197 protein-coding genes and 3 pseudogenes (1 of these 200 cut by a window edge) are annotated in these 230,686 nt (G+C 43.3%); 118 read left to right on the forward strand and 82 right to left on the reverse strand.

Annotated elements, in window-relative coordinates; translation table 11 throughout:
* Positions 1-636 precede the first annotated feature (636 nt).
* The 4 genes from nirB (at position 637) to cobA (ending at position 5,541) form a co-directional block, all read left to right on the forward strand.
* Complete coding sequence (gene nirB / locus AB4486_RS10630) at positions 637-3,210, forward strand: nitrite reductase large subunit NirB (RefSeq protein ID WP_372117126.1); 2,574 nt, start codon at positions 637-639, stop codon at positions 3,208-3,210.
* A gap of 14 nt (positions 3,211-3,224) precedes the next feature.
* Positions 3,225-3,548: a nitrite reductase small subunit NirD gene (gene nirD / locus AB4486_RS10635; protein WP_017069123.1), complete on the forward strand. Its 324-nt coding sequence runs from the start codon at positions 3,225-3,227 to the stop codon at positions 3,546-3,548.
* Between the two features lie 123 nt (positions 3,549-3,671).
* Positions 3,672-4,487, forward strand: a complete 816-nt coding sequence (locus AB4486_RS10640) for a formate/nitrite transporter family protein (protein ID WP_017062558.1) — start codon at positions 3,672-3,674, stop codon at positions 4,485-4,487.
* Positions 4,488-4,764: 277 nt separating this feature from the next.
* Positions 4,765-5,541: a uroporphyrinogen-III C-methyltransferase gene (gene cobA, locus AB4486_RS10645; protein WP_372117128.1), complete on the forward strand. Its 777-nt coding sequence runs from the start codon at positions 4,765-4,767 to the stop codon at positions 5,539-5,541.
* Between the two features lie 51 nt (positions 5,542-5,592).
* On the opposite strand, the gene AB4486_RS10650 is transcribed toward cobA, so the two are convergent.
* Positions 5,593-6,090 carry a DUF4174 domain-containing protein gene (locus tag AB4486_RS10650; protein WP_050546503.1) on the reverse strand — a complete coding sequence of 166 codons (498 nt, stop codon included), beginning with the start codon at positions 6,088-6,090 and terminating at the stop codon, positions 5,593-5,595.
* 323 nt (positions 6,091-6,413) lie between these two features.
* Here AB4486_RS10650 and AB4486_RS10655 point away from each other — a divergent pair, with 323 nt between their 5' ends.
* The 3 genes from AB4486_RS10655 (at position 6,414) to AB4486_RS10665 (ending at position 9,024) form a co-directional block, all read left to right on the forward strand.
* Positions 6,414-6,887, forward strand: a complete 474-nt coding sequence (locus AB4486_RS10655; protein ID WP_010429860.1) for an NYN domain-containing protein — start codon at positions 6,414-6,416, stop codon at positions 6,885-6,887.
* 80 nt (positions 6,888-6,967) lie between these two features.
* The gene (locus tag AB4486_RS10660) at positions 6,968-7,633 is read left to right on the forward strand and encodes a response regulator transcription factor (protein WP_017062555.1); all 666 of its coding nucleotides are present in this window, start codon (positions 6,968-6,970) and stop codon (positions 7,631-7,633) included.
* Positions 7,630-9,024: a histidine kinase sensor domain-containing protein gene (locus tag AB4486_RS10665; protein WP_372117129.1), complete on the forward strand. Its 1,395-nt coding sequence runs from the start codon at positions 7,630-7,632 to the stop codon at positions 9,022-9,024. Before AB4486_RS10660 ends, AB4486_RS10665 begins: the two co-directional genes overlap by 4 nt.
* A gap of 259 nt (positions 9,025-9,283) precedes the next feature.
* Here the strand turns inward: AB4486_RS10665 and AB4486_RS10670 are convergent, their stop codons facing one another.
* On the reverse strand, positions 9,284-10,588 hold the full coding sequence (locus AB4486_RS10670) for a dicarboxylate/amino acid:cation symporter (protein ID WP_017062553.1): 1,305 nt from the start codon (positions 10,586-10,588) through the stop codon (positions 9,284-9,286).
* Between the two features lie 553 nt (positions 10,589-11,141).
* Here AB4486_RS10670 and AB4486_RS10675 point away from each other — a divergent pair.
* The 7 genes from AB4486_RS10675 (at position 11,142) to AB4486_RS10705 (ending at position 18,351) form a co-directional block, all read left to right on the forward strand.
* Positions 11,142-13,238 (forward strand): TonB-dependent siderophore receptor, encoded by a 2,097-nt coding sequence (locus tag AB4486_RS10675; RefSeq protein ID WP_372117131.1) that lies wholly within the window; start codon positions 11,142-11,144, stop codon positions 13,236-13,238.
* A 193-nt stretch (positions 13,239-13,431) separates the two neighbouring features.
* Positions 13,432-14,199 carry a DUF3450 domain-containing protein gene (locus tag AB4486_RS10680; protein ID WP_102333605.1) on the forward strand — a complete coding sequence of 256 codons (768 nt, stop codon included), beginning with the start codon at positions 13,432-13,434 and terminating at the stop codon, positions 14,197-14,199.
* Positions 14,199-15,575: a MotA/TolQ/ExbB proton channel family protein gene (locus tag AB4486_RS10685; protein ID WP_372117133.1), complete on the forward strand. Its 1,377-nt coding sequence runs from the start codon at positions 14,199-14,201 to the stop codon at positions 15,573-15,575. Before AB4486_RS10680 ends, AB4486_RS10685 begins: the two co-directional genes overlap by 1 nt.
* On the forward strand, positions 15,575-16,135 hold the full coding sequence (locus AB4486_RS10690) for a MotA/TolQ/ExbB proton channel family protein (RefSeq protein WP_372117135.1): 561 nt from the start codon (positions 15,575-15,577) through the stop codon (positions 16,133-16,135). The genes AB4486_RS10685 and AB4486_RS10690 overlap by 1 nt, the downstream gene beginning before the upstream one ends.
* Positions 16,132-16,536: a biopolymer transporter ExbD gene (locus tag AB4486_RS10695; RefSeq protein ID WP_004739212.1), complete on the forward strand. Its 405-nt coding sequence runs from the start codon at positions 16,132-16,134 to the stop codon at positions 16,534-16,536. Before AB4486_RS10690 ends, AB4486_RS10695 begins: the two co-directional genes overlap by 4 nt.
* Positions 16,537-16,555: 19 nt before the next feature.
* Entirely contained in the window at positions 16,556-17,176 is a 621-nt protein-coding gene (locus AB4486_RS10700; protein ID WP_008219721.1) for an energy transducer TonB, read from the forward strand.
* Positions 17,173-18,351, forward strand: coding sequence for a tetratricopeptide repeat protein (locus AB4486_RS10705; protein WP_372058693.1), 1,179 nt, complete (start codon positions 17,173-17,175; stop codon positions 18,349-18,351). The genes AB4486_RS10700 and AB4486_RS10705 overlap by 4 nt, the downstream gene beginning before the upstream one ends.
* A gap of 130 nt (positions 18,352-18,481) precedes the next feature.
* Here AB4486_RS10705 and AB4486_RS10710 read toward each other — a convergent pair whose 3' ends face one another.
* A complete protein-coding gene (locus tag AB4486_RS10710; protein WP_372117136.1) occupies positions 18,482-18,802 on the reverse strand; it encodes a hypothetical protein in 321 nt (106 codons plus the stop codon).
* A gap of 343 nt (positions 18,803-19,145) precedes the next feature.
* Here AB4486_RS10710 and AB4486_RS10715 point away from each other — a divergent pair, with 343 nt between their 5' ends.
* From AB4486_RS10715 to AB4486_RS10755, 9 genes are all read left to right on the forward strand, one after another.
* On the forward strand, positions 19,146-19,775 hold the full coding sequence (locus AB4486_RS10715; RefSeq protein ID WP_372117138.1) for a PepSY-associated TM helix domain-containing protein: 630 nt from the start codon (positions 19,146-19,148) through the stop codon (positions 19,773-19,775).
* A 71-nt stretch (positions 19,776-19,846) separates the two neighbouring features.
* A complete protein-coding gene (locus tag AB4486_RS10720; RefSeq protein ID WP_372117140.1) occupies positions 19,847-20,365 on the forward strand; it encodes a DUF2271 domain-containing protein in 519 nt (172 codons plus the stop codon).
* A 100-nt stretch (positions 20,366-20,465) separates the two neighbouring features.
* On the forward strand, positions 20,466-21,302 hold the full coding sequence (locus AB4486_RS10725; RefSeq protein WP_104215067.1) for a DUF4198 domain-containing protein: 837 nt from the start codon (positions 20,466-20,468) through the stop codon (positions 21,300-21,302).
* A gap of 116 nt (positions 21,303-21,418) precedes the next feature.
* Complete coding sequence (locus AB4486_RS10730) at positions 21,419-21,754, forward strand: hypothetical protein (protein WP_017081054.1); 336 nt, start codon at positions 21,419-21,421, stop codon at positions 21,752-21,754.
* Positions 21,751-22,326: a DUF6162 family protein gene (locus tag AB4486_RS10735; RefSeq protein ID WP_372117142.1), complete on the forward strand. Its 576-nt coding sequence runs from the start codon at positions 21,751-21,753 to the stop codon at positions 22,324-22,326. The genes AB4486_RS10730 and AB4486_RS10735 overlap by 4 nt, the downstream gene beginning before the upstream one ends.
* 45 nt (positions 22,327-22,371) lie before the next feature.
* Complete coding sequence (locus tag AB4486_RS10740; RefSeq protein ID WP_372117143.1) at positions 22,372-23,307, forward strand: metal ABC transporter solute-binding protein, Zn/Mn family; 936 nt, start codon at positions 22,372-22,374, stop codon at positions 23,305-23,307.
* The gene (locus AB4486_RS10745) at positions 23,307-24,041 is read left to right on the forward strand and encodes a metal ABC transporter ATP-binding protein (RefSeq protein ID WP_372117144.1); all 735 of its coding nucleotides are present in this window, start codon (positions 23,307-23,309) and stop codon (positions 24,039-24,041) included. The genes AB4486_RS10740 and AB4486_RS10745 overlap by 1 nt, the downstream gene beginning before the upstream one ends.
* Entirely contained in the window at positions 24,041-24,916 is an 876-nt protein-coding gene (locus AB4486_RS10750; RefSeq protein WP_050622353.1) for a metal ABC transporter permease, read from the forward strand. Before AB4486_RS10745 ends, AB4486_RS10750 begins: the two co-directional genes overlap by 1 nt.
* A gap of 2 nt (positions 24,917-24,918) precedes the next feature.
* Positions 24,919-25,842, forward strand: a complete 924-nt coding sequence (locus tag AB4486_RS10755) for an ABC transporter substrate-binding protein (RefSeq protein ID WP_065584939.1) — start codon at positions 24,919-24,921, stop codon at positions 25,840-25,842.
* Between the two features lie 114 nt (positions 25,843-25,956).
* On the opposite strand, the gene AB4486_RS10760 is transcribed toward AB4486_RS10755, so the two are convergent.
* Positions 25,957-26,166, reverse strand: coding sequence for a DUF2986 domain-containing protein (locus AB4486_RS10760; RefSeq protein ID WP_017060973.1), 210 nt, complete (start codon positions 26,164-26,166; stop codon positions 25,957-25,959).
* Positions 26,167-26,263: 97 nt separating this feature from the next.
* On the opposite strand from AB4486_RS10760, the gene AB4486_RS10765 reads away from it, so the two are divergent.
* Both AB4486_RS10765 and AB4486_RS10770 read left to right on the forward strand, forming a co-directional pair.
* Complete coding sequence (locus AB4486_RS10765) at positions 26,264-26,779, forward strand: GNAT family N-acetyltransferase (RefSeq protein ID WP_017067858.1); 516 nt, start codon at positions 26,264-26,266, stop codon at positions 26,777-26,779.
* Between the two features lie 3 nt (positions 26,780-26,782).
* Positions 26,783-27,178, forward strand: a complete 396-nt coding sequence (locus AB4486_RS10770) for a nitrous oxide-stimulated promoter family protein (protein ID WP_017060975.1) — start codon at positions 26,783-26,785, stop codon at positions 27,176-27,178.
* 108 nt (positions 27,179-27,286) lie between these two features.
* On the opposite strand, the gene AB4486_RS10775 is transcribed toward AB4486_RS10770, so the two are convergent.
* Positions 27,287-28,684: an MATE family efflux transporter gene (locus AB4486_RS10775; protein WP_372117147.1), complete on the reverse strand. Its 1,398-nt coding sequence runs from the start codon at positions 28,682-28,684 to the stop codon at positions 27,287-27,289.
* A gap of 50 nt (positions 28,685-28,734) precedes the next feature.
* Here AB4486_RS10775 and AB4486_RS10780 point away from each other — a divergent pair, with 50 nt between their 5' ends.
* Entirely contained in the window at positions 28,735-29,628 is an 894-nt protein-coding gene (locus tag AB4486_RS10780; protein ID WP_372072948.1) for a helix-turn-helix transcriptional regulator, read from the forward strand.
* A 134-nt stretch (positions 29,629-29,762) separates the two neighbouring features.
* On the opposite strand, the gene AB4486_RS10785 is transcribed toward AB4486_RS10780, so the two are convergent.
* Entirely contained in the window at positions 29,763-30,914 is a 1,152-nt protein-coding gene (locus AB4486_RS10785) for an MFS transporter (protein WP_372117149.1), read from the reverse strand.
* Here AB4486_RS10785 and AB4486_RS10790 point away from each other — a divergent pair.
* Positions 30,886-31,125 carry a hypothetical protein gene (locus AB4486_RS10790; RefSeq protein WP_017060129.1) on the forward strand — a complete coding sequence of 80 codons (240 nt, stop codon included), beginning with the start codon at positions 30,886-30,888 and terminating at the stop codon, positions 31,123-31,125. The two genes, AB4486_RS10785 and AB4486_RS10790, sit on opposite strands and share 29 nt — an antisense overlap.
* Before the next feature lie 57 nt (positions 31,126-31,182).
* On the opposite strand, the gene AB4486_RS10795 is transcribed toward AB4486_RS10790, so the two are convergent.
* Positions 31,183-32,208, reverse strand: a complete 1,026-nt coding sequence (locus AB4486_RS10795; protein ID WP_017070970.1) for an AraC family transcriptional regulator — start codon at positions 32,206-32,208, stop codon at positions 31,183-31,185.
* A 369-nt stretch (positions 32,209-32,577) separates the two neighbouring features.
* Here AB4486_RS10795 and AB4486_RS10800 point away from each other — a divergent pair, with 369 nt between their 5' ends.
* Both AB4486_RS10800 and AB4486_RS10805 read left to right on the forward strand, forming a co-directional pair.
* Complete coding sequence (locus AB4486_RS10800; RefSeq protein WP_017060127.1) at positions 32,578-34,182, forward strand: long-chain fatty acid--CoA ligase; 1,605 nt, start codon at positions 32,578-32,580, stop codon at positions 34,180-34,182.
* On the forward strand, positions 34,175-35,854 hold the full coding sequence (locus AB4486_RS10805) for a GMC family oxidoreductase (RefSeq protein ID WP_102333614.1): 1,680 nt from the start codon (positions 34,175-34,177) through the stop codon (positions 35,852-35,854). The genes AB4486_RS10800 and AB4486_RS10805 overlap by 8 nt, the downstream gene beginning before the upstream one ends.
* Before the next feature lie 102 nt (positions 35,855-35,956).
* On the opposite strand, the gene trxC is transcribed toward AB4486_RS10805, so the two are convergent.
* Positions 35,957-36,391 (reverse strand): thioredoxin TrxC, encoded by a 435-nt coding sequence (gene trxC / locus AB4486_RS10810; RefSeq protein ID WP_017060125.1) that lies wholly within the window; start codon positions 36,389-36,391, stop codon positions 35,957-35,959.
* A gap of 122 nt (positions 36,392-36,513) precedes the next feature.
* Between trxC and AB4486_RS10815 the strand changes: the two genes are divergently transcribed.
* The 5 genes from AB4486_RS10815 (at position 36,514) to AB4486_RS10835 (ending at position 40,523) form a co-directional block, all read left to right on the forward strand.
* Positions 36,514-37,611 carry a ketoacyl-ACP synthase III gene (locus AB4486_RS10815; protein ID WP_017067864.1) on the forward strand — a complete coding sequence of 366 codons (1,098 nt, stop codon included), beginning with the start codon at positions 36,514-36,516 and terminating at the stop codon, positions 37,609-37,611.
* Between the two features lie 22 nt (positions 37,612-37,633).
* Positions 37,634-38,098: a GNAT family N-acetyltransferase gene (locus AB4486_RS10820; protein WP_029235379.1), complete on the forward strand. Its 465-nt coding sequence runs from the start codon at positions 37,634-37,636 to the stop codon at positions 38,096-38,098.
* Between the two features lie 97 nt (positions 38,099-38,195).
* Entirely contained in the window at positions 38,196-39,428 is a 1,233-nt protein-coding gene (locus AB4486_RS10825) for a glycosyltransferase (protein WP_102394371.1), read from the forward strand.
* 202 nt (positions 39,429-39,630) lie between these two features.
* On the forward strand, positions 39,631-40,092 hold the full coding sequence (locus AB4486_RS10830; protein WP_372117152.1) for a YeeE/YedE family protein: 462 nt from the start codon (positions 39,631-39,633) through the stop codon (positions 40,090-40,092).
* Positions 40,092-40,523: a YeeE/YedE family protein gene (locus tag AB4486_RS10835; protein WP_016787649.1), complete on the forward strand. Its 432-nt coding sequence runs from the start codon at positions 40,092-40,094 to the stop codon at positions 40,521-40,523. Before AB4486_RS10830 ends, AB4486_RS10835 begins: the two co-directional genes overlap by 1 nt.
* A 163-nt stretch (positions 40,524-40,686) precedes the next feature.
* Here the strand turns inward: AB4486_RS10835 and AB4486_RS10840 are convergent, their stop codons facing one another.
* Positions 40,687-41,562 carry an endonuclease/exonuclease/phosphatase family protein gene (locus tag AB4486_RS10840; RefSeq protein ID WP_372117153.1) on the reverse strand — a complete coding sequence of 292 codons (876 nt, stop codon included), beginning with the start codon at positions 41,560-41,562 and terminating at the stop codon, positions 40,687-40,689.
* A 303-nt stretch (positions 41,563-41,865) separates the two neighbouring features.
* Here AB4486_RS10840 and nrdD point away from each other — a divergent pair, with 303 nt between their 5' ends.
* The 5 genes from nrdD (at position 41,866) to AB4486_RS10865 (ending at position 48,689) form a co-directional block, all read left to right on the forward strand.
* The gene (gene nrdD, locus AB4486_RS10845) at positions 41,866-43,986 is read left to right on the forward strand and encodes an anaerobic ribonucleoside-triphosphate reductase (protein ID WP_017064570.1); all 2,121 of its coding nucleotides are present in this window, start codon (positions 41,866-41,868) and stop codon (positions 43,984-43,986) included.
* 155 nt (positions 43,987-44,141) lie between these two features.
* Complete coding sequence (gene nrdG / locus AB4486_RS10850; RefSeq protein WP_017064571.1) at positions 44,142-44,609, forward strand: anaerobic ribonucleoside-triphosphate reductase-activating protein; 468 nt, start codon at positions 44,142-44,144, stop codon at positions 44,607-44,609.
* A gap of 265 nt (positions 44,610-44,874) precedes the next feature.
* Positions 44,875-46,059 carry an amino acid aminotransferase gene (locus tag AB4486_RS10855; RefSeq protein ID WP_017060118.1) on the forward strand — a complete coding sequence of 395 codons (1,185 nt, stop codon included), beginning with the start codon at positions 44,875-44,877 and terminating at the stop codon, positions 46,057-46,059.
* Between the two features lie 11 nt (positions 46,060-46,070).
* Entirely contained in the window at positions 46,071-46,757 is a 687-nt protein-coding gene (locus tag AB4486_RS10860; protein ID WP_017069095.1) for an ATP-dependent zinc protease, read from the forward strand.
* A 324-nt stretch (positions 46,758-47,081) separates the two neighbouring features.
* Positions 47,082-48,689, forward strand: coding sequence for an ABC-F family ATPase (locus AB4486_RS10865; RefSeq protein ID WP_080582218.1), 1,608 nt, complete (start codon positions 47,082-47,084; stop codon positions 48,687-48,689).
* A 137-nt stretch (positions 48,690-48,826) separates the two neighbouring features.
* On the opposite strand, the gene AB4486_RS10870 is transcribed toward AB4486_RS10865, so the two are convergent.
* On the reverse strand, positions 48,827-49,351 hold the full coding sequence (locus AB4486_RS10870; protein WP_017060115.1) for a hypothetical protein: 525 nt from the start codon (positions 49,349-49,351) through the stop codon (positions 48,827-48,829).
* A gap of 98 nt (positions 49,352-49,449) precedes the next feature.
* Complete coding sequence (locus AB4486_RS10875; RefSeq protein WP_017064574.1) at positions 49,450-49,842, reverse strand: YgiW/YdeI family stress tolerance OB fold protein; 393 nt, start codon at positions 49,840-49,842, stop codon at positions 49,450-49,452.
* A 286-nt stretch (positions 49,843-50,128) separates the two neighbouring features.
* Between AB4486_RS10875 and AB4486_RS10880 the strand changes: the two genes are divergently transcribed.
* Genes AB4486_RS10880 through modC form a run of 4 tightly spaced genes read left to right on the forward strand, consistent with a single transcriptional unit; the run spans position 50,129 to position 54,212 of the window.
* On the forward strand, positions 50,129-51,595 hold the full coding sequence (locus tag AB4486_RS10880; RefSeq protein WP_017069093.1) for a cobyric acid synthase: 1,467 nt from the start codon (positions 50,129-50,131) through the stop codon (positions 51,593-51,595).
* A 56-nt stretch (positions 51,596-51,651) separates the two neighbouring features.
* Positions 51,652-52,410 (forward strand): molybdate ABC transporter substrate-binding protein, encoded by a 759-nt coding sequence (gene modA, locus AB4486_RS10885; protein WP_017060111.1) that lies wholly within the window; start codon positions 51,652-51,654, stop codon positions 52,408-52,410.
* On the forward strand, positions 52,411-53,109 hold the full coding sequence (modB, locus tag AB4486_RS10890; protein ID WP_017060110.1) for a molybdate ABC transporter permease subunit: 699 nt from the start codon (positions 52,411-52,413) through the stop codon (positions 53,107-53,109).
* Complete coding sequence (gene modC / locus AB4486_RS10895) at positions 53,106-54,212, forward strand: molybdenum ABC transporter ATP-binding protein ModC (protein ID WP_017060109.1); 1,107 nt, start codon at positions 53,106-53,108, stop codon at positions 54,210-54,212. Before modB ends, modC begins: the two co-directional genes overlap by 4 nt.
* A gap of 311 nt (positions 54,213-54,523) precedes the next feature.
* Here the strand turns inward: modC and AB4486_RS10900 are convergent, their stop codons facing one another.
* Complete coding sequence (locus tag AB4486_RS10900; protein WP_017060108.1) at positions 54,524-54,961, reverse strand: DUF3069 domain-containing protein; 438 nt, start codon at positions 54,959-54,961, stop codon at positions 54,524-54,526.
* 131 nt (positions 54,962-55,092) lie between these two features.
* Between AB4486_RS10900 and AB4486_RS10905 the strand changes: the two genes are divergently transcribed.
* Together AB4486_RS10905 and AB4486_RS10910 are read left to right on the forward strand one after the other, a co-directional pair.
* Positions 55,093-56,064, forward strand: coding sequence for a diguanylate cyclase (locus AB4486_RS10905; protein ID WP_170791831.1), 972 nt, complete (start codon positions 55,093-55,095; stop codon positions 56,062-56,064).
* A 78-nt stretch (positions 56,065-56,142) separates the two neighbouring features.
* Positions 56,143-57,153, forward strand: a complete 1,011-nt coding sequence (locus AB4486_RS10910; RefSeq protein WP_029235232.1) for a Solitary outer membrane autotransporter beta-barrel domain — start codon at positions 56,143-56,145, stop codon at positions 57,151-57,153.
* 144 nt (positions 57,154-57,297) lie between these two features.
* Here the strand turns inward: AB4486_RS10910 and AB4486_RS10915 are convergent, their stop codons facing one another.
* Positions 57,298-58,539, reverse strand: coding sequence for a GGDEF domain-containing protein (locus AB4486_RS10915; RefSeq protein ID WP_372117154.1), 1,242 nt, complete (start codon positions 58,537-58,539; stop codon positions 57,298-57,300).
* A 476-nt stretch (positions 58,540-59,015) separates the two neighbouring features.
* Here AB4486_RS10915 and AB4486_RS10920 point away from each other — a divergent pair, with 476 nt between their 5' ends.
* The 12 genes from AB4486_RS10920 to AB4486_RS10975 all read left to right on the forward strand — a co-directional run bounded on the left by AB4486_RS10920 (position 59,016) and on the right by AB4486_RS10975 (position 71,455).
* On the forward strand, positions 59,016-59,384 hold the full coding sequence (locus AB4486_RS10920; RefSeq protein WP_017060104.1) for a late competence development ComFB family protein: 369 nt from the start codon (positions 59,016-59,018) through the stop codon (positions 59,382-59,384).
* Between the two features lie 40 nt (positions 59,385-59,424).
* Positions 59,425-59,706: an HlyU family transcriptional regulator gene (locus AB4486_RS10925; RefSeq protein WP_004731023.1), complete on the forward strand. Its 282-nt coding sequence runs from the start codon at positions 59,425-59,427 to the stop codon at positions 59,704-59,706.
* 300 nt (positions 59,707-60,006) lie between these two features.
* The gene (pntA, locus tag AB4486_RS10930; protein WP_371720917.1) at positions 60,007-61,554 is read left to right on the forward strand and encodes a Re/Si-specific NAD(P)(+) transhydrogenase subunit alpha; all 1,548 of its coding nucleotides are present in this window, start codon (positions 60,007-60,009) and stop codon (positions 61,552-61,554) included.
* Positions 61,555-61,564: 10 nt separating this feature from the next.
* Positions 61,565-62,962, forward strand: a complete 1,398-nt coding sequence (gene pntB / locus AB4486_RS10935; protein WP_372117156.1) for a Re/Si-specific NAD(P)(+) transhydrogenase subunit beta — start codon at positions 61,565-61,567, stop codon at positions 62,960-62,962.
* Positions 62,963-63,282: 320 nt separating this feature from the next.
* Positions 63,283-63,435 carry a hypothetical protein gene (locus tag AB4486_RS10940; protein ID WP_181359914.1) on the forward strand — a complete coding sequence of 51 codons (153 nt, stop codon included), beginning with the start codon at positions 63,283-63,285 and terminating at the stop codon, positions 63,433-63,435.
* 243 nt (positions 63,436-63,678) lie between these two features.
* Positions 63,679-63,843, forward strand: coding sequence for a hypothetical protein (locus AB4486_RS10945; RefSeq protein WP_181359913.1), 165 nt, complete (start codon positions 63,679-63,681; stop codon positions 63,841-63,843).
* A 54-nt stretch (positions 63,844-63,897) separates the two neighbouring features.
* Complete coding sequence (locus tag AB4486_RS10950) at positions 63,898-64,989, forward strand: hypothetical protein (RefSeq protein ID WP_108082819.1); 1,092 nt, start codon at positions 63,898-63,900, stop codon at positions 64,987-64,989.
* 5 nt (positions 64,990-64,994) lie between these two features.
* Positions 64,995-67,724 carry a DEAD/DEAH box helicase family protein gene (locus AB4486_RS10955; protein ID WP_372117159.1) on the forward strand — a complete coding sequence of 910 codons (2,730 nt, stop codon included), beginning with the start codon at positions 64,995-64,997 and terminating at the stop codon, positions 67,722-67,724.
* A 287-nt stretch (positions 67,725-68,011) separates the two neighbouring features.
* On the forward strand, positions 68,012-69,067 hold the full coding sequence (locus AB4486_RS10960; RefSeq protein WP_372117161.1) for a hypothetical protein: 1,056 nt from the start codon (positions 68,012-68,014) through the stop codon (positions 69,065-69,067).
* Between the two features lie 139 nt (positions 69,068-69,206).
* Positions 69,207-70,310, forward strand: coding sequence for a hypothetical protein (locus AB4486_RS10965; RefSeq protein ID WP_108082816.1), 1,104 nt, complete (start codon positions 69,207-69,209; stop codon positions 70,308-70,310).
* Between the two features lie 6 nt (positions 70,311-70,316).
* A complete protein-coding gene (locus AB4486_RS10970) occupies positions 70,317-70,844 on the forward strand; it encodes a hypothetical protein (protein WP_219910245.1) in 528 nt (175 codons plus the stop codon).
* Between the two features lie 50 nt (positions 70,845-70,894).
* Positions 70,895-71,455 carry a hypothetical protein gene (locus AB4486_RS10975; protein WP_108082815.1) on the forward strand — a complete coding sequence of 187 codons (561 nt, stop codon included), beginning with the start codon at positions 70,895-70,897 and terminating at the stop codon, positions 71,453-71,455.
* Between the two features lie 54 nt (positions 71,456-71,509).
* Here AB4486_RS10975 and AB4486_RS10980 read toward each other — a convergent pair whose 3' ends face one another.
* Complete coding sequence (locus AB4486_RS10980; protein ID WP_372117163.1) at positions 71,510-71,860, reverse strand: hypothetical protein; 351 nt, start codon at positions 71,858-71,860, stop codon at positions 71,510-71,512.
* 158 nt (positions 71,861-72,018) lie between these two features.
* Positions 72,019-72,642: a recombinase family protein gene (locus AB4486_RS10985; RefSeq protein WP_372117165.1), complete on the reverse strand. Its 624-nt coding sequence runs from the start codon at positions 72,640-72,642 to the stop codon at positions 72,019-72,021.
* A 283-nt stretch (positions 72,643-72,925) separates the two neighbouring features.
* On the opposite strand from AB4486_RS10985, the gene AB4486_RS10990 reads away from it, so the two are divergent.
* The 4 genes from AB4486_RS10990 to AB4486_RS11005 are packed head-to-tail and all read left to right on the forward strand — an operon-like array spanning position 72,926 to position 75,709.
* Positions 72,926-73,123 (forward strand): hypothetical protein, encoded by a 198-nt coding sequence (locus tag AB4486_RS10990; protein WP_215945742.1) that lies wholly within the window; start codon positions 72,926-72,928, stop codon positions 73,121-73,123.
* Positions 73,116-75,035: a terminase large subunit domain-containing protein gene (locus AB4486_RS10995; RefSeq protein ID WP_372117166.1), complete on the forward strand. Its 1,920-nt coding sequence runs from the start codon at positions 73,116-73,118 to the stop codon at positions 75,033-75,035. Before AB4486_RS10990 ends, AB4486_RS10995 begins: the two co-directional genes overlap by 8 nt.
* Positions 75,036-75,038: 3 nt before the next feature.
* Positions 75,039-75,341 (forward strand): hypothetical protein, encoded by a 303-nt coding sequence (locus AB4486_RS11000; protein WP_372117167.1) that lies wholly within the window; start codon positions 75,039-75,041, stop codon positions 75,339-75,341.
* A gap of 53 nt (positions 75,342-75,394) precedes the next feature.
* Complete coding sequence (locus AB4486_RS11005) at positions 75,395-75,709, forward strand: hypothetical protein (RefSeq protein WP_372117168.1); 315 nt, start codon at positions 75,395-75,397, stop codon at positions 75,707-75,709.
* A gap of 114 nt (positions 75,710-75,823) precedes the next feature.
* Here the strand turns inward: AB4486_RS11005 and AB4486_RS11010 are convergent, their stop codons facing one another.
* Positions 75,824-76,441, reverse strand: a complete 618-nt coding sequence (locus tag AB4486_RS11010) for a hypothetical protein (protein ID WP_372117170.1) — start codon at positions 76,439-76,441, stop codon at positions 75,824-75,826.
* 149 nt (positions 76,442-76,590) lie between these two features.
* On the opposite strand from AB4486_RS11010, the gene AB4486_RS11015 reads away from it, so the two are divergent.
* Together AB4486_RS11015 and AB4486_RS11020 are read left to right on the forward strand one after the other, a co-directional pair.
* On the forward strand, positions 76,591-77,010 hold the full coding sequence (locus AB4486_RS11015; protein WP_372117171.1) for a hypothetical protein: 420 nt from the start codon (positions 76,591-76,593) through the stop codon (positions 77,008-77,010).
* Complete coding sequence (locus AB4486_RS11020) at positions 77,007-78,287, forward strand: DUF6575 domain-containing protein (RefSeq protein ID WP_372117173.1); 1,281 nt, start codon at positions 77,007-77,009, stop codon at positions 78,285-78,287. Before AB4486_RS11015 ends, AB4486_RS11020 begins: the two co-directional genes overlap by 4 nt.
* A 54-nt stretch (positions 78,288-78,341) precedes the next feature.
* On the opposite strand, the gene AB4486_RS11025 is transcribed toward AB4486_RS11020, so the two are convergent.
* Positions 78,342-80,309 (reverse strand): recombinase family protein, encoded by a 1,968-nt coding sequence (locus AB4486_RS11025; protein WP_372117175.1) that lies wholly within the window; start codon positions 80,307-80,309, stop codon positions 78,342-78,344.
* A 379-nt stretch (positions 80,310-80,688) separates the two neighbouring features.
* Here AB4486_RS11025 and vxrA point away from each other — a divergent pair, with 379 nt between their 5' ends.
* Genes vxrA through AB4486_RS11050 form a run of 5 tightly spaced genes read left to right on the forward strand, consistent with a single transcriptional unit; the run spans position 80,689 to position 85,081 of the window.
* Complete coding sequence (gene vxrA, locus AB4486_RS11030; RefSeq protein ID WP_102428373.1) at positions 80,689-82,161, forward strand: sensor histidine kinase VxrA; 1,473 nt, start codon at positions 80,689-80,691, stop codon at positions 82,159-82,161.
* Complete coding sequence (vxrB, locus tag AB4486_RS11035) at positions 82,136-82,795, forward strand: response regulator transcription factor VxrB (protein WP_009845363.1); 660 nt, start codon at positions 82,136-82,138, stop codon at positions 82,793-82,795. Before vxrA ends, vxrB begins: the two co-directional genes overlap by 26 nt.
* The gene (locus tag AB4486_RS11040) at positions 82,795-83,682 is read left to right on the forward strand and encodes a DUF2861 family protein (RefSeq protein WP_065584952.1); all 888 of its coding nucleotides are present in this window, start codon (positions 82,795-82,797) and stop codon (positions 83,680-83,682) included. Before vxrB ends, AB4486_RS11040 begins: the two co-directional genes overlap by 1 nt.
* A 50-nt stretch (positions 83,683-83,732) precedes the next feature.
* On the forward strand, positions 83,733-84,887 hold the full coding sequence (locus tag AB4486_RS11045; RefSeq protein WP_017069084.1) for a conjugal transfer protein TraF: 1,155 nt from the start codon (positions 83,733-83,735) through the stop codon (positions 84,885-84,887).
* Positions 84,888-84,928: 41 nt separating this feature from the next.
* Positions 84,929-85,081 (forward strand): YoaH family protein, encoded by a 153-nt coding sequence (locus AB4486_RS11050; protein WP_004731009.1) that lies wholly within the window; start codon positions 84,929-84,931, stop codon positions 85,079-85,081.
* A 578-nt stretch (positions 85,082-85,659) separates the two neighbouring features.
* Here AB4486_RS11050 and AB4486_RS11055 read toward each other — a convergent pair.
* The 3 genes and pseudogenes from AB4486_RS11055 to AB4486_RS11065 all read right to left on the reverse strand — a co-directional run.
* Positions 85,660-86,100: pseudogene (locus AB4486_RS11055) on the reverse strand (GGDEF domain-containing protein); the annotation flags it as partial.
* 1,030 nt (positions 86,101-87,130) lie between these two features.
* Positions 87,131-87,442, reverse strand: a complete 312-nt coding sequence (yciH, locus tag AB4486_RS11060) for a stress response translation initiation inhibitor YciH (RefSeq protein ID WP_050649524.1) — start codon at positions 87,440-87,442, stop codon at positions 87,131-87,133.
* A 3-nt stretch (positions 87,443-87,445) separates the two neighbouring features.
* Complete coding sequence (locus AB4486_RS11065; RefSeq protein WP_017060095.1) at positions 87,446-87,814, reverse strand: DUF3319 domain-containing protein; 369 nt, start codon at positions 87,812-87,814, stop codon at positions 87,446-87,448.
* A gap of 100 nt (positions 87,815-87,914) precedes the next feature.
* Between AB4486_RS11065 and AB4486_RS11070 the strand changes: the two genes are divergently transcribed.
* Positions 87,915-88,883 (forward strand): tyrosine-type recombinase/integrase, encoded by a 969-nt coding sequence (locus tag AB4486_RS11070; protein ID WP_017060094.1) that lies wholly within the window; start codon positions 87,915-87,917, stop codon positions 88,881-88,883.
* A 155-nt stretch (positions 88,884-89,038) separates the two neighbouring features.
* Here AB4486_RS11070 and AB4486_RS11075 read toward each other — a convergent pair whose 3' ends face one another.
* Both AB4486_RS11075 and AB4486_RS11080 read right to left on the reverse strand, forming a co-directional pair.
* Positions 89,039-90,034, reverse strand: coding sequence for a D-alanine--D-alanine ligase (locus AB4486_RS11075; RefSeq protein WP_017064584.1), 996 nt, complete (start codon positions 90,032-90,034; stop codon positions 89,039-89,041).
* Positions 90,035-90,213: 179 nt separating this feature from the next.
* Complete coding sequence (locus AB4486_RS11080; protein ID WP_017060092.1) at positions 90,214-90,777, reverse strand: SPOR domain-containing protein; 564 nt, start codon at positions 90,775-90,777, stop codon at positions 90,214-90,216.
* 216 nt (positions 90,778-90,993) lie between these two features.
* On the opposite strand from AB4486_RS11080, the gene AB4486_RS11085 reads away from it, so the two are divergent.
* Entirely contained in the window at positions 90,994-93,675 is a 2,682-nt protein-coding gene (locus AB4486_RS11085) for a bifunctional acetate--CoA ligase family protein/GNAT family N-acetyltransferase (protein ID WP_017069918.1), read from the forward strand.
* On the opposite strand, the gene AB4486_RS11090 is transcribed toward AB4486_RS11085, so the two are convergent.
* Positions 93,667-94,554: a LysR family transcriptional regulator gene (locus AB4486_RS11090; protein ID WP_372117178.1), complete on the reverse strand. Its 888-nt coding sequence runs from the start codon at positions 94,552-94,554 to the stop codon at positions 93,667-93,669. The two genes, AB4486_RS11085 and AB4486_RS11090, sit on opposite strands and share 9 nt — an antisense overlap.
* Positions 94,555-94,778: 224 nt before the next feature.
* On the opposite strand from AB4486_RS11090, the gene AB4486_RS11095 reads away from it, so the two are divergent.
* The gene (locus AB4486_RS11095) at positions 94,779-96,911 is read left to right on the forward strand and encodes a TonB-dependent hemoglobin/transferrin/lactoferrin family receptor (protein ID WP_372117179.1); all 2,133 of its coding nucleotides are present in this window, start codon (positions 94,779-94,781) and stop codon (positions 96,909-96,911) included.
* Positions 96,912-97,269: 358 nt separating this feature from the next.
* Here AB4486_RS11095 and galE read toward each other — a convergent pair whose 3' ends face one another.
* From galE to AB4486_RS11110, 3 genes are all read right to left on the reverse strand, one after another.
* Positions 97,270-98,283 carry a UDP-glucose 4-epimerase GalE gene (galE, locus tag AB4486_RS11100; protein ID WP_017060088.1) on the reverse strand — a complete coding sequence of 338 codons (1,014 nt, stop codon included), beginning with the start codon at positions 98,281-98,283 and terminating at the stop codon, positions 97,270-97,272.
* 82 nt (positions 98,284-98,365) lie between these two features.
* Positions 98,366-100,342: a diguanylate cyclase domain-containing protein gene (locus AB4486_RS11105; RefSeq protein ID WP_065584959.1), complete on the reverse strand. Its 1,977-nt coding sequence runs from the start codon at positions 100,340-100,342 to the stop codon at positions 98,366-98,368.
* Positions 100,342-100,878, reverse strand: a complete 537-nt coding sequence (locus AB4486_RS11110; RefSeq protein WP_017060086.1) for a YfiR family protein — start codon at positions 100,876-100,878, stop codon at positions 100,342-100,344. The genes AB4486_RS11105 and AB4486_RS11110 overlap by 1 nt, the downstream gene beginning before the upstream one ends.
* Positions 100,879-101,253: 375 nt before the next feature.
* On the opposite strand from AB4486_RS11110, the gene AB4486_RS11115 reads away from it, so the two are divergent.
* The 3 genes from AB4486_RS11115 to AB4486_RS11125 all read left to right on the forward strand — a co-directional run bounded on the left by AB4486_RS11115 (position 101,254) and on the right by AB4486_RS11125 (position 103,885).
* The gene (locus AB4486_RS11115; protein ID WP_017064591.1) at positions 101,254-101,997 is read left to right on the forward strand and encodes a 5-oxoprolinase subunit PxpA; all 744 of its coding nucleotides are present in this window, start codon (positions 101,254-101,256) and stop codon (positions 101,995-101,997) included.
* A 177-nt stretch (positions 101,998-102,174) separates the two neighbouring features.
* Positions 102,175-102,942 (forward strand): allophanate hydrolase subunit 1, encoded by a 768-nt coding sequence (locus AB4486_RS11120; RefSeq protein WP_017064592.1) that lies wholly within the window; start codon positions 102,175-102,177, stop codon positions 102,940-102,942.
* Positions 102,935-103,885, forward strand: coding sequence for a biotin-dependent carboxyltransferase family protein (locus tag AB4486_RS11125; RefSeq protein WP_029235922.1), 951 nt, complete (start codon positions 102,935-102,937; stop codon positions 103,883-103,885). Before AB4486_RS11120 ends, AB4486_RS11125 begins: the two co-directional genes overlap by 8 nt.
* Before the next feature lie 180 nt (positions 103,886-104,065).
* On the opposite strand, the gene AB4486_RS11130 is transcribed toward AB4486_RS11125, so the two are convergent.
* The 3 genes from AB4486_RS11130 to AB4486_RS11140 all read right to left on the reverse strand — a co-directional run bounded on the left by AB4486_RS11130 (position 104,066) and on the right by AB4486_RS11140 (position 109,167).
* The gene (locus AB4486_RS11130) at positions 104,066-105,520 is read right to left on the reverse strand and encodes an FAD-dependent oxidoreductase (protein WP_102333626.1); all 1,455 of its coding nucleotides are present in this window, start codon (positions 105,518-105,520) and stop codon (positions 104,066-104,068) included.
* Between the two features lie 532 nt (positions 105,521-106,052).
* The gene (locus AB4486_RS11135) at positions 106,053-108,491 is read right to left on the reverse strand and encodes an ABC transporter permease (RefSeq protein ID WP_372117181.1); all 2,439 of its coding nucleotides are present in this window, start codon (positions 108,489-108,491) and stop codon (positions 106,053-106,055) included.
* A gap of 1 nt (position 108,492) precedes the next feature.
* Positions 108,493-109,167 carry an ABC transporter ATP-binding protein gene (locus AB4486_RS11140; RefSeq protein WP_004730959.1) on the reverse strand — a complete coding sequence of 225 codons (675 nt, stop codon included), beginning with the start codon at positions 109,165-109,167 and terminating at the stop codon, positions 108,493-108,495.
* Here AB4486_RS11140 and AB4486_RS11145 point away from each other — a divergent pair.
* From AB4486_RS11145 to mrdA, 5 genes are all read left to right on the forward strand, one after another.
* Positions 109,166-109,783 (forward strand): arylesterase, encoded by a 618-nt coding sequence (locus AB4486_RS11145; RefSeq protein WP_017060079.1) that lies wholly within the window; start codon positions 109,166-109,168, stop codon positions 109,781-109,783. The two genes, AB4486_RS11140 and AB4486_RS11145, sit on opposite strands and share 2 nt — an antisense overlap.
* Before the next feature lie 81 nt (positions 109,784-109,864).
* On the forward strand, positions 109,865-111,064 hold the full coding sequence (gene fabV / locus AB4486_RS11150; RefSeq protein WP_017067782.1) for an enoyl-ACP reductase FabV: 1,200 nt from the start codon (positions 109,865-109,867) through the stop codon (positions 111,062-111,064).
* A 179-nt stretch (positions 111,065-111,243) separates the two neighbouring features.
* Complete coding sequence (locus AB4486_RS11155; RefSeq protein ID WP_102333628.1) at positions 111,244-113,151, forward strand: GGDEF and EAL domain-containing protein; 1,908 nt, start codon at positions 111,244-111,246, stop codon at positions 113,149-113,151.
* A gap of 120 nt (positions 113,152-113,271) precedes the next feature.
* Positions 113,272-114,927, forward strand: a complete 1,656-nt coding sequence (locus AB4486_RS11160; RefSeq protein ID WP_017060076.1) for an ABC-ATPase domain-containing protein — start codon at positions 113,272-113,274, stop codon at positions 114,925-114,927.
* Between the two features lie 376 nt (positions 114,928-115,303).
* Complete coding sequence (gene mrdA, locus AB4486_RS11165) at positions 115,304-117,202, forward strand: penicillin-binding protein 2 (protein WP_136981853.1); 1,899 nt, start codon at positions 115,304-115,306, stop codon at positions 117,200-117,202.
* A gap of 145 nt (positions 117,203-117,347) precedes the next feature.
* Here the strand turns inward: mrdA and AB4486_RS11170 are convergent, their stop codons facing one another.
* Positions 117,348-117,968: a DNA-J related domain-containing protein gene (locus AB4486_RS11170; protein ID WP_029235236.1), complete on the reverse strand. Its 621-nt coding sequence runs from the start codon at positions 117,966-117,968 to the stop codon at positions 117,348-117,350.
* A gap of 575 nt (positions 117,969-118,543) precedes the next feature.
* Complete coding sequence (locus AB4486_RS11175; RefSeq protein ID WP_017060073.1) at positions 118,544-119,383, reverse strand: isopenicillin N synthase family oxygenase; 840 nt, start codon at positions 119,381-119,383, stop codon at positions 118,544-118,546.
* Positions 119,384-119,582: 199 nt separating this feature from the next.
* On the opposite strand from AB4486_RS11175, the gene AB4486_RS11180 reads away from it, so the two are divergent.
* Positions 119,583-120,191, forward strand: coding sequence for a DUF2238 domain-containing protein (locus AB4486_RS11180; RefSeq protein ID WP_017064602.1), 609 nt, complete (start codon positions 119,583-119,585; stop codon positions 120,189-120,191).
* A gap of 125 nt (positions 120,192-120,316) precedes the next feature.
* On the opposite strand, the gene AB4486_RS11185 is transcribed toward AB4486_RS11180, so the two are convergent.
* From AB4486_RS11185 to AB4486_RS11205, 5 genes are all read right to left on the reverse strand, one after another.
* Positions 120,317-120,568, reverse strand: a complete 252-nt coding sequence (locus AB4486_RS11185; RefSeq protein ID WP_017060071.1) for a hypothetical protein — start codon at positions 120,566-120,568, stop codon at positions 120,317-120,319.
* Between the two features lie 21 nt (positions 120,569-120,589).
* A complete protein-coding gene (locus AB4486_RS11190; protein WP_372117184.1) occupies positions 120,590-121,495 on the reverse strand; it encodes a DMT family transporter in 906 nt (301 codons plus the stop codon).
* A 48-nt stretch (positions 121,496-121,543) separates the two neighbouring features.
* Positions 121,544-123,235: an SgrR family transcriptional regulator gene (locus AB4486_RS11195; RefSeq protein ID WP_017069657.1), complete on the reverse strand. Its 1,692-nt coding sequence runs from the start codon at positions 123,233-123,235 to the stop codon at positions 121,544-121,546.
* Between the two features lie 154 nt (positions 123,236-123,389).
* The gene (locus AB4486_RS11200) at positions 123,390-123,623 is read right to left on the reverse strand and encodes a DUF3389 domain-containing protein (RefSeq protein ID WP_017064605.1); all 234 of its coding nucleotides are present in this window, start codon (positions 123,621-123,623) and stop codon (positions 123,390-123,392) included.
* Between the two features lie 95 nt (positions 123,624-123,718).
* Positions 123,719-124,144, reverse strand: coding sequence for a hotdog fold thioesterase (locus tag AB4486_RS11205; protein ID WP_017060067.1), 426 nt, complete (start codon positions 124,142-124,144; stop codon positions 123,719-123,721).
* Between the two features lie 140 nt (positions 124,145-124,284).
* Here AB4486_RS11205 and AB4486_RS11210 point away from each other — a divergent pair, with 140 nt between their 5' ends.
* Positions 124,285-125,073 (forward strand): M48 family metallopeptidase, encoded by a 789-nt coding sequence (locus AB4486_RS11210; RefSeq protein WP_102320824.1) that lies wholly within the window; start codon positions 124,285-124,287, stop codon positions 125,071-125,073.
* Positions 125,074-125,209: 136 nt separating this feature from the next.
* On the opposite strand, the gene AB4486_RS11215 is transcribed toward AB4486_RS11210, so the two are convergent.
* Positions 125,210-126,292 carry a site-2 protease family protein gene (locus AB4486_RS11215; RefSeq protein ID WP_372117186.1) on the reverse strand — a complete coding sequence of 361 codons (1,083 nt, stop codon included), beginning with the start codon at positions 126,290-126,292 and terminating at the stop codon, positions 125,210-125,212.
* Between the two features lie 358 nt (positions 126,293-126,650).
* Between AB4486_RS11215 and AB4486_RS11220 the strand changes: the two genes are divergently transcribed.
* From AB4486_RS11220 to AB4486_RS11230, 3 genes are all read left to right on the forward strand, one after another.
* Positions 126,651-127,910 carry an outer membrane protein transport protein gene (locus AB4486_RS11220; RefSeq protein ID WP_372117188.1) on the forward strand — a complete coding sequence of 420 codons (1,260 nt, stop codon included), beginning with the start codon at positions 126,651-126,653 and terminating at the stop codon, positions 127,908-127,910.
* A 13-nt stretch (positions 127,911-127,923) separates the two neighbouring features.
* Entirely contained in the window at positions 127,924-130,368 is a 2,445-nt protein-coding gene (locus AB4486_RS11225; protein ID WP_372117189.1) for a VolA/Pla-1 family phospholipase, read from the forward strand.
* Positions 130,369-130,591: 223 nt separating this feature from the next.
* Positions 130,592-131,149 carry a PhnA domain-containing protein gene (locus AB4486_RS11230; protein WP_017060062.1) on the forward strand — a complete coding sequence of 186 codons (558 nt, stop codon included), beginning with the start codon at positions 130,592-130,594 and terminating at the stop codon, positions 131,147-131,149.
* 83 nt (positions 131,150-131,232) lie between these two features.
* Here the strand turns inward: AB4486_RS11230 and AB4486_RS11235 are convergent, their stop codons facing one another.
* The 7 genes from AB4486_RS11235 to aspT form a co-directional block, all read right to left on the reverse strand.
* Positions 131,233-132,387, reverse strand: coding sequence for a BamA/TamA family outer membrane protein (locus AB4486_RS11235; RefSeq protein WP_372106878.1), 1,155 nt, complete (start codon positions 132,385-132,387; stop codon positions 131,233-131,235).
* Between the two features lie 261 nt (positions 132,388-132,648).
* Positions 132,649-133,554: a LysR family transcriptional regulator gene (locus tag AB4486_RS11240; protein ID WP_372058309.1), complete on the reverse strand. Its 906-nt coding sequence runs from the start codon at positions 133,552-133,554 to the stop codon at positions 132,649-132,651.
* 158 nt (positions 133,555-133,712) lie between these two features.
* Complete coding sequence (locus AB4486_RS11245; RefSeq protein WP_017060059.1) at positions 133,713-134,138, reverse strand: hypothetical protein; 426 nt, start codon at positions 134,136-134,138, stop codon at positions 133,713-133,715.
* A 17-nt stretch (positions 134,139-134,155) separates the two neighbouring features.
* Positions 134,156-135,328 (reverse strand): patatin-like phospholipase family protein, encoded by a 1,173-nt coding sequence (locus tag AB4486_RS11250; RefSeq protein ID WP_017064613.1) that lies wholly within the window; start codon positions 135,326-135,328, stop codon positions 134,156-134,158.
* A gap of 213 nt (positions 135,329-135,541) precedes the next feature.
* Entirely contained in the window at positions 135,542-136,399 is an 858-nt protein-coding gene (gene pdxY / locus AB4486_RS11255; protein WP_372117191.1) for a pyridoxal kinase PdxY, read from the reverse strand.
* Between the two features lie 206 nt (positions 136,400-136,605).
* Positions 136,606-138,204: a bifunctional aspartate transaminase/aspartate 4-decarboxylase gene (locus tag AB4486_RS11260; protein WP_372117193.1), complete on the reverse strand. Its 1,599-nt coding sequence runs from the start codon at positions 138,202-138,204 to the stop codon at positions 136,606-136,608.
* Between the two features lie 151 nt (positions 138,205-138,355).
* A complete protein-coding gene (aspT, locus tag AB4486_RS11265; RefSeq protein WP_372110243.1) occupies positions 138,356-140,071 on the reverse strand; it encodes an aspartate-alanine antiporter in 1,716 nt (571 codons plus the stop codon).
* Between the two features lie 471 nt (positions 140,072-140,542).
* On the opposite strand from aspT, the gene AB4486_RS11270 reads away from it, so the two are divergent.
* From AB4486_RS11270 to AB4486_RS11295, 6 genes are all read left to right on the forward strand, one after another.
* Positions 140,543-140,755, forward strand: coding sequence for a DUF1656 domain-containing protein (locus AB4486_RS11270; RefSeq protein WP_372117195.1), 213 nt, complete (start codon positions 140,543-140,545; stop codon positions 140,753-140,755).
* Positions 140,756-140,765: 10 nt separating this feature from the next.
* Positions 140,766-141,632, forward strand: a complete 867-nt coding sequence (locus AB4486_RS11275) for an HlyD family secretion protein (protein ID WP_372117197.1) — start codon at positions 140,766-140,768, stop codon at positions 141,630-141,632.
* Between the two features lie 9 nt (positions 141,633-141,641).
* Positions 141,642-142,997, forward strand: coding sequence for an FUSC family protein (locus AB4486_RS11280; protein WP_372117198.1), 1,356 nt, complete (start codon positions 141,642-141,644; stop codon positions 142,995-142,997).
* 326 nt (positions 142,998-143,323) lie between these two features.
* Positions 143,324-144,982 (forward strand): hypothetical protein, encoded by a 1,659-nt coding sequence (locus AB4486_RS11285; protein ID WP_372117200.1) that lies wholly within the window; start codon positions 143,324-143,326, stop codon positions 144,980-144,982.
* A gap of 218 nt (positions 144,983-145,200) precedes the next feature.
* Complete coding sequence (locus AB4486_RS11290) at positions 145,201-147,480, forward strand: carboxylesterase family protein (RefSeq protein ID WP_372058300.1); 2,280 nt, start codon at positions 145,201-145,203, stop codon at positions 147,478-147,480.
* A gap of 79 nt (positions 147,481-147,559) precedes the next feature.
* Complete coding sequence (locus AB4486_RS11295; protein WP_372058298.1) at positions 147,560-149,017, forward strand: phospholipase D family protein; 1,458 nt, start codon at positions 147,560-147,562, stop codon at positions 149,015-149,017.
* Between the two features lie 94 nt (positions 149,018-149,111).
* On the opposite strand, the gene AB4486_RS11300 is transcribed toward AB4486_RS11295, so the two are convergent.
* From AB4486_RS11300 to AB4486_RS11330, 7 genes are all read right to left on the reverse strand, one after another.
* Complete coding sequence (locus AB4486_RS11300; protein WP_017070494.1) at positions 149,112-149,876, reverse strand: aspartate/glutamate racemase family protein; 765 nt, start codon at positions 149,874-149,876, stop codon at positions 149,112-149,114.
* Positions 149,877-150,104: 228 nt separating this feature from the next.
* Positions 150,105-151,823, reverse strand: coding sequence for an autotransporter assembly complex family protein (locus tag AB4486_RS11305; protein ID WP_029235239.1), 1,719 nt, complete (start codon positions 151,821-151,823; stop codon positions 150,105-150,107).
* Positions 151,824-152,054: 231 nt separating this feature from the next.
* On the reverse strand, positions 152,055-153,344 hold the full coding sequence (locus AB4486_RS11310; RefSeq protein WP_017069930.1) for a DEAD/DEAH box helicase: 1,290 nt from the start codon (positions 153,342-153,344) through the stop codon (positions 152,055-152,057).
* Between the two features lie 203 nt (positions 153,345-153,547).
* Positions 153,548-154,288, reverse strand: coding sequence for a DUF1223 domain-containing protein (locus tag AB4486_RS11315; RefSeq protein ID WP_372117202.1), 741 nt, complete (start codon positions 154,286-154,288; stop codon positions 153,548-153,550).
* Between the two features lie 175 nt (positions 154,289-154,463).
* Entirely contained in the window at positions 154,464-154,652 is a 189-nt protein-coding gene (locus AB4486_RS11320) for a hypothetical protein (RefSeq protein ID WP_017059812.1), read from the reverse strand.
* Positions 154,653-154,965: 313 nt separating this feature from the next.
* On the reverse strand, positions 154,966-155,967 hold the full coding sequence (locus AB4486_RS11325) for a TerC/Alx family metal homeostasis membrane protein (RefSeq protein ID WP_017059813.1): 1,002 nt from the start codon (positions 155,965-155,967) through the stop codon (positions 154,966-154,968).
* Positions 155,968-156,541: 574 nt separating this feature from the next.
* On the reverse strand, positions 156,542-158,281 hold the full coding sequence (locus tag AB4486_RS11330; RefSeq protein WP_372117204.1) for a bifunctional UDP-sugar hydrolase/5'-nucleotidase: 1,740 nt from the start codon (positions 158,279-158,281) through the stop codon (positions 156,542-156,544).
* Between the two features lie 238 nt (positions 158,282-158,519).
* On the opposite strand from AB4486_RS11330, the gene AB4486_RS11335 reads away from it, so the two are divergent.
* Positions 158,520-160,319: an ATP-dependent endonuclease gene (locus tag AB4486_RS11335; RefSeq protein ID WP_372102684.1), complete on the forward strand. Its 1,800-nt coding sequence runs from the start codon at positions 158,520-158,522 to the stop codon at positions 160,317-160,319.
* A 171-nt stretch (positions 160,320-160,490) separates the two neighbouring features.
* On the opposite strand, the gene AB4486_RS11340 is transcribed toward AB4486_RS11335, so the two are convergent.
* Together AB4486_RS11340 and AB4486_RS11345 are read right to left on the reverse strand one after the other, a co-directional pair.
* Positions 160,491-160,985: a DUF1097 domain-containing protein gene (locus AB4486_RS11340; protein WP_017059817.1), complete on the reverse strand. Its 495-nt coding sequence runs from the start codon at positions 160,983-160,985 to the stop codon at positions 160,491-160,493.
* 205 nt (positions 160,986-161,190) lie between these two features.
* Positions 161,191-162,096, reverse strand: coding sequence for a LysR substrate-binding domain-containing protein (locus AB4486_RS11345; protein WP_102333462.1), 906 nt, complete (start codon positions 162,094-162,096; stop codon positions 161,191-161,193).
* Positions 162,097-162,369: 273 nt separating this feature from the next.
* Here AB4486_RS11345 and focA point away from each other — a divergent pair, with 273 nt between their 5' ends.
* Positions 162,370-163,821 (forward strand): formate transporter FocA, encoded by a 1,452-nt coding sequence (gene focA / locus AB4486_RS11350; RefSeq protein WP_050650436.1) that lies wholly within the window; start codon positions 162,370-162,372, stop codon positions 163,819-163,821.
* Positions 163,822-164,095: 274 nt separating this feature from the next.
* On the opposite strand, the gene AB4486_RS11355 is transcribed toward focA, so the two are convergent.
* From AB4486_RS11355 to AB4486_RS11365, 3 genes are all read right to left on the reverse strand, one after another.
* Positions 164,096-164,665 carry a YceI family protein gene (locus tag AB4486_RS11355; protein WP_017064630.1) on the reverse strand — a complete coding sequence of 190 codons (570 nt, stop codon included), beginning with the start codon at positions 164,663-164,665 and terminating at the stop codon, positions 164,096-164,098.
* Entirely contained in the window at positions 164,662-165,201 is a 540-nt protein-coding gene (locus AB4486_RS11360) for a cytochrome b (RefSeq protein WP_065584246.1), read from the reverse strand. Before AB4486_RS11360 ends, AB4486_RS11355 begins: the two co-directional genes overlap by 4 nt.
* 153 nt (positions 165,202-165,354) lie before the next feature.
* Positions 165,355-165,600, reverse strand: a complete 246-nt coding sequence (locus AB4486_RS11365; protein ID WP_017059821.1) for a DUF2164 domain-containing protein — start codon at positions 165,598-165,600, stop codon at positions 165,355-165,357.
* A gap of 252 nt (positions 165,601-165,852) precedes the next feature.
* On the opposite strand from AB4486_RS11365, the gene AB4486_RS11370 reads away from it, so the two are divergent.
* Both AB4486_RS11370 and AB4486_RS11375 read left to right on the forward strand, forming a co-directional pair.
* Positions 165,853-166,488 (forward strand): hypothetical protein, encoded by a 636-nt coding sequence (locus tag AB4486_RS11370; RefSeq protein ID WP_017067365.1) that lies wholly within the window; start codon positions 165,853-165,855, stop codon positions 166,486-166,488.
* 569 nt (positions 166,489-167,057) lie between these two features.
* A complete protein-coding gene (locus tag AB4486_RS11375) occupies positions 167,058-167,795 on the forward strand; it encodes an EAL domain-containing protein (protein ID WP_372058292.1) in 738 nt (245 codons plus the stop codon).
* A gap of 179 nt (positions 167,796-167,974) precedes the next feature.
* Here AB4486_RS11375 and AB4486_RS11380 read toward each other — a convergent pair whose 3' ends face one another.
* Genes AB4486_RS11380 through AB4486_RS11390 form a run of 3 tightly spaced genes read right to left on the reverse strand, consistent with a single transcriptional unit; the run spans position 167,975 to position 173,174 of the window.
* Entirely contained in the window at positions 167,975-171,034 is a 3,060-nt protein-coding gene (locus AB4486_RS11380; protein ID WP_372117206.1) for an efflux RND transporter permease subunit, read from the reverse strand.
* Positions 171,031-172,086, reverse strand: a complete 1,056-nt coding sequence (locus tag AB4486_RS11385) for an efflux RND transporter periplasmic adaptor subunit (RefSeq protein WP_017065790.1) — start codon at positions 172,084-172,086, stop codon at positions 171,031-171,033. Before AB4486_RS11385 ends, AB4486_RS11380 begins: the two co-directional genes overlap by 4 nt.
* The gene (locus tag AB4486_RS11390) at positions 172,086-173,174 is read right to left on the reverse strand and encodes an efflux RND transporter periplasmic adaptor subunit (protein ID WP_017064636.1); all 1,089 of its coding nucleotides are present in this window, start codon (positions 173,172-173,174) and stop codon (positions 172,086-172,088) included. Before AB4486_RS11390 ends, AB4486_RS11385 begins: the two co-directional genes overlap by 1 nt.
* A 150-nt stretch (positions 173,175-173,324) precedes the next feature.
* On the opposite strand from AB4486_RS11390, the gene AB4486_RS11395 reads away from it, so the two are divergent.
* Positions 173,325-174,068, forward strand: coding sequence for a TetR/AcrR family transcriptional regulator (locus tag AB4486_RS11395; protein WP_017064637.1), 744 nt, complete (start codon positions 173,325-173,327; stop codon positions 174,066-174,068).
* A 115-nt stretch (positions 174,069-174,183) separates the two neighbouring features.
* On the opposite strand, the gene AB4486_RS11400 is transcribed toward AB4486_RS11395, so the two are convergent.
* From AB4486_RS11400 to AB4486_RS11410, 3 genes are all read right to left on the reverse strand, one after another.
* Positions 174,184-175,455, reverse strand: a complete 1,272-nt coding sequence (locus AB4486_RS11400; protein ID WP_017059829.1) for a DEAD/DEAH box helicase — start codon at positions 175,453-175,455, stop codon at positions 174,184-174,186.
* 57 nt (positions 175,456-175,512) lie between these two features.
* Positions 175,513-176,124, reverse strand: a complete 612-nt coding sequence (locus AB4486_RS11405; RefSeq protein WP_017059830.1) for an ACP phosphodiesterase — start codon at positions 176,122-176,124, stop codon at positions 175,513-175,515.
* A gap of 205 nt (positions 176,125-176,329) precedes the next feature.
* Positions 176,330-176,458, reverse strand: coding sequence for a hypothetical protein (locus AB4486_RS11410; protein WP_017059831.1), 129 nt, complete (start codon positions 176,456-176,458; stop codon positions 176,330-176,332).
* Between the two features lie 445 nt (positions 176,459-176,903).
* Between AB4486_RS11410 and AB4486_RS11415 the strand changes: the two genes are divergently transcribed.
* Together AB4486_RS11415 and AB4486_RS11420 are read left to right on the forward strand one after the other, a co-directional pair.
* Positions 176,904-178,127 (forward strand): aromatic amino acid transport family protein, encoded by a 1,224-nt coding sequence (locus AB4486_RS11415; protein ID WP_102393231.1) that lies wholly within the window; start codon positions 176,904-176,906, stop codon positions 178,125-178,127.
* A gap of 148 nt (positions 178,128-178,275) precedes the next feature.
* Positions 178,276-179,700, forward strand: a complete 1,425-nt coding sequence (locus tag AB4486_RS11420) for a methyl-accepting chemotaxis protein (protein ID WP_017064641.1) — start codon at positions 178,276-178,278, stop codon at positions 179,698-179,700.
* A 408-nt stretch (positions 179,701-180,108) separates the two neighbouring features.
* On the opposite strand, the gene AB4486_RS11425 is transcribed toward AB4486_RS11420, so the two are convergent.
* The 3 genes from AB4486_RS11425 to AB4486_RS11435 all read right to left on the reverse strand — a co-directional run bounded on the left by AB4486_RS11425 (position 180,109) and on the right by AB4486_RS11435 (position 183,501).
* Positions 180,109-180,834, reverse strand: coding sequence for an HAD-IA family hydrolase (locus AB4486_RS11425; protein ID WP_017059834.1), 726 nt, complete (start codon positions 180,832-180,834; stop codon positions 180,109-180,111).
* A gap of 303 nt (positions 180,835-181,137) precedes the next feature.
* A complete protein-coding gene (locus AB4486_RS11430; protein ID WP_372117208.1) occupies positions 181,138-182,946 on the reverse strand; it encodes an HD domain-containing phosphohydrolase in 1,809 nt (602 codons plus the stop codon).
* 60 nt (positions 182,947-183,006) lie between these two features.
* Complete coding sequence (locus AB4486_RS11435) at positions 183,007-183,501, reverse strand: hypothetical protein (protein WP_017064644.1); 495 nt, start codon at positions 183,499-183,501, stop codon at positions 183,007-183,009.
* Between the two features lie 248 nt (positions 183,502-183,749).
* Here AB4486_RS11435 and AB4486_RS11440 point away from each other — a divergent pair, with 248 nt between their 5' ends.
* From AB4486_RS11440 to AB4486_RS11455, 4 genes are all read left to right on the forward strand, one after another.
* The gene (locus AB4486_RS11440; protein ID WP_017064645.1) at positions 183,750-184,229 is read left to right on the forward strand and encodes a CreA family protein; all 480 of its coding nucleotides are present in this window, start codon (positions 183,750-183,752) and stop codon (positions 184,227-184,229) included.
* Positions 184,230-184,358: 129 nt separating this feature from the next.
* Positions 184,359-185,663: an inosine/guanosine kinase gene (locus tag AB4486_RS11445; RefSeq protein ID WP_017064646.1), complete on the forward strand. Its 1,305-nt coding sequence runs from the start codon at positions 184,359-184,361 to the stop codon at positions 185,661-185,663.
* Between the two features lie 294 nt (positions 185,664-185,957).
* Positions 185,958-187,706 carry a formate--tetrahydrofolate ligase gene (locus tag AB4486_RS11450; protein ID WP_372117210.1) on the forward strand — a complete coding sequence of 583 codons (1,749 nt, stop codon included), beginning with the start codon at positions 185,958-185,960 and terminating at the stop codon, positions 187,704-187,706.
* A gap of 237 nt (positions 187,707-187,943) precedes the next feature.
* Complete coding sequence (locus tag AB4486_RS11455) at positions 187,944-189,848, forward strand: diguanylate cyclase (RefSeq protein ID WP_372117212.1); 1,905 nt, start codon at positions 187,944-187,946, stop codon at positions 189,846-189,848.
* A gap of 63 nt (positions 189,849-189,911) precedes the next feature.
* Here the strand turns inward: AB4486_RS11455 and AB4486_RS11460 are convergent, their stop codons facing one another.
* Positions 189,912-190,517 (reverse strand): beta-phosphoglucomutase family hydrolase, encoded by a 606-nt coding sequence (locus AB4486_RS11460; RefSeq protein WP_102427960.1) that lies wholly within the window; start codon positions 190,515-190,517, stop codon positions 189,912-189,914.
* An 87-nt stretch (positions 190,518-190,604) separates the two neighbouring features.
* On the opposite strand from AB4486_RS11460, the gene arfB reads away from it, so the two are divergent.
* Positions 190,605-191,015, forward strand: a complete 411-nt coding sequence (arfB, locus tag AB4486_RS11465) for an alternative ribosome rescue aminoacyl-tRNA hydrolase ArfB (RefSeq protein WP_017059842.1) — start codon at positions 190,605-190,607, stop codon at positions 191,013-191,015.
* 93 nt (positions 191,016-191,108) lie between these two features.
* Here the strand turns inward: arfB and AB4486_RS11470 are convergent, their stop codons facing one another.
* Positions 191,109-191,426 carry a helix-turn-helix transcriptional regulator gene (locus tag AB4486_RS11470; protein WP_017059843.1) on the reverse strand — a complete coding sequence of 106 codons (318 nt, stop codon included), beginning with the start codon at positions 191,424-191,426 and terminating at the stop codon, positions 191,109-191,111.
* A gap of 224 nt (positions 191,427-191,650) precedes the next feature.
* On the opposite strand from AB4486_RS11470, the gene AB4486_RS11475 reads away from it, so the two are divergent.
* On the forward strand, positions 191,651-191,947 hold the full coding sequence (locus AB4486_RS11475; protein WP_372083531.1) for a hypothetical protein: 297 nt from the start codon (positions 191,651-191,653) through the stop codon (positions 191,945-191,947).
* 100 nt (positions 191,948-192,047) lie between these two features.
* Here AB4486_RS11475 and AB4486_RS11480 read toward each other — a convergent pair whose 3' ends face one another.
* From AB4486_RS11480 to AB4486_RS11490, 3 genes are all read right to left on the reverse strand, one after another.
* Positions 192,048-193,109 (reverse strand): trypsin-like serine protease, encoded by a 1,062-nt coding sequence (locus tag AB4486_RS11480; RefSeq protein WP_136981868.1) that lies wholly within the window; start codon positions 193,107-193,109, stop codon positions 192,048-192,050.
* 279 nt (positions 193,110-193,388) lie between these two features.
* Positions 193,389-194,522, reverse strand: coding sequence for a glycine cleavage system aminomethyltransferase GcvT (gene gcvT, locus AB4486_RS11485; RefSeq protein WP_017072174.1), 1,134 nt, complete (start codon positions 194,520-194,522; stop codon positions 193,389-193,391).
* A gap of 447 nt (positions 194,523-194,969) precedes the next feature.
* Positions 194,970-195,593: a helix-turn-helix domain-containing protein gene (locus tag AB4486_RS11490; RefSeq protein ID WP_017059847.1), complete on the reverse strand. Its 624-nt coding sequence runs from the start codon at positions 195,591-195,593 to the stop codon at positions 194,970-194,972.
* A gap of 441 nt (positions 195,594-196,034) precedes the next feature.
* Between AB4486_RS11490 and AB4486_RS11495 the strand changes: the two genes are divergently transcribed.
* The 3 genes from AB4486_RS11495 (at position 196,035) to gcvP (ending at position 200,727) form a co-directional block, all read left to right on the forward strand.
* Positions 196,035-197,327, forward strand: a complete 1,293-nt coding sequence (locus AB4486_RS11495; protein ID WP_019822188.1) for a serine hydroxymethyltransferase — start codon at positions 196,035-196,037, stop codon at positions 197,325-197,327.
* A gap of 51 nt (positions 197,328-197,378) precedes the next feature.
* Positions 197,379-197,759 (forward strand): glycine cleavage system protein GcvH, encoded by a 381-nt coding sequence (gene gcvH / locus AB4486_RS11500; protein ID WP_004730871.1) that lies wholly within the window; start codon positions 197,379-197,381, stop codon positions 197,757-197,759.
* Positions 197,760-197,847: 88 nt separating this feature from the next.
* Entirely contained in the window at positions 197,848-200,727 is a 2,880-nt protein-coding gene (gene gcvP, locus AB4486_RS11505) for an aminomethyl-transferring glycine dehydrogenase (RefSeq protein ID WP_372117215.1), read from the forward strand.
* Between the two features lie 331 nt (positions 200,728-201,058).
* On the opposite strand, the gene AB4486_RS11510 is transcribed toward gcvP, so the two are convergent.
* Positions 201,059-201,877: a DUF2971 domain-containing protein gene (locus AB4486_RS11510; protein ID WP_241907072.1), complete on the reverse strand. Its 819-nt coding sequence runs from the start codon at positions 201,875-201,877 to the stop codon at positions 201,059-201,061.
* Positions 201,878-202,284: 407 nt separating this feature from the next.
* Here AB4486_RS11510 and AB4486_RS11515 point away from each other — a divergent pair, with 407 nt between their 5' ends.
* A complete protein-coding gene (locus AB4486_RS11515; protein ID WP_372117217.1) occupies positions 202,285-203,667 on the forward strand; it encodes an MATE family efflux transporter in 1,383 nt (460 codons plus the stop codon).
* A gap of 95 nt (positions 203,668-203,762) precedes the next feature.
* Here the strand turns inward: AB4486_RS11515 and AB4486_RS11520 are convergent, their stop codons facing one another.
* From AB4486_RS11520 to AB4486_RS11545, 6 genes and pseudogenes are all read right to left on the reverse strand, one after another.
* Positions 203,763-204,305 (reverse strand): type II secretion system protein, encoded by a 543-nt coding sequence (locus tag AB4486_RS11520; protein ID WP_372102666.1) that lies wholly within the window; start codon positions 204,303-204,305, stop codon positions 203,763-203,765.
* A 437-nt stretch (positions 204,306-204,742) separates the two neighbouring features.
* A pseudogene (locus AB4486_RS11525) lies at positions 204,743-205,597 on the reverse strand (DUF1254 domain-containing protein); the annotation flags it as partial.
* A gap of 275 nt (positions 205,598-205,872) precedes the next feature.
* The gene (locus AB4486_RS11530; RefSeq protein ID WP_372117219.1) at positions 205,873-206,736 is read right to left on the reverse strand and encodes a delta-class carbonic anhydrase; all 864 of its coding nucleotides are present in this window, start codon (positions 206,734-206,736) and stop codon (positions 205,873-205,875) included.
* Between the two features lie 358 nt (positions 206,737-207,094).
* Positions 207,095-207,556: a hypothetical protein gene (locus AB4486_RS11535; protein WP_029235242.1), complete on the reverse strand. Its 462-nt coding sequence runs from the start codon at positions 207,554-207,556 to the stop codon at positions 207,095-207,097.
* A gap of 226 nt (positions 207,557-207,782) precedes the next feature.
* On the reverse strand, positions 207,783-208,583 hold the full coding sequence (locus AB4486_RS11540) for a hypothetical protein (protein WP_372107119.1): 801 nt from the start codon (positions 208,581-208,583) through the stop codon (positions 207,783-207,785).
* A 225-nt stretch (positions 208,584-208,808) separates the two neighbouring features.
* Positions 208,809-209,426, reverse strand: a pseudogene (locus tag AB4486_RS11545) (D-serine ammonia-lyase); the annotation flags it as partial.
* Positions 209,427-209,558: 132 nt separating this feature from the next.
* On the opposite strand from AB4486_RS11545, the gene AB4486_RS11550 reads away from it, so the two are divergent.
* Positions 209,559-210,752, forward strand: coding sequence for an MFS transporter (locus tag AB4486_RS11550; RefSeq protein ID WP_372117221.1), 1,194 nt, complete (start codon positions 209,559-209,561; stop codon positions 210,750-210,752).
* A 30-nt stretch (positions 210,753-210,782) separates the two neighbouring features.
* Here the strand turns inward: AB4486_RS11550 and AB4486_RS11555 are convergent, their stop codons facing one another.
* Together AB4486_RS11555 and AB4486_RS11560 are read right to left on the reverse strand one after the other, a co-directional pair.
* Entirely contained in the window at positions 210,783-211,595 is an 813-nt protein-coding gene (locus tag AB4486_RS11555; RefSeq protein WP_372117223.1) for a helix-turn-helix transcriptional regulator, read from the reverse strand.
* 58 nt (positions 211,596-211,653) lie between these two features.
* A complete protein-coding gene (locus tag AB4486_RS11560; RefSeq protein WP_372117224.1) occupies positions 211,654-212,187 on the reverse strand; it encodes a YbhB/YbcL family Raf kinase inhibitor-like protein in 534 nt (177 codons plus the stop codon).
* Between the two features lie 243 nt (positions 212,188-212,430).
* Here AB4486_RS11560 and AB4486_RS11565 point away from each other — a divergent pair, with 243 nt between their 5' ends.
* The 5 genes from AB4486_RS11565 to AB4486_RS11585 all read left to right on the forward strand — a co-directional run bounded on the left by AB4486_RS11565 (position 212,431) and on the right by AB4486_RS11585 (position 218,834).
* A complete protein-coding gene (locus tag AB4486_RS11565; protein WP_372117226.1) occupies positions 212,431-213,840 on the forward strand; it encodes a DUF3404 domain-containing protein in 1,410 nt (469 codons plus the stop codon).
* Positions 213,818-214,465 (forward strand): response regulator transcription factor, encoded by a 648-nt coding sequence (locus AB4486_RS11570; protein WP_372117227.1) that lies wholly within the window; start codon positions 213,818-213,820, stop codon positions 214,463-214,465. Before AB4486_RS11565 ends, AB4486_RS11570 begins: the two co-directional genes overlap by 23 nt.
* Positions 214,465-215,277 (forward strand): DUF2861 family protein, encoded by an 813-nt coding sequence (locus AB4486_RS11575; RefSeq protein ID WP_372117229.1) that lies wholly within the window; start codon positions 214,465-214,467, stop codon positions 215,275-215,277. Before AB4486_RS11570 ends, AB4486_RS11575 begins: the two co-directional genes overlap by 1 nt.
* A gap of 103 nt (positions 215,278-215,380) precedes the next feature.
* Entirely contained in the window at positions 215,381-217,729 is a 2,349-nt protein-coding gene (locus AB4486_RS11580; RefSeq protein WP_372117231.1) for a glycoside hydrolase, read from the forward strand.
* 247 nt (positions 217,730-217,976) lie between these two features.
* Positions 217,977-218,834 (forward strand): polysaccharide lyase family 7 protein, encoded by an 858-nt coding sequence (locus AB4486_RS11585; RefSeq protein WP_372117232.1) that lies wholly within the window; start codon positions 217,977-217,979, stop codon positions 218,832-218,834.
* Between the two features lie 160 nt (positions 218,835-218,994).
* Here the strand turns inward: AB4486_RS11585 and AB4486_RS11590 are convergent, their stop codons facing one another.
* Complete coding sequence (locus AB4486_RS11590; protein ID WP_017060504.1) at positions 218,995-219,906, reverse strand: LysR family transcriptional regulator; 912 nt, start codon at positions 219,904-219,906, stop codon at positions 218,995-218,997.
* Positions 219,907-220,034: 128 nt separating this feature from the next.
* Between AB4486_RS11590 and AB4486_RS11595 the strand changes: the two genes are divergently transcribed.
* The 5 genes from AB4486_RS11595 to AB4486_RS11615 all read left to right on the forward strand — a co-directional run bounded on the left by AB4486_RS11595 (position 220,035) and on the right by AB4486_RS11615 (position 226,169).
* Positions 220,035-221,099, forward strand: coding sequence for an HlyD family secretion protein (locus AB4486_RS11595; RefSeq protein WP_017072190.1), 1,065 nt, complete (start codon positions 220,035-220,037; stop codon positions 221,097-221,099).
* A gap of 3 nt (positions 221,100-221,102) precedes the next feature.
* On the forward strand, positions 221,103-222,653 hold the full coding sequence (locus AB4486_RS11600) for a DHA2 family efflux MFS transporter permease subunit (RefSeq protein ID WP_017060506.1): 1,551 nt from the start codon (positions 221,103-221,105) through the stop codon (positions 222,651-222,653).
* Positions 222,654-222,942: 289 nt separating this feature from the next.
* A complete protein-coding gene (locus tag AB4486_RS11605; protein ID WP_017064673.1) occupies positions 222,943-224,532 on the forward strand; it encodes a response regulator in 1,590 nt (529 codons plus the stop codon).
* Positions 224,526-224,858: an Hpt domain-containing protein gene (locus AB4486_RS11610; RefSeq protein WP_017060508.1), complete on the forward strand. Its 333-nt coding sequence runs from the start codon at positions 224,526-224,528 to the stop codon at positions 224,856-224,858. The genes AB4486_RS11605 and AB4486_RS11610 overlap by 7 nt, the downstream gene beginning before the upstream one ends.
* A gap of 414 nt (positions 224,859-225,272) precedes the next feature.
* Complete coding sequence (locus tag AB4486_RS11615; RefSeq protein ID WP_229647550.1) at positions 225,273-226,169, forward strand: RNA polymerase sigma factor RpoD/SigA; 897 nt, start codon at positions 225,273-225,275, stop codon at positions 226,167-226,169.
* A 215-nt stretch (positions 226,170-226,384) separates the two neighbouring features.
* On the opposite strand, the gene AB4486_RS11620 is transcribed toward AB4486_RS11615, so the two are convergent.
* On the reverse strand, positions 226,385-226,738 hold the full coding sequence (locus AB4486_RS11620; RefSeq protein ID WP_017060510.1) for a hypothetical protein: 354 nt from the start codon (positions 226,736-226,738) through the stop codon (positions 226,385-226,387).
* A 206-nt stretch (positions 226,739-226,944) separates the two neighbouring features.
* Positions 226,945-230,686: part of a tandem-95 repeat protein coding region (locus AB4486_RS11625; protein ID WP_372117234.1), annotated on the reverse strand (this coding region is incomplete at its 5' end). The annotated region continues 13,556 nt past the right edge of the window; the window shows 3,742 of its 17,298 annotated nt.

Here is a 230,686-nt window from a genome sequence, read left to right on the forward strand (position 1 = left end):
GACTCCGGGAGGCGCCTCCACTATTCAAAGTTGAAAGGCCAGCAGAAATGCTGGCCTTTTTGCTATCTGAAATTCTAAACCCTCATGCTATGTTCAAACTTCCACGTATGCTCTCTAATCAGTAGCACCACTAGGAACAAGCTATATCAGATCACTTTTGTGCCGGTCTTTTCCTTATGTAAACCTATCATTTGCTAAACAACCAACAGCATCTGTTAACCAATTGCGCCGTTTGTGAGTGGAATGAGTGGGGAATGGAAAAGGGCGACTGTCTTTTGCGTCATTAAATTCTTCATATTTATACATAGTTGCTCATGATCCTGTAACGCTTTCATGAGTTATTACACTTATTATGACCGCAAATGAAAGTGATTGTCATTTACTTGTGTTACTGCTAACCTATTGTGAAACTTTACAACATCTTATTTACTGCACGAAAGTGTATATAAAATCCCGCTAAACCTTATTAAACCTACGGTTATTCGTTTGCTTCGTATGATAAATCAGCAGATCTACCTCTTTTGTCCTACCCCTTTAGGGTAGTTCGATTTCGTAATTGATTTACATCATATTTTCATTTTCTTTCATAATTCATTATTCGCTCAGTTAAGAAATATATAACCTTCAGGAATTCTTATGAGCAAGATGAAGCTAGTCGTAATCGGTAACGGGATGGTCGGCCATCGCTATATCGAAGATTTAGTCGAGAAGACAGACGTTGCTAACATGGACATCACAGTCTTCTGTGAAGAGCCTCGCGTAGCCTATGATCGTGTACACCTTTCTTCTTACTTTTCACACCATACTGCGGACGAACTTTCTTTAGTTAAAGAAGGCTTCTACGAGAAACACGGCATCAACATGCTGATCGGTGAGCGTGCTATTAACGTTAACCGTGAAAAGAAAACAGTTTACTCAAGTACTGGTCGTGAAATTCAATACGACAAGCTAATCCTTGCTACAGGTTCATACCCATTCGTTCCGCCAATCAAAGGTAACGAAGGTAAAGACTGTTTCGTTTACCGCACAATCGAAGACTTGAAAGCTATCGAAGCAACCGCTAAGAATTCTAAATCTGGTGTGGTTGTTGGTGGTGGTTTGCTTGGTCTTGAAGCTGCAGGCGCACTAAAAGCTCTTGGTGTAACCACGCACGTTGTTGAGTTTGCTCCAAAGCTAATGGCTGAGCAGCTTGACCAAGCGGGTGGTAACCAACTTCGTCAAAAAATCGAACGTATGGGCGTTAACGTACATACAAGTAAGAACACGCTTGAGATTGCTCCTGAAGGCACTGAAGCTCGTAACGTAATGCGCTTTGCAGACGGTACAGAGCTAGAAACTGATTTCATCGTATTCTCTGCTGGTATTCGCCCACAAGACAAACTTGCTCGTCAAATGGGGCTGGGTATTGCACCACGTGGCGGTATCGAGATTAATGATCACTGTCAAACGACAGACAAACACATCTACGCAATCGGTGAGTGTGCGTCTTGGAACCAAACGTTCTACGGCCTAGTGGCTCCTGGTTACAAAATGGCAACGGTAGCGGTTGACCACGTTGTTGGTAACGAAAGCACATTTGAAGGTGCTGACATGTCTGCGAAGCTTAAGCTTTTGGGCGTGAAAGTAGGCTCTATCGGCGATGCGAACGGTCGTACTCCTGGCTGTAAGAGCTACGTTTACCAAAACGAAGAACAAGAAGTTTACAAGCGTCTAATCGTTTCTGAAGACAACAAGAAGCTGCTTGGTGCAGTAATGGTTGGTGACACGTCTGACTACGGTGATCTTCTACAGCTTATGCTGAACGAAATCGACCTACCAGAACACCCAGATGCATTGATTCTTCCTGCTCATGCTGGTGCTGAAAAGCCAACACTTGGCGCGGATTCTCTTCCTGAGTCTGCTGTTATCTGTTCTTGTTTCGATGTGACTAAAGGCAAGATCGCTCAAGCGGTTGCTGAAGGTCACCACACAATCAGTGATATCAAAGCAGTAACAGGCGCAGGTACTGGTTGTGGTGGTTGTATTCCACTAGTGACTTCAGTACTAAACGCTGAACTTGCTAAAGCTGGTGTTGAAGTGAAGAACGACGTGTGTGAGCACTTTGCATACTCTCGCCAAGAGCTTTTCCACCTAATTCGCATCGAAGAAATCAAAACGTTCGATGAGCTATTAGAGAAATACGGTAAAGGCTACGGCTGTGAAGTATGTAAGCCTCTAGCAGGTTCTATCCTTGCTTCTTGCTGGGGTGAACACATCCTTAAGCCTGAATTAGTGAAGCTGCACGATACCAACGACAACTTCCTAGGTAACATGCAAAAAGACGGTACTTACTCTGTAATCCCTCGTATGGCGGGTGGTGAAGTAACACCTCAAGCACTAAGCGTTCTTGCTGATGTTGCTGCTGAATACAACTTGTACACCAAGATCACAGGTGCACAACGTATCGGCCTATTTGGTGCTCAGAAAGATGACTTACCAGCAATCTGGAAGAAGTTAATCGCTGCAGGTTACGAAACGGGTCAAGCTTACGCAAAAGCACTTCGTATGGCGAAAACATGTGTAGGTTCTACTTGGTGTCGTTACGGCGTTCAAGATTCAGTTGGCCTAGGCGTGATGATCGAGAACCGTTACAAAGGCATCCGTACTCCTCATAAGATGAAGTTTGGTGTGTCTGGCTGTACTCGTGAGTGTGCTGAAGCTCAAGGTAAAGATTTAGGTATTATTGCGACTGACGCAGGTTGGAACATGTATGTATGTGGTAACGGTGGTATGAAACCTCGTCACGCAGACTTACTGGCAAGCGACCTAGACCAAGAAACGCTAATCAAGTACATCGACCGTTTCATGATGTTCTACATCCGCACGGCTGCGCCATTACAACGTACTTCGGTATGGATGGACAACCTAGAAGGTGGTGTTGATTACCTACGTGAAGTGATTGTAGACAACAAGCTTGGTATCAATGACCAACTTGAAACTGACATTGCTGGCCTAGTTGATAACTTCGCTTGTGAATGGACAGATACAATCAACGACGAAGCTCAACTTAAGCGCTTTGCACACTTCATCAATGCTGATGACCGCGATGATAACGTTGTGTTTGTTGAAGATGGTCGTGAACAACACCGTCCTGCGACATTCACTGAGAAACACCCTGAAGCCATTACTTCAAAGCATCAGGGCGACATCATTCACGTAGAATCTGTTTAAGGGGAGACGACATCATGGCATTTACCAAAGTTTGTAAGATCGAAGACATTATCCCAGGTACAGGTGTTTGTGCGTTGGTTGGTGGTGAGCAAGTAGCTGTATTCCGCCCAACGAAAGCTGAAGAAGTATTCGCGATTAGCAACACAGACCCTTACTTCCAGTCAAACGTGTTATCACGTGGCTTGATTGTTGAGCACAAAGAAGAGCTTTGGGTAGCAAGCCCACTTAAGAAGCAACGCTTTAACCTAGCAACAGGTGTGTGCATGGAAGACGAGAACTTCAACGTGAAAGCGTACAAAGCTCGTGTTGCCAAAGGCGCTGTAGAAATCTCTGCTTAATCTTCGGATGAGTAAGATTTGATAGTTCAAGGGTTCTAGTTCTCGATATTGCCTTAACTCGGCAACTAGAGCCTTTTCCTATCCAATTTTAACTTTTAATTTAAACTTTTTAAGGACAACCTTATGTCTCCTGATTACAAACCAGCTGAATTCGTTCAAACGATGATTGATGTGGGTGAAGCGAAAACGAAAACAAGTACTCGCGATCTTCTGATTCGAAGCACTATGGCTGGTATCATCCTTTCTCTAGCGGTTGTTGTTGCTATTACAGCAATGGTTCAAACCGGTATTGGCCTTGTTGGCGCACTTGTGTTCCCAGTTGGCTTCGTCATTCTAAGTGTAATGGGTTATGACCTAGTAACTGGCGTATTCGGCCTTGCACCTTTAGCGAAATTCGACAACCGCCCAGGTATTACTTGGGGTCGTATCCTACGTTGTTGGGGTATTGTTGGTCTTGGTAACCTTATCGGTTCTTTGATTGTTGCTTTCCTTGTTGCAGTATCACTAACGGGTAACTTCTCTTTAGAACCAAACGCTGTTGCTCAAAAGTTCATTGCTGTTTCTACAGGTCGTAGCCTAGGTTTTGAAAACATGGGTATGGACGGATGGATCACGTGTTTCGTACGCGGTATCTTCTGTAACCTTATGGTATGTCTAGGTGTGATTGGCAACATGACTGCACGCACAGTATCTGGCCGTGTAGCAATGATGTGGTTCCCAATCTTCATCTTCTTCGCACTCGTATTTGAGCACACAGTGGTAAACATGTTCCTATTCCCACTAGGTATGATTCTTGGCGCTGATTTTGGTATCGCGACATGGTTGAACTTCAACCTTATCCCAACAATCCTAGGTAACATCGTTGGTGGTCTATTAATGACGTGTGTTCCTCTATACCTAACTCATGCTAAAACAGCTCCTTCTCTAGGTGCTAAGTAATTCTGAATACGGTGAAACGTAATTTAGTATGAGATTAAGAGCCCCAACAACATGTTTGGGGCTTTTTTAGTTCGAAAGCCCTTATATCATTGCGCAAATTACTCGCAATAGACTGTTTTGTTATAATTACTTCTATCTTCGTTAGTATTTAGACTGAATATTTAATTCAACACCTGATAGTCTAAGGGTTAAGGATTTGGATAAGTCATCATGAATACAGTGACTTATCACATAGATTGAAGCTTGAGATAAAACAAGCAAACCTTCGGAGCACAGCATGTCAGAAGTATCGTCATCGAATGTTAAAGAAATAACCAAAGGATTGGTTTCATTAGTAGGCGCGGGTCCGGGCGACCCAGACTTACTTACGTTAAAAGCGGCACGAGTGATTCAACAAGCAGACGTTTTGGTTTATGACCGCTTGGTATCAAAGGATATCTTGGCGATGGCTAACCCAGAAGCGGAAATGCTGTATGTGGGTAAAAAGCTCGATCATCACTGCGTACCTCAAGATCAGATCAACCAACTATTGGTCACTAAAGCACAAGAGAACAAGCATGTAGTACGCCTTAAAGGTGGAGACTCATTTATCTTTGGTCGTGGCGGGGAAGAGTGTGAAACACTGGCTGAAAATGACGTTAGATTTGAAGTGATTCCGGGCATCACAGCTGCTGCCGGAGCAACGGCTTATGCGGGCATTCCGTTGACGCACCGTGATCATGCACAAAGCGTGCAGTTTATTACAGGTCACTTGAAGAAAGATGGCGAAGATATTGACTGGCAATCTCTTGCTCAGCACAACCATACCATCGTGTTTTACATGGGCTTGAAAGAGAGTCCGAACATTCAGAAGAATCTACTCGATAATGGTATGCGAGCTGACATGCCAGTTGCGATCATCGAAAACGGTACACGCCAAGAACAAAAGGTGTTTAGAGGTGGGTTACGTGATTTAGCTGACCTTGCGAGCGTCGCAAAGAGCCCAGCGCTGATTGTTGTAGGCAGCGTGGCTCAGCTCCATGAAAAACTTGCTTGGTTTAACAAACAAGCTTGATCGTTTGACCTTCTAATTGGATCTCTAAGCCACTACTGAGTCCATCAAGAATCAAATACTGCAGCGGCTGCCTTGTCGCTGCATTTCTTGTTGGCGCATCGGCATTTCGTCAATGATATTGGTGATCTGTTTCCAATCTGTTTTGCCACTCCATCGGTGCTTCTCTTTCCCGTCTTTACCAATCAAAACAGCGGTATGTGATCCTTTCGGGATCTCGTAAATACTGGTGACTGCTTCTAAGTTAAACTCTTCTTCTAACCAAGTTGGGACTGTGTAACCACTCTCAGCAATAACCATAATGACGACATCTCGTTCGTCCAATTGACAGTTATTGAGCAACACTTCATTCAGAAACTCTTTAACGATTGAATCTTCCTTTGGAGCGAAATAAATCACACTGCGGTGTGGCAAAGGCTTTGAGTGAGAATAAGCGGGGTAGGCGAGTACTGAATTGATGGTTAAGCTCATGATTATTACCGTGCTGATGGTCAGTAGTTTAAGCAAACTAAACCAGCTACCAGAGTTTGATGGTTGATTTAAAGTTTGCATCGCTTTGGTTGTGTCGATGCTTACGATCGAATTGTGTGTTTGTCGGTGCAGCATTGCCAACCTCCCTTTAAAAACTCTAAGCCTGAGTACGATTTGAACGCTACGTAAAGAAGAAGGTGAAGATCAGAACCACCTAAGAAACGCTCAAAACAAATCCACTTACAATAAGCATAGTTAGGATTACGTAAAGACACTTAGCTTTACGCTAAAGATATTAGATTTACGTTAACGATAGCTGGCAGGTTCATTTTTATTGAGTAAAGCGACTCGCATTTTACAATTGAATAGAATAGGGTATACGGAAAATCTAAAGGTATGAATTTATGGAAAACATAGCAATTTTGGTCGACGTTCAGAACGTTTACTACACGACGCGCGACAAATACCGTTCTAACTTCGACTATAACCAGTTTTGGTATGTTGCCACGGAAGGGCGTAACGTTATTGCAGCTAATGCTTACGCAATCTCAAGCCAAGATCCAAAGCAGCGTCAATTTCATCATATCCTTCGTGGTGTGGGCTTTAATGTGAAGTTAAAGCCGTTTATTCAGCGTCGAGATGGCAGTGCAAAAGGCGATTGGGATGTGGGTATTGCGTTAGACGCGATAGAACTTGCTGAGACGGTTGATACGATTGTTTTGGTATCAGGAGACGGTGATTTCGAAATCCTTGTAGAGCGAATCAAAGAGCGCTTTGGCAAGCCTGTTGAAGTGTATGGTGTTCCCGGGTTAACTGCTCAAAATCTTATCGATTCTGCATCAAAATTTGTACCGATTGAAAAAGATTTTCTTCTATAGAGGAAATCGGGCACTTTATAATTGAAATCAATAATAACGATAATTAGAATGCAAACAGTTCTTATTTATCGGTATGTGTAATGTCTCGCGTTTTAGTTGTTGATGATGATATTCAGTTGTGTGAATTACTGGGTGAAGTGTTAGAAAATGAGGGGTATCACGTTGATACTGTTCATTGCGGTGAATCCGCGCTTGAGTTTATTCAATCTCACCCTGTCGATTTGGTTCTACTCGATGTAATGCTTCCGAACCTAAGCGGCATTCAAGTAGCAAGACGTATTTGTCAGCGTTTTGCTACTCCCATTCTTATGCTAACCGCACTTAACGACGATGCCTCAATGCTCGATGGCTACCAAGCAGGCGCCGACCAGTACATCGCTAAACCTTTCAATGTTCCTGAACTCTTAACCCGTATTAAGGTGATCTTGCGTCGAGTGGGTTTTGAACGCCAAAGACAATCTTTAGCTTCCTCTAATCACGGCTTGTGTGAACAACTCTCTCGTTTGCCATTAACTGGCACTGAAAAAGACTTGCTTGATTATTTGGTCAAAAATGACGGTATTGTCGTCTCAAAATCTGATCTGCAAATCCATGTACTCAAGAAAGAATTGTGTCCCTTCGATCGTAATTTAGATATGCATATCAGCAATATACGTAGAAAGCTCGTTCAGGCAGGTTTGTCTAAACAACATATAAAAACCGTTCGTGGTAAAGGTTACAGTTACCTAGAGTCGGTCGGAGCATGAGTAAAAAACTGCTGCGTTGCCCTGATTTTATTGCTAAGCGTAAAGACGGACTCACTTTCCAACTGTTCAGTTACCTGACCGTCATTTTGGTGAGTATTTTGATCCTGCAAGGTGTCGCTGAAAGAGCCTTGATGAAAGCGCTGCTTAAAGTCCCAGAATCGGTAAAAGCGGAAATGCTCGACCTTGCTTACCAAGCGAATGTGTTGATCGAAGAAGGGGACATGGATGAACTCGCGGACTGGGGTAATGCTCAGCAGTATTATCTGTTCGTCATTGATAAAGACAATCGTCCGATCACACATCGTCACATGCACCCACATTTTGAATTTAAGCTCAAATACTTAAGAACGTTAGATCACCAACTTAGTGATCGTGTGAGTAAGCCGATCTTCGGCCTACCACTGGATAACGGTAAAACACTGGTTATCCAACTACCGCACCAGTTTCATCCCGCAAAATCTTTTGCGCCATATTCCTATATGCTTAAAGCATTGATTGCATTGATTGCATTGGTCGTATTGTCTCTGTTCTCGATTATCATGGCCAAAAGCCTTCAGCAACCGTTGGATAGATTGAGAGAAGCGAGCCGCAGACTGGCTCAAGGTGACTTCACGGTCGGTGTGGTGTCGGAGTTGAACTCCACCACGCGTGAATTCAACGAGCTTGCACACGATTTTGATTATATGACCTTTGAGATTAAATCTCTGGCTGAAAAGCAACGTTGTTTGATTCGTGATGTCTCACACGAGTTAAGAACACCATTAGCAAGGCAAAACCTCGCACTACACCTGCTGCGCAGCAAGGTTGATGATAAAAGCATTGGTTTGCTAGAACGAATGGAAAATGAAACAGAAGAGATGAATAAGCTGGTGGGTGAGATACTTGAATTTAGCCGCTTAGAAACCTCTCGCTATGACTCCAAGTTAAGTTTAATGCACCTTGAGCACTATTGTTCAATGTTGATCGCGCAGATGCAAAACGATTTAAAACCGAATCAAACTTTGATTGGTTCCCTAGAGACGCCGATATCAATGGTGAACGTTGATGAGAGGCTACTGCTTCGAGTCATTGGTAACTTGGTCGGGAATGCCATTAAATACGCGGGTGAGAACGCTCATGTGGTCGTGACGACATACGAACAGGTAATGGATAGACGTTACAGTGTAATATCTGTAGAAGATGACGGTGATGGTATTCCTGATAACAAGATTGCAGGTATATTCGACCCGTTTACTCGTATTGAATCAGCAAGAGACAAACGGTCTGGTGGCTACGGTCTGGGCCTTGCGATTGTTAAAGAAGCGATGGGTGTGATGAATGGACATGTAACTGCTGAGAATAGAGAAGGTGGGGGATTGAGAGTAAATCTAATGTTCCCAATCGCTGATTAGCTTCCTGCTGTTACCTGTCTTGCTCCATAGATAACTATGACTGAAAGCGTGCTAAGAAACATAGCTTAGAAATATTGCTCAGAAATATTGCTCAGAAATATTGCTCAGAAATATTGCTCAGAAATATAGCTTAGAAACATAGCCCAATAAAAACGCCACTGCATCTGCAGTGGCGTTTTTCTTTATGCGCTTTGGTATGGGCTAGGCGTAGCCATTAATTACGCCTGAGCTTGAAGACAAGAGCATAAGATAAGCGAGACTATGCCTGTTGGCGAGCTAGCTTAACTTCTTCTTCTTTCTCACCTGCTGCTGGGTCGTTGAAGCGAGACTCGTCTAGAGCGCCTTCAGACTTAGCAACGATGATAGATACGGCACTATCACCTGTGATGTTTACAGCGGTACGAATCATATCAAGAAGGCGGTCAACACCCATGATTAGAGCAATACCTTCAAGCGGTAGACCAACTTGGTTCAATACCATCGCTAGCATAACAAGACCAACACCAGGGACACCTGCAGTACCAACAGACGCCAGTGTCGCCGTTAGGATAACCATTAGGTAATCACCCATTGAAAGGTCGATGTTGTACGCTTGCGCGATAAACGCCGTCGCAACACCTTGCATGATTGCAGTGCCGTCCATGTTCACAGTTGCACCTAGTGGTACTGTGAAAGAAGCGACTTTGTTGTCTACGCCCATACGGTTCTTAGCCGTTTCCATAGTTACTGGAATTGTTGCGTTCGAAGATGCTGTTGAGAATGCAAACATGATTGCATCTTCCATCTTACGTAGGAACGTAATCGGACTAAGACCTGTGAATCCTTTAAGCATCGCACTGTAAGTCACCAAGCCATGCAACAGCAGGGTACCAGCAAGCACTAAGAAGTATTCTGCTAGGTTCCAAATTGCACCTAAGCCAAGGCCAGAGAACAGTTTCGCCATCAAGAAGAATACGCCGTAAGGAGCAAGGTTCATTAGTAGCGCAACTAGCTTCATGATCACTTCGTTTAGATCAGAGAAAACTGCAGCGATACGTTCACCGGGTTTGCCCGCTGCACTGATTGCGATACCAAACAACACTGCAAATACGATAACTTGTAACGTTTTGCCCTCAGCCATCGCCTGAATAGGGTTGGTTGGGAACATGTCGATGATTACTTGGCCCAGAGAAGGGGCATCCGCTGATTTGAAAGAGCTCGCAGCAGTAAGATCCGCACCAGCTCCAGGTTGGAACAGGTTACCGATAGTTAATGCTAGAGTGATGGCAACGGCAGTAGTACCGATATAAAGTGCAAGCGTTTTGCCACCCATACGGCCAAGAGTTGATAAGTCTTTAAGAGAACTTGTACCGCACACTAGTGAAACGAAGACTAGAGGCACAACAAGCATTTTTAAACTGGCGACAAAGATTTGTCCGCCCACTTCAAAGAGTCCGTTAACGATGTAGTTGTTAACAAATCCGTTGTCTGCAAAAAGGGATTGAATGGCGAATCCCGTTAATATACCTACGACCATACCGAGGATTACTCGACCAGTCAGAGACATAGGTTTCTTGGTATTCATTTAGAACACTCCTTATTATTTATAACTTTGATACCTTTTCAAAGTGAGCAGGAGATTAGCAGTCGGATAATCAATTCGAAAAACAAAAAATGAGTTTGGAATTATAGATGTGATCAAAATCACTGATAATTGTGTAAATTAAACAAATAAAAACAAAATAATTCACTATTTATTTACATTTATCGAGGATTTTATACATAAAAACATCGTTTCAAAGGTAGTAAATAAGATAGAAGGTTTTCTTATCGGTTTTGGGGTTGGATTGATGGAGCAAATAACCTTGTAATAAAGTGTTGTGCACTTATTTGTGAATGAATCATTAAGTCAGAGGATCAAATGATGTGTTGAACGACAATTTCTGGTGGAGAGGACAAAGTCTTTCTAAGCGCTTTACAAAACTTTACGAATGCAAAGAATGTAAATTTAATGCAAATGGTAATAATTATCACTTATATTCACCTCCGAAATGACTCAGTGGTACCGGAAACGGGACAACAACGGACACAACAAAATAAAAAGTGTTCGAATAAAAGAATAAATCGGAGTAAAGGACATGTTTTCAAAGAGCCCATTGGCTTTAGTGATCGGCGCGGTACTAGCTTCACCGGCAGTACTGGCAGAAACAGTAAAAACAGATGAACATATGGTTGTTGAAGGTCGAGATTACGGCTACAAAGCCGACACGAACACAACAGCAATGCGCATGGAGGCGACTCAATTAGAGACTCCGGGACAAGTTTCAGTAATTGATGAGCAAATCATCGATGAACAGCGTGCAACAACCTTAGGTGACGTTCTTAAGAATGACGCGAGTGTCAGTGCTGGTGGTACTAGTCGTAACCGTGAGCGTTTTTCTCTGCGTGGTTTCTCGGTAGAGAGCTCTTCAGGCTTCCTGAAAAATGGCCAACAACACTGGTCTCACTACCGCCAACCAATCGAACTGCTAGAGCGTGTTGAAGTACTAAAAGGACCTTCTGGTCTTCTTTACGGTATTTCTGCACCAGGTGGTTTGATCAACATGGTAAGCAAAAAGCCAACTTACGATACGCAAGTAAGTGTTAGCCAAGATATTGGTTCTAATGACCATTCTCGTACAACGGTAGACGTAAGTGGCGCTTTGAACGACGCTGAAACTCTACGTGGTCGCGCGATTCTATCTAAAGAAAGCTACGGCTCTTGGAGAACTTATGGTGACGGAACTGAACCACAAACAGAACGTTTTGTTGGTGGTGTATTCGTTGATTACGATGTAACTGAAGACGTGACAGTTTCTGTTCATTACGACAAAACTAACGACGAAGGTAGCGTAGATTCTGGCGCTTTATACACGCTAGACGGCAACCGAGTAGGTAGCGACAAGCACATCTGGGATGCACAGTGGTCACAGATCGAGAATGATGTTGAGAACGTTGGTTTTGATATTGCTGCTAATCTAACTGATACATGGTCAGTGAAAACAGGTTTCAACTACCAAGATTTCGAACGTATCGATATGGAAAGCTACCCAAGCTTTTCAAATATGAACCCTGACGGTACGGGTACCGTTACTCAAGGCGGTAACTACCGTCATGACAAATGGCGTTTTAGAACGGCTTACGTAGATCTAACGACAACCGCCGATCTTGCGGGCACAGAACACCAATTACTATTCGGTGCTAACTGGTTAGGTTACAGCTACTACCGTGGTATGGATCGCTTCAGCAGCGCTGAATACGTACCAGATGCAACAGTACCAGCGCCGTCAGTGGGTCCAACATCGCTAGGTAAGATGAGTACTTACGATACTTGGGGCTTCTACATCCAAGATTTGATTACTATTAATGATGAATGGCAAGTTCTTGCGGGTGCTCGTTTCGACCGTAAAGTAAGTGATGGCGTAGCAGAAGAAAATGTAGCGCCTAAGCTTGGCCTGATTTACCACCCAGCATCAAACGGTAGTATCTACGCTTCTTACTCTGAAAGTTTCGAACCACAAGGTGTTGTGTCTAGCGGAAGCCGCAACTACACCAACGATGGCGAACTTCTTGACGCAGCAACGGGCGTGTCTTACGAAGTCGGTACTAAGTGGGAACTGATGGACGAACGTCTATTCGTTTCTGGTGCGGTATTCGATATTACCCAAGAAAACATTTCAATGGATGTAGAAGACACTTCATCAGGCGATTGGACGAAGACACAAGGTGGCGAACAAGTTCACCGTGGTGCTGAGTTAGCAGCGCAAGGCTTTATTTCAGAGCGCTTCTCAATGTCTGGTTCTGCAATGTACTTAGATGCTGAAATCACGAACCATGAAACATATGAAGGTAACCGTCCAGTAGACGTACCTGAGTTTGCAGCAAGCGTTTGGTCTACCTATGCAGCAACAAACGAAGTTGATGTGAACCTGGGTCTTATCTACGAAGGTTCTCGTTACGGCGATAGCGCGAACACATTCAAGAAAGACGGCTACGCACGTGTAGATATGGGTGCTGCATACACGCTTAAGTACGACGATTCTCTTGATTTCGTAGCGCGTCTAACAGTCGAGAACGTATTTGATAAAGAATACCTAGCGGGGGGCGGTTCAACATCTTCAAACCACCAATTTGCTGAAGACGTAGTAATCGGCGAAGGCCGTAACTACATGGCGACTTTACAGGTAAAATACTAATTTGTTAGTAGGGTACTATTGTTAGCCTAAATACTAAGGGGAAAGTTTCGGCTTTCTCCTTTCGTGATTCTGCTATTCAGTAAAATATCCCTAGTAATGCGAGTGACTTTTAATGATAATGAGAGTGCTTATCAATAATAGTATTTATCAATAAAATGTATTTGACCTTCTTCTATAGTAAATGACTACAATTATGAATCTTTTAAAAACTAGCCTAGCGCTTGCCATCAGTTTGGTTGCAACGTCTTCTATGGCAAACAGCTTGGATCAAGCTCAATCAATTCAAAACAAGACCAATAACGCGTCGGCTTCGAGCCAAAAGGTTATTGATAAAAGCTCACAAGCGACTTTAATGCTGCAAGCTGAGATTGAGCGTCTGCAAGAAGAAGTTAAAAACCTAGAAATCTATCACGATCACCTTGCTGCATTAGTTGAGAGCCAAAACCAAGAAGCTCAAAGCATTGAAGAGCAGATCGAAGAAATCAAATACACACGCCAAGGTGTTGTGCCATTGATGTATCAAATGATCGATGGTCTTGAACAGTTGGTAGAGAAAGACGTGCCGATTAAGAAAGAACAGCGTCTAGAAAGAGTAGAAAAGCTACAAGCAATGATGACTCGTGCTGACGTAAGTGACGCTGAGAAATACCGCCGTATCCTAGAGGCATACCAAATCGAGATGGACTACGGCATTAAGTTGGGTGTTTACCAAGGTCGTGTCGCATTGGCGAGTGATAAAACAATCGAGGCAGATGTTCTGCACTTAGGTCGTATCTCTTTAGTTGCTCGTAACCTAAATGGCAGCCAATACTGGGCTTGGAATCAAACAGAAGCTCAATGGCAAGAACTTGATTCTTCTATGAAGTCTGAGCTAGATAAAGCGTACGATATTGCTGGCCAACAAGCTGCCCCAAGCTTGATTACTTTACCTGTTTCTTTAATTGTTGCGGAGGTTAAGTAATGAACTTAAAATCATTAGCAGTATTGCTTTGCATTACATCACTTTCATTTTCTGCTTTCTCAGCTTCAGACTCAACGGCTCAGCTCGTTAACAAAGCAAAATCAGAAAACCGTACTCAAGCTTCTCACAACGTAGTGCGTGAAGCTGATTTCAAAAAGACAGAACAAGAACTGAAAGCGATCAAAGCTCAGCTTGAAGCGAAGCGTACGTCTATCCAAGGTGCGACAGATGTTCTGACTCAAACGTTCAGTGATAACGAAAACAAGCTTGCTCGCTTAGAAGAGAAGCTGCGTTTAGAAACCGGTAGCTTAGGCGAGCTGTTCGGTGTCGTTCGTCAAAACGCAAAAGAACTCGGCGCAGAGCTTAGCTCAACCGTGAATAGTGTTGATCGTGCTGAACACACTGCAACTGTTGATCAAATCATTGATGCTAAATCACTGCCTTCAATGCCACAGCTGACCGGTTTGTGGATGAGCATGGTTGAACAGATCCAAGCGAGCTCTGAGCTTAGCAAATCTCAAATTGCATTCATTAATGGTGAAGGCAATACAAACAAGGTTGACGCTTACCGACTAGGTTCGATTGGTCTTGTGACAGAGCAAGGCTATGTTAGCTGGAACACTCAGCGTGAAGATGCGATCGCTTACCTTAAGCAACCACAAAATGGTCCAACGTTAGCGTCACTTTCTTCGTTAGCGAATGGTGAAGTATCTAACGTGGTTGTCGATCCTTCTCGCGGGTTTATGCTAGAGCAATTAGCACTTACGCCAAGTTTAACTGACCGTCTACAAGCGGGTGGTGTGGTTGGTAAAGTGATTCTTGGCCTACTAGCTATTGGTCTAATCATCGCATTAGTTCGTGGTGTCTCTCTTGCTATCGCACGCCAGAAAATTCGCGCGCAACTTAAGAACCCTGAGCAAGCGGGTGATAACCCACTAGGTCGTGTTCTTGCGGTGTACAACAAAGAACAAAACCAAACGGTTGAAGCACTTGAGCTACGTCTTTTAGAAGCCGTCGTTGATGAGCAGACTCACCTAGAGAAAGGCTTATCGATGCTTAAGCTATTGGCGGCACTAGCACCAATGTTGGGCCTTTTAGGTACAGTAACCGGCATGATCGAAACATTCCAAGTGATCACTCAGTTTGGTAATGGCGACCCTAAAGTTATGGCGGGTGGTATCTCGATGGCGCTTGTAACTACGGTACTTGGTCTGGTTGCGGCAATGCCTCTTCTACTGGCACACAACATTCTTAGCACTCAAGCAGAAAACATTCGCAATATTCTTGAGAAGCAAGGTATTGGTCTTGTTGCTGAGCAGGCTGAAAAGACCGTTGAATCAAACGCTGTTGTTTCACCAGTTGGGACTGCTGCGTAATGGATATTTTGTCGGGTTCTCTATTACCAGCGAGTTGGTTAACGAGTGACTGGCTGCTGTCTTTATCAAGCTTTATGGAGCAGGGCGGTTTCGTCCTGTGGTGGCTAGCGGCTGTCGTCCTAGTGTATTGGGTGCTTGTGGTAGAACGTGTGCTTTATCTTGCGTTCTACTTTCCTAAGCAACGCCAAGCTTGGATAGCGAAATGGCATGAAAGAGAAGATCACTCTTCTTGGCATGCCAAAGCCATTCGTGAAGGTTGGTTAGGGCAAGCGAGTATCTTGCTTAACCAAAACTTGAATTTTATTAAGCTGTTAGTCGCTATTTGCCCGATGTTGGGCTTGCTAGGCACTGTAACCGGTATGATCTCTGTTTTTGATATTATGGCGACACAAGGCAGCAGTGACCCTAAATTGATGGCTTCAGGTATCTCGTTAGCAACACTGCCAACCATGGCAGGCATGGTTGCAGCGTTAGCGGGCATGTTCGTTCACGCTCGCTTAGCGAAAGTATGTAACCGCTTAGAATTGAAATTAGAAAAATCTTTAAGGAGTCAACGATGAGACTCGGTCGACGTCATTCTAAAAACGAAGAGGCTCAAATAGACCTTACTTCGATGCTTGATATTGTCTTTATCATGCTTATTTTCTTTATTGTGACCAGTTCATTTGTTCGTGAGTCAGGGGTAGAAGTCAATCGCCCACAAGCTTCTAACGTAGTAAGCCAAAAGGATGCAGGCATCTTTGTTGCGATTACTTCTGCAAACGACATTTTCATCGACAAGCGTGTCGTAGATGTTGAACGTGTCCAAGCGACGTTAGAGCACTTGTTGCTAGAACAACCTGATGCTTCTTTGGTTATTCAAGCGGATGAACACGCTTACAACGGTACTGTTGTTAAAGTGATGGATGCCGCGAAAGGTGCAGGTGTTAAAAACATTGCGCTTGCTGCTGATAAGCGATGATCTTGGAGGATCTTCATAAATGATTCGCCTATTTCTTGCTTTACCGCTAGCGGGCGCGTTGGGCTTAGCGCTGTTTTCTTTCATGGCTTGGATGGTCGATAATGGCCACCAACGTTCACCAGACGATAGCGAGACGTTAAGTTTCAACATGGTAATGGTGGAACAAGAACAAGAAGTTCAAAGAAGACAACGTGCAGTCCCTGAAAAACCAGAAATGCCAGAGCCGCCACCGGAAGCGCAAACGTCTCAGTCACAAGCTGAAGTTACGCCTCTGAATTCGATGTCTTCTTTGCCTTCATTGGATTTGAACACATCCATTGATGGCTTAGCGATTAACGCACCGACATTCTCTGATTTTGGGTCAAACCAACAAGCAATGCCTTTGTATCGAGTAGAGCCTCGTTATCCAGCGAAAGCGCTTAAGCGTGGAGCTGAAGGCCATGTGATTATGTCTTTTACTATCGATGAAACGGGACGCCCAATTGACATTCAAGTCACTGACGCAAACCCACGTCGTATGTTTGAACGTGAAGCGATGAGAGCACTTAAAAAATGGAAATATCAACCAAAAGTCGTCGATGGAAAAGCGATAGCTCAGGTTGGTCAAACCGTGAAACTAGAGTTTAAGTTGGCAAAATGATGAAACAGATATGGATATTAGTGGGCTTGTTGTTAATGCCCCTTACAACACAAGCGCAAGAGCTATCTCAATATACTGCCATTCGTGTTCAAAAGGCGCATAAGCTTGCTCAAGATGAACAGGTTAAACAGGCGATTGATGTACTCGCAGGCTTGGAGCTTTCTAAAGGTTACGACAAAGCATACGTAGCTCGTATGTTGGGTGTGTTTTACTGGCAAGATGGCAAAACTGACGCGGCGATTAAGCAGCTCACTTATGCCGTCGATACGAATTTGTTAGTCGATGAGCAAGCTTGGATAACGAAGCGTATGCTGGCTGATTTGTTGTTGAACGATCAGCAGTTTAAAAACGCGCTTCCGCACTACTACGAGTTAGTGAAAACAGCGCCTGAAAAGGAAAAGAAAGACACGCTTTGGATGCGAATTGCACAAGCTGAATACCAAATTGAAAACTGGTCGAAAGTCCTAGTGGCCATCGGTAATCACGACAAGTTCAATTCAAAACCAGAGTTATCACCTCTATCGCTAAAACTGGGCGCACAGCTTCAGTTAAAGCAGTGGAAACAGTCGATTCCTACACTGGAAAGCTTGATTGAACTTCAACCCGAGAAAGATAACTGGTGGCGTCAACTGGTTGGTATTCAACTTAGGTTAGATCGTAATCGTGATGCATTGAACACGTTAGCACTGGCTGATCTACAAGGTGTTGAGCTGAAGAACTCAGATCGCCGCTTGTTAGCGCAGCTTTACGCGAAACGTGGCATTCCAGAGCGCGCAGCACAAGAAATTAGTAAGTTAGATGATGCGAACAGCGATGTTCAACTTCTGGCTGAGCAAGCAACCTACTGGCAGTTAGCGAAAGAGTGGGACAGTGCTATTGAAGTGTGGACGTTAGCGTCTAGAAAAGACACGCAATATCATTGGAATGTGGCTCAGTTACTGGTTCAACAAGGTTACTACGATCGTGCTCTGGTTGTTTTGGATAAAGTGAAAGACAAGAACAAGCAAGCTGATGTTGCTTTAGCGAAAGTACGTTCATGGTACAAGCTAAAGAATCTTGATAATGCTCTTGCTCAAGCGAAACGTGCGAACAACATTGAGCCTTCTTCTGAAGCAAAAGGTTGGATTAAATATCTGACTCAGCTAAGAACGGTTAGTGATAACGGCAACGTCTAACTGCTGTTAACGCAAAAGAAGACAAGAGAAAGTAGTAAATAGAAAAGGGTGTCATTTGATGGTTCAAATGACACCCTTTTTAATTTTTGGCGGTTAAAGCTTTTTGAACTTTATCGTTCCAATGCGGCAGTTAAGGCTCGCACATCGTGCCGCTGGACGTAGCACTTTGAATCACGCCGCTGGTATCAGCAACCCAATTAATGGTGCAGTCACGATAAGGGTTTTTGAATGCGTGTACTGTATAACTATTGTCTAACGGTTTCTTGGTTTCAACCCAAGCATAGTTTCGAGACGCCCAAAAACTGATAGGGCGTGACCGTTCGGTGAGATAACGTTCTTGTACATCGGTTATGTCTGAACCGATGTATTCTTGAATATGTTCTTCCGTGCTGATTATTTGGCTGGTGCACGCCGTCACTAGCGCAGCAAAAGCCAAAACAAAAATACGCATTTCAAATCCTTTTAAGCTTCATTAGCTATCATCAAACCAGTGATCAAATAGTCCCAACTTTCTATCCTTAAAGCTACGACTGTTACCTTAAACCCATCTCAATCAAGCATGTTGAGATTGAGCTTTTTTGAGCTTTGACCCTGTTATCAATAACCTCTAATAAAACGAATCAAATCCCTTTAGTACACGTTAGCAAGAATATGCATACAGTTCGATTACTTCCCATGTAATGTTATGTAAATTTCTTTACGCCACTCGGCAAACGTAAACAATGTAAATTGAATGCCAATACGAATGATTATCAACTAAATTGTCGCCATAAAATTTATAGGTATTGGTTTGTATGTCGTTAAAAAGTAGGGCGGTTCAGTCATGGGCTCGTCGACTTCATGTTTATATTTCTATGGCGCTTCTGTTCGTGGTTCTTTTTTTCTCAGTAACCGGTATCACCCTGAACCGACCTGAGTTATTTGAATCAAGCCAACCCAATATCCAACGCTCTACGCTAACGCTTCCTACAAGTTTATTTACGGTTCAAGACGGACGTTTAAAAGCTGACGAGACAGCCTTTGAAACGTTTCTGTTCGAAGAAGCCAACCTCTCCGGCGTTCCTTCTGGTTTGGACATCTATTCAGAGATTGAAGATGGTGAGTTGCTCATCGGTGAGGTATCTATGGACTTCAAAGGACCCGGCTACAACGCTTCCGTTTTTGTTGACGTTACGTCTGAGTTTGTAGAAGTCGAAACCACTAATTACGGCGTTATCGCATTGTTGAACGATCTGCATAAAGGTCGTAACAGCGGTGAAGTATGGAAATGGTTTATCGATATCACTGCGCTATTGATGATCTTCTTTGTGCTTACTGGCGTGTGCTTACTGTTACCTAAGAAAAAGACGCTTAATACTTCCATCAAATGGACGGTGTTTGGGTCTGCAATCTCATTGGTTATCTATTTTGTCGCCGTGCCTTAACGCTTGATTCGATTGATGAATCGGATTGAAGAGCGAACTTAAGGTTAAACGGATTTAAAAGGTTGTTAAAAATGAAAAAAATGAACTGGAGCAAGGCGCTTCTTGCTTTATCTCTTTTGCCAAGCCTAGGTATGGCACAAGCGATTCCTGATACGGCAAAACTGGATGTCAGCTTTGAGCTTCCAAAGATTGATACCTCTATGTATGCACGTCCTTATGTGGCGGTGTGGGTAGAGAATAGCGAACGAAAGTCAGTGAAAACCATCGAGCTTTGGGTCGGTAAAGACGAATGGCTTAAGGATCTGCGCAGCTGGTGGAGAAAGGTTGGCCGTTACGATCGTGAACTGGTTGATGCTGTGACGTCTGCAACGCGTCCTGCTGGCCAGTACCGTTTCGTTTGGGATGGTAAGAGCGATGATGGCCAAACTCTAGAGCAAGGCGAATACACGGTTCATATCGAGGTTGTGCGTGAACACGGCGGCCGTAATTACCTTCGTCAAAAAGTATCGCTAACGGATGTAAATGCTTCTTATGAGCTAAAGGCGACAGAAGAGACGGGTGAAATCACTCTGAACTATATCGCTAAATAGTAAGTGCGAATAGCAAAAGCAAACTGAACAGAATAGACAGTCGTCATCGTAGGCTCAGATAGAGCGACACGGCTAACAATTATAAATAATGGAATTGAACATGATGAAACAGACAAAAATTAAGGCACTTGCACTAGCGGGTGTAATGGCATTCGGCCTAGCGGTTACGACAACAGCACAAGCTCACCCACGCTGGATTTTGCCATCACACTTTACCGTATCTAAAGAAGGTGGTGATTGGCTAACGTTCGATGTGACTGCGTCTCACGGTACGTTTGTTTTTGATAAGCCTGCAGGCAGTGAAAATGCACATGTCATCATGCCTGATGGCCGTAGTGAACGTCCTAACTTTGTTGTTCGCGGCAAACGTCGTTCAATCTTTGATTTCTACTTCGAAGAAGAAGGTACGCACAAAGTTGCAATCAACAATGAGCCTTCTTACTACACGCAATACAAAGCGGGTCGTCGTGACACAGTGAAATGGATCAAAGCAAACAAAGCGGAACGTGATTCAGTTCTTCCTGAAAAGTCGCGTGACGTGGTAACACAAATCAGCTTCACTCGTGCAGAAAGCTACATCACAGTAGGTAAGCCATCGGATTCAGTCTTCAAAATTGAAGGCAAGCTACTTGAAATGAAGCCAGTAACGCACCCTTCAGACATCATTGAAGGCGAACCGGTGACATTCCAATTCTTCTACAACGGTGAAATCCAAAAAGACGTGAAAGCGGAGATCACTCGTGAAGGCACGCTTTACCGCAACCACCAAGAACAGATTGATGTAGTGAGTGATGAGAACGGTGAAATCACGTTCACTCCAGACGTAGCGGGTCGTTACGTAATGAAAGCGAACTACAAAGGTGAGTTGATTGACAACCCACTGGCAGACAAAGCAAGCGCGAACGTTCACCTAACGTTCGAAGCATTGCTTCAATAATCTGTGATATCGGGGCTCGATCTCTGATTAAGTAACCAAAAAACTTAAGGGCTCATTTGAGCCCTTTATCGCTCAGTTTACTTCTGAGAATTTGCACTGTGGCTAGGGTACGAACCATGACAATAAAAACAAAACTTAACGCTTTAATGACTCCTTGCTTAGCACTGGGACTTGGTTTCGCTGCATTACCTGCGCAAGCACACTTTCCATTGATGAGCTGCTGGTTTGAAGGCAAAACCGTGGCTTGCGAAGCGGGCTATTCAGACGGTAGCAAAGCGATTGATTACGCGGTTCAGATGTACGACTACGAAGACAACTTGATTGCAAAACAGATGACAGATAAGCGCTCTATCGTTGAGTTTCCAAACCCTGACACTGAGTTCTACCTTGTATTCGATTCAGGCCATGAGTTTCCTGTTGAAGTCGACGTTGTTGAGATCAGCGAGAAATGATGATCCAAGGTGTACGTGCTGACACGGGTGGCAGAGAAGGCAAATGGGTAGGGCTGATCATTGTGTTCATTCTGAGCTTTGCTACGGTCGCGATCCGATTTCATCAAGCAGAAACCCACGTAAAAGCGGTACTTGATCATCAAATTCTGGTGACCGATGTTGAACAAGAAAACTTGGCAATGTTGTCAGAGCTGCGTTTAGCGCATGAAGAGATTCGTGACCTACGTATGGACTCAGACGGTGAATGGCCAAGTGTTGTGTCACTTAAGGATGAATGGGTCGCGCCATTTGTTGAAGATCAGAGTTGGAAGCGCAAAGGTTCTCATACTTGGTTATTGGACGAGCGTGGTTACTACTTTTCTACATCAAGTGAACAAGCTGCACAAAGCGATCATGGCTTTGCTGATTCCTTTATTTTAAACGCCAACAGTGTCTCTCCTGAAATCTGGATTTTCTTTGGTGGTGTAGCGAAACAGCCAGCTACTTTTGACCAACACACGCTTGAGTCTACTGGTTGGAAATTGGTGGTGAATGAGTCAGAAGTTGAACAGCATGATGCTTCTTCTCATTAAACAACCCGGCTTACAAAAATGCTCACTAATAATAAGAGAATTACTATGCGAATTATGACTCTGTTCATGTCGTTATTAGCGGTGTTCATGGCACCCAATGCATTGGCAAAAGAATATAAGATCGACAGCAACAAGCTGACGATTGGTATCACGCTTCAACCTTACTACAGCTACGTAAAAGCAGTAGTAGGCGACAAAGTGAACATCCTTCCTTTGGTTGATGCCGGCTTTAATCCGCATAACTACTTGCCACAACCGAACGACTTGAAGAGATTGAGCCAGATGGACGCCATCGTGGTAAACGGTATTGGTCACGATGACTTCGCGCTTAAAGTGATTTCAGCCGCGCAACGTGATGACCTAGTCGTGATCGAAGCAAACAAAGAAGTGCCTCTACTTCCTGCTCTTGGTCAGTCTGTTGGTCAAGGTGCCGTTAACCCACATACCTTTGTTGGGCTTTCGACAACAATTCAAAAGGTTTACACCATCGCGATTGAGGTCTCTAAGCTCGACCCTGACAACGCGGCTTTTTATCGTAAGAATGCACGTAAATACGCAAAGCAATTTCGCTTTATGAAGCGCGATGCGATGTTGTCATTAGGTGAGTTAGATACTTCAGATATGAAGGTCGCGACTACACATAATGCTTATGGCTACATCCTTCAAGAGTTTGGTGTGGATGTTGCGGCAGTAATCGAGCCTGCACACGGTGTTGAACCAAGTGCTAGTCAACTGCAAGAGACGATCGAGAAGATCCGCGCATCAGGCATTGATGTTCTGTTTTACGAGTTAAACATGCCAAACCGTTTTGTTGACACAATTGAAGCGGAAACAGGCGTTCAGCTTTATCGTTTTTCTCACATGACGCACGGTGAATATGAAGACGATAAAGTCGAAGTTGAGATGAAGAAGAACCTAGAGACGTTAATCGAAGCCATGAAATTTGCGGCGGCGAACCAAGCTAAAAGCGGGAACGCATAATGTTAGGTCCATCGATTTCAATCAATCAACTCGGTCTGCAATATGACAACAACGTCATTCTTGACGATATCTCACTAGAACTTAAAGCGGGTGAGTGCCATGTAATCATGGGGCCAAACGGCGGAGGCAAAACTTCTTTGTTGCGATCTGTACTTGGACTTACGCCTTTCTCTGGTCAAATCAATATCCACTGGCCAGAAAAGCCCAGTATTGGTTACGTTCCCCAAAAAGCGACTTTCGAATCGAGCTTACCTTTGACGGTAATGGACTTCGTATTGCTTAATCAAACGCGAATCCCATTGTTTTGGCGCCGTAAATCTAAGCAATTGGATCTTGCTCTTGCCCAGTTAGACCGCGTTGGCATGGCGACACGCAGCGACCGCCGCATGGGACAGTTATCGGGTGGTGAGCAGCAACGCGTGTTGTTTGCTCAAGCGTTATTGGATAACCCAAGTCTATTGGTGTTGGATGAACCTACGACCGGTATGGACGAGCAGGGCGTGCGTTATCTGGAATCGCTGATTCGTGAATGTGTTAATGAAGGTCGTACGATTCTTGCGGTACACCACGATGTCACGGCAGTGCGTCGACTCGAAGCGAACGTACATGTTGTGAATCGATTCTTGGTTGATAGTGGCCCACACGAACTAGTCTTACACCCAAGTAAAATCGAGAGCCTGTTCCAGCATTACAGCAGTGGTGCTGCGATGAACAAACCGAAGGAGGTTGCGTAATGGATTGGCTACGACAACTTGCCGTAAGTGGTGTTGAAGCGGGTTGGTTATCTGACAGCTTCATGTATGCGTTCATGGTCAATGCACTGGTTGCTGCATTGTTACTGGGCCCGTTACTAGGTGGCCTGGGTACTTTGGTGATTGCTAAGCGTTTGGCTTTCTTCTCTGAAGCGGTAGGCCACGCGGCATTAACCGGTATCGCTATAGGTGTGTTGCTTGGCGAGCCACCAGAAAACCCAATTATTGGTCTGTTTAGCTTCTGTATGATCTTCGCGCTGCTTCTTCACTTTGTAAGAAACAGAACCAATGTGCCATACGATACTTTAGTTGGCGTTTTCCTTGCTTTAGCACTGGCAGTGGGTGCGGCATTGCTGATGTACGTGGCGCGTAAGATCAACATCCACATGCTTGAGAACGTACTATTTGGTTCGATTTTGACGGTAACAGACCAAGACTTAGCGATTCTCGCAGGCAGCTGCGCGATCATTATTTTGCTCTTGATACCGACGTTCAACCGTATTCTTCTAACCTGTATCAGCCCTGATATTGCCAAGGTTCGTGGTTATAACACCAGTTTCTACGACTACTTGTTTGTCATGATGATCACCTTAGTGACGATTGCAGCGGTGAAGATCGTAGGTGCTGTTCTGGTTGGTGCATTATTGCTGATCCCAGGTGCGACAGCTCGCTTGTTAACTAAACGCATGGGCAGCTTTGTATTGCTGTCGGCATTACTGGCAACAGTCGCGTGTTTAGTTGGAACCGTCTTACCTATGGAATTGAAACTACCAGTACCTTCGGGCGCTTCGATCATCATCGTTTCAGCGACATTTTTCCTAGCGGCAACGCTATACCGGATTATAAGAAAGGCATAATCATGACCTCTTTAATTAATCGTATCTCAAGAACAGTGAAGGCTATTACTAAAGTTGGTGCCGTTAGCAGCCTATGGTTGGCCGGCTCAATGGTGTCTATCAGTGCTAATGCCGAGGATATCCTTACCAGTACGCCTGTGACTTATGCTTTGGCGACAGAGCTAACCAAAGGCACAGACATTACCACCGAATATCTGCCACCAAAGCGCTACGGCATTGATCGTCTGCCAAACTGGTTTGGTACTAAAGGCGCAAGCAAAGTCCTTCAATCCGGCGAAAAGGCGACCGTAGCATTAACGCTGTCATCTATTTGGCAAGCTGATCCTACATTTGTATACGCAAGACAGGGCAATATCCGTTTGGTTGAAGTGGATGCGGCTCAAGCGATTACACCGCGCGCGCAAGGTGTAGCTGCGCTGACGTTATCAAATGGTGAAGTGTCTAAATACGCGTGGTTAAACCCAACCAATCTAACGCGTATGGCGGCAATTGTGGCTGATGACTTTAAGTTGTTGTGGCCTGCGCAAGCTGAAACGATTGATAGCAACTTACAACGTGTGATGTTGGATGTTCGTGAACTGATCAACAAGCAGCAAGCAGTATTGCTCGACAATGACGTAGATTCAGTATTGTTGCTTTCAGAAAGCTTGGAAGATTTCGCTTCTGGCAGCCAACTGTTTGTTGAAGAACGCATGTTCAAAGCTGAACTGGAATGGACAGAGCAGGACAAAGCCAAGCTTAAAGAGATGTTTTCGGAAGATGATGCTCTATGGTTAGTTACAGCGAAAAAGCCAAGCAACTTGATTAAATCATTGGTACCGAATGAGCGTATCTTGGTAGTGGATTCTGTTGATCGTTGGGGCAGAGCGGGAATCAACGCAAAAGCACCGTTTGCCCGTTGGGAAGTGCAGCCATTCAAAGGCTAACCAGCGCGATTAAAAATGGTAGGATCAAAAAAGCAGCCCAATTTGAGGCTGCTTTTTTGTTCTTGTCTGTTGGCTCTGAAAAGAGTGTCAGACAAGAGGACTGCGAGTATAAACTTACTCTGCAGCTTTTGTCTCTTCAGCTTCAACCGTTGCTTCTACTGAACCTTCAGCTTGCTCTTGAGCTGCTTTCGCTTGTTCTTCAGCTTCCATTTTTGCACGGTCAGCTTTAGAGATGTAGCGAGGCTTGTTGCTACTATGCAGTTTAGAATTCGCCTGTTTCTGCTTCTTTTTTAGAATTTGATTGATTTTTTTCTTACGGTTCATTGCTGCATAGCCTTGTATTTAGTTTAGGCGGTGGAGGATAATCATTTTAGCTCTAGAACTCAATATTTACATGGTATTCAGCAAGGAAAATATCACTATGCAGTCAGTCGAGACCGAACGTTTAAGATTAAGAATGATCACACCTCAAGATGCGGCGTTTATTCAACGACTATACAGCTCAGAAGATTTCCTGCGTTACATTGGTGATAAGGAAATCAACGACACTGAAAAGGCTGTCGAGTACATTGAAAACAACATTCTTAAGATGCATGAAGAGAAGGGTGTCTGTTTGTTGATGGTTGAAATCAAAGAAACTTCAACGCCAATTGGTATCTGCGGATTAATAAAAAGAGACACCTTAGCGTCGCATGATATTGGCTACGGGTTTGCTCCTGAGTTTTATGGTCAAGGCTTTGCCCAAGAAGCCGCGGAGGCGATAATTGAACAAGCTAAGCAGAATGCTGATATCGATCATTTAGTTGCCATCACTACCTCTGATAACATTCGAAGTATCACACTACTGACTAAGTTAGGCTTTGTGTTCGAGCGAGTTGAAGATGTGATAAGCGAAAGCGTTAATCTCAACCTGTACGGTTTCTCATTAGGTAATTAAAACATGTTCCAACATAACAATATTCTACAAGGTGAGCTCGCAACGGAGTACAAAACCGTTATTGCGATGGTGCACATCTATTGCAAAGATCACCACGGTGAAGTTCGTCAGAATAACGCGTTATGTGAGGAGTGTGAGCAACTGTTGCGTTACGCCGAAACACGACTGGATAGATGCCCTTATGGTGAAGCCAAACCGACCTGTAATAAGTGTCCGATTCATTGCTATAAGCCCGATCCGAAAGAGCAGATGCGTTTAGTCATGCGCTATGCTGGGCCAAGAATGTTACTCAAGCATCCGATATTAGCGATTCGACATCTGATTCATGAGAAACGGAAAGTGCCTGAAAAGCCGTTGCCGAATGTGTCGAACCGCCATATCCGAATGAACAAGAAGTAAGTGGCGCTTTAAAGTAATTTCTAAAGAAATGCAAAAGGTCTGATTTCTCAGACCTTTTTTATGTAGATACGTTTTATCTAAGTTTGAATATAGCCAGGTAACTGAAACTTACGCCGCTTGAGGCTCTTCGTAGGTCACCGTTAGGTTGTTGATCCAGCGTCGGCTCAAATAACGGTGTGAACAGATGGTCAATTTCACGACTTCTTCTACCAACATTAGACCATAGATGTATTTAAAGTCCCATTCAGCGACAAACGCGCCGTAAACACATACTGGAATGCCGACCATCCACATTGCGATGAAGTCCATACGAAGGCAGAACGCATTATCACCACCAGCGCGAATGATACCGTTGATGATCACCATGTTCAGCATACGAATCACCACAGCAAAACACATAATGGTCATTGCAGGTGAAGCGAGCGGGTAGAGCGCATCTGTAGAAAGGTTCAGCCATGTTAGAACATGCTCTTTGCCCATAAACAGTAGCAATCCAACAACCGCGCCAAATCCAACCACGGCTTTAATGAATGTCAGCCCCATGCTCATTGCGTCATCAAACTCATCACGGCCTAATGAATGACCAAGCAACACTGAACACGCTACCGAAATACCAAAGAAAATCGAATAACACAACGATTCAAACGGTGCGAGCATAGAGAACACGGCAAGTTCCGTTGTGCCCATGTGGCCGAAGATCATTTGGTACGCCATAGTGCCCATTGCCCATAACACGGCATTCATCGTTAGTGGCAAAGCAATACGACGGTAAGATAGCCACAATGATGGACGATGTGGTGAGCTAGGCGTGGTTAACAACCAATGTTTACGCATGCGCATGTAGCTATACATCAAGCCGACTTGAATTGCGCGAGCGAGTGTCGTCGCTAGTGCTGCACCTGCTACGCCCATAGCGGGAATACCAAAGGCACCTTTGATTAGAACGAAGTTAAGCGCAATGTTGAGTGCAATGGTCACCGCGCCTAATAGCAGCGGGGTTACGGTGTCACCTGATGAGCGCATGCTTGCTTCTACCACGACCACAATGTGAGTCAGCAGTAGAACGGGGAAGCCATACCATAGGTAAGTCGCGCCAAGTTCAATCACGGTTTGATCGCTGGTTTGCAACATCATTAAAAACTGAGAACCAAGAGTGATGATTGCAGTAACAGGCAGCAGAACTTTTAAGCCAAACACCATTGCGATAGATGATACCGTTCGCGCGCTTTTTCGGTCGTTCTTTCCCCAGTATTGAGCGACTAATGTTCCGTTTGCTGAGGCCAACCCTGCCATAATCATAATAGCAACGAAGTGCCATTTTGATGCAATTCCCACAGCCGCAGCTGCTTCCATACCATAATCACTGACCATTAATACGTCAGCAAGGGCAAGAATAGCGACAAGCGCACTTTGCAAAGCAACAGGCAAACCAAGTTTAACGATACGAGGTAAGATGCTCTCTGGCTTGTTATTCATAGATGAGTTAGGGTTGATGTTAGTTGTCATAAGTTCTCCGATTTATGGCAGAACTATAGTGATTTGAGCGAAGTAACAACATGTTTAAAAAACAACAAAACCTGTGCAAATCCGTCATTGATTCAATGAGACCAAAATCAACTTGGCATGATGATGTTTTTCTCGCTGAACAGTGTAAAGAACGTTTTTTGACCGTTGAAGATATTCCAGAGATGAAAAGCTTTGGTGTCTATATGGGCGGCATGGCGAAGCTATATGATGGCTACTGGGTTGAGCGCGAATCCGTTAATGTTCATACGTTGATTTTCACTATGGAAGGTGGCGGGATTCTAACAACCGCAGCATCGGTCAAAGCGATTACGCCTTATACACTCGTGGTGCTTCCTGCTGAAACCCCATTTCGTTTTGAACTCGATCCTCAATATAATTATTGGAAAATGGCGTGGATGCTGACGCCTGACACTAAGCAGTGGCAGCACATTGCAAGTTTAGGTCAGGGGGTTGTGCCTTTTGGAGAGTGTGAGCAGATCTGGTCATTAATGAACTTGGTTTACTTTGAGATAGGCGGTAGAGCCAGTTACCGTAAGTTACTCTTGAGTGAAATTATCCGAACCTTGACGGGGTTTGAGCCTAAGTCGACCAGCACCACTGCACGTGTTCAAGCGCTCTATAACGAAATTGAAAGTAGTCTGCATCAGCCATGGACAGTGGCAGGGATGGCCGAAAGAGTGTTCATCAGTGAAGAGCAGCTCAATCGAGTCACCAAGACGCTATTTAACCTGTCGCCACGCAGTAAATTGATTCAATTACGCATGGACAAAGCCACCAGTCTACTGAAATATCAAGATTGGTCAGTTTCTATGATTGCTAATCGCTTAGGCTACAAAGATCCTTATAACTTTTCGCATCGTTTCAAAAAGCATTTCGGTTTGTCACCCAGTCAATATCGAAAGAGCCATCGACTTCTTGGTTAGCCTTGCACGATGAAATGAGAAGTGTGGGAGAAGAAGGTTACATATAGGCATGAGTTGAAAAGAGCCCTTCGCTTAGACATAAAGTCTGAACTCGGAGCCCTAATGACACGCATCTAGTGTCTGTCTATTTAAGCTTACTCGCCTGCAATCTGTAGGTGAGAGCGCTTTAGGCTAGTAATCAACATGTAGATCGTTGTAGCAAGTAGAGACGCGAACAGGTAAGTGAACAATCCTGCTTGTGAATCCATAAAGCTGTCTGCAACGATTGGTCCCGCAACAGAACCGATGCTGTAGCAAAGTAGCATGATTTGAGTCACTGACACCAAGTAGCTTGGGTCAAGGTTACGGCAACCTAAGTTAATCGCGATTGGGTATAGCGCAAATGTGGCCATGCCTAATACGAACAAGCTCATGCCTAGTACGTAGAAATCGTGATTGATAGTCAGCACACCAATGCTTGCAACCCCTAGCAGGCAGAACAAAGCCATTAATAACACTTGTCCTACGTGGTGAGATAACCAAGTCACCATCGGCTGTACAGCCATACCACCCATGATAACCAAAGCCATCAAACCACCAATGTCTTCGTGTGCAATGTTACGTTGAGCAAGTTCAACTGGCATCAAGCCGTAAATCGCACCTAGCGTTAATCCGGAAACAATGCAGCCAATTAGCGCGCTGTGGCTTAATTTGCTGATCTGCTTTAAAGACAAAGATTGCGCATCGTGGATCTGTGGTGGAGTTGCTTGTCCATACATCAGCACAATGATCGCACCAAACAGAAGGGTGAACATTGCGATGAAAGGTACGCCACCAGTAATACCTAGGTAACCGATACCAAGCTGACCAACTGCAGAACCGCCGTACAGTGAACACATGTAGATAGCGAGACGTTTTGCGCGTTGTGACTCGTCACCGCTCATTAGCCAAGACTCTACAATCACGAAGATACCTGCAACCGCCACACCAGCCACAAAGCGAGCTAGTAGCCATACTGCTTGGTGTGGGAGCAATGGCAATACAAGGATCGTTGCGATGAACACACTCAATGCGATGACGAACGCATCTTTGTGGCCAACACGCGCAATGGCACGTTCAATCAATAATGTACCAGCCAGTAGACCTGCATAGAATGCACTCGCCAACCAACTCGATAGATCTTTGTCTAAGCCATACTCAGACAGCATTAATGGTAATGAACTCATTAAGTAGCCTGAAGCGATCGCGTAAAAAGACAATGCAATAACAGGAACAGTTATGCGAGTTGTTGGTTGGATGTTGTCCAATGCAGGAGCCTCTGATAGTAAAAGAAACGATGAATTTTCCGCGACTATGGGGGAGAAACTGAATTGGGTAAAACAAATAAAAATGGTCGTTAAGATAAAAGAAATTTATCGACCAACTAAACTAAAATACGGTTGCGATATTTGGTGGTTTGGCGAGATTTTATGCGGGCAAAAAGTCGTTAAGCCGTTGTTCATTGGTGGTTTAATTTAGAAAAAGATTGCAGCGTGATTGTCTTTTTATGATTTGGATTGAGTGGGATTTTAAGTGTTAGACCGTTTCTTTACGGTATTGACGTGGCGAGTTACCACTCCACTTACGAAAGGCATGACGAAAGTTAGCGCTATCAGAAAAGCCAACTCGTTCAGATATCTCTTCAATACTCATTCGAGTTGAAGAAAGGTAGTGCCGGGAAAGGTGAAAGCGAACATGGTCTAGTATCTTCTGATAGCTCGTATCCGCTGCTTTCAGGTGACGACGCAGAGTTCGAGAAGACATGCCCAGTTCTGAAGAAATGGATTCTATAGAAGGGTAACATCCTGGCCTTTCAATCAGCATCTGAGAGACTTTCTCTTTGAGGCTACTGGGTGCACTGACTTTTGCCAACATGTCATCACACGATTTTAAGCACATCTGTAAAGTGATGGGGTTGGCGGTAGGAAGAGATGAATACAAGGTGGTTGCGTCGAACTCCCATTCAAGCCGGTCACTATTGAATTCAACCGGGCAGCGGAAAATCTCTGTGTATAGATCGCCGTATTCAGGTTTTGGATAGGGGAAGCGGATCACTTGAGAAGGAAAGGGCTGCTGTAAGACCTCTTCGCACAAACTGTGTATCGCCGAGAACCAGTATTCACAACAAAAGGGCAGTAAAGAATCGAGTTCGATAAGTTGCTCTGCGCGAAAGTAACCAATGTTGTCTTCTACAGACATGGTTTTCCTGAGGACAGGGCCAGCAAGTTGCAGATACTTAAACCCGATTAAAAAGGCATCGAGTAGTGTTTCGCTGCTAAACACCGCATAACCGAGCACGCCGAAATCGCTGAACCTCGCTTGTTGGCCAACTTTAAGCCCCAATCCGTCTTCGTTGGAATTCGCTAACGCATTACTGAACACAGCAAGCTTTTGCGCCAAAGTGATGTGTGTATCGGGTGTGTTGAGTTGGAGAGCATCGATGTTACTTCCTTCGAGCAACTCTTCGATACTGAGAACAGGCGACAGGTAACGATGCAGCAACTGAAGATCCAGAATGCCGAATGCTTGCATGTCGGGTTCGTAAACTGCGGTGTATTCCATAAGCTGCCTCTTGTTGAATATCGATATCTTAACCGAACTTTTAACATTTACGCCTGTTGCTTGTTCTCACTTTCGCAAGCTTGTTCCAAATTTTGGTTTATGTGTGCAAGGTTTTATTGTGCTAGCGCAGGCTGTGTCCGAATATCACCGGTTTTTGTCTTTTTGAAACCTGTTCGAAATGTTATCGAAATGTTGTAATTTATTGGGCTGCACATTGGAGCGTCTCAAACATTTTGCTCAATAACGACTCTTATCTACATGACACACCAATGTGCAGGCTCGTGATGACAAGAAAGAGACTTATTACAACGATTAGAACGTCTACGGTGACCGTCACAAACAGGTCTAAGCCGCACAAGGAGATCATGGATGCACAATCTTGCTGTTAATTTGGAGCGTAGCGCTTCGCTTTTTCCAACTAAAGCCGCTCTGCGTATGGGATCGGATGAAATCAGTTTTTCTCAGTTAGAACAACTTTCTGGAAACGTGGCTGCTAACTTGAAAAGACTTGGGTTGCAGAACGGAGATAAGGTAGCGTTGTCATGCCCGAACGTGACTTACTTTCCGATAGCCTATTACGGGATTCTAAAAGCGGGTTGTGTAGTCGTGCCTTTGAACGTGCTATTCAAGGCCAGAGAGATCGCTTATCACCTTAATGACTCTAACGCGAAGGCCTATTTATGTTTTGACGGCAGTGAAGAGCTTCCCATTGGTCGCTATGGTTTACAAGGTTTTGAGCAGGCAAACCACTGTGAACACTTTGTCGAGATGCCTATCCCAACAAACACAGACACTACTTTAGAAAGTAATGAGGAGCATGAATCAATCGCTGATTGGTTGGCACAACCTTTTACTCCTTTTGAGTCTGTGGCTTGTCATGGCGATGATACCGCTGTGATCCTTTATACCTCTGGCACGACGGGTCAACCAAAAGGGGCTGAGCTTTCCCACACCAACATGCAAACCAATGCGATGTCGTCACAGTATCTAATGAGATTGGAGTACAGCGACACCACAATGGCTACACTGCCTTTATTCCATAGCTTCGGTCAGACGGTGATGATGAACGCGAGTGTGCTAACAGGGTCCACCATGGTGTTGATTCCTCGTTTTGAACCGTCATTGGTTATTGAACAGATCATTAGCCATAAAGTCAGCGTGTTTGCGGGTGTTCCTACTATGTATATCGCGCTATTAAAGGCGGGAGAAGAGTCTTCTGATAGTTTAGAAAACACAAGCAAACGCTCTGAACAGGTTAAACACAGCTTGAGGTTAGGTGTTTCTGGCGGTGCTTCTATGCCGCTTGAGGTTATACGACAGTTTGAATCTCGTTTTGAATTACCAGTCTTAGAAGGTTATGGGCTCTCGGAAACGGCGCCGGTTGCGACCTTTAATCATATTGATGGCGATCGTTTATCGGGTAGTGTCGGTCAGCCTTTATGTGGCCACCTCATCAAGATTACTGATATACAAGGCAACTCTGTCGCTATGGGTGAACTCGGCGAAGTCTGCATTAAAAGCCCAAGTGTGATGAAAGGCTATTATCAAAGGCCAGAGGCGACAGCTGAATCTATTCGTGATGGTTGGTTCTTAACGGGAGATATCGGTCGCGTCGATGAGCATGGCAATTTGTTCATTGTTGACCGTGTTAAAGACATGATTATTCGTGGTGGGTACAACGTTTATCCACGTGAAGTCGAAGAAGTGTTGATGTGTCACCCCGATGTCGAAATGGTCGCGGTGGTAGGCGAGCATCATGAACATTTAGGCGAGGAGATCCACGCGCATGTGGTTCTTCACGAACATACGCAATGTGATAGTGCCGCCTTGATAGCATGGTGTCGTGAGCAACTCGCCGACTACAAATACCCGCGTAAGGTATTCATTCGTAAAGCCTTACCCATGACAGCAACCGGAAAAATCTTGAAGCGTGAGTTACACCCACTAGAAATAGCGGAGATGGCAAATGGATAGTTATGATTTTATTATTGTTGGCGGTGGTTCAGCTGGGTGTGTGATGGCTTCTCGGCTGTCGGAAGATCCTGATGTGACGGTTTGCTTGTTAGAAGCGGGTGGTAAAGACACCAGCCCATTCATTCACACACCCGTTGGCGTGGTGGCGATGATGCCAACCAAACTCAATAATTGGGCATTCGAAACGGTTGAACAGCCGGGTTTGAACGGTCGTAAAGGCTATCAGCCTAGAGGTAAGACACTTGGCGGTTCTAGCTCTATCAATGCCATGATGTACGCTCGTGGACATCGCTATGACTACGATAGATGGGAAAGCTTGGGCAATGCTGGCTGGAACTATGAATCCTGTTTGCCTTACTTTAAGAAAGCAGAAAACAACGAAGTCCACCAAGATGAGTTCCATGGCCAAGGTGGTCCTCTTAATGTGGCCAATCTTAGATCGCCAAGCCCTATGTTGGAACGTTATTTAACGGCGTGTGAATCGATAGGTGTACCTCGCAATGAGGATATTAACGGCGCTGCTCAGTTTGGGGCGATGCCGACGCAGGTAACACAGCTGAATGGTGAACGATGCAGTGCTGCCAAGGCTTACTTAACGCCAAACCTTTCACGATCGAATCTCACGGTCGTGACTAAAGCCACCACACATAAGGTTTTGTTTGAATGCAAGAAGGCGATTGGTGTTGAATATGGTTCTAGCGGAAAGCGTTATCAGATACGATGCAACAAAGAAGTGATTCTTTCCGCTGGTGCGTTTGGTTCTCCCCAATTGCTGTTACTGTCTGGTGTCGGTGCTCAAACTGAACTAGAGACACATGGAATCGAACAGGTTCATGAATTACCTGGAGTGGGCAAGAACCTTCAAGATCATATCGACTTAGTACATTCGTATAAATGCAGTGAAAAGCGTGAAACTTTTGGTATCTCGCTGCAAATGGCCTCTGAAATGACCAAAGCCTTACCACTATGGCACAAAGAACGCCGCGGTAAAATGAGCAGTAATTTTGCAGAGGGAATAGGCTTTCTCTGTTCCGAAGATCATATCGCTGTACCGGATTTAGAGTTTGTATTTGTGGTCGCTGTTGTAGATGACCATGCTAGAAAAATTCATACCAGTCATGGCTTTACCTCTCATGTCACCTTATTGCGACCGAAGAGCTACGGCACCGTAACGCTCAATAGTAATGATCCCTATGATCCGCCTAAGATCGATCCTGCGTTTTTCAGTCATCCTGAAGACATGGAGATCATGATTAAGGGCTGGAAGAAGCAGTATCAAATGTTAGAGAGTTCCGCGTTTGATGATATCCGAGGCAATGCTTTCTACCCTGTGGACGCCAGTGATGACAAGGCTATCGAGCAAGATATTCGCAATCGTGCAGACACTCAGTATCACCCGATCGGGACCTGTAAAATGGGACCTAGTAGCGATTCTTTAGCTGTGGTAGATAAAGATCTCAAAGTTTATGGATTGGATAATTTGAGAGTCATTGATGCTTCTGTGATGCCGACACTGATTGGGGCAAACACCAATGCACCAACCATTATGATTGCTGAGAAAGTCGCAGATCAAATCAAACAGCAATACGGGTTTGGCAAGCAAGAATCTAATATTCAAGCGAAAGGCGAAGCTGTAGTTTTATTCAAGAAGTTAAGTGATAACCATAAATAAAACAGTAGGTTAGATAGTCTTGATTTGGTAAGACTCTCTAACCTATTTTTGTGTGCTTACTTAGAATTAAGTAATGCTAAATCAATAGCTTAACCAATAGTATTACTTAGTTAGTGCTTGATTAAGCCACTGATCAAATTGACCTTTTGGCAGTGCACCGTTAATCGTATCAACACGTTGACCGTTCTTGAACACCATCACCGTTGGGATGCTTCTGATTTGATACATAGCCGCCAGTTGCTGTTGAGCTTCGGTATCAATTTTAACAAATCGAACATCGCCAGCGCGCTCTTTAGCGACATCGCTGAACACAGGTGCGAAACCTACACATGGGTTGCACCATGTCGCCCAAAAATCGACAACGACAGGCTGTGAACTGTTCAAAATTGATTGGAAATTCAGTGACGTACCTTCGATTGGTGCACCGTCTAGAAGTGCGTTTTTGCACTTACCACAAGTAGGGCTTTCTGAAATTCTTTCTGAAGGAACTCGGTTTACGCCACCGCAAGAAGGGCAACGTGTGTTGAATGTAGACATAACTTTCTCTTTTTATTGCGTCTCCGTGCCTAACGCGATTTACGAATCATGTACGGAACGCTTATACTGTTTAAAACAAGAATAAGATACTCAAATAAAAACAAACAATAAACAGGTAAATGATGACAAAATTTTACGCTGAAATTACGGGCTGGGGAAAGTGTCTGCCACCAGCCGTGCTATCCAATGATGATTTAAGCACTTTCATTGATACGTCTGACGAGTGGATTCGTACTCGAACTGGTATCGAAAATCGTCGTATCAGTCATGTAAATACCTCTGAGCTAGCGACCGTTGCTGCTCAACATGCAATGGCGTGTGCTGGTTTAACAGCCGAAGATATCGATCTTGTGATCGTAGCGACGTGCAGTCCAGACTCTCTTATTCCAAATACCGCGTCTAAAGTTCAACAGAACTTAGGCATCAAGAGCGCAGCAGCTTTTGACCTTAATGCAGCGTGTACAGGCTTTATCTACGGTGTTGAAACAGCAACTCGATTGATTCAAGCGGGCAACTACCGCAATGCGATCGTTGTGGGTGCAGAGCGTCTTTCATTCTTCATCGACTGGACCAAGCGTGATACTGCGGTTCTATTCGGTGATGGCGCTGGCGCTGTGGTTTTATCGCGTACTGAAGAACAAGTGGGTTTACAAGAAGCTCAAATCGGTTGTGACGCAGAGGGCCGTGACATTCTAGCAGTACCAAAATTCGGTACGTCTATGGACCGCTTTGCTGCTGATAACGGTTACTGGGATTTTGATTTCGTTGGTAAAGAGATCTTCAAGCGTGCAGTGAAAGGAATGGGCGCTGCAGCACATACAGTATTGAGTCGCACTGGCATCTCAACTGAAAACATCGATGTTGTGATTCCGCACCAAGCGAACATCCGAATTATTCAAACTCTGTGTGATATGGCGGGCATTGAACGTGAGAAAGCGTTTGTGAACATTCAAAACTATGGCAACACGTCGGCTGCGACTGTGCCAATTGCATTGTGTGAATCGTTAGAGCAAGGCTTTGTTAAACCGAACTCAAACATCCTTGTGGCGGCATTCGGTGCCGGTTTAACTTGGGGGGCAGGCCATATTAAGTGGGGTAGCCGTGTTGATCCGTTAGGTCAATCGGACGCTAAGCTTCCAGAAGCAGATAGCTCGGCATTAGAACTTCTAGAGAAAGCCATTTTACACTGTAAAACGCGTCCTAATTCTGAGAATGAGTAGCAGCATGGCGCAAGTTCGTTTTATGACAGAAGCCGACCTCGATGGAGCGGCTTTAGTTCACCAAGCTACTTTTGTTCGACAGCAAAACTCAAAAAATTGGTTACAATGTAACTTAAATGCTGCGCCACGCTTTCTTAACTTTGTTGCTGAAAGCGATGGCGAGATTGTCGGCTACATTATTTGGGTTCAAAAGAGTGGGTTTAGGCCTGAAGCTGTTTTGGAGCTAGAACAACTTGCTGTGTTACCGAGTGCTCAGGGGCAAGGATTGGGCAAAAAGCTGATTCTAGACTCTTTGCCTCAAGTGAAGCAGAAGCTATCAGAGCAGGGCTCGACACTAAAACATGTATTAGTGACCACCAGAGCAGATAACTTTGCACAAAAGCTCTATCAGTCGACATTGGGCGCTCAAGTCGAAACCACGATTTCAAACTTTTACTCAGCCGATGAAGTGCTTATGATAGCTCGCAATGTAGGTGAACGAATCTGATCGCTGAGTTCTTAGAACCATTATTATCAGCGGCATAACTCGATTAACGTTTTATTAGGGGCTTCTGTGGCCCTTTTGTTATTTCTTAGGAAGTATTTTGAAGAAAGTTTTAGCAATTGGCTACGTTTGGCCAGAACCGAATTCATCGGCGGCTGGCAGTCATATGATGTCTCTTTTACGTCTATTTAAGAGACAAGGTTGGTCAGTTGAATTTGCAACACCCGCTCAAGAAACCGAGCACATGATTGATCTCTCTGAAGAGGGCATCACAAGCCAATCTATACAGTTAAATTGCGATAGCTTTGACGATTACATTGAAGAGCTGCAGCCCGATGTTGTGATGTTTGACCGTTTTATGATGGAAGAGCAATTCGGCTGGCGCGTCGAGAAGGTATGTCCCAATGCCTTTAAGCTACTGGATACTGAAGATTTACAATTCCTACGCAATGCTCGACATGAAGCTGTTAAGAAAGAGACAGAGTTAACGAAAGAGCACCTGTACAGTGACTTGGCGAAACGTGAAATCGCTGCAATCCTGCGCTGTGATCTTTCGTTGATCATCTCAAGTTACGAGATGGAATTGCTCCAATCTGAGTTCAATATCGATCCAAAACTATTACATCACCTGCCGTTCATGGTTGATCTTAATACGCTTCCTGAAAGCACGAAAAGCTTTGAAGAACGTAAGCATTTCATGACGATAGGTAATTTTAGACATGCGCCTAACTGGGATGCAGTGCTTCAGTTACAGAAGATTTGGCCGAAGATTCGTAAGCAGTTGCCTGATAGTGAACTTCATATTTACGGATCTTATCCGCCGCCGAAAGCAACCGCTTTGCATAATCCAAAAACCGGTTTCCATATCAAAGGTTGGGCTAAAGATGCTCAAGAAGTGATGGAAGATGCACGTGTTTGTGTTGCGCCATTACGTTTTGGCGCTGGCATTAAAGGCAAGTTACTTGATGCGATGAAGCTGCAAACTCCGAATGTAACCAGCGAGATCGGCAGCGAAGGCATGCTACCGCAAGGTGAACTGCAATGGCCGGGCGCAGTGTCAGATGATATTGATGAGTTTGTTGAACAAGCTGTCGCTCTTTATAAAGATGAAAAGAAATGGCTTAAAGCTCAAAGCCAATGTCATTCAATTCTTGAAGCGCACTATGAACAGAATCAACTGGGCGACAAATTGATCGAGCGACTGACTGCGCTAGGTTCTGAGCTTGATGCGCATCGACTGAATAATTTCTTTGGTTCAATGCTTAAGCACCATAGTATGGCGAGCACTAAGTACATGTCGCAATGGATTGCTGAGAAGAACAAGGTCAAATAGCTGTTCTTTACCAAAGACAGAATAAATCTTAAGCCCTTAGGTTAACACCTAGGGGCTTTTTTCATGCAGGGCGCTTGTTAATTCCAGACTTACAAAACGACACATACTCGCAGTACATTAGCATTGACTAATTTATATTTATTAGTAAACTCTAATTTATAGGTTGTTATGAGTTTATGATGTTTGTGGATAGGAGAGGTTTGTGCTTAGTTTGATTCCTTGGGATGCTTTTTTCGGCGGCATGTTGTTAGGCGTGTCGGCCATTGTTTTAATGTTGGGGATTGGTCGAGTTGCTGGCATTAGTGGCATTGTCAGCCGATTATTGCCAACTGGCACCAGCAACAAAGAACGTAAAGATGCGGATACAGCAAACACCGAAAAACACTGGCGTATCGCCTTTGTTGTGGGAATGGTCGCAAGTGGTTGGCTATTAATTCCGACGGGTTACCAACTTCCGCAATTAGAAGAGATCAACTTCGCAGTGGTTATCATAGCCGGACTATTGGTGGGCTTCGGCACTAAGGTCGCGAATGGCTGTACTAGTGGCCATGGCATTGTGGGAATGGCACGTTTGTCTAAGCGTTCAATTGTCGCGACTTGTGTGTTTATGGGTGTGGCAATGGCAACTGTGTTGGTTAAGAATATGATTGGTTTGGGGGCATAATGAAAAACGCTTCATTTACTATCGTTATCGGTTTGGTCGCAGGTATTCTTTTTGGCTCTGGCATGATCATCTCAGGGATGGTTGATCCTGAGAAGGTACTCGGCTTCTTAGACATTACCGGTAACTGGGACATTAGTTTGGCATTCGTCATGGGTGGCGCGCTATTGGTCTTTGCACCGTTTTATCATCTGGTCATTAAAAAGCGCGCTAAAGCCATCAATGGCGAGCCGTTAGATAGCCGTAACAATCCGTTGATAGACAGAAAGCTGATTCTTGGATCTACAGCGTTTGGCTTAGGCTGGGGGATTGCAGGCTTTTGCCCAGGCCCTGCGGTAACCAGCCTAAGTGGCGGCAACCCGACGGTGTGGGTGTTTATGATAAGCATGCTGGTGGGAATGTGGCTGGCGGATCGTATGAACAAAACGTGTTAGTAGCAAGCTTATAGCTGATTACATTGGCTTTGACGTTATCCGTTCTGAGCTGACCAAGCATAGAGGTTGACTCGCTTTCAGCACGAAAGTCAGTCAGCCTCTTTCTATATTTACTGTTTCTATTATTTTCAGTTATCTACAATCTGCTGTTATCTAAAATCTACTATTTAATAGTCGTTGAAACTGGACAGTGGTCGCTGAGTTTGTAGTCCAGAACATCTTGTGTTTCAAATACCTTCTGCTTTGCAGGAGAAGCATTTAGCGACTCACTCACCACAATATGATCAATAACAGAGCGGAACTGATGTGTGCGATAATTGTTGCGGTTAGAGCGTACCTTACAATCTGCACGGGTCTTTCGTGTCGCTAACTGCGCATCAGTATATTGTGATAACTCTTTCCACATCCAATCTCGTGAGTAAGCGAGGTTATGGTTAAAGTCGCCAAGAATGGCGTAGTCTTCGTTATTGCGCTCTCTTTGCTTTATCCACTTGTTCAGTTGCTGAGCTTGCTCTTTTAAACGAGAGCAATCGCGGTTGGACTTATACGCTCCGCTACAACCTGCCTTTAAATGCACAGACAACATGTGAATGGGTTTAAAGTTTGTTTCTACAACGGTATAGCTGGCAAACCTAAGTTTACTGTTGGATGTGGTTTCAAGCGGAAAGTCAGCGTAGTCGGTGAGGGCTACTCCTTTACGAACTGCAAATCCCGTGTATTGGTTCACTTCTTTAAATTGGCGGTTGCTGTTCTTAGATAGCGCCCGGTCAGACATCAATATCTTGTATTGATCACCAGCCACACGCTGAATGGCATTTACGTTATCGACTTCTTGAAACGCAACCACGTCTGCGTCTAAGGATTGAAAATAAGTTGCGAGTTTGTCGAAATCAGCTTGATCACGTTTGTCAGAAAACTTATTCACAGCCTCGTTGGTTGATAACCATTCGATATTCCAACTGGATATGGTCAAAGGTTCAGCAAATGTCTGGCTACTGAGTAAGCAGCCTAACATTATCCAGTTTTCAAGTCGTTTCATGCCAAATATCCCTAATTTTGTCTGCCAATATTGATGAGCCGTTATCCTACAACACTTACCAAAAATTCAACTCTTTTTAGGAGTTTTTTTATTGTTACATTGTTTCTTTTCGACTTGAGAACTAGCGTAATAATATTGAATTGATCTTAGTCAGCGTTCTCTTTTTATTGATCCAAATCAATACTCAAAGTTGGTGGTTCTCGTTAAATACGCCACAATATCTAGTGTTAGTTAAACGATAAATCGCTCTATATAGTGTGTTTGTGGATAAGTCTGTGAATACCTCAAGAGTAAGGAGAAGTGGTGAAATCAATCGTAATCAAGCGTGATGGCTCAAGAGCTCCATTCAGTAGAGATCGCATCCAAGCTGCAGTGGAAGCAGCATCAGACAAAGCCGATAAGGAAATTGCTATTTATGCACTGAATGTGGCATTAGCAGTTGAGTTGAAGCTCGAAGACTACGATGAAGTTCATATCTCTGAAATTCAAACCATGGTCGAGAACGAGCTAATGCAGGGACCATACAAGTCTCTGGCTCGTGCCTACATTGAATATCGTCATGACCGCGACATCGCCCGTGAGAAGCAAAGCGCTTTAACTCGTGAGATCGAAGGTTTGATCGAAGAAAGCAACGTTGATCTAATCAATGAAAACGCGAACAAAGATGGCAAAGTAATCCCAACTCAGCGTGACCTGCTGGCGGGTATCGTGGCTAAACACTATGCGAAAACTCACATTTTGCCACGTGATATCGTACATGCTCACGAATGTGGTGATATTCACTACCACGATCTAGACTACGCACCGTTCTTCCCAATGTTTAACTGCATGCTTATCGATCTGAAAGGCATGTTAACGCATGGCTTCAAGATGGGTAACGCGGAAATCGACACACCTAAGTCTATTTCTACGGCGACAGCGGTAACCGCGCAGATCATCGCGCAAGTGGCGAGTCACATCTACGGCGGCACAACGATTAACCGCATCGATGAGGTTCTTGAACCTTACGTTATGGCGAGCTACGAGAAGCACTTATCGCTAGCGAAAGAGTGGGACATTCATAGCCCAGAAGCTTTTGCTATCTCTCGCACAGAGAAAGAGTGTTACGACGCGTTCCAATCTCTGGAGTACGAAGTAAACACGCTGCATACCGCTAATGGTCAAACACCATTCGTGACGTTTGGTTTTGGTTTAGGTGAAAGCTGGGGCTCGAAATTGATTCAGCAATCAATCTTGAAAAACCGCATTGCAGGTTTGGGTAAGAACCGTAAAACAGCCGTGTTCCCTAAACTGGTATTTGCGATCAAAGATGGTTTGAACCACCAGAAGCAAGATCCAAACTACGACATCAAGCAATTAGCGCTAGAGTGTGCGTCTAAGCGTATGTACCCAGACATTCTTAACTACGACAAAGTAGTAGAAGTGACAGGGTCATTTAAAACTCCTATGGGTTGTCGTAGCTTCTTGAATACTTATGAAGAAAATGGTGAGTTGATTCACGAAGGCCGTAACAACTTAGGTGTTGTTAGCTTGAACTTGCCACGTATTGCGATTAACGCAAAACAAGATATGGCTAAGTTCTACGAACTGCTTGATGATAAACTCAAGCTGGCTCGTCGTGCATTAGAAACTCGTATTTCTCGTCTAGAAAACGTGAAAGCACGTGTTGCTCCAATCCTATACATGGAAGGTGCATGTGGCGTTCGATTGAAAGCAGACGACTCTATTGCCGATATCTTCAAGAACGGCCGCGCGTCTGTTTCTCTTGGTTACATCGGTATCCACGAAGCAATGACTGCGCTTTACGGCACAGACGTTCACTTGTACGACGACGGCGAAATGCGTGCTAAAGCGCTTGAGCTAGTGGAGTACATGAAGCGTGAAGTAGAATCTTGGACCAAAGAGACAGGTTACGCATTCAGCCTATACGGCACACCAAGTGAAAACCTATGTAGTCGTTTCTGCAGCATCGACACCAAAGAGTTTGGTGTGATTGATGGCGTAACAGACCGTGGTTATTACACCAACAGCTTTCACTTAGACGTGCAGAAGAAAGTGAACCCATACGACAAGATCGATTTTGAGATGCCTTATCCTGAAATCTCTAGTGGTGGTTTCATCTGTTACGGTGAGTTCCCGAACATGCAGAAGAACATCGAAGCACTAGAAAACGTATGGGACTACAGCTACACACGTGTTCCTTACTACGGTACAAATACGCCGATTGATGAGTGCTACGAATGTGGTTACAACGGTGAATTTGACTGTACTAGTAAGGGCTTTACGTGTCCTAAGTGTGGCAACCACGACTCAACCAAAGTATCGGTAACACGCCGTGTTTGTGGTTACCTTGGTAGCCCAGATGCACGACCATTTAACTTCGGTAAGCAAGAAGAAGTTAAACGCCGAGTGAAGCATCTTTAGTAAGCTCTAAGATTATTAGCTAGCTTATTTAGAAGAGCTACGTTTCAAGAAATATGATTGGTATCGGCGTTATGTCGATACCAATTCTTTCGTTTCAGCTTTTACAACACATCTTCTCAAACTATTAAGTAATCACGAGTTTTCAATACTGCCTTATGAATTATCACCAATATCACCCAATCGACGTTGTAAATGGCCCTGGAACACGCTGCACTTTGTTTGTGTCGGGTTGTGTACACCAGTGTCGCGGGTGTTATAACCAATCGACGCAAAGGTTGGACTCTGGGCATTTGTTTACTCAAGAACTGCAAGACCACATTATCGCTGATCTCAATGATCCGCGAATTAAGCGTCGTGGCTTGTCGCTTTCAGGTGGTGATCCTCTTCATCCTGCAAATGTATCTGAAGTGCTTAAGCTTGTTCAGCGTGTAAAAGCAGAATGTGAAGGCAAAGACATCTGGATGTGGACGGGCTACGAGCTCGACGAACTCGACGAAAAGCAGAGGCAAGTACTTGAATATGTTGATACTTTGATTGATGGTCGTTTTGAGCAAGATAAAGCGGATCCAATGTTGGATTGGCGTGGTAGTTCAAACCAAATCATTCATCGGTTCCGACTCTAGTAGACTTTCGTTAGTTAACGTCAACCTACATTAGTGCAAATTAGTAGCCTCAGCTTCTCTGTTGAGGCTTTTTTATTTTATGACGTTCTAAATTTGTAAATTGATTGAATATTGAACTATATGGAATAGGGAATATTAGATTGCACCAGTCTCAACTAGAGTTATCTCCTAAAAATCAAAACTTTGATGAATTTCTGTTTCTTAAATTGTAAATAAAATGATAACTTGGAGGCCATTACTTGAATTTCAAAGGGTTGTGACTTTCATGTTTTCACATCTACCAAAACCAACTTTAGATCCAATTCTATCTCTTTCTGTTGCTTACCGCGGCGATACTCGTACTGATAAAGTCGACTTAGGCATTGGCGTTTACAAAAACGATCAAGGCGAAACTCCGATCATGAAAGCCGTTTCTATGGCTCAAGATATCGTTGTTGAAACGCAGAAAACCAAAGCTTACGTTGGCCTAGCAGGCTGTGAAGAGTTTAACCAGAGCATGGTTGATCTGCTGCTTAAAGGGACTTCTGCAATGGATCGCGTAGCTGCGATTCAAACACCGGGTGCAAGTGGTGCACTTCGCATGTTGGGTGACTTAATGAAAGTTTCTCAACCAGACACCACGGTTTGGATTTCAAACCCAAGCTACGTTAACCACAAACCGGTGATGGAAGCGGCAGGCTTAAAAGTTCGATATTACAATTACTTCAGTCCTGAAACGAAGCAAGTTGATACTGCAAGAATGTTGGATGACCTTTCAAAAGCGGGTCCATCAGATGTGGTACTACTGCACGGTTGCTGTCATAACCCAACGGGTGCGGATATCGACTTTGAGGCGTGGCAGGAAATTACCAAACTATCGCAGAAAAATGGCTTCTTGCCGTTCGTTGATATTGCTTACCAAGGCTTTGGTGATGGCTTAGAAGAAGACGCAAAAGGTCTTCAACACATGGCTAACAACGTCGAAGAGATGTTGATTACGACATCTTGCTCGAAGAACTTCGGTTTATACCGAGAAAGAACGGGTGCCGCTATCGTGATTGGCAAAAACAGCGAACACGTTGGCAATGCTAAAGGTAAGCTTCTAACGCTTGCTCGTTCAACTTACACAATGCCGCCAGATCATGGTGCAGCTTTGGTTAAAACAATTCTTCAGAATCAAGAGCTAACCTCGATTTGGAAGCAAGAATTGAGTGAAATGCAGCAACGTTTGTTAAATCTGCGCCAAAGTTTATGTGATGAATTGCGAAATACTTATAACACGTCACAGTTTGACTTCATTGAAAGCCATAAAGGCATGTTTAGTGTACTAGGCTTTAAAGAAACTCAAATGAATCAATTACGTGAAGAATATGGAGTCTATGGTGTTGGTGATGGACGCATCAATATCGCAGGCCTTTCCGAATCTCATATTCCTTATGTAGCAAAAGCGATAGCAAACGTTTCAAAATAGAAGGTGACTGAATGTATAATTGGAAAGCGATTGTAGTTTTAATGCTAAGTGGTGGCCTGTTTGCTTGTTCGGCTACAACTCAAGCTCCTGTTGAGCCAGAGCAAAAGCCTCAAATCGAACAACCTGTTGTGGATGACTCTTCAAAAACTGACGCAACAGAAGGCGAGAAAGTAACGGAACCTACTGAGAAGCCTGAAGAAGTAAAACCAACTGAGCCGGAAGTAAAACCTGCACCTGTTGAAAAACCAGTAGAGAAGGTTAGAAAAACAAGTGACGGCAAACTGATTCTTGGTGAAGAAGAGTGGGTGTTTGTTCCTGGTTTAAAAGAAGCGTTTAAAGCACGTGTCGATACCGGTGCAACAACCTCTTCAATCAGTGCAGTTGATATTGTTGATTTTGAACGTGACGGCAAAGACTGGGTTAAGTTCAAGATTGAACACGACGGAATTACAACTGAAGAGATCAGCTTACCAGTAGAACGCTGGGTTAAGATCAAGCAATCAAGCGCAGAAGGCACACAACGACGCGCTGTAGTTGTAGCTTCGATTCAAATTGGCGATCTAAAAGACAAAACTGAATTTACGCTAGCCGACCGAACGCATCTTTCTTTCCCACTTCTGTTGGGTAGAAGCTTCTTTAGAGATGTTGCGGTTGTCGACGTGAGCAAAAAATACGTTCAGAAGAAAATTACTAAATAACAAGTTCTGCTCGTCATCAAAGCTTTTCGTTTTGAAGAGCTATAGTTTCAAAGGTGACGAGCTTAAAAGACTTTTAGTGTTGATAAATGAAATCCCTACCAGTTCTGCTGGTGGGGATTTTTTTATTTACACCCCATAACGTATGAAAAGCATCTAAATGGTCTATGTTTACTATTCGTTTACTGTTTAGCCTCGACAACGTGATCGAGATCTCTATATAATCCGCGCTTCGATTTTTGTTTAATCCATACTTTCGTACTTCTTATTTAGGTTCTTGAAATAGCCTAATAATTATCTGTCAGTACACGCTTAGGAATTAGTTCTTTGATATCTACCGCGAACATCACAATGCAATTTGGCGCAGAGCCGCTGTTTGAAAACATCTCTGCTAAATTTGGTAACGGCAACCGTTATGGTTTGATCGGCGCTAATGGTTGCGGCAAATCAACGTTCATGAAAATCCTAAGTGGCGCATTAACGCCAAGCTCGGGCAACGTTTCTATCACTCCAGGAGAAAAACTGGGTGTGCTAAGCCAAGATCAGTTCGCTTTCGAACAGTACAGCGTTATCGACGTTGTGATCATGGGCGACAGAAAACTTTGGGAAGTAAAACAAGAACGTGACCGCATTTACTCTTTGCCAGAAATGAGCGAAGACGACGGCATGAAAGTCGCAGAACTTGAAAGTGAATTCGCGGAAATGGATGGCTACACAGCAGAAAGCCGTGCTGGCGACATCCTAATTCAAGCGGGTATTGAAGAAGAGTTCCATTTCGGCTTGATGCAGCAAGTAGCTCCAGGTTGGAAACTGCGTGTGCTATTGGCACAAGCTCTGTTTGCAAACCCAGATATCCTGCTTCTTGATGAACCAACCAACAACTTGGACATTCACACGATCAACTGGCTTGCTGAAGAGCTAAACCAGCGTAAATGTACAATGATCATCATTTCGCACGATAGACACTTCCTGAACTCTGTGTGTACACACATGGCAGACATCGACTACGGTGAGCTACGTGTCTACCCTGGTAACTACGAGTACTTCCTAGAAGCATCTGGCTTGATTCGTGAACAGCTTTTAGCAAGCAACGCTAAGAAAGCGGCTGAAATCAGCGAGCTTCAAGATTTCGTAAACCGTTTTGGTGCTAACGCATCTAAAGCAAAACAAGCAAGCTCTCGTGCCAAGAAAATGGATAAGATCACGCTTGATGAAGTGAAATCATCGAGCCGTATGAGCCCATCTATTGATTTTGGCGAAGGTAAGAAACTACACCGTCAAGCGCTTGAACTTCAAGACCTTGGTCACGGCTTCGATGGCGAAACATTGTTTGCCGGTGGTAACTTGCTGCTTGAAGCGGGTACTCGTCTTGCGGTTATCGGTGAGAACGGTGTAGGTAAAACCACGCTGCTACGTTGCCTAGTTCAAGAGCTAGAGCAAAACGAAGGTATCGTAAAATGGTCTGAAAACGCATCTGTAGGCTACTGCCCACAAGATAGTACGTCTGACTTTGATAACGACCTGAGCATCTTCGATTGGATCTCACAATGGCGCACAGTGAAGCACGATGACCTTATGGTACGTGGCATTCTAGGTCGCCTATTGTTTACTGCTGACGATGCGAACAAAAAAGCGCGTAACTGTTCTGGTGGTGAGAAGAACCGTCTGTTATTCGGCAAGCTAATGATGCAAGACATCAACGTGCTTGTAATGGACGAACCAACCAACCACATGGACATGGAAGCAATCCAAGCCCTGAACGACGCGTTGAAGGTTTACACTGGCACGCTTATCTTCGTAAGCCATGACCGAGAGTTCGTTTCTTCATTAGCAACACACATCATCGATGTAAAAGATCAACAGCTAGTGAGCTTCCAAGGTACTTATGAAGAGTACTTAGATCACCAGAAAAAGATGCTGATGGTTAGCTTATAAAGCAAGTCGCTGGCTCAGGTCGTGAACGACTAAAAGCCAGCGAAACTAACAAACAAAAAAGCCCCGAACATTAATATGTTCGGGGCTTTTCTATGTAATACGTTTAGCTATTTATTACTCAGTAATTGAAATCTAGATTAGAATCCGAATCGAGCCGACATTAAGATTTGGTGGCCATATGTGCCGTTATTGCGCATATCAAGACCAACAGACAGTTGATCAGTTGAATGGAAACGAGCACCGATACCCAAAATTGAACGAGTGTCATCGTTGTCGATCAGTTGACCAAGGCGTGCGTTAACTTCAACGTTTGCCATTAACCAAGCTCTCAAGCCAAGGTTAATTTCTGTTTTGATGTGGTTATCGTCATTCCGTTCAATGTTGTGCAGTAACATTTGGCCAGTAACGTCAGCAAATTGACTGATTGGGCCGTTGAATCCCATACCTACCGCTGCATCCCAATCACTTTCAAATTCTGAATCGATACGAGCAACAAAATGAGAGTTCTGAGTGAACATTGTTGTGACTTCACCACCGAAAGTACTTGGGCTAGTACCCATGCGCAGCTCGAATGTGTTGTAGTTAAAGTTGTTTGCAGACGCAGAGAATGAACACAGTGCAGCGAGTCCTAAAAGGACAGTCTTATTCGTGCAACCTAGCATGGTGACTCCATATAAATTGTATTTTGCGGCAGTATAATACAAAAAAGCCTGCAATATGCAGGCCAATTATTTGAAGTCGGTATTTTTATATTAATCGCTTATAGAACCTGGATGTGGTCCACTTCGATTTCAGGTGTCTTACCACCTTCATATTCACCGAAGATACGAACTTTTGTATCAGCGGTCAGTGGTTGTGCTAGGCGGATATCATCATCAAGTTCGATTTGAATTTCACTCTGGCCATCAGAGAAGACAAACGTGTCATTCTTAAGTTGACGAACGATCTTGCCATCCACAATTGCTTCTTGCTCTGCGAACATGCTTGTGTCGGCAAGTAGTGTCGCAACAGAAACGGTTTCAATTGGGCCAGTATAAGCAATAGCGCTTTCGTGCTTGCTGTTGACATTATTATTGCTGTTGTGGTCACTAGCCATTGCGAAAGTAGGAGCAAGGATAATAGTAGATGCGATAGCTAATACAGTTTTTTTCATGGTGAATCCCTTAATGTTGTTTTTAGTAGAAACGTTTTTCTGAATTTGAAACGTTTCTTTTCGTTAGTACGTTTTTTGTTGAAGCGCCTGTTATCGTTCACAAGCTTCGTTTCGATGGAGCTATTAAACAACACTGGGGTTGAATCCAGAGTGAGTAACACATTCATTTTCCATTCATTTTATTGAGCATCTACTCGGCAATGACGTTAAGATGGTCGCAGAGAAATATCGCCCACAGCTATAAATTGAAAATTAAGAAATTAAGAAATTAAGGATTTAAGTACAAATGCGAGCACCATTAAGTGCCCTTATGGTTCAAGGGACAACGTCAGATGCCGGAAAAAGTGTTTTGGTGGCAGGTTTATGCCGTGTTTTGGCAAGGAAAGGAATCAAAGTGGCACCTTTTAAGCCACAAAACATGGCGTTGAACAGTGCTGTGACAAAAGATGGTGGCGAAATTGGCCGTGCTCAAGCGGTTCAGGCGCAAGCTTGTAATATAGAGCCAACCGTTCACATGAACCCTGTATTGCTAAAGCCCAACTCAGATACCGGCGCGCAAGTGATTTTGCAAGGCCGAGCGCTGAGCAACATGGAAGCGACGGGTTATCATGATTACAAGAAAGTGGCGATGGATACAGTTATCGATTCGTTTGACCGACTTTCTGAAGAATATGAAAGCGTGATGATTGAAGGTGCGGGGAGCCCAGCCGAAATCAATCTTCGTGAAAATGATATCGCTAACATGGGATTTGCTGAGAAAGCGGACATCCCTGTGATCATCGTTGCTGATATTGACCGTGGTGGCGTTTTTGCGCATCTCTACGGGACATTAGCTCTATTGTCTGAATCTGAACAAGCTCGTGTAAAAGGCTTTGTGATAAATCGTTTTAGAGGCGATATCGCACTGCTTCAATCTGGCCTAGATTGGCTAGAGGAAAAAACCGGCAAGCCTGTGATTGGTGTGTTGCCATATCTGCATGGTTTTAACTTAGAAGCGGAAGATGCCATTACCTCTGCTCAAGAGTCTTACGGAGAAGCTAAGCTTAAGGTGGCGGTGCCAGTGCTAACCCGAATCAGCAACCATACAGACTTTGACGCGTTAAGATTGAATCCTTCGATTGATTTACGTTATGTCGGTAAAGGCGAACGTGTAAACAATGCTGATTTAATTATCTTGCCGGGTACAAAGTCGGTAAGAGCAGATTTGGATTACCTAAAAGAACAAGGCTGGGATAAAGATATTCAACGCCACCTGCGCTTAGGCGGCAAAGTGATGGGTATCTGCGGTGGCTACCAAATGTTAGGTAACATCATCCACGATCCTGATGGCGTTGAAGGGGAACCCGGCAGCAGCGAAGGGTTAGGGTATCTGGATACTGAAACGACCCTTACACAGCAGAAAACCTTAACCAACGTACGCGGCACCATGACGCTGGATGGCAAAACAGCACAAGTAAAAGGGTATGAAATCCACGTAGGTAGGACTGATGTCAAAGAAACAGCCTTACCGGTTCAGTTAGAATCTGGCAGCCTAGATGGCGCTGTGAATCAAGATAACTCGATTTTTGGTACTTACTTGCATGGCGTATTCGACAACAGTGATGCGTTGTCGCTTATTTGCGAATGGGCAGGAGCCAACGATGTGACCGCGATTGACCACGAACAGCTTAAAGAGCTGGGTATTAATCGAATCGCTGATGCCATCGAAGAGTACTTAAATCTTGATCTGCTTTGGCCAGAGTTAACAGCTTAAGCCGCCATTTAGAAGTTAGCTAAAGAACTTAAACGAACAATAGATAAGTGATAACAATGAAAAAGCGAGTCTTCCTTTTAACCATGGCTTTAACTTCGGCATTGAGTTCTAGTCATCTTTTTGCTGCGGAAAAGCTACGAGTTTACGCTGCATCGTCGATGACCAATGCGGTTAATCTGTTGGTTGAAGAGTTTGAGAAAGACCATTCTGTCGATGTGATTCCTGTGTACGCGAGTACGTCGTCTTTGGTGCGACAAATCGAAAGAGGAGCACCAGCAGACATTTTTATCTCGGCAAATGAGAAATGGATGACGCATTTAGTCGATCGTAAATTGGTTTATAGTGACAATGTCACAAACCTATGTGAAAACGAACTGGTGCTGATTGCTCCTAAAGAGACATCGGTAACGTTAGACCTATCAAAAGGTGAACAATGGGCTAAACTGCTTACTAATGAAAGGCTTGCAGTGGGTAACACCATGTCGGTTCCTGCTGGTATCTATGCAAAAGAAGCGTTAGAAACGTTAGGTGTATGGGACGATGTGAAAACTCGATTGGCACCAAGTAACAATGTTCGTATGGCCTTAGCCTTAGTCGAGCGCAGTGAAGCTAAGCTTGGCATTGTCTACAAAACGGATGCGTTGCTTTCTAAAGAAGTAAACCTAGTGTCGACCTTCCCATCAGATCTGCACACACCAATACGTTACCCTGTAGCGAAGTTGAGTGATAAAGTTGTGGCAGAAGAGTTCTATACTTTCCTAAAGAGCGAAAAAGCGAAAGACACCTTGAACAGTTTTGGATTTGAAGTGCGTTAAATGATGTATTTATCGGAATACGAATACCAAGCCTTAATGCTGAGCTTAAAAGTCGCTGGGTTTGCAATCTTATGGCTTATCCCTATCGGTATTGGCTTAGCATGGCTACTTGCTAAGAAACAATTTGTAGGTAAGAGCATTGTTGAGAGTATTGTCCATTTACCTTTGGTACTTCCACCTGTGGTTATTGGCTATTTACTGCTAGTGATGATGGGCAGGCAAGGTATCATAGGTTCGTGGCTCAATGACGTGTTTGGTATTGTATTCAGCTTTAGCTGGAAGGGCGCGGCACTCGCTTGTGTGGTTGTGGCGTTGCCGCTGATGGTTCGCTCTATTAGATTGAGCCTAGAAACCGTAGACAGTAAGCTTGAAGAGGCGGCTGCTACATTAGGCGCTTCACCTCTTCGTGTGTTTTTCACGATCACTTTACCCTTGATGATCCCAGGGGTCATTACCGGCACCATGCTTTCATTCGCAAGAAGCCTAGGGGAGTTTGGCGCGACCATCAGCTTCGTTTCAAATATTCCCGGTGAAACTCAAACCATTCCTTTGGCTATGTATACCTTTATTGAAACCCCTGGCGCTGAAATGGAAGCCGCGCGTTTGTGTGTCATTTCTATTGTGATAGCGCTGGGTTCATTGATGCTATCTGAGTGGCTCAACAAAAAGTCAGCACAACGCTTGGGAGGCAATGCATGAGTGCTTTGATCCTCCAATATCAACAACAACTTGGTGAAACGTTCTTTGATATCGACTTGGAATTACCAAGTAGCGGCATTACGGCAATTTTTGGTCGTTCTGGCGCGGGTAAAACCTCACTTATCAATGCAATCAGTGGCCTTAAACAGCCCGATAAAGGTCTGATCAGCGTATCTGGAACCACACTGTTCGATAGTGAAAATGGCATTAATTTGCCGACTCACAAACGCAACGTCGGTTATGTGTTCCAAGAGTCGCGATTGTTTCCACATATGAAGGTGGCAGCGAACCTTAAATACGGTATGAAAAGCGTCGATCAAGCGCACTTTGAGCAAATAGTCTCGCTGTTGTCTTTGGGTTCATTGCTTGACCGATACCCAGCTCGTTTGTCTGGCGGTGAGAAGCAACGTGTGGCGATTGGCCGCGCTTTGTTATCAAAGCCGAGCATTTTGTTGATGGATGAGCCTTTAGCGTCTCTCGACTTGCCTCGTAAGCGCGAAGTGATGCCATTTCTGGAAAACTTATCCGAAACCGTCCAAATACCGATCATCTATGTCACTCATAGCCTCAATGAAATTTTACGCTTGGCAAATCACCTTGTGATTATTGACCAAGGCAAAGTGATTTCGTCGGGTGTGACGGAAGAGGTTTGGGCATCGAGAGCCATGCAACCTTGGCAATCTTTCTCAGAGCAAAGCTCGTTGTTTGAAGCGACATTAGCGGAACACAATGACGATTATGCGCTGTCTCGCCTGATGCTAGGAAAGTCGACGTCGTTATGGGTTCAGAAAGTATCGAGTGAGCTTGGTACGACAGTGAGGCTGCAAGTTAGGGCAAATGATGTCTCTATCACGCTAGAACGGCCGAAAGGGACTTCTATACGTAACATCCTTCCAGTGACCATTAAAAGCGTAGAGACGCACCAACAAGGCACAAATAAGCAGAGTGTCGAGGTCGAGCTAGAGTTAGAGTCTGGGTGCTACCTATGGGCAACCATTACATTGTGGGCGCTGGATGAGTTAAATCTAGAAATCGGGCAGCGTGTTTACGCTCAAATTAAAGGTGTGAGTGTCGCTCAAAGAGATATCGCGGTAACGCATTAAACCTGAGAAGGTTTGCTTTTCGATATTGTCGCGATACTGCCTGTTATAGGTTCTGAAAATTCGGTCTTGATTCCATGATTGGATACATGCGTCATTTTTATACGGTATAACTGCCAGTTTTGCGCCACACTATATGAGTGTTAAGGCATATGATTTGTCGAATCATATGAACATTAGCAACAAGAACATACAGACGTAACGATCGACGAACAGAAAATAGCGGATATAAAAAAGCCGCGTGTTTAAAGAAACATGCGGCTTAATTCTAAGTAGTACTGTTAGCGCTTAGCCTAGTTTAGGCGACTAGCGACTTACTTAGTAAAAACTTCTTTGAAATCACGCTTCAAGATTGCATCACGACGAGCTTTCTTGATTTGTTTAACCATGTCTTTTACACAGTTGTGTAGAACTTGGTCTAGCAGTTGAGCACGGTACTCTTCTTTTTCTTCGTCAGACATGTCTTCTGGAAGTTTAAGAGTAGGGAACTCTTCCATCACGTTAACACCAGCGAAAGCTTGGCTAACTGAGATTAGAGCGTGGAACTGCTCGAAGTTGTCTAAAACATTTTGTGCGCTTGCTGGAAGACTATCCCAAGCTTCGCGTACTGCTTCTTCAGACACTTCGTGAATAGAAGTAACCATAAAGTGCATCTCTTTTGGTACGCCATCAAATTCGATAACTTGACGAAGTTCTGGTGAGATGGTGGTTAAATCGATTTCTTGTTGTTCGTTGTTTGTAGCGTCTGACATAGTATTTCTCTTTAAAAAGAAACAATGCTAAAAAGATCTGTAAAAAAGTCAATATAATATAGAGATTAGGGCATGATTTAAGCCCAAATTTGAGCTACTTTGAATATTCAACACTAGATAAAGGTGATGTGATGATAGAAAAGGGATCTTCAATGCGCATATTGCTGGTTGATGACGTTCAACTAGACAGGATGCAACTTGCTATCCGACTCAAGCAACTGGGTCATATTGTAGAAGCTGTCGGTAGCGGAAAAGAAGCCCTGAGTGTTTATTCTGATTTTGATCCTGAACTCGTGTTACTTGATATCAGCATGCCTGATATGGATGGTTTTGAAGTGGCGAATGAGGTTCGAAGCCGATTCCCAGAATGGGTTCCCATCATCTTTCTTAGTGGTCACGAAGAACCTGAGATGATCGCAAAAGCGATTGACGCTGGTGGCGATGATTACCTGATCAAGCCAGTAAACAAGGTTGTTTTGAATTCTAAGCTGATTGCGATGCAACGTATCGCGCACATGAGACGAGAGCTAAAACAAAGCACAGCCAAACTCGAAGAACTGAACATCCTTCTGCAGCAACAAGCCAACGAAGATGGCCTGACCAAATTGTATAACCGTCGATATATGGATACTAAGCTTGAAGAGAGCATAGCGTGGCACGGAAGACGTAATATATCCATGACAGTCATACTTCTAGATGTAGACTTCTTTAAGCCTTACAACGATAATTATGGTCATATTCAAGGGGATAAGTGCTTACAAGGGCTTGCTAATACCTTGAAACAGCTGTTTGTTCGTGCGGGAGAATTTGTAGGTCGTTATGGCGGTGAAGAGTTTGTTCTGATTCTTAGCGATACAGACAGTGAAGGCGCTAAGGTACACGCGACTCGAGTTAAAGAGGCATTGCATGAGATGAACTACGCTCATGAACACTCAACGGTATCGGATAGAGTGACAGCGTCACAAGGTGTGTTGTCCTTTGTGCCAGAAGGTGGCGAATCTATTGCGTCTATTTACGAAAAGGTCGATCAAGCGCTTTATCAAGCGAAGCAAAGTGGTAGAAATACCTTTGTACAACGTAACATTTTGGAGCTTGCGCGTTAGTTGGCGAGCTCTTTTAGATATTTGAATTTATACTTCTAATAGCGTTTGAGCTAGGAAGTGCTTTAAGTGATAAAAGAAATGCCACATTCGAAGTCATTTTCTATGACTAACACATCTTGGACGCTTGCGGTTCCTCTATTTTTTACCGCTTTGGCGACCACTGTTAATGCCAATACGCTATCTGATCTTTTTCGAAAGGATCTAGAGCAGAGCTTTGCCACCAGTGTATTGCTCAACGACACCGATGTTTTCACTTTTGGTATCAATAACTTTGACCCCAATAAAGTGTTTAGTTTGGACAATGAAGACATCGGTTCGAATGATTCGGTAAGTCGTCGCCAAAACATCACCTCCCTGAGTTTGCCTTACACATTTGAATTACCAAGTTACATCGAAGACAACCATCAAGAGGTGACGCTACGCTTGTCTGCATTGCGAATCGAGAACGATGTCGAGTACGCGGCAGCAAACAGAAACGATTTTCAAAAAGAGTCGGTAGTGTCTGGCTACGTCGAATTCGCGAATGTGTCCCAGCTAGACGAATATTGGAGCTTCAGCTCTGCAATCGGTAACCACATCTCTTACTACCGCAATGATTATGAATATCGCGCTTCGTTGCTAAAGCCTATTCAAGACCAACTGGATGGCGTATATCTCAATACTGATGCTTGGGCTTATATCATCGAGCCTAAAATCAAGCTGATGTACGAAGATAAGAATGACTGGGGAAAGTATAAATTGAGCACCAGTTGGCATTACTTTAATGGCATCGGCTGGGGCGAGGCGAATAATGGCAATGTCGGTCATCCTGAAGGGTGGTATATCGCCAATGAAGCCAAGGTTTTCTATGATCTCGTGCGTTGGGATAAGAACATCACTTCGATGTACTCGAGTATAAGACGAATTGATATTGGTGGTGACACCGTGGCATCTATGGGCACCACATCTTACTACGAGGGCAGTGTTGGTTGGTTGCTTAACCCAAACCTGTTTAATGAGTGGGTCGATAACGTGGGAATAGGTTTTACGATTAACTACGGAAGTAGCTTAAAAGGTGGCAGCTTGGTTATATTCTTCAACCAAGATTAAGCTCTTTTTTCCAGTTAAGCCCATACGGCCTCAAATCAATGAGGCTCGTTGAACTTGGAAGTGATAGTTATTGAAGCAGATCGCTATTAATGGCTTAAGCTATTTAGATCTCTAGCACTCAATATCTTTCGCTATCAACTATTGTTAACGGTCAATACACAGTTTGTTTCGACCGGTTTCTTTCGCTTTATACAGCGCTTGGTCAGCAAGCTTCAACACCTCTTCAGGATGTCTGGTGGTTGTACTATCAGACAATCCAATACTCACCGTCACATTCACCACTTCCGATGGTTTGCCTTTCTTGCCACGCTTTTTGATACCCACTTCATGATCGTCGGGGCGTTCATGACTATTACGAATCGTCATGTCGTAGTTTTGAACCTCGGAAATCAGAGCTTGAAGGTGCTCTTTAACTTGTTCCGAATGTTTTCCTTTGAAGATAATCGTGAACTCTTCTCCACCATAGCGATAAGCTTTAGCGCCGCCTGTGGTTTCCCTCAGAATGCGTGCCACCAGTTTTAACACATCGTCGCCAATGTCATGTCCGTAGGTATCGTTGAATTGTTTAAAGTGATCAATATCGACCATCGCCATCGAATACTTACGCCCCAAGTGCTTCATATCGACTTCTAAGGCGTGTCGACCGGGAATGTTAGTCAGTTGGTCGTTAAAGGCCATATCATGACTAGCAGACATCACATAGACGATGATCAGTGTGCCTGACAGCGAGAACATGGTGCTCGAGATGTACTGAATATCGAAGAAGATGAACGTACAAGAAGAAAGCAGGATAGCGCTATAAACCACAACATCGATAGAGCGGTTATACACCAACACGAGAATGGCAGTAAGGCCAAGCAAGCAAAGGCTATACAGCACTAAAACAAAAGGCAGTTTGGAGAAGTCTCTGACAATAAATAGAAGACCATCACTCCATGATTCAAAACCGCCGGCATGGAAGTGAGAGACGATCAATTGTGCCCACACCATAAACAGAACAAGAACGATGGCGTAGAGCAGCATCGACTTTGAGTTTACGCCGTTATCAGGGAAGGCATAAACAAGTAAGCAAGTGACAGGTACTAATGCCGCAAGTAACGAGAGCTCTAATAGCGTTGTGCCAGTATTGAGAGGCGTTTGTAAGCGAACTTGGATGATCAGATAAGCGACAAGCATGGTCACCGATACCATCGCCATTCGACCTTGTCTGAACGTATGGCATAGCAGAACCGCAACGCTCAATAAAATGTAAGGGAGGTTGCTAGCAAACCCTAAATTTGAGTCCGTCACGAGAATGACGTTGTCCATACCAACGAGCAAAATTGTTAACAGGACTAAAGGGAAGCAAAATCGAAACATGCTCGACGTTACAAAAGATGATGCCATTTATGTGGTGAGCCTAACTATATTGATGATCTTATTATTTAATACTATGCGTAGGATACGGTTAAACAAGCGATTGCCAAGCTTTTTGCCTAAATTAGAGCAAAAACATAGTCATAGGTCGCTATTGGTGCAATCATTTTCATATGTATTTTGAGTTGCTATTAACCTTAGAACGAACTACACAGTATATATGAGAAATTAATTAGTCGTTATAGATACTTAACAAAATCTGCTCTGCTGCTCTTACGTTGGCGCTGTCACTTAAAGGGCTTGATGATCAGTTATCATTGAGTGACCTTTTCATTAAGCGACGAAGATCTGTAATGAAGTCAGAGTAAGATTAAATAATGCCTAAGTTTCAACTATGGACAGTAAAACCTATAACTGAGTTATAGAAAGCTATTAGGAATTGCATGGTTTCAAGTGACTTTAGAAACGACTGCGACTAGAAAAACCGCTACAAATGGAGGTGTGGTATGCAAATTAGTGTTGATGTACATAACTATATGGAAACTCTGGTCGGTCATGTATTGGCTACCGAGGAATATGTGTCTAGTTATACCAACGAACAGTTGGCCGATCTCGCGTGCTTGGCTTTGGGCCAGCTAAAACCTATCTATATTCGTTTTGATATCGATTTTCTGTCAGCATTGCCAGAAGACAAATTGGTGCTCTATAAACGCAATAGTGAGATCGCGGTCAAAAATGCAGAAAGTATGATTATTGACGATCGAAGACGTGAACGTGACGACAATGTGCCTGTTATATTTAGTCAACACAATTTTGACGATGACGTAGAATTGCAATGGTATGAAAAGCCGTTGTTGAACCGTAAACAGTCATGATAGTTTAGGGTGAATACGGTCATTTAAGGAGTAAAAAAACGTGGGATTCTTTTCTAGATTATTTGGTGGCAAAGAAAAAACCGAACAAAAAGTAGAGATTGAGCCAGTCGAATATAAGGGTTTCAATATCTATCAAGATGCCATTGCAGAATCTGGTCAATACCGTGTTGCTGGGCGAATCGAGAAAGAATTCGATGGTGAAATCAAAACTCACCGTTTTATTCGTTCAGATGTTGTTTCAAACAAACAAGATGCCGATGAATTGATGCTCAAAAAATCGCAGATGTTCATCGACCAAATGGGCGACAATATATTTAGCTAACCAATTAGGGTTAGAATTGATGTTGGTCATAATTTAGAGAGCTTTCAGTGTATATGCTGAAAGCTCTTTTTAGTTTTATGGATAAAGAACAGCTAGTGAGTTGTTATTAAAAGGATTATTTGCAAGTGGTTTGACCTCTTGGTTCGAGACGGTCGTCATTTATCCGAATGAAGCGCTCAAATTCCGTCCAAATCGTTATAAGTAATAACTTTTCCTGTTCTTTGAACAAAACGCTTGAAGTATTAGTTGTCGTTAGATACAAACGAATAAGTCATTCGTGCCAATAGTCAAGGAATAGCTATGCAAATTGGTGTACCAAGAGAAACGCTCGCAGGTGAAACGCGAGTCGCTGCTTCGCCGAAATCGGTAGAACAGCTTCTAAAATTAGGATTTGAAGTTTGTGTTGAATCACAAGCAGGTGCGTTAGCAAGTTTTGAAGATGCAGCTTATGAACAAGCTGGAGCAAAAGTTGTCACCGCAGATGAAGCTTGGAAATCCGATATTATCTTTAAAGTTAACGCTCCGATCGTTGACGAGTCTAAAAATGAAATCGATCTTCTTAAAGATGGCGCAACATTGGTCAGCTTTATTTGGCCTGCTCAAAATCCAGAGTTAATGGAACAATTGTCCAGTCGTAACATCAACGTGATGGCGATGGATTCTGTACCACGAATTTCAAGAGCTCAGGCGTTAGATGCATTGAGTTCTATGGCAAACATCGCGGGTTATCGTGCTGTTGTTGAAGCGGCGCATGAGTTTGGTCGATTCTTCACGGGTCAGATTACGGCTGCGGGTAAAGTTCCGCCAGCAAAAGTACTGGTTGCAGGTGCTGGTGTTGCTGGCCTAGCGGCAATCGGCGCTGCGGGTAGCTTAGGTGCAATCGTTCGTTCATTCGATGTTCGTCCTGAAGTTAAAGAACAAGTTGAGTCGATGGGTGCTGAATTCTTGGAAGTGGATTTCAAGGAAGATACCAGTGCTGGTGACGGCTACGCAAAAGAGATGTCTGAAGCATTCAATAAGAAAGCGGAAGAGCTTTATGCAGCTCAAGCAAAAGACGTTGATATCATCATTACAACGGCGCTGATTCCAGGTCGCCCGGCTCCGAAGCTGATTACCAAAGAGATGGTAGACAGCATGAGTGCAGGTAGTGTGATTGTAGACCTTGCGGCGGCCAATGGCGGTAACTGTGAATACACGGTTGCGGATCAAGTCATTACAACCGCTAACGGCGTTAAGGTGGTTGGTTACACTGATATGGTTGGTCGACTGCCGACTCAATCATCTCAGCTGTATGCAACGAACCTAGTTAACCTTCTGAAACTGCTTTGCAAAGAGAAAGATGGCAACATCAAAATCGACTTTGAAGATGTTGTTCTGCGTGGTGTTACTGTGGTTAAAGAGGGCGAGGTCACTTGGCCAGCTCCACCAATTCAAGTTTCAGCTCAACCACAACAAGTTAAGCCAAAAGCGGCCAAACCAGAGCCTAAAGTTGAAGAACCTGTTTCTCCAATTAAGAAAGTGGCGGGTATGGCGGTAGCTGTTGGTGCATTCGCTTGGGTAGCTTCGGTTGCTCCAGCTGCGTTCTTATCTCACTTTACCGTTTTTGTTCTCGCTTGTGTGGTGGGTTATTACGTAGTTTGGAATGTAAGCCATTCTCTGCATACGCCTTTGATGTCCGTGACTAACGCGATTTCAGGCATCATTGTAGTAGGTGCACTGTTACAGATCGGACAAGGAAGTGGCGTCGTCACGTTCTTATCATTTATTGCCGTATTAATTGCAAGTATCAATATCTTTGGTGGCTTTACCGTGACCAAACGTATGCTTGAAATGTTCCGTAAAGACTAAGGAGTAACAGATGTCTGAAGGATTAGTACAAGCAGCTTATATTGTTGCTGCTGTATTTTTTATTATGAGCTTGGCTGGGTTATCGAAACAGGAATCTGCGCGTGCAGGTAACTATTACGGTATCACGGGTATGGCAATTGCGTTGATCGCGACGATCTTTGGTCCTCACTCTGCAGGTATTGTATGGATCATCATTGCTATGGTGATCGGTGGTGGTATTGGTATCCACTACGCAAGAAAAGTAGAAATGACTGAAATGCCAGAGCTGGTTGCAATTCTGCACAGCTTCGTAGGTATGGCGGCAGTACTTGTAGGTTATAACAGCTACATCGATCCACCTGCTACTGTTTCTATCAACCCTGCAGATATTCATGCAGAGCACGTGATCCACCTAGTGGAAGTGTTCGTTGGCGTGTTTATCGGTGCGGTGACGTTCACGGGTTCTATTGTTGCGTTTGGTAAGCTTCGCGGCGTGATCTCTTCGTCTGCATTGAACATCCCTCATAAGCACAAGTGGAATCTAGCGGCTATCGTAGTTTCTACACTGCTGATGATCATGTTCGTTAAAGCAGACGGCAGCATGTTCGCACTAATGGTGATGACACTTATCGCATTCGCATTCGGTTACCACCTAGTGGCATCGATTGGCGGTGCAGATATGCCAGTAGTTGTCTCTATGCTGAACTCGTACTCTGGTTGGGCAGCAGCAGCGGCAGGTTTCATGCTTGCAAACGATCTGCTTATCGTAACTGGTGCATTGGTTGGTTCGTCGGGTGCGATTCTGTCTTACATTATGTGTAAGGCGATGAACCGCTCTTTCATCAGCGTTATTGCTGGTGGATTCGGCCAAGAAGTGGTTGTGTCTGATGGCGATGAAGAGCAAGGTGAACACCGCGAAACATCAGCTGAAGATGTGGCTGATATGCTGAAAAACTCTAAGTCAGTAATCATCACTCCTGGATACGGCATGGCAGTAGCTCAAGCACAATACCCAGTGCATGAAATCACTGAGAAGCTACGAGCGCAGGGCATTAATGTTCGATTTGGTATCCACCCAGTTGCTGGTAGGTTACCGGGTCACATGAACGTACTGCTTGCTGAAGCGAAAGTGCCTTACGATATCGTTCTAGAAATGGACGAAATCAACGATGACTTCGATGAGACAGATACTGTATTGGTAATTGGTGCGAATGACACCGTAAACCCTGCAGCACTTGAAGATCCAAACAGCCCAATTGCTGGTATGCCAGTACTTGAAGTTTGGAACGCTCAGAATGTTATCGTATTCAAGCGTTCGATGAACACAGGTTACGCCGGTGTGCAAAACCCACTGTTCTTCAAAGAGAACACGCAGATGCTGTTTGGCGATGCTAAAACAAGTTGTTCTAAAATTTTAGAGCACCTTTAGTGGATTTGAGTTGTATTGCACACGGCAGTTGATAATAAAAAACCCACCTAGTGTGGGTTTTCTTGTTTCTGGAGCACATCGGTTGATGCTAACCCATGATCGTTCAATGTGGATTGGAAGCAAACGGCTTCTCTTGATGATTTCTACCTATAAGATCTTAGAGAAAGTTTGTTTGAAAATTATTTCCAAGAAAGTTGCAAATAATGTTTATTCTGGGTTTCTACGTGGTAAAATGTAAATGTTGGTGGGAGCCAACGGTGACTATTCTGATTATGAAGTTGACGTTCTGTTAACTAACAATTCCAAAACGATTGAATACTATGAACAAACCCTTTATTGGAGTTTGTTTCCCTCCAATTTTAGTAATCCCTGATAAATACGAAATAACCAATGACATGATCAAGGTCATCTTTGAAGATCTGGGTGGTACTTATGCAGAGATGGCAATAGGTTTAGATGAAAAAGCGTGTTAGCTACCTTACAAAGGTTCATGGCTGGAAACGTCCAGATTCAAAGGTGCAGCGGTTTAACGCTGCATGAATCATTACCGTTCAATCGGATCATTAACATACGAAATACAGCATTAGAATAAATAACATTGCAAGGTGTCAAGGTGGAGTTGTTACCACCAACATTGAGAACGGGGAGTGGTTACCCCGTTTTCTTTCACCTAAATAATCAATGAGCGTTGATAACAACCAAAAGGAGTAAAGATCATGACTCAAAAAGAAATTTATGAAAAATATGGTTTAACTGTATGTGCTAGAAACATTCGTCAAAGCAAAGAACACGTATGTCGCCAAGCAAAGAAAGCAGGTTGGAGAGCACCGACCAACGAAGAGATCGCAGATAACGTTCTGCGCCTAATTTATAACCAATAACAACAAGCCCAGTGAGAATAATATTATGTGAGGGTGTCAATATGGAATAATAACATGACACTAAGCATCAACCTTTCAATTAACGTCGAATCATCAAAAGATAGATGGATCGAAAAAGACCAAGTTTGCATCCAGTACCATGATACATGGGTGACCAAAACAATACCGTGGACTGAGAACAATTTAAAATTGGTCGTATCAAATGACCTGATGTGTGGAATTAGTTCAACAGGTCGAAAAGGCAAAGACGCAATAACAGAAACATGGTGTTACTACGTGGACATCGATGATCCTACACGTCATGGCGCAGACTTGATCGACCACGTGCACCGATGCTTTAACCGACATGGTATTGCACATGCAATATCCACCAGCGTTAACAACAAACGTGAAAAGAAAAAGCCTAGCGGTGAAATACTACCAGCATGTCCACGTTTGAAAGTTTTAATCCCACTTGCACAACCAATCCCACTAGCAACTAATGTCCAGAAAAAGATCTGGGAACACAACAAAGTACGGTGCTTTGCTTACATCCAAAAGATTCTCGGTGAAGATATTCCACTTGATAAGAGTTCACACGATGCCAACCGCTATTCATACCGTGCAAATACCAACGCAGATAACTTTGAATGGCGTTTTGCAGATGGTAAACCCCTACCACTACATAAAGTCCTAAAAGCCCCGTGTACGTTCATACAGAAGCTAATTGACGACGGTGTTGCAGGTATTGAAGCAGGTGACGAGCTTTACTATGAACATTGCAAAGTTGAAGTTGAAAAGAAACGTGCTGCGAAACTCAAAGACCTAGAGTTAAAAGGGATCGATGTTAAGCGACAACATCAACTGGTGATGACCGCTGCAAAGTTTTTCTTTAGTCAAAACCGTGATCGTGGTGATTGGGTTCAAGTATGCCAAGCATTCGTTAATGAACATTTGGGTTACTTATCAGATCACACAACGTTAACCCGTGGCGAACTGGTTAGTTTCACTCCGTCGTTTTCACACGATGCTGTAAAAGCTGGAACTATCGTGCATTTAGCAAAGAAATACGGTTGGACTAAACCGTCAAATAAACCAAATATCGAAGACATCAAAGTATCAAAGAGCATGGAAAGCGCACTGTCTTTCCTGAATAACAAGGCATAACAATAATGATAAACACCTTGCAACCAAAGATTGGGCAACAATTAGCTCCAATTTTTATCCGTGCATCAAAGCACATAGAAAACCTAGAGTTAACCAAGCAACAACACCTATCCAGTAAACTAGGTGACATCTTCAACATCTTAAAGAAAGGTAAATTCTTAAACCTATATGGTGAAATGTCACTAGGTAAAACACGACTAATCAAAGGACTGTTTTATCACTGGAAATTACTAGGTTACACACTGATCTTAATCCCGAATCGAAACAACCTTGCAGTACAAAGCAAAGAGGATTTGGAACAAGGGAAAGATTCAACAAAAGTCCTGAAGCTATTCGGTAACAGGCAGGACATAATTGAAGATTCTGATGGTTTGATCGTAGCGTCATGTGATGCGGTTTATAAGTTGGCTAAAGACGACAAATTACCACCTAAATGCGTATTCATTTATGACGAAATGCACGAAGCTGACATGCATTTTCGTTCATGCTACAACCACATGGTGGAGTACCATCGAAGCGTCAGCAAGTTGTATCAAGATCACATAGTCATTGGCATGACAGCGACACCAACCCCCTTCAACATCTTCAGACACTGTTTAGACAACACGGTGAATTGTTACCGAAATGAAGACCCTGAAGCGAAGGTGATCAGAAAGTATTATGTGGTTGAGGGTGAACTAACACGGTCAATCGTCCATGACTTCATTGATCGAAGTATCGAGCAAGAAAAGCTACCGTTCTACATCAAGAACAACCAAGAGGAAATCGAATCCGTTTACATTAGTAAGAAATTAGACGGTGTTAGCTCCGCAGTCGTCCAAGCATTATCGAAGTATTCAAGTTCAACCATTGGTAAAACAATGAAGAACGATGCTAACCAATTAATTAAGACTGGCAAAACTACAAACTTTGATTTTCTTACTGGAACTGTAGCAATCAGTGCAGGGATCAACTTGTATGAGAATAAGCGTCAAGGTGTTATTGCAACAGATGTAACAATTAACCCATTAGCAGTAACTCAAAGTGCTGGACGCTTAAGGAATAAGACGCAAAGTGAAGGTATAGCCGATAATGACACGTACATCTTTACTAACATGGCTAAAGACCAGATGTTAAAACCGAGGTGTTATTATTCGATTAAGAAAGCGTATGAAGATGCATTCGAGGCACTACAGACAACTAAAGTATACGTGAATGAAAAGGGTGTTGAATTATTAGGCGAAGTCGAGAAGAAAACCTTTGAGGGGATCGGGGAGTACATCAAACAAAACGATGATGGGAGCCATCGTTTTGTCATCGGTACAATTGATAATTTGGCTGCGTTGAAGTGGTTTAAGCAGTTGGAGCGTGATCCGATTAGGTACATTGCATTTCGTGAATTTGCATACCCAGATTCGAATAACGATGGAAAATGTTTTGAATTAACTCAAGACGTTATAGACGAATACTTAACCAACATACACAGCAACAAAGAGTTCATGAAGCGATTTTCATATGATTTGTTCATGACCTATTCCGATTTTGAAGCTGCAACCAGTACCAACTTACAACCTGCAAGCATAGCAAGTGATCTAGTTTCTGCCGACAATAAGAACATGTTGAAGTTGTCACCAGTAGATATCCGTGACGAAGTATTGAACCCTGAAGACCGTGACGAACTGTCACCAACCACAGCCGTTAAATGGTCTGCATCGTGTAAAGCTGGTTTCGATAAAGGGTTCAAACGTTACTCAAAGCGTCATGAAGCAGAACATAAGAAACCTTTGAGTCATGATGAATACAATGCGTTGTACCCACTGGTTGAACATTTCTACTTCATTAAACGTTCGAAGTTGCATGATGCGTATAGAAAGTTCGATTACATTGAGTTCACCCGTGAACTTCGTGGTTTACCTACCGAATGGTGGGCTAAGTCCAATGGTATTTCAAAAGCATGTAAAGCTGGTTATAAGTCTTTGTGTACGGGTATTGCTGAGACGATGATCCATGACCCAAGTTACATCGACACGACATTAACGTTGACCAATGACACACCTATGAAGTTCGCAAAGGTATTGGCAATTGTTGCTAGGGAAAGTTTATCTAATACTGCAAAGGGTACATTACCAGATCTGAAGAATGCGACATATGAAGCTATGAAGCAAGCACATGCAGTCATGACCAACGGTGCTACTGATACGTTTTCGATGATCGGTTACACAAACAAAAATGGTACGGTGACAATGGCTCCAAGTAAAAGTGATGCGCTACGACTGGTCGAGATGTTCTATGACCGAGTAGATCTAGAACAGGTCAAAGTGAAAAGTATGTCACCTGATGAACGTAAAGCGTATATCGAAGCCAAGCAAGGTAAGAAAGATTCAAAGGGTAAAACGATTGTTGTACCGCATGAATATGAATTATTACCGAATGCATACTTCAAAGCTGTTACCAGTGGTGGACATGATCGACCAGAATTTGAGGGTGGGGAGATCGAAGACCTAAAACGCACCTATGCGATTGAAGCTGAAGCGTTGGCACATGATGAAGAGGTGAAAGCTAATCGTCGTGGTTATGACAAGAAACGTGATACAACTGAAGAACGTAAAGAGCGTGACCGATTGAGAAAGAAAGCTAAACGTGCTGAAGCTACCCCAGAACAGAAAGAGAAAGAGCGTATACGCAAGGCAGCTAAACGTGCTGAAGTTAAAGAAAGGCTAGTAGCGAGTTATGACTTATCCGACGTGACATTTTAATTTGTCCGTCCCCCGATCAACAAAATGAAAAATGGGTTGGTTTATATAGAAAGCTAAACCATTTTTTGTAAAAACGAGCGGGGGACGGACAAATTATGTTTGTAAAAAAACGAGCGGGGAGCAGTTGACTTTGGTGAGAAACGATTCAAGGAAAACACGTTGGTGCAAGCTACCGATATCAAGTTATTACTTGATAAATTGGTGGATTACCATTTCACCAACGTTCAATGTAAAATAGCGCAATCAGATGCACATCGGTGGTGTATTACAGTAGCGTGAGAAACTGAATGACGAATAAAAAGATTGCTTTTTCTAATGAAGAAAACTTCAAATCGTTTATGACCCAATACGAAGCTATTGAGGACTTAGATGAGATACCTGAAAAGATACCTGATGGTATTAAAATTGGGGACTATGCGATCCGAGATGTTATGGTTATTGAGCTTAAGACCCTGAAAGATGACCCCAAAGAGAAAATGGAAAACTATTTCCATGACATAATGAAGCGTCCTGACTTTCCCGCCATTTATGGTGAACTTAATTTTCGCCGTGTTGTGAGCTTGCTACCTGATGGCAATCGGATCATCCGTAAGTTCGAGCAAAAAGCATTTCGTCAGATTGAAAGCATTATGCGCAAAGCTAACAAGCAAGTAATCTCGACTATTGAGCACCTAAAAATGAACCCTAATACAGCAGGGACACTCATTATAATTAACGAACTTGCTGAGTTTTTCGAACCTGATGTGTTAGTGAAGTATCTTGCTGATATGTTGGGTTCAAAGTCAATGAACTCAACAAGCGAACTTAGATTTCCTCACCTCCACAATGTCATCTTGATGCAAGATACCCACAAAGTAACAAATACTAATAATAGTGGTACATTTATACCAGTTTACCATGTTGTAAATGATAATTTAGAAGATACAGAAACAACTCAAATAGCAGAGAAAGCACTTAGTGACATTATTGAGAAATATTCTCATTATAGTAATTGTAACCATGCGGTACATAACAACGGTCAATTTGACGTTGAAAAGATTGAGCAACCACAAGCGAAAGAACCCTTGAGAGGTCAAGAGTGGATTGAAGATCAGTACCGTAAAAATCGGTACATGAAAGACTTTACGGATGAGCAGTTAATCGAGTTCGGTTCAATGGTTATGTCTGTTTGCTACGCTATCGTTTTAAAAGAAAAACCATTAATTGTTGACCATCATCGTAAAATGCAACTTTTCAGGAATCAAATCGAGCTATTAGAAGAAAGTAGACTAAGACCGTTTGACTTAAAGCGACTTGATATTGACCCTCGAAGATACGCACCTAAAGCAAGTCACCTCAATTAACAGTGTCACAAATAAAAGCAATAACGTTTAGCAGAAGATCTTAAGTGATTTATTTGTCATTAGCGTGCAAGCTAACTTATTTTGAAATAACAGTTTTTTATGCTTCAATAAGCAAATCGTAGCATTAGGAGCCTATTGAATGAGTACAGGGGTTGTTTCCTTTTTTAAATACAAAAAACTCGGATTTTATCGTTATAGAGAAGATGATTACTGTGAAGATCTAAGCATGGGCGACATGCTCGAATCTTTGCATGAGTGGTTTCAAGACCGCATCTCACTAGAGGATACTCTTCTATGGGATGATGAAACTCCAGGTTATTCACATAGAAAGAAAGTGTATCTAAAAGCCATAGAACGTGACCCGTTGACTGGGGACTATATGATTGTTCTATGGCGTGCTATTGGTCAAGGTAATGGAGTCTATGGTATCCGTGCTGATTCGAAGCTCGATGATAACCGCTTGTATAACGCTGATGATGCGGCAGAAGATGACGCAAAAGTTATCTGGGGTGAAGCTGCGTACTATTGGTTTGTGCCAGATAAAAAGGTGTTTGCATCTATCCGTTTCCATAATTCAGTTGCAGATACCTTAATGCTGAATAGTTTCTTTCGTGACTTCATGTGGTTGCATAGCAATATTAAGCGTAAGGTGCGAGAGGTTAAGGATGGTAGACAAGGTAACTATACATCTGTTTACTTTAAGTCTGATGATGACAATAACAACGAAAAATTATGGTTCCGTTGCGAAACTAAACAATACACCAAATTGACGACTCAAGCAGACTTAGGAAAGATCGCTAGGGACATTACACACTTCGTTAAGCGTGAGGTTATTGCGGCACGAGATGTTCAAGAAAATGATTGGACTCGCTTCTTCAAAGGTTTACCTTTTGTTTCTGGTGAAGTGACGAAGCAGACTCGAAAAATTGAAGTCAACATTGATGCGAAACCCACTGAAGACGAGTTAAGAAAGATCTTCGATAGTTACAATGATGAATACGATGGTGGCTTGGATGATTGGCGTAACTTGGGGTTCCGTAAAGAGGGTGTCGGTGGGATTTGTTGGTTGAACCAATTCGTAGTTAAAAATGTTCTGGTTGTAAATGACATGGTAGGTGGTGGTGTTGATGATACTGGTCACTATACAACCAAAAGATTGTTCAATGCGTTAGAGCTAAAACGTGATAATCTATTAGCTGCATTTGAGCAAGAAGATGCTCAAGAAGAAGCGGTTAATGGGTGATTAAAAATGAAGTCGCCAATTCAAAAATTTGTTGTTTGGCATCTTATAGTCGCTTTACTCGTCACATCAGTTAGTTATTGTTTTAGAGGTGATATTAAGTTTTCTGAAATACAGAGCCTAATATCTATTCTACAAAATACGTCAGCTATGATTTTTACTATCATGGGTTTATGGATTGCATATGTTTATCCAAATGTGATTCTACGTATCGTTCAACCTAGTAAAGTGGTAGCGGTATTTTCTGACGAAGATGAATTGACGGTCAAGTTACTTGTTGGTGTGATTGTGCTATCTGCTGCGACGATGGGCTTACTTGTATTAGGAACGTCGTTACAAGTTTTCATTGTGAAAACTAGCATGTTTGCAATACATCCTAATGTGTTTAGTTTTGTGGGGCTTTGGTTCTTGCTTGCGCTAACCTATGTACAACTGTTTTGTATCTATATGGTAATTGCAACAAGTGTTAATTTCGTGATGAAGCTAAAAAATGCAAAGCACAGTAAGGCATTATCTAAAAAGCTAGACGGCAAATGAGAATGTAAAGGGTGACTATTCAGTCACCCTTTTTTATTCAGAGAATAGTTATGAACAAACTCGAAATTGCTCCACACATGCTTTACCGTGCTGCTAAATCTTACGTTGAAGCGCAAAACGATTTTGACTATATCCAAGCAATTTTACTTGCCGGATCTGCGATGTACATTTGTGAACCATTGTTAGAAGAACAAGGGAAGGCAACCCAAGCACATGAACGTGCAGAGCGCATTATTAAATTACGTGAGGCTAAATCTGAAATTATTAACAATCGGTTGGTAATTCAGTGGGGAGCTATCTCTATAACTGAAAAAGAAAAAAGTAAAATTAGGAAGCGAACACGTAGAACTGACAGAGCTGTATACAACGCATTGAAACATTCTGGATTCTATATGCGTGGCAAATTGATTAAGAAAGCTAGTGACGACCTAGATATGATGGATGTTTTAGATGAGTATCAGGATTATCGTAACGCAGCAGAAGAGATTATCTTAGATGCGATTGCTGACTATATGAATCTTGATTTTTATGGTGAATTTCAACCATATAATCTACCTGAAGAAGTTCGTAGTGTGCTGAATTGCATTTACATAGAAGATGCATTTAGATAAGTAAAAAATGGTGACCTGTTGTTCACCATTTTCTTTAGTTGTAGTAGGTTGAAACTAATCTCGACTAAAGCGTTCCCATGCAGCTTCATGTTCTTCAGTTTCATCAATACAATTTTGGCAAAGGAGTGCGTCTCTATAAGATTCTTGCTCATAAGCCTCTGCTAGCTCTGCCGCCTCAAGAGTTGTAGAGCAATTGTTATGATACCCACCTGGATCTGTGACGCCGTCACAAGTTTGGGACAAATGAGGTTCTAAAACTCGCTGTTGTGCGGTACTTAGAGATGCATAGGTGTTATCTACAGCTCGTTGAGCTAGGCCCTCAATAAAATCTGGTTGTTTATCATCAAAGTAATTGGTATCAAGTTGATGTTTTAAAATCTGTTCTATCTCAGTCATATATTCCACAGTGGACACATTAAACGTGACACATATAATCAACTAAATTTTATATAGATACAACTTCATAATTAAGGGTGTCTTCATTATTTTTAGTACTTCTTGATTGTGCTCAAAGTTAAACGTAAAGATCCTTTTCGTCAGTGAGCGAAGAACTTTTCTCTATGCTACTTGTTCTCTTTGATGTAGCGGTAAAGCGTAGCAACACCAACTCCGTTTGCTTTTGCTGCCTTTTCTTTAGTAAACCCTTTCTCTACGTCCTTTAGTGCAGCTTTGCATTTAGCAATTGTCTTTTCACTTTGTGGGCGACCTTTGTAGATACCCTCAGCTTTAGCAATTGCTATACCTTCAGCTTGGCGACGTTTACGGTCTTCATAGTCTTTACGTGCAAATGCTGCGAACATATCCAGAAACATGCTGTTAACTGCTTGCATGATGATTTGAGTGATGTCGTCACCCTCTGCAACTGTCAACGCTGCGTGTGAAGTTGGAAGATCAACAGCAACAATGTTTACGCCTTTACCTTTGATAACGTCTTTAAGCGTTTCCCAATCTTCTTTAGTCAAACGTGATAGGCGATCAACTTGTTCGATTAGAATCGTGTCACCTTTCGTACTGTCTTCTAGTAGCTGCATCAATACAGGTCGATCCAGTTTTGCACCACTTTCATTTTCAACATAGAAGTGTTCAGCTTTTAGGTGTTTACCACCCAAAAAGCTAACCATCGTTTCCTTTGCACGTTCTGCATTTTGCTCTTTAGTTGATGCACGAAGATAAACACGAATTGCCATTTCTAAATCCTATCGTTTGGGTCTAATTTGATAAGGCTAATGATAATCCTATCGTATGGGTATGTAAATAACCAAAGTGATAGGGGTCTATCATTTGTTTTCAGGTTCCCGATAGGGCATACCCAATTGATAGTGTGATAAATGAATGCATTAAATCGACGACGTTCAATAAACGTCCGAACCCTTTTCTCCATACGGTAAAACTTCGGAAATGTAAGGAAATTAGCGGAAACTAAAACCCATAAATAACTCAAGAAGTCGACTAAAACTTATTGAGGATTTTATGGCGAAGAAAAGAATTAAAGTCTCAGCGGGAAGTAAAGCACGACCAATGAGACGCACCGTAGATCATGAAGAGGTCTACGAAGATTTGAGACAAGGTTTTCGTCCATGCGACATAGCACGTAAGTACCAGATATCAGATCGAATGGTTCGCTATATCAGAGCGAACCTCAAAGCGTTGGAGTCATCCGATGCCTAAATCAATTAAATCAGTATTCACCCACAAAGTAGACGTGGATTCATTGGGTGTTGATGCTGGCGGCGGTAACAAGTACTTCAACCACAAAGAACTGATGATGTTAAATCCTCAGTTCGAGTTCAAGCCTAGAAAGATGGAGTTTCTTACTGACGACGAACTACCACCAACATTTGAAGAGTTCGAAGAATGGAAAGAGATTAAGAAAGCGATTTTTAACACCGATCCTTTGTCCCTATGGTGTAAAGATGAAGATGGTCAATTCGGTAAACGTCATTCTTTATCAAGGGTATTCCGTGGTGAAGATTCCAGAGCACTTTACACACAACGTCATTTAGAAGAGTACGTCAAGTGTAGGGATGACATTCTACATTTTGCTAAGTATTGCTCTATTACTAACATCGACCACGGTCAGATTGTTGTACCAATTCGAAATTATCAGGTTGATTTACTTAAACATTTAGACTCGAACCGAAATTCGATCATCATGTTAAGTCGTCAATTGGGTAAGTCCACGCTTGCTGCAATCCATCTAGCACACTTCATTTGCTTCAACGACAAACCCGCAGCAATCGTAAGTTTCACAAAAGCATCAGCACTCGAAATCTTTGACCGAACGAAAGAAGCGTTGGAGATGTTACCCGATTGGTTGCAACCGTCACCAACAAAGCTAACGGATGAAGTCATGCACTTTGCTCATGGTGCAAAGATTGTAGCCAGACAGGGAGGTAAGAATGCACTTCGTGGTGATAGTTACGCAAAAGTATTCGTTGACGAGTTCGCCCACTTTGAAGATCTAGAAACCACTTGGAACAAAGCGATTAGACCTGTTGTTAGTTCAGGAAAACGAAGCTCAATCATAGTTTGTTCTACACCCAATGGCGACAATGTTTTCAAACAATTATGGGATAACGCACTTGCAGGCGTGAACAGTTTTAAGACGTTCCAAGGTGATTGGAGAATAAACCAAGACAGACTGTACTCAGACGAATCTGGTTTGCTGGATTTTGGCGAGCACTTTAAAACGAATGAAATTGCGACCATCGGACGTATTGCGTTTGAACAAGAACACGAAACATCTTTCCTAACAAGCAATCAGTGCATAGTTGATAGTTATGTTTTTGATAACGCAATAATTCAAGATAAACCAGAACAAAACGGCGTGACCCTAAAGTCAGGTCAGCTTGTCAAGTTCAAAGAATACTCTTACCCAGTGATTGGTCACCGTTACACCATAGGAATTGATCCTGCGGAGAACGTAGGGATTGACTCAACGGTTATAACTGTCATTGACCAATCTGTTACCCCAGTTGAATTGGTCGCTACATTCTCGGATCCAAGTGTTTACCCAAGCGAAACCGCAGAGATAGCAGGAACCTTAGCCAAGCACTATAACAATGCGTTTGTATTCGTTGAAGTCAACATTCCTGCTGGAGGGGAAGTTATCAAATACCTAGAAACTAACGAGAGTTATCGCAACATCTATGTAAAGCAAGGTGCGAGTTATCAAGGAATTAAGTTAGTCAAAGCAGACCGTAAACATGGCTGCAACTTAATCAAAAATCTATTTGAAGAACAAGAAATGGTTATTAACTCACCTGATTTGTTCAGAGAGTTGATGCGTTTCTGTTTCGATATAAAAAAACAGGTCTATCGAGCAAGTGATGGACATGATGACTACGTGATGAGCGTCATGATGCATTCAATAGGTCTAAACGATCAGTTATTCCATTCTGTGTGGATGGAAGACACGTCACACCTAGAAGTGTATGAACCTGATGATCTAGATATCCCTATTGTCATTAAAAATGGTGGGTGGGGTGAAGATTACTATCACGGTTATCAAGATGGTCACGCACCAAGCATTTACGAAGTTGCGACTCAATTTAACCAGTTAATGAATTTTAGAGGATAAATTATGGGCTTTATAAGCAAGATTAAGAAAAAAGTAGGGTTCCAACAGCAAGGAATGGAATCCATTGATGCAATTGAAATGTTTGTCCATCCAAAACAGCATGAATTTAGACAAAGCTGTGCTCGATTCGATGATTGTGATGGGTATTACACCAAAGGGAAGTGGTGGGAAGATTCGAATGACACGAGCTATGAAGAGTGGAATGAAGAAGCATTCGATCTATACGCTAGAGAATATCACGGCTTAGAAACGGATGAAGACCGTTATAGTTTATACAATCAAGACCGAAGTTGGATGATGCAATAGTGATATTTCCAAAAAGAAATTTTAAGACATACGAACCAAATGAGTTCGTAGATTTGATTAAGCAAGATAAAGATAAGTTAAAAGAAATCGGAGAATTACAACCTATGAAGACATTCAAAACATTTATGAAAGACGAAGCACTAGATAAGCTGATAGCTGAAGCAAGCTTGACTGATATTCAAAATATATTCAATGAAGTTGATTTGGATATCATTGAACCTGATAAGGTAAGTGGTCATGAGAACCTTAAGCGTTTTAGCTTTACTGCAATGACACGAAAAGGGACTAGAGTGAGCCTTGATGTTGGGTTATCTGAGCTTCTAACCATTGGTTTTATAAAGAACTTGATTCGCATTAGTTATTCATAGTTCACAAGCTTTGGAACGCAGAGAGATGGTGAAATACCTCCCTGCTAATACTGCCTTACAAATTTAACTGTATATTAATACAGTATTCGTGAAATGTGCTACACTTTGAAAAGTTTAAGAACTTAGTGGTTTGGCCTCTACCTTTGCAATATCTGTGTTTGTTGAAGTCGTAGACGCTGATCCATCCGTAGGTGTTTCAGTTTTCTCTGAATTTTTCCCAGTATTCATAACATTAGCAGATAATTCTTGGAGTTTTTTTACGAATACATCCCAGTTATAGCCTGCAACGCCACCGATAGCTAAATAGCCAAATGTTGCAGTCACTGATGGTGTATTTAAAGTTGAAGAAGTAGCTTGATTTGTTAGTACAACTAGACCACTTTGTAACAATGCAAAGATTAATAGCCCAACAACAACAGCAAGTAGTGGAGCTAATAAAAATCCCCAAAGATGGTCTCTGTCAAAACTCTTTTCGATAGCAACATAGCGATGAAATGATGTTATGCCTAAAATTGAGCAACCTAACAAAGCCCCAATCATTGTAAAGAACAAACTTTGTACGTGAGGTGGTAATGTTATGTTTGTCCCCCACAGACCTGAGATTACAGAAAAATTGTTAACCCAACCACCAATGAGCAACCAAATTGCAGCTATGGTGTAAATAAAAATATAGATAGGAACAACGAATGCGTACGAAGGTTGTTTGCTAGAGTTGTCAGTAGGTTCGCTCAAAATTTAGACCTTATCGTAGATAAATGTGAGCGATACGCTCATATGTAGAAGTTTGATTTGTAACTGATTATACCAAATATGATATCATTTGCTTAGCGTAATGTTGGATTCCTCTTCACTGTAAGAGGTTAGTAAGTAAAGAATTCTCAATGAACGATAATCAAATTATGTATCAATGGCCCGTAGACTTTCCTAAACGTCTGCAAGAAAATCAAGATGTAGTATCGGCAAGTGGGGAAGTATGTCGTTTAGTTGATTGCGTACCTCCTAAGGACAGTGACTTTAAGCGTCATCGTGATGAGAAGCCAGAATACACATACAATACAGAGAAAAAACGTCTTCAGTCGTATGGTGTTTCATTTTGGTCTACTGTTGAAGCTGCTAAGTATGTTAAGGCTAAGTACCCAGCTAAAGAACAGTTTGGTCTTAAAAAAATTGTATCAGGTGTTCTCATTCCTGAATTCGGTGTAATACCTAAAGTTCAAGCACGAGATGGTCACGTTACACTGTGGAAACAAGTAGGAGCAGAGCCTCATAAGCACTTTATTAATGAGGTGGAAGAATCATGAAAGTTTTACCGACTGATACAGAGCTAGGACGTTTGCGGTTTTTCGAAATCTATGATGATTTTTTCGGACCAAAATGTTTTTCGGTTAAAGATGAATTAGAACACCTCTATCTAGTTTATTGGAGCGGTGATTATGATGAAGGAGCTTGTACAAAGTGGCTTTATTTACCTATTTCACACTCGGGACTAGATGAATTACTTCGTCATGAAAAATCGGTTCATAGTGTCTTTTTAAACTCAAAGCGTTTAAAAGTGATGACGGTTTATGCAGAGCAGAAGACAAATTTTGATTCTATAGATGAGAGAAATTCTAATTCAGTTAACTTTCCACCTGAGTGCTTCACGTTTGACTCTGAGGAAATACAATCTATCGCTCCTGAATCAAGATGGGATTTCAACTTAAGGATTGCTAAAAACAACGGTAAAACAAATACTCCTACAGACTCTGTCATTTCAAAGATATTGGATGCATTTGGAGATATTGTAAAAGATTTGATGAAAGACGGTTCCAGAAGAGAGCCTGCATTATTTCCATTAACAGCAAGTTATGGCTCTTTTGATGTGAAACTTGGTGCTAGTGATAAAGAACGTGCCAATGTTGCAATATCACTACTGGGGTCGCTTCTGTCAGATGTTAATACAATAGAAGAACAGTTAGAGAAGATTGAGTTAGATCCTTATCGACTGAAGAACTTATTGGATATAGTCGAGCTTCATAGTTTAGAGTTGACTATGAAACCTAAAACATCTGAATTCTTAGAGGAGCCACTGGTACTTTCTTCAAGTAAGTTACTGCCTGTAATTAAAAAATTACAAGAAATGACACTCATAATTATTGATTCGAATAAGGTTCCTCAAGCTAACAAGTTAGAGCGTATTATTGAAGTTGTACATTTACTATCAGATAGAAGCCAACTGACTCACGAACAGTTGGAAGGCTTGACTACAAGGAGACAAGTCTCGTATTACACACATGCTGCACAGTGTTTAGGATTACTTAATAAAAACTTGACACTAACTTCTGCTGGTGAGTTTTTATTACAAAGAGAGTGCGAAGAATCAAAGTATGAATATCTTGCACTTAGATTTGAATCTAGTGATTTTGGTTGGGCTTGGATGAAATGGGCTCAAGTGAAAAACCTATGTGATTTAGATGAAAATACAGCAGAAGCTTTTATCCGTGAATGTGTTAAAGGGCTTCATAGAGGTACAATTAAGAGAAGAGCAAGGGGCCTAGTTACTTGGGTTAAAATACTAAAGCAATATCACCGAACCTGATCTTGTTCCTAGCTCCAGTTGCATGTGAAAAAGGCTGTCTAATGACAGCCTTTTTTATTTGATTTTTATTCTAGATACTCCAAGCATTATAGACGCTGAAGCTAAATTTAGATCCTTGTTCCTGTGCACTAGTACAGTATGCCTTTTTGTGTAGTATTTTGTGGTTAGTTCAACTTCAACTTTAGTCCAACCGTATAGTGATACATCGACATCTTTGTAGGCTTGCCATTGGGTGGTGGTAGCACCAGCATTCATCATGGCAGATCGTTTCCATTCGTATACATCATCAGTCAGTAAATCAAAAAATGTTTCTTGTTTACAATCAGGTTTAATATAGACGTTTCCAAGAGGTATTGGGTTGACCACATCTTCAAGATACGCAGTATGTGACGCTATTAGAGTTTTAGTTGATGTGACACTGAGAAGTTCAGGGTAAACCTTCTTCAGTTCTCTATAGTCGCTGTCAGGAATTATTTGTATTCGAGCGTAATGACGCTGGTGGACTTTTTTATTATCCCGTCTACGAAGCAACATGTAATAGCTTGTTGAACTATCTTTAAACTGGATACGAATCATGTATCTAGAATCTACGGTAATTCGATCCACTAGAGTAGAAACTATGTGTCGTATTTCTGACTTCAGCTCATTGTCACCTTGAATATAACGCTCTAAACAATCTATATGCTGGTGGTATAAATCTAGTGCGTACTGGTATTGACTTAAGTCAATGTTATGTATTGCATTAGTTTTAGCATTTTCTAGTTTCAGTTGTTCGATCTTTGACTCTAGTTCCGCTATAGATTGCTTTTTAGCAGCTAACAGGCTTTTCATCGTATCGTCGAAGAGGTCTAGATTATCAAATAAAAACGTTTGTTGTTTTTGGTATTCCATGACCTTTGTTTCTAGTTCTAATTCAATCCCTTGTAACGTTTTGTCATGTCCGTTATCCATCAATTGACTAGATAGCAACTTTTCACCAATTGCGGTCATTACAATTCGATCTAGGTATTCCTGTTTGATGTACGGGTAGCATTTAACTAGACGGTTAGCACATCGGTAGTACTCAGTTTTTTGAGTAACATTCCGAGCGATGGACAGAACTGAACCACAACAGCCGCAATACAGTTTTTGAATCCCTGATAGGATAGAAACCTGTTTACGCTGGTTGTTTGATACTTTTGTTTGTGCATCCTTTATAGCTCTTATCTGGTAATACTCAGATTCACTGCAAAGAGCAGGGTAGTAATCTGTCAATACATGATCTTCACGTTGATGTGTTATCTCTAGAACACCATACACAGCACGGGTGTTAAACATCTTTGCACATGCGGAATAGGACAATTCTAGACCTACAGAGTGTGCATATCGCATGACCGTAGATACACCGTACCCGTCAAGCGCAAGAGTGATCATGTGTTTAGCGTGATCCCAGTTTATTGGATGCTGTCTAACGGTTTTGGTTGGTTTATCTATAGTGATCCAGAATGGATGGCGACCGATACCAACATCAAAGCTATTACCATCGAGTTTTTGATCGTCTTTAGCTTGTTGGATACGGTGTGATGCATAGCGGTTGGTTAAGTGACTTTTCTTTGCGGATTCTTCATTAGCGGTCTTTAGTGCCAAGGTAGCAAGGATTGAAGACATAGGATCATCCATCTTGTAAAGATGGTTGTCTATTGTGGTGTGTATCATTACACCAGCGGAGATAATGCGGTTGTATAGCACTTCACTTGCCGTTAGGTTCTGTCTAGATAGACGGTCTAACGCTCGCATAACGATGATGTCACCGCTAGAGATAAGACCATTCTCGATGCCAGTTAGTAAACGAGATAGCTCACCCACAGCTGCGTTTTTACCCTTGTATGATGATACACCAGCATCCTGATAGAATAGGTGAGAGAGCGTCGTGCTGTACTGTAGCGCAAGTTGTTCGAGTAATACGTTATCGTTTTGAAGAGATAAACTTAGACCGTCTATCTGCTTTCCACTAGATACACGAGCATAGGGTATAAGAGCCATATAAACCCACTGTTTTTAAAAAGTGCGTGAGTATACATTGTTTTTGGTGACGCTAAAAAGAGTTGTCTAAGTATCTTAGAACATCTATAAAGATCACCTCTAAACAATCTGTAACAACTCGATAAGGAGCTCATTTGAGCTCCTTTTTTTATCTTACGAAAGCGACTCTATGTGTGATCTCAGTTGATACGAAGTTGACGAAGCCTGATGCAAAACTTGTCGCAATTGAGGTTTGGCTTGCCAATCAGCCTACTAGTACGTATGTACAATGTGGCCGTAATATATTGGCCTTTATCTCTGTAGCTCGCCATTCTCAATGTTTTTCATGCGGTTAAAAATTTATCTTTGATAGCGAATGGTATATATTTGGTTGATCTATATGAATTTGCGTTGGTTTGTGATCATCAAAAGAACATTTACTCTTCTTATCGCTACGTTGTCTGTGTCTGCAAACGCATTTGCTGACTCTTTACCTGAGCGTATCGATAATTTCACCAAACTCTTTGATCATGAAACGGCAATCGAATCTTACGATATTCGAGTGCTACAGGCTGATTATCCAACACGTTTGATCATGCCGTCTTCTATGCTGCCACAAACAGCAGAGTACCCGTTAAAAGACATTCAGCGCTTGTACCAGTTATCAAAAACCTGTAGTGGTAAACTGCCGTTAAGCCCTTTGATTACTGAGCCTTTAGTTTTTACTCGTGCAATGTGTAAAGGCACCAAGCTTTCTGACCGTTGGTTTAGCCGTAGTGGTTTGATTCACCCTGGCGGCGGTTCTTATGCGGCACGATACGTTGAGAAGTACCCAGAAAAATTCGACTCTCTGAAGCGCTTTATGCATATTCAAGAGCGACCAAACACCGAACACGATGAACTACTGTCTCGCTTGCAACAAATGGATAGCGAAGCAATCACCGCGCTGTTAGCGGGTGCGAGTATGTTTGTTGAGCTTGATGAGATGTGGGTAAAACGCGGCTACAGATATTACCTGTATAAAAAATCAGTCTGGAACGAAAATGCCACGCTTGCTGGGTTATCGTTTAGCTTGTCTTCAGAAGGTAAAAGCTGTTTTGTCCAGCGTGGTAATGTGTGTTGGGAAATAGAAGATCATTCAGAGCTTCTGCAAGTCGCCATGTTTATCTTGGTTATTGCCAACATCATGCTTGTCTTAGGTTGGGCGATTTACCGCTGGAACAGCAAGAAACAAGAGATGAAGAGTCGCATGCTGGTTCTTCAAATCCTAACGCACGAATTAAGAACGCCGATTGCGAGTTTGTCATTGACGGTGGAAGGGTTCAGGCGTGAGTTCGAACACTTACCAGAATCGGTATATGATGAGTTCCGTAGGCTGTGTGAAGATACACGCCGTTTAAGACAGTTGGCGGAAGCAAGTAAAGATTACCTGCAATCAGATAATCAACCGCTCGCAACAGAGTGGGTGCCAAGTGTTGAAGAGTGGCTCCAATACAAAGTTGAAGAAGACTTTGCGCCGGGGATTGAACTCCGTGTAAACAAAGATATAGCTGCAAAAGTGAACGTATATTGGTTGGGAACGTGCATCGATAACCTAATCAGAAATGCCGTGAAATACGGTGTGGCTCCAGTAATTCTAGAACTGAATACTTCTGACAAGAAGCTGACATTCAAAGTTATAGATAATGGAGACTTGTCTCGCAAAGATTGGGGGCAACTAAGAAAGCCATTCGTAAGTAAGAGTGGACTCGGTTTAGGTCTGACGATAGTGGAATCTATGGTCGGAAAAATGGGCGGTCACATGACGCTTATCGGCCCCCCAACAACATTTATTTTGGAGATACCTTGTGAAACAGACATTGCTTCTCGTTGAAGATGATAAAAATTTAGCTGACGGTTTATTAGTTAGCCTTGAGCAAGCTGGATATGAATGTTTGCATGCAGAACTGATCTCTGAAGTTGAAGGCTACTGGGAACAAGCGGACCTAGTGATTCTAGACCGTCAACTTCCTGATGGTGACTCAGTAGATTCACTTCCAGGTTGGAAGAAAAAGAAAGACATCCCAGTTATTTTGCTAACGGCTCTCGTCACAGTAAAAGACAAAGTTGCGGGCCTAGACTCAGGTGCAAACGACTATCTAACTAAGCCTTTCGCTGAAGCTGAATTGTTTGCTCGAATTCGCGCGCAGTTACGCCTGCCTGATGCTGAAGATCAAGATGCATCAAAAGTGATGGCTCAAAATCTAGTTATCGATAAAGCGACACGTGAAGTGTTTTTCAATGAACTGGAAGTCACCCTAACGCGTACTGAGTTTGACCTACTGCTATTTTTGGCAAGCAACCTTGGCCGTGTATTCACTCGTGATGAGCTGCTTGACCATGTATGGGGTTACAACCATTTCCCAACAACACGTACGGTAGACACGCACGTTCTGCAACTAAGACAGAAACTGCCGGGTCTAGAAATCGAAACGCTGCGTGGCGTTGGTTACAAGATGAAAGCGTAATGAAAAAAGCCTTACTTCCACTATTAATGTTGTCTTGCGTGGTGAATACCGCGCAAGCTGCGGATTGGTTTAAGAGTAGTGATACTCTAACTCAAGTTCATAAACACCTGTTGGATAATGACTTACCTCAGATGTTTGATTCACTAGTGGAAGTTTGGCAAATCAACTCTTCTCAATCACGAGAAGATCACCTCAATGAGCTGTTCGATCAAGCATTGAACAAAGATTGTGGTAAAACCCTCACCAGAAAAACACTCCCAGATTGGATCAGTTCAGTCGTCGTTAAAAGACACATCATTCAAAGCCCTGGCCGAGATACTTTTCGCGTATCGATTGATGTTGAATCCGAAAACAACATTCAAGATATTACCTTCGAGAAATGGGTCGATAAGATTGTTTCATCGGACAGTGAGCTAACCAAAGACAGTGAAGTGGTAAACAACGCATCGGTGAGCCTATACCGCAAGCGTTACAATTTAGCATCTCAACTTGAGTCAGGCCTGTATCGTTTAAGTGTGAAAGGCGATGGCGGTAATTCATGGAGTACTTGGATTATTCTTGGTGACGTTGCTTTTCGTCAGCAAGTTCGTTGGGCATCAAAAGACACGTGGCGCATCGATAAAAAAGAACTGCTGAACCCTTATTGTCCGCTTCCTAAGCTCGAAATTGGTTTGTACGATTACATCGATGAACACTATGAGCAGGTGTGGGGCAAGAGCTATGAATCTGATTATCCAATGAACCTAACTGGCGAAGAACTTCCCAATGATCGCTACGTTTTGGCGGTTTCAATGGTGCATTCACGCTGGCAAGGTGACATAGCGATAGAACAAGCACAAACTATCAGTAAAACTTATGATATTTCTAGCGAAGAAGAGTTAAAGTAATTTAGAATTGAGCCGTTAACTATGTAAGGGATCTAACAAAGATAAACGGCATGAAAAAAACCACAAAACTACTCGCAGCATCAATTGCATTCGCCAGTCTTCCTCTTTCAGCAGCAAACTACGCCATTGAAGCGCGTGGTGATGCGATGGGTGGTGTTGGTGTTGTTTCAGCAAACTTCCTAACTGCTCCATTCTATAACCCAGCACTTGTTGCGATTTATCGTCGTAATGATGACATGGGAATGATCACGCCAAGTTTTGGCGGTAATTATAATGACCCTAATAACTTAGTTGATGATATCGATAATTTAGTTGACAGCATTGAGTCAGGTACTGTGACTGGTTCTGATCTAGATGCTCTTAATGGTGATAGCCTGAATGTTGATTTAGGTGGTGTTGTAGCATTCGCTCTACCAAATCAGTATATTGCAGCAAACGTATTTGCAAAAGCATACACTGAATCATTTGTAACCCCTGATACATCTAGTGACGCTGCTAATAGTGACTTGGTTAATGCTGAGTTAACTGCTGTTAAAGCTGTTTCTATTGGCATTATGGAAGCTGGTATATCATTAGCAAAATATCAAACGTTCATGGGACAACATTTGTCGTTTGGTATTTCTCCAAAACTCCAAAGAATCTATACGTATAACTACATTGCCTCGGCACAAAACTACGATCTAAGTGATGTTCGAGAAAACGACACCGCGGAAACTACATTTAATATTGATGCAGGTGCGCTTTGGTTTTACGGCCCATTTAGAGTGGGTTTTTCTGCAACGAATATTATAGACCGTGAGATTGAAACTAAATCCGTTAGCCAACAGCTAACAAGCAGCACAGGGGCTACAAGAACAGTAACATCGAGTCATTCTTATAACCTGGGGCCTGTCTACACTGTTGGTGCGGGGATCGTTTCTGATTACTTTACGTTGAGTGTTGATTATGATTTGAATGAAGCAGAGAAGTTTACTTCGTTCGAAGACAACGAACAGATGATTCGTGTTGGTACTGAAGTCGACCTGTTACGTCAGCTTAAGCTAAGGGGAGGGTATTACAAGAACCTAGCTTACTCTGATTCAGAAGGAACAGTGACAGCTGGTGTTGGTATCTCGCCATTGAACTTGTTTCAGCTAGATCTAAGTGCTAACTACACGAATGAAAATGCAATGGGTGCATCCATCAATTTCCTTGCTAGTTACTAACAGTCCTTATATAGTTCTGCTCCTAAATAAAGGAGCAGAGCATGCTAAACGACTTACCAACCCTTTCTCACGAAGAACAACAGAAAGCTGTTGAACGAATTCAAGAAATGATGACTCAGGGCATCAGCACCGCACAAGCGATTAAAATCGTTGCTGAGCAAATTCGTGAAGAAATGAGTAATAAAGAAGAGTAGGGCATCAGCCCTTCTTTTTTAACTCTTAGTGCACTATAACTAAATATATTACCCTCTAGTATATTATCTCGTACATACCAACTCTTTAGCTACCCTGAATTCCCGACCTATCCAAAACCATTAAATTCCTTTTATTCAGTAAGTTATGTCGGAGTGATCCACTTTTCAGGCATTTATTGGCTTTGGGTTGTAATTAAATTACAGTAAGTTCTGAAAGTGGAACAATCGCCACTTTAGGTGTCAGTATTTGTGTCACCGCATCTAAGCGGCTAAATATATGGTGTTTTTACGGCTAGTGACGTTGTGACTTGTATTTTGAACGGATGAGAATCCATGAATGTTCAGAAGCAGACAAATGATGATTTCATCGAAGAACAGAGTGAGACAATCCACAGCGGTAATGTTCAAAACCGATATCGCGAATGGCTTACCACCGCTTAGAGCAAGCTTCGTTGCCACATATGTGCTTTACAGAATAAGTATTTAAAAAGCTTACGAGGCGTAAGGTGTTGTGTAGAAGTCGATTAAGGAATGCGGCGCGTATCAATTTGAGAATGCTAAATTGATGTGTTTTCTATTAAGCGATAGAACTTGTTAGAAATAGGGTCGCTTTGAGCGCTGTAGTTGTCGTCGTGGTTACGTATGTAGAATCGAAACCTTGGCTCCTCTTGACCTTCATATTCTATATTGATGGTTACCGAATCGAACGTTGAGAGATCGAGCCCTTTATTTTGGGTCGATATAACGAACTCAATTTCACAGAAGGGTAAGCTATAGGTTTGTTCAAAGTCACACTGTAACTCAATTCCATCTTCTGACTTATGTAATGAGCCTACGGTGCCACCATCGTGGTCTCTGTCCGTATTTACGCGCGTAGGCTATCTGTCAGGTGTGATGATGTAGTTCTTATCCATGAGCGTATTAAAAGAGATCAACGACACTAGCGTGATTGCTAGGCAAAAATACGCGCCCAGCGACAGATATATGCCTAAATAGCGTTGTTTTTGTTCGGTATTTATACGAAAGGTAACGTTTTTAAGGGGATAATAATTTAACTGTGTAAATATACAGTTGTTATTTGGGTTCTTTATTTTGTGTTCCATAGGACCAAGCTTTACCTGTACAGCTAGCTACAGTGTCACTTTACTTATTGATTACATGTGTCGATAAACATTATAAGCTTTCTAATCTCAGGCGGTAACACCATTGCGACTTCAAAGCAGGCATATCAGTTAGAGAAAACAAGTAAAGAAAAACTAAGCGCAATGGGTTTAAAGTAACTCTTAGGTTTATTACCAAAGCTACCTAAGTCCAATTGAACGTAATTTCAGGGCAAACCGTGATTATGGATCTCCCAAGTATCGGTGTTGTGTACCAGCAATAAGTGTAATGAATCTATGCAAACTGAACACAAAGTACTAACTCTAGAGAGAATCGTTAAGAAGGTTTGAAAAATCTGTGTGCGGGTCTACATAAGACACACGAACTTTATTAGTTGATGGATTTAAACGAGAGCTAAGCATGTGCAGTTGATAAGAAACATTGGTCGCGTGTGTGAAATCTGGAATAGAAACAACAGCAATGCTTACAAGAATTGCACACAGCGCAGCGAACCGTTAGTGCAAACAGAGAAGTGGCATATAAGTTAAACCAGACGGACAAAGTTTCGCGTCAATTAGATTTTCTGAATGAAGATTGAATTGTGTAGACGCTGGCCGTACATATAATTATTAGATTTCAAATGCGATAAGAAAACTCTGAACGGCGCAAGAAGCGTGAGAGTCAGTTGGAACAAGGATTTTAAGGACAAAAGATGAGAATACTACCTTTAGAATTAACTACACGTGTTATTAACTGCGTATTATGTACGTTATGTTAAATTGATTTTGATGTTTATAAGGCAGGTATCTTTGTGTGATGCCCTGCCTTTGTATTGTGCCGATATTCTCTAATTTATACTGTGTATTTAACCAAACTGGCTATTTACCATAAAATACCTAATAACCAGTGATAATAATCTTCGATTTTAACCCTGGTATTAGTTAGAGATTAACCGCCAGAAAATTTAACTTTGTAGCCTTTCTTTTCAAGGTGCGCTTTGATCTTGTCGCGCGCGTCACCTTGAATTTCGATGTTGCCATCTTTTACTGAGCCACCGCAGCCGCAAACTTTCTTGAGTTCTGCTGCCATTAGTTTTAATGGTGCGTCATCTAGGTCTAAGCCAGTTACGACAGAAACGCCTTTGCCTTTACGGCCTTTGGTTTCTTTTTGGATTCGAACGATACCATCGCCTTTAGGACGTTGGACTTTCTCTTCTTCAGGCTTAATGCGACCTGTTTCTGTTGAATATACTAGGCTCATAATTTACTTCTTTTGTTGCTCTGCTTTTTGTTTTGCGAGTAAGTAAGCTTCTATATGGCGTTGGATTGCAACCTTGCCGCCTTTGATTAAGCGACCGTTAAACATGCAATACCACGCATTAGGCTCACCGGTGTCATTCTTGATTTGGTAGCCGTTGAAGTTTTCAGTCGAGCCACCAGTTCCTCTCGACTTATTTAATGACATGAATTCTTTTGGATCAATAATAGATGCGGTATCAATCCACCAATCAATACTCTTTTTCACGGCAGCTAGGTTGCCCTGAATAACGTTGTTTTTTAACTTAGCACGCCAAACTGTGTTGTTAGCATCTATCGATTGAAGATGGACGCTTCGGTAAATTGAATTAGCCATATCTATTAATCATCTTTCTGTTTTCACTGCATTAATCATAAGTATACTAATAATGATATCAAGCATAATATGGTAAAAACACCTGTCGAGGTATGGTAATTTGAGAAAAAAAGTCCCTATTTTAACTGACTCTGTGATAATTAATTCATTTGTTGAAAAATTAAACAGCAACGCGACAATAGAAATTATAGATGAGTTGACAGGATTTCAATACTCTCGCAATTCACTGTTGGGCATTTACAGTGATTGGAATCGCTATCATGCGTTCTGTACCAAACATCGTATTAACACACTTCCCGCATCTATAACCGCTGTTCGTCGTTTTCTTGAAACGGAGTCTAACGATAGAAAATACGCATCGCTAAAACGTTACACTGCAACGCTTAGCATGTTACATACTGTGTTGAGCTTTGCTAACCCGATCAAGCACAGGCAAGTTCGCTTTACCCTACTCCACTTACAATCTCAAATGGCCGGTGACGCTAAACAAACCAATGCTATGACATCTGTGCATCTCACTGATTTGAATACGTTACTCTCCCATGAGAAAGCAAACCTGAAAGAGATCAGAGACATTGCTATTTATAACGTGATGTTCGAGTGTGCTTTAAAGCGCTCAGAGCTTAAGTTGTTATCGATGAGTGATGTTGAGTACGTTGAAGATCATTACCAAGTAACAGTCAAAGATTCGGCTTATCAGTTGTCACAAATAGCCAGTGTTGCACTTCAACGTTGGCTTTCGTTTACTGGTATACAAGATGACTTGCCAGTATTTCGTGCGATAGACAAGCATGAGAATATTGGTTTGCAGCCTTTAGATGATTCGTCCATCTATAGGATATTGAGAAGAGCTAGCGACTTACTTCAACTGCCAGAAAATCACCATTTCTCTGGAAATTCGATTCGTGTTGGTGCTGCACAAGAGTTGTCGAAACAAGGTCTTAAGGTGAGAGAGATTCAGGACTTTGGTCGTTGGCTTAGCCCGGCAATGCCAGCTCAATATGTCGGTTTCACGGGAACGGCTGATAGTGAGAAAATGAAGTTTAAGGCGTTAATACCTTGGCAATGACGGGTCGCAGATTACTTGGATATTACTATTTTGATATAAGTTATGGTTAAAACGATATTTGTAAAAACGGTTAGCGTTAAAAACAAAAAGTGCCTTGGCGAAAGCTTAAGGCACTTTTGGGTTCAGCTCTAAGTGAACGAAAACGAGTTAGAAACCTAAGAAAGGCTTGTTCTCACGCAGTTTTCTAAGAACTGGCTGAATTTGTGGCCGTCATGCTCAACCATTTTAGGGAACATGGAGATTGGCGTCATACCTGGGAAGGTGTTGACTTCGTTCAGGTAGATCTCGTTGTCTTGCGTTAAAAAGAAGTCGATACGAGACAAGTGACGAAGCTTCATCTGGGTGAAGACTTTTCGTGCGCTGTCTGCAATCAATTCACGCTGTTCGTCAGTTAAATTACTTGCTTCAACTTCAGTGATCGAGTGGCTGTCTGCACTGTACTTCTCTTCGTAAGAGTAAAATGCGCCATTCGGTGCAATCACCTCACCCGGCTTGCTGATGTGTAGCTCGCCATCGATTTCATAAGCAGCAATTTCTAGCTCTCTAGGCACCACTGATTTCTCAACCAATACTTGGTCCGAGAAAGTGAACGCCTTGTTGATAGCCTCGCTTAAATCTTCTACTTGGTTAACTTGGTAACAACCTACAGAAGAACCTTGACGAGCCGCTTTCACAAACACTTTACCCCACTTTTCAAATGCTTGAGTTGCTTGTGAGTGAGCTTGATCATTGTTGTCTGATAAGAACAGGTACGGCGTGTTTGGAATACCAAGTGCGTCGTACCAAAGCTTTGACGTGATTTTGTTAAAGCTGTTGTTGCTTGCTTCTGGACCACAACCTAGGTATGGAATTTTAGCCATTTCAAACAGTGATTGAATGTCACCTGTTTCACCTGGGAAACCGTGTATGCAAGGCACAATGAAATCGACTTTAGATGCTAAATTGTCACCGCGTAAGGTTTGGTCGTTAATATCAAGATAAACCAATTCACCTGAATCAAGACACCAGCCTTCGTTCTTAATTTCAACTCTTACAACGTTAAAATCTGCAACGCTATTAAGTTGTTCAAAAAGGTAATTGGCTGAAACTAAAGATACTTCATGCTCTGAAGATCCACCGCCGCAAAGTAGAAGGATGTTTGTGGTGTTCATGGGTAAATTCGGTCCTTGAAACTAGGAGTACTGACTTCAATGATAAACAAAAGTCGAGATAGGTACAGTGTTTTGATTGTTAAAATTGCGTTCGAAAGATCGAGCGATTAACTATTAAACAAAACAGCGAGTCTTAAAACAAAAGAAGGAGCATTTGCCCCTTCTTTATGAATCAAAACTTAGTTCAACTTGTTAAGCGTTGGGTATTCAGAGTTCTTGATGTCATCAATGCTCTTAACGAACGGCTTCAAGTTTTGGAAAGTGTTCGGCAGTGTTGAGATTGCCTTTTTAGCTTCTAAGCGTGTTGCGTAGTCACCATAAAGTACCGTGAACCACTTAGTGCCGTTAACCATTTTGTAGTTTTCCCAAACTGGCTGAGAAGTCGTAGGTAGCATTTTCACGAAAGAATCGACTTTACTTTGGCTGCCAACAGCAACAACTTGAACTGTGTAACCAAAACGTTGGTTCATGTCTTGTTGTTTCTTGGTTGGGCCTGTCACTACTGCAACTGGCTTAGCTTTAGTCGTTTGAGCGACTTTCTGTTCAACAGGTTCGGTTCTGATAACGTTGACAACATTTTCTTCAACAACGCTTGTTTGCTCAGATTGAGATACAACTGGAGCTTCAACTTTTGCCGTTTTGTACTCTTCTTGATAACTATCTGAAGTGACATTGGTAACGTAGTCGTCAGATACACATGCAGCCAAGAGCAGTGGCAAAGTCACAATTGCAAATTTTTTCATGGAAAGCTCTATATCCTTAATAATAATTACTATAAATCATGCCGATACGTCGGTTTAGAATCAAGTTAACTTTGGGATTATACACCATTAGTGGGTGACCTATTTCACAAACTTTATGCAGTGTTTGCTTATTCATCTGAATTCGGTGAATTTGCCATCAACCTGTGAGTGCAAAGTAAGTTACGATGAACTTACGTGCATTGCTAGGATATGTCTATGAATCATCTTGATCCCCTACTTAAACCCCGTTCAATCGCTGTTGTTGGTGCTTCTCAACGAGAAACACGCGCAGGATATATTGTTATGAACAATTTGTTGCATGGGGATTTTAAAGGTGCGGTGATGCCGGTTACGCCGAAATATGATTCAGTGGCCGGTGTGCTTTCTTACAAGAACATTTTGTCGTTACCGATTGTTCCTGACCTCGCAATCTTGTGTACCAATGCGACCCGTAATGTCGCTATTTTTGAAGAACTGGCTGAGAAAGGTATAGCCTCTGTCATTGTGCTTTCTTCAGACATGCAGCAAGAAAGCGATAATGGTGAGACGTATGATGAACGATGCCTAGCGATTGCCAAAAAGCACAACATTCGAGTGTTGGGTTCCAATAGTTTGGGGGTGATTGTTCCTTGGTTAAATTTGAACGCCTCATTCTCTCCAGTGACAGCATTACCCGGTAAGATCGCCTTTGTTTCTCAGTCGGCAGCTGTGTGTACCACTATTCTCGATTGGGCTAATGACAAAGAGATCGGTTTTTCGGCGTTTATCTCTATAGGCAATGGTAGCGATATCGAATTCTCGGAGTTATTGGATTATCTCAGTACCGACTCTCACACCGAAGCGATATTGCTTTATGTAGACAGCATTACTGATGCGAGGCGCTTTATTTCTGCAGCGCGTGCGGCTTCGCGTAACCGACGAATTTTGGTGTTGAAAGGCGGTCGAACGGCGAAAGGCAGAGCCGCAGCAATGGCTCACACTGGCGGTGCCGACACATTAGATATTATTTATGATTCCGCAATCCGACGCAGCGGCATGCTACGAGTTAAGAACTTACATGAACTGTTTGCTGCGGTAGAAACACTGACTCATTCAGTACCATTGCGAGGCGAGCGCTTGGCTATTGTTACTAATGGTGGCGGCCCTGCGATTATGGCTGTGGACACCCTATTTGACCGCGGTGGTAAGCTCGCAGAGTTTTCAGAAGAGACACTTGATAAGTTGAACAAGGTTTTGCCATCGAGTTGGTCTCATAGCAATCCTATCGATATTGTCGGCGACGCTGGTGATCAACGTTATATCGACACTATAAACATCTTACTCGATGGCGATGAAGCAGACGCGATTCTTATCATGCACAGCCCTTCAGCGGTCGCACATTCCGCTAAAACGGCAGAACGAATTATTGAAGCGATTAAGAAGCACCCTCGCCACAAGCGCTTTAACATCCTGACGAATTGGTCTGGTGAGCTAACAGCAAGGCCCGCACGAAAGCTGTTTACCGAAGCGGGTTTCCCAACTTATCGGACCCCTGAAAGCTCTGTGGTCGCATTCATGCACTTAGTCGAGTACAGACGTAACCAACGTCAGTTAATGGAAACGCCGACCACTGCAGAAAAAGTACACATTGAAGATCTAGCAGATGCGAAAGGTTGGATAGAAAGAAAACTACTGGATAAAGATACAGTTAGCCTTGATACTCACCAAAACAGTCAGTTTTTCAAGAGCTTCAACCTCGATGTGTTACCAACTTGGATCGCTTCTGACCCAAGTGAAGCGGTACACATCGCTGAAACGATCGGTTATCCCGTCGCAGTAAAATTACGTTCGCCGGATATTGCACATAAGTCAGACGTACAAGGCGTGATGCTCAATTTGCGAAACAGCAGTGAAGTTGCCAATGCGGCTCAGGCAATTCTCGATCGTTCTCAATTATCCTTCCCTACAGCAAACATCCACGGCTTGTTAATTCAAGGTATGGCTAAGCTCGCGGGCGGCCAAGAGTTGCGTATTAAGGTTACAACAGACGAAACCTTCGGCCCAATCATATTACTTGGACAAGGTGGTTCGGAGTGGGATGAGTCGATTGATGCCGCAGCTGCTTTTCCACCGCTCAACATGACACTGGCGCGTTACTTGATTATTCGAGCGATAAAAAGCGGCAAGATTCGTCTACAAAAACTCCCTAACCCCATCGATATAGAAGGTTTGTCTGAGTTATTGGTACGTATATCGCAAATGGTAGTGGATTGCCCTGAAATACATGATTTGGATATCCATCCAGTACTGGCCAATGGTGACAAGTTCACGATATTAGATGCCGATATCATCTTGAAAGCGTACGAAGGCGATCCACAGGAACGTCTTGCGATTCGCCCTTATCCGGTCGAGCTTGAAGAACGTATCCAGCTAAAAGATGGAACCGAAGTGTTGTTACGCCCTATTCTTCCCGAAGATGAACCGCTTCATGCTGACTTCATTAACCGTGTGTCTAAGGAAGATCTCTATAAGCGTTTCTTTAGTGATGTCGGTGAATTCAATCATGAGGCGTTGGCGAATTTCACTCAGATTGATTTCGATAGAGAAATCGCCTTTGTGGTCGTTCGCGAGGAACAAGGCGTTCCAGCGATCATCGGCGTGTCCCGTGCACTGATTAACCCTGAGAACACAGACGCCGAATTCGCAATATTGATTCGTTCTGACCTTAAAGGTGTTGGTCTAGGTCGCATTCTTATGACCAAGGTTATCGATTACTGCCGTGCGAAGCAGACCAAGCAGATGTCGGGGATGACGATGCCAACCAATAGAGGGATGCTGACACTAGCTCAAAAGCTCGGTTTTAAGCTAGATATCAGTTTTGAAGATGGTACTGCAGATATGGTGTTACCGTTACTTTAACGCCCATGTCTTTTTAAGATGTTGGATACACCAAGACTTGGCGTCACCCATTTTGTTGCGTCGCCAAGCCATAACAATATCGATCGGTTGTGGTTCTGTACCGGAGATCTGCTGTAGTACGCCAGATTCAATCAAAGGTTTAGCGACACTATTCGGTAAGGTGCCAATCCCTAGTCCTGATGTCAAAGCCTCTACTTTCGCAGGAAAGCTTGTCACGGTTAAACGTGGCTGTTTCTCTAGAATATTGATGCTTAGTGCTGGCTGATCGCGTGCGGTGTCTGCAATGGCAATAACCCTGTAACTTTCTCTCGCCTTCTGATCGAATTCACCAGAACGCTTGTGAACATAGTGGCTTGATGCCGCGACCCACACCATCTCCATTTTACCAATTGCGTCACTTTTCATATCGTTTGGAATTGTATCGAGCTTAGGGCATACCAATAAGTCAGCACGACCATCTGTGAGAGATTCCCAACAACCCGCTAAGATTTCCTCTTGCAAACGAACGCGTGTTTTACTGATTTTTCCTAGTTCATCTACCAGTGGGAAAAAGTTAGCAATCGGGATAATGCCATCAAAGGCGATGGTCAAATCGAGCTCCCAACCATTGGCTAGAATGCTTGCCTCGTTAACAAGACGTTCTGTAGCTCCAAGAATGATTCTACCTTGCTCAAGTATCAACTGACCCGCTTCCGTGAAATTTGCACGGTGGCCTGAGCGGTCAAAAATCATGATGTCTAGATCTTGTTCAAGCTTCTGTATTTGATAGCTGAGTGATGAAGGCGCTCTGTCCATTTCATTGGCCGCGGCGGCGAAACTTCCACGTCGGTCGATGGCGTCTAGGATGTGTAACGCTTCAAGTGTTATTGGACTATGCATAGCTTTCCTACTTTATAAATGAGACTTGAATCACAAAAACAGAAGCATTCAGGCTGTGAATGGAACTGTAAAAGTCTTTTTAATACAGATACTTAAGAGTATTAATTATGAGTTAGTTGATAAAATTGAAAATTATTTAAATGCAAATAATAGTAATTATCATTTAGATCCAATATTATATTTCGCAAATCAAGATAATACTATGGAACTAAGGTAACTATCAGATGTATAAGCAATCCCTGCTCTCTGCTTCAATCGTTTTAGCGCTTTCATCAACATCAGCCTTTGCTGAAGATTATGCCCTATTTGACGAGGTTGTTGTATCTTCGACTCGTACTAATCAACAACTTGAAGATGTTGCTGCGTCGGTAACTGTGATTAACGATAAAGATATCGAAAAAAACATGGTTACGGATGTAGAAGACTTATTTAAGTACACACCAGGTGTCACGGTGACTACGAATTCTCGCCAAGGGATTCAAGGTATTAACATTCGTGGTATGGAAGGTAACCGAGTAAAGGTTATCGTTGATGGAGTATCACAAACTAGCCAATTTACTCCAAGTGGTACTCAGTCATATAACTTCATTAACTCTTCACGCATTGATGTCGATACGGATATGTTGAAGTCTGTCGAGATTGTTAAAGGTGCGGCTTCTTCTCTGTATGGTTCTGACGCGATTGGTGGTATTGCTGCGTTCGAAACAAAAGACCCGAGTGACTTTTTAAAAGACAAAGACTTCGGTGGCCACGCGAAGTTCAACTACTCTTCATCTGATAATACCTTTAGCGAATCGGTTGCTTTAGCAAATCGTATTGGCGACCTAGAAACGTTAGTTGCTTATACTCGCAGAGACGGTGAGCAAACTGATAACTTTGGTACACCTGATGAGCAAGATACTCAGAACAACAACTTGTTGGTTAAGCTTCAGTACCAATTAAACGAACAACACCGTTTAGAGTTTTCTGGTAACTTCATTGAGAATTCTGGTGATACCGATTTAAATAGTGCAAGTTACACCGACTACACTGGCGAAGACACAACTAGCCAACAGCAAATCGGTATCAAACATATTTGGGATGCTGACCTAGCGTTTGCAGATACTATTACTTGGCAAGCTGACTGGCTGAGCAAAGAAGAGAATGGCGTAACTAATCGTACTTCTAATGGCGGTATGTTCCTACCTCCGGCAGGTAATGTTCAGAAAAAGGACTATATCTACGAGGATGAAGGTTATCAATTTGATGTGCAATTCGATAAGTTCTTCATGACGGGTAATGTAGAAAACTACTTTATCTATGGCGCTTCATATTCGGACAAAGACATTAAAAACGTTAATAACGAATATAACTCCATCAGCGCAGACCAAGTTATTTTCTACATCCCTGCCGCATCTGAAAGAAAATATGGATTCTTTGCTCAAAATGAAATGACGATCGGAAATTGGATGATTACTCCGGGTGTTCGTTTTGATGGTTTTGAAACTGATCCAGGTGATACAAGTCAAAACCCAAGTGGTAACCCAGAAGAGTCTTATGCAAAATATTCAGACTCAGCTGTTACCGGACGTTTGGGTACAACTTACACGCTTAATGATGAAAATAAGATCTTCGGTCAAATCAGCCAAGGCTTTAGAGCTCCTGATTTCCAAGAGCTTTACTACTCATTTGGTAATCCTGCTCACGGTTATTTGAATGCCCCTAACCCTGACTTAGAAGCTGAAGAAAGTATTTCATACGAGTTAGGTTGGCGTCATAACACAAATTATTCATCAAGCGAAATCGCTATCTTCTACAGCGATTATGATAACTTTATTGATAACGTATCAGTTAGTGGCTCAGCCACTCCGGCCGATCCAACAATATATCAGAATGTAAACATTGATGAAGCCGTAATTAAAGGTATCGAAGCGTCAAATACACAGTCTTGGAATAGCTTCATGCCAGTGAAAGGTGTTAGTACTCGTGTTTCTGCAACGTATACTGAAGGTGAAGATGGCGAAGGTAATCCTCTTAACAGTGTAAACCCTTGGAACGCTGTCGTTGGTTTTAACTATGATGCTCCTTCAGCACTATGGGGTACATCACTTAACATAAGCTACACAGCAGGTAAGAAGTCTAGTGATATCAACAGCGATGGTTTGAATGATGAAATTCTACCAATTGATTCAGCAACTGTAGTTGACCTAACAGCATACTACTTGCCGATGAAGGATCTTACGCTTAGAGCAGGTCTCTTCAACGTTACGGATGAAGAGTACTACTCGTGGAATGACGTTCGTGGATTCTCACAAGAAGATAAAGATTACACGCAAGCAGGTCGTAACTGGTCAATTACAGCTAAATACGAATTCTAACTCGTTAGAAAACTTAACGACAGAATCTGATACAGCAGAAACTAAAAAGCCAGCTTAATTGCTGGCTTTTAATTTATTTCACTAAAAAATTGTATAAAAAAGGTAATAAGTGAAATTACTTCTCTGCCATCTCTTTTTTAACCATTACTGCAGCAGCAACGATGAAAGTGATGATTAGGCCTAGTTCCATGATTAACTCCAAAGAAAATTAACATTAAACATATAATTCGCGAGCATAATAACACAGCGGATACAGAATGATACTTTTTAACCAATAATTTACTTTTTATTCGATTAAGATCAAAAAAGATGCCCGAAAGCATCTTTTAATTTTTGAATCATTCACGAAACCACTAGGTTAACCAGGGAATCCATTCGGGTTTGTTGACTGCCAGCGCCATGTATCTTCGGTCATTTCAGCCAATGTGCGGCTTGCATTCCAGCCCAGTTCTTTCTGAGCTTTAGCTGGATCTGCCCAACACTCTGCGATGTCACCAGGACGGCGTTCAACTAGCTTGTAAGGGATCTCTTTACCGCTTGCTTGTTCGAATGCTTTAACCATGTCTAACACACTTGAACCGTTACCCGTACCAAGGTTGTAGATATGAAGACCGTCTTTGCACCCTACTTTCTCAAGCGCTGCGATGTGGCCATCAGACAGATCCATTACGTGGATGTAATCGCGAACGCCAGTCCCGTCTTTTGTTGGATAATCGCTACCAAATACAGATAGGAATTCACGGCGGCCCACTGCTACTTGAGAGACAAATGGCATTAGGTTATTTGGGATACCTTGCGGGTCTTCACCTAGCTCACCACTTGGATGTGAACCTACAGGGTTAAAGTAACGCAGCAGTGTAATGCTCCAATCAGGATTGGCTTTTTGGAAATCGGTTAAACACTCTTCAACCATTAGTTTACTACGACCATATGGGTTGGTAGCGCTTGTTGGGAAGTCTTCAGTAATTGGCACACTTGCAGGATCACCGTATACCGTTGCTGAAGAGCTAAATACCAAGGTTTTTACACCCGCATCACGCATTGCATCAACAAGAACTAAAGTGCCGTTTACGTTGTTGTCGTAGTATTCAAGAGGCTTTTCCACAGACTCTCCGACGGCTTTCAGACCAGCAAAATGGATAACCGCTTCGATGTTGTGTTGCTTCATAGTTTCAGTCAAAAGCGCTTTATCACGAACGTCACCTTCAATGAAGTTGGGACGAACGCCCGAGACTTTTTCGATGCGCTCTAGAACGCTTGGTTTGCTGTTGTACAAGCTATCAAAAAGTACAGGTGTCATACCTGCGTTGATCATCTGGATACTTGTATGGCTACCAATGTAACCCATGCCACCTGTAACTAAAACATTCATGCTTAGCAGACCTTTTAATTAAAAATATTCAACCTATCACTTATGATACAACAACTTAGGGTGAGCTCACAAACACCGGTGCCTATTTACCCTCACGAGCGAACACAAACTGACCTTTTCCTTTGCGTTTCGCTTGGTACATAGCCTCATCAGCAACCTTTAGAATCACGTCAATATCACGCTCTGAGCCATCAACTAAATTGATACCTAAGCTCGCCCCAACATGAAGTGAACGCTGTTTATAATTCACTTCTTGCCCGATCAGATCCAACAATCGCTCGGCTAACTTCGCTAATAAGACTTTGTTTGTCTGTTTAATAATAAGAACAAATTCATCACCCGACAAACGTGCAACCAAATCCCCCGCTCTTACCTGAGATAATAACCGGTTTGACACTTCTTTAAGGATTTCGTCACCCGCATCGTGACCATAGTTGTCATTCACTTCTTTGAAGCCATCCAAATCCAAGTAAATAACCGCAAAATGCTGATTTGAATAGTGGCTCGACGTGACAACATCATCCATAACCTTATACAGCTGCGCTCTATTCGCTAACCCGGTTAATGCATCGTGATGAGCCAAGTGTTCGAGTCTTTCCATCTCTTTAACGTTGGATAAATCAGACAGCGTTAATACCATATCAAACTCGTCTTTCTCGTTGTCTGAGGCAATTCGATTCACTTTGACAAACATTGGAACTAACGTGCCGGACGCGCTTTTCTCCCACACTTCGCCTTGCCATTGACCATAGTTGTCTAACGAACTGCGAATTGTCGGCATCAATGATGAAAATTGCTGCCACGAAAATACTTCAAATGGTGTTTTGCCCACCAGCAGATCAGAGTGATAACCGAGAAGTTGTGTGATCGCCGGGTTAACCATGGTTATCACATTGGATGAGTTGAGCACGATCAAGCCGTCTTTACTGTTTTCGAAAACACCCGCAGCAATACGTTGGCGACTCATGGCCGTTTCTATGTCGGTGACATCTTGGATTGCATAAAGAATACGACCATGTTTTGTCAAAGAACGACTGCTCACACGGAGCCAGCGTTTTGATTGAAAGAGATCGGTGGTTTCCAGCAATTCGTCATTAAGTTCAATATTGGCATCAATAACATCTTGTAAGTAACCCGTTTGCTTGGTCGCGATCAACTCTTGGATCAACAAATTCTCAAGAAAGGCTTCCGAGCATTTAAAAATATCCCGAGTAGCTGCGTTCGCATGAAGAATGAGCCCTTTTTCATCCACCACCAACAAAGAGTGCTGAACGGTTTCAATGACCTCATTTGCGAATGATTTTTCTTCTTGTAACTTGTCTAACGTAAAATTGATTTGGTTATCGCGATGTTGAAGCCTTTCTAACATGGTATTGAAAGCTCGAACCAGATCGCCGATTTCATCGCGGTTCGTTACGACTAATTTAGGCTGCTTCGAACGACGCTCAACAAAGGCTTGCATCGCCTCATTGAGGTCAAACATCGGTTCGATAATCAAGCGTTGCACCAATTTGACCACTACTCCGCCTAACATCACCAGAAACAACAGGTAGACGACCGCAACCTTGAAAATATTCGTTAAGATCGAATTAAACGTCTCTTTCGATATTGTTACTCTCAAGTTCGCGATCACTGCGCCATCCAGTGTCACTGGAACGAGCAAGAAGATGAAATGCTCAGAGATGGCAAATTGATGATCGGCGATATCGTCTAATTCTTCTGCGTTTGGCCTTGGAACCAGAGTGTTGCTCACCTGATAGCTGGCAAAAAGCTGTTCGTTGATGTCATAGAGCTTCACTCTAACAATATCTTTATCTGCGACGAAAGCTGACAATATTTCCTGAGCCGATGACTTGTCTTCAAATAAAATCGCGGCTTGCAAGTTATAAGCAACACCTTGTGCTAGCACTTTAACACGCTGAATAAGACTCTCTTTCTCTCTCTCAAACGTGACAGTGTAATTTACCGATTGGATCGTTACAAAAGTGACTGCGATGAAGATGATAATGGGTAATATCAGCTTGTTTTTAATCGATATGTTATTAATGAAAGACAACATTATTGGCCCTCCACTATAGCGATTCGTAACAGGTTCGAGCCAATGACGTAGTCACCGCGCCTTGCGTTCTCTAGATTGATCTTAGGTTTGAGCTTATTATCGATGTGCGTGAGTTCAATGATTCCACCTAAGTCCGTAAAGTTAGGGATATCACTGATTGTCACAGTATGTGGCGAGTGCTCTTGACTAAGAAATTGGTCATTTTTACGGTCAGACAAATACGTAATATCACACTTAGAAGTAATCGACTGTTGAACTCGGATAGCGAGCGAACGAATAGATTTCCCCTCGGTAATTGACGTTAGCACTTGGCTTACCTTTTCATCGCCAATCACACAAAAGTTCACAGCGTTCATTGAGCTTTCATCATTCCAACGTATAAAATTCGCAATTCTAAAAAGGTACACCGCTTTCACTTCATAAGGTTTGAAGCTAGCAGCTGAGGTGTTCAACGGCACAATAAGCATCGTTAAAGCCGCTAAGCCTAGTTTAGATAAGCCGAGCTTAATGCGGTGCTTAAGCCATTTAGAATTCATGAGAGACCCTCACATATACGGACTCTTGGTTGACACAAATCTCGGTAAGTTTTTGTGTCACTTTCGAAGCCGTTTCCATTTCGACATCTAACATAGACAACTCTTCAAGGCTCATCGACATGAGCTGGTCTAGAGAGTTTTCTTGAGCAGAGACAAAAACAGGTATCGTTAATGCTAGTCCTAAGCAAACCTGGCGGGATATCATGTGCTCACCTAATATACAGATAGATATTAATCCTTTAATCAATAGTTCAACTATATATGAAATGCCATACTGGTAAATCTACGGTGTCGAAAGTTTGAGTTAGGTCACTGTTTATTTATGGTATTTATAAGACCGTCATTACTTACCTCAACGTAAAGGATTAGCACCACGTGACAACGAAGATTTTGCTTAATTGCGACATGGGAGAAAGTTTCGGCAATTGGAAGATGGGCGATGACGAGTCGGTCATGGAATGGGTCGATATGGCAAACATCGCTTGTGGCTTCCACGCGTCTGATCCGCACGTTATGTCCAAGACGATAAAACTGGCGCAGCACTATCACACCCAAATTGGTGCTCATCCCGGTTATCAAGATCTCGTTGGTTTTGGTCGCCGTTCTATTCCACACACCATGGACGAAATCAGTGAGCTGGTTTGTTATCAAGTCGGTGCACTACAAGCCCTTTGCCGATATCACCATGCATCTGTTGGCTATGTGAAACCTCATGGCGCTCTTTACAACGATATGATGGCAAACATCGATGTGTTTAATGCGGTAGCCCAAGCCGTCGCTGAATTTAACATCCCCTTAATGATCCTCTCTTCGTCAGACAATCAGCAATATTTAGATATTGCTGACGATCATGACTTACCCCTCTTGTTTGAAGCGTTTGCCGACCGTGCATACTTGAATAATGGCCAGTTATCGCCGCGAACTCAAAAAGGCTCGGTTTACGTCAATCAAGACGACATCTACAACCAAGTCATGCAAATCATTAACTACGGTTCGGTCACGACCATTGAAGGTGAAAGGCTGCCTATTGAAGCCGATACCATCTGTGTTCATGGTGATAACCCCCAATCCATCGCATTAATTAGAAAAATCAGACAAGACCTCAACGCTTTTAATTAATATGAAGCGTGTGATTGGTATGGCGCATGGACTTATCACTCGCCTAACCGAGCATCGAACCAATTGCTCGTAAGGTCTAATCGCTTTGTATTGGTTTAGACACGGATGTTAAAAACGCCAAATACGCAAATAAAAGGCAGTAAGTAAATCAAAGGCAAACAAACGTATGGAAACGAAATGACGACGAATCAAATTGAGTTCAATATAGCGCCAGTCGCAGAATGCAGCGTTTTGGTGACCTTGACGCTATCGCCTTCAAATAATCAATCTAGCACTCAATATGCGCAGTACATGGCTCACTTTTCCGATGCCATTCGCCAAAATTTAGCGTCGGTGTTGATGAATGTGACACCTGCTTATCACACCATTCTGGTTGACTACTTACCTTATAGAATTTCAGAACATCAGCTCATGGAACAACTCAACGCCTTGTTGAGTCATGCTATTTCGCCCTTCTCTAGTGTTATTAACACGAGTAACACTATCGAGCTTCCCGCTTATTACTCACCAGAAAAAGCACTCGATTTAGACCGATATCAAGCCAAAGGCCTGTCGCTGGATGAGATCATTCAACATCACACCTCACAGACTTACAGCGTCAGTGCCATTGGGTTTACGCCTGGCTTTGCCTTTATGTCTGATGTGGTCAACGAGCTTGCTTTGCCTCGTCATTCAACCCCACGCTTAAGTGTGCCGAAAGGCAGCATCGCCATCGCGGATACGAAAACGGCGGTGTATCCTTCGGACTCACCGGGCGGTTGGAATATTATTGGCAATTGCCCACTCGCACTGTTTGATCACAGCCAATTAAAGAACGCTGGTACCACACAAACGCCGCTGTCTCTACTTAATGTTGGTGACACAGTCCGTTTCATCGCGATTTCAAAACAAGAATTTGTAGAGCTTAGGCTTATGGAGATTAGTGGAGATGTCGCTAATGGTTAATACCATCGCTAAACCAACACTAACAGTGATTAAACCCGGCCCGTTGAGTTTGATTCAAGATTTCGGACGATTTGGTGTTGCTCATCTCGGGTTGACACAAGGTGGTCCTGTTGATGATTACTCGTATAGCTGGGCCAATCACCTGCTCGGAAACCCAGTCAACCAAGCGGCGTTGGAAATCACGCTTGGGCAATGTGCGTTACGAATCGATTTTGATTGCGAAATGGCGTTATGTGGTGGCGATTTACAAGCGAAGCTCGATGGCAAACCACAGTCGAACTGGCGTACTTTTCAAGCTTTCGCAGGGCAAGTTCTCTCATTTGGTTTACCTAAAAATGGTCTAAGGGCGTATTTAGCCGTTAAGGGTGGCTTCGATGTCCCATCAACTCTTGATAGCTGTTCTACGGTGACTCGTGAAAAGATTGGTGGATTAACGCAAGATGGAGAGCCATGCCAACAAGGGCAACAAATAGCTTTTACCCAGCACCAACTATCACATTCATTTAAAGCGGTAAGTGTTACCTTCCGATACACGCCTGATTACAATCTACCCGTGAACCTACGAGTGATTGAAGGCTATCAAAGCGAGCTATTCTCCGAGTCAGCAAAAGAGACTTTGTATAACGCGCAGTATCACGTTGACCAAAACTCAAATCGGATGGGTTATCGACTCAGTGGCGAACCCGTCGACTCGCCTGACATTTCGCTATTGTCAGAAGGCATTGCCTTAGGTGCGATTCAAATTCCACAAGATGGACAGCCTATCGTGCTGCTTAATGATAGACAGACCATAGGTGGTTATCCGAAGATAGGATGTGTCGCCAGAATCGATTTACCACGCTTGGCGCAAGCAAAACCTGGACATGCGATATCGTTCAGCAAGGGCGATCGCTTGGGCTTACAAGATGTTTGGTGCCAATGGGCTCAGTTTTTCGGCTATTAGTTTTTGCGATGTGTTATGTGCTAAATGCTATGTAGCTGAGAATAATCAACTAGGAAGATGTCATTTAGATGAGGTTCGGTATCTAAGCAGATGTTGAAATGAAGATTCGGCTTACCTATTACAGTAAGCCGAATTGAAGAAATTAAACGCAGTCGATGATGATAGACTAATTATAGGCTATTAAGCGTGATCTTGACCTGACACCTTGGCAAGCGCTTCTGGGTATCCACGTTCTTGTGTCAAATCTATCGCTCTGTTTTCAATATCATTTAGATTAAGTGACATTGTCACTGAGTGTGTGTCTTCAATAGATGCCGCCTCTGATACATCAAACCATTGCTCAGCGACCTTTTGTGCCGCTTCTAATGTTGAAGAAGCTTTTACTACTTCAAGTCGAGCATAGCGATCCCCACAGAATGAAACGTCTGAAGCTCTTAAGCTTGGATCGGTTCCCGGAATCTGTTGTGCACCAAACAAAGGTTTACCACCGACCAATGCAGAACTGAAACTTGGGATGAACTGAGACATATGCGTTATTGCCGCGCGAGTTCTTAATTCAAGCTGATCTTCACTCCAACCCGATACGATTTTCTTAAGCAGCTTCGAAGGCAACTGTGGCTGTGACGAGTCTGTTGACGATGAAACAAGCCCACCCTCAAACAGAGTAATCCCTTCTGTCATGCCGTGAAGTTGGAACACACCATCAGCATACGGCGTTAATTGCGCCATGCCTTGCGGTGTGCCTCTCGGGCCATGGAAGATAACTTCTGGCCACTCTTCCTTACATTCTTGCGAATATGGCCACTCTGTAACGTATGCAGCTTTAAACTCAACAAGTCTTTGCTGCTTAGAGCCAACAAAGTCATCTACGATACCCGTTTCAAACCCACTCGCATTAATCAAGTAATCGGTCGTTAGTTGGCAGCTTTGGTTTTCGGCATCGGTATAAGTCAAAGACCAACCTTGACCTGTCGACTCAACAGAATGTAATCGGCTGTTGGTTAACACAGTACAGTTAGCTTGTTGCCCCAAAGAGAGTTGAGCGGTCGCAGAAAGTCGGAATACGCTCCAGCCATACTCTTGGACCATCGCAACAGGATACTTTAGGGTCTCTAAATCCGTATGCTTGGCGAAAGGAATACACCAATCATCAAGCGATGTTGGTTTCAGAGGCTGTGTTTTCGCAGAAAGTGCTAATAAATCTTCTTTGCTGTACAGCTTATAATACTCTTCCGGATCACCGAGCACTTGGTTGCTTTTATCTTGTTTAACAAGATCGGCATAAGCGCTTTTGATTATCTTGAGACGAGGAAGCAGATCCAACGGCTCTCCACCATCACTGTGCGGAACGGCGATGATTGTCGGACGAATATTGATCGTATGAGGAAATAAGCGGACGGTATCAATTGACTGCGTGAGCAACTGAAGACACTGCTCTACAGAAATATCTCGATACAAATTGCCGCCAGCGTGCAGGTGGCAAATTGGTGGACCATTAACCAAACTCGGCCCTTTTTCTAAGATAGTGACCTTAAAACCCAACTCACTAAAGTGAATCGCGCTCGTTGTTCCGGCAATACCACCACCAACAATGGCAATAGAAGGTTGATTTGTATCCGTTTTGTTGTGGTTCATCGTGTTCTGTAGAATAAGATTAACTGCCTCTATTCTACTTTTGTTCTGCGATGAATTAAAACACATTTTTATCAAGGTCTTAGATAGGCGGGATTTAATATCTATGTAAAAAACATAAATAATCTCTTGACTCAATAACTCCAGATAGGGTTTTAAAGGTTATTCTAACAGTCAAATTTGTCCTAAGTGACGCCACATAAAGGCTGCCTCAGTACTCTTAAAACATAGCGGTTAACTTATCCCTAAAGTTATCCACCGTTTTTGTGGATAACTGTTGATAACGTTCTTGCTAAGTTGCGCAAACCCTTTGTTTACAGGGACTAACCGCTGTTCATTAAATCGGCATTATTGGGTAATTAGTTTTAAAAAATGCTAAAAACAGTGGAATCTAAGGTGCGATATTTTTTACTTATGCTACCGGTTGGTTAAATAAAAAACGGTCTAAAGCGACGTATTATAAATAGTGCATGACTAAGTATAAATAATCTCACTTTTAGACCGTTTTAAGCGCTTGGCTAGATCTCGCTAACGACTAGCCAAAATCCTTGTTTACTGGTGCCAACAAACGTTTGATTAAGCTATTCACTACCGCGGCTAATGTGATGAACGTTAGCACCGGTAGCGCTATCCACAACATCGGGTGAAGTGAAGGTTGTAACTCAAAGCCAAAATTCATAACGCCTGCCACACTGAGCTCAGAACCGAGCGCTGCAATTGAGCCTGCGACTAACGCCATTAACCCGTACTCACACCAAATAGTATTGAGAATTCGCTTCCTACTTGCGCCTAATGTTCGATACAAGCGTATCTCTTGTTGTCTTTGAGATAAGCTCAATCGCAATAGAGTGAAGATAAGCAACAGCCCCGCCACCACACCTAACGCCGCAAGTACCGTTATCGACCAAACAATCTGTTTGAGCAGCTCTTGGATCTTGCTACCCATCTTGCGAATATCCATCAAACTCACGGTTGGATGATTTCGAGAGAGTTCATTGAGCATCTGATTGTGTTGTTCTTCTAATCTGAAGCTCACGAGCCAAGTAGAAGGGATTGAACTCAAGACATCTGGAGTAAAAATGAAGTAGAAGTTCGGCTTCATTTCTCGCCACTCGACTTTGCGGATGCTATTCACCTTGGCAGAAACATTCTGGCTGTTGATTGTGAATGACAGCTCATCGCCAATCTTTAGATCCAGTTGCTCCGCGACATCCGATTCCACAGATACGCCATGCTCTTGCGTCCAGTTACCTTCTAACACTTCATTGTACTCGGGCAAGCTATCTCCCCAAGTGAAGTTGATCTCTCGACTTAGTGCGTCTGTTTCGCCTGAGGTATCGCTGTATTCCGACGCTTCAACACCGTTTATCGTCGTCAGTCGTCCTCGGATAATTGGAAACGCTTGAGTACGCTCTACTTCGTTTGCATCAATCGTCTCGAGATAACTGTCTTTTTCATAACTTGCAATGTTAAGTGCAAACGCATTCGGTGCGTTCTCTGGCAAGGTTTGCTGCCAATCTGACAGTAAATCACTTCTTACCAACCAGATGATAGACAGCAACATCAGTGAAAGCGCTAAAGAGCCAAATTGAATCCCAGTTGCTAAAGGTGTGCGATTAATTCGACTCAATGCCAAACGCATCGATGTCGATGTCGGCAACTTACTAACTAAACGCAGAACAAGCGTACTGACGACCGCAAGCACTAAGAACAGGCAAGCGATACCCGCTAAAACTATCCATACCAATAGATTGTCGCCATACATCAGCATCATTGGAATAGTCGGTACCAGTAACAACAAATATTTCTTGTAGCTTTCATTGGACTGGTGACTTGATTGGATAACGCTGATTGCCGAGGTGTTGACCAAGCCAATTAACGGGATACCAAGAGCAGGAACACCAATTAGGATGCTTGATAAAATCGCCAAGATTGCAGGTTCAATACCATAGCTAGGAAGTGGCGTTGGTAATAAGTCGCCCAGAGGTATACGAAGCAAAAACTCCAAGCCGATACCGATGGTTATTCCCAGTACTGCACCGATAACCACTAACAAAGATACCTGTACAGACAACCATTTAACGATCCACTGCTTGCTTGCACCTAAACTCTTAAGCATCGCGATGGTTTTACGACGACTCGCAACATAATGTTGGCAAGTGAGTACCAAAGTGGTCGCAGCCATGATCACTACGATAGCTACCGTTAGTGATAAGTATTGAGTGGTGCTTTCGAACATGTCGTTGGTACGACTGGCTGAGTCTTGTGTACGCCAGCGGTCACTTGGTGTCAGTTCGATACTGTCTTGTGCGGCTTTGAGTTTCGATTCATCACCATTTAAAAACAATCTAAAGCTAACGCGACTGCCCGGTTGAATCGCTCCCGTGGCATCGATATCACTTGTATGAATCAGCACAGCTGGCATTTGTTGGAATGGGTTAAAGCTTAAGCCTGGTTCTTGAGTGATTCGTCCAGTTATCGCTAAATCGGCATCACCAATAGTGACATTGTCACCAATTTCAACCTCTAACTGTGCAAATATACGCTCGTCTAGCCAAAGTTCACCCGGCTCAACATGGTTACTTGATGCTTTATCAGCGCCCTCTAAGATCATTTCACCGCGTAATGGGTAATTACTTTCAACTGCTTTTACCGTCACTAACTGCATTGAGTTATCACTGAATGCCATGGTTGAAAAACGAGTCAACTGAGATCTTTCTAATTGTTCAACTTGAGTGAGGTCTAACAAGGATTGCGGAATTGGGTTTGCTGAGATAAACACGCTATCAGCAGTAAGCGCATCTTTGCCCTGTTTAACAATTACCTGCTCCATACGTTCGGCCAACGCCGACAATGCAAATACACAAGCAATAATAAGCGTTAAAGCGATTGAAACTGGCCACAACTGGCCGTGTCGAATCTCTTCGATACTCCATGAAAACAGGCGTTTATTCAGTCCGTTTGATGAATTCAATTTAGACTTCCTCTATCTGACCGACATGCATCTTGAGTGTTCTTTGGCAACGTTGTGCAAGCTTAGGATCGTGTGTCACCAAAACTAAAGTTGTGCCGTGGGATGAGTTCAATTCAAACAACAACTCAACAATTTTGGCTGCCGTTTGTTGGTCTAGGTTGCCTGTGGGTTCATCGGCAAAAAGAATTTTTGGCTTAATCATAAATGCGCGCGCCAACGCGACCCTTTGTTGTTCACCACCAGATAGCTGCGACGGTAAGTGATCAAGCCTGTCTTTCAAGCCTACTGATTCAAGCAGAGCAGTCGCGCGTTCGATGTCTTCGTCTTCTCCCTTTAACAAACAAGGTAACGTGACATTTTGTAGCGCTGAAAGACTTGGAATTAACAAGAAGCTTTGAAATACAAACCCTACCGATTCACTGCGGATCTTCGCTCTTGCCTCGTCATCAAGCTGTGAAAGTGGCTGTCCTAATAAACTGATTTCGCCTTTCGTTGGTACATCAAGACCAGCAAGCAGCGTCATTAAGGTCGATTTACCCGCGCCAGACGTGCCGACAATCGCGACAGTTTCGCCTTCACGAATATCGATATCGACGTGCTCTAGGATTGTTAAATGTTCTTGATTAGTAGACACTGTCTTCGAAACAGCTTCTGCTTTAATGATGGATGTATGCATGACTCGACTAATTTCCTTTTTATTCTTTATTTTATTTTCAACCGCTTCTTTGGCTCAAGATACCCGCTTAGATTCTAAGTTACTGGTCCTTGGTGATAGCCTGAGTGCTGGTTACAACATGGACATCAAACAGAGTTGGCCAAGCCTGTTACCAGACGCGTTAGCAAAGCATGACAAAACGGTAACCGTGGTTAACGGGAGTATTTCTGGTGATACAACGGGCAATGGTTTAGCCCGCCTACCACAATTGCTTGAAGAACATGCTCCAGACACCGTTCTTATCGAACTTGGTGCGAATGATGGACTTCGTGGTTTCCCACCTAAGCTGATGTCTGCAAATCTTGAGCAGATCATTGAGCAGATAAAAGCTGCGGGCGCCAAACCTATAATGATGCAGATTAAAATCCCACCAAATTACGGAAAGCGTTACAACCAGCAGTTTGAATACGTTTTTGCAGCGCTTGCTGATCAACAAAACGTGCCACTTTTGCCGTTTTTCCTAGAGCATATCATCCTCAAACCTGAGTGGATGATGAACGATGGACTGCATCCAAAACCAGAAGCTCAACCTTGGATTGCTGAATTCGTCGCCGAAGAATTATATCAGTATCTTTAAGTTTTAATGGTCTAGCTCAATAAATTTTACACAGCTTTACGTTAGCCTGAGTGCATATCACCGTTAACTGTAAGGTTATTTATGCTGATCGAACCTGTTATCAAGGGTGTGGTAGCCAAAAGCGCTCACCCTCTTGGCTGTCAAGAAGCCGTAAAGCAACAAATCAAGTTTGTTAAGAGTGCGCCGCAAATCAAAGATGGCCCTAAACGAGTACTGATTATCGGCGCTTCCTCAGGCTTTGGCCTTGCCGCTCGTATTGCCCTTACCTTTGGCGGCGCAAAAGCTGACACTATCGGCGTCTCATTCGAGCGCGGTCCAAACGAAAAATCCCTAGGTAGTGCTGGTTGGTACAACAACATCTACTTCAAAAAAGAAGCCGAACGAGAGCAACGCACTGCTATCAACATCGTTGGCGACGCATTTTCGCAAGAAACACGCTCACAAGTTGTCGAAGCCATTGAAACCTACTTCGAAGGTGAAGTGGATCTGATTATCTATAGCTTAGCTGCAGGCGTTCGTCCTAAACCAGATTCCGATGAGTTTTGGCGCTCTGCCATCAAACCTATTGGTGAAAGCGTAACTGGCGCAACCATTTCTCTGGAACACGACAACTGGGTCACCAACACGCTTGAAGCCGCGACGGAAGAAGAAGCCGAAAGCACACTCAAAGTGATGGGAGGCGAAGATTGGGAACAATGGATAGATGAGCTCATCAACGCAGAATCTATTGCTCCGGGTTGTAAGACAATCGCGTTTTCTTATGTGGGTCCAGAAGTCACACATCCTATCTATTTAGACGGTACATTGGGACGCGCTAAGATCGACCTTCACCAAACCAGCCACGCTCTTAATCTAGAGTTAGCTAACTTTGATGGCAACGCTTACGCGGCGGTATGTAAAGCCCTAGTCACTAAAGCGAGCGTTTTCATCCCTGGATTAAGCCCTTACTTACTTGCTTTGTATAAGGTGATGAAAGAGAAAGAGACCCACGAAGGTTGTATCCAACAAATGCAGCGTCTGTTTGGCAGTAAACTTTATGGTCAATCCAAAGTACCACTTGATGGTGAGCGATTGATCCGTATGGATGATTGGGAATTAGACCCAGAAACCCAAGCGCACGTAACTGAACTGCTAGAAAAGATGGACGAAAATAACTTCCAAACCTTAGGGGATTACCAAGGGTTTAAAGAAGAATTTCTACAATTAAATGGGTTTGCTCAACCATCGGTAGATTATAGCCAGAAACTTAATACAGAAGATTTTATAAAGTTAAAGCCTTAATCTAAAATTATCTCATTACTGAGACCCGGATTCACATTTGAAAACCTCTGCATAATTGCGGAGGTTTTTTCGTGCAACATTTCTTATACTTATTAAACGTAAGGTTCATAGTTTTCTTTGGTTCATCATAATTAACACAGGATGTGTTGATGCATTTAGCATAATTGACTCGGAGTCATATGAAGAAGATAAAAACAGTAGACTTAGATATCCCAGACGATATGGTGTCTGGTTGGCAAAATATTGTCGACCTCTTGGCTCAAATCACTCAAGTGCCCGCCGCACTGATCATGCGTGTTCACGCCAATTATATTGAAGTATTCTCGACCAGCCGAAATGAAAATAACCCTTACAACAAAGGTGATTCTGAAACCCTAGGCAATGGGCTTTACTGTGAGACGGTGATGGATTCCCAGCAGCAACTTGTGGTACCCAATGCGCTTGCCGATGTTGATTGGGAAAACAACCCCGACACGAAGCTTGGCTTAATCTCTTATTGTGGCATTCCGCTGCTTTGGCCGAATGGTGAATTATTTGGCACTATCTGCATTTTAGACTCGAAAGAAAACCACTACACCCCCACCTATATCAAGCTTTTACAGAGCTTTCGCACCTCGATTGAATCTCAGCTTAAAACCCTATTCCAACACGCCAAGCTTACCCAAATGAATCGCGACCTAAAAAACCGCGTTTACAATCGCACTAAAGATCTCGCGAGCCTTAATTACTCGTTGAATCAAGAAATTGATAAACGAAAAGCGGCTGAACAGAAGATTAACTTCCAAAAGAATCACGACCTCGGCACCGGCTTTTTAAACCGAAACGCATTTGAATCTCGCTTAAACCACAAGCTACTGTCACAGAGAAGGCTGACAGACAGCTCATTTGCAGTCGTTCATATTGGTTTTACCAACGGTAGACGCATACAAGCACGCTACGGCTATAACGCGTTAGACCAAGTGCTTGTTGAATACCGAAAACGCATCGACTGTATTTCTGATATCGATGTGTTAACTGCACGCCCTACTTCGGTTGACCTCGTATTGGCGTTTAGCGTTAAAGATTTACACCATCGCCTTGAAGAACTTTGCCAGACGCTCGTTAAAGTTGGTCATTCAGAATTCGACATCGAAAGTGACAAAGTGCATTTGCACGCGTTTATTGGGATTGCAATTACGAACGACGAAGATGACGCGGAAAGCATTCTGCAGAAATCTTCTGAAGCGATGTTAGCCTGCAAAGATTCAGGACAAAAGTTCGCTTACTACTCTCAATCCCATACCGAAGAACAAACTCACATTAATAAGATCGAAGGCTATTTGCTTCAAGCCGTTCGTAATGATGACCTTATGCTCTACTTTCAACCCAAAGTTAGCCCGTTGACGCATCGCTGGGTCGGTGCTGAAGCTTTGCTTCGTTGGCGACATCCTGTTTTGGGTGATATCTCTAACGAAACCCTGATCCACATGGCTGAACAAAACGGTTTGATTTTCGAAGTGGGCAGCTTTGTTTTACGCAATGCGATTGAAAAAGCCAAAGAGTGGTCCGAATACGTTGAAGATTTCAAGATGGCTGTGAATGTGTCTGCAATTCAACTCAAGAACGTACACTTTGCGGAACAAGTGGTTCACCTACTCGAAACCTATCATTTAGAGCCTCGTTTCTTAGAACTTGAAGTTACGGAGAGTGGACTGATAGCAGATGAAGTGGTTGCCAAGAATACCTTGGGATCTTTGCACGATATTGGCGTTACATTGTCACTAGATGACTTCGGTACGGGCTACGCCTCCTTCAGTTATCTGAAGAAGTTCCCATTCGACACCATTAAGATTGATAAGAGCTTTATCGACCAAATGCTCAACTCACACGAAGACTCGGAAATTGTTCGTTCTATTGTCCAAATTGCCAAAAAGCTCGACTTAAAAGTGACGATTGAAGGCATAGAAACGGAGGTTCAGGAGCAATTTATTATTAATGAAGGCTGCGATGTGGGCCAAGGTTACCTTTACGGAAGACCAATGCCGAGCCAAGAATTCGAACACAGCTTAATCAATCAAAACTATTTGGGGACAACTCGTTACGCTTAAAGCGAAAAAGAGCAGTTAGTTTTGGATTTAGGCCTACTTTCTCTTTACTCTAAAGGTGGTGATTTTTATAATCGCCGCCTTTCTGTTTTTATCTTTCCCCTTATATAGGCATTCCTCGTTATGGATCAGTTGACTGCAAAGCTTAAAAAGCTCGAAAAACAAAACTACCGTGCATATCAACAAATTAAAGGTCAATACGACTTTGCTGATTTTGAATTACACATCGACCACATCCAAGGTGACCCATACGCGTCAGCTTCTCGTTTTCGTGCAACGCGCGCGTGGTCTTTGACCGGGTTAGATTGGCTGAAAGAAAAATCTTACGAATACCAAGTAGCCGCTCGTGACTTTATCGCACGTAGCTTCTCTGAGTTCGCGAAACAAGAGTCGACCGTTTCTATCGCGCTGACGGGTCAAACCGTTTTAGACAACACAGCTGTTGTATTCACAGACCACGGCATCGAAATTCGTTTCCGTATTAATTTACCAGCTGATGGTCGTAGCATTCTTGCTAAGAAAGCGAACAACATCATCACTTTCTACTTACCGAAGTTTATTCGTCGCGCGACGCTTGAGCGTGAGTTAAACATCGATGCAATGATCAAACATTGTGAAACGATTGAAGACCAAGAAGCGCTGCGTGCTCAATTGGATGAAAACAACCTAGCCGCTTTCGTTGCAAACGGCAGTGTGTTACCTCGTATCGCGGGTAACTGCGACCTTCCAATGAAAGACGCGGTACCTTTCGCGGCTCCAGAATCATTGAGTGTTACGTTAAATACTCCAAACCAAGGTGACGTGACCGGCCTAGGCATTCCAAAAGGCATTACGCTGATCGTTGGTGGTGGTTTCCATGGTAAATCGACACTGTTGAACGCCGTTGAACGTTCTATCTACAACCATATTCCTGGTGACGGTCGCGAAGGCATTGTAACTGCGATTGATACGATGAAGATCCGCGCTGAAGATGGTCGATGTGTGCACAGCTTGAACCTGTCAAACTACATCAACCATTTACCAATGCAGAAAGACACATCTGACTTCAGCACACAAGATGCGTCAGGTTCTACGTCTCAAGCGGCTTGGTTACAAGAATCGATTGAAGCCGGCGTTCAAACTCTACTTATCGATGAAGATACGTCAGCGACTAACTTCATGATTCGTGACGAGCGTATGCAAGCGCTAGTGTCAAAAGGCGATGAGCCAATCACACCACTTGTCGACCGCATTGGTCAGCTTCGTGAAGAGATGGATATCTCTACCATTGTTGTAATGGGTGGCTCTGGTGATTACCTAGATGTCGCGAACACTGTGATTCAAATGCACGACTACCAAGCGGTAGATGTGACTGAAAAAGCAAAAGATGTGATTGCTCAGCACCCTACTCAGCGTACTAACGAATGTGAAACTGCTTTAGAAACGTTTGTACCGCGTTCATTGAACCGTGCTTCACTGATGAACATTCTGACTGACGGTAAATTCCGTGTTAATGCTAAAGGCAAAGAGTCACTGCGTTTTGGTAAAGAGTTTGCAGACCTTTCTGCGCTTGAGCAATTAGAATCACCGTCTGAAGTGAATGCGATCGGTTGGGCTTGGTTCCAATTCGCACAAACTCCAGGTTGGTCAAACAACCCTGCTAAAGAGTTTAACGCTATTTTAGAAAACGAATGGCACGCTAACATGCCTAACTACGGTGACCTAGCGAAACCAAGAACGTTAGATGTGATGGCTGCTCTGAACCGTATGCGTAAATCTCAGTTCAAGCCTTCGAACTGATTTCGTTAAATATCGGATTTATTGTGCTTCTAGGTTTTTGAAGTTTTAATCTTCTAATTTACTAAAGCTTCTAAGCCACTAAATAAGCAAATTAACCTTCTACGGCTCTCATTCTGAGGGCCGTAAATTTATCTAACCTCTTTTGACCTAACCTCTAGTGTCGTCAAAACTCTTGAACTTTATGAATTCATAAAACCAATCTTTACATCAATTACTTATCATCTTTTATAATGAGAAAATTAAAGGCACTGTTTACCGCCATCTAATGCTGTCGATCCCTCAAAACATGACACAGCTTTTACAAAACCCTAGTGATATTCAGATAAAGTCCCGATTCGACAAGTGTAACCAAATGTAACAGACCCTTGAGGCTTCAATGAATCATAAACGCGTTAAGATGCGTGACCATAAAATCGAAGTGAACCTATTCAAAAACCGCGTAATCGTCGCGTTTTGTGGGATCTTGATGTTCACTCTTGTCTTAGTCGGCAATCTATACCGACTTCAAGTTGAAAATTTTAAAAGCTATCAAACTCGTGCCGATGGCAACAGAATCAAAGTATTACCTATCGCCCCTACTCGTGGACTTATTTACGACCGTAACGGCGTGTTGCTTGCAGAGAACAAGCTTGTCTTTGATCTGACGATGATTCCAGAGCAAACCGATGATGTCGATGCAATGCTCGCCAAGCTAGACAAATATGTCCCCCGTGATGCAGAGCAGATCGCTCGTTTCAAAAAACGCTATCACAACACCCGCCGTTTTAAATCTGTGACTATTCTAGAGAACTTAACGGAGGAAGAGATCGCCAAGTTCTCCGTGCACCAGTACCAGTTCCCCGGCTTATCTATCGATACCAGCTTAAAGCGTTTTTACCCGAATGGTGAGGTGCTTACCCATGTTCTTGGTTACGTGGCGCACATCAATGATAGCGATCTCAGAAAGCTTGAAGAACAAGGGATAGAAGCGAATTATCAAGCTACAACAATCATAGGAAAACTGGGTGTTGAACGTTATTACGAAGATATTCTGCACGGCACCAAAGGTTATCAAGAAGTCGAAGTAAACAGCCGTGGGCGAATAGTCCGAACCATTGAGTACGTGCCGCCAGTAGCTGGTAAAGATATCGTGTTAAATATTGACCTTGAGCTGCAAAAATACGTCTTTGAGCAACTTGATCACCGAACTGGAAGCGCGGTTATTCTCGATCCGAAAGACAACAGCGTGTTGGCGATGGCATCAAGCCCGAGTTACGACCCTAACCTATTTGTCGACGGCATTTCGAGTAAGAACTACCAACGTTTATTGAATGATCCGGCTCACCCGTTGGTTAACCGCACCACTCTAGGCGTTTATCCTCCTGCCTCAACCGTTAAACCATTTATGGCTGTGGCAGGACTGCAAGAACATGTCATCTCTGAAGATACCATCCGTAACGACCATGGCGTTTGGAGAATTCCTGGCTCTAAACGAAACTCCAAATCGTGGCGTGACTGGAAACGTTGGGGTCACGGACCTGTCGATGTCACTCAAGCCATTGAAGAGTCGGTAGATTCATTCTTCTATCAAACCGCTTTCGATTTGGGTATTGACCGAATTTCAAGTTGGATGAACCGATTTGGATTTGGTGAACCGACAGGCATTGATATCTATGAAGAAAGTACCGCCAACATGCCGACTCGAGAATGGAAGATGATGCGTTATCGCACCCCTTGGTATCAGGGTGACACAGTTCCGATTGGTATTGGCCAAGGTTATTGGACATCGACACCTATGCAACTTGCTAAAGCAACGTCAGTATTGGTTAATCATGGTAAGGTGATGCCACCTCATATCTTAAGAGCCACCTTAGATCATGGTGAAGATTTCAGTACACAACAACTTGTCGAACCGGAGCCAATGCCCTCAATCACCGAAGTACCGGATAGAATTTGGGATGTGCCAATCAATGCGATGCGACTCGTAAACCACGGTAATCGAGGCAGCGGCAGACGTGCATTTAAGGGAACTGAATACACGAGCGGCGGTAAATCAGGAACTGCACAAGTCTTTGATCTTGCGAAAGACCAGGTCTACAACTCGAAGAAACTCGCTAGACACTTGCTTGACCATGCGCTTTACACGGCTTTCGCACCGTATGAACACCCTGAATATGTCGCAACTGTGGTCATTGAACACGGTAACGGCGGTTCAAAAGTCGGTGCGCCTTATATCCGTAAAGTACTCGACTATGCCTTTGAACATAAAAGTGGCGAGAGCAAAGATCACTCCTAACACCAATAACTTAAGTCGCTACAGCACATAACGTAGTTACCCAAAACATAACGTAATGACGACAAAGCCCCACTTGTATCACTCACAATGTGGGGCTTTCCGTTTTAGGGTTCTGAGCAATTAGACAGCTAGAAATGCCTCTCGATTATGAGCTTCTTAATACATGCCATGCTTCACAGAGCGTCTGAAATTTTGCGGTGTTGCCTTCGTCTCTGTCCGGATGCCATCTCAATGCCAGTTGTCGCCAACGTTTTCTAATTTCATGGTGTGTCGCGCCTAAAGGTAACTCAAACAGGTTCAATGCTCGACTTCGATCCATATCGAGTTCATCACCACCCACATACTTTCTATACCGAGTCCAAAATTCGTTCAACAGCCTTTTGACTTCACCTTCATCCGCTTCATAGTTAACCCAATTAATGTAGTATTCTCGAAGTGGGTCTTGATGATCGATGCTGTGACTGCTTCCGTGATAACGACCATTCATCAATTCGATGTCCATCGCTTGGACTTGGAGCCAACCATCTGGGTGTAAGGTTTCTTGAAGCTGATAAAGCGCATTCATGATAAGGAAGTTCTTTTTAAACAACTCTTTCTCAGGCACAGCATCCAACACTGGCACAAACCCAAGATCGTTCAGATGAGCTGCCAATGTGTGTACTTTCCATCCGCTTGGCTTTTGCTTAAGCACTTCCATTATCGGCCAAAGCAATGGGTTTTCCATATGGCAATGAAAGTTTGCTCTCACATCTTGATAATTCGACATAGTTGACTCAGTTAGCTTCTCTGAATTAATGGATTTCTAGAACTGTGGATACTATAAGTAACCTGTTTCGCATCCGTTGCGTATCTTCTTTAATTGAAAGCGATTTTCTAAGATTTGTCGAGCTTAAGGACAAACAACTTTCTAACGTTTGGCTTAAAGGCACCTTTTATCGTCAAAACTGAGTACCATTTCGTTGAATACAACCATTAGGGCGTGTTGACCTTTCGCGGTTAAATTTTGTTCGAGATAAAAGCGTTTTAATCGCGGCGAGGGAGAAGTAGCCTAGTCATTCTAAGCAAATCTCCCTCAACAAAGAGTAAAACGCTTTTAGCCGAACCCTTCGGGCAGCGTTTGCTGGTCATTTCTACTACGTTATCGGCTTCTCATGTAGGCTAGCTACACATCGATGCCTCTGCCTTGTATAAATACCCAGCAACTCGCTGCAAAAATCAGCTCGAAAGATCAACACGCCCTAGTAATAAAGCCGCAATTCTTTGGTACGGATACAAAAAAGGTCAGCGACTTAGCTGACCTTTCACATCTATCCCAATTTTAGGGACGAAGCATTGAACTGACTAGATAACGCCAAGCTCTCTTAGACGTTCCATTAGGTATTCGTTTGCTGTGTACTTTTCAGATAGCACTACTTCTGGTTTCGGGTGAAGGAATAGAGGCAAAGAGATACGAGACTTCTCTTGGCGTTCACCTGATGGGTTGATTACACGGTGAGTTGTCGATGGGAAGTAACCACCAGATGCTTCTTGAAGCATGTCACCGATGTTGATGATCATGTTACCGAAGTCACATGGAACATCTAGCCACTCGTCATTTTGAGCTTTAACTTGAAGGCCCGGCTCGCTTGCAGCAGGAAGAACCGTCAGTAAGTTGATGTCTTCGTGTGCCGCAGCGCGGATTGCACCTGGCTCTTCATCACCTTGCATTGGTGGGTAGTGAAGAACACGAAGCAGAGTCTGTTCACTGCCGTTGATCATTTCTGATAACGCAATAGAGAATTTCTCTTGTACTTCTTTAGGAGCATGAGCTTCAACCCAACCTAGCAGCTCTTGAGCAAAAGCATTCGCACGTTGGTAGTAATCTAGAATCTGTTCTTTCAGCTGCTCAGGGATTTGACCCCATGGGTATACGTGAAAGTACTCTTTGATGTCTTTTACAGTGTGGCCCTTAGCAACTTCAGACACTGAAGGTGGAAAATATCCATCTTGTGTTTCAACATTAAAGTGGAAGTTCTCTTTCTCTTCAGAGATGAAGAATTGGTACCAGTTTTCGTAAATTGACTCAACAAGCTCTTTCGGGATTGGGTGGTTCTTAAGAACACCAAAACCAGTTTCACGTAGAGAGCGAACAAATTGTTCTGCTGCGTCGTCAGCAAGGTAATCGACAGTTTCCAGTTTCATGACTTTCTTTCTTGTTATGTAGTAATAGAGCGATTTTAAGGATCGCTTTGTTGTAAATCAAACTTTTGTGAAACTCTCGCAACCGTTTGTCTAGATACTGGGCGATAACGCCGGTTTTCAACAAATATGGTGATTAGAGCACAATTGAACACTGTTCATTATTGTGTAACTATACATGAAACTAATACAGGATCTGATGATGACAATTACGCCACTTGCTCAAAATAGACCATTACTGTCATTGACGACGCTGTATCTGATTGTGTTTCTATTTTCAGCGTTTGCTCCCTCTTCAAGAGCGGTATGGATTGCCGAAATTGTCCCAGCGCTTGCGATATTGGTGGGAATCTGGTGGTTATCAACAAAGCTCACCTTCACTAAGACAGCTTACGTTTTGATGTTTATCTGGCTGATTTTGCATACGATAGGCGCAAAATATACCTTCGCGGAAGTGCCATTTGATTGGTTCAATAACATGATAGGTTCAGAACGGAATAACTTTGACCGTGTCGCGCATTTCTCTATTGGCCTTTATGCTTACCCACTCGCTGAGTACTTGATTCGTAAAAAACTGGCTCAACCGGTGCTGGCATGTTTCTTTGCGCTATTTGCGATTATGAGTGTTGCTGCAGGTTATGAAATTATCGAGTGGTGGTACGCGGAGATCGCAGGTGGTGATGAAGGTATCGCATTCCTTGGTTCACAAGGCGATATTTGGGATGCACAGAAAGATATGCTGTGTGACACCACGGGCGCAATTGTCTCGCTATTACTTCTTAAGCTTCAAGGGCGTGTCAATGCTTACTAAGCTCAATTATTTACACTGAGTATCAAAAGCAACGTTGAAATGCCACACACAAACCGTGCTGTGGCATTTTTAGTTTCAGCATTGTTTGCTCGTTTTAATATGACTGGTCGTTTCATCGTGACAGGTTATTTCATCGTTACCTTGCCACCAACAAACTTGTAGGCTGGCGTACCTCGAACCAAAGTGTCTCGCGCAAATTCAATCCCGCATTCAGGGCACACACATGGTTTTGTCGTGAAATCTTCAACGATACGCTCCTTAAAACATTTCACGAGTGCACCTTTGCCACCTTTCCGATACTTAAAAAGCTGCGTTTTACATTTGGCACAGAAAATCTGAACCGTCTTGGTCGGTTGTTTCTTGTTTGGTTTAGCCATAGAAGTTAATGATTGAACTCTTTATTTCTTAAGTTTAGGGGCGACAAGAACCAAGCTTATCCCTAGAAGTATAACGGTTGATGAGACTATAAATTGCATGGTGACAGGTTCAGATAAAAGTAATACACCACCAAGTGTCGCGATAACTGGAACAGAAAGCTGTGCAATAGACGCCACCACGGTATTCAGCTTTTTCACCACGTAATACCACAAACTATAACCCACACCAGAAGCCACAGAGCCCGATATAACCGCGTAAATCAAACCTTGTTCAGTGATAGACACTTGCGTTAACGCATTAGGAATCAAAACTAACAAGCTTAATGCCAAAAGGATAACTAGCGAACTGAATCCAAAGTTAGCGGTGGTCGATTGCAGTGCGTTTGACGATGTCTTTCCTGCCAATGTGTAAATGCCCCACCCAACTCCGGCCAGAGACATCAAGATAATAGAAACTAAGTCGGGTGCTTGAGTCGATTCCGTTGGCATTAACAAATAAACAAGCCCTGCCACAGATAACAAACACCCGCCCCACTCAATGAGCGACATTCTGTTTCCAGAAAACAGGTGCGCGGCAATCATCGTAAATTGCACTGCGACAAACAACACCAGAGCACCAAGACCTGCGCCGAGCTCTAAGTAAGCAAACGAGAAACCAAACATATACACGAGCAGTGACAGTATTGACGTGAATTGAAACTGTGATTTTAGCCTTGTGTATAGCGATGTGTTGTTTGTTAACACACGTCTAGCTTTAGATTGGGAAGACAAAGTTAATAAAATCAGAAGCGTAAGCGCACCAGATAAGATGCGAACGATCGAAAAGCTCAAAGGATCGATCGTTTGATCCATTAAGGCCCAGCGACACAAAACTGAATTCGCAGCAAATGCCACCAGCGTAATAAATGTAACCATCAGAGTTTGCATCGTTTTTCCTAAATGAGTTATTTGGTCCTAACTGAGTTTTCTTGGATTTCAATCAACGTCAGGCTTCACCCAGACTTGGCTAAAGTCGAACCAACCTAATGCATTACATTTCGCGTTTTGCAACGTACCACATTGATCTTTATTAACGCCTAACCAGCAATGGAACATCGGGATCAATTGATTGCTTTGGACCAGTTGTTTACCTAACTGTCGTGCTGGGAATTGCTCGAATTCACCAGAACGCCAACGGTCAATCATGTGACACCATTGGTCGAAGTCCTCTGCCGGGCTAGATTCATCAAGAAAACTGTAGTCCATTAACCAGCCAGCCAAGGCGTCGTCTCTGTTATTGGCGATGCCCATAGGGTTAATCCAAACATCAACATCATCGGCGTGCGGAGGATCGGTTTCGTAACCGTAAAGATCAACATCGACGTTGTATTGCTTCAGCACCGTGACAATCGCCTTTGCAAGCGTTGGGAACATTGGGTGTTGGCATTGATACGCTAATCTTATGGTAGGCTTCGAATCTGCTGGTGGACAAACGGGCACTTTTAACTTTATGTCATACCAACCGGGTTTTATCCCATAAGCGTGTAACACGCCCAAATCGATAACAGTCTCTTTTGGAATATGAACAAACAGATCCGCCGCATTCAACGCGTTAGATAAAAACTGTGCCCATGCGGGATCTTGTGCAATACCCTTCTTTCTATTGAGCAGTAAATACGTGCAGCCAGGATCGAGTTCTACTTCATCGCTATCGCCACGGTCGGCCATAACAGGCTTAGATAGGCTTGGGTAAACCATTGAAGAATAAGCCTCATCCACCACCCAAACTTCAACGCGATCAATTAACGGTCTGAAACCAAAGTACCCATTGAAAGCGGTTAACACGAGTTGTTTCTCGTCGTTCTTTTCAATGCGATAAGGTCCCGTTCCAATCGGTCGAATATCGTAGTCTTCACCACGTAAAGTGATCGGTAATGTGACTTTAGCGACCGATTCCGTTAGTGCGAGGGGAAAATACTTGTCTGGGCGTGTGAGAAAAACATCTACTACACAATTTGCAGGTGAAGAGACATCTTTGATATGCGAAAACATGTTGAGAGGTTCGAGTGCAAGCAGTGTATCCACAACATGATTGGTTAACAGAGGTTCCCCGTTATGGAAACGAACACCGGGTCTCAAGAAGAATCGCCATTGGTAATCGCTGATTTTTTGCCATGAATGAGCAAGATCGGGTTGAAGTTGGTCATTCTCATCTAGACGAGTCAACCCACTGAATACCTGACAAGCGATATGTTGCTCTGAACGACGCATCGATTTGGTTGGGTTAAGCATTGAAAGCGGCCGGTAATAAGGCAAACGAATAACTTGTTCGCCTTCTTGATACTGTACGCCCAAGTAGTTTTGAATAACTTGCGTGAGTTTGGCAGCATTGTGATCAAGCACTGACAGCGCCTGTCCAATTTTGCCTTCTTGTAAATAGCGTCTTGCTAGGTTCTCGCTGACATCACAACGATTCTGTTTAAAGATAAGTTGAGATAACTTCCCTCGACCAGCTGCAGGTAACCATTCTACCCACCCTTCTTCTTCAAGCTTGTTGAGTACCATTCGGGCATTACGACGGGTACAACAAAGCACATCCGTGATGTCGTCGAGTTGAACATCAGAATCTTTACCATCGAAGTATTCAAACAGGGTTTCAAATTGAACGCGAAGTCTTGGGCTGCTCATAAAGAGGAAAACTTATTCAAAGGACATTGAATTCAGTTTCCCTATTTTATGGCGTAAAATCAATATTACGGACACGATTTTATTGTGAATTATTGAGTACGACATCCTAAGGTGTTATTCAATTTGAAGGGTTAAGTGCTTTTACAGTAAAGGATTACATCACATCGCAGCCAATTTCATTGGCGATTTCACGGAGCTGCTGTTCATCGTCTAGTTTTATCGACCATTTACACTCAGAACCGTTGGCTGAAATGACATTTGCCCCTTTTCCAATCAGTTGAATTGCGTCAACTTGAGCTTGCAAAGTGACTCTATGCTCACCATCTAAACGAACAACCAACTCATGTGCGGTTGCGATGACTTTTCCACTTTTAAACGTTATGACCATGGGCTTCTCGGGTTACTTCTTTAAATACGAATTGCTTGTTCTAAGTACTGATTACTTCTTCTAAAGACAAAACCAGCGTACGACTGCCTAGTCTGTTATCTTTTATGTTTCTTCACGGCAATAGTTAAGCGGCTGGTACAAACTAAGCGTTGACGATCATCAGTGATATTGATCTGCCATACTTGAGTAGAGACGCCCAAGTGAATAGGCTCAGCAGTACCGATGACGTGTCCTTCACGCATTGACCTTACGTGGTTCGCATTGATATCGAGCCCAACGCAATAATAGCCTTCTGGTACGCAGAAGTTTGCAGCCAATGAGCCAAGCGTTTCTGCTAGCACAACCGATGCGCCGCCATGAAGCATACCCAGTGGTTGGTGCGTAAAATGACAAACCGGCATGGTTGCCACCAAAGAGTTGTCATTTACTTCGGTGTAAACAATGTTGAGGTGTTCAATTAAGGTATTTTTTGAGGTCGCGTTGAAGGTATCTAGGTCAACGGGCTTTTTCCAAATACTCATGTGGGTTCCTTAATTATTGATCTTGTTATCGCGTGCATAGCTTTTTTCTATATTACTGGCTGTTAGTTATCTTACAGCCCTTAGTTATTACGCAAGTTGATGTTAACATGCATAAAAACCGAATACACAGAGGATATTGTATGACGTCATGGATGAAGTTTGCCTCGCTTCTCACACTTGCAGGCCTAACCGCGTGTAGCGCTTCTCCGACAGGCAGAAACCAATTGCTGCTTTTTTCAGATAAAGACATGTCTCAGCTTGGAGCACAGTCTTTTGAACAAATGAAAAAAGAACAACCCATCAGCAAAGATGCCAAAACTAACGCTTATGTACAGTGCGTAGCGAACAGCATCACTCAATATATTCCTAAACAAGGTTTTAGTGAATGGGAAGTTGTTGTGTTTGATAGTGATCAAGTGAACGCATTCGCCCTACCTGGCGGAAAAATCGGTGTATACACAGGGTTACTCAATGTTGCAGTAAACCAAGACCAACTCGCGACGGTTATCGGTCACGAAGTGGCACACGTTCTTGCAGACCACAGTAATGAGCGCCTTTCTCAGTCTCAAATCGCTAATACGGGCTTATCTATTACTAACGTTGCGTTAGGTGCATCAGAATACAAACAGTATCAAGGTATGACGATGGCCGCGTTAGGGTTAGGCGTTCAATATGGCGTTATTCTACCGTATGGGCGAACTCAAGAGTCTGAAGCCGATGTTGTTGGTTTAGAGTATATGGCTCAAGCAGGTTTCGATCCAAACCAAAGTGTCAACTTGTGGCAAAACATGGCGAAAGCATCAGGGGGTAATCAACCGCCAGAGTTGCTTTCTACGCACCCTTCCCACAGTACGCGTATTAAAGATCTACAAGCAACGATAAAAACGCTTCCTCAATCAGGTTCACCAAGACCAAATTGCAAAGCGTAATCTAAGTAAGAATCGCCTAGCTGGTGTAAATACAAAATGCCCTATCCATATTGGTTAGGGCATTTTCAGTTTCTTGCTTGCTAACAGTTCAAGTGCACTAAGCAGCTGGATAATTCCAACAACAGAAACTCACTCGTTAAGTACCAAGAATTTGTAATGGTAGGCTTAATAGCTGATCACCAGTAGATGCAAAATACCAGATAACACCAATCAAACTGCTCACTAAACCTACATACCAAACGAACGACACGACTTGCCCGTATTTGTCTAACGGTAACAAGTGACTGTGATGACGTCCTTTCCATTCAAACAGTATTTCAACACTGCCCATGATCAATAAGAAACCAAACAGGGTTAAATTCAACTGATAACTCAATACCACACCAGCAACGGCAGCCGCGACACAAAGTACAATGCCAAGCACACTGTTCATCGAGAAACTGATACTTTTAAGAACATGTCCGCCATCGAGAGGCAAAATCGGCAATAGATTGAACAGGTTTAATAGAGCATTAAATACTGCAAGGCCGGCAAAGAACATTTCGCCAGTCGCCCAATACAGCACCATAAATACTAACGACAATATCAGGCCGAACAATGGCCCCATGATTGAGATAACCACATCTTGCCAACGCGTATTAATCTTTTCATCGGATAACGCCAAGCCACCAAGAAATGGCATCAAATAGATCCCTTTGGTTTTCATGCCGAAGTATTTCATCGCTCTAATATGACCGTACTCATGGAACATTAAACAGGCGATTAAGGCCAAAGCGAACTGAATTGAAAACAACCATGAATAGGCCGCTAAACTCGCAGAAGCAAGTACGACCTTGATTAGCTTGGCGCTTTTAAGCGCTTTCATACCAAGCGACACCAACCCAATTAAGCTAAAACGCTTCTCTGGTTTAGGAGCGACAACAGGAGTTTGTTGTTCAATATCTTTGGTGTTTCGATTGCCTTCGGTAATGGTTTGCCCATTCACCGACGCTTTATACGTCATCTCAAACGGTTGCCACTGAACGGTCGATTCAACGTGACACTGCAACGTTTCTTCGCCAGCGCGTAGTGTAAATTCGTGTTTTCGGGCGTCTTCTTGGTCTGTGGTCGCATCTAATTGAGATACCAAAGTGTTATCCCAATACAACTGTTGCCACCCTGCCATTGATCCTTCTAAACGAAGCGGTTTTCCAAGAAACTCTATCGCGAGTAATTCCAAACTTAAAATTCCAATTTAATGACTTCTAACGAGTGTCGATATTATGCCGATTTAGCGAATGGTGGTAAACAGAAACAAAGTTGTTACATATTGAGCTATTGAACACTATTTATACCGCAACGATGCATAAACACTCTGGTCACACCTCCAACCACGAATAAATTATTGATTATACTTATATTATCGATGTTAAAGTGCCGCCCCTTTAAAACATAACCTCACAAAATAACAACTCTTTCTTTGACTTTATATAAAACATGAATTTAACATGCCATTTACATTAGAGCTTCAACACCAAAAATGCTCAGTGTGTTTTCAAACCATAATAACGAAATTCGATGCCCTAGGAGGGTCAAGGATGAAAACAATACAACGCTCTCTCGTTTCACTTTCAGTACTATTTGCATGTAACTCACTTGCGGCTGGTTTCCAAGTTGCTGAGCATTCTGCCTCAGGTCTTGGTCGTGCCTTTTCAGGTGAAGGTGCAGTAGCTGATAACGCGAGTGTACTAGCGAGAAACCCCGCCGCAATGACCCTATTTGATACAGCCCAATTTTCAGGCGCGGTTTCTATCGTTGATCCAGAAGTGGATATTACTCAAAACAATGTTCCAGGTTCTGGCGGACAAAGCCAAGTATCTAAAGACGTAGCGCCATTGCAAGTCGTCCCTGCCGCATACTACATCAGCCCTATTAACGATAAATGGGCTTGGGGCATTGGTATGTTTTCTAACTACGGCGTTGCTACCGATTACCCAGACGATATTTATGCGGGTGATCTTGCAGGTGATACTTCACTAGTGTCAGTGAACTTAAACCCCAATGTGGCGTATCGAGTTAACGACCAGTTTAGTGTTGGTGCGGGTGCGAACCTTGTTTACGCCGAGGCTGAACTAAATCGTCATCAAGGCTCTATTTCGAACATCACTGGAGATCCTGCCTCAACAAAACTGATCAGTATGACAGGTGAAACATTTGCATTTGGTTGGAACGTGGGCGCGTTATATGAACTGAATGAAAACAACCGATTCTCTATCGCTTATCGTTCAGAGGTAGACCTCGACTTTGATGACGGTGACTTTACTGATTACACGGGCAGCATCGTGGAAGGCAGTGCTACGACAACAACAGGACGTCTAAAAATCACGTTGCCTTCGATTATTGAAATTTCAGCTTTCCACCAATTGAACGACCAATGGGCAATTCACTACGGGTGGCAACAAACTGGGTGGAGTAGCTTCAAAGAGCTTAAAGCGACAAGTTCAGATTGTGTAAGTGGCGAGTGTTTTAAAAAGACCGAAGACTACGACGACAATAACCGTTACTCACTGGGTGCAACTTATCAGTTAAACCAAGAATGGACCTTAAGAGCTGGTTTAGCTTATGACGAGCAAGCTGGTGAAGCGACGTTGAGTATTCCTGATAGCGACCGTTTCTGGTACAGCGCAGGTTTAACTTACCAGTACAGCCCTAACCTTTCCTTCGATGCTGGTTTTGCCCTTGTACAAAGTAAAGATGGTGACTTCAAAGAAACCAATGAACTAGGGCAAGAACTTGAATTCTCTGGTGATGCAGTCGCTTACCTATCTGCAATTCAAATGAACTACACCTTCAACTAAACGGAATTAAAACATGAAAAAGTTATTTAATGTTTCGCTGCTCGCTTCAGCAATGTTTCTTGCTGGTTGTGGTGATGACTCTTCGAGTTCAGGTGCGTCAACAGCGATTCAATATGAGCAATACATTCAAGATTCACTCGGACAAGCGACGAGCATCAAGTTTCAATTAACGGGTGCTGATATTGCAGTTCCTCTTCCTAGTTTCGCGTTGATGGATGCTAGCGACGGTACACTTGGCTTGCCGACTGGCGGTGATGACTCATTAACCAACCCTATCGCAGCAATGAATACAATGGATGGCTGGTCAACTTCAATGCCAATTATCATGGACTTTGAAGGTACTGGCTTAGCTGACGGTGTAGCTACTGGTGGGGTTTACCTATTAAAACTTAGCGGCTCACTCACATCTGAAACTGCACCTAGTGTCGCTGGAATATTGACTTTAGGCGTTGATTTCAACGTTCTATCTAGTGCCTCAACTGACACCTTCACAATTGTGTTCAATGATTCCTTAGATGCTTCAAGTGAATACGTGTTGGCGCTGTCAAATGAACTCACGGATATTAATGGTGATCCTGTTGGCATGTCGGCAAGTTATGCTGCACTGAAATCTAGTGCGGTAACGTACACCGAAGGTAGCCTAGCTCAAGCACAACAAGTCACTCAAGGTGTTGAAAAGATCTTTGCTGGAGCGACGGCTGCAGGTGCTATTAACCTTGATACTGAAAACATCATTTATTCGACGTGGTTTACGACTGAGTCTATAGGTGATTCCCTTTTCGCTACCAAAGCGGCAACAGCTACAGGGTTGGCTGCAGCAAACCTCAATAGCGTTTGGGCAGGTAGCGCAAACCCTAACTCTGTTGACTTGTCGACAGCTTATGCGATGCAGTTTGGAACGTCAGAACCTTTCAAAGATGCACTTAGCGGTGACACTGATTTTGATAAGTATATTGGTGGTGGCGACGCGACTAAGATTACAAAAGCAAAAGTAGCCATCGAGACGATGTATGATGCTTCAGGTGCTAACGTCAATGTTAGCCAAGGGTTCGTTCAACTTCCTCATTACTTAGAGAAAGGCAGTAATGAATGGAACTCTCAACCTTTTGAATCGGGCATGCCGAGCCTTGCCAAAGTTTCAAATGCTTTAAGCGATAGCGCAGAACAAGCCAATATGGCTGCTCAATTAGTTGCTGCTGGTATCGACACCAGTGTCTTAGCGACAAGCCAAACAGAACAACTTAAACTGGTAGGTTTGAACCTTACACTAGCTGATGGCTCTTCGCTTGATAGCGAAAGAGTTATTACGAAATACTCTCCTGTTCCTCAAGTTAAGTCATTAGAAAATGTAGAGTTCTTGTTATTTACTAAGAGTGGGGCAACACCAAAAAACGTTGTTATCTATCAACATGGTATTACCTCTGCTAAAGAGAATGCTTATGCGTTTGCTTATAACTTAGTGGGCGATGATACAGCGGTTCTAGCAATAGATTTACCAATCCACGGTACACGTAGTCTAGATGATACACGCTCAGCAAATGCAAACGTCTTAGCTTATTTAAACCTAACTAACTTGCCAGTAGCGCGCGATAACGTTCGACAAAGTGCGTTAGATGTAATGGGCTTGAGAGCTTCGTTAACCGCTTCTTTGCAAGCTGGTTTACTTGCTAGTTCACCTTTGAGTGCATTTAATCTAAATACAGGTTCACAGGTTAAATTTTTAGGTCACTCTTTGGGCGGTATTGTTGGAACGACAGCTGTTGCTGCCTCTAACCGTACGTTAGGTAGTCCAACGGCTGATGCTCTGTATTCGTTTAGTTCGGCAGCTTTTGAAAACTCTGGCGGTCAAATATCTAACCTTCTACTCGGTTCTACGGAGTTTGGTCCTCAGGTTAAACACAATGTTGCGTTGAGCGCTTCAACGGAATACGCGACTTTCGCAAGTGCGACCTGTTCCAATCTATCAGACAAAATCTGCTATGAAACGTTTGAAAGCAATGCAACCACAGCACAATTAGCAGTGATGACGGCAGCATTTCAGCAATTCGCGTATGCAGCTCAAACCGTGTTAGATACCATAGACCCGTTCACTAACGCTGTCCACCTGTTAAGCTCTGGTTCACCTGTACTACCTATTTATATTGGGCAAGTTCAAGGCGATGATACAGTACCTAACTCTGTAGCAAGCGCTCCATTCGCGGGAACAACACCGTTGGCAACCAAGCTTAACCTAACTGTTGTTGATTCAAGTAGTGCGACACCTAGCAGTGCCGGAACTAACGAATTTGTGAAATTTAACAATGTTGCAGCGCACAGTACCTTTGTTATCCCACAAGATGATACAACACGATTACCTTTAGATTCCGCTCACCATGCAGAAATGCAGGCACAAGCAAAAGATTTCTTGGTAAACAACAAATTGAGTACAGTGTCCAACGCAGCCTCTGTATTGGAATAATAACGAGCTCTAAATGAAACCAAATGCCAGCCTAACCGCTGGCATTTTTGTCTCTGTCGTTCGAACAAGTCCCCTAGTTAACCGTTTGCATAAAACTTTAAAACACAAATGGTTGATCTCAGTTAAAATTAATCAAGACAGAATACCGTACGACCTCTTTCTTTATTGTAAATAAAGTGGATAATAGCCCCGTAATTTAATACCTAATAAATGTGAGTCCATTATGTCTTCTGAAGCTACTATGCTAGAACGCTGCCAATCTAAATGTGAACTATGTGGTTCTGATTCTTCTCTTACTGCATACGCAGTGCCGCCACACAGCCACGTAACAGTGGATCACGGCATCATGGTATGTGACAAATGTCTTGGTGAGATTGACGATCCTAAAGATATCAACCACTGGCGTTGTCTGACTGACAGCATGTGGAGCCAGGAAGCGCCAGTTCAAGTAACGGCATGGCGTCAACTTACTCGTCTGAACACAGAAAGCTGGGCTCAGGACGCGCTAGACATGATGTACCTTGAAGAAGAAACATCAGTTTGGGCACAAATCGGCATGTCTGCTGATGACAAGCCTCTTGATGTGAATGGCGTTGAACTTAAGAAAGGTGACGACGTAACAGTAATCAAAGACCTGCCAATCAAAGGTACTAACCAAGTGATTAAGCAAGGTACTGTTATTCGTGGTATCAGCGTTGGTGACGATCCTAAGCTTGTTTCTGGTAAAACAAACGGCGGTCAATCAATGTACGTAATCGCTGAGTTCTGCCGTAAGAAGTAATCTTACTGTAAGAAAGTGATAGAAAACGAAAAGGCGCTAATTAGCGCCTTTTTTCTTGGAAAAATTTAACCTATTCCGTTGTTCTAGAAACCACTGCCTACGTTAAAGTAGATAGCGCGTTCTTCATGGCTTTGCGCATAATCCATCCCAAGGTGCAAACCGTAACGTCTCGCGATTTGGTATCGAAAGCCGACACCTCCGGCATTGACGGTACTGTCGTGGCTTATGCCGTTATCTTGCTTTGCAACCCCTGAACCGTAAAACCCAGACACCTTCCAACGATGAGTGATGCTATACGTCAATTGGCCTTGAATTGTTTCAATCTCATCTCCTTGGTACCGATAAGATGACACCCCGCGTAACGACACGTACGGTTTCGCTGTGGGTGATACAAACAGGTCTTGCTGTTCGAAGCTTTGATAATTTGCAGCCAAGCCTAACGTCCATTTATTGGTAATTGGGATATAGGCTTCGCCATCTATGTTCAAATTTCGGTAATTGTAATCACTGCCAATCGCATCGTCGTACACCATGTAATCTGCAGACAATTTGTAACCTTTGGTTGGATAAAATAAATTATCTCTTGTGTCATATTCAGCCTCCAACCCTAAACCAGAAGTAACCGATTCGTTACCCAAAATTCGGTCTAAAACCATGTTATCAAATTCAATCTCAGACTTAGCTAATAACTGCTTTATTCCCAACATCCAAGGCGTATGCCCAATCCGAAACTGCACCTTTTGTGAAAGTACGGCTACCGAAGTTGACGTGCCTATTCTAAGGTCATGATCTATGGGGCCCCAGTTGATTGATGTGTACAAATCCAAATTCGCAACACCAAAGCCGCCGCCTCCTGTGTAACGAATGGAATCATTCATCCAAGATCGTCTATGGCCACCAAATACAAACCAAGTTTCGTTCTCTGTCCCTACTGCGCCCACTACTGACATTGCTGAGGGTACTAACTGCGCACCACCATCAATAGCCTTTAACGCTGCTTCTTTACGGATTCGTTTTTCTTCTTCGCCCTCGTGTAAAAACAACCCAGCAACACCACCACCATAACCAACCGCTGGCTCGGTAATTAGTATAGGTATAGGTAAAAACCCCGTTGCATTTTCTGCAATGTGATGTCCCATATCAAATTGATTATCAACAGGATCATAAAACGATGCAAAGGAAGGTGTTATCGTAAGCAAAGAGTAAGAAAAAAGAGCAAAGCCGCCGCAGCGATTCATAAGATTGGCCTCAATAAAAAAGGCCGGGTAATAAAACCCGGCCGAAAGTTTGCTTCCTTGCAATAAACATAGAAATTAAACACTTATTGCCAATAAAGGGGTCCTTAATCGACAAGGTTAGAATAGGTCAAACTGTGGTATTGCCCTACTCTCATATGGAGGATCTAGCCCTACAAAATCAAATCATTCTAAAGATGACAAATACGAAAAAGGCTCATATAAATGAGCCTCTGTGAACAAGTAAACTGTGTTATTGGTTCATTAATCTCGCTTTAGCAATCGCTCTACGTTTTCTTTGATAACTGATAATACTGATGACTTAACTTCGCTAATTTGTTTAGAATGAGGGCACCATAGTGCAAAGCCAAATTTAAATCCTTGTTCCATTTCAGACGATTGTATAGGTTCGATGTCGTAATGCGAAAATTCAGAATGAGCGAACGTTTTTGGTAGAAGTGCCCATCCTAGACCTGCTTCAACCATTTTGATAACTAGCGCTAATTGGTCGACTTCTTCATTGTCAGAACTAACGGTTATTTTTTCGGACATTCCTTCTTCAATGAAGGATTTTAAGACAAACTGCTTCGCATTTCTTAGCGCTAAAAGTACATCTTCTTTTGCCAAAGATGAAAACTCACCATTTTTTTGAACGAAAGGAAAAAATTCTATATGGCCTAAAAAGGTGGCATCAAAACTGTGTATTCCACGACTGTCATGCACGTTGACCAATCCAAAATGATACTCACCGCTCTGAAGGCCTTGCTTAATGTCTTTTTTATTTCGTACAAGAAAATTCACTCGCATCATCGGGAAATCACGACGCAACTTCTTTCGAATATCCACAAGGATTTGATGAGGTATCACACTTGAATAAGCAAAAGTAATGTTTTCCAAACCGCCATAAGACAAGCTCAAGGCTACCTTGTCGAAAGTGCGTGCCTGTTCAATCGTTTGCTTAGCGTAGTGGTAAAGAAGATGACCATCTTCTGTCGGCTTTACAGAGCGTCCAACCCTTTCAAATAGGCTTACCGCGAGTTGGTCTTCAAGGTTAGTTATAACCTGCCCGATTGTCGTTCTGTGCTTGTTAAGCTTGACTGCTGCCTTGCTGAAAGAGAGTTGGTCATAAACGGTAACGAACGCGAGAAGTTGTTCAATGCTGAAATTCATGTTGTTGTGCTTACTTTTAATCGTTATGTATTTAAATTATCACAGGTTGGCGAAATATCTACTTTGTCAGAATAATATTAGTGAAAATAATTCGTCAATTTGAAACAAAAAAACCTACTTAAGCTAGTAGGTTTTATCGTTGATGTCAAACGAATAACTTAAATGTATTCGATAACTCGAGCTAGATAGTTAAAGTCCCCAGAATCACCGTGGTAATTACGGTAAACATCGACACTGAAATATCTAGGTTGGTCCACTTGAATATGCTCAGCAATTCGCTGCTCGATGGATTCTAGAGTTTCACCTGTTTGCGAGTAAATGTATTTCTTGGTGGTCTTTTGTAGCTGGCGTTCTTTAGCTTCTTTGTGTGTGACGTAATTGTTCACGTCAACCCACTGACCAATGTAGTCAATCTCCACGTAGTCTGAATTTTCTTCAACCATGAACAACGCCGCTTCTTGTTGAACGTCGGCCAGTTGTAGCATGTCGTTATCGACTTTTTGCTGTTCCATTGAGGTCACATTTTGTGCCATGGCAGCGCTAGACGTTGCCATGATAAGTAGCGCTAAAGCTGTTTTATTCATTTTACGATATCCCTAAATTAAGGTAATTCTGTTACCCAAGGTTTGCCCTGAGTTGCTTTGTGATAACCATATTCGTATATGGTTAATAAATAGTGTTCATCAAACATGTCTTTGGTTCGTTTGGCGTAACCAAAGTCGTGCTCGATGTAAGTAAATTGCATATCAATGTTGTTGATTTCACAGATGTATTTCATTCGATATAAATCACCACGTGTTTGAGCAAGAGTCAGGCTTGATACGCTCTTTGCTACTAAATCTAGACCCTTATCTCTCAGCGAGTGGTACGGCGCTTTAAGTGCTCCATTTCGAATAACATCGAGCTGTGGTGGTTTTTCTAACCCAAGAGCATCTGAGATCTGCTGATAGTCGAAGTTAGATGGATTGAAAAATACTTGAGCGGCTAAACCACCATCGACGTGAAGTTCTTCATAACTTTTACCTTCGTACTTCACATTGATAAACTGCGGTGGGAAGACTCCAGGAATAGAAGCACTTGCTGCTAAAACCTTATATATAAGTTCAGACTTATCTGGCATGTCACTATTTGCAATTGCGCCCACATTCCAAATGACAAGCTCTCCAGAATCAAAGTGTGTGCTACCAATAAACAAACGCTTACCGTTGCGGTGTCGCGCAGCAATTTGCTCGATCATCGGTTCAGGGAACGCCTGAGCGATAAATTGATTCAAGTTTTTACCGTCAGTAAAAGCATCTTTAAACACGGTGTTTAAAAAGTTCTTTTTGCCGAGCACTGATTTGTCATTGATGTTTAACATCACCTCCTTCATCTTCGGAAATGCATCTCCGCCGATGAATACAAATGGTGCTATTAGCGCTCCTGCACTGATGCCAGTAACTATTGAGTAGTCTTTCAATTGGCCAGATTCTTCCAGCCCTATCAAAATACCGGCTCCAAAGGCTCCGTTCGCGCCGCCTCCTGACAAAGCTAAGATATTTAGTTGCTCACCTGACACTTTAATTGGCGTTGTTTGATCGATTGGAGAGTATAAGAAGTCTGGGTTCTCACTCGCCCACATACGCAATGGCTCTTTTACTGATATCGCTTCTTCTACAACCACTTCTTTGTAATTGTCTTTGTGTACGCGTACATCCAACGTGTGGGGTGAGCTACATGCCACTACAAGTAATGACAAAGCAACGGTAAAACCCGAGGAAATTAGACGGTTCATAATTAGGCTCATTTAATGTTCTCTAAAATGATTCAGAAACTCTGTTTAATCAAAAGAACAGCTATAAACAGAGAAGTTAATAAATAGGGATAAAGTGAAGTCCGTCTCTTTCTGGGAGTAATATAGCTAGGTTTAGTCTTAGCTCGTAATCTCGTTTGTAGGATGCGACCCATCGAATAGGTACACCCTCCACCACTATCGGAGTTAAACGCTCTACCCGATTTTGACCACGTTGAAATCGTGGGTAGGCTCTACAAATTCATATTGTGCATTGATTGTTTGTAGCTCCCAAGTGCCATAGCTTTTAGTTAGCTCCAACACACCATAGACCGCGTTATTTGCATGTCGGAATGCAGCTACGGGAGACATTCTCTTTATTAACCCTGCGGTAAACAGGCCAGAGATAAGGTCACCGACACCAACCGGTTGTTGAGCAAATTCAATGTTCGGTCGTTGGGCTAAATAACATGCCTTTTTCGTTGCTAAAATCATACTGAACGCGTCATCGGGTAATGAGTGAAGATGCTTCACGAGCACCATCTTTGGACCAAGCTCCAATGCTTTCTTACATGCTGTAACCGCGTCATAAAGGGAGAGGATTTTAATGCCGGTCAATTCACTTAGTTCAAATTGGTTTGGCACTATAACATCGGCAATAGGAAGCAAGTGTTTAGTAATGGCGGTTCTAACGCCATCCTCAACGATACAACCTTTATCTGGGTCACCCATTACAGGGTCACAAACATAGAGTGCACTGTGGTTCTTTTCTTTAACTAAATTAACCGACTCGGCAACCGCTTTACATTGGTCTGCGCTTCCCTGATAACCCGATAGGATCGCACCACAGTATTTCAGTACGTTGATGTTGTCTAAGCCTCGAATCAAGTTTCGAATATCATCTGAGCCGAATGTTTGCCCGGTCCAACCTTGTTGATATTGAGTGTGATTAGAGAACTGAACAGTGTGGATTGGCCACACATCGAGTCCCATTCTTTGGATTGGAAAAACCGCAGAACTGTTTCCTGCATGCCCGTAAACCACGTGAGATTGAATAGAAATAATGCTTTTCATGCGTCGCTCTTTCAGTTTGAAATGGATTTGAATACTTGGATAAGACGACTAAATAAACACAACGGAACATCAAGATAGGAAGTTTTATCGATCTAACCACTGTGCTTATTTGGTCGGAATAGCCTCGACATCGCCGAGGCTTATTCTTAATGAGTTGGACGTCATCGGCTTTAAATCATGTATTTGATTCTAAGCCAGACTTGAACTTATGCGTCTTGAAACTCAGCGAAGTGCTCGTCCAATACCTTGCGAGTTGCGCGGCCAATCAGTTCGTACTCATGGTGAGTCAGGTTAGCCAGAGATACGCGAACCGACGCATGTACAGTATCGAAGCCATTTCCTGGTAGTAAAATAACACCAGTTTCGTGAGCTAGACGGAATAAGAAATCTTTACCTTTACCGCTTGCTTTGAACCATTCAACGAACTCTTGACCGTATAGTTTGCCACCTAGAGTGTCTAACTCTAGTAGTGTGTAGTAGTCCACACGATCTTTGTTCTCTTCAACTTCTAGCCCCATGTTGGTGTATAGAGTTGTATAGCGCTCACGAATGATGCGCTTGCATGCTGCTTTGTAGCTACCTTCAGAATCCATTAGGCAAGTTAGAGCAAACATCGCCATTTGCACTTGTTGCGGTAGAGATAGACCGGCAGTGTGATTCAAGGCTACGCTACGGCTATCCGCAACGATGCGGTCGATGAACTTAATGTCACGTGGCTCTGGAGTCAGTGTTTTGTAACGGTCATCAAGTTGACACTGTTTTTCTTCGCTGAAAGAACTTAGTGCGTCATCAAATACGTTTTTGTGTTGGATACCAATGGTACCTAAACGCCAGCCTGTTGCGCCAAAGTACTTAGAGAACGAGTAAACACAAAGTGTGTTGTATGGTAGTTTTGCAAATAGAGAAACGAAGTCATCGGCAAATGTACCGTATACGTCATCAGTGATGATGAATAGGTCACTGCGTTGCTCATTCACAAAGTTTGTTAGGTTCTCTAGAGTCTCGTCAGAGAATTTCACTGATGCTGGATTAGCAGGGTTAACGACGCAAAGTAGTTTGATGTCTGTATCTGCCAGTTTCTCGATTTCAGACATTGGAAGCTGCCAAGTGGTCTCATCAAGACGCAGTTCAACGATCTCTAGTTCGTACTCAGAAAGCTCTGGGATTTCTAGGTAAGGGGTAAAGATTGGCGTAATTAGCGCCACTTTATCGCCTTTTTTCAATAGACCATTGTTGAACATCGTTTGGAATGTGTAGGTCATTGATGCCGTACCACCTTCCGTTGCGAACAAGTCAAAGTCCGTGGTCATTGGAATTGGGCCATACATCTCTTCTGCAATGTACTGCTTCACCACTTTCTCAATGTTAGTCAACATACGTGGTGGTACTGGGTAGTTACACGCTAGGTAAGCAAGAACGAGTTCGTTTAGGAACGCTTGTTTTTGGATGCCTAGACGATCTTTTGCGTAGCTTAGTGCGCGCTCGATGAACTGAACACCTTTGTCGTTTGAGTATTCTTTAGTAAACGTATCGAAACGCTCAACGATACCCACGCCATCAAGGATACCACCGAAATCACCACCGAGGTAAGCGTAGTTACGTTCCGCTTCCATTACTGCAAATTCACCCAAACGAATAAATGCTTTACGTGGCAATGTTGCTAAGAAGTTTGGATTACCACGACCTGCGTCTAGTAAAGCACGGTCTGGCACTGCTTGAGCAACTTCAATTAATTTGTCTTTTAATTCAAATGGGCTTAAATCAGCGAATTTTGAAAAGTCGATATTTGTATTTTTTGTAGTCATAATATTTACCTAATAATTTAATATTAAACACTTGTAATTAAATAAAGTGTTTTACTTAAGCGTGATTATTCAGGCCTACCCTATTTTTGATTGGGTAGGTCTGTTAATAAGTTGATGATTTTTTAAATCTATAATGAGTTGTAGGTTTTAATTACATACCCGCATTAACGGTAATAATGCCGACGATAATTGGGCCCCATAGAGTCAGTAACACGTTGGCTACGGCGTAAGTCACAGTAAAAGAGAATACTGGCGTTGCGTTGCCTGTTTTTTCCATCAATGCAGCGAACGCTGGGTTTGCACTTCGACCACCGGTTACACAACCTAAAGCTTCTACCGGATTCTTTATCTTCAATACAAAGTACGAGAAGAAGAATGAAATAATCTGTGGAATGATGGTTACTGCCATACCCAAGAACAGAAGTGACATGCCGTGTTCTTTGATGGTATCAACCGCTTGAGGGCCCGCTTGGAGGCCAACAATGCCTACAAATGCCGCTAGACCAAAGTCACGAATGAAGTTTGCTGCACCTACCGGGAACTGAGCCACATGTGGGTTTCGGCTACGTAACCAGCCAACAAGCAAGCCTGAGATCAAACAACCTGCACCAGAACCAATCGTTACGGGAATGCCTGCAATCTTGAAGCTGATTAAGCCAATAAGTAGACCCAGTACCATACCGAAACCCAGTACGATGAAATCAGTCATGGTTGCTGAACCCATACGCTTACCGATGTGCTTTTCAACTCGGTTGATGTCTTGTGCGGTGCCTGTTAATTGAATAACGTCGTTTTTCTGAACAATCAGATCATCAGTAATGGCGACTGAAGCACCAGCACGCATGTAGTCTGTAACATACACACCACGGAACGAACGTTGATTTGAGCTATCTTTGATCTCTCTTAGCGAACGACCAATCAGTTTGCGATTGTCAGCGATAAGTTGACGATTTTCTTCAATAACTTCATAGCTTTCCGGTAATGCGACTTCATTACTTTGCGCCTTGCTCTGTAGCTCATGAACCGCATTTCTACGGCCGGTAACCACAACAAGGTCGCCCGCTTTAAGTGCTGTGAACTTGTCTGCACTCAGCTCTTTTCCGTCGCGTTCAATAAGTTCGATACACGCAGCAAGTGATGATTGATTCAATTGCGCGAGTGTTTTTCCAACCAGTTTATCGTCGTGAGTGACTTTAAAAGCACGTGTCACTAGAGCTGTGACTGCGTTAAATTCGCCATCTGCCAAATCACGTTTACCGTTAGAATTTTTCTCCTCTAACGCAATTGCTTCAGAGCGAATGTCCCACTTCATCAACGTTGGGAATACCCAAGTCACCATCAAGATTGGACCTAATGAACCAAAGATGTATGTTACAGCGTAACCTACAGCAACGTTAGTTTGCATCAGATGTTTGGCTTCTTCAGACACACCACCCAAACGGGCGATCGCATCGCCTGCAGTACCAATGATCGCAGACTGAGTTAAACCACCGGCAGCTAGGCCCGCAGCAGTACCTCTATCTAAGTCAAACAACCACGCAGCGGCAAGTACACACAATAAGCCTGAAACCGTCATAACAACCGCAGACAACAGAATGTTGATGGTTCTAAAGTTAAGCGCTTTAAAGAATTGTGCGCCGCCTTGATAACCCACAGCATAAATAAAGAGCGCAAAGAAAATACTTTTTACGCCGGGATCAATCTGAACACCAAATTGCCCAATAATTACGCCCATTAATAATGTTCCGGCCACACCGCCTAAAACAAATCGGCCGATAGTAATTTTACCAACCATATAACCCAATGAGAGTGTAATAAATAGTGCGACAAATGGTGCCATGTCAAACAGATTAGAAATAATGTCCATGACAAATTTACTCTTGTTACTAAATATAAGGAGTAAATAATCTAACGAATAACTTAATAATGATATTTGTTGGATTATTCAAAATAAATAAAGCATCTCGTTGCTTCGAACCGAATATTAAGAACAAAAGGTTTTATTATGTAATCCCATTTGATGGATCAAATCATCACTTTAACTGTTCGCATAGTTTTTGAAGTGCAATTTACATCTTAAGTGATTGTTTTAAATGGATTTACCTTAAACCGGCAAAAGTAGATGATTTTCGAAATCAATTTCAATTAAGTGTTTCCACTTCAAGAACGACAACCTACCTACCGTTGTTTTACTGGCTTACGGCTCTCAACAAAGAGGCAGTTGGCATAATCACCGAATAAAGTTGGATTTTGATGGGTACGATCCTCTATAAGCGATTATCACAATAAATCGAACTCCGTTATCGTTGCATTCATCAAACAAATAGAGAACAGAACCATGAATACCATGCCGCATGAGCTTGTGTGGGATGAAGTCTACTTCCCACCGCTGTTATTGGTTATCGCACTGGCTTACATACTGACAATGCTAACAGGGGCAATCGCGACACGGTTTGGCCTTCATAAGTACGTCGCCTTTCCTGCAATAGCAGAACTGAGCTTGATCGTGATTTTTACTGGCGCTATCGGCCATTTTATTACCATTTTTTGAGGCACTTACTGTGATCAAACGTTATCTCATCACACTTTTATTATTGGCTGCTGCGGGAACTGTGGTTTATAGCTATTACCAGTCGTACTCAAGTAACCCATGGACCAGAGACGGACAAGTCAGCGCTTATATCGTCTCGATTACACCTCGAGTCACGGGTCAAGTCATTGAAGTGCATGTCAAAGACAACTCGAAGGTAAAAAAAGGCGATCTTCTTTTTGAGATCGATCCGAGTATTTACAAGGCGACCTACAGAAAAGCACTTGCGACTCAAAAACAAGCATTTGCCCTACTCGCCAAAGCCAAAAACGAAGAGCAACGCGCGTTGAATTTAGAGAAAAGAACGCCCGGTGCCGTGCCCGTGCTGACACTAAACAACTTGAACAACGCGGTAGAAACCAGCGCCGCAAATGTCGAACTGGCAAAAGCGAACGTAGAAGAAGCACATCTCAACCTTGAGTACACCAAGGTATATGCGCCTACTAACGGCTATATCACCAATCTGAACCTACGTGTTGGCTCTCAAGTTGTCGCGAATTCACCTGTGGTTGCGCTAATTGATGAAGATAGCTTCTGGATTGAAGGTTATTTCAAAGAGACTGATTTAGTCGGTGTCGATGCTCAGGACACTGCTTATGTGACCTTAATGATGCACAACAATGTTCAGCTAGAAGGACATATCAAAAGTATTGGTTTTGGTATCGCGAAGCAAGACGGCAGCACAGGTAATGATTTATTGCCAAACGTGAATCCAAACTTCCAATGGATACGCCTAGCTCAACGCATCCCTATCAAAGTGAAGTTAGACAAAATACCAGAAGACGTACAACTGCGTGTTGGTATGACTGCCTCGATCAAAATAATCAAAAATAGCTAGGTGATTCTTATGTTCACTGCATCGACTAAAGACGCGATTAAAGTCGCACTCTCTATCGTTATCGCAATCTGCCTAGCGTTGTGGTTTGGTTGGGAAAAACCGTATTGGGCTGCGATAGCCGTCGCAGTGATGGCATTGAACGAGAGCTTCGCCCATTCAATAAACAAAGGCCATAACCGGTTAATGGGAACCTTGTTAGGGACCGGTTATGCCTTTTTCCTCATTGCGATGTTTTCACAAGATCGATTTTTGTTTCTAACATTTCTTACCGTGTTCTTAGGCACTTGTATTTTCATGTCTAGTGACGAGAAATACGGCTACATCTTTTCAATAGGATTTACCGTGTGTTCGATTGTTGCTTGTCTGGGCGGGTTTGATAACCAAACCACCTTTCACTTTGCTGTACTTAGACTTCAAGAAACACTATTAGGTGTTGTTGTGTTCTCTATTGTGTATCGCATCGTGTGGCCTGTGAATACTGAACTCAACTTTGTACAACGTTTCGAAACCAGTAAACAAGCGTTGTTAGATGCGATGGAAAAAACAGACAACATCGACATTGCCGCACTTGAAAGCAACACCGCGAATATTGATAAGCTGTATCAACTTTTAGATCTGCCACTGACCGGAAGCTACCACCTTAAAGAGAACATCCAAACATGGCGCTTGCGTATCGATGAAATAGCACATATCCAAGATACATTACTCAAACAAAGTAACAGCGAATCAGACTTAGATATCCAATGGGCAGTTCTTACTCACAACTTGAAGACGTTCGATGTATTAACACCAGAACAATCTCTTGTTGAGGGTGAACTCAATGTCATAGGTGATCATAAAGACGTGTCTTGGCATCATGCACATCGCACGTTTGTTGAACATTTGAATGAAGATGGGCGCAAAGTGCTGCAAGGCGTGTCGATGTTTATCACATCGCTGTTGGTTTGGATTTATCTTCCAGTTCCAGGTGGTTTCATATTTCCTATGTTAGCCGGTGTATTCTCTTCTATGGTGCCGACCATGCCACCAAGCGTTATTAAGGACGCTTTTTATGGTGTGTTGGGTACAGGGTCGGTGGTTCTGTTGCAATACATCTTTGTGATGCCATTAATGACAGAACTATGGGAGCTGGGACTATTCTACTTCCTTAACATTATGGTGATATGGAAAGTGTTCGCGACACCTAAGCTCATGGTACACCGAATATTGGGTATTAACTTATTAGTTGTTCTCACATCTGGTGCGCTCAACCTCACACCTGTTTATGGAATTGAAACGCCACTTTTGATGCTCGTAAACATTTTGATTATTCTGATGATAGCGAAGTTGTTTACTGATCTATTTAGAGTGAGGGTAACTGCTTAGAACTAAATGCGCTTAACAACTCACAACAAAACGGTCTGCCAAGTATTTTTACTTCACAGGCCGTTTTTTTATCTATTGAAAATCATTATAAATCAATTGATTAACGCTAATTATTACTAAGTGAGGATAGCGTCCATCAAAAGCGATTAACGCGATCTGCCACCTCCTCTTAAAATCCTCTCATTGATTGACGCAATGCATTTTTAGTCGCGACATTCACACTAGCAATCCTAACGGATAAATACATAACAACTGAACACGACGTTCAGTATTACATCGACTGTTTGAGTCTCGAAGGTTTGAGGCCACTCAGCGTGGAAACCGTCATGAGTTTTTTTGAAATACGCACCAGCGCCTGTAAGACCCATACTCTTTCTGTGTTAGCGAGCGCCCTATTACTTACCACCCCCAATTTTGCGTCTGCGGCAGAAACCAAGACTTACAGCGAAGTTATGGAAAAAGGTCGAGCACTATTTGACAAATATGGCATCAGTCATGATTTACCAAAGCTAGCAATCAGTTCGCTCGTACAGGGCGAACACCTAGTTGAACACGCACATCGAACCATACAAATTGGCGATGAGGTTCGTGACTCAAGCGTCTATCTGATAAAAAACACAGACAGCAAAGGCAACATCGACCTGCGCATCAAATACAACCCGCAAGAGCTGGATGAAAACGAAAAACTGATCGATGAAATTGAAGAGTTTACGCGCACTGAGTATCGACTAAGAAATTATGCAGAAAGCTTCGATCCATCGTCAGTGAAAGTCAATGAAAAAGACAACGGCGACGTGACCATTAGCTTCAACTATTCGAAATACGGCTTACCACAAGACATCGCCTATTTCCGTTTCTTGAATGTTGATATTGAACTTGTAGGCGGCACACCAAAACGCATGGTAATCACCAACGACAAGCCATTTAATCTTGGTAAGTCAAAAGTCGATACCTATTACCAAGTGATTGATTTCCAAACGTTAGACTCTGGTAAAGTCGTTATTGAACGTAAGACAACTAACATCGAGGGTACGTCTAAAACGAAACCGATGACCATGAGCGCTGTAACTGAACCCGTCGCAATTTATGAAGACGACAACGGCGTTAATGTCCTGCATGAAGAGCGTCTAAAAGAAGTTTCAGATCCTCGTATGCAAGAAGCGAGTGTTAAGTTAGATCGAGTATTCCCTTTAATGGGTGACATGGTGCGTCGTCAAGGTATCGATTTGCCCCTTCCATTCGGCGTATCAGTGGCTTATCGCAATCAAGACATGAACCTTCCTATGACCGATTACGTCATTAGCGGTGTGCGCTTGAATGACCTATTCGACCCTGAAGATAGCGTTGCAACGGTTAAAGCGGAAAGTGTTTCGATACGTGGTGATGTGAATATTCTGCCGTTCTGGAATGTATTCGGATATGTAGGAAAGGTAAACGTTGACGCGAATGTTGATGCCTCTTACACCGGCGCTGCGGGAGAATATCTACAAGATAAACTCAATAACAAACTACCTGGTCTAGGTGACAAACTGTGCGAGGGCGTATCAGCACTGTGTAACAGTGGGCGTTTAAATGTACCACTGCATCTCGAATATGACTTACGCGGTGCGGGTACAACACTATCTGTTGGTTACAAAGAGTTCTTTGCATCACTGACCGGCACCTATTCACAAACCCGTCTGAAAGGGATGGATGATTGGGGTGAAGGCATTGTCACGGTTCAACCCATGCTGGGCTACCAATTGGTTGATTATCGAGCTCAATTCTTCGTTGGTGCTGAATACCAAGGTTTAGATTCACGTATGCAAGGTACTGTAAAAACAGACGATATTGAGTTTGATTACGACGTTGGTGTGGACATTAACCAGTGGGCATTTTTAACCGGAGTCAACAAACAGATTGGCAAGCACTACAACATGACCGTGTTGTACAACAAAGGTGAAACTCGTTCGGCTGTGACATTGAACCTTGGCTATCGCTTTTAGACTAAATCTAACCAAATTTCTGATGTGAACCTACGTTGTATTAGGTCGACATCATACAAATGAAAACGCGCCAACGTTGGTTATCCAGTAGATAACACACGAAGAAACACAACGTCAAATGCTCCAAAGACGGAGCCATCACCTTATGGATCTACAGGTTTGACGGTATCGATGCGCGGTTCGTTATTTTACCGAATTCTATTGTGGACACATTTTTTATGACTATTGCATATCGTTCTCTCATCGCACTCGCTATTGCGGCCGCTCTTGCTGGCTGTGACACAGACGTTGAACCAACGGTTCCTTTCCCTGATAAACCTGAACCTTTAATTCCAGCACCTTCAGAAACCTTTACCACTCAAATCGGCGATGTGATGATTACTGCGACCAAAGAAGAGCTGGTTGTTACATCTAATACCGAAGACGATAAACTGGCTTCTGTTGAGTCTTTTAAAGGCATTAAGTTTGCCGATGCAGAGCGTTTTGAACACAGCAATCCTGTCGATTTAACTGAACTGATCAATTCAGAAGGCATTGTTGAAGCAACGTCGTTTGGTGATGCTTGTCCTCAATTGAAGACCGTTTCACAGAACACATCTGAAGACTGTTTGAATCTGAACATTTGGCGTCCAGTAGGCGTAGATGCTGACGCAGAACTACCGGTTTATGTATTCATTCACGGTGGTGATTTCGAATACGGTTCTGGTGCAGAGCCGCTCATCCAAGGTGATACGGTTGTAGCGCAAGGCGCCGACGAGGGTAACCCGTTTATTTACGTGACATTTAACTATCGTCTAGGTCTACTGGGTTCAATGTGGGTTGACCATGAAATGGGCGGTAACTTTGGTATTGGTGACCAAAAGCGTGCGATGCAGTGGGTTAACAAGAATATTGATAAGTTTGGTGGTAGCACTGAAAACGTCACTTTGATGGGCCAAGGTTCAGGTGCGATGTCGGTTGGCATACTTCAACAAAACGATAGTAAAGAGCCAATCGCCGGTGAGGGTGGTTATTTCAAACGTTCAATCATGCAAAGTAACCCTTATGGTTTCGAGTACACAAGCTATAAATCGGCTGAAAAAAATAGCGTATCTATCTGTGAGGCGACGAAGTCAGCCAAAACTGAGCTTGCAGATAATTCTACAAAAGAGACGTTACAGGATATAATGAATGCTGTTCCAGCCCTAGAAGATATTTTAGCGCCTATCGTTGAGCTAATGCCAGATGAAATAGAAACCACGTTCTGCCTCGACGATTCCCTAGATGTGCAAAAGAAATTACTACTAAGTGAAATTTTAGATGCACAAGGGACAGTATTGTCAAACCCATTGAATAAGACTCTAAATTGGGTTTCGGAAAGTTTGTTAACATTAATGAATGGAAGTGTGTTTTTACCATCATCAACGATCAATGATACTCCAATGGCAAATTTGTTACCTTTCGCACCATATAATGAACATCGCAGAAAACCGCTGTGTATCAATGATTGTGAATTGGGATACCATTTTGTTTCACAACCAGCTCTGAATGACCTTTCAGTACCAACCGTCATTGGTAACAATGAAAAAGATGCGGACACGATGGCTATGCTGCCTAGTCTTACATTCTTAATTCCGACCATTTTGGAGCTATTAAAGGAAGATGTAGACAGCGGTACTTTTGAATCGCTAAGCGAAAACAATCAAGGTTTAGAACTCGCGGTATGGCTGCAACTTGATGGCAATAAGCAACGCATTATCGATATGGTGTCAGCAATGTCTGCTGAAGAAGTTCAAGCGCAGATTGAACTCGGTGATGTGCTGAATTTACTACCATCCACCGCATATGAAGCCGTGACCAAGCTATTTTTTGGCCTAGGTAACTCTGACATGAACAACGAATTACTGGAACTTGCAGACTACAAGCCTGAGTTGGAAAATGAACTGGGTGGTGCAACACAGAACATGACTGAGTTCAAAATGCTGATGAATGACATGCTATTCCAAGCGCCAGCACGTAACCAAGCGATTCGTTCAACTGAAAATGCAGACGTATACGCGCCAGTTTCAATGTACCATTTTGCGTTCAAGCCTAGCTTCAACGTTTGGACATACAATACTCAAGGTGAAGATGGCGATTTAGATATCGGTGACCTGCTAAAAACGTTTGCTTGTATCTCCGGTGCTTGTGGTGGTTCAGAACTGCCGTTTATTTTCAACAAACCGTATAAACTAGACGGTTCAGAAGTGAGCCTAAGTTCAAAAGACCAAGCTCTGATGAACGACATGTCTCGCCTATGGTTCAGCGACAATCTGTTTACAGACTATGAGTACAGCCAGCAACAAGATAACGTAATGTTCGTCGATGGTGATGGTCAAATCATCATTGAAGACAATTGGGACGCTCGATTCAACGGAGCTGCAGATGGCAATATGCTTAACGGCAGACTTCAAGGCTTAAATGATCTTGAACTTACCTTAAAATACATGCCTGATTACGAAATTCCTAATCAGAACTAACGCTTAATCATCAATCACTCACACAATGGCCAGTTATCTGGCCATTGTCACCTCTACCCTATTTTTACGGAACATCACAATGTACTTCACACGTATTCACGCGCTGATGGTGCTATTTTTGTCGATCTTAGTTACTGGCTGCGCCCAACCTTACCCCGATGTTGAACCTGACTTCGAAGCTAACTGGCAAAGCACAGAACATCAAGCCGAAGTCTATTTGATCCCGAGTGCGCCTGAAGCCTTTGCGCGCCGCATTGATCTGGTTCGCCAAGCAAAACACTCGATTGATATGACTTACTTCTCTTGGGAAAACGACACTCTGGGTCTGATGCTGTTAAACGAGCTGAAACACGCCGCTGACCGCGATGTGGCCGTGCGCCTCACACTGGATGACTTGTTGGTATTCAATGACAAATGGCTTGCGGAGTTGGACTCACACGCCAATATTGAGATTCGACTGTTCAACCCTTTTGAGTCACGTAAAGCTGGCTGGATTGGTCGTGCGCTCAACTTCTCTACTCATCAAAAACAGTTAGATAATCGACTGCATGAGAAATACTTTAACGTTGATCACCAATCGATGATCCTCGGTGGGCGCAACATCGGTGATGACTACTTTGGCTACAGCGAAAGTGCCAACTTCTTTGATATGGATGTGCTGTTTAAAGGCGACGTGATTGCTGCTTTCGACCGAAACTACCAAGCGTTGTGGAACAGTGAGCATGTAGTGCCAATTCAAGAACGCATTAAAATCAAAGAGAAAGAGCAATACCAAGCGTTCACCAAAGCGTTGAACAAAGGTGAAAAGAATCAAGCATTGATCACGTCTGAAGTCGAAAGGCAGATAAAGAGCTTAAACCAACCGAAGTTCATTTCAGCCTCTGTCACGCCGGTATTTGACTCACTGGAGAAACTCAATGACAACAAGCCCTACTTTCGCCAACGTATTGAACACTTGATGAAGCAAAAAGTACCGACACCTTCTAAGGTTATTATTTCTACGCCTTATATGGTGCCAAGCGATAACAAGTTTGTATTCGTCGATGCACTTAGAGAGAGCGAAGCCGAAGTCACCTTACTGACGAATTCATCGGCTTCTAATGATTCGGGCTTTGTGCCTGCGTATTACGAAAAACACCGTGAGACTCTACTCGACAAGGGCGTAAGTATCTATGAGTACAAAAGCCAAGCGATCAATGATGATCACTACTTTCATGTTGATACCTACTACCACAACAAGACAGTAATTTTAGATGAGCGTGTCACCTATATTGGCTCTTCTAACTTCGATCCAAGATCAGACTTTCTCAACGTTGAGTTTGGGGTGTTGGTTGACAGTGAAGAGTTTGCGAAGCAAGTGACACACTACTTAACACGTCAGAAAGAGGAGTTGTTCTGGGCTGTGTCGCGAGAACAATCAGGTGACACCATCTGGGCTTCAGAGGAACAAATCCATACTAAGAACCCGAACTACAGTTCATGGAACAAGGTACCTGATTGGTTATTTCGAAAAATGAATGGCGAGTTCGAGCTTTAAGTGTTCAGCTTCGAATCTTAATTTTCTCCAGTCCAAATGTAAAAAAGCCGCGTAATTCGCGGCTTTCTCATGTTTCAAATACACGTATCTGAGCTTATAGACGGTAGGTCATCGCTCTTTGGGCTACGTAGTTCACCATATCAAGCGTTGTGAAGATCGAATTAACATCATTAATGTTGTAATCCACATGTCCACGCTCCACATATTGCTCAGCGAGACGGTAAATATCAACGACACGCTCAGCTACCGCTTCCATAGGATCAATAAAAGTGACTGTTGGAAATGCCGTTTCAAGTTGCTTTCTAACCAGAGGAAGTTCCGTGCATCCCCAAATAACCGTATCAACGCCCTTCTCTACGATGGATTGAATCGCTACAGCAAGCAGTGCGGCATTACGCTCAAACTCGCCCGCTTTGATCCCGTTGGTTTCTCGGATTGCTTGTCCACACTCTGTCATCTCACCGGTTACTTCACCATAGATAGCACTATGCACGTTATGCTCTTGCTCAAAGGAATCTGGCTTAACGAACACCAGATTCGCGTCCGTTAGGTAACGATCATAGATTCCCGAATTGTATGTGCCGTTGGTACATAAAATACCAACAACAGATTCAGAGTTCTGCTCTTTGATTTGATCAACGGTGGTTTGAAGCATGTCGACGATATAAACGTTGGTGTGCTTTTGAACCTCAGGTCTAAAGTAATGAGCGGTGTTACAGGTCATTACGCCAAACTGAACATTGGCATGTTCTAAAATGCACGCTGACTCAATCAGTTCAGGCACAGGATCGGTACCGCCTTCGTTAATCACTTCAGATCGATCGGGGATATCTGAGTTTTTCACCACTATCATGGCCATGTGGTCTTAGTCTTTAAGTGCGCCGTGTTCAATTTCTTTCTTGGCGACGATATCTTGGAACAGAGCATCTGCTTCAGGGCCCATATTACCAAATACACCGAATCGTAGCTTTTTCATAGTTTTTACCTTTGTGTTTGCTAAAGCACAAAGGTTATTACGCTCTTTCGATTTACTTGAATCCTATTAGATGGTTCGCATCCTCGCGAGTGCATAAACAGCGTACAAAAATCAGAATTGAGTACCAAAGGAAAAATGAATACGAAATTCGTCGCCTTCAGGCGCATCTAAGCCGTAAGCAAAATCGAGCTTAACTGGCATTAACTGTGAGTTCCAAATCAAACTCACGCCCGTCCCACGCTTCCAATCCGCTTGTTGATCAAATGCATCACCCACATCAAGAAATGCGCCCAACCAAATTGAACGATAGACTTGATGCTGATATTCGAGCCCAGCAGTTAACATATAACGTGCCCCCGTTAGTTCACCATTCTCGTCTCTAGGGGAGATAGATTCGTAACCATAACCTCGCAGGTTTCCATCGCCACCAGCAAAATACCGCAGTGACGACGGCACATCAGATAATGATTTGGCAATGTTGATGCCTACGTTGGAGCGGAAATGGAGCTTCTGCCTGTCACTAATATCCCATGAAAGGACACTGTTTCCTTCCAACCGCAACAGCCTTGAGTCAGAGAACAGACTAGGGTCAGAATACTCGACAGAATAGATGTGTCGATGATTGAGCTCCAACTGATCATTTTTACGATCAACCTGAGAAAAACTGATGCCAGGTAACAGTAATTGCGATTGCTCTTCCTCAGACGCCTGACGGTACTGTTCGTGCAAGTATTTGACATAAATGGTGCTTTGCCAATCACTGTCTAATTGCCAGTAACGTTCGAACTTAAGATCGTTTGTAAAGCTATTGGTGTCTCGATGATCAATTCGTTTCGATTCAAACTGAATACCAAAGTAATCCGTTGTGACTTTCTCTGTGGGGATTTTGTACCCCAACTGAAGTGATTGCTCCTGTTCAGACAAATATGTCTGTGTTTCAAAGCTGTGGCCTCTCCGGTTATACCAAGGCTTTGACCAACTGAGAGAGGCGCGTAAACCGAGATCTGTAGAATAGCCGCCACCGACCTGCACGATATTTCGAGAACTTGGCTCGGCAATGATTTCAATTGGAACTTCTAGGTTGTCATCAAGTTTGTCAAAGTCACCATGTACGATGACACTTCGAAACCATTGAGTGTCTGACAAATCAGATTGCAGTTCACCTAACTTGATGGTGTCAAAGTCATCACCTTTTTTAAAGGTGGGTATTTTCTCGATACGAGTAGGGTCAACCCCATCATCAGGAATACTTATAGAACCGAACTTGTAGCGTGGACCACTTGCAAAATACAAGTGTATATTCGCGATGTTCTCGCTAGGAATAACTTCAATCTTTGACTCGATAAACCTGCCGTCAAAATAACCTTTCCGCTTTGCTAAAGAGAAAATCGCACGCTTAGTTTGGTCGTATTCTTGGTGAGACAAAGTTAAACCTGAGCCTAACTTGCTTTGATTGAGTATATTGATGAACTCCGCATCTAGGCTAGCTTCACCTGTTATTTTTACTATCGATTCTGCGATGCGCATGACAGGACCAGAATCGATGTTAATGATCACGTTATCAGAATCATTGAGGTCGATATCGAGCTGTGGGTGATAATAACCATAAGGGTTGAGTGCATCTTGAATACGTTTAGATAGCTTCGTTTTCGATAGCTGTGATGCAGGAACATCGGCTAAAGGTTCTAAATATAATTCTACATTTTCGGTGAGAGTTTTATTAACCCCTTTAACCTCAAATTCAGCAGCACTAGAAGAGTGTTGGGTAAACAGGAAAAATGAAGTGGCCAGCACTAATTGTTTAATCGAGGTCTTCACGCGGTTACCCAATTGCTCAAAACCCGAACAGGTTATAAGCAAAGCGTTAAATCGCTGAATCTCTTATGGAGGACGCTATCCTTCGAACGGATTATCGGGTTGTTTAACACCGCAACAGTCGTTTATTAACGACTCAAATCCCAGCCCTACAGACACAAAAAAGGCGCAATTAAGCACCTTTTGAATGTCTATTACTTATTGATTTATATGGCTTGCTGATTTATATGGCTTGCTGACTCAAGATCAGTTGTTGTTCAGCCACACATCTTGGTTTTTTGGAGCTTTCTTCTTCTTTTTCTTCTTGCCAGTACCGGCCGGTGGCGCAACAGGTTTTAGTGCTGCGATCAGTTCAGCTGTCGCTTCTTCATCCACTTCAAAGCCTTCAATTTGCTCACGCTCAAGACGAATCTTGTTCTTCTTCTCGATGATTTTGAAGTGGTGGTAATCTTCGTGATCGATCAGAGATAACGCAAGACCAACTTCACCTGCACGACCACTTCGGCCGATACGGTGCATGTAGTCTGACGGGCTACGCGGTAAGTCAAAGTTGATTACCACTGGAAGCTTCTCAATATCCAGACCACGTGCCGCGATGTCTGTCGCGATCAGAACGTCAATCTCGCCAGATTTGAAATCTTCTAGGATACGAGTACGTGAACCTTGCCCTTTATCGCCGTGGAATACTTCTGCGATGATACCGCGCTTGTAAAGCTTGTCTGCTAGGTGCTCACAGCTGTTCTTCGCATTAACGAAGATCAGAGCTTGGCGCCATTCATGTTGTTGAATTAGGTGTGCGAGTAACGCTGTCTTGCGACCTTTTTCTACTTCGAATACACGTTGAACCAGTGTGCTCGCATTGGCACTTTGAAGTTGAACTTCAATTGGATCGCTTAGAAGTTCGTGAGTCAGCGTTTTAACTTGCTCTGGGAAAGTTGCAGAGAACAACAAGGTTTGTTTTTTGCTCGGCAAGAGCTTCAAGATTGCATCAAGTTCTTCGGTAAAACCTAGGCTTAGCATTCGGTCAGCTTCATCAAGCACTAACGTTTTCACTTTATCTAGTTTGATAGCGTTGCTCGAAATAAGGTCAAGCAGACGACCCGGTGTTGCCACCAATATATCAGTGCCGCCACGTAGCGCCTGCATTTGAGTGTTTACCGATACACCACCAAACACACAAACCGTTTTAATCGCGCCATTGAAATGCACAGCGTAAGATTTAACGCTGTCAGCCACTTGCTTAGCAAGTTCACGAGTAGGAACCAAGATAAGGCCAGAAACAAAGTTACCTTTGCCTGAACGACGGTCCAGAGGGGCATCTTCATGAATCTTTTGTAACAGTGGAAGTGCAAATGCTGCGGTTTTACCTGAACCGGTATTTGCGCCTGCAATTAAATCGCGTCCTGCTAACACACTTGGAATCACTTGCGCTTGGATAGGCGTTGGCTGTTGGTATTCAAGCTCAGATAAACGAGCCATCAAAGGAGAGATTAAGCCAAGATCAGAGAAGTTGGTTGGTGCTGTGGTGTTAGTCATTAATTGCAGGAACTCAAAGCTAAAATAATAGCGCGCTATACTAACGTATTTCCGCTGTATTACGTAACTAAATCGCCCCTTTCCAGCCTGTAACTTCAATTTAGACCAACTAAAACGGGACGAAGGCGACACAGTACCGGTTTGGTGTCGCCCCAATGGCTAACTTGATAATTGAAGGACAATTGGCGTTGAGCACCGTGAGTTTAATTCAACCACCCTGCTACCGTCTGTTCAGGTGCGTACGAATTAGGTGCGGTTAACCAGACAGCTACGGCATCGGGCGAAGCGACTAGCGGATCAAAGTCCACATTGAATTGCCACTCAGATTCACCACGTTGGTAGCCATCGTACACTACGACAAAATCATGCTCTAACTTCTTACCTCTGTTTTCACCAGCTTTTACACTTGTGACTTCGTTCATCGCCAATAGAGCGATATGTGCCACATAATCACCTTTGCCTTCGTAACTTACGCTGAACGTATCGCCTTTATGGTTGACCGTTAGCTTGGGGTTATTTTGTTGTTTAAGAGAAGGTAACGTTCTGTCTAACCAGTTAAAGTAACCGCGCCACTCTTTTCCATCGACAACAAAGCCCGGCGTGTAAACCCCACTTGTTAAGCCGTAAGCTTTATACAGTCGTTGCTTCTGACTGAACGCCTTGCTGGCGAACTTATCCCCCCAACCGAGGTAGTCCCAATAGTCGACGTGATAAGCGAGAGGAATGACTTGTGTCCACAGTTTTGGATGGTCTTCAAAAGTACTGAGGTACTGATCAGCAGGTGGACAACTTGAACAACCTTCAGAGGTGAAGAGCTCGATAACCTGTGCGGGCTGGCCTTCATTACTCCAGGTTTGTGCAAGCGACACTGAGGAATAGAAGCCGATCGGTAAGGCAAATAAACAAAGTTTAATCAATGATGAATTGCGTTTGGCGTGTGACATACCGAGATCCTTGTACAAAGCGAATTGAATGGCGCTCAAATACAGACCGTTATGCCTAGGTTTTTCTTTCAGGTGCTTAGTTTACGAAGAGATTGAGTTTATTTCAGATACAAAAACGCCAGCTTTAGAAGCTGGCGTTTTCTTAAAATTCTATATTTACATGTTAACGCTGAGATTAACGGTTAATACCGATATCGCGTTGCATGTGACCAGATAGGTCGCTTGCGTAGTAACTACGTGGAGAGTTGTCTACGAAAAGAATATCGAAAATGTGTGCAATCAATCCTTTGAAGTTAACCGAGTAGGTTTTCTTATCCATAGAGTTAGGAACAGCGATAGTATTCATTTGTACTGCTTGAGCCATGATTGCCTCTCTATAAATTTATTAATGTGTTTCGTTCTGATGACAAGAATAATAGGTGATCTTTTGCAGGTTAAAAAATGACTAAAATTAGATTTTGGGATTAGTTTTTCTAATAAAACAAACCATTAACAATGCCACAAAATAGATATGCAGATTATGTGAGTACAAATTCAACATAGTGTTTAGATCATGCATTTAGTACAAATACCCCGCAAACAACAGTGGCCAATGTCACAGAAAATTTACATAAATAAATTTTCCACTTCATCAGCCACGTGTTCATTATCGACTTTTCGATAAGTTATATTTGTTTTTAATTTACTTGTTCAATGCCTGGCTTCTTCGCATAAACCGACGCTATAACCGCAATCGTCATCGTAGAAACCAATACCGCCAATGACCAGTAAGTTGGGATAGCCCACTCGCTATCAACCAGAAGCATTTTCACACCAATGAACACCATGATGAATGAAAGCGCGGGTTTCAAATAGATGAACTTGTCCATCATACCTTGCAGTACAAAATACAACGAGCGAAGACCAAGTAACGCAAACACGTTAGCCGCAAGTACCAAGAACGGTTCTTGTGTTACCGCAAAGATCGCAGGGATAGAATCTAATGCAAACATCACGTCCATGACTGCGATCGCACCGATGACCAACATCATTGGAGTGAATGCCCATTTAGCACCCTGTTTAACCATTAATGCAGGGCCATGGAAGTCCTCTGTTACCGGCATCACTTTACGAAGTAGCTTTTCAGGCAGAGTATTCACACTCTCCTCTTCGCCCTTGTCTAATGCCAGCTTAATACCTGTACCAATCAAGAACGCAGCGAACACGTAAAGCACCCAGTGATATTCCGCCAATAGCTGTGCGCCTAGTGCGATCATAATTGCACGAAGCACCAATGCACCAATTACGCCCCAAAGAAGCGCACGAGGTCTTAGATGCTCAGGAACTTGGTATTGAGCAAAGATCATCGCAAAAACAAACAAGTTGTCTACGCTAAGGGATTTTTCTAACAAGTAACCCGTAATGAATGACACGGTTGCTTTTTGCGCTGTGTAGTCACTGTTCGGTGCATAAATGTCCCAAAATAGGTAAATCGAGCCAGCAAACAAAAACGCAAGTACAAACCAGAAAACACTCCAGATTGCCGCTTTCTTGATAGTAACGTTACCGCCACGAGTCTGATAGATATCAATAGAGACGAGAATAACCGTTAGCAGGAAAAAGCCCGCATAAGTCGTCATGATTGGCGATGAAAAAAAGGATTCACTATTTGTAGATAATAGAGATTGAGTTGAGTTCATTATTCCTCCGGGCGGAAGAACTGTACAAAGACCTTCCGCAAACAAAGCATATCAAGCTCCATTACGGATCTTGACTGTGATTGCGTTGGTCTCGTTGAAGTGAAATATGGGATTTCACTTTTACATACCGGATAGACTCTTGGCCTAACGAGATGACGATATGTAAACTTGCGCTAACTACTCCCCAAACGCGTGGATAATAATCCTCTGGTTGTGTTTCGTCTATATAAATTTGCACGGAAAAAGCAAAAAAGGAGCAAACGCTCCTTTCTGATTGATGCCACTTTGTCAAATAGACACGCGAATTGATTCTAAGAATAAATTCGCAAGTCAAACACACTATTGCACTGCGTAATGAAGTTGCAAAAAGAGCAATTTACAGCCCTGCGGCAGGTATTAAATACACTAACGCTGACCAAACTGATACCCAACCGAAAACCGCTACCGCATCTAACCAATCTTTCTTATCCATGCATATCTCCACAAGAAGGCGACCTGCAGAGATAAAGCATAAACAATGCCAATTTTATAAATAACCCAAAGTAATAGTGTTAAATATCAGTATCAGCTTTAGTTATCTAAAACACTCCATGCAATTCAACGGTTCATTGAGTTGAAGCGACTCTGGGTGGTCTTGCAGAAACTCGATGAAGCAGTCTGCCATAGAGTCAGTGGTGACCGTGCCATCACCGATCATATCCAACACAGCGTTATAGCCCTCTTTGCCTTTCATTGTATAGGCTGACGACGCGCCCCGGTAAATACGGTTGCGAGAAACAGCTTGCCAACCTGAATCATCAGAGTGAATTTCTAGATGGTGAATCCTGTGTCCTATAGGCGCTTCTTTGTGGTAACAAAACCTCAAATTATGTGTATAAGGAAAGCTACCTGAACCTGTGCCCACGACACCATTATCAATCGCGTTATTGATTGCACCTTCAAGCATGCAAGCGATCGTTTCACCTTTTACTTCATACACACCAATAGGTACGGCAAACGGTAGTAGTTTTCCGGCAATATCGGCAACAGAGACATCGCCGCTGTTCAGTGAATTTCTTACACCACCGGCGTTGTGAATGGCAAAGTCAACCTGATGCCCTTTCTTGTTCATTAGATGGTGAAATGATTGAGCAACCAAGGGGGCTAGTTGACTCGGGCCTTTAGCATCTGGAATACGTACATGGCGAAGTTTAGTGTCTGCATGAGCAATCACTTGTTGCTGAAGCTTTCGAACTCGCGGCTGGTATTTATCCGTCAGAATGCTCTGCAGCTCAGGATCTTTCTTACACACTGCAATATTAGGGTGATTGTTTAAAAACTCACACGCCATATCGTGGGCATCGTCTTGCCCTACTTCACTCAGTTTCGCGTCTATAAAGAGTCGACGGCCTAATAACAGTTCGTTTTTACCATTGAAGTGCGTCACTTTGCCTTGAGAATCGAACTCGATTTCGCAGTGTCCTAAGCTCATGGCGTGGAAACCCGCTTGCACAACATAGGTATCGCCAATTTTCACACCGTATTCATCATCTTTAACTAAGCCGATATCAGAGAAATCACCTTGTAAGCGATGACTATGACCACCAACGATGACACCAATACCTGTTACGTTGGCTGCTAACTCTAAATCAGCTTCGTAACCAAGATGGCTAAGTAACACAATCTTGTTGATACCTGCTTGATGGATTTGCTCAATGGTCGCTTTTGCTGTTTCCAAAGCATTTTCAAACGGTGTATCGATATCTGGGTTAGCGATGCCTGCCATCTTGTCGATGCTTAAGCCGAATATTGCGACCTTCTCGCCATCAAACTCTTTCGTTATAAAAGAAGCACTTCGTGTTTCAGGCCGATAAGGCTTAACAATGTCGTTGTCCGCTAGCGTATGAGTTTTATTGATATCCTCATTCGATAGATTCCAGTTACCGGCCAACAGCGGGAATTTGATTCTTTTCGCGAAAATCGCAACGGGCTCATTACCCATGTCTAACTCGTGATTACCGAGCGTCATGGCATCTATATTAAGGGCATTCAACAAATCGGCATTGGCTTTTCCCTTGAATAAGGAAAAGTACAACGTGCCTTGGAAGCAGTCACCAGCGTGCAAGAACAAGGTTCCAACCTTCTGACGCTGGGCATCTTGTTCTATTTGTTTGAAGCGTGTTGAAATTCGAGCAAAGCCACCAGCACTGACATAAGGTTCAATGATGTGGTTGTTCATTTTAAGTGATAGCTGTAACGAGGTTGGTTCAAAGTATGAGTGGGTGTCGTTGATGTGTGCCAACACTATTTTTGTCGGCTTATTCTTTTTAGTCATATTTTCTTCTCTCTTTGTCCCTTCATACTAGGTCGAGAATCATGACAGAATCGTGAATTTTATGAAACTGCACTGCAAAAAAATACTCGAGATAGATCAAAAATCTCATTTTGCACCGTATTAATAAACAACGGGTTTTGTGACAGGTGAGCATACCGGATTTGGATTTTTCGATTATGATTAAAGATATCTGTTAGCTTTCAAATAATTAGCAGAGCCTTCCGTTAGGAGTAAGCCTATGCAACTAGAAAGAATCGAGATTTCTGGCTTTCGAGGTATCAAGCGCATGTCACTCGCGTTTGACGAGCTAACCACGCTTATTGGTGAAAATACTTGGGGTAAGTCTTCATTATTGGATGCCCTTTCCGTCATTCTGCCCTCAGACGGTGTGCCATATCACTTTGAAATGACCGATTTTCATGTCGATTACTCTGTTTCACACCCGCAGTCTCAACATCTTCAAATTGTTCTCGCTTTAAAAGCTAACGATAAGAGCGAACTTAACGCAGGTCGTTATCGCAAACTCAAACCTATTTGGGTTCAAGATGAATTTGGCGTATTTCGCATCTACTATCGCATCAGCGCGACGTTAGAACAGTATGAGACAACAACACACTATGCATTTCTTGGTTTGGACGGTAATCCGCTCAAACTCCATCACTCAGAAAAGCTCGCTCAAGAATTAATGACCTTACATCCTGTGATCCGTTTACGAGACGCAAGGCACTTTGATCGCCCTTTCAACGGAAATTCACTCAACCACAATGCTCACCTGCCGACTAATGTTCACGCTAATAACGGTCACGCTAACAATGCAAACGGAAATGGGAACAACAATCCAAATAACGGGCATGGGAACGGACATAATCACACAACCAATGGTCATGGCACGAATGGAAACGCCAGCAACGGCAATGGCAATGGCCGTCAGGCAAGAATAGAAAAGCGCATCGACAACACCTGCCGCCGCCTTATGGCGATACCCGGACATGTTAATAAGGGTGAAATGCGCAGTAGCCTAGAGTCGATGCAAAGTCTGATTGAGCACTATTTTTCTTTCAAAAGTACTTCTCGTCGTAACCCTAGAAAACAGCGAGACGGATTACTTTATTCTGCGGGTGCCAATGATCAGAGTATTCATCAACTTGTCGAAGAGACCAAGAACAAACAAACTCGCTTATTATTCATGGGGTTACTTAACGCTTATCTACAAGCTAAAGGGCCAAACGACTTAAGGCGATGTGCGCGCCCTCTTTTGATCCTTGAAGATCCAGAAGGTCGATTACACCCAACACACTTGGCAAGGGCTTGGAGCTTGATGCAGAAATTGCCCATGCAGAAAATCCTGACCACCAACAGTGGCGACCTACTTGCGGCGGTCCCACTTCAATCGATTCGTCGCTTGGTTCGTCAGTCAGATAAAACCATCGCCAATCAACTCAACATGAACCACTTCAGTAAAGACGAACTTCGACGAATTGGTTTTCATATCCGTTTCCATCGTTCAGGGGCGCTGTTTGCTCGCTGTTGGCTATTAGTAGAAGGTGAAACCGAGGTTTGGTTGTTCAATGAACTTGCCAACCAATGTGGCTATAACCTAGCAGCGGAAGGTGTGCAGATTATTGAGTTCGCCCAATCAGGACTTAAGGCGCTGATTAAGGTTGCACAAGAGTTTGGCATTGATTGGCATGTGGTAACTGACGGCGATGCGGCGGGTAAAAAATATGCCGCGACAGTGTTATCGAAACTCGGTAATGATCAGGAAAGACACAGACTCACCGAACTGCCTGATAAAGATATAGAGCATTATCTATATATGAATGGGTTTGAGAGCTTTTTCCGTGACATGGTTAAGATTCCATACGATCACCCTATCCCTCCAAAGAAAGTGGTTGCCAAGGTATTGAAGAAACATGCAAAACCCGACCTTGCACTCGCCATTGTTTCTCATTGCGAGAATCAAGGACAAGAATGCATTCCGCTTTTATTAAGGTGGACATTAAAACGCGTGATCACCATGGCGAATGGAAATACCTAAACATAATTTGTTTTATAGATGCTATCAGTTGCTCTACTGATGAAATATTTAGCTAGTCGCCTCAACCAAAAAAGGCACACCAAACGGTGTGCCTGTATAAATCGATATACAAATTAATTGGGGGTTATCTTGCAAGAGTTCACAGTGACTAACTAAGGTTAGGTTAACGAATTAAGCCTTTGCCTGTTTAGCGTGTTGTTCAACAACTTCCGAAGATTGAGTCGATTTCTCGTGAAGCCATAGCCCCGTTGCTTTCATCAAGTATCCAAATACACCACCAAGCAGTAAAGATGGCACTACAAGTTGCCAATCACCACCTGCAGCAAACGTCGCACAGCAACCAATGAAGGTGCCTGGGATATAACCTAGCCACGCTTGTTTCGCTTGAATACACATAAAGAAAGCCACAATAGCAGTAATCATGTAGCCTAAAATCTCTAACCCTGCGAAGGTTGAGCTTTCGATAATCACCATTGCCCAGAATACGCCAGTCATGTTGGTCAATAGGCTACCTGCAAGTCCTTTAACGCCGCCTGTTGGCGAAGCAAAGTAACTGGTGCAACCTAAGAAACCTGCCCATGACAATAAGCCGAAAGAGATAGCAATCCATCCCCATAGACCTGACAAAATACCTGTTGTTAATGAAATCGCGACTAATGTACTCATACTATTTCTAAAGCCTAATTACGTAATTGAACGCAACCGGATTTAGCCTCACTTAAAATCAAGTAAGCATACTATGGGAAGATAGCCCTTATTTAGCCGATCACGATCACATTAATAATGTATGAATTTGTTCATTTATCACTAGATAGAGACCGGAATCGCTTATTCAACACATTTAGTTATTAGCTTTGGTGTTGAATAGCGGCTAAAGAACCGACCGTTTGCCTTTCATCATGCGCTTACCTTCACGCTTGATACATTCAGCAAGTGGGTTCTCTGCCATGTCAGCACGCCAAATAAAGGACAAGGTTCTTTCCATTTCAAGCTCAGAAACATTCAACGTCACAAGTTGACCTGACTCAACAAACTGTTCGACATCTAGATAAGGTAAACACGTTAAATATGGGCCGTTTGCAACCAAACTTCTTAAAACAGGAACGTGTTCATACTCTCGCCATACATCGAGATCGCCAATTAAATGGTGAATAGAGCTATCAAAAACTTTGCGAGTACCCGAACCATGTTCGCGTAATACCCACTTTGCTTGTTCTAATTGTGCCAAGCTGACTCGTTCACGCTTCGCAAACGGGTGATGAGCCGATGCAACCACCGTTAAATGGTCGGTACACCACACTTCTTGGTGAACTCGGTTGTCATCACAACGACCTTCGATAACACCCAAGTCATATTGATAATCTAATACACCATCAATGACTGCGTCGGTACTTTGCACGCCAAGCGAGATTCGCATCTCAGGAAAGTCGTTATCAATAATACTGATGAGATCCGGAACGAGGTGTTCCGCTGGAGTTTGGCTAGCACCTAATTTGAGTTCGCCACTCAACAAATGCTGCTCGTAAAAACCCATCTCAATTTGCTGCGCATCTTGCAGTAAACGCTTCGCTTTTGGTCTTAACCACATGCCCCAATGAGTCAGGGCCATTTGCTTGCCCTGCCTTTCAAACAAAGGCCTGCCGAGCATTTTTTCCAACTGTGCAAGAGACATACTTGTTGCTGACTGAGTCAACGCCAATTTGTCTGCTGCCTGACTAACGCTCCCGGAGTCTGCTACTGCATCAAATACCGCGAGTTGCTTTAATGAATAACGCAAAATTCATCCTTAGTGCTTTTAATTATTTGTGTCCTGATGCTCGTTTTTTATAAAGCCAATGAGCAATCAATTTCATTCTACGCGTAACCAAATCTATATCAATAAATTTGATGTGGTTTCTAAAAATTATCAATTTTACCTCTACCCCTCAACGCCCTAATCTGGAATGGCAGGACACAACGAGCCCTGCAAAACATTACTGATTAACCATTACGGATTAACCAGGTCATTAACACTAGGAATTACACATGACGGATTGTTCAAGGGGGGGATATGGCAACCAGCACTTCTGAAAATCATCAACTGTTCTCACCAACAGAAATGATGGCGGAAGCAGAGAAGTTTGCATTAAGTAAAGCAAATAAAACCAGCAGCATGACATTGAGTTTGGCAATCATGGCTGGCGCATTCATCGGGCTTGCTTTTTTATTCTACATCACGGTAACCACGGGCAGCGCTGATGCTGGATGGGGACTGAGTCGCTTAGCCGGCGGTCTTGCCTTCAGTATGGGTTTGATCTTGATTGTGATTTGCGGTGGTGAGCTATTTACCAGCTCAGTGTTATCAAGCATCTCATGGGCTAACAAGCAAATCACCTTCACTAAGATGCTGTCTATCTGGGGCAAGGTGTATGTCGGCAACTTTATCGGTGCCATGTTCCTATTGGCTTTGGTAAGCGCAGCAGGCTTGTATCAACTGGATGGCGGGCAATGGGGCTTAAACGCTTTAAACATTGCTCAACACAAGCTACACCACACCCCAGTTCAAGCGTTTGCTTTGGGTGTGCTTTGTAACTTGTTGGTGTGTTTAGCGATTTGGTTAACGTTCAGCTCTGCTAACGCAATGACCAAAGCAATGATGACCGTGTTACCCGTTGCAATGTTCGTAAGCTCAGGCTTTGAACACTGTGTGGCGAATATGTTCATGGTTCCGCTAGGCATCACGATTCAAGCATTCGCACCAGAAAGCTTCTGGATGCAAATCGGCGCAACACCAGCCCAGTATGCAGACCTAAACGTCATGCAATTTGTCACCGCAAACTTAATACCAGTGACAATCGGCAACATCGTAGGTGGTTCAGTATTGGTCGGCTTAGCGAACTGGAGCATCTACCGTCGCCCACAACTTAAAGCAGCAAAAATTACCGCTATTACACAAACAACAGAAATTACGTCAGTTAAGGAAATTACTATGAACACAGCAACTACTATCAAGCAAATCATGAACACTCAACCAATTACACTGAGCGTAGAAATGCCAACATCAGTCGCGATTGATACACTTTTAGACGCGCAACTTGTTAGCGCTCCTGTTTGCGATGTTGAAGGTCGTCTAGTGGGTATCTTCTCTGTTCATGACGTAATGGTTGACCTTTGGTGCCAAGATTACATCCCAACTAAAGGCCAAAAAGTTGTAGACCTAATGAGCCGTGACGTTGTGGCAATCGACGCAAACGACAAGCTAGTGGACGTTGCTGAGTTCCTATGCATCGACAAAGAGCAACTGTACCCGACGACAAGCATGGGCTTCGCTACTCGCCTGACATCTCTTTCTCTAGAAGAGCGTGCAAAAGCGATGAAAGTAAGCCAACCACATATGCTTCCAGTGTTAGAAAACGGCGTAATGGTAGGTGTGTTGACTCGCATTGAAGTGATGCAAGCACTACGTCCAATCTACGGTGACCGACTAAACGTGGTTCCACAAGCTGAACTAGAAACGGCTTAACTAATCTTAAGTTGAACTATTAGGGATTAGTAGTTCAATTAGATAACTCAGTCATGGCAACGTTGACTGGCTAGAGGCAAATGGTGGCTTTTAACGTACTAAACGGTTTGACACAAAACAGACCTAAACGCGTTGCCATTTATCTCAATAAAAAAGGCGCAAAGTGAAAACTTTGCGCCTTTCTCTATTTCTAACTGCTGACCTATTTAGTATCGACCAAACTTTTGATATTTCTAAATAATGTTGATACCTGTCAGAGAGCTAGAAAGCTAGATTACTTTTTTACGCCTTCAACGTGTAGTTCCATGTCTACATAGCTTGAAGCGCCCATTACTGGAATGTTGAAGTCAGCAAGTTCTAGACGAGTTGTACCCACGAAACCAGCACGCTCACCGCCCCAAGGGTCTTGACCAGCACCGATGAATTCAGCTTCGATAACGATTGGCTTAGTTACGCCGTGAAGCTTAAGGTCACCCATTACTTCAAGTTTGCCGTTGCCTTTATCAACCACTTTTGTGCTGTTGAAAGTAGCGTCAGAGAATTTACCTGCATCAATGAAGTCAGAGCTACGGATGTGCTTGTCACGCTCTGCGTGGTTTGAATCAAGGCTTGTTGTATCAATAGTTACGTTTACTTTTGATGCTTCAACGTTGCTTTCATCAAATGAGAAATCACCTGAGAATGTGTTAAAACGGCCTTGGATAAAGCTATAACCTAGGTGGCTAACTTTAAAGTTAACTGAAGCATGCGCACCTTTTGTATCAATCACGTAATCAGCGGCGTTCGCAGCGAAAGGCATTGCCATAGCAAATGCTAATCCTGTAGCGATAATTGACTTTTTCATTTTGAAGCTCCTATCATTTTTCGTAGCGTATCGTCTTTGTCGATAACGTGGTGTTTTATCGCCGCTAAGGCGTGTACTGATGCCATGATGATCAGTACCCATGCAGCATAGTAGTGAATCGTTCCTGCGAGATCAGATTGGTTTGCAAACAGTTCACCCATACTTGGTACAGTGAACCAATTGAATACGTCGATCCCGCGGCCATCTGATGTTGAAATCAAATAACCTGAAATAAATAAAACCGCTAAGTTAATGTACATAAAGCCGTGAGCGATCTTCGCTGCTGCAACTTCATAGCTTTTACCTTTCACTTTAGGTGACGCGGTAACTAGTTTCCAGACCAAACGGATAACGGTAACGGCAGCCAAAAGAATGCCTACCGAGCGGTGATAGTCTGGCGCTGTTTTGTACCACTCGCTGTAGTATGAAAGATCAACCATCCACAGGCCTACACCAAATAAGCCAAATACCGCGAGAGCTGAAATCCAATGCATCGCTCTTGCTAAAGGGTTGTAATTTCTAACGTTGTTGTCCATGCATCTCTTCCGAATGTTAACGAGTAGTGTAGTTTCGAAAAGCGTACCCTACACCAAGTTTGTGTAACATATTATTTACCAAGCTTTACATTGGTAACATCATTTCAAATTAAACGAGTTATTCAAATTATTTGAACAAGTTTGGGTTAAACGTTAGATTTCAACGATTTGTTCGATCTCGTAAAGCTCATCTGAGATATCTAACATTTTACGTTCCATGACTTTTTGAGCGTCTTCTATCCCTTTGTTGTAGTAAACCGCCCCAAACTTTTTACTTATGAAATCGACCAAGAATTCTGTGTCGAACTGACCAAGCTCCACATCGAGTTCATCCTGCAGGTACTTTTGGAGCGTATGAGTAAGCTCAGACTTTTGTTTCGAATCTAATTGAATGGTCATGAATGTTTCCAAATAAAGAGTAAGTAGATCAATTGTGATTTGCTGACTAGACTATAGTCGAGGTAACTAGCTAGAATTCCTCATAATTTAGAATACAGACCTGTAGAGCGCCAGTGCTATCCATAAAATCACTCAGCAATGGTTAATTTTGATAGAGAGATCAAGAACTCGCACTTTGACGATAGGTAACGGAACCGCAATTACCGTACTATTGCCCATCAATAAGATAGTAGCTGTGTATAAGGGACTTCATTGTTATTAGATCTAGTGATTAAAAGCGTTAATCAATTTCAAGACGATTGCCTAAAGCTCTGTGAACGCCACTACCCTACGGTGCACAATCAAGGGATCAGTGAGCACCATATAGGTAAGGCATTTGCCCGCCGAATGGAGCACACCTTCGTTAGCTTTAATCATGCAAGCAACATCAGCCCACTTGAAATGCTTTCCTCTAGAGAAACGCCTCGACACTTCCGAATATCTTCCGAAATCGGTACCGTTTGGATGATCAGTCATCATATGGTGAGCGCCGGGAAAACATGTCGTAGAAAGTTGATGTTGGACATCCATAATTGGCAACAAGAGTATGGATTTTCCATTCAACCCAATGACGTTTTGATCATTGTCTCCGACCATTGGATTAGCCGAAGTAAAAACAGTGGCGAATTATTGCATTGGTGGATGGGTGAACTCCCAGATGAGATCACGGAATATAGTCAACAAGGTATCACGCTAAGAGAGAGTGATTCTCAATTTGCTACTGACTTAAATAATAATTTTAAAATCAGCCCTTGCTTCATTAAATTTGGACACCCTTTAAAGCGGTCAGGAAATCAACAACTGGTTCGTAAATATCTGCAACTTTACGCAGTACTTCAATGGCAGTAAGAATACGGGTCAACTTTTTTAATCAGTCTTGAAAGTAAATAGTTAGACCTCCATCCCAACATTTTATAAAACCTAACTCAAGCCCTACCCAATAATCAATCAAAGTTTATCTTCGATAAAATAATAACTTATCAGCTCATCGTTCATATTTTGAGAAGTAGATATCATTTATATGCAAACAGAGTTGTTTGTTAATAATGTAACTTTGACATTCCCCCATAACCTGAGGCTTTATCCTTACTTTCACCTGGTGTATTGGCGTTGAAAGCTTATATTGATTGGTGTTGATATGAGATAGATCACTCAGAGATTAAATTCACAATAGTCATTATTAATGGTGAATGATAAGTAATTTTAATGACTAATATCATGCTGTTTTTTCGTTAATTATATTTATTTAAATATTGACTCTACAAAAGAGTTTTTATTAATTGACAATTTACTTACACCTGTCAATATTGTGACAGCCGCGACATGTACGTCCGCCATTGAATAAGCCCTCTTTACTAGCGACTATGATTTTATCAGACAGAAGTGAATTTATTAGCTGTATATCCGTAGATGCTGATATGCAGTTTATTGCGAAATACCAAGACCTGACGCTTAGAAGCGTCTATCAACCTATATTCGACTCTTCTATGACTCAGATAGGTGTTGAGGGTTTGGTGCGCATTTCAAATAACAAAGGTGATATTGTTCGTCCTGATCACTTCTTCCATTCCGACGAAACCTCAAGCACAGACAAAATCAATGTAGAGAGGTTGAGTCGAGCGATTCATATCCGTAACTTCGCACAATCGACAATCCGTCATTTACATCTATTTTTGAACGTTCTTCCAAACGTTGGTGAGTTGTTTGCTGCAGAAAAGGTCAGCGATAGCTTGTTAGCTAAACGCCTTCACGAGCTTAATCTTTCATGCGAACAGATAGTGATGGAGTTGGTAGAGTTGAATGCAGAAAGTGAAGAGCGCTTGAAAGATGCCGCTCTTTCTCTTGCGGATAATGGCTTTCAAATCGCTGTTGATGATTTCGGAACACAAGCGTCAACCGAACAACGCGTTCGTCACATTAACCCTCATATCATCAAGATAGACCGCTCGGTTATGTTGGACTTTGAACAAGGCGACACTCGAGGAATGGAGTTAGTGCTTGATCTTGCAAACCAAATTGGCGCAAAGACAGTGATTGAAGGCATAGAAACCCAACAACAACTCCAAGCGATGCAGAGCTTAGGCTTCAATATGTATCAAGGCTATCACTTAGCCATGCCAAAGCCGATTGAATTAGACATACGCCTAGCAATCTAGAATTGCCCTATCCTTCTCAAAGCCGCTTGACCATTGAGTAGCGGATTTTTTAATGCTTGCCTATTCGTACCCTCATACCGCTCTCACGTGTCAACACATTTCAGGACGGGACAACACGCATAAAAAACCCAGTCAAATTTGACTGGGCTGGCTTAAAAGAATCTGTTTTATATCATTCCCTAATAACCCGCAGTGGACGGTTTGATTCTATATAAAATAGCGAACATCATCGGTACTACTATTAGCGTTAGTACGGTAGCAAAGCCTAAGCCTGCCATGATGGTAATCGCCATCGAGCCGAAAAATGCATCGAATACCAAAGGAATCATACCCAAGATAGTCGTTAATGCTGCCATAGATACCGGTCGTACACGACTAATCGCACTGTCGACAACCGCTAAATATGGGTCTTTACCTGTTGATAGCTCACTGTTGATCTGGTCAAGCAGTACAATGCCGTTCTTCAAAATCATGCCGCTTAGACTCAATAAGCCAAGGAACGCTGTGAAGCTGAATGGCATATTGGTACCTAACAGACCAATTGAAACACCAATGATAGAGAGTGGAACCGTAAACCAAATCACAAGCGGCTTACGAACCGAGTTAAACAGAAGCATCGTGATGATAAACATCAGCAAATAACCCATTGGCAGTGAACCAAACAGAGATTCTTGCGCATCTTTAGAGCTTTCGTACTCACCACCCCAGCTAATGCTGTAGCCTTCTGGTAAATCTAATGCTTCTACCTTTGGTTTCACACGAGCAAACAGACTCGCTGGCGTTTCATCACCAAGAACATCGTGGTCAGCCAATACTGTTAGCGTACGTTTTCTGTCGCGACGCTGAATCAGTGGCTCAGACCATTGAAGCTCTACGCCATCAATCACTTGCTCAACTGGGATGTAAGTTTGTAGTGATGGGCTCCAAATCTTCACATTGTTTAGCGATTCGAAATTAAAACGCTCTTCTTCCGGTAAACGCGCCACGATAGGTAACATATGAGTACCATCACGCAGTAGGCCGATGTTGTAACCGCCAAACGCCATCTGTAATGTCTCAGACAAGTCAGTTTTTGAAATGCCTAGGCGACGAGCCTTAGATTCGTTGAACAGTGGTACAAGTTCTTTAGTGCGTTCACGCCAGTCATGACGAACATTTCGAGAGCCTGGATCGGCAAGCAAGATGTCTTCGACTTCAACTGCAATGTTACGCAGTACTTGTGGATCGGCACCGATAATACGCGCTTCAATTTTTGAAGCGGGTGACGGACCAAACTCAATCAACTTGAACTGGAACGTTGGTTGCTCAAATTCGTTCGCTAAGTCTTTGTCTAGCGCCGCTAGAGCCTTAAACATAGTGTCGCGGTCAGTGGTTCTTACTTGTAACTGGGCGTACGCTTCGTAGCTTTTCTCTGGTTGGTAAGTCAGTGCGAAACGTTGCATGCCCTGCCCAACCGTTGTCGTTACAAACTCCACGTCGTCTTGCTGGCGAATGTAGCTTTCAACTTTTTCTGTCTGCTTGATCGTTTCACGAACATCGGTGCCTTCTGGCATCCACATGTCTACGTAAAACATTGGGGTATTTGATGGCGGGAAGAACTGCTGCTTCACCATACCAAAACCGACGACAGAAACTGCTAATAGAGCGACCATACTAACTACAGTAAGCCATCTAAATCGAAGTGCTACTTTCAGACACGCACCGAATACCACAAACAGGATGCCTTTGTATGGGTCTTCGTTCTCATCAACCTTGTCTTCTTCTTTAAGCAACATCTCGGCAAGGAATGGCGTTAGTGTTAGTGCAGTTACCCAACTCAAAAACAGTGAGAAACACAGTACCCAAAACAGTGAACCCATGAATTCGCCTGTCGCATCCTTCGACAAACCAATCGGTGCAAACGCTGTGATAGCGATAATGGTCGCACCTAACAGTGGCCATTGTGTTTGCTTGACGATGTCTTTCGCTGCTTGAAGCTTGGTTTTGCCTTTCTTCAAGCCCACCAAAATACCTTCAACGACAACAATCGCATTATCCACCAGCATACCCAGCGCGATGATCAGTGCCCCCAGAGAGATGCGGTGCAGTTCAACATCGTTGTAATCCATCAGGATGAAGGTACCGAATACCGTCAATAGAAGAACCAAACCGATGATCAAACCACTGCGTAAGCCCATTGCGAACAACAATACAATGATAACGATGGCTACCGCTTCAACTAGGCTGATTAAGAAGTCAGCCACAGATTTGTCTACTTCTTGCGCTTGGTTGTAGAAGTAATTCAGTTCTACACCCGCTGGCTTAATGCTTTCTAGGCGATCCAGTTCCGCATCCAGTGCTTTACCAATCTCAACCACGTTTACACCAGAAGAGAACGCAATACCCAAGTTGATTGCTGGTTTACCGTTGTACGTTAATACATTGCCCGGCTTTTCTTGAATACCACGAGTTACTTCAGCGACATCTTTCAAGCGAATCAGGTTACCTGTATCGCGACCATGAATGATCAGGTTTTCTAGTTCTTCAACCGTGCTTAAGGTGCCGTTTGGCTTGATCGTAAGGCTTTGACCATTCAGCATCACCTCGCCTGCCGATACCACACTGTTTTGCTGTGCTAGCAGTGACGTAACCGTCGACATATCTAGGTTCAATGCGGCTAAGCGTTCCAGTGACATCTCAACAAACAGTTGTTCTTGTTGGTCACCTGCAATGCTTACTTTACCGACACCGTCGACCAGTTCGATTTCACGCGTTATGTAATCTGTGTACTGTTTGAGCTCAACGTAATCGTAACCATCACCGGTCAGCATGATCATCACACCAAACACATCACCAAAATCATCGATGATCTGAACGGAATTTACACCACTTGGCAGTGTTGGTTGTAGATCGTTGATCTTACGGCGCATTTCATCCCAGATCTGAGGCAGCTCGTCTGGACCGTAGTCCATCTTCATACTGACCATAATTTGGGACATACCGTTCGATGATGTCGAGGTAATCTTGTCGATGTACGGAAGCTGTCTTATCTCTTTTTCTAGTGGGTAAGTCAGCTCTTCTTCAACTTCCATTGACGTAGCGCCAGGGTAAGTTGAAATAATCATTGCATCTTTAATGGTAAAAGCTGGGTCTTCTAAACGGGATAGATTACCAAAAGACGTCACACCGCCAATGGCCAAAATGACTAGAAACAGCCAGCTGATTACTTTGTTCTTTATTGAATATTCTGCGATGTTCATTCTGCTTTTCCTGACAATTGGATTCCGTCACGGAGTTTTCTTAAATTCGAATTTACGAGTAGCTCACCTTGCTCAACACCATGAGCGATGAGTGCGCCTTGGCCACTGATCTTGTCGACTTCTACTTCGCTTTTGAATGCTTGTCCGTCTTCCATTTTCCACACATAGAACTGATTCGCTTCAGAGCCCGCTTCTAGCGTTGTCATTGGTAATTGGTAGCCTTGAACATCGCTCAGGCCCGCTTTCGCCATATCTACATTGACCGTAACGCTCGTGCCTGGCAGGATTTCACTTTCAGGCTGCTGCATCTGCATCCAAAATTCGTAGGTACGGGATTGTGGGTGCAGTTCACTGGTGTGTTCTAGATACGTCAGTGGATATTGGCCTGTGTGACCGCCAAAGGTCGCCTCAGGACGATAGCTATTTGAACGCATGTCTGGGCTAATTGACGCCAAGATCGAATCTGATACTTGAATTCGCACATACACCTTGTCGTTCTGGTACACACTCAGTAGTGTTTCTCCAGGCGTCGTATTTTCGAATCGTTGCTTATCGACAGTTGAAACTGTTCCTGAGAACGGCGCTAAAAGTTCTGTGTAACTCAGCTTGCGTTTCGCCGCCGCCAAATTCGCCGATGCGAGCTTATAGTTAGCCGTCAGTTGGTCGTGTTCTGATTGCGATAACATTTCGCTGCCAAACATCTCCGTTCCACGGGCCAACTGTTTGCTTGCCAGTTTAAATTGAGATTGAGCATCAGTCAGATCTTGTACGTACGTTGCGTTATCTAAGGTGGCTAATAACTGCCCTTTTTCGACATTGTCGCCCGCTTCTACTAATACTTGTTGAATCTCGCCTGCTAGCTTAAATGCCAAGGGAGTCAATTCAGCTGGCATCACCTGTCCATTAAAACTTCTGAACTGATTAGTAAGCGGTGCGCCAACTTCAAAGGTAGAAACCAACAAAGGTGGTTGTTCACGGTGTACAGCTTCATTGTTACAGGCTTGAAGTAACAGAACCGACGCGACAACAACTGATAATTTTGAAAGGTTCATTAAATACCGCCCTCACGAAGCCAAGCTTTTACTTGTTGTCCGTCTGATAACACATCCACACCCGCTTCAACGATAAGGTCACCAGACGACAATCCGTCGATAACCTTGCCTTGCTCATCAAGAAGGACTTGTACTTTAGAAATCAGTTGAGAGTCAGGGTTATAACGCCATAGTTCACCATGGCCTACGTCTTTGTTTAACCAAGCTGAATCCACAATACCAATGCCGTAGTCAGATTTACTTTTCTGAACTTCAACTTGCGCTGTCATACCAGAAAGTAGATTGATGCCTTCTGGCTTTTCGATAGACACAACCGCTTGGTAGCTGTTGGTATCTTCATCTGGTTGCGTTGAGATTTCTTTAAAGCGAGTCGGGATACGAATGCCGCGGTGGCTGTCCATCACAACCCACATGTTTGAGCTCGTTAGGTCTTGAATAGAACGGTCTTCAAGCTTTGATACTGGAATTGAAAACGTCACATCCATTTCACTGTGATTCAAAATATTCAGTACAGGCTGCTTTTCTGCGATCAATTGATATTGCTTTCCAAACACCATCGATACCACGCCATCGAATGGAGCAACTAAGGTAGTGTAGCCAAGGTTTGTTTTTGCTTGGTCCAACTCAACTTCAGCGGCAGTAAAGGTGTTTACGGCTTGGTCGTAGTAATCGGTACTGACCAGTTTTTTCGCATACAACTCAGAAGCTTGTTTGTATTGGCTGTTCGCCAGATCAAATTTAGCTTGGGCTGCGTCAACGGCAATACGGTAATCCGTCGCGTCTAATACGGCTAACACCTGACCTTTCTTCACTTCTTGTCCCATACGAACATCGAAGGTTTCTATATCTCCACCCACTTGGAAAGAAAGTGCCGCACGGTCGGTTGCATCAACCTTTGCAATGAAGCTATCGAGATCAATATCAGTCTGTTGTGGGATTTCGAACAGCTTGACTGGCTTGATTACCTGCACATTTTCCTCTGACTGAACTTTGTCACATCCAGTTAGAGAGCCTGCGAGCAATAGTGCTGCAATAACAGCTCCCATGCGCTTGCTCGATATGGCATTGATAGACAAATTGAACTGCATGATGCCTCTCCGTTTAATTATTATGATTTATTACACAGGTGGGCAGTATATTTAATATTAAATAATTCTCAAGCTTTACTTTCCACTTGTGCAGTATTTTTTATTTCAGTAAAAACAGTGTAGAATGTTGTAATCAGGTAATTATGTGAAATGAAGATGACCGAAAAGAAGCAAGGTAGAAGAAGTGCAAAAGACGCCGAAGAGACGCGTTTTTTGATCATGAGCGTTGCCGCAGACATGTTCTGTGACTTTGGCTACGATCGTGTATCACTGCGAAACATCAGTGAAAAGGCAGGCGTCTCGCATAGCCTTATCCGCCACCACTTTGGTAGCAAAGAAAAGATTTGGCATGCAATAAGTGATTGTTTACACGATTATTTTCAGTCTTACATCAGTAAGATTATGGAAGAGCTGCCAAAAGATGTTGCGCCAAATATCGCTATCTACCTGTTTAGCATGCGTCTGTTCACCAACATGATTCACTCACGTAGGCCAATGCAGCTTATTTCAGACTCTGTTCGCCAAGAAGACAACCTAGTTGATTACTTCATCGACAATGTCGGCGATGTTGAAAAAGAGATTAACGGGCTTGCCGCTGAGTACAATGCAGCTAACCCAGACAAAATGATCAACATTTACGAAGTTAAATGGCAAATGATCATGTACGCAAACGGCGCTGTATGCCTCACTCCCTTTATGGAAAGCACTTGGAATGAAGGTGATATGGTCACCTCACCCGAAGACGCCCTACTTAAGCATTGGCAGCTTTTCAACACGCAGATGGTCAGCAAGTTCAATATTGATGAAGAGTGGGCTCTAAATCCAACCTCGATTGAAGAGCTGATTTATGAAGTGCCATGTGAATGGAAGTGTAACCAGGAACATAAAGCTTAATCGGGTTCATAACCATTATGAGCTTATAAGATACAAAAACGCGCCGTTACAGAAGTCACTGTAACGGCGCGTTTTTATATGTATAGATCTTTAAACTGGAGCTTTGTACAGCTTATTAGCGACGTGCTTTACCGCGGTTTTGGTGAATCTTAAGCTTCGCTTTCATCTTACGTTTTTCTGATGAACGGCTTTTGCTGCGACCACCACGATCGGGCGCTAGATCTTTTTCAAGGCTTGGTTCAAAGCCCTCTAGCCACTCTTGAGGCAAGCGAGTATCAAGTAATCGCTCAATATCACCCAATAGGTAAGCTTCATCCTGACTCATCAAAGAGATCGCTAAGCCGCTGTTACCCGCACGGCCAGTACGTCCGATGCGGTGAACATAATCTTCTGCTTTAAATGGCATGTCATAGTTCACAACTTGTTCTAGCTGCTGAATATCAATACCACGAGCTGCCACGTCGGTTGCGATCAACGCACGAACTTTGCCTGACTTGAAATCGTCTAGGGCTTTTTGACGCGCACCTTGGCTCTTATCGCCATTGATTGATGCCGCTTTAATGCCGTCTAACTTAAGCTCTTTAACGAGAGCATCAGTGCCCTGCTTAGTCTTTGTGAACACCAACACTTGTTGCCAGTTTTTTGAACCAATCAAATACGCTAATAGCTCACTTTTACGCGACTTATCTACCGGGTAAACCATCTGTGTTACGGTTTCAGCGGTGCTGTTTTTTGGAGTAACTTGGATTTCACTTGGCTTCTGCATCATACGGTGTGCAATCGCTTTGATTTTGTTATCAAACGTTGCAGAGAAGAACAGAGTTTGACGCACTTCGTTCATGCGAGAAAGAATACGCTTAATGTCAGGCATGAAGCCCATATCTAACATACGGTCAGCTTCATCCAGTACCAGGACTTCCGTTTGGCTCAACATGATGTTTCTAGTGAACATGTGATCAATAAGACGACCAGGCGTCGCGACAAGAATATCTGCGCCACCGCGTAAGTTATCAGTTTGCACCTTCATGCTAACGCCGCCGTAAGCCACCACGACTTTAATGTCGGTGCCCTTTGCGTAGCTAGTTAAGTTATCGAAAACCTGTTGTGCCAATTCACGAGTTGGCACTAATACAAGCGCACGAACGAGCTTAGGGTTCGGAATAACGTTGTCTTTTGTCTCGATTAATCTTTGAATAATCGGTAAACCAAACGCAGCCGTTTTACCTGTACCCGTTTGAGCACCAGCCAGTACATCTTTGCCTTCTAATACCAATGGAATTGCTTGTTCTTGAACACTGGTAGGAGCCGTAAAATTAAGCTCAGACAACGTGGCAAGAAGATGCTCAGATAATCCTAGTTGGTTAAAAGATTTTGTAGATTCAGACATAGTATGATGCTCAAAGATTAAATAGGCGCGGATTGTAGCAAACCTGCATTACGCTGTTTACCTTTCCTTTTGATTTTTCTTCATTTGAAGCGCATTAAACTGCTTAGCTTCCTCTAAAACGTTGGGATAAAGCTCATTAAAGTGACACTGCAACGTATCATAGTGACGTTCGAGGTCATCGTAACATGCCTCGAGCATACCGAGCTTAGGCCTTCTCAACGCCATTCGCTGCAACACCACCTCTATAGATGACATGTCTTGATAGCTCTCTAACCATCTATGCTCAGCCATTTTCTGATGAACCATAACGAAATTTTCAGGCCAGTGTGGCTCTTGATGTTCAAAGATCTGCTCATGGCTATCTAAACAAAAACGCTCTAATGTCTGCTGTGAAAACTGATCCCAATGATTGGCTAAGCAGTGATCCCAAAATACATCGAGTGCGATAGGCGCAAAGCGTCGTGTTTGGTCTGAGAAAAGTGATTTTGCAGAACGAGATACATCATGACGATCAGTATAGCTATCAACAAATCGATGAAGCCTAATACCGTCAGAAAGGGAATCAGAATAGTGTTTATTAGGGTCGCCTTTAACAAAATCACCTAACAGGTTACCTGCTAAGTTGCTGTTACAGTGCTTGGCGATGTGAAGGTGTGCGAGAAAGTTCATTGAACCTCATTAAAGTATCGAGAACTAAGTAACATGGTAAACGTACTCGTTTATCTTCGCGAACTTTAATGAGGATAGTTTTGGTATGACGTGTGAGCGAATACGATTTGCTCAGTTTAGAATTGTTTGCTTTGAGAAGCTTTAGCTAAGAAAACTTTTAGCTTTAAAACGTTTCAGTTGAAACTGAATTAAAGATCTTAAAAGCTTAGTTCGAAGACTTGAAAAGCTCTTCTGCTAACTGTTTCACTGTCTGCTCATAGTCAGACAAATCAATGCCAATTTCCATAGCATCTAACAACTCTAGACTTTCGTCATTATAAGATTGGTCACTCATTGTGCCCCCTCTATTCCTTGATGTGGACATGATGTCCGATTAACTAGTGCACCATCTTGGACTTATATTATGTCACTTTGATGAACGCACTCTACTCTACCCATTCCATATTCATAGCTTAAAGCTACTCGCGATCATTAACGCTTTTTTGCGTTAAAGGGGTATACGCGAACGACATATGTACTGTCACCTTACACCAAGTACAACAAATTACTCTATAAATTTTGAAACCGATCATGGTCAAACGTTTGCTTTGCTCATTTGAATGCTGACACGCCCTTTGTGTAAATATTAATTTACAGTGGATGTTTTTAATTACAATAAGAATTGCATTTGGAATTAAATTCAATCAGAATACTTCAAAATCGAGATATTCTTTGGGTTTATGCGCTTAAGCTAGAAGAATTACAATGAAAACACACCCTAACGTAAAGAATTATATACAATGAATAAATCAAAGGTTTTTGGTAGTACTTTGATCATTGCAGGCACAACCATTGGTGCTGGCATGCTCGCTCTTCCACTTGCTTCTGCAGGTATTGGCTTTTCAACTTCACTTTTCTTGATGCTGGGTTTATGGGCGTTAATGGCTTTTACTGCGCTATTAATGGTAGAGCTTCACCAATTCGCAGAATCTGACGCTACCCTACACACGTTAGCTCATACCATTTTGGGGACAAAAGGAAAGTGGATTGCGAGCTTCGCGGTGATGTTTCTTTTCTACGCTCTGTGTGCGGCATACATAGCTGGCGGCGGTGCGCAATTTAACCAACGAATTTCGGATATCGCGGGTATCGAACTTAATGCTCAAATCACCACGCTTCTATTTACCCTATTAGTTGCCGGCGTTGTTACGATTGGTACACACAGTGTTGATAAAGTTAACCGCGTTTTGTTTGGCTTAAAGCTTATCGCGATGGTTTTGGTACTCAGCTTCCTAGCGCCAAACATTACCTCTCAATACTTAATGAGCATGCCTTTACAGCAAGGCCTGATTGTTGCGGCTATTCCGGTTGTGTTTACCTCTTTTGGTTTCCACGGCAGCATCCCATCAATTGTTCGATACCTAGATGGTGACGTTCGTTCTTTACGTAAGGTAATGATTATTGGCTCGGCACTGCCTCTGGTTATCTACGTTTTCTGGCAAAGTGTTACTTTGGGCGTGATTAGCCAAGAGCAGTTGTTGTCTGACACAAGCTTGGGCGCGCTATTAGTCTCGCTATCGCAAACGGTTCATCAATCCAACCTAAGCGTAATCGTCGGTGTGTTTGCAGACCTTGCACTGCTGACATCTTTTATTGGTGTGAGCTTGGGCTTATTTGAATTCATGGGCGACTCACTGAACAAGAAACTAGGTAACGCAAAACGTGTTAAGACAGCTGCTATCACCTTCTTACCGCCACTGGGGTTTGCCTTATTTTACCCACAAGGCTTCATCATGGCTTTAGGCTACGCAGCCATTGCACTTTCAGTGCTCGCGATTCTGTTACCAACAGTGATGGTCTACAAGGTTCGTTACACTGATTTCTCTGTCAAACCACAATCTTCAGAAGCCAGTTACCAAGTGTTAGGCGGTAGCAAAGCGTTGTTTTTAGCAGGTAGCGTTGGCGTATTTATCATTGCGATTCAAGTTCTTATTTCAGTAGGGTTACTGCCTTCTTTAGGCTAATAAACCTATACAGAACTAATTTACTTGATTCAGATCTCATAAATGACATATCACTGTCATTAATTTTCACAATTAGTCGATTGAAGTCACATTTTTATTGAGGTCGGTTATTTAGAGTCCACGGTAAAGGATTTACCGTGGAGTTTTTATGAAAGAAGTACAATTTCGAACGATAGACAAACTGTTTATTAAGATGTCGATCAACGACAAGTTTTGGGTCATTTTCTTAATCTTTTTTGCCGCTCTGGCAAGCCTAGCTGGACTGAACTACGTCAACAAAATGGAACACATTGACGTAACTGCAAAACAGCAGGTCGAGTATCAACTGCAAGGCATTTTATCAGCATCAGATTCCCCGGCATCTGTTCGCTCTGTTAGCCAGCAAACTCGCGCTCAACAAACCACTATTTCAAATAATGGTTCTGTGACTGCCACAGCACTCGCACAAGATGGCAACTACTACTCACTTACCGTTTCAACGAACGATATACAGAATCAAAAGCAGCAAGCACTGTACACTTTATTACTGAGCTTCTTGTGGTGTGTGCCTTTTGGTCTTTTCTGTTACTGGGTAGCGACTTTCCTAGGCGGCGCACTTTGGGTTCTTTATTCAACGACTCAAAAGATTGGTGATGGTGACTTAACATCACGCCTTGGCTTCCACCCTGGCCGTGATGAGTTCGGCACGATTGGTTGTGCGCTTGACCGTTCAATGGACACGCTTAGTGAGTTAGTCAACAACGTAAACCACAGTGCAGCAACGCTAAGCGAAACATCGGCTTCTTTCGAAACTGAGATGAAGCGCAGCGAAACACAAATCATGAGCCAAAATGCCTCTCTAGACTCTGTAGCGACAGCAATGGATCAGATGACAGCTTCGGCAAATGAAGTCTCTAACATCTCTGCACGCTCAACTGAACAAACAGAACAAGACGCGCAGCAAATCAACGATAGCCACGCGAAGGTTCAACAGGCAATCTCGGAAATCACCACCCTTTCTTCTTTGATTGAGCAAACCTCATCTTCTGTTACTAGCTTGAATGTGAATACGAGCCAAATTAACGAGGTCATCACGACGATCAATGCTATTTCAGAGCAAACTAACTTACTTGCTTTAAATGCCGCGATTGAAGCCGCTCGTGCGGGCGAGCAAGGCCGAGGTTTCGCTGTTGTTGCTGATGAAGTAAGAACACTGGCAAGCCGCACTCAGTCGGCTACTGTAGAAATCCAAGCGATGATTGAACGCTTACAGCAAGAGAGCCAAAATATCGCGAAGATCACCGAACAGACGGTTGACCAAGCGCAAACCAGTAGCCAGTTGATTTCAAACATTGGTCACGACGTAAACTCGATTGCAGATTCAGCTCAAGCACTAATGGACATGAGTATCCAAATCGCAACATCAGCCGATGAGCAAAGTAACGTTGCCAATACGATTGCAGCAGAGCTTAACGATATTCGAAGCCAATCCGATGTGATTAAAGACGTGGCTCAGAATTCCTCAAATGGCGTATCTAGGCTAACAGAAGCGTCGGTTTCTCTATCTCAGACATTGGCACGCTACCGAACTTAAGGATCAACTGGTGAACTAGCGGCGTGAATTGAAAACAAACTAATGAGGACTCGTAATGGGTCCTTTCTTTTTGGCTTTTGTTTAATAACATTACAAGAACCATGGTCAATAACGATGACATTATCAATTACCATGAAGCAAGTCGCAAAGGAGAGATTAAGAAGTGTCAGAACTATCTAATATTCGAGCTTAGGAGTAATCTAATTGAACGGGTCTTTTTTCGCTTACCCCCTTGCTGCAGGTGACACATAATGAATAAAACAGAAACACCAAACACCGACGACATTACATGCCCTTTATGCCAACACGACGAGTATCTGCTTTCAGAAAGTGGAGAAAAGTTTACTTGTGCATCTTGCGGTTTCCACACCAAACAATTTAGTAAGGTAGTCAGCCTTCAACTAAGCTCTACCCCACCAAAGCTGCAGAATTCGATATACCACCATTTGAGCAGTGCTTGCCATTAATCCAAACTGAAATTTCTTCTAAACTGTAGATATCCTGAGCCGCGAGTTCTGCTGAGTCGGCTTCGGGATCTACGATTGCTTCATCAATACTCGGGCGTAATCGAAACGATTGGATACCCGCGCGAACACCAGCCTCAATCCCTTTCAACGTATCATCCACGTAGATGCACTCATTTGGCAGAAAGCCCATGTTCATGGCCGTGTACATGATTAGATCAGGCTCTGGCTTCCAGCTGTTAGCATCAAAAGCTGAGAACACTTTGCCTTTGAAGTCGTCTAGCATGCCTGTCATCGCCAATGAAGATTCAACCCTAGATTTCGGTGCATTGGAAGCAATACAAAACTCGATGTCTTGTTGTTTGAGGAATTCAATAAGTTCGATAGCGCCATCCATCGGTTTTAAATGACGCTGGAACAGTGCTTGTAATTCATTGCGATATAACGGCTCAAGTGTATCAATCGAGATAGATAACCCAAGACGTTCTTGTGTATCCATTAAGATGTCGGCTAGCTTCCCGCCTTGAAAGTGCGCATAGCAGTCGTTGACGTTTAGCTCCGCTCCAAAGCCAGTGAAAACGTTCACCAAAGCTTGGCAGCACAGCTTTTCACTATCGATAAGTGTTCCGTCACAATCGAAAATCACACATTTAGTCTGTTCTAACCGCATAGGTATCTCACTCAGATTGAATCCAAGTTTTATCCTATAGTGTTCTTTCAATGCGCGAGATGATTGAGGTAACAGTTTGCAGATACAGGCTTATTTCTCTTCGCGAAATATGGAGTTGATCACTTTATCGCTCAGCATAAGCAACAGTTTTCATTAAATTAACCCAGATTCTACGAAACCAAATACTGCGAGGTTTACATAAGCTACTCAATTTCAGGAGAAAATATAAATCACTACTTCCTAGCCGGATCGTGGTGAATCGATAAAAAAAATGGCTTATAGGCTACTCAGATAGAGCGACAATTAGCTAACAACCGACTCTTCTAAGACCTTAGCTTCAAGCGAAGGTGAAGACGCATATTCTACAGTTCCAGTATCGGGGTACGAATCTCGGATAGCGACAAACTCGGATAAGTGTTTCAGTAGCAATTTAGTTAGCTGAGGATCAAACTGGTAGCCACACTCTCGCTCAAACAAATCGACCACCATATCTAACGGCCACGGTTCTTTGTAGCAACGTGCACTAAGCAGCGCATCAAACACATCGGCTACGGCAGTGATACGAGCAAACAGGTGTATTTCATCACCCACTTTTCCATTCGGGTATCCAGCACCATCCCAACGCTCGTGATGTTCGTTAGCAATGATTGCCGCGAGGTTGGTAATATCACCCGCTCCGCTCTTTAGTAAGTTATAGCCAGCCGTAGTATGAAGCTTCATCACCTCCCACTCTTGGTCGGTTAATTTCCCAGCTTTATCCAAGATTGATTCAGGGACTGAAATCTTACCCACATCGTGCATTGGGCTGATGATCTCAATCATCTCGACCTCGCGATGGCTCAAGCCACGATACTTAGCAAGCAGTGCAGACAACTTGGCTACACGCTTAACATGATTACCAGTTTCGCCAGAGCGGGTTTCAATTGCCTCTCCTAGAACATGAATCATGTCTTTTTGAACATTCAAAGTTTGTTTCTGTAGTGCAAGGATTCGCTTGTTCTTTTTTGCCAACTCTTTCTTTTGGCGTAGGGTAATAAATTGCATCACGATAATCACGCTCAGCCCTGTAATGACCATGATTAAGCCCAACAACAATTGAAAGTTCTTTTGTAAAAAGGAGGAAGGCTCGTTAATGAAAACCGCTTCGTCAGGTAACGCGTTTCCACTAATCCCGTATCTCTTCATTGCAGGGTAATTGAATACAAAACGTTTGTTGTCTCCGGGAGTTAACGGTGTAGTAAAACCAAGTGGAAGGTATTTATCCAACGCATCGACGGCCTGTTCACCCATGCTTTGTGAGTGATTAACGTAACCACCGAGTACATCACCCGAAATATAGAACTGCCATAAAGCAAACACCGGAGCAGCACTCGCTTTTGACAACGTATCCGCAATCTCTTGGTAAGTGTGATAAACCCCTTGCTTTAACTCGGTGTTGTAATGACTGAGCAATACCGCATCGTCCGCAGAGATCCCTTCCAAAAATTGGCTCGTATGCTCCAGCGACAAGTCGCGAATTTCTACGAGATTGATATTTGAAAATTCAGCCATCATTTTGTTCATTTCTTTATGAATCAATTCAGACGTGACACTGTAATCATTTACAAAATAGAGATTCTTTAGATTAGGTCTTAATTTGGAGATCAGCTTAATATTAACGTCTATCTGATCGTTCTCGTAAAGCACAGTTGCTCTGTCAGACACCGCGTACATGTCGGTGCTGAAATCATTGATGCCGGCTGCAACGACAGGTGTGGAGCGATCAATCAAATTAGGCAGAGATTCAAGAAAATTGGCTGCGTTATCGTCCGTCGCAATTACGCCATCAAATTTATAACCTGCATACTTCGCACGTAAGTAGTTCGCGAGAGAGTCGTAATACTCTGGGCTGTGGACACGCTTTGAATCCAAATACTCTATTGAGAGTTTAACTTCGGTTTGAGACTGGCTGAACGCACTGTCTATCCCTTTTTGGAAGTCAGCAGTCCATTGATAAGAAGGTTCGTATGAGTGTAAAACTAGGATGCGTTTAATATCCCAGTCGTTAGCAAAACTGAGTGAAGAATAAGCGCTAACACATAATACAGCGATTGATATCAATAGCTTGTACATACAATACCCTTTAAATAAGACGGGGTATTGTACTTAGATTAACGCTTTGTCAAAGAATCTTTAGTTCTCGATCCATACTTTATCGCAAGAAGCATGATCTTGTGCCCAAAAATCGTGTAACTGCTTAGCAAAGTTGTTGATACTTTGACCATTTTCAGCAACGACATCCGAGATCAATAGGGAACCATCCGCTTCTGTGACGATAGCGCTCGCCACAACTTCACCGTTTTGAGTACCAATATATAATACATGATCGTCAGAAAGCATAATTTGGCTCAAGAACTCAAGCATGTGTGCCCTTTCGATTTCATCTTGGTAAACGCTTGCTTGGTTGAGTGAAAATAGCACGGTCAATTTATGGAAATCGACTTTATGCAGTTCATCAATTTGGGAAGGAGTTTGATCTTGTGCTAGGAGTTGGTATGTCTTGGATGGAAGTTTGCTTTGATAAAGTTCACGGCCGAGGAGGCTCTCTTTTGCGGGGTAAGCAATATCGAGCTGACTAAATAGCCATTGGTTTTTCTTGTGTGCAATTTCAGGTATTTCGTTATTCATTCTTTTAGTACCTACGGTTAGTATCCCCAAATATCGCAGTTATTTGGAAGACATACGGTCGGCTGAGGTGCCGAGCTACAAGCAGAGAGCATACAGAGCATGACCAAGGCCAACAAGTACTTTAAATGCTTCATATTTTTCATTATCCAACAACATCCTTTAAGAACTTAACGAAAAGCTCTACACTCGTATCCAAGCTTTCAATATCCTTATAGTAAACAGAACTATATAAATAAAAAGGACTTCTTATGAAAAAAGCCTTAATAGCAGCAGGTATCGTGACAATGTTAGCTGGCTGTTCGGACAACGAGGTTGGCGACGTCTCACTGGGTTTCTTCACAATGAAGGATATCAAGATGTCTTCATTAGATGACGATAAGATCGCGGGTGTTACCTGTCATATTGCATCAATCGAAGCAAACCTTAGCCTTTCTGATCCAAGTGATAGCTCTATATCTTGTCGTCAAACAGGTGAAATTACACCAGAAATGATTGCTCAAATAGACAAGAGTAAGTCTGGCGAAGTGGTATTCAAGCAATCGAAAAGTATCTTCTTTAAAACAATGAAGGTTCGTCGTATCTACGATGCAGAGAATCAATCGCTACTTTATTTGTCTTACACCACCAAAGAAACAGAAGGTAGCTTCAAACACAGCCTTTCAACTGTTCCACTATGGGGTACAGAGGCTTACGTTGATCCAGCGACGTTAGTACAGCCAACCGAGTAGTTTCAAACATATAGTTAGTTGAATCACCTGTACAGACATTGTGCAGGTGATTCAAAATGTAATAAAAATGAAAGAAACAGAAACAAAATGTGATATCATGCGGCAAAATTTTTTCACTGTATTTTTCATATGAAGTTTCCTGGACAGCGTAAATCTAAGCACTACTTTCCAACTCACGCACGTGATCCGTTGGTCAACCAAATTCAACAAACGCCTAAGCTTCACCGCGCAACGATTGTGGGTGTTGGCCAAACGATTGTTGATATCGAAGCCCGTGTTGACAACGAGTTCCTAGAAAAATACGAGCTGAGTAAAGGTCACTCACTGGTATTGGAAGAAAGTAAAGCAGATGCGCTGTATGAAGAGTTAGTAGAGCGCGGTTTGATCACGCATCAATACCCTGGCGATACTATTGGCAACACACTGCACAACTATTCCGTACTTGCAGACAGCAAATCTGTCCTGCTTGGCGTAATGTCTAAGAAGATCGAAGTTGGCTCTTTTGGTTATCGTTACCTTTGCCGCACTTCTTCTCGTATGAATCTAAACCACCTTCAAACTGTTGATGGTCCAATCGGTCGTTGCTACACGCTTATTTCTGAAGATGGCGAACGTACGTTTGCAATCAATGAAGGCCACATGAACCAACTTCTTCCAGAAAGCATTCCTGAAAAAGTGTTCGAGAAAGCGTCTGCATTGGTTGTGTCGTCATACCTAATGCGTGGCAAACCTGAAGATCCGATGCCAAAAGCGGTACAAAAAGCGATTGAATACGCGAAAGCGCACAATGTGCCTGTTGTACTAACACTTGGTACTAAGTATGTGATCGAAGGCAACGCTGAATGGTGGCAAGAATACCTGAAAGAAAACGTAACCATCGTCGCGATGAACGAAGATGAAGGTGAAGCACTAACGGGTGAAAAAGATCCTCTATTGGCTGCTAACAAGGCACTTGAGTGGGTTGACCTAGTTCTATGTACTGCAGGCCCTATTGGTCTATACATGGCAGGTTACACTGACGAACCAGCGAAACGCGAAACCACACTGCCATTGTTACCGGGTAACATCCCTGAGTTCAATAAATACGAATTCAGCCGTGCGATGCGTAAGCAAGACTGTAAAGACCCAGTAAAAGTGTACTCTCACATTGGCCCTTACCTAGGCGGCCCACTTGAGATTAAGAATACCAATGGCGCTGGCGATGGTGCACTTTCAGCACTACTTCACGACATGGCAGCAAACAGCTACCACCACGTGAATGTACCAAACTCAGAGAAACACGAGCACGCTTGTCTGACGTACTCTTCACTGTCTCAAATTTGTAAGTACGCAAACCGTGTAAGCTACGAAGTGTTGACTCAGCACTCTCCTCGCCTTTCTCGTGCACTGCCTGAACGCGAAGATAGCTTAGAAGAAACATACTGGGATCGTTAATCGGCCATATTAGGTAGTTACCTCTTAGAGGTTAACGCCAAGTGAGATTACCCATTCCTTGAAGGGCTGCTATATGCAGCCCTTTTTGTATTCAACGCCAATATAATTGCAACTGAAGGTAATCAGAACGAATATTTTGCTCGTTTAAGATTTGATCTCGCGCAATGACTCTTTAGATCTGTTATCTTCCAGCACATAATTCGTGTGGTTTGCCTTTACTTGGCAAATTTATACAGTACTATCGCCACGCAAACGTTTACGTACCGCCTTTCGGTTCTGATATAAGGATCAAATATGCTGTCTGATATTGATATTTGTCGCTCTACTCCCCTTAAAAACATCAGTGAGGTTGCCAAGCAAGCTGGCCTGCACCACAACGAACATCAGCCATTAGGGCAATTCAAATCTAAAGTGTCTCTCACGTCACTTGAACGCCTCGCCAACCAACAAGATGGTAAATTAGTCGTAGTCACGGCGATCACACCGACACCTCTTGGTGAAGGCAAAACCGTCACTACTATCGGATTAGCACAAGGCCTCGCAGAGATTAACCAATCTGCAATGGCCTGCATTCGTCAGCCTTCAATGGGCCCGGTATTTGGTGTAAAAGGCGGCGCAGCGGGCGGTGGTTACTCTCAAGTTGCCCCTATGGAACAATTAAACCTGCATCTCACGGGCGATATTCATGCTGTTACGGCCGCTCACAACCTCGCCTCCGCCGCCATTGATGCACGTTTGTATCATGAACAGCGTGAAGGGTTAGACGCCTTTGAAACGCGCTCAGGCTTAAAAGCACTGAATATCGACCCAAGTAGAATCGTTTGGCGACGTGTACTTGACCATAATGATCGCGCATTACGCATGATCACGGTTGGCAAGAACGAAGCAGACAAAACAATTAACGGCTTTGAGCGAGAAGATGGATTTGATATCTCAGCCGCTTCTGAACTAATGGCCATTCTTGCTCTAGCCAATGACCTTCAAGATTTGAGAAAGCGCATCGGACGAGTGGTACTTGCTTACAACAAACAAGGCTTGCCGCTAACCGCAGATGACTTCAACGTTGCAGGCGCAATGACCGTGACCATGAAGGATTCTATTGAACCAACATTGATGCAAACCCTTGAAGGCGTTCCTACCCTAATTCACGCCGGGCCTTTCGCGAACATCGCACATGGTAACTCTTCAATTATTGCCGATAAAATAGCGTTAAAGCTGAGTGACTTTGTGGTAACTGAAGGTGGTTTCGGCTCAGACATGGGCTTTGAAAAAGCGTGCAACATAAAAGCGAAAGCGTCGAACAAGAAGCCCGATTGCGCTGTGGTTGTCGCAACCTTACGTGGATTAAAGGCTAACTCTGGTTTATACGATTTGAGACCGGGCACTCCGTTACCTGATTCAATCTTTAATGATGACCAAGACGCGCTTGTTGCAGGGTTTGAGAACCTAAAATGGCACATCACTAACGTTAAGCAATACCAAGTGCCTACAGTTGTTGCGATTAACCGATTCCCACAAGACTCAGCTCAAGAGCTCGATGCTTTGAAACAGATGATCACCGACTTCGACTCAAGCGTTAACGTTGAAGTAAGCGAAGCATTTGGTCAAGGTGGCGAAGGCGCAACTCAACTGGCTCACGCTGTAGTCAAAGCTTGCCAAAAACAGAGTGAATTTAAGCCTTTGTATCACTCAGAGCAAAGCCTAGAAGAAAAGCTGATGGCAGTTGCTGAAGTTGGTTATGGCGCGGCAAGTATTTCGCTATCTCCACTGGCTAAAAAACAACTGGCTGAATTCAAACTGCATGGCTATAGCGACCTATCAGTTTGTTTGGCAAAAACACCACTATCGATCTCGACAGAAGCACACGTAAAAGGTGCACCAACCCAATTTGACGTGCCTGTTAGAGAACTAAAATTGTGTGCTGGTGCTGGCTTTATTTACGCGTTGTGCGGCAATGTAATGACCATGCCAGGCTTGCCTGACAAACCGGCGTTCATGTCGTTAGATATTGATAGTAATGGAAATATCGTCGGCCTAAGCTAGCTGCCCTTAGTTAGATAATCGGCAATTAATCGCGATTAATTTAGCTTAGGTTTCGGAGCTGTGTTCTATATTGAGCAATCATTTACTAACGAAGTGATTGCTCAACAATCAAGCTTAACTGCAAAAAGTTGCACTTAAATCGTAGTTATATGCGAATCTTGTCTTAACTTCTCGGTCAAGATCACATTAAAAACCCTATAAAATATATAGTATTGCGCTGATTCTTTGAGGACAGTGATGAATACAAGTATAAAAAAACTAGTCAGCCAATTTCTATGTACCATCTTTGCCCTAGGACTAGTCCCTGCCCTCTACATCAATTCTGAACTTGACAGAATTGATGCTCAGCACACTCTAAATATTAAGCAGTCTAGCCAAAATCAAATCGAATACAGCTTTCATGAACTCGCTGTTATTGTTGAGCAAATCTCTAACTCTGTTCCTTCAATCGCCGACTCTCAAACACTACTCCGAGCGATTCGAGAACCTTCTATTATCCATAAAGAAACCCTGCAAGATCTTTGGGTGATGTTAGCTCGTGGCCAAAAATACTATTCCCAGCTTCGTTACCTCGATCTAGCTGGCAACGAAGTGTTTCGCGTTAATTATAAAGACAATCAAGCAATCGTGGTTCCAGATAGTGAACTGCAGAACAAGTCTTCGCGTGATTACTATGAGGTACTACAGCAATTAAAGATTGGTGAGATTAGCTCTCGCGGTATTGATCTTGAAGTCGAAAACGGAGAGATCGTTCGCCCTTTGATTCCAGCGCTACGCATTATGACGCCAGTCGCTGAAAACAACCGCATTATTGGTTACTTCATCGCAAACCTGAACATGCTTGAGATTTATAAGCGCCTTCACTATCAAATTGGTGCATCTTCTGCTGTTCCTATTATTCTCAACAAAACCGGACACATAATCATGGGGCCGGATCCTACGGAATCTTTCGGACATGTAATTGAATCACGTTCAGAGCAGACTTACGCAAAGTTATACCCTGAGCTTTGGACTGCGATTCAAGACAAGACATCTTCGAGCTATTTCGATGGTGAGAACTGGTATTTTCATTCCGACATCAGCCCTAAAATCAAACAGTTTGAAAGCCCTATTTACATGGTTCTTCACATTGAAAATCAGCAGTTCAGCAGTCAATACCGACAAGAAAAACAAGCGATCGTCGTTCAGATCATCACCTTGTCTTTCTTGATTTCGATGATCTCCGCTGGCTTCGTATTGTGGAACAGCAACCACAAGAAGAACAGTATCGAGAGCCAACTTGCTAAGGCCGCAATGAATGGCATGTCTGCCTTGGTGATTACCGACAGAAACAACCGAATCATCAAAGTAAACCAAGAGTTCACCCGTGTGAGTGGCTACGAGTTAGAAGACGTAAAAGGCCGCCAACCGTCCATGTTTGCCTCTGGTCGCTACAACGAAGAGTTCTACATCAAGATGTGGAGCATCATCAAAGAGAAAGGCATGTGGGAAGGCGAAGTGGTTAATCGTCGTAAAGACGGGTCTTTGATCACGGAAATATTGCGAATCCAAACCATTAAAGACTCGAAAGACGTGATTCAGTTTTATGTCGCTTCATTTGTGGATATAAGTAAACACAAAGAGCTAGAAAACAAACTGAGAAACCTGAGTGAAAAAGATGCCTTAGCTGGGTGTTGGAACCGCCGTAAATTCGATCTTGAGCTGCGAGATGAGTGCTCTCGTGTTAATCGTTACCCTACTCGCGAACAGTCTTGTTTAGCGATTTTGGACATAGACCACTTCAAACGCATCAACGACAGATTTGGTCACGATTATGGAGACCGCGTCATTCAAACCGTTGCTCAAGTATTACAACGAGAGTGCCGAGAAACTGATTTTGTGGCTCGTATTGGTGGCGAAGAGTTTGGCGTTATTCTGCCTCATACCACAACAGAAGAAGCTGAGTATGTACTTAACAGATTGAGAATCGCAGTCAGTATTGAGCTCGATAACGTGGTGACGGTCAGTGGTGGAATTACCAACCTGACCAACGACCCTGCTCTTAGCTACAAGTGCGCCGATTTAGCACTTTATGAAGCCAAAGCAGCAGGTCGAAACAGTGTGTGCCTGTTCCTAGACAGCGAAATGAGCGAAATCGCCTAACAGAAAATCAGTATTGTTCCGCTAGGCTATTAGTTTGGCGGTTTAACAACCCAATCCTTGCAATCAGCTTGGTGCAGGATAGAACTCTAGTGTGTTCCCCTCTACCACTAGAATACAATCCATGTTCGCAGCATGAGCAGCCTGCTTACCTAGGTTCGTATCTTCAAACACAACACACTGCTTTGGCTGCAAACCCATACCAAAACACGCATCTAAGAAAGTATCCGGATTTGGTTTGTGATTCTTAACGTCTGTTGCTGTCACGAGAATATCGAGCTTACTCAAGATCTCTGTCTTATCCAGTAACTGTTCGGCACTTTTACGTTGACTGCCCGTTCCGACTGCAATCTTCTTGTTACCCAGATGCTCTAACAACAGAGAGTGAGTACAAGGGATAACGTCTCCTTTGTCTTCGATAGCCGCAAACGACGCCATTTTAAACGTAGAAACCGCTTGTGGGTCGAGCGATAAACCGTATTTGCTGTTCACCTCACCGGCTATCTTATAACTCGGCATGCCACCTAAGCTATGCAGCCAAGACGCTTCAAAATGAAAGCCAAACTCTTCAGCCGTTCGCTCCCACGCCTTTACATGTGCAGGCATTGTATCGATCAACGTACCGTCCATATCAAAGATTAATCCTTCATATGCCGTTAAATCTATTTTCATCACTACTACCACTCTTAAATAAAGTTACTGATACCATAACCAATATTCAGTATCATGGCGCCATATTACCGTTCAAAATGGATGTTTATGTTACAAATATCTAACTCTGTTTCGATTCAAGACTGGGAACTCCAGTTAACAGCGATCAGAGCACAAGGAGCCGGCGGTCAGAACGTCAATAAAGTATCGAGCGCGATACATTTACGTTTTGATATCAAGCACTCTACCCTACCTGACTTCTATAAAGAAAAGCTCCTCGCACACAAAGATAGCCGCATCACCAAAGACGGTGTGATTATCATTAAAGCGCAACAGTATAGAACTCAGGAACAAAACCGAGATGATGCTTTAGTGCGCTTGAAAGAATTGATCTTGGAAGCGACAAAGGTTCAAAAAGTAAGACGAGCAACTAAGCCGACGCGTGGCTCTCAGAAAAGACGTTTAGAAAGCAAAAAACAAAGAAGCACCACCAAACAGCTGCGTGGAAGAGTGAGCTGATGGCTTCATGCCCTCAGAGAACACATTACCCTAGAAGTATCTGTCAATTTGACTAACGAATCGATCTATTACGCTGTTTATTTGAAAGAAAGACTACTGCTTCTTTTTGACCGACAAAATCAGCTTGATCAACAACAGGCGCTCTTCGCTGGTCAGCAGACGACTGACCGCAGCTACATCTTCCGCTGTTACTTGTGATGCGCCAACAATATCAAGCACCACATCCAAATCCGTCACTTTTAAGGTTCTAGTGATTGAACGATACTGAGACATCTTGATGTCCGCCTCTCCGCGTTCAATCCTTTGATAGGTTTTTAAGCTCATTCCTGCACTCGAGGCTAACTTTTCTTGAGACAAGTTTGCTTGTTTCCTACGCTCAATCAGCGCCAATATTATGGGTTCTTGTGACATAAGCTCATCCTCAAAAGACAGTTATGTCCTAAATCCCGCAAGAAGCAGACCATATTGACTTGTGATGGTTTACATAAGCCATCAAAGGCATATTATTCGCTTGATAAAAACCGTTACGTTTCATAAACCTTCACACTGATATCAGTTGTGAACGTACAGGCTAGGTAACTTGAGTATTCAAGTGTTGGGAAATTAGAAAAATTGCGAATAAGAAAGACGTCATATTGGAAATTGCGAATCGTTATAAATCGGCATTTCCTTGCATTAGTCACGCATTAGAATCAGACAATCCCCGCCCAGAAATTATTGCAATACAACATAAGCTACTCACGTACAAAGAGGTGTTGCTGCACGGGAACATGTTGGAAGGTAAGGAATTAAAGCAAGCTTTTTCTGCATTGAACGAAAATGAAAAAGGTGTGGCTCAAGGTGGGATTAAAAGCATCAATGCTGCGATAAAAGAGATGGATGAGATTCTAGAAAGATACAGCCGTAAAGCGGTTATCGAGCTGAGTAACTAGTTCTACAAGCAACTAACCAACTGCACACCTGCAAAAGTAAAAAATAAAAAGTCGACGCTATCTTTAAATAAAGCGTCGACTTGTTCAAAACATTGAAGATCTAACGTTTAACTGCTTTTCTAACACCAGCAATCAACATCAGCATCCCTAGCAAACCAAATGAAATACCTCCGCCACTGCTACCAGAGCCAGTTGACGCACTTGTCCCAGCAACAGCAACTCGTTTTGCCTCTGTCGCGGTAAACTGGACAGTTTCCGTGCTATCATTTACCCCTTTAGTTACATCCGTAATCCAATCTTTATAATCATATACCTCTGTAAATACAGATGTTACGCCGATGTCATCACCGCAAGTAGTCGGCCCAAAACTCGTTATACCGACCTGTTCATATGTAGAGCCATTTTTCCAAAACACCGGACCACCAGAATCGCCTTGGCATGTACCCCCGTATAAGCCATTATTCGGTCCGTTACCGTTGAAACAAATTTGTTTATCAGTGACTAACGGACCGAAAACAGCTTTACAATTAAGAGTATCAACATATGTCAGGTCAACTTGTTGTAGCAATGTCGTACCATCAACATCAGTCTCGATGTCACCATGGCCAACTGCAACGAAATCATTCGCAGCATTAAGGTATGTATCAAATTGAGGGATAACAGTTTCAGCTGAGGATTGAAGGTTAAGAGAAGCTTCTAACTTTAAAATCGCAATATCATTTCTTAATAGTTGATTGATACTGTTTGAATAATCCGTTCGATAATACACCTCAGATACTCGTACTTTCTGGATGCTACCGTTAGGGAATAGAGAAGTATCTTCCAATTGAGGAACAACTACCGTGAAAAGTTGAGCATTCTCATCACCATAAATACAGTGTGCAGCAGTCAGTACATGATAGTTATCTAAAATTGTCGCACCACAGTAAGGGCCTGTTGAGTAAACACCGTCATAATCAATACGATCAATGAACAAGCTTGCCATCGAAGGAAATTCCGTGACTGAAGCGTCGCTACCATTCACAATATAGGGTGTTACACCCAAATCAGGAGTACTTTCGTCCGTGTTTTCCGTTGCCATAACACTTGATGTGTAAATTAATGGCGCTAAAAGCCCTAAAACGGCTTTACGAACCGGACTCATTGTATGGTTTACGTTCATAGTTAACTCCTTGTAACCCCTACTACTTATTTACAAAAATGATGAATCGTCACCATAACACGTCACAATCGTGATTATAGTAAGTATTTGTAACGATATCGCCACATATCTCATTTTATAAACGAATTTTAAGTAACCGTTGTTAGTGGGTAACGTTAAAAGCAATACGTTACCAAAGACATACGCTACCAAAATCAAAAAAGCCTACCGTTAGGCTTCCCAATAAAGAGAAGCAAACAATAGGCTTTCATTTAGCTTAGTGGTTTCTCTTAAAAGAGATTAGCCACGATAGTAACGCTGAGGTACGAATGGCATTTTTTCTACTGTCATTGGTAGCTTCTTGCCACGAACTTCAGCGAATACTTCAGTGCCAATAACCGCTAGGTCAGTACGAACGTAAGCCATAGAAACAGGCTTGCCCGCGTTAGGACCCGCAGTACCACTTGTTACAACGCCAATCTTGTTGTCTTCAGCATCGAACAGCTCAGCGCCTTCACGTACTGGTGCTTTAGTCTGACCAACAAGACCAACACGCTTGCGTTGAACGTCTTTAGTCGCGATTTGCTCAAGGATGATATCAGCGCCAGGGAAACCGCCTGCACGTTCACCGTCAGTACGACGCACTTTTTGGATACCCCATAAAAGGCTAGCTTCTACCGGCGTTGTTGTTGTATCTAGATCGTGACCGTACAGACATAGACCACACTCAAGACGAAGTGAGTCACGAGCACCAAGGCCAATCCACTCTACTTCTGCTTCTGATGTTAGTTTACGAGCAAGTGCTTCAGCGTGATCGTTCGGTACTGAGATTTCGTAGCCATCTTCACCTGTGTAACCACTGCGGCTCACAATGCACTCTACGCCGTCGATATCGACTTTTTGAACATCCATGAACAGCATGTCTGCAACGCTTGGTTGGAAACGAGCAAGAACTTCAGACGCTTTAGGGCCTTGAAGTGCTAATAGAGCGCGGTCATCAATCACTTCCATTTCTACATCTGCAGGAAGGTGAGCCGTTAGGTGGTCGATATCTTGTGTTTTACAAGCCGCGTTCACAACAACAAATAGGTGATCGCCAAGGTTAGCAACCATAAGATCATCCATGATGCCGCCCTGTTCATTAGTAAAGAACGCGTAGCGCTGCTTACCAGAAGGCAGGTCGATAATATCTACTGGAACCAGAGATTCTAAAACAGCGGCTGCATTTTCACCGTGTAGACGCAGTTGCCCCATGTGAGAAACATCAAAAAGACCAGCAGCGTCACGAGTGTGTAAGTGCTCTTTCTTTACACCTAGTGGATACTGAACTGGCATGTCGTAGCCAGCAAAAGGAACCATTTTTGCGCCGACTTCAACGTGAAGTGCATGCAGAGGTGTTTTTAGTAGGTCTTGATTAGCGTGTTCTTGAGTCATTTTATTCTCCATGAAGCGTTGCAGGCTTTCCAAATCGAATCTGCCGCTTATATCTCTATTTAGAGTCGCCTCTAACGATATGGGTTAACGTTAGAAACAGTAGATAGTAAAAAGTGATGTCTTCTATATAGGCTTTTATTACTAGCGATATAAAAAGAGGCTTCTGTATAAAAGCTATACGACTCACTTTCTAAGAATTCACTTCAGTAAACTTCAATCAACATGAGTAAACCGTGTTCACTATAGTAAACAAGCCTGAGTCAGTTTTACACCCTTAACAAGATTAAAACAGCTCAAAATGTGATATTTAACAATTTAAAAACAACTTTCAGTCGCATACAAAAACGCGATATTGATGCTTTTCACACCAACATCGCGTCTTTTGGCAAACGTTAGAAACAAAAGCAAACGTTTGCATTCACTATAAGAAATTCTAACTTTGTTAACTTATTTTGCAGTCACCCACAAAATCAGTGCATCTTCTGTACTAGTAGAAATCAACATATGCCCCATGTTGGCGTCGTAATACATGCTGTCACCTTCGCTCATGGGTACCGGCTCATAGAATTCTGAGTAGAACATCACATCACCAGAGATCACCATCAAGAACTCCTCACCATCGTGGCGAACCCAATCGTTATACTCTTCAAAGGTGCGTGCTCTCACTCGGCTCTTGAACGGCATCATCTTCTTATTCGAAAGTTCTGTCGCGAGCAGTTCATGCTCGTAAGTCGGAGTTGGGTGAGGTTTGCCCTGACCTGCTTTAGTTAAATCACGACGTCCTGTGGCAACCTTTTTTCTTGGTGGCTCAAAGAGTTGCGGCATATCAATTTGCAAACCCATAGCCAATTTCTGCATCGCTTGGAACGTCGGTGAGATTTGTTCGTTCTCGATTTTACTCAGCGTAGAGCGCGCCAAACCAGTACGTTGGCTCGCCTCTTCTAACGTAATGCCCAGTTTGCTGCGGATATCTTTAATACGCTGGCCGAGCCTAAGTGGTTCAATATTCTGGTCTAACGTTTCTTTCGCCAACGTTAAAGATGGGTACTCATCATAAATGTCTTCTGACATAGGTCCCTCATTAATTTCTTACTTCCTGTCTATTAAACTCATTGTTGCATGAAGCGCTTTGTTGATTAAAGAGCGCACACAGAAATAAAGCGTGCTCCCCGTAGCAAAACCAGAAAAGTTGTTTCCTATTGGAAATTTTTGTTGAAAATTGAATTTAACGGAGCTATGTTATCGACTTGTTAGATGAAGAGATGCTACTTCAGCTTGCTGCAAATGATAAATTTAACATTTGTAAGAGCTGTTTTTACCCGAACTTTTTTGGGAAACAATTCGTGCTGCATTGACCCTACAACGATCGCTTAGACGCTGTAAGAGTATATTTATAACGCTATTCACGTTTATTTATACCTATATAGCGCAAACGATACCGATGCAGAAATCAACGTAAGACCTAATGGACTATAAAAACAATCACCATTAGCTTAATGAAAGGTCTCGACAATGAACGCTTACCAAAACCATAGCTTAGACAGTTTTTTCTCTACAAACCTATCTGGTACTGACGATGCTGTATTTGCTGGAATCCAAGCAGAGAACACTCGTCAAAACGAACAAATCGAACTTATTGCTTCTGAGAACATCGTTTCTAAAGCAGTAATGCAAGCTCAAGGCACTTGCCTAACCAATAAATACGCGGAAGGTTATCCAGGCCGTCGTTACTACGGTGGTTGTGAGCACGTAGATACCGTTGAAGCTATCGCGATTGAACGCGCTAAACAGCTGTTCAAATGTGAATACGTAAACGTACAGCCTCACTCTGGCGCTCAAGCAAACGGTGCAGTTAAACTTGCGCTACTTCAACCTGGCGACACTATCCTAGGTATGTCTCTTGACGCTGGTGGCCACCTAACACACGGTGCGCGCCCTGCAATGTCTGGTAAATGGTTCAACGCAGTTCAATACGGCGTAGACCGCGAAACTCTAGAAATCGATTACGAAGCGGTTCGCGCTTTAGCTATCGAAAGCCAACCTAAAATGATTATTGCTGGTGGTAGTGCTATCCCACGCGTTATTGATTTCGCTAAGTTCCGTGAAATCGCTGACGAAGTTGGCGCTATCCTAATGGTTGATATGGCACACATCGCGGGTCTTATCGCGACAGGTGCTCACCCTAGCCCACTACCACACGCACACGTTGTTACTACAACAACGCACAAAACACTTCGTGGCCCACGCGGCGGTATGATTCTGACGAACCACGAAGACATCAACAAAAAGATCAACTCTGCAGTGTTCCCTGGCCTTCAAGGCGGCCCACTAATGCACGTTATCGCGGCTAAAGCAGTGGCGTTTGGCGAAGCACTTGGCCCAGAATTTAATACTTATATTGATTCAGTGATCGACAACGCAAAAGTTCTTGCTGAAGTGTTGCAAACTCGCGGTTGTGACATTGTGACAGGCGGAACTGACACGCACCTAATGCTGGTTGACCTTCGTCCTAAGGGCTTGAAAGGTAACGTAACTGAAGAAGCATTAGAGCGTGCAGGGATCACATGTAACAAAAATGGCATACCATTCGATACAGAGAAGCCTATGATTACTTCTGGTATCCGTTTAGGCACGCCAGCTGGAACCAGTCGTGGTTTTGGCACTGAAGAATTCAAACTTATCGGTGAATGGATCGGCGATGTACTTGATGGCTTAGTTGAAAGCCCTGAAGGCAATGCTGAAGTTGAGCAACGTGTTCGCAAGCAAGTTAAAGAGCTTTGCAAGCGCTTCCCTCTTTACCGTTAAACCGTTTTTAAGATTTAAATTAAAACCTCATAAATTTTTGGAGAATAAGCAATGGACAATACACTAAAGTTTGCAGACAGCCACGAGTGGGTAAAAGACAACGGTGACGGTACTGTAACAATCGGTATTTCTGAGCACGCTCAAGAGATGCTAGGTGACGTTGTGTTTGTTGACCTGCCTGACACTGGAGACGAAATCGAAGCTGGCGAAAGCTTCTCTCTCGTTGAATCAGTGAAAGCAGCTTCTGATATCTACGCACCAATCTCTGGCGAAATCGTAGAAATCAACGAAGAATTAGAAGATAGCCCTGAGTTAATTAACGAAGAATCTTATGAAGGTGGTTGGATTGTTAAAGTGAAGATGTCTGATGCGTCTGAACTAAACAACCTTAAAGATGCGGAAGAATACCTAAGCTCTATCGAAGAAGACTAATAGGTTCCTCATTACGATAAAGCTGCTCTTTAGAGCAGCTTAATTTTAGGGGCTAGCTCACGGCTCCAAAGAGAAAGTAGAACATATCATGACTGAATTACTTCAAAGCCAATTACTAAAAGACTTGGGTACTCAAAACGAGTTTGTTGCTCGTCATAACGGCCCAAATAAAGCAGACCAGCAGAAAATGCTTGAAGCGATCAACGCGACTAGCTTAGACGCACTGATCGACGAAACGGTTCCTGCACAAATCCGTCTTGAAAAACCAATGACACTTGCTGCGCCACTGAGCGAAATGGACATGCTGACCTCTCTTAAAGAGATCGCTAACCTAAACCAAGTGAAACGTACTTTCATTGGCCAAGGCTACTACAACACATTCACTCCAAACGTTATTCTACGTAACGTTTTAGAGAACCCAGGCTGGTACACAGCTTACACACCATACCAACCAGAGATTTCTCAAGGTCGTCTTGAAGCTCTACTCAATTACCAACAAATGGTAATGGACCTAACCGGTATGGAAATCGCGAACGCATCCCTTCTTGATGAAGCGACAGCGGCTGGCGAAGCTATGACACTGTGTAAGCGTGCTGGCAAAAGCAAGAGCAAAGTATTCTTCGTTGCTGATGATGTTCACCCTCAAACACTAGAAGTTGTTAAAACTCGTGCTGAGTACATCGGTTTTGAAGTAATGGTTGGTGCTCTTGAAACACTTCCAGAGCAAGACGTATTTGGTGCGCTTCTTCAATACCCGAGTACAACGGGTGAAGTGCGTGACCTAACAGACATCATTGCGAAAGCTCAAGCTAACAAAACACTGGTTACAGTGGCTACTGACCTACTTGCTTCTGCTCTACTTAAGCCTGCTGGCGAAATGGGCGCAGACGTAGTAATCGGTTCAGCGCAACGTTTCGGCGTTCCTATGGGTTACGGCGGTCCACACGCTGCATTCATGGGTACTCGTGAAAAGCATAAGCGTACAATGCCAGGTCGCGTAATCGGTGTTTCGATCGATACGCACGGTAACCAAGCGCTACGTATGGCGATGCAAACTCGTGAGCAACACATCCGCCGCGAAAAAGCGACATCGAACATCTGTACAGCTCAAGCACTTCTAGCAAACATGGCGTCTTTCTACGCGGTTTACCACGGTGCAGAAGGCCTACGTACTATTGCTCGTCGTACACACCACATGACAGCTATCCTAGCGGCTGGTCTGACCAAAGCAGGTTACGAGCTAACGAACAACAGCTTCTTCGATACCATCACAATCAACTCAGAAGAGAAGACAGATGCACTGTACGCAAAAGCGCAAGCAGCAGACATCAACCTTCGCCTTCTTAAAGGTAAGATCGGTATCAGCTTAGATGAAACAACCACAGTCGACGACGTGAACGCATTGTTCGCTATCTTCGACGTGAAAGAAGACGTTCAAGCGCTATCTTCTGACATTGCATCAAACGAGTTTGCAGCAATTCCAGAAAACTGCCGTCGTGAATCAGAGTTCCTAACTCACCCAGTATTCAACACGCACCACAGCGAAACGCAAATGATGCGTTACCTAAAACAGCTTGAGAACAAAGACTTCTCACTAACGCACGGCATGATCCCACTGGGCAGCTGTACAATGAAGCTGAACGCTGCTGCTGAGATGATTCCAGTAACATGGCCTGAGTTTGGTTCAATTCACCCATTCGCACCTCTTGAACAAGCAGCGGGTTACACAGCGCTAGCGAAAGATCTTAAAGAGAAGCTATGTGAAATCACCGGTTACGACGATTTCTCACTACAGCCTAACTCTGGTGCATCTGGCGAATACGCAGGTCTAATCGCGATTCAACGTTACCACGCAAGCCGCGGTGAAGCTCACCGTAACGTTTGTCTGATTCCAAGCTCTGCGCACGGTACTAACCCTGCAACAGCATCAATGGTTTCAATGAAGGTAGTGGTTGTTAAGTGTGATGAAGATGGCAACATCGACATGACAGACCTAGCAGCGAAAATCGAGAAGCACAAAGAAAACCTATCAAGCATCATGATCACTTACCCTTCTACGCACGGCGTATACGAAGAGCAAGTGAAAGAAGTGTGTGAACAAGTACACGCAGCGGGCGGTCAAGTTTACCTAGACGGCGCGAACATGAACGCTCAAGTAGGCCTAACTTCACCTGGCTTCATCGGTTCAGACGTATCTCACTTGAACCTACACAAAACATTCTGTATCCCACACGGTGGTGGCGGTCCGGGTATGGGTCCTATCGGTGTTAAATCGCACCTAGCACCTTTCCTACCAGGTCACATCGAAAACGGTGTACAAGGTTCTGACTACGCGGTATCAGCTGCAGATCTAGGTAGTGCTTCAATCTTACCTATCTCTTGGGCTTACATCGCAATGATGGGCGAACCTGGCCTAACAGACGCAACTAAAGTAGCGATTCTGAACGCGAACTACGTGATGGAGAAACTACGTCCTCACTACCCTGTTCTTTACCGTGGCACTAACGGCCGCGTAGCGCACGAATGTATTATCGATATTCGTCCGCTTAAAGAAGACACAGGCATCAGCGAAGAAGATATTGCTAAGCGTCTAATGGACTTCGGTTTCCACGCGCCTACTATGTCTTTCCCAGTAGCAGGCACGCTAATGGTTGAGCCAACTGAATCTGAAGATTTAGAAGAGCTAGACCGTTTCTGTGAAGCGATGATCGCAATCCGTCACGAAATGGCAGCAGTGAAAGCGGGTGAATGGCCACTAGACAACAACCCTCTAGTGAACGCACCGCACACACAAGTTGACCTTTCAGGCACAGAATGGGATCGCCCTTACTCTCGTGAACTTGCTTGCTTCCCATCGAAAGCAACGAAGAACTCGAAGTACTGGCCAACAGTTAACCGTGTAGACAACGTATACGGCGACCGTAACCTAATTTGTTCTTGCCCAAGCATCGACAACTACGAAGACTAATTTTTGTAGATTTTAGATAAACAAAAGCGAACCACTTGGTTCGCTTTTTTGTTTTTCAGATTATATGACTAAGAAAGCATTGACCTTACCGTAAGGGAAAGGTTTAAGGTTGAGTGAAACCAACGATGAATTAGGAACTGATTATGGGATGTTGCAATAAAGCGCCAAAAGGTGGAGCCCCTCTTGGCTTGCTTCTAAAAGTAACGCTTGGGATTGGTCTTTGGCTTTGTGGCAGTAGAAGCTATACAGCGCCAGATTTAAGCTAAGAAGTAATAGTATACAGAAGATAGATAGCGCCAAGTTGATATTGGCTCTACAGTTGTTTGTTAGCTTACAACTCTACAGGCATAAGATCCCACGTTTGTGCGTCAGGCTCGCACTTGAATACCCTACAGCCAAATGACTTCAAGAAATCGAGATCATCCTTAACGCGTTGTTCATGTGCTCCCTCTTCGATGCGAGCAACATTGCGGTATACATTAGCTCCAAGGTAAATTTCTTTAATACCTGACTTTGGGACTTTATAACAAAACAAGGGTTGTCCTAGATAACTATTTCTAACCTTATTCCACCTGCCATCATTTGTCAGAAGCTGATCTTCCTTAGTGTGATAGCCAAACTTAAAATCGGTAAGGCTTTTTATGACACGAACTTCTTCTTCATAACCCCACTCTAATGATTTATATAAAAATGCTTGCTTTAAATAGTTCTTAATCTCAGGACTGAAAACCGTCGAAGTTCGTAGTTCATCTAGATGCTTTTGAGATGGCACACCATTTAAGTCTTTATTTTTTGTACTGACATAAATTATCTCACCTAATTGAGCAGGGATTATAAATTCTTGGTTTGAAGTAAGCCCACATTCTTCAGCATCAATACCAATCACAACCCCTCTATGACTATCCCCATAGTGCGACCACATTAGAGAGTTGAGAGGGTTTCTAGTTAACGATGACACCGCATATTTTCGCGAAAAATGCCCTTTGAAAACTCGAACAGCATTACGTGGTGAAATACTACCTGTGGCAGAAAAACCAAAATTTGTCCCCTCAAACGGGTCATTAAGATCCTCTAACCCAGTGAAACCGAGCGAGAGATTCTTAAGCATGAGGACTGCGGAGTTAAAAGACATATATTTATAAAGCATCATACTATTACTACTCAGTTGATATTTTCAATTGTATACAGTTATTAGACCGAAACATTCCCCATTTAAATACAGAATGCTTCTATCTAGTTCTTTATGCCACCAATTGTACTAGCCTTTGTCTTTCCATAACAATCACTTATACCGTTAGATTAGTGATTATCGTGGCAAATATAGAAATTATCCATCTAGCATGATTCACAATAAATCAATAACTTACGTGAGTTGGTATTGTGTTTTGACCATCAGAATCTACCCCTACATCAAAGCTAGTGAAACTCAATAAATCCAATGCTTGACCCTATACGGTAAGGTGTTTATATTGTCGCCCGTCCAACGGGGCACATCCTAAAATGCACACCGGCCATCCTGCCATCACTGGTGCATTTATATTGGTGTTTTGAACTTCCATGCTAACGAAACTTCGTCCTTTTACTCGTGAATCGGGTGCGCTTATGCATCTTTCGATTCCAATCATTTTGACTCAAATAGCTACCCAAGCGATGGGATTTGTCGATACGACAATGGCTGGCCAAGTAAGCCCTGCCGATCTCGCCGCTATTGCACTCGGCACTAGCCTCTGGATTCCGGTGTTGCTGCTACTACGTGGTGTGATTATGGCGTTAACGCCTGTAGTCGCTTACCACCGTGGCGCTCGCGACTTTCAAAGTATCTCTGTTGAATTCTTCCAGATGGTTTGGTTGGCATTAATTGCTAGCGTACTGCTTATCGCTTACTTGGTTAGTGCGAAACCGATCTTAGAATGGATTGGGGTTGCCGCTGAAATCATTCCTATCGGCAGTGACTATGCGTTTGCCCTAGCCTTTGGTGTACCGGGTATTGCCCTGTTCTACACCTTGAACGGCTTCTGTGAAGGTATGAACAACACCAAAGTGCCGATGATCATTTCGGTAATTGGTTTGCTGATTAACATTCCAGTCAACTACGTGCTTATTTACGGTAAGTTGGGCTTCCCTGAAATGGGCGCTGTGGGTTGTGGCTGGGCGACAAGCTTAGTGTATTGGCTAATGTCGGGCATGCTATATTCCTACATTAAAGGCCATCATCATTACAAAACCATCATCAGCTTTACAGACGCTAAGCCAAAAGCAAAAGAGATGCATCATCTTTTAAGGTTAGGTTTACCTATCGGGATGAACATTGCAGTGTGTGGCAGTATCTTTGCGGTTATCGCATTGATGATCGGCCGTATTGGTGCCGAGAATGTGGCAGCGGCGCAAATCGCTCTCAATATATCGAGCCTCACTTATGTGATCCCGATGAGTATCTCGTTTGGCATTACGATTCGTGTTGGACACGCTTTGGGTGAAAAAGATGAACTTGGCGCGATTGAACGCAGCAAAGTCGGTATCTTGGTTGCGGCGTTGATTTCATTACTTTCAGTTGCGATGTTCCTTCTGTTCCCTGAGTGGATCATTAGGCTTTACACCACCGACCCTGCAATAAGTGCGACAGCAGCGGTATTGTTGACCTTTACTGCTATGTATCAGTTCAGTGATGCATTGCAAACCTCTGCTAACGGCGCACTGCGTGGTTATAAAGATACTAAGATCCCGATGATCTTAGCTATCGCTTCATACTGGGGCTTAGCGTTACCACTGGGTATGGTGTTGGGCTTAACAGACCACATTGTTCCAGCAATGGGTGAAGAAGGCTTTTGGATTGGTATTCTAACGGGCTTGAGTGTGTCAGCTGCGTTGATGTTGCTTCGCTTGCGATACGTAATTAAGAAGCGTGACTTGCCACCAGCAGATGCGGTAACAGCAAATTAAGATAAACCAATAAACTGATACAAAAAAGCGTGTTACTGCCATTGGCGATAACGCGCTTTTTATTCGAAGTCTTAAAATCAGTTACAGGGTTCGGTTTAACAATTGTTGTTTACAATACGAACTGTACACTCACATCCTTCATCAGGACATTGGCTGCCATTTGTTCGGCCAAAAGAGTCATAAAGAACAAAGCAACCTTGGCGCGTCTCTAGATCCGCATCCGTTATGTTCGTACTATCTAATTCAGCTTGGGTAAAGTCGTATTCATACCCGATCACAGTGTGTCGATTACCAAAATCAGAAGTTAAGCTGTCATCATCTGATAAGGTCATAAAATCGATCATCGTCAATTTGTCGCCCGACTCCCCTCGGCTTTCCGGACAAAGTGTGCCCCAGTCAACCTCAACACTACCGATACCAAAATCGATCACATAGTTGCTCTGATCTCCTGGGTTTGATGCATCAGGGTTAAGCCCAACGATAATAGCTTTAGAAGTCACTTGCGTGATCACGCCTTCCATCGCACCCGCAACACCTTCAAGTACCGCTTCTCTCGCTGATTCCTGAATACCAAGGAATCTTGGAGCAGCCGTTACCGCTAATACTCCGAGTATCACGATCACGATGATTAATTCCATTAAAGTAAATCCGTTTTTCGTCATGACATCCGCATCTTTTGATAACTTAAACATTCAATAACCCAATGAATTACCTATAACTATACACCTCAAATAGGACTCATAACACTCCACGGCTATCGCTTTTTATAACGCTGGTTGTGGTATTTGTTCCCTTTAGAGGCTGAAAAGATAACTGGAAGCGTTATCACATAAGGTGTCAGCGGGTTTAAATTCGATCAAATGCGTGGTGCAACTGAAAGTATCGATGGAAGAAGGTTTAATTGATTTATTTGAACTGAGGCTCGCTGCGTATAATCAAAGTTAGACCATTTTTGAGTCGCCCTTTGTGTTTCTACACTTAAGAAAGCAAGAAATGAAATAGAATCCATAAAAAAGCGCGTTATTGCCATTTGGTAATAACGCGCATCTATAATCGTTGTACGACTATCGCAACATTAGTTCACTGCTTTCACGTAAGGAAGCACTCGGAATCCATCACGTACTTTTTGGCTTGGAATGTAATGACGGAAAGCTAAGTTAAACACACCAGAATCGTTTTCTGTTTTGATGTTGTTTACTGCATCATCACCACAACCAAAGCTTACGGTGTAAGTGCCGTCTGCATTTTTCTCAGCCGTGTTTGAGCTTACGTTCGCCACTTCACCAAACATGAAACCTTGCTTGTTGTAGACCGTTACCGACCAAAACGCTTGTTTTTTAGGGTCATCAAAGGTTGCCTGATGACAAGTGTCTGCCGGGAAGTTGCCAGAGACTTCGTAAATATTGTCATCTAACTGCGCGCCACCCCAACCGATAGCCGCACCCACTGCGTACTTCTCTTTGGTAAACATCTCTTTTGAAGCATCTTCAGGGCTGGTAAACATACCAAACGTCGCCTGAGCACCATCGCGTTTCAGTAGTTTTGGCATTTCCATCTTAAGGTTTTTCTCTACCTCATCGAATGATTTCTCATCCACTTGCATTGCCATGAATTCGCCGTCTGCTTTTGCATCAATGCTCATTTTATCTTGGATTTCATGAACTTCATTTTTCGAGAATGTCGCGTCGGTACGAACAATGACGTAAACGTGATCACCGCTATGAGTAGAAAGATCAAACGTACCTGAACCGTATTGCATTGGCTGAATGCGGTGATCTTCAGTAATCACTTCCATCGACATGTACTTGCCTTCAGGGATCTCAGGTAACGTGACGGTCGCCCCCTTTGATACATTAATTACTGCCATTGAGTAGTAGGTGTCTCGGTTCATTCGAACCACATCCTGTTCATCTGTTGGCGTTAGCTCGCGTTACGTTCCTCTCTTTGATTAAAACACTTAACGACACCAATAAGTTTAGATCCAGCCGAGAAAGCTGTTGTTCGATAGTCATCATAAGACATGCATCTGAGTAATATCACTCGTTAAATAATTGCACCATTGTGACTAACAAACAAGTCTCTGTTTAAACGATGGCATTTATATCCAACTAAAAAGGCGAACCCATCGGTTTAATGCCGTTCACTTAAGAGTGAACGGCATTAAACCTATTGGCTCGCCTTAATCATTTTGTTCGCCAGAATCGTTTAGTCGTTACGAATGGGTGATAACAACTCAGGGTTAACCACCAAATTTCTCACACCGTGGGCGTGATCTTCGTTAAAGTCATTGCCTTCACACCAGCTACCTACTGTCGCGATATTTACTTTCGCGACTTGTGGTCTAACGCTCCATGTTACTTGGAAAGGTGAACCTTGCTCATTATAACCAGGACCCGTTGTAGAGCCTGCGTATTGGATCGCTGAGCCCGTATCTTGTGGGATGTTTGGTGCTTGGTGTAAGCCGTTCACTTTTGAATGTTTAGCGAGCGCTTCAAAGTCGGGTGCTTTGTCGTCATTCACTAATACGTAAACTTGGGTTTCTACACGCAGTTGCGGGTTGGTAATCGCATCGTTAAAACAAGCACCCAGTGTTTCACCCGGTTCAACTTGCGCCGTTGAATAAACATAGTGAACTTCAATGGTGTCACCCGAATGCAAAGAACCATGCTCGCTCGGACAAACCTTGCCCTCAAATGGTTTCAGCTCAGCAGAACTCAGCTTGCCTGTGTATTTAAAGCCACTCTGGAATCCCTTACCATCACCGTTACCAGCGTATTGAGTAAACTCTCCACCTTTATGCTCAGCATTTTTATGGAAGTGAATATTACATAAGTTCATCGCTGTTGAATCAGGGGCATCCGAGAACAGCCTAGTATTTGTACCTTCTAATGAACCCAAATCTCTTGGAGCTTGCGGTCCAAAACCTTGTCCTTGGGTATTTTCAGAAAGCTTTGCTCTTTGTTCTGCGATAACACCATCTGATACAGACTCATGGTTCGCGTCTGATGCATTTGCATGAGCTGACAACATCACCAATGCGGCACTTAAAAACACACTCTTATTCTTCATTTTTCTTCCCTAGAATATTGATAACTAAACCCAAACCGACTTAACAGCAAACATCTTACTATGCTCATAAGTGAATATAAGGCTTGTCTTTGTAAGATTAGATTTCATTGCTTACTTTGGGATGAGTATTAGAACCCTTGATGCATATAACAAGTCAAACAGGGTAAATTCGGCGAGTCCCTTCCAGAACGAATAATTTCCTATTTTCGTTAACCGTCGCCTGACTTCAGCGCTCAGATAAGTGAGCATGATTCTTAGGAACAACGGTGGCCAGATTTAGAAGATCAAAAAAGGCGAACCATCTGGCTCGCCTTCACGTTTCATTCTATCTATTAGGTTGTGGTTCTAAGTTAACGATTTAACCGTTACCGGTGGCAAATATCCCAAACGTCATGACGTTCAATGCATCTGTCACGCCCTCTAGTGATTTAATCACCGTCTTAGTCGGTTTATTATGACGAATAAAATAGCTTCCGATGCCTTTTTCACCGCCACTCTTAGCATCGCTTTCAGTTGTTTCTGTCGCTTCTATTTGAGAAGGCTCCACTGATTCTGGCTCTGCATTGGCGTGAGCTATCGTGTCTTTATTTGAATCAAGGTTAGTGAGTGGTTGATGATTAACGATTGAATCATGGGAAGAATCAACGCTGGTCTCAGCGTTTGTATCCTTTGAAGTCTCGAGATTACTCTCTCCCTCTATACTTTTCGACATAGCGTCTTCGTTGCTCAATGTCTCGTCGTCTAGCTGATGATTACTCGTTGAAGAACAGGCTGTTAAGAAGAACAGGCTAACGATGAATATGAGTAAGTTTCTCATCATAATGATAAAGCACGAATTAATAAAACATTGTTCGATTGTATTTTATTTGGCTGACGACATCCAGTGATAAGCGGAGTAAACACGAACAGTCACGGTCTTGAAGAGTAAACAAAAGCGTACGGGTTTAGTGCTTAAGAATAATAATTCGAGAGCTCAATTAGGTTGCCCGCCGCTTATCATCTGAAAGGTGGTGTCAGTTAGGCTTGGGGATTCACACGCTATAAGCTTAATCTTTACTGGAACACAGTTCAGAGATTCGGTCACACATGGCTTGGTTGACTGCGAAGTGGGTGTTGAGGAATGCCAGTTGGGCAAGTGCCGATTCAGCGGTGCGCTCGTAGCCTTGGGTAAAGGTTGGTAGCAATTGGGCAAACTTAGGGAAGCGTGCTTCTAGCCTTCTATCCGACATAAATTCATCAACGAATTCAGGCTCAGACTGTTCAGTTTGATCCACAAGATCGATCAAACGATCGAGTGCGTAAGATTGAACGAACCGACTGCCCGACAGCTTTTCGCCTCGGTTATAACGAGACATACCCACATAAAGATTGGTTAGAGCCTCACCAATGATCCAATCTTGGGAATTAGTGTCTGTCTCCCCTTTTATTGGTGAAACACAACACTGTGTATCAAATTCATGTTGCTGCCAAACAATACGCCCTTCAGCAAACGGAATGTGCGCTAACTCGTGGGGTTCAAACACTGCAAACTCACAAAAGATTCCGTCAGCGTACAGAACTTTATAGCCATCGACGGTATTTCTCACTGCGTAGTCGATTGAGTGAATATCAGATAGCCAATGCAAACTGTCTAAGAAATACTGCTTGTGCCCTGTTTGCACTATTGCGAAAAAATCGACATCTGAATACTGATCAAGTCGTTCTGTTTCAATACCTACTGAGCCCAATCCCAGCAAAGCATGAGCCTTACCCGATGCTTCCAAAGACTCCCCAATCGCATCTAAACGCTGGAGTAATTTTTCTGGTGTGTTTATGTGTCTTATCTGTATCACTTTGTCCGTCTGCATTGCTCAATCCCTATCAAGTTGAATGCCACTCAACCTAACTGATAGTTAGAACATCTAAGAAGCTTAATTTATAAAATGTGTGTTTTGGATAACGATCTGTGCAAGTTATTGTTTGAATTAAGGTGGGATTTAGAGGTGAGAAAGAGTGTGTACAAGCTATAAACAACACTCTTCTATCATGACTTATCTTTTTAGCAGCTCATATTTGCAACAACGTTGACGCCATCCATGCTCACGAAGTTTGCTTTTCTTCCAAGCTCTCGCGTCTGCCGACATGTGAACAGAGACCGTAAAACCCAATTTTGCACTCATGATACCGATCGACATGCCTAGATTACCCGTTGAACCTACCGCAATGCTGTATTGTTGGAAGAAGTTACGAAACTCAGGTTCGAGCAGCTTGCTGTAGTCATCGCTCTCACACAGTAACCCCGCTTCAATCGCAAGCTTCTCGGCATGTGTTAGTACTTCATAAATACCACCACGCGCTTTGATTGAACCTGAAATCGGCAAATGGCTGTCTTTCTTCATCATCAAACGCCCTTTTATTGGCTGCTGATAATGTGCTCCCAATGCTGATTTCATAGATGGAATGTCAACAAGCTCAGACTCGATGATGCCATTGGTCGCTTGAGTTTCAGGAAACGCCTTGGCTAGATAAGGAGCAAACCTTTGCAGCCTCATGCTCGCATCGTGAATATCTTGTTCGCCTAAACCCACATAAAGCAAACCGCGCTCCAGAGTCGTCACATTTGGGTTAAACCAAACCACTTCTTCCAATGCAATCAATTGTTGAAGCAGTGGGAAGTCCGAGATGAGCTTGTCGATATTTAATACAGTCATGGGTGACTTTTCTGGCTAAGCGCGTACTGCGCAGGTTCAATCATTAGTAAACCTATTTAAACGGTATTTGTGTAATCATTCAATGATCTGTAGGCTAGCCTGTCTTCTCATAAGCAAACAGTAGAACAACCTATGAGCGCCTCTCTTCGTAATAGCATTTTCGTGATGTTAGGGATTCTATTCCTAGCACTTAACCTTCGTGGGCCTTTTACGAGCTTGGCTCCTGTGCTTTCTCAGGTTATGGAAGGCCTCAACCTTACGTCATCGGCTGCTGGCTTCTTAACAGCTTTGCCACTGTTAACTTTTGCCTTATTCTCACCATTAGTCACCAAGATATCCCAACGAATTGGTCTAGAGCCTAGCCTGTTATTAGGCTTAGTTCTGATCACTACGGGTATTACACTGCGCTCTTTTGGAGCAATTCCGACGTTATACATCGGCACAGTAATGATTGGACTTGGTATCGCGATTGGTAACGTATTGTTGCCCGTTGTAGTGAAAATTAGCTTCCCTACTCGTATTGCGACCGTTACTTCTTTGTACATTTTTACGATGGGCATCGGTTCGACGTTAGGCTCAAGTTTGATGGTGCCGTTTTCAAATATAACCTTATTCACGATCACGGGTTGGCAGTTAGCACTGTTAATGAACCTAATATTCCCAATATTAGCTTTGATGATCTGGTTGCCTAAAATCAGAAAGCGTTCTTCTTCAGCAACCAATAACAAGCATCAAGAAAAGCCTATTCCGATGAAGAAAATGATCAAGAGTGGCGTTGCATGGCAAGTGACACTAGCCCTTGGGCTTAACTCATTTACCTTCTACTCTTTGGCAGGCTGGCTTCCACAGATCTTGAACGACCTTGGCTACAGCGAAATCGATGCGGGTTACATCTACGGATTTCTACAATTTTCGACTATGGTTCCGGGATTGCTGTTACTGCCGTTCTTAGGTAAAAGCGATAACCAACAATGGCTTATCACTCTGTGTGCATCGAGTGTATTTGTCGGACTGATTGGCCTGTTGTATTTACCTGAGTTTGCGATTTTTTGGGTGGGACTGTTTGGATTAGCCAACTGCTCGACGTTTATTATTGCTCTCTCTTTTGTCGGCTTACGTACATCGAATAGCAGCCAAGCCGCATCGCTGTCGGGTATGGCGCAAGGAATTGGTTATGCTTTAGCGGCAACAGGTCCAACGCTGGTGGGTAAGCTTCATGCTCAAACCGATTCTTGGAGCGTTCCCATTCTGCTGATCGCATCTGTTGCATTTGCGTGCACGATTTTCGCGGCATTGGCAGCACGAGACAAAAAAGTGAGCGTTTAGGACAAACAGAATGGTTATGGCGTCGCGACTTTATTGCTCGCGACTGTATTTGCTCGCGACTGTATTGCTGACGACGGTTTTGATGTATTCACTTGGCGACAAACCAAACTTCCCTTTAAAGCGCTGACTAAAACGCCCTTCCGATTGGTAACCGCAAGACTGAGCCAACATCGCCACATTCTGCTGCCCGTTTTGCATCAGATAAAGCGCGTGACTCAAGCGAACTTCAGCCAAAACCTCTCGATATTGCATGCCTTCAAGTTTCAATTTTCGGATAAGCGTGGCGCGGCTCATCGCAAAGCGCTCTGCTACCGACTCTAACGGATGTTTCTCGTCCGGTGAATGTGAAAGGTAGTGGCTGAGTTTCTGGCTAAACGAGACGTTTGAGCTAATAAACAATCGATGCAGTACGCCCTTCTCGGCTAATTGCTGGTATAAGCCCTGCAACCAAAACTGCTGGGTCTCTTTACTCATGCTTTGTCTATCAAAGGAAAACAGAGCATTGAGTGAATCTTGTAAGCTACGATCCGCTTGTACTTTAGGCAGCCCCAGATCATTCGAGCGTTCCTCACTTAAATCAAGCATCGCCTGAGAAGGTTGGAATTGAAAGCTGAACACTCGTGATAAGAAGCGCCCTTTGTGGGGCATGTTCTCAAAACTTAGTGAAGCTGATGCCTCACACAACAGCAGCTCAGAATGTGAGAGTTCTGCCGCTGAATCTTTCCAAAACAGGCGCTTACTGCCTGTAATGATCTGAATGATACTAGGAGATAGAATCCTCACATTACGCAGTTTTTGTAACTGCTCTGCACGAAAGATCGTCACTTGATATTGATGATTCATCTCATCTCCCTTGTTTACTTATTATGTACGTGTATAAGCTTTTAACGTACATAAGCTATTAACGTGTGTAAGTTGTAGTCAGTTTCGCTTTATCTAAAGCCATGCTGTTCAACGTGAACCCAACTACAGCCGACGGCGTGTTTTCGTCTAGGTTAAGTTTGTCCGTTGGTAATGCCCAAACCGTGAATTGATAACGGTGCATACCATCTTTTTCTGGAGGACAAGCGCCACCGAAACCTACCGTTCCATAATCGATGCGGCCTTCTTTGCCACCCACTTTAGAGATATCGACACCGCGAGGTAGCTCGCTCACTGTTGCTGGAATATCAAACACGACCCAGTGCCAGAAACCACTTTCAGTCGGAGCATCTGGATCATAAGCCGTGATTGCAAAGCTTTTGGTTCCTGCTGGAGCATCTTTCCACATCAACTGCGGTGACAAGTTCTCGCCGTCACAACCCCAACTTGAATATTCAAACGTCTTCGCCATTGGGTGACCTTCTTGAATATCATTACTCGTTAATTCGAATGCCTGAGCCGAGCCAGCTGTTAAGATACTAAGTGCCAATACTGATTTAATGAGTGTTTTCATGGTGGTTCCTCTGATTAGGTATGAGCCCAGTATAGTCCCCTCCATCCGCCCAACAATGACAATAAGTACACAATTATCTAGTTTAATCCATTCAAATGATACTTACTGTATTTTTAATTTATTATTTTAAAACATGACCCACTCGACAATTTGTTGTTAAAGGAACACTTGTTGACATTCAGGTTACAAATCACGTCCAAAACTCTTTAGACTCGCCCCACGACTTTTAACGAGAATGATTGGATGCGCAGGTTTACATTAGCCCTTGGCTTGATCTTTTGGCTCCCAACTCTAGCCAATGCCCAAAGTTTGCAAGACAAGTGGCAAACCCTGTATCAACTGAGCTGGCAATCATCCCCAATCCTAGTATCTCAACAAGAGTTGGCTCAGTATCCGAAAGTTCTGCTTCATGAACGTAGCCGCTATCCTGATTTCAACCAATTCAGTTGGGACGACATCGCAGCGTTAGCGTCAATACAAGATCACTGCCGAGCGATTGAAAGCAATAACCCTACATTAGATGATGCTATCGAGTTTGAGCTCGCTTTGTGTCAGCAACAAGCATTGGATTCCATTTGGTTTGCAGCACACTCCAAACGACACCCTGCAGGTGGCAGTTTTGCTGATCGTTATTTAGCCGCTTACCCAGATGTGACCGAGCAGATACGCCCATTTTTGAGTCTTACCAACCCTCAGCACCCTTTATATAGCAAGCTAGAAAACCTAAGTGCACAAGGCAGAGAAGCACTGCTCAGTGGATACCGAGCTTGGCAACAAGATGATGTGCTTTGGTTAAGTGGCGAGCAAGGCTGGAAAGCCACTCCCTTAGATGTTTGGCAACCTATCGCAGAGCAACAAGAGGTATCTTTGGCAGGTGAAACCTGTACTTTTCGTTACAGTAACGTGTGCTTAAACGAGCCTAGCAATGACAATCTGATCATGAAAACCTTGATCTTTACATTGCTGCTAACGTTGCTTTCCGGGCTCGCTAGAGTCTTATACCTAAGAACAAAACAACGAAAAGAGAGGCAGTTCGTTTTACAGCTTCTTACTCATGAACTGCGCACGCCTATTACTAGCCTAGGCTTAACCGTCGAAATGTTTAGAAATCGCTACGATGACTTTTCTGATGAAACTCAAAGTGCGGTTTGGCGTTTAATATCTGACTATCAAAGGCTTTCTCAGCTCACCGAAAACAGCAAAGTGTACCTAAGTTCGGATCAGTCAGAGCCTTTGTTGAAGCAAAACGCTTCATTAGAAGAGTGGCTCGATCATGTCTGTGAAAAGCACAATATTTCTTATCAATGTGAAGCGCGTGAAGTTGAACTGAACCTTCCCTATTACTGGCTAACCATCTGCTTGGATAATCTAATCAAGAATGCCAAACAACATGGTAAAGGTGAGGTTTTGGTAAAGGTCGAACTCGGTGACAAGCTGACGATTGAGGTACAAGACGAGGGGCACTTCCCTTCACCGATACAACGGCTCATGTCTGGTGTCACGCCAAGTGAAACGCACGAACTGGATAACATGGGCATTGGCCTGACTATTGTCGAGCACTTGATGAAGCAAGCGAATGGCCGCCTCATTATTCTTCGTAACCCAACCCGATGTATTTTGGAAATTGCTTATGAACACCCTACTGCTGATTGAAGACGACCAACTGCTTGGACAAGGCCTCGTCAGCTTCTTTGAATCCAATGGTTACCAATGCCTTTGGGCGAAGGATTCAGAGAATGCCAGTAAGAAATGGTTTCGAGCCGATCTTGTGATACTGGATCGACAGCTTGAAGATGGGGACAGCTTGCAACACCTTCCAAACTGGTTGCTCCTCAAAGCGCTGCCTGTGATTGTGTTGACCGCTAAAGTAGAAGTTCAACAACGTGTTGAAGGTTTAATGGCGGGTGCCAAAGACTATGTGACTAAACCATTTTCGAACGACGAATTACTCGCTCGAGTCATTACCCAGCTACGTCCGTTAGGTGTGAGCCAACTAAATTACGCCAACATTGAAGTCCGCTTGTCTGAACGAATCGCTTATTTGGATGAAAGCCCGATCACGTTAAAACCTAAAGAGTTCCAGTTATTGGTCTTGTTTGTTCAGAACCAAAGTCGTGTGTTTCATCGTGATGAGTTACTCAATAATATTTGGGGTTATCAAGCCTTTCCAAGTACCCGAACCGTGGATAATCACATACTGCGCTTGCGCCAGAAGCTGCCAACCCTAAAGATCGAAACACATCGCGGCGTTGGTTACCGCTTAGCTGGGGAATCATAATGAGAGTCACTTCGTTAATCGCATTGATCTGCGCTTTGCCGTTTGCGTGTCACGCCGCTTGGTTTACCAACACGCCATTACAACATACGTATCAATCTCTGCTTGATGAACAACCTCAAGTCGCGTGGCAAGAGCTTCAAATCGCACTCAATCAACAAACACTTGATAGTGAGCTTTGGTTGCCAGTTAAACAAGAGATACTGAGCCAAACTCAATGCGGAACTTCACTAAGACAAGACACTGAGACGAAACATCACATTCAAGTTAGCTTCATTCGACGCTACGGCCTGTCATCGCACGGTTATCAAATCAAAGTCTCTGCCGAGCAACTCAGCAAAGGCTCAGAAACTCAAACTCTTTCTTTGGTATCGCCTAAAGGTAAAGTCCTTCTCGATGGGCAACTCGCTTCCAATAATGAGTATCAAGAGATTGAAACCAATGAAATGTTCATCAAACCCGAATCTGGTGTTTATCAACTAAAGATAGGTTCAAATCACTACCCTATTATTGTCGCTTTAAATAACAGTAATCGATGGCTGACGCTCGAAAGTAAACTCAGCGAACCACATATCGTGCTCTCGCCTCCAAAGGTGATCGACAACTGCCCCGACGCTAACGTGAGTTGGCAATGGTTTGATGAAAACTACAACCTTCTGGGTTACAAAGTGCCAATCAAAACAGCGCAAGCACCCGTTCCCACAGAAAGTCCACTTGGAACCAAAGCCAAGCACTTGAGTGCTTCGGTTGAAATGTTTGAATACCAAGGCGCTATTGAAGTCCAATATGTGCAGCGCGTCGCCGTGCCTTTCTAATGGAAAACCACTAAAGCCAAACAGAAAATAGAGACATATAGGTGACAAAGCACTAGCGCTACTTAGGTGTAATAACCGTAGTTACCCTTTACGGAATCTAAATATGCTCAGCGTACGTCACCCACTCAATCTTTCTAATTTTGCCATTGTGGCTTTAACAACAGCTTGTCTGTTTTCATCCAACGCACAAGCGAGCCAAATAACGCTCACCAGTAACAACAATACCGTCGCTACCTCATCGAATACTTTAGAGGTCGATTGGAACGGCTTAAGCGTTAACAGTGCTGCTCTCACCGTTGATAGCCAACCACAGAAAGCGACCAATCTGGTCATTGGCTTTTCCGATAAAGCTGACTCAGCAAAAATCGCCACTTGGACCTTAGTACCCAGTGGAATAAACGTTAAGGCAGAGCTTAATCAAGACCAGCTCACTTTTCAGTTCAGCTTACCTTCAAATATACAGGTGAAACGAAACAAACCCATCGAATTGGCGTGGTTTGATCTTGCCGAACAACAAACTCAGACACTATTTCTTCCGTTTAGTGAAGGTATGCGCGTGCCTACTGACAACAAGCTTTGGGCAAGTTATCTCGTCGGTAACCATTCTGGAAGTAACACTACTCAAGACTTGAAGATGCCTTTTTGGACAGTACAGCAAAACAATCATTTCATTAGCTATCAAATGGTTAATGCAACCAACAATCAACTGCTCTTTCCAGATGCATCCTCTAATGCTTCCTCAAATACAAAAACCAAAATTGATATGAAGGCAGCACACCAATTTACGATGCTCAATCAGTCACAACCTTTTCTTGTTCGTATCACCCTCGGAGACTCGTGGTTAGATGGTGCCAAACAATACCGAGATTGGCGCATCAATAATGACCAGTCTGATACGCTTGTAGCAAAGCAAAAGCGCAATCCAGATGTGACTAAGTTGATCGGCGCGAGCCACGTTTACCTATTTGGCAAAGACCCATTAAGCATCCAAGATGTGAGTGACTGGTGGGGATTGAAAACATGGTATCTAGAGGGCTCTAAACTAAGCGTTTCTGCGGAAGCGAAAAGAGAACTGTCGTCACTATCTAAGGGTAAAGGTTGGTTCAGTCAGTATCACAAACAACTATTGTTGGACTCTATTATCCAGTCATTGCAGGTGTTATATCCTGTTGGTAATCCGACACTCGAAGACAACACGATTAAAGCGCAATACAAAGCAGCACAGGATAAGAAGAACTGGTTGCTAAAGCACGCTTCCCCGTACCTAAACTCGTCAGATACTTGGGGACAAGCGTTGTCTTCAGACATGGTCGCTAATCTAAATAAGGCAGGTTTAAAAAAACTGTGGCTAGGATTCGACAATTGGATGCCAGCATTCTATCAACCTAACGCTGTGGGTCTGGCAAAACAGTCCGGATATCTGGTCGGTACTTACGATTCCTACAACACCGCAATTCCTGCGAAGCTCAATGACAACTGGCTAACCGCTCAATTACCAGAGCCGATGCGTCAAAGTTGTGCGATTGAACTAGCGGATGGGAGTTTGAAAAAAGGATTTCGTGGAAACGGCTTTTACTTAAACCCGAACTGCCATTTAGAATACGTAAAACAGCGTGCTCAAGACATTATGAGATTCGGCAACTTCAACAGCTTGTTCTTAGATGTTGATGCAACCGCCATGGCACGTGAAGATTACCGCGTCTCTATAGACAGTAATGGCAATACAAACGACGAATCAGACATGCTTTCTGCGTTCAACAACCGAATGAAGTGGCTTAGCGAGCAACCTTCGTTAGTATTAGGCTCTGAAGACGGCAACAGCCTAACAACAAAAGGCATCGCGTTTGCACACGGCTTAGAAACGGTTGGTTTTGGTTGGACAGACAAAGACATGAAAGAGAACCGCCAATCTCCCTATTACTTAGGTCGTTGGTACCCAGACCACAAGCCTGACTTCTTCTTTAAGCCGGCCGAGGTTAAAGAGCCCTATAAGTCGCTACTGTTTTCGCCACAATATCGAATTCCACTTTACCAAGCCGTTTTCCATGATGAAGTAATCAATACGCACCATTGGCATTCAGACAGCCTCAAGTTCACTAATGTACAAGCAGAACGTGACTTAACCGCCATGCTATACAACACACCACCGATGGTTCACTTGACCAGAGATGAAGCTTTATCAAGTTCAAGCCAGAGAATCAAAGCACTCAAACACTATCAAGATGGCTTTGAACCAATGCACGAACAGTTATGGGATAAACAGTTGGTCGATTTCGAATGGTTAGTTAAGAACGGCGATGTTCAACAAACGAAGTTCAGTGACGGAAGTAAGATCATTGCCAATTTTTCAGATCAAACCTTTCATCAGAGAGGCCTTAAAGTCTCGCCGAGCGCTATAAAAGCCGTATTGAGCAACGGACAAACGTTAGAGTGGAAATCAGAGCCTAACTAGTTTGAACGTGCCGTTTTTAAGCCTCACCTTATTCACTATTACGGGTTAGCAGGTAGTGTTGTTAACGAGCAAAAATCCACACCTTTGACACTCAGGTACCAATCCCAATCGACACCTAATTCTCTCTATTTTTGTACAAGAAAATTGGGTGCCGACCACAATTTCAAACACAGATGTTTTCACATAAATCTCAAAAGTGATATCAATGCTTATATTGAATGATAATAATACAAAAGAGATATTTTTGATGAAAAAGACCCTACTCACTTGCTGTGCCCTTCTTGCCTTTTCTTCTTCGGCAATCGCTAATGTTCAGTTTTCGAATCCAGAAGGAGCTTTAGGCGAACCTTCTAATTACTCTCAATACCAAAATGTTTTGTCAGTTTCTGAACTTCAAATTTCAGATCCAAACGGAAAGAAAGGCAACAAAGACTATTTTGCGCTCGATAATAACTACGACGGCATTGTGAACAACAACTTCTATGTCGACAAAGAAAGTGAAGCGCTAGTCTTTACCATGAAGAATGACCACCTGCGCAACGAGCTACGCGTTCAGGAAAACTTCCGCACAGACTTAACAAATGAAACATACACATTAAGTTCGGAGGTGGAGATCATAAAACCTGAAGAGTCGATGAAGAACTCAGACTCTAAGCAAGACGAGATTACATTCCTACAAGTACATAACAAAGGCTTAGATGATCTTGGTACTCACAATGTCCCTCACCCTTTGCTTCGTGTTGTATGGAAACGTGACAATAATGGTATTGAAGGGCATTTCTGGGCAATCATTAAAAACAACGCTGTAATTTGTAAAGGATCGTTCGGCAAGAAAAACCAAGACAAGGAAATGTGCAAATCAGACGTAGCATATTCTCAATATGATTTAGGCAAAGCACCACAAGGCAAACCAACAGCATTTGATTTAATCGTGGGTGATAAGAAACTTATTGTTGACGTAAACGGTGAACGTAAAGTTGAGCAGGATATTGACTACTGGCGTCACCTATTAAGCTACTTCAAAGCTGGCGTATACAACCAATTTACGAATGGACAAAGTGAAGCTCACTTCTACAAGCTAGAGTACAAAGAGAAAAAGAGCTAGTTCGGTACTTAGCCTACAACTACATTAGCAATCAGAAAAAAACGAACTTGTTAACAAGTTCGTTTTTCTCTTTTCAATGTTATTGGTCATTGTCAATGAATTACAACTAATCAACAGTTAGGCAGCCGATTCCTTCTGTTGCTCCCAATACAATATGCCTTTATTTCGTTATTTGATTGGCTCTATTTTGAAAAGCAGTCAGTAGATAGTCGATAAAGACCTTCTTACGTTTCGGCATCAACTGCCTGTCTGCATACACTAGGCTTACTGAAACTTCCGGCATCTCATATTCAGGTAACAGACGAATCAGCTTACCTGTCTTAAAGTGTTCCCGACAAATGAATTCAGGAAGCACCGCCAAGCCGAGCCCATCCACACACGCTGTTAGGCATGCCGTGATGGTATTCACCCGCAACTGACACGGTAGATCGATCAAAATCGACTCTCCGCCTTCTAATTGTAAATGCCACTTGGGTAGACGCGCGGCCTTGTTCACCACCTCAATCATTCTGAATGGCGGTTCAAGATCATCGGGTGAAGAGACGTCATCGAACTGCTCTAAATACTCAGGGCTGGCTGCCAATACACGCTTTGATGTTGTGAGGTAGCGAGAAACCAAGCTCGAGTCCACTAGCTCACCAATTTGTGCGTAAAGATCGATCCCCTCCGCAATGATGTCGACTTCTCGATTCGACAGTTCTAAGTTCAAAGTCACGTTTGGGTGCTCTTTTAGGAAGCTGTGGATGTATTTAGCTAATACTTGATGCCCCAATTCGACAGGCAACACAACATTTAACTGCCCTCGGATCAAATCCTGATTGGCTGAAACCTCTAGCTCAGCTTGGTTCATGATCTCTTGCATCTGCATGCTCGACTGATAAAAGCGCTCACCCTCTGGCGTTAAGACTAAACTTCGTGTCGAACGAGTGATCAACCTCACACCTAGATGCTGTTCCAGCTCGTCTAGCTTTCGGCTGACGGTCGACTTGGTCATGTTCAATGCTTCAGCTGCGTGCGTGAAACTCCCACAATCAACAACTTGTGTAAAAACAGTCACAGCATTTAAGTCCATCGTACTTCTCCCAAAGCGCCATTAGTTAGATTTTTGCAACAGTGTTTCCCTTTTTTCCTATCTTATCAATCAATCGAATTCATTTACAATTCGTTACATCTAAATAAAAACAAAATGAGAAAGAAAAAATGACAGAGAACAACAACGCTTCGCAAACAGTAAGCACAAAAAAACGTAAAAAAGCTCCGCTTATTGCTACTGCGATCATGCTGTCATTGGGTTTAGCCGGTGCTGGATACTGGTACGGCTATGGCCAGTACTTTGAATCTACCGACAATGCCTACCTACAAGGCGACATCACGAATATTAGCCCTAAGGTCTCTGGCTATATTGTTAAGTCTTATGTGAGTGATAACCAATCGGTTAAAGAAGGTGATTTGCTGGTTCAAATCGATGACCGTGATTACCAGTCAGCACTCGCTCAAGCAAACGCCCATTTAAGCGTCGTGCAATCAGACGTCAAAAATCTAGTGGCACAACAAACGTTACAACGTAGCAAGATCAATCAAGCAGAAAGCCGCGTTGATTCTGCACAAGCTGAATACGAACGCGCGATTCAACAAGTGGTACGTTCTCGTAGCTTACTAAAGCGTAACTACGCGTCTCAAGATGAAGTCGATAGCATGGTTGCACAACAAAAAGTAACTCAGGCAGATTTAGAAGAAGCAAAAGCAAACCTCGTTGCAACCAATGACCAATTAACCGTTATCGCTAGTGAGATTGAGCAAGCAAATGCATCCGTGACCGAAGCTCAAGCCCAGAGAGATCAAGCACAGCTTAACCTTGATTACACCAAAATTTACGCGCCAGCAGATGGCGTGATTGGTAAACGCAGCGTACGTGAAGGCTTGCTGATTCAAGCAGGCGCACCACTGATGAGCTTGGTACCAAACAACCAAGTGTGGATTGAAGCCAACTTCAAAGAGACACAGCTAAGTGGTATTCACAAAGGTCAGACGGTTGAAGTAGAGCTGGATGCGTTCCCGGGGCAGCCTCTTGAAGGTGTGGTAGACAGTTTCTCCCCTGCGACTGGCGCTAAATTTGCGCTCCTACCACCAGAAAACGCGACCGGTAACTTCACTAAAATCGTTCAACGTGTACCGGTTAAAATTACTATTCCAGATCAGCAAGAGTTGAAAGGTCGACTGCTTCCTGGTTTGTCTGTGGTAGCGACCATCGATAAACGAGGCTAGACCATGAGTAACGCTGGTGTTGTCACCCAAACAAATGATGATGACGAGGTTTCGAGACGCCATTGGATCGCCCTATTTGGCGGCTTGATTGGCGCGTTTATGGCGATCTTGGATATTCAGATCACCAACTCGTCTCTCAAAGATATTCAAGGTGCGCTATCAGCCACCTTGGATGAAAGCTCGTGGATCTCTACGTCTTACCTAGTCGCAGAGATGATCGCTATCCCACTCAGTGGTTGGCTTTCTAAAGCGCTCGGTAAACGCCGTTATATCACGTGGACGACAGCCATTTTCACCATTTCATCTTTGTTGTGTTCGTTCTCTTGGAACATGACCTCGATGATCGTTTTCCGCGCGATGCAAGGCTTCAGTGGTGGTGCTCTAATCCCGCTTGCTTTCTCGCTGGTGATTCAGTTATTGCCGGTCAACAAGCGTGCTGTGGGTATGGCACTGTTTGGTGTAACCGCGACCTTTGCTCCATCGATTGGCCCTACCTTTGGTGGCTGGCTGACGGAGAACTTCTCGTGGCACTATATTTTCTACATCAATATTCCGCCAGCTTTGCTTGTGATCACCATGATCCGATATGGCTTGGACGATGAAAAGCTCGACCTTGGCACGCTGAAAAAAGCCGATTGGTTTGGTATCGCCACCATGGCATTAGGGCTAGGTTGTTTGGAAGTGGTGTTAGAAGAAGGTAACCGTGAAGAGTGGTTCAGTTCGAGCTTTATTATTGGCTTGAGTATCGTGTCGGCGGTGAGTTTGGTTTACTTCGTGATAAACGAACTCCAACACAAGAAGCCATTGGTTAACCTGCGGCTATTGCGGGATGGGCAATTTGCGATGTCTTGTATCGCCTATTTGATTCTAGGAATGGCATTGCTCGGCTCTATCTATGTTCTACCGATGTATCTCACTCAAATTCAGCAATATAACGCGATGGAAATTGGTGAAGTGCTAATGTGGATGGGTTTCCCACAGCTTCTGATATTCCCAATTGTGCCAAAGCTAACACAGATCATTAAGCCTAAGTACTTGGTTACCTTTGGCTTCGCGATGTTCGGTTTTAGTTGTTACGTAAATACACACATGACAATCGATTTTGGCGGGCAACAGCTGATTTTATCTATGGTTCTGCGTGCTATTGGTAGTCCGTTCATCATGGTTCCGCTGTCTTTGGTTGCCATGAAGAACATCAGCAAAATGGACACGCCAGACGCATCAACGTTAACCAACGTAATGCGGAACTTAGGGGGCGCTTTCAGCATCGCGATTATCGCTACACTATTGGATAACAAAACCCGTGAGCACTTAGCACACATCAAGGAGTCGCTACCTTCAGTGAGTCAACTTGGTTGGCAGACGCTTCAGCAACAACAAGCGTTTTTCATTCAGTCAGGAAGTGATGCCGCAACTGCGATGCAACAAGCACAAGCAAGTTTGCTCGGCACAATGCAACGTGACGCAGCCATCATGGCTTACAATGATGTGTTCTTAATGATGACGGCGTTCTTGGCTCTAGCGGCAGTATTGATTCTAAACATGCGTGATTAACGCTAGAGTTTCGGTAAATAAAACTTCAAGCAAAGAACAACATTTCGAATAAAAACTCGAACAATAAAACAGATAGGTGAGCTTATCGGCTTGCCTCTTTTTTATTTCTAAAACACGTATAACCCCACTAAAATCAGGTAAAAGTCACCTGCGTTTGAAGGCTTTCATAAATGTTATCTAATACTCTTTAATTACCAATAGTTTATTGAGTGTTTGTATGTGATATAGGCACCTTGACAATGTGCAACTTGACACCTAAATTAAAAAATAACATTTGGTATTAAGGAAAATGGATTTGACCTTACCAACAGACCTTCGAATTTTGATCGTCGACGACTCTAAAAGCGCAACAATACTTATTAAGCAGCAACTGGCTAGTTTGGGAGTTTCGCGCGACTGTATTTTTATTGCGACCGACTATCGAAAAGCCATTAAAGCGGTCGAGACACACTCTTTTCATGTACTCCTCATTGACTACCACTTAGAACAGTCTTTTACTGGCTTTGAGCTGTTGGGCATTCTGTATCGAAATCGCCTCATCGATCATACGGTGGCGACAATCTTGCTCTCTGGGGATATGCGTCAGGAAACAGTATTAACCGCCCTTTCAGGTGAAGCACACCACTTCGTTTCTAAACCGATTAATACTCAAACGTTGGGTAAAAAGATCCAAAGTGCCGTGTCCGTTTCAAAGAAACTCACCCAACTGAATGATTTGTATCCCATTGCCAGTCAAGAGAGATTAGCTCAAGCTTTGGCGATCTCCCCTAATGGTACTAGCGTTCAGTTCGAAGCGACATTGATTGAACATTTAATTGCAGGTAAGAAATGGCAGTTACTCTCTAGCGTCATTAACAACTCCAAAACCAACATGCACCCAACCAAATTGGTGGCTGAGGCGCTGATTCTCGACAGCTTAGGCAAGCCAAATTTAGCCATAGATAAGCTCCACAATTTTCTAATAGCACAGCCACTCTCATTGAGCGTGATTGACTGCTTAAGCTGTATCTATGAAAAACATAAAATGCTGCTGCCTGCTCTTAAATTAGCGATTCGTGCATTTGAGATGACTCCCAGCATCAGCCATCGTGCAATCAGGGCCATCGACTTAGCTGAGAACGCAGATAACACACATATGATCATAAAGTTAGGTGAGATGTATGCAACCCACATTTCAGCTGCTGACATTGATGTCATCCATTCCATTGGTGCGCACTTTAATTCCTTAAAAGCAACGTATCAGCGCGAGACGCAACTAAAGTACAAACGTATTTTGCTTGAGCACGCCAACCAATTCACCGAGTTGGTAAACCTGAAACTTCCGGTAAAACAACAGCAGCAAGTTTTGGCCAGCCTTGCCCTATTTCAGAGCAGCATATTGCTCATCGAAAATAGCCCTCAGATTGCCCACAAAAAAGTGATTAGAGCTTCGACACTGTTAGCGAACAATTTCCACAGCCAACCGACTTATTTGCTCACTCAGTTATTACCCATGCTCGCCCACTTTGGTGAGTACTCTCTTTATCATTTAACAGTGGAATGTCTCAAATCTCGTGGAGAAGCCATAAATCACCAACTTGAGTCCAAAAATGTCGACCCTTCAACGTGTATAAACATTGAAAATTTGGGTTCGATCCAAGAAATAAAGGACTACATTCACAGTTACCCATATTCAGTTGCCGCCAAACTTGACTATATATACGCCGTCAATAAAGCTCATATAGATGAGAAACTTAGCGACGACTATCTAGAAGAAATCTTACAGTTAGAACTTCCTCCAAAATGGAATCAATGGATTAGTGATTCATCAAGGTATGGTTTTTCCACTAAGCCGCCTAGCCCATTTTCAACATTCAGCCGACAGGAGTCCACATGCTAGACTTTGATGCTTTAAACGCCTATTTAGACAATGACAGAGACGTCATTTACGCCGTTTTGTCTACATATCAAGAAGACCATGGCAATTCGCTACAAGAGATCGAAGAGTTGGTTCAACAACAAGATTGGGGCAAGCTTCATTTTACCGTGCACACCTTAAAAGGCATTTTAGCCAGCTTTGGTGAAGAAACGGCCACAGTTGCATTAGAAAGAGTAGAACAAAACACACTCAATAAGCTTGCGCCGCAAGATGATGATCTTTCGGTTATCTACAGCGAAATGAAGATCATTAATCAGCAAATCGATGAGGTTCTTAGCACTTATTAGTCGATAGAATTAAAACGTGCATGGCGATACTTAACAGCCGACACAGCTAAAAGAGTTGAGGTGCTTGGAAACATTGAACCTCGACTCTTAACATTTTTCTCATCATTTCTCCTCTCAATTATAGTTCTAACCCACACCTATAAATTCACGTCATTTATCTAGATAAACCGATGTATAACACATGCTTTATAAACTATCCGTCTTAATGTTTTAAACGAAAAACCAACACACTTGATGAGATGCAAAATGGTTAAATATTTGTAGATCTTTTTGTGACATAAACATACGAAATTGCATTTTATTTATTGGTAAAGAAGAAATTGTTATCTACAATCTAATGAAACCAAGCGTTAATCACTTGGTGGCATAATAAAAAAAACTAAAACGTTCAGTCGGCTAGATAAGGACAAGGAAATGAACAACGATAGTTTTGCTGCGTTTCAGGGGCTCACGGATGAAACACCCATTACCGAATCATTTTCTACCAGTGCAGACCCTTATGCTCATTATCTGAAAGATATTGTTGGCATTGATCTGCTGTCGCGTGAAGATGAGGTGTATTACGCAAAATTGAATCGCGCGGGTGAGAAAAAAGCGCGTGATGTAATGATCGAATCAAACCTGCGCCTTGTTGTGAAAATCGCAAAGAGTTACCTAAAACGTAAAGGCAATAATTTCACCCTGCTCGACCTGATCGAGGAAGGCAACATTGGCTTGATTAAGGCCATCGACAAATACGATCCAGAACCAGGCTATCGTTTTTCAACCTATGCTGTTTGGTGGATCCGCGAAAACATTGAAGCCGCACTCATGAACACGGGTCGAACCGTTCGATTGCCAGCCCACGTGTGTAAAGAAATAAACAGCCTCGCCTCAAAAAAGCTCGATGCAAGCAAAAAAATGAGTAAAGAGGTTTCAATTTCTGAGCTATCAGACAGTTCAGGTGTAAAGGCCGAACGCGTCGATCAACTGGTGGCGTTAAGCGGGTTTATTGACGTGACGACAACGGTTGGAACTAGCCATGCGCCTATGGTGCTTGATCAATGCGAAAGTGAATATATCCCAGACCCTCAACAAGATTGTGAGGATCAATCCTTTACCCAAGCTCTAGAACAAATCATCTATACACTTCCTCCAAAATTACAAAAGGTGCTCATCCACCGTTTTGGTTTCTTTGATAACAAGGTGAAAACGCTGTCTGAGGTCGGACAAATGTTGGATGTGAATGTTTCTAATGAACGTGTTAGACAAATGCAGAAAGAAGCGGTCGAAAGAATTCAAAAACGACTCAAATTTGATGGTTGGGTGTAAGTCGTAGCCCAGTTGAGAATTAGTTGAAAATAACGTTAAGCCAAAACAAAGACCTTTAGGGTGAGCCTCCAAGCTTGCCCTTTTTGTTTGCTGATTCGTTAGAAAAATAAAAAAATCGTAAGCACACGAACCCTAAGTCGCTAATGCCTAATGCCTAATGCCTAATGCCTAATGAAAAATGAAAAATGAAAAATGACAAATGCCACACCATTAACTTACCTTAAAGAAGTGACTCGCTCACTGCGCAAAATGAGATAATTGATATAAGTGGTTTCAAGACAATCTTGTTCCCACACTGATAAAATCCGTTTAGCCGCAAAATAATAATCTTTGTTTCTCAACAACATCCCAACGGTGCGGCTAAGCTTTTCAAATCGAACGTGATCGCTCGCAGAGATGTAGTCATCGTCACTTTCAATAATGGGCGCTAAACCATCAGCAAACCAATTATTCAATATTTCTCGCATCTCTAATTCAGACTCAGGCACATCCACACTCGACAACTCTCGATGTTGAGGCGGTGGCACTATGTACTTCGACGCTTGCGGTGAACTGACATAACGATACATGTCGTCCCTCCTGTCTAACGGACCCTTCTAATAATTAAGGACATATTTACCTGTTCTCAAGTTTATTTAGCGAAACAAAAAAATAAATAAAAAAAAGCCATGTATCAATAACTCTACATGGCTTTAATGAGGGCAACTTTACGCTGCCCTATCCACTTGTTGGTTTAGACTAAATGTCGGTTCAGACTAAAACTAAGCCCTCTCGATTAAATCGAGCTTTGGTCGAAGTCGTTGCCTTGATCGGTTCCAGTTTGAGAATCTGAATCGAAGCTTCCAGAGTCGTCCGTGAAGTCAACACCTTGATCTTGACCGCCTGAACTTGTCCAGTCGCTGCCACCAGATTCCATACCCGCCATGTCTGGTTGCTGCTCTTGAGTAGAACCTTGCATGGTGTATTGATCATCGACCTCAACCTCAACACAACCGCTAGCACCGTCTATTGAACTACCCAATTCGTCGTAACCTTGGAATTGGATCTCGCTAGTACCTTCATAACCTTCTGGAAGTTCAACGGATACAGGCTGCTCTAGGTTGCCACTGATTGTGAAGCTACCATCACCGTTATCCAGTGCGTTGCTCACAGTAGCGCCCTCAGGTAAGCCAGACATATCAGCGTAATCAACCGATTCGTTACCACTCACCTCATCTGGAATCGAGATAGAGATGGTATCGCCCGGTGCCGCGGTTACATCTGCTGTGCTGCCTTCAGCTTCAGCATCTTGAGCTTGGTCATCAGCTTGTTGAACCACTTCCACTTGTTGCTCTTCTGTTGCTTGAGCAGCTTGGACTTGTGGTTCATCACTTTGCACTGATTCATCGGCCACTTGGATACTTACACTGTGGCTTGATACTTCACCGCCGTCGTTAACTTCAACATTCATCGCTAAATTGCCATCGAAGTCTTCGTTCGGCCAGTAAGTCCACTCACCTTCACCTGATTCGGCAAAGAAGCCAGCATCGTTCGCGTCTGCAACATCAACAACCTGTGCAGAATCACTCACGCCCAACTCATCCACCAGCTGTGCATCCGTGATAGTTAGTGAACCATCATCAGCTAAGGTATAACCTTCGCTCGCCGCTGTTTCATCGCCACTTTGGATATCCACATTGAAGAAGCTTTCGATGCGATTTTCGCCATCGGTCGCTATAAACCCAACTTGAACATCGCCGGTGTAGTCTTCAGCAGGAGTGAATTGATAGTTACCTTGGTTATCGCTCTCAATTACGCCCTGACCTTCCATCAAGCTTACTGACTCAATGCTCAAGCTGTCGCCTTCTGCATCGCTCAGATTCGCTAACATGTCTTCATCAGTGAACGACAAGGTGGCATCCGCTGCGATTTCCGTCGTTGTGGCGCTGTTAACTTCTGGTGCTGCATTCTCTTGCGAGTCACCTTCTTTCACGACTACGCCAGTTTGCTCATCATGAAGCACGCCATCTTTATCAACTACGTACGCAATGTCTGCTTCGCCCGTGAAGCCTGGTGCTGGTGTGAACGTCCAAGTGCCATCGCCATTATCGACAATCTCACCTTGGCTGCGGTCGGCAAGATGAACCAGTTTCACTTCATCATCGCTGTCTGCATCCACATTCTCAGCCAAAGCAATTAGGTCGTCCGCCGTTAGGATGATGGAATCACCCGCCACAGTTTCGAAATCACCTGAATCGATACCATCATCAAACGCTTCCGGCTCATCTCCGTAATCAACCGTTGTTGCGCTTACGGTTACGAAGAACTCACCATGGAAGTCTTCAGGCGGCGTCATTTGAATGTTTGAGATATCCCAGTCGAACAGGTCGATGTATTGACCCGGCTCGGTGATCATCACGGTATTCACACCATCTGTTACCTCGAATCCAACAGGGAAACCTGTCATCACCAAGTTACTTAGTGTTTCTGAATCATCGACTAGGCCAACGTTCAGTCCCAAGTGACCCGTTTCATCTTCGCCGAAGACTAATGGACCGTCATGGTCAGTTGAAATAACCGCGCCATCTGCGACAGGACGTACGTACACAGGAACATCGAGAACCGTTTCGAACTCACCGTCACTCACGACAACTTGTAGGTCAGAAACACCCGCAAAGTCGCCTGTTGGTGTGAATGTCCAAGTACCATCACCGTTGTCTGTAACTTCTCCGCCATCTTCACCGTCTGCGGTGATAATGCGAGAAACAACAAGGTCTGCGGTATCAATGTCACCGAACAAGTTCATCAAGTCGCCAGCATCGAAGGTGAACGCGCCATCTTCGTTGGTGGTCATCATTGCGTTGCCGACGTTGAATGGTGCGTCGTTAACCGGAATGACATCCACATTCAGCGAGCCATCAACCACTTCTTCACCGTCAGTAGCTTGATAACCGAGTTCTACTAAGCCATTAAAGTCTTGAGTAGTCACTAAGTGATACATGCCGTCTGGTTGCTGAGTTAAGGTCGCATTCGCTGGTGCTCGTACTGTGATGCTCTCAATGCTGATCTCGTCGCCATCAAGGTCTGTCACTTGACCCGCGATGTAAGCAGGGTCAATCACCATGACCACATCTTCTTCGCCTTGCATCTCAATGGTTGGCGCTTCAGGTGCATCATTCACTGGCGTAACATCGATGTTGCCGTCGACTGAAATTGTCTCTTGGCCATCGCTAACGTTAAACGTCATTCGCACATCGCCATTGAAGTTTTCGTTTGGTGTAAATGACCAAGTACCATCTTCGTTATCTAGCAACTCACCCAAGCTAGGGTCGATTTGTAGACCAGAAGCCGACAGCTCGTCTGCGGTGTTATCGATGTCGGTAGCTTGAGCTAACAACATGTCTTGTGTGATAAGAATGGTGCTGTCTTCGGCTGTGGTTAGTTTCACATCCTCAGATTCAGGTCCATCGTTCACAGCCAGAACTTCGATACCTGCCGTTGTTGTTGCCGTTGCACCGTCATCATCGGTCACGACCACATCTAGGCTGATATCACCATTAAAGTTCTCGTTTGGCGTGAAGGTCACAGACCCATTATCGTTTTGAACCAAGGTGCCGTCAGAGCCTGAGTAAGTCACGCTTTCAAGTGACACTTCACCATCAACGTCAGAGCTATTAGCAATTAACTGCTCAGGGCTGATTGTGATGGTGCCATCTTCGTTCATTTGGTAAGACGTAGAACCCGCTACCGGCGCATCGTTAACATCCGTTACCGTCACACCAATATTGGCATCGACTGTCTCAGTGCCATCAGTCACTGTGAAGCCAAGGTTGACATCGCCATTGAAGTTCTCGTTCGGAGCAAAGCTATAAGTGCCGTCACCGTTGTCAGTGAACACACCCTCTGCGCCCGTGTAAGACACATCCGTGATAGAAAGGTCATCACCATCAATATCCGCAGCACCTGCTAATAGGTCAGCGTCAGTGAAGGTTAGCGTTCCATCTTCCTCAACAGTAAAGTTTTGGTCTTCTGCTGTTGGTAGGTCATTGACTGGGTTAACCGTTAGGTCGACTCCAGCTTGAACAGTTTCAAGGCCATCTGACACATCGAAGCTCAAATCAATGTCACCGTTGAAATCAGCATCCGGAGTGATAGTAAATGAACCATCTTCGTTCGCTGTTACGGTCGCATTGTCACCTGCAGATAGGTTGCTTGCGGTTAGTGCATCACCATCAACATCCGATGCGTTAGCCAGCAACTGCTCTTGAGATAGCGTAATTGAACCATCTTCATCAACCGAGTAAGCCAGGTTTCCGGCCACTGGTGCGTCGTTAACTGCAATAACTTCAATACCAGCAGTGGTTTGAGCGGTAGCACCATCGTCATCAATAACCGTCACATCAAGGTTGATGTCGCCGTTAAAGTTTTCGTTTGGTGCGAACGTTACCGAACCATCTTCATTTTGAACCAAGATACCGTCTGCACCTGAGTAGCTCACGCTATCAAGAGACACTTCCCCGTCCACATCGGAGCTATTA

This window comes from Vibrio sp. 10N.222.55.C6 (genome assembly GCF_041473395.1).
GTDB lineage: Bacteria > Pseudomonadota > Gammaproteobacteria > Enterobacterales > Vibrionaceae > Vibrio > Vibrio crassostreae_C.

What these genes read in the sequence shown, in the direction of transcription:
- nirB (WP_372117126.1), top strand. Translation starts at nt 637, where the DNA reads ATGAGCAAGATGAAGCTAGTCGTAATCGGTAACGGGATGGTCGGCCAT.
- nirD (WP_017069123.1), top strand. Translation starts at nt 3,225, where the DNA reads ATGGCATTTACCAAAGTTTGTAAGATCGAAGACATTATCCCAGGTACA.
- AB4486_RS10640 (WP_017062558.1), top strand. Translation starts at nt 3,672, where the DNA reads ATGTCTCCTGATTACAAACCAGCTGAATTCGTTCAAACGATGATTGAT.
- cobA (WP_372117128.1), top strand. Translation starts at nt 4,765, where the DNA reads ATGTCAGAAGTATCGTCATCGAATGTTAAAGAAATAACCAAAGGATTG.
- AB4486_RS10650 (WP_050546503.1), bottom strand. Translation starts at nt 6,090, where the DNA reads ATGCAAACTTTAAATCAACCATCAAACTCTGGTAGCTGGTTTAGTTTG.
- AB4486_RS10655 (WP_010429860.1), top strand. Translation starts at nt 6,414, where the DNA reads ATGGAAAACATAGCAATTTTGGTCGACGTTCAGAACGTTTACTACACG.
- AB4486_RS10660 (WP_017062555.1), top strand. Translation starts at nt 6,968, where the DNA reads ATGTCTCGCGTTTTAGTTGTTGATGATGATATTCAGTTGTGTGAATTA.
- AB4486_RS10665 (WP_372117129.1), top strand. Translation starts at nt 7,630, where the DNA reads ATGAGTAAAAAACTGCTGCGTTGCCCTGATTTTATTGCTAAGCGTAAA.
- AB4486_RS10670 (WP_017062553.1), bottom strand. Translation starts at nt 10,588, where the DNA reads ATGAATACCAAGAAACCTATGTCTCTGACTGGTCGAGTAATCCTCGGT.
- AB4486_RS10675 (WP_372117131.1), top strand. Translation starts at nt 11,142, where the DNA reads ATGTTTTCAAAGAGCCCATTGGCTTTAGTGATCGGCGCGGTACTAGCT.
- AB4486_RS10680 (WP_102333605.1), top strand. Translation starts at nt 13,432, where the DNA reads ATGAATCTTTTAAAAACTAGCCTAGCGCTTGCCATCAGTTTGGTTGCA.
- AB4486_RS10685 (WP_372117133.1), top strand. Translation starts at nt 14,199, where the DNA reads ATGAACTTAAAATCATTAGCAGTATTGCTTTGCATTACATCACTTTCA.
- AB4486_RS10690 (WP_372117135.1), top strand. Translation starts at nt 15,575, where the DNA reads ATGGATATTTTGTCGGGTTCTCTATTACCAGCGAGTTGGTTAACGAGT.
- AB4486_RS10695 (WP_004739212.1), top strand. Translation starts at nt 16,132, where the DNA reads ATGAGACTCGGTCGACGTCATTCTAAAAACGAAGAGGCTCAAATAGAC.
- AB4486_RS10700 (WP_008219721.1), top strand. Translation starts at nt 16,556, where the DNA reads ATGATTCGCCTATTTCTTGCTTTACCGCTAGCGGGCGCGTTGGGCTTA.
- AB4486_RS10705 (WP_372058693.1), top strand. Translation starts at nt 17,173, where the DNA reads ATGATGAAACAGATATGGATATTAGTGGGCTTGTTGTTAATGCCCCTT.
- AB4486_RS10710 (WP_372117136.1), bottom strand. Translation starts at nt 18,802, where the DNA reads ATGCGTATTTTTGTTTTGGCTTTTGCTGCGCTAGTGACGGCGTGCACC.
- AB4486_RS10715 (WP_372117138.1), top strand. Translation starts at nt 19,146, where the DNA reads ATGTCGTTAAAAAGTAGGGCGGTTCAGTCATGGGCTCGTCGACTTCAT.
- AB4486_RS10720 (WP_372117140.1), top strand. Translation starts at nt 19,847, where the DNA reads ATGAAAAAAATGAACTGGAGCAAGGCGCTTCTTGCTTTATCTCTTTTG.
- AB4486_RS10725 (WP_104215067.1), top strand. Translation starts at nt 20,466, where the DNA reads ATGATGAAACAGACAAAAATTAAGGCACTTGCACTAGCGGGTGTAATG.
- AB4486_RS10730 (WP_017081054.1), top strand. Translation starts at nt 21,419, where the DNA reads ATGACAATAAAAACAAAACTTAACGCTTTAATGACTCCTTGCTTAGCA.
- AB4486_RS10735 (WP_372117142.1), top strand. Translation starts at nt 21,751, where the DNA reads ATGATGATCCAAGGTGTACGTGCTGACACGGGTGGCAGAGAAGGCAAA.
- AB4486_RS10740 (WP_372117143.1), top strand. Translation starts at nt 22,372, where the DNA reads ATGCGAATTATGACTCTGTTCATGTCGTTATTAGCGGTGTTCATGGCA.
- AB4486_RS10745 (WP_372117144.1), top strand. Translation starts at nt 23,307, where the DNA reads ATGTTAGGTCCATCGATTTCAATCAATCAACTCGGTCTGCAATATGAC.
- AB4486_RS10750 (WP_050622353.1), top strand. Translation starts at nt 24,041, where the DNA reads ATGGATTGGCTACGACAACTTGCCGTAAGTGGTGTTGAAGCGGGTTGG.
- AB4486_RS10755 (WP_065584939.1), top strand. Translation starts at nt 24,919, where the DNA reads ATGACCTCTTTAATTAATCGTATCTCAAGAACAGTGAAGGCTATTACT.
- AB4486_RS10760 (WP_017060973.1), bottom strand. Translation starts at nt 26,166, where the DNA reads ATGAACCGTAAGAAAAAAATCAATCAAATTCTAAAAAAGAAGCAGAAA.
- AB4486_RS10765 (WP_017067858.1), top strand. Translation starts at nt 26,264, where the DNA reads ATGCAGTCAGTCGAGACCGAACGTTTAAGATTAAGAATGATCACACCT.
- AB4486_RS10770 (WP_017060975.1), top strand. Translation starts at nt 26,783, where the DNA reads ATGTTCCAACATAACAATATTCTACAAGGTGAGCTCGCAACGGAGTAC.
- AB4486_RS10775 (WP_372117147.1), bottom strand. Translation starts at nt 28,684, where the DNA reads ATGACAACTAACATCAACCCTAACTCATCTATGAATAACAAGCCAGAG.
- AB4486_RS10780 (WP_372072948.1), top strand. Translation starts at nt 28,735, where the DNA reads ATGTTTAAAAAACAACAAAACCTGTGCAAATCCGTCATTGATTCAATG.
- AB4486_RS10790 (WP_017060129.1), top strand. Translation starts at nt 30,886, where the DNA reads ATGCGAGTTGTTGGTTGGATGTTGTCCAATGCAGGAGCCTCTGATAGT.
- AB4486_RS10795 (WP_017070970.1), bottom strand. Translation starts at nt 32,208, where the DNA reads ATGGAATACACCGCAGTTTACGAACCCGACATGCAAGCATTCGGCATT.
- AB4486_RS10800 (WP_017060127.1), top strand. Translation starts at nt 32,578, where the DNA reads ATGCACAATCTTGCTGTTAATTTGGAGCGTAGCGCTTCGCTTTTTCCA.
- AB4486_RS10805 (WP_102333614.1), top strand. Translation starts at nt 34,175, where the DNA reads ATGGATAGTTATGATTTTATTATTGTTGGCGGTGGTTCAGCTGGGTGT.
- trxC (WP_017060125.1), bottom strand. Translation starts at nt 36,391, where the DNA reads ATGTCTACATTCAACACACGTTGCCCTTCTTGCGGTGGCGTAAACCGA.
- AB4486_RS10815 (WP_017067864.1), top strand. Translation starts at nt 36,514, where the DNA reads ATGACAAAATTTTACGCTGAAATTACGGGCTGGGGAAAGTGTCTGCCA.
- AB4486_RS10820 (WP_029235379.1), top strand. Translation starts at nt 37,634, where the DNA reads ATGACAGAAGCCGACCTCGATGGAGCGGCTTTAGTTCACCAAGCTACT.
- AB4486_RS10835 (WP_016787649.1), top strand. Translation starts at nt 40,092, where the DNA reads ATGAAAAACGCTTCATTTACTATCGTTATCGGTTTGGTCGCAGGTATT.
- AB4486_RS10840 (WP_372117153.1), bottom strand. Translation starts at nt 41,562, where the DNA reads ATGAAACGACTTGAAAACTGGATAATGTTAGGCTGCTTACTCAGTAGC.
- nrdG (WP_017064571.1), top strand. Translation starts at nt 44,142, where the DNA reads ATGAATTATCACCAATATCACCCAATCGACGTTGTAAATGGCCCTGGA.
- AB4486_RS10855 (WP_017060118.1), top strand. Translation starts at nt 44,875, where the DNA reads ATGTTTTCACATCTACCAAAACCAACTTTAGATCCAATTCTATCTCTT.
- AB4486_RS10860 (WP_017069095.1), top strand. Translation starts at nt 46,071, where the DNA reads ATGTATAATTGGAAAGCGATTGTAGTTTTAATGCTAAGTGGTGGCCTG.
- AB4486_RS10870 (WP_017060115.1), bottom strand. Translation starts at nt 49,351, where the DNA reads ATGCTAGGTTGCACGAATAAGACTGTCCTTTTAGGACTCGCTGCACTG.
- AB4486_RS10875 (WP_017064574.1), bottom strand. Translation starts at nt 49,842, where the DNA reads ATGAAAAAAACTGTATTAGCTATCGCATCTACTATTATCCTTGCTCCT.
- AB4486_RS10880 (WP_017069093.1), top strand. Translation starts at nt 50,129, where the DNA reads ATGCGAGCACCATTAAGTGCCCTTATGGTTCAAGGGACAACGTCAGAT.
- modA (WP_017060111.1), top strand. Translation starts at nt 51,652, where the DNA reads ATGAAAAAGCGAGTCTTCCTTTTAACCATGGCTTTAACTTCGGCATTG.
- modB (WP_017060110.1), top strand. Translation starts at nt 52,411, where the DNA reads ATGATGTATTTATCGGAATACGAATACCAAGCCTTAATGCTGAGCTTA.
- modC (WP_017060109.1), top strand. Translation starts at nt 53,106, where the DNA reads ATGAGTGCTTTGATCCTCCAATATCAACAACAACTTGGTGAAACGTTC.
- AB4486_RS10900 (WP_017060108.1), bottom strand. Translation starts at nt 54,961, where the DNA reads ATGTCAGACGCTACAAACAACGAACAACAAGAAATCGATTTAACCACC.
- AB4486_RS10905 (WP_170791831.1), top strand. Translation starts at nt 55,093, where the DNA reads ATGATAGAAAAGGGATCTTCAATGCGCATATTGCTGGTTGATGACGTT.
- AB4486_RS10910 (WP_029235232.1), top strand. Translation starts at nt 56,143, where the DNA reads ATGCCACATTCGAAGTCATTTTCTATGACTAACACATCTTGGACGCTT.
- AB4486_RS10915 (WP_372117154.1), bottom strand. Translation starts at nt 58,539, where the DNA reads ATGGCATCATCTTTTGTAACGTCGAGCATGTTTCGATTTTGCTTCCCT.
- AB4486_RS10920 (WP_017060104.1), top strand. Translation starts at nt 59,016, where the DNA reads ATGCAAATTAGTGTTGATGTACATAACTATATGGAAACTCTGGTCGGT.
- pntA (WP_371720917.1), top strand. Translation starts at nt 60,007, where the DNA reads ATGCAAATTGGTGTACCAAGAGAAACGCTCGCAGGTGAAACGCGAGTC.
- pntB (WP_372117156.1), top strand. Translation starts at nt 61,565, where the DNA reads ATGTCTGAAGGATTAGTACAAGCAGCTTATATTGTTGCTGCTGTATTT.
- AB4486_RS10940 (WP_181359914.1), top strand. Translation starts at nt 63,283, where the DNA reads ATGAACAAACCCTTTATTGGAGTTTGTTTCCCTCCAATTTTAGTAATC.
- AB4486_RS10945 (WP_181359913.1), top strand. Translation starts at nt 63,679, where the DNA reads ATGACTCAAAAAGAAATTTATGAAAAATATGGTTTAACTGTATGTGCT.
- AB4486_RS10950 (WP_108082819.1), top strand. Translation starts at nt 63,898, where the DNA reads ATGACACTAAGCATCAACCTTTCAATTAACGTCGAATCATCAAAAGAT.
- AB4486_RS10955 (WP_372117159.1), top strand. Translation starts at nt 64,995, where the DNA reads ATGATAAACACCTTGCAACCAAAGATTGGGCAACAATTAGCTCCAATT.
- AB4486_RS10960 (WP_372117161.1), top strand. Translation starts at nt 68,012, where the DNA reads ATGACGAATAAAAAGATTGCTTTTTCTAATGAAGAAAACTTCAAATCG.
- AB4486_RS10965 (WP_108082816.1), top strand. Translation starts at nt 69,207, where the DNA reads ATGAGTACAGGGGTTGTTTCCTTTTTTAAATACAAAAAACTCGGATTT.
- AB4486_RS10970 (WP_219910245.1), top strand. Translation starts at nt 70,317, where the DNA reads ATGAAGTCGCCAATTCAAAAATTTGTTGTTTGGCATCTTATAGTCGCT.
- AB4486_RS10975 (WP_108082815.1), top strand. Translation starts at nt 70,895, where the DNA reads ATGAACAAACTCGAAATTGCTCCACACATGCTTTACCGTGCTGCTAAA.
- AB4486_RS10985 (WP_372117165.1), bottom strand. Translation starts at nt 72,642, where the DNA reads ATGGCAATTCGTGTTTATCTTCGTGCATCAACTAAAGAGCAAAATGCA.
- AB4486_RS10990 (WP_215945742.1), top strand. Translation starts at nt 72,926, where the DNA reads ATGGCGAAGAAAAGAATTAAAGTCTCAGCGGGAAGTAAAGCACGACCA.
- AB4486_RS10995 (WP_372117166.1), top strand. Translation starts at nt 73,116, where the DNA reads ATGCCTAAATCAATTAAATCAGTATTCACCCACAAAGTAGACGTGGAT.
- AB4486_RS11000 (WP_372117167.1), top strand. Translation starts at nt 75,039, where the DNA reads ATGGGCTTTATAAGCAAGATTAAGAAAAAAGTAGGGTTCCAACAGCAA.
- AB4486_RS11015 (WP_372117171.1), top strand. Translation starts at nt 76,591, where the DNA reads ATGAACGATAATCAAATTATGTATCAATGGCCCGTAGACTTTCCTAAA.
- AB4486_RS11020 (WP_372117173.1), top strand. Translation starts at nt 77,007, where the DNA reads ATGAAAGTTTTACCGACTGATACAGAGCTAGGACGTTTGCGGTTTTTC.
- AB4486_RS11025 (WP_372117175.1), bottom strand. Translation starts at nt 80,309, where the DNA reads ATGGCTCTTATACCCTATGCTCGTGTATCTAGTGGAAAGCAGATAGAC.
- vxrA (WP_102428373.1), top strand. Translation starts at nt 80,689, where the DNA reads ATGAATTTGCGTTGGTTTGTGATCATCAAAAGAACATTTACTCTTCTT.
- AB4486_RS11040 (WP_065584952.1), top strand. Translation starts at nt 82,795, where the DNA reads ATGAAAAAAGCCTTACTTCCACTATTAATGTTGTCTTGCGTGGTGAAT.
- AB4486_RS11045 (WP_017069084.1), top strand. Translation starts at nt 83,733, where the DNA reads ATGAAAAAAACCACAAAACTACTCGCAGCATCAATTGCATTCGCCAGT.
- AB4486_RS11050 (WP_004731009.1), top strand. Translation starts at nt 84,929, where the DNA reads ATGCTAAACGACTTACCAACCCTTTCTCACGAAGAACAACAGAAAGCT.
- yciH (WP_050649524.1), bottom strand. Translation starts at nt 87,442, where the DNA reads ATGAGCCTAGTATATTCAACAGAAACAGGTCGCATTAAGCCTGAAGAA.
- AB4486_RS11065 (WP_017060095.1), bottom strand. Translation starts at nt 87,814, where the DNA reads ATGGCTAATTCAATTTACCGAAGCGTCCATCTTCAATCGATAGATGCT.
- AB4486_RS11075 (WP_017064584.1), bottom strand. Translation starts at nt 90,034, where the DNA reads ATGAACACCACAAACATCCTTCTACTTTGCGGCGGTGGATCTTCAGAG.
- AB4486_RS11080 (WP_017060092.1), bottom strand. Translation starts at nt 90,777, where the DNA reads ATGAAAAAATTTGCAATTGTGACTTTGCCACTGCTCTTGGCTGCATGT.
- AB4486_RS11085 (WP_017069918.1), top strand. Translation starts at nt 90,994, where the DNA reads ATGAATCATCTTGATCCCCTACTTAAACCCCGTTCAATCGCTGTTGTT.
- AB4486_RS11090 (WP_372117178.1), bottom strand. Translation starts at nt 94,554, where the DNA reads ATGCATAGTCCAATAACACTTGAAGCGTTACACATCCTAGACGCCATC.
- AB4486_RS11095 (WP_372117179.1), top strand. Translation starts at nt 94,779, where the DNA reads ATGTATAAGCAATCCCTGCTCTCTGCTTCAATCGTTTTAGCGCTTTCA.
- galE (WP_017060088.1), bottom strand. Translation starts at nt 98,283, where the DNA reads ATGAATGTTTTAGTTACAGGTGGCATGGGTTACATTGGTAGCCATACA.
- AB4486_RS11105 (WP_065584959.1), bottom strand. Translation starts at nt 100,342, where the DNA reads ATGTTGTCTTTCATTAATAACATATCGATTAAAAACAAGCTGATATTA.
- AB4486_RS11110 (WP_017060086.1), bottom strand. Translation starts at nt 100,878, where the DNA reads ATGAATTCTAAATGGCTTAAGCACCGCATTAAGCTCGGCTTATCTAAA.
- AB4486_RS11120 (WP_017064592.1), top strand. Translation starts at nt 102,175, where the DNA reads ATGACGACGAATCAAATTGAGTTCAATATAGCGCCAGTCGCAGAATGC.
- AB4486_RS11125 (WP_029235922.1), top strand. Translation starts at nt 102,935, where the DNA reads ATGGTTAATACCATCGCTAAACCAACACTAACAGTGATTAAACCCGGC.
- AB4486_RS11130 (WP_102333626.1), bottom strand. Translation starts at nt 105,520, where the DNA reads ATGAACCACAACAAAACGGATACAAATCAACCTTCTATTGCCATTGTT.
- AB4486_RS11145 (WP_017060079.1), top strand. Translation starts at nt 109,166, where the DNA reads ATGACTCGACTAATTTCCTTTTTATTCTTTATTTTATTTTCAACCGCT.
- AB4486_RS11140 (WP_004730959.1), bottom strand. Translation starts at nt 109,167, where the DNA reads ATGCATACATCCATCATTAAAGCAGAAGCTGTTTCGAAGACAGTGTCT.
- fabV (WP_017067782.1), top strand. Translation starts at nt 109,865, where the DNA reads ATGCTGATCGAACCTGTTATCAAGGGTGTGGTAGCCAAAAGCGCTCAC.
- AB4486_RS11155 (WP_102333628.1), top strand. Translation starts at nt 111,244, where the DNA reads ATGAAGAAGATAAAAACAGTAGACTTAGATATCCCAGACGATATGGTG.
- AB4486_RS11160 (WP_017060076.1), top strand. Translation starts at nt 113,272, where the DNA reads ATGGATCAGTTGACTGCAAAGCTTAAAAAGCTCGAAAAACAAAACTAC.
- mrdA (WP_136981853.1), top strand. Translation starts at nt 115,304, where the DNA reads ATGAATCATAAACGCGTTAAGATGCGTGACCATAAAATCGAAGTGAAC.
- AB4486_RS11170 (WP_029235236.1), bottom strand. Translation starts at nt 117,968, where the DNA reads ATGTCGAATTATCAAGATGTGAGAGCAAACTTTCATTGCCATATGGAA.
- AB4486_RS11175 (WP_017060073.1), bottom strand. Translation starts at nt 119,383, where the DNA reads ATGAAACTGGAAACTGTCGATTACCTTGCTGACGACGCAGCAGAACAA.
- AB4486_RS11180 (WP_017064602.1), top strand. Translation starts at nt 119,583, where the DNA reads ATGACAATTACGCCACTTGCTCAAAATAGACCATTACTGTCATTGACG.
- AB4486_RS11185 (WP_017060071.1), bottom strand. Translation starts at nt 120,568, where the DNA reads ATGGCTAAACCAAACAAGAAACAACCGACCAAGACGGTTCAGATTTTC.
- AB4486_RS11190 (WP_372117184.1), bottom strand. Translation starts at nt 121,495, where the DNA reads ATGCAAACTCTGATGGTTACATTTATTACGCTGGTGGCATTTGCTGCG.
- AB4486_RS11195 (WP_017069657.1), bottom strand. Translation starts at nt 123,235, where the DNA reads ATGAGCAGCCCAAGACTTCGCGTTCAATTTGAAACCCTGTTTGAATAC.
- AB4486_RS11200 (WP_017064605.1), bottom strand. Translation starts at nt 123,623, where the DNA reads ATGGTCATAACGTTTAAAAGTGGAAAAGTCATCGCAACCGCACATGAG.
- AB4486_RS11205 (WP_017060067.1), bottom strand. Translation starts at nt 124,144, where the DNA reads ATGAGTATTTGGAAAAAGCCCGTTGACCTAGATACCTTCAACGCGACC.
- AB4486_RS11210 (WP_102320824.1), top strand. Translation starts at nt 124,285, where the DNA reads ATGACGTCATGGATGAAGTTTGCCTCGCTTCTCACACTTGCAGGCCTA.
- AB4486_RS11220 (WP_372117188.1), top strand. Translation starts at nt 126,651, where the DNA reads ATGAAAACAATACAACGCTCTCTCGTTTCACTTTCAGTACTATTTGCA.
- AB4486_RS11225 (WP_372117189.1), top strand. Translation starts at nt 127,924, where the DNA reads ATGAAAAAGTTATTTAATGTTTCGCTGCTCGCTTCAGCAATGTTTCTT.
- AB4486_RS11230 (WP_017060062.1), top strand. Translation starts at nt 130,592, where the DNA reads ATGTCTTCTGAAGCTACTATGCTAGAACGCTGCCAATCTAAATGTGAA.
- AB4486_RS11235 (WP_372106878.1), bottom strand. Translation starts at nt 132,387, where the DNA reads ATGAATCGCTGCGGCGGCTTTGCTCTTTTTTCTTACTCTTTGCTTACG.
- AB4486_RS11240 (WP_372058309.1), bottom strand. Translation starts at nt 133,554, where the DNA reads ATGAATTTCAGCATTGAACAACTTCTCGCGTTCGTTACCGTTTATGAC.
- AB4486_RS11245 (WP_017060059.1), bottom strand. Translation starts at nt 134,138, where the DNA reads ATGAATAAAACAGCTTTAGCGCTACTTATCATGGCAACGTCTAGCGCT.
- AB4486_RS11250 (WP_017064613.1), bottom strand. Translation starts at nt 135,328, where the DNA reads ATGAACCGTCTAATTTCCTCGGGTTTTACCGTTGCTTTGTCATTACTT.
- pdxY (WP_372117191.1), bottom strand. Translation starts at nt 136,399, where the DNA reads ATGAAAAGCATTATTTCTATTCAATCTCACGTGGTTTACGGGCATGCA.
- AB4486_RS11260 (WP_372117193.1), bottom strand. Translation starts at nt 138,204, where the DNA reads ATGACTACAAAAAATACAAATATCGACTTTTCAAAATTCGCTGATTTA.
- aspT (WP_372110243.1), bottom strand. Translation starts at nt 140,071, where the DNA reads ATGGACATTATTTCTAATCTGTTTGACATGGCACCATTTGTCGCACTA.
- AB4486_RS11270 (WP_372117195.1), top strand. Translation starts at nt 140,543, where the DNA reads ATGAATACCATGCCGCATGAGCTTGTGTGGGATGAAGTCTACTTCCCA.
- AB4486_RS11280 (WP_372117198.1), top strand. Translation starts at nt 141,642, where the DNA reads ATGTTCACTGCATCGACTAAAGACGCGATTAAAGTCGCACTCTCTATC.
- AB4486_RS11285 (WP_372117200.1), top strand. Translation starts at nt 143,324, where the DNA reads ATGAGTTTTTTTGAAATACGCACCAGCGCCTGTAAGACCCATACTCTT.
- AB4486_RS11290 (WP_372058300.1), top strand. Translation starts at nt 145,201, where the DNA reads ATGACTATTGCATATCGTTCTCTCATCGCACTCGCTATTGCGGCCGCT.
- AB4486_RS11295 (WP_372058298.1), top strand. Translation starts at nt 147,560, where the DNA reads ATGTACTTCACACGTATTCACGCGCTGATGGTGCTATTTTTGTCGATC.
- AB4486_RS11300 (WP_017070494.1), bottom strand. Translation starts at nt 149,876, where the DNA reads ATGGCCATGATAGTGGTGAAAAACTCAGATATCCCCGATCGATCTGAA.
- AB4486_RS11310 (WP_017069930.1), bottom strand. Translation starts at nt 153,344, where the DNA reads ATGACTAACACCACAGCACCAACCAACTTCTCTGATCTTGGCTTAATC.
- AB4486_RS11315 (WP_372117202.1), bottom strand. Translation starts at nt 154,288, where the DNA reads ATGTCACACGCCAAACGCAATTCATCATTGATTAAACTTTGTTTATTT.
- AB4486_RS11320 (WP_017059812.1), bottom strand. Translation starts at nt 154,652, where the DNA reads ATGGCTCAAGCAGTACAAATGAATACTATCGCTGTTCCTAACTCTATG.
- AB4486_RS11325 (WP_017059813.1), bottom strand. Translation starts at nt 155,967, where the DNA reads ATGAACTCAACTCAATCTCTATTATCTACAAATAGTGAATCCTTTTTT.
- AB4486_RS11330 (WP_372117204.1), bottom strand. Translation starts at nt 158,281, where the DNA reads ATGACTAAAAAGAATAAGCCGACAAAAATAGTGTTGGCACACATCAAC.
- AB4486_RS11335 (WP_372102684.1), top strand. Translation starts at nt 158,520, where the DNA reads ATGCAACTAGAAAGAATCGAGATTTCTGGCTTTCGAGGTATCAAGCGC.
- AB4486_RS11340 (WP_017059817.1), bottom strand. Translation starts at nt 160,985, where the DNA reads ATGAGTACATTAGTCGCGATTTCATTAACAACAGGTATTTTGTCAGGT.
- focA (WP_050650436.1), top strand. Translation starts at nt 162,370, where the DNA reads ATGGCAACCAGCACTTCTGAAAATCATCAACTGTTCTCACCAACAGAA.
- AB4486_RS11355 (WP_017064630.1), bottom strand. Translation starts at nt 164,665, where the DNA reads ATGAAAAAGTCAATTATCGCTACAGGATTAGCATTTGCTATGGCAATG.
- AB4486_RS11360 (WP_065584246.1), bottom strand. Translation starts at nt 165,201, where the DNA reads ATGGACAACAACGTTAGAAATTACAACCCTTTAGCAAGAGCGATGCAT.
- AB4486_RS11365 (WP_017059821.1), bottom strand. Translation starts at nt 165,600, where the DNA reads ATGACCATTCAATTAGATTCGAAACAAAAGTCTGAGCTTACTCATACG.
- AB4486_RS11375 (WP_372058292.1), top strand. Translation starts at nt 167,058, where the DNA reads ATGCAGTTTATTGCGAAATACCAAGACCTGACGCTTAGAAGCGTCTAT.
- AB4486_RS11380 (WP_372117206.1), bottom strand. Translation starts at nt 171,034, where the DNA reads ATGAACATCGCAGAATATTCAATAAAGAACAAAGTAATCAGCTGGCTG.
- AB4486_RS11385 (WP_017065790.1), bottom strand. Translation starts at nt 172,086, where the DNA reads ATGAACCTTTCAAAATTATCAGTTGTTGTCGCGTCGGTTCTGTTACTT.
- AB4486_RS11390 (WP_017064636.1), bottom strand. Translation starts at nt 173,174, where the DNA reads ATGCAGTTCAATTTGTCTATCAATGCCATATCGAGCAAGCGCATGGGA.
- AB4486_RS11395 (WP_017064637.1), top strand. Translation starts at nt 173,325, where the DNA reads ATGAAGATGACCGAAAAGAAGCAAGGTAGAAGAAGTGCAAAAGACGCC.
- AB4486_RS11400 (WP_017059829.1), bottom strand. Translation starts at nt 175,455, where the DNA reads ATGTCTGAATCTACAAAATCTTTTAACCAACTAGGATTATCTGAGCAT.
- AB4486_RS11405 (WP_017059830.1), bottom strand. Translation starts at nt 176,124, where the DNA reads ATGAACTTTCTCGCACACCTTCACATCGCCAAGCACTGTAACAGCAAC.
- AB4486_RS11410 (WP_017059831.1), bottom strand. Translation starts at nt 176,458, where the DNA reads ATGAGTGACCAATCTTATAATGACGAAAGTCTAGAGTTGTTAGATGCT.
- AB4486_RS11415 (WP_102393231.1), top strand. Translation starts at nt 176,904, where the DNA reads ATGAATAAATCAAAGGTTTTTGGTAGTACTTTGATCATTGCAGGCACA.
- AB4486_RS11420 (WP_017064641.1), top strand. Translation starts at nt 178,276, where the DNA reads ATGAAAGAAGTACAATTTCGAACGATAGACAAACTGTTTATTAAGATG.
- AB4486_RS11425 (WP_017059834.1), bottom strand. Translation starts at nt 180,834, where the DNA reads ATGCGGTTAGAACAGACTAAATGTGTGATTTTCGATTGTGACGGAACA.
- AB4486_RS11430 (WP_372117208.1), bottom strand. Translation starts at nt 182,946, where the DNA reads ATGTACAAGCTATTGATATCAATCGCTGTATTATGTGTTAGCGCTTAT.
- AB4486_RS11435 (WP_017064644.1), bottom strand. Translation starts at nt 183,501, where the DNA reads ATGAATAACGAAATACCTGAAATTGCACACAAGAAAAACCAATGGCTA.
- AB4486_RS11440 (WP_017064645.1), top strand. Translation starts at nt 183,750, where the DNA reads ATGAAAAAAGCCTTAATAGCAGCAGGTATCGTGACAATGTTAGCTGGC.
- AB4486_RS11445 (WP_017064646.1), top strand. Translation starts at nt 184,359, where the DNA reads ATGAAGTTTCCTGGACAGCGTAAATCTAAGCACTACTTTCCAACTCAC.
- AB4486_RS11450 (WP_372117210.1), top strand. Translation starts at nt 185,958, where the DNA reads ATGCTGTCTGATATTGATATTTGTCGCTCTACTCCCCTTAAAAACATC.
- AB4486_RS11455 (WP_372117212.1), top strand. Translation starts at nt 187,944, where the DNA reads ATGAATACAAGTATAAAAAAACTAGTCAGCCAATTTCTATGTACCATC.
- AB4486_RS11460 (WP_102427960.1), bottom strand. Translation starts at nt 190,517, where the DNA reads ATGAAAATAGATTTAACGGCATATGAAGGATTAATCTTTGATATGGAC.
- arfB (WP_017059842.1), top strand. Translation starts at nt 190,605, where the DNA reads ATGTTACAAATATCTAACTCTGTTTCGATTCAAGACTGGGAACTCCAG.
- AB4486_RS11470 (WP_017059843.1), bottom strand. Translation starts at nt 191,426, where the DNA reads ATGTCACAAGAACCCATAATATTGGCGCTGATTGAGCGTAGGAAACAA.
- AB4486_RS11480 (WP_136981868.1), bottom strand. Translation starts at nt 193,109, where the DNA reads ATGAACGTAAACCATACAATGAGTCCGGTTCGTAAAGCCGTTTTAGGG.
- gcvT (WP_017072174.1), bottom strand. Translation starts at nt 194,522, where the DNA reads ATGACTCAAGAACACGCTAATCAAGACCTACTAAAAACACCTCTGCAT.
- AB4486_RS11490 (WP_017059847.1), bottom strand. Translation starts at nt 195,593, where the DNA reads ATGTCAGAAGACATTTATGATGAGTACCCATCTTTAACGTTGGCGAAA.
- AB4486_RS11495 (WP_019822188.1), top strand. Translation starts at nt 196,035, where the DNA reads ATGAACGCTTACCAAAACCATAGCTTAGACAGTTTTTTCTCTACAAAC.
- gcvH (WP_004730871.1), top strand. Translation starts at nt 197,379, where the DNA reads ATGGACAATACACTAAAGTTTGCAGACAGCCACGAGTGGGTAAAAGAC.
- gcvP (WP_372117215.1), top strand. Translation starts at nt 197,848, where the DNA reads ATGACTGAATTACTTCAAAGCCAATTACTAAAAGACTTGGGTACTCAA.
- AB4486_RS11510 (WP_241907072.1), bottom strand. Translation starts at nt 201,877, where the DNA reads ATGATGCTTTATAAATATATGTCTTTTAACTCCGCAGTCCTCATGCTT.
- AB4486_RS11515 (WP_372117217.1), top strand. Translation starts at nt 202,285, where the DNA reads ATGCTAACGAAACTTCGTCCTTTTACTCGTGAATCGGGTGCGCTTATG.
- AB4486_RS11520 (WP_372102666.1), bottom strand. Translation starts at nt 204,305, where the DNA reads ATGGAATTAATCATCGTGATCGTGATACTCGGAGTATTAGCGGTAACG.
- AB4486_RS11530 (WP_372117219.1), bottom strand. Translation starts at nt 206,736, where the DNA reads ATGAAGAATAAGAGTGTGTTTTTAAGTGCCGCATTGGTGATGTTGTCA.
- AB4486_RS11535 (WP_029235242.1), bottom strand. Translation starts at nt 207,556, where the DNA reads ATGATGAGAAACTTACTCATATTCATCGTTAGCCTGTTCTTCTTAACA.
- AB4486_RS11540 (WP_372107119.1), bottom strand. Translation starts at nt 208,583, where the DNA reads ATGCAGACGGACAAAGTGATACAGATAAGACACATAAACACACCAGAA.
- AB4486_RS11550 (WP_372117221.1), top strand. Translation starts at nt 209,559, where the DNA reads ATGAGCGCCTCTCTTCGTAATAGCATTTTCGTGATGTTAGGGATTCTA.
- AB4486_RS11555 (WP_372117223.1), bottom strand. Translation starts at nt 211,595, where the DNA reads ATGAATCATCAATATCAAGTGACGATCTTTCGTGCAGAGCAGTTACAA.
- AB4486_RS11560 (WP_372117224.1), bottom strand. Translation starts at nt 212,187, where the DNA reads ATGAAAACACTCATTAAATCAGTATTGGCACTTAGTATCTTAACAGCT.
- AB4486_RS11565 (WP_372117226.1), top strand. Translation starts at nt 212,431, where the DNA reads ATGCGCAGGTTTACATTAGCCCTTGGCTTGATCTTTTGGCTCCCAACT.
- AB4486_RS11570 (WP_372117227.1), top strand. Translation starts at nt 213,818, where the DNA reads ATGAACACCCTACTGCTGATTGAAGACGACCAACTGCTTGGACAAGGC.
- AB4486_RS11575 (WP_372117229.1), top strand. Translation starts at nt 214,465, where the DNA reads ATGAGAGTCACTTCGTTAATCGCATTGATCTGCGCTTTGCCGTTTGCG.
- AB4486_RS11580 (WP_372117231.1), top strand. Translation starts at nt 215,381, where the DNA reads ATGCTCAGCGTACGTCACCCACTCAATCTTTCTAATTTTGCCATTGTG.
- AB4486_RS11585 (WP_372117232.1), top strand. Translation starts at nt 217,977, where the DNA reads ATGAAAAAGACCCTACTCACTTGCTGTGCCCTTCTTGCCTTTTCTTCT.
- AB4486_RS11590 (WP_017060504.1), bottom strand. Translation starts at nt 219,906, where the DNA reads ATGGACTTAAATGCTGTGACTGTTTTTACACAAGTTGTTGATTGTGGG.
- AB4486_RS11595 (WP_017072190.1), top strand. Translation starts at nt 220,035, where the DNA reads ATGACAGAGAACAACAACGCTTCGCAAACAGTAAGCACAAAAAAACGT.
- AB4486_RS11600 (WP_017060506.1), top strand. Translation starts at nt 221,103, where the DNA reads ATGAGTAACGCTGGTGTTGTCACCCAAACAAATGATGATGACGAGGTT.
- AB4486_RS11605 (WP_017064673.1), top strand. Translation starts at nt 222,943, where the DNA reads ATGGATTTGACCTTACCAACAGACCTTCGAATTTTGATCGTCGACGAC.
- AB4486_RS11610 (WP_017060508.1), top strand. Translation starts at nt 224,526, where the DNA reads ATGCTAGACTTTGATGCTTTAAACGCCTATTTAGACAATGACAGAGAC.
- AB4486_RS11615 (WP_229647550.1), top strand. Translation starts at nt 225,273, where the DNA reads ATGAACAACGATAGTTTTGCTGCGTTTCAGGGGCTCACGGATGAAACA.
- AB4486_RS11620 (WP_017060510.1), bottom strand. Translation starts at nt 226,738, where the DNA reads ATGTATCGTTATGTCAGTTCACCGCAAGCGTCGAAGTACATAGTGCCA.